We start from the raw sequence: 230,204 nt of genomic DNA, 5'->3' as shown, positions 1-230,204 counted from the left end.
CACTGCCGGGAGCTCAAGCACCAGGCCCTGAAGGAGTTGAGGGTGCCAGGACCGGAACGAGTTCTCTCTTTGCGCAATTCGGTGTTGAGCCCGAGACGGTCGGCGATCCGCTTCTGTCGGGAGCCGGTCGTCGGTCGCTCCTCCCGGAAGAGGCATCTGGGACGGTCAAGATCCTGCGCCAGGAAACGCATTTTGCCCCCAATATGCGCCTGTCTCCGGCGCAACAGGTTGGTGATCAGATTGCCACAGCCTTGAAAACCCTGTCCGCCGACGGGCAACAGGGGCAGGCCGGGGTTACCCACAGGGCCGAGGGGCCGGTGCTGAAAACGCTGGATATCCAGCTGACGCCACATGAGCTCGGCACCGTTAAAGTGTCTCTTCGAATGGTTGGTGATAGCGTTGAAGTAACGCTTCAAACCAGCAACCCGCAGACGGCGGATCTCCTGAAACAGGACCGGCAATTGCTGGACCAGATGTTGCGGGCAACCGGGTTCAAGGCCGACACGATCACGATCCAGGCCGCCGATGACAGAGGCGCCGTCCAGGCAGGTCCGACAGCTTCAAACACCGCTGGATCCGGCCAGAACGCTTCCGGCAACGGTGCGTTTTCAGAGGGCCAGGCACAGAATTCAGACCGTAACGCGTCCGGGCAGGACCAGGACAGACCTGGTCAGAACCAGCAGGAGCATGGCGGTCTGTCAGGTGAAACAGCGAGAGGAAACACACATGAGGAAGATACTGGCAACAGCCTGTCTGACGGCATCTATCTTTAGTGTCGGCTCGCAGTCAGCCATCGCGGAGGTCCAGAATGTCTGTGAACGCGAAATGGTTGCCGCAGCTCAGAAGTACCGGGTTCCGCTCGGCGTGCTATATGCGGTTGGCTTGACGGAAACAGGGCGGCGCAACTCGCTTTATCCCTACGCCTTGAACATCGAGGGCAAATCGGTGTTTCCGCCAAGCAGGACGGCGGCCGAAAAGGACGTTCTGGCAGCACGTCAGCATGGCAAGAAGCTGATCGACATCGGCTGCATGCAGATCAATCACCACTATCACGGCGACCAGTTCCGTTCGGTGCAGCATATGCTGGAACCGCGCGCGAATGTGCAATATGCGGCCAGGTTCCTGAAGGATCTGCGCAAGCGGCAAGGGTCCTGGACGATGGCTGTTGCGCGCTATCACGCTGGCCCGAATAACAATCCTGCGCAGAAACGCTATGTGTGTACCGTGATCCGCAACATGGTTGCCTCCGGTTTTGGTAACTGGACACAGAAATCCAAGCAATTCTGCGGCGCCTGACAGATCAGCATTGGTAAATTCGTTGCCAATGCTTTCTCTGTACCTGATTGATAAAATTTTACTCAATTAAGTATTTGAATGGAAAGAAAAAGCATTCTGCCTGAACAGCTTCGCACAAGTTAGGCCGGTTTGACTGTGACCAGTTGATTTGGACACAGGAGACCTGTCATGGGCCTTTTCGGAGTGATGCGCAGCGGCGTTTCGGGCATGAATGCGCAATCGAGCAAACTCGGCACCGTCGCCGAAAACATCATGAATTCGAGCACCACCGGCTACAAGCGTGCCCAGTCGGAGTTTTCTTCGCTGGTGGTTTCGCAAGGTGCCGGGTCGTTCAATTCCGGCGGCGTGGAAGCTCACACTCAGTACCAGGTGTCCAAGCAGGGCAATATCAGCTTCACGACGTCAAAGCTCGACCTGGCCGTCGACGGCAACGGCTTCTTTGTCGTTGGCAACGAGGCTGGCGAGAGTTTTCTGACGCGGGCCGGTCACTTTGTTCCGGACGGTGACGGGTATCTCCTGAACACGGCCGGGTATTACCTGCAAGGGTACCCGATTACCGGCAATACGGCGCCGACCACGGTTGCCAACGGGCTTGGTGGACTTGAGCGGATCAACATCACCCAGAACCAGCTGGAAGCAACGCCTACCAGCGAGGCCTTCCTGCGCGTGAATGTGAGTGAGGATGCCGCGATCGTGCCGGCTGCGGATCTGCCGTCTGCAAACGCTGCAACGTCCACCTATTCCCACAAGACGTCGATGATCGTCTACGACAATCTCGGCAATGAGGTGAAACTCGATGTCTACTATTCCAAGGTTTCCGAAACCGCGGCGGACTCAGACTGGGAAGTTGCCATCTACGACGCGGCGGATGCCGGGCCGGGCGGGGGCTTTCCCTACAGCTCCCCGGCACTGAACACCCAGACGCTCACCTTTGACGTGACCACCGGCAATCTGACCGGCGCCAGCCCGACCGACATCAACATCACGGTTCCCAATGGTGGAACCTTCGACATTGATCTCGACCAGTCGACCTATCTGAACGCCGATTTCACCGTGACCAATGTCGATGCCAACGGCAACGCGCCGAGCTCGGTGAAAAATGTTGAATTCGACGACGATGGAACGCTTTACGCCATTTACACCAATGGCGACCGGCGCGCGATCTACCAGATCCCGCTCGCCGACGTGCCGAGCCCGGACCGGCTGTCGCCGCTTTCAGGCAATGTCTACAGCCCGTCCTTTGATTCAGGCGATGTCCGCGTCGGTTTTGCGGGCGAGGGGGGGCTTGGAAAGATCAAGGTCGGCGGTCTTGAAGATTCCAATGTCGATCTCGGCAACGAACTGACCTCCATGATCGAATCCCAGCGCACCTACACGGCCAACTCGCAGGTGTTCAAGGCCGGTTCTGACCTGCTCGAACAGCTCGTCAACCTGGTCCGCTAACGGGCGCTACTGCCAACCGGAAAGTTTTCATCATGAGTTTGTCAGTCGCCCTTCAGGTCGCCCAGTCCGCTCTTGCGGCCCGGCAGACGGAATCCTCGGTAATCGCCCGCAATATTTCAGGCGCCCAGGATCCCGGCTATTCACGAAAATCCGTACTTCTCAGCCAGACCTACACCGACAGCGGTCAGACCGGCGGATTGAAGGTCGACGGTATCGGCCGGGTCACCGACAGTGCGCTCTATTCGTCGCTTCTGCAGTCGACTTCGGTCGGAACGTCGCAGGAAGCCGTGCTTGCCGGCCTGACGCGCATGTCCGAAACCACAGGCGACACGCAGAACAAGATGTCTGCGGCTGCAAGGCTCGGCGAGCTGAAACTGTCCCTGCAGTCCTATGCATCCGATCCCGGCAACGCCATCCAGGCGCAGGACGTGCTGCAATCGTCGAAAGACATGGTCAGCACCTTGCAGTCCGGCTCCGCACTGGTCCAGGAGGTCCGCGCCAATGCCGATGCGGACATGGCAACCTCGGTGCGGGAGATCAACACGCTGCTCACCCAGCTGGAGGATCTCAACTCCGTGATTGTCCGCGGGACCCAGGCCGGGGCCGATGTCACCGATGCCCTGGACAGCCGTGATCAGGTGTTGCTCAGTCTTTCAGAAGAGATCGGCATCACCACGCTCAACCGCAGCCACGGAGATGTCGTTGTCTATACCGACAGCGGCGTGACCCTGTTCGAGACAACGGCGCGGGAAGTGGCCTTCCAGCCGACCGTTGTCTATGACGCGACGACGGTGGGCAACACAGTCACGGTGGATGGGGTCCCGGTTGCCGGTCCCGGCGCAGTGATGGAAATCAAGTCCGGCCGGCTGCATGGTCTGGCCGAATTGCGCGATGATGTGGCCGTTACCTATCAAAGCCAGCTGGATGAAATCGCGCGTGGGCTGATCGAAGCCTTCGCGGAAAGTGACCAGAGTGGCGGCGGCGGGCCTGACCAGGCGGGTCTCTTCACCTGGTCCGGCGGTCCGGGCATCCCCGCGGCGGCGACGCTGTCACCGGGACTGGCCGCTGAAATTGCCGTCAACGCCAATGCGGACCCGGATCAGGGCGGCAGCCTTGACCGGTTGCGGGACGGGGGCATCTCCGACCCTCTGGATCCGAATTACAATTACAATCCGTCGGGCGCTGCCGGGTTTTCCGACCGCCTGCAGGAGCTTGTCTCCGCTTTTGATCAGGACACGGTCTTTGATGCCGGCGTTGAACTTGATCCGACAGATTCCTTGAGCGGCTTTGCGGCGTCGTCGGTCAGCTGGCTGGAAAGCGGCCGCAAGACCATGACCAGCAATGTCGAGGTTCAAAGCGTGATCCTTGGCCGGACTGCGGAAAATCTCAACAACAAGACGGGCGTCAATATCGACGAGGAAATGACCCTGCTCCTGGAGATCGAGCGGTCCTATTCGGCCGCAACCCGGCTGATCTCGGCCGTCGATGCAATGCTTGAAGACCTTCTGGCAGCAGCGAGGTAACGCGCCATGAAAACCACCTATATCTCAACAATTTCACTGTCCGATGCCTCGCGCCGGCAGATCCAGAGCCAGGCCAGTCTCGTGCAGAAACTGGGCGTGGAACTGTCTTCCGGCCGCAAATACGACGTGGGTCTCGATCTTGGCACGCGGACCGGTGAAGCTGTCTCGATCCGCGCGGAGTTTCACTTTCTGCACGGCATCATCGACACCAATGCGCTGGCGGCCTCGCGGCTCGATGTCAGCCAGGCGGCGATGAATGACATCCTGAGCGATGCTCAGGACTTCCTGTCGACGCTGGTCGCGTTGCGGGAGAACGATTCCAGTTCGGACATTGTGAAGGCCGATGCCATCGGCAACATGGAACTGCTGACCTCCCGGTTGAACACGCAGCTCAACGGCAACTTCATGTTCGCGGGTATCAACACCGACCAGGAACCGCTCGCCGACTACGCCGACCCGGCATCGCCGAACAAGATTGCGGCCGATGCGGCGTTCCTGGCCGAGTTCGGCATCACGCAGGCAAATCCTGCCGTTTCGGCGATCACGCCGGCGGCCATGGACACCTATCTGAACGGTGCCTTTGACGCCATGTTCCAGGACCCGGCCTGGGGCGCCACCTGGTCGACGGCGTCCGACAACGTGATGGTCAGCCGGATATCGGCCAGCGAAACCGTGACGAGTTCCGTCAGTGCCAATGAACAGGCTTTCCGCGACCTGGCGGCCGCCTACACGATGATGTCCGACCTCGGCAACGAGAACCTTGATCCCGGCACCTGGAAGACGGTTGTCGACAAGGCAATCGAGAAACTGGGAACCGGAATTGCCGGCGTCACCAGCGAGATGGGCAAGCTCGGCAATGTCCAGGAGCAGGTCAATCTCGCCAGCGAGCGCCTCAAGGTCCAGACCGACATCCTGAACAGCCGTGTCAACGATCTGGAAAATGTCAATCTGGAAGAGACCTCAGTCCGGCTGAACACCGCACTGACCCAGCTGGAAACCACATATGCGGTGACCGCCCGCATGCAGGGTCTCAGCATCCTCAACTACCTGTAACACCGGCCAAGTGCCTGACATGATTTATCAAACTCAAGCTTGAGAGGGCCCATGTACAATCTGTCCTATGCCGAGGTTATGGATGATCTCTGCTCTGATCAGCGGCTCAATGAACACGAGGCCATGTCGATCGTGATCGACAAGCTCAATGTCGCCAAGGAGCGCGGGGTCAAGTCGCCGGAAGCCGTCGACGCCCTGTTCTACACAAGGCGGCTTTGGAGCTACTTCCTGGAACACCTGGCGGACGACGCCAACGAGCTGCCCATCGAGACACGAGCCAACCTGATCTCGGTCGGTATCTGGGTGCTGAAAGAGGTCGAAGCCCTGCGCCAGTGGGAGCAGGAGGATTTCTCCGACATCATCCAGATCAACTCCATCATCCGCGACAGCCTGGACGGGTAAACTTATGAAAATCGGACTGAAAGCGGGCGAGCGCCTGTTCATCAACGGCGCGGTGATCCGGGCTGACAAGAAAACCAACATCGAACTCATGAATGATGCCGTCTTTCTGCTGGAAGCCCATGTGCTGCAGCCGGAGGATGCAACAACGCCGCTGCGTCAGCTTTATTTCATCCTGCAGACCATGATCATCGATCCGGTGTCGGCGCCCGCGGTCCAGGACATGTTCCATCTTGTGCTCGGGTCGGTGAAATCAGCCTTCTCGACGCGGGAAATTCTGGTGCGCCTCGACGAGGTTGATGAGCTGGCCAAGGCAGAGCGCTGGTTTGAAGCCATGAAGGTCGTCCGGGCGCTTTATCCGATCGAAGCGAACCTGATGATGTCGGAAAAAAGCCAGGCGGGCCGATCCAACCGGAACGGTCAGGGTGGCAACGGGGCGACGAGCGCGCCGAGGCCCGCACCGAGCCGATTTCACAACGGACCGCAACTGGCTGTCGTCTGAACAGTTCAAGGAGACCCCCAATGACAAGCGTTGAAGGTGTAACGGGAACGCAGGCCGCCGGATCGGCAGCTGCGGCGCAGCAGAAGCTGACCGTGGACTACGACATGTTTCTGCAGCTGATGATGGCGCAGATGCAGAACCAGGATCCCACCAATCCGATGGATGCCACGGAGCAGCTGTCTCAGCTCGCAAGCTTCAGTCAAGTCGAGCAGGGTATCCAGACCAATGCCAAGCTCGAAACCCTGCTGACCAACATGTCCTTCGGTCAGGTTGATGACCTGATCGGGCGTACGGTCACCGATCCGGGCGGGACCACCGGTGTTGTGGAACGTGTCGAAGTCTATTCGGATGGCACGGTGCTCGGTCTCGACAATGGTGAGGGCATTCTGCTTGGGCCAGGTGTAACCATTTCCTGAGGACTTGAGACCCGATGAATGAAGTTGATGCCCTGGACCTGGTCAGGTCCGCAATCTGGACGATCCTGGTCGGCTCTGCCCCCGCCATTGTGCCTGCCATGGTCGTGGGTATCGGCATTGCGCTGTTGCAGGCCTTGACCCAGGTCCAGGAAATCACCCTGACCTTCATTCCCAAGATCGTTGCCATTCTGGTAATGATCGTGGTCGCCGGTCCGTTTATCGGTGGCCAGATCTATACGCTGACGACATTGATTTACAGCCGGATCGAAACCGGGTTCTAGCGATTTTCCTGATGTAACCGGGGTCGCCGAAATCCTCGGTTTTACCCCGGGCGAGCCGAGGGCGCGCATTCCAGAGACATGGAATTTTGCAGCTGCCTTTTCGGAAAAACACCCTGACTTTGGCGAACAGTTTTGCGAGTGGGCCCCGGCTCTGCGCGGCGCTTGTCCGGGGTGACGCCCGTTGCTGCTGCTGCGCAGTCAAACAAACTTCTCCCTGATTATCCGCCTCACAAAAAGCCTCGCGCAAGCTTCGGGCGCGAGGTTGCCAGTCGATAGACATGCAACAGAGGAACGGCATGACAGACACCTCCCTTTCGCCGGTTGCCGAGGGCGCGCCGGACAGCCGCCGGGACGTTGCTTTTGCGCTCGGTATTGTTGTCATCCTGGCGGTGCTGTTCCTGCCGATCCCGACTTTCCTGATCGATATCGGCCTGGCCATGTCGATCGCCCTGTCGGTGCTCATCCTGATGGTGGCGCTCTGGATCCAGAAGCCTCTCGACTTCTCCTCCTTCCCGACAATCCTGTTGATCGCGACCATGTTGCGCCTGTCGCTCAACATCGCCACCACGCGGGTGATCCTGGCCAATGGTCACGAAGGGCTGAATGCGGCGGGATACGTCATCAACGGCTTTTCGCAATTCGTCATGAGTGGTGATTTTGTCATCGGCCTGATCGTCTTCGCGATCCTGGTGACCGTGAACTTCCTCGTCATCACCAAGGGCGCGACCCGTATCGCGGAAGTCGGCGCCCGGTTCACGCTTGATGCCATTCCGGGCAAGCAGATGGCGATTGACGCGGATCTTTCCGCCGGTCTGATCGACGAAAAGGAAGCGCAGCGGCGGCGCAAGGAACTGGAAGAGGAAAGCTCCTTTTTCGGTGCAATGGACGGTGCCTCCAAATTCGTGCGCGGCGATGCCATTGCCGGCCTGATCATCACAGCGGTGAATATTCTCGGCGGCATCATCATTGGTGTGACGCGCTATGACATGACCGTTGCCAGCGCATCGGACGTCTTCACCAAACTGTCTGTTGGCGATGGTCTCGTATCCCAGATCCCGGCACTGATTGTCTCTCTTGCAGCCGGTCTCCTGGTCTCCAAGGGCGGGACGCGCGGGTCAGCCGACAAGGCCGTTCTCGGCCAGTTGGGCGCTTATCCGCGCGCACTCTTTGTGGCCGCAATCCTGATGGGTGTCTTTGCGCTGATGCCGGGACTGCCGATGCTGCCTTTCCTCCTGCTGGCCGGCCTGATGGGGTTTATCGGCTACACCATCCCGCGGCGCATGGCGGCCCAGAAGAAGGTTGCAGAGGAAAAACAGCGTGAGGCGGAAGAGCAGGCCAAGCTGGAAGAAAAGGATTCCGTCAAGGAAACGCTGAAATCGGCCGAGGTCGAACTGGTTCTCGGCAAACAATTGTCGGCCGACCTGATGACCAGGACCGGTGAACTCTCCAGGCGTGTTGCCAAGATGCGCCGGAAATTCGCCGAGCAATATGGTTTTGTCGTGCCCGATATAAGGGTGACCGACAGTCTGACGCTTGACCCGAAGAGCTACCAGATCAAGATCCACGGCACGATCATCACCTCGCAGCAGCTGAAGGTCGGCGAACTGCTGGTGATCCCGAACAGCGATGCAACACTGCCGGTACCCGCAGACGAGACCCGCGAACCGGCGTTCGGCATGACCGCCTACTGGGTACCCCAGGCCTACAAGGATGAACTGAAGCGCCGCGGCCTGATGCCGGCGGAAAACATCACCGTGATCCTGACACACCTGAGCGAAGTGATCCGCAACAACCTGCCGCAACTCCTGTCCTACAAGGACATGCGCAAACTGTTCGACCGGCTGGACCCGGAATACCAGAAGCTGCTCGATGACATCTGCCCGGCGCACACTTCCTTTTCCGGTCTGCAGGCGGTTCTCAAGCTTCTGCTGGCCGAACGGGTGTCGATCCGCAATCTGAACCTGATCCTGGAGGCGATCGCCGAAATCGTGCCGCATGTACGCCGCTCCGAGCAGGTGGTGGAACATGTGCGCATGCGCATTGCCCAGCAGATCTGCGGCGATCTCGCCGAAGGCGGCCCGCTGCAGGTGCTCCGGCTCGGCAACCGCTGGGATCTCGCCTTCCACAATGCCTTGAAGCGCGATGCCAAGGGCGATGTTGTAGAATTCGATATCGAGCCTCAGCTGGTTGAGGATTTCGGCACGCAGATGTCCGATGCGGTCAAGAAACACATGAAGCAGGGCAGCCGCTTTGCCATCGTGGCCGCACCGGATGCAAGGCCTTATGTGCGCATGATCGTGGAGCGCATGTTCCCGACCTTGCCGGTTCTTTCGCATCTGGAGATTGCCCGCGGTGTCGATGTCTCCGCGCTTGGAACCGTGTCGTGATTTCGGGCGGGCTCTTCTTCAGCACCTTCAGTGCATCCGTGCTGCTGGCCGTTTTTCTGCTGTTCTGCCGAATTGGGGCCTGCCTGATGATCATTCCGGGGTTCGGCAGCAACCGGATCCCGGCACGCGTGCGCCTGTTCGTGGCCCTGTCGATATCACTGGCCCTGTCACCGCTGCTCGTTCCCGGTATCCAGGCATCGCTGCCCGACGAGCAGCTCGGGACGGTGGCCTGGTTCATCGGCGCGGAAATCCTGACCGGCGCCTTTATCGGTTTCCTCGGCCGGATCTTTCTGGCGGCCCTGGAGACACTGACCACGCTGGTCTCCATGGCAATCGGCCTGTCCAACATGCCGGGCATGCCGATTGACGGAACGGACACCTTGCCGCCGGTGGCAAGCCTGTTCACCGTGACGGCAACCGCGATGGTGTTTATCACCAACCAGCATTGGGAAATCCTGCGCGGCTTGGTGGCGTCTTATGAGGCTATACCGCCCGGCCAACCACTTGCCGCTGTCGCCAGTCTTGAGCAATTCGCCGAACAGCTGGGACGCACCTTCCTTCTGGCACTCAGGGTCTGCAGCCCATTCATCGTCTACACCGTGGTGGTCAATTTCGCGGTCGGCCTGATCAACAAGCTGACGCCGACCATCCCGGTCTACTTCATCTCCATGCCGTTTGTAATCGCGGGCGGTCTCTACTTTCTCTATCTCGTTGTCGCGGAAGCCGTCATGATCTTCCTCGACAGCTACTTCCAATGGCTCCAGTTCGGCTGACCCCAGCCGTGAAAGGTTCTCAGGTCGATGGCTCGCAACAGTCAGGAAATCGAACGCTTGTTCCGGATGCAGAAGCAGATTTTCCTGTTTTCCTCTTGGCTTCTGCAGAAGCTCGATGCCCAGGTCTACCAGTTGAGTGAAAAGGAACGGCGTATCCTGCTGGCGCTTTCCAGCGGCGACCTGGCGCAACATGACCGCTTCATTGCCAATGCGGCCGAGCGTCTGCGGCGGATTATCGAAGAAATGTCGCGTCTCTCGGAGGCAAGGGACAAGGTCAATTCCGAATATGACCGCCAGCGCCTGATGTTGAAACTGATGTCCGAACGTCTTGCCAGGATGCGCGGCGAAGAACAGCGTGCGGAAGAGGAACGGGATCTGCTTGAGCTGCTGGAGCGGCGTTACGGTTAGCCAGGGTCAGGCCCCCTTCACTTGCGTGACATGGTGGGATGAAATTGTTCGGAAACGAGGCGCCAAACTGCAGGAAACCTTCCTGTTTTCAGAGGTTTGCAACGACAGTGCAGGGCCTATTTACCCCATCTTGGAGGGACGCAAGACGGCTTTGATCTTCTGCGTCAAACCTTTCAACCGGGCCAGGAAATTCCATTTGCCCGCCCAATCACCACACAAGCTCCAAGCAAGCTCAACGGGCTAGACATGATCCTGCAAACGAGGCCCGGCAGAGCCCATTGCTTGCCTTGCCTGTCACCCGCCGGGTCTTGTTTGCAACTGATCTTCACTAGGAGCCAACCATGGCGATCTCACCTCCCTCAGACCTGATCCTGGATGTCGCCAAAGCCGCCGATCCGGTGGAGCTCAGGCAAGCGACCAGCCGATTGCGCAGCATTGCCACAGGCGGATCGGGCGCAGGGTTCGCTCTGGCATTCCAGGATGCTTCGACCCGTGCCTTTGAGGTTGGAAGCAGCTTCCGTTCTAATGGGGCGGTCGCGGCCACGGCTGCACAATCGCCGGGCGAAGATTTTGAAGCGATGATCCTCACCCAGTTTGTAGAGACGATGCTGCCGGATGACGCTGAGCAGGTCTTCGGCAAGGGATCTTCCGGAGAGATCTGGAAGTCGATGCTCGCAGAGCAGGTCGCGACCCAGTTGGCAGCAAGCGGCGGCGTCGGGATCGCCGACATGATCAATGACAGCCTGAGCCAGGCGACAGCTGACAAGGGAGATACGGCATAATGGATTCAAGCCCGGAAACCGCTCAGATTGACACCACTGGACCGGAACCTGCCGCCTCCGGCGTCGTCGTTCAGGCGCACCGGCCGGATCCGGCGCGCTCCACACCGCTGACGGTGGCCGTCAAACGCGCGATCGAGGCGGTGCGGGACGAAACAAGAGCGCTTCGGGCTGACCCGACCACCGATCTCAAGACCTACGAATACGGCAAGAGCCAGGCGTTGCTGGATCTGATGCGCGCCCGTTCGCTGGTGCCGCCGGCCGCCTATTCGGACGAACTCAAGGCCGAGCTTGCCGATTTCAAACAGGTCCTGGAAGAAAATATCGGCCTTCTGGAGCTGCACATGAATGCAGTTTCCGAAGTGGTGCAGCTGATGTCGCGGACGATGATCGATTTTGACAGCGACGGCACCTATCAGGCCCCGTTTCCGGAGCGTGCCCGATGATCAAGATTCTGGCGGCCGGCTTGTGGATGTCTGCGACCATGCTGATCTCCGGGTACGGCACGACGCAGTACCTGGCGGCCCAGAAACGGGTGGGGGAGGAGGAGCCGGCCTTTGTCGGGCTCGACTACGAGACCGTGAAACCGGTCAATGTTCCAATCCTGTCCGATGGTATCCTGCAGGGCTATGTGGTCATCAAAATGGTGTTCACGGCCGATGGAGACACGCTACGCCGGCTGCCGGTACCGCCGCATCCCTTCCTGGTCGACGAAGCCTTCAGGGTGCTCTATTCCGATGAAACCCTGGATTTCCGTGGCCTGGAGCGCTACGATCTCGAGGCTCTCACGGTCCACCTCAAGGAAACCACCAACGGCAGACTCGGCCGCAAGGTCGTGCATGATGTCCTGGTGGAAGAGTTCAACTATTTCGACAAGGAGGACGTGATCACGCATTGAAAGTGATCTGCGTTCCTGGTCTTTCGTTTTTGTCCTGCAGCCTCTCAGGCAATTGGCGCCCGGTTTCGACTGGGCGTCTTTTTTGTGCTTCAGGAAGATTGTCCAACAAACATCCGCTCATCACGGCTGTGTGACAGTGATGTATGCATAAATGTCTGAATAAGGTTGATTGTTCCCTTGCGGTACTCGGGCGGGAGCACTAGGAAGCGCGTTCCCGTTTCCGCCAGGCAGTTTTCAGTCCATGTCAGATATTGAGAGCCGAACAAGAACCGTTGTCGCCCAGACACTTAACCTCTCAAACTGGATCGTGACACCCGATGCAACTCTTGAAAAACTCGGCGCAGACAGTTTCGATGCCATCGGGCTGGTCATGGCCGTGGAGCGCGAGTTCGGCTGTTCTTTGCCGGATGACGTCTTCAGCGCCCTGGATGACAAAAAGGCCAAAATGACCTTGCAGGATCTTGCCGGTCAGATTGAAGAAGCGCTCAAGCGTTGAAGGCAGGAACAGGTGCACAGGACGGTCTGCCGTCCATGTCAGGCTTGTTCATGGTCGCCTGTTTCGAAAATCGTGTCGATGGCCTGGAACATGGTCTTGTAGACCCCGATCTCGTCCCTGGCGAAATCCCCGTGCGGCACCGCCTTCTTGGCTTCCCGCATCAGGTCTTGGCGGATCGCGTCAAGATCGACACCCGTTTCTTCGGCGTGATTTGAAAGCTCCAGATGCAGCCGCTTGGCGATGCCTGCATAGGCGATGATGGCCGTCACCGCATGTGCGGGATCGTCCGGAATGGGGATCTTTTTCATGTGCGTCTTTCCTGGTTGCAGACTGGCAGCATTCTTCCCGAGTGTAGCCCCATTGCAATTTTGACTGCGTTCTATCGAGAAGCCGGTATGTGGTAATTCAAGAGTGAACTTGCCATTTGATTGTTTTGGTCTGCTGCAAAAGCAAGACAAAAGCGGATGCTTGCCAAATTTCTAGCCCGTTCGGTCCTGGCCAAGTCGCTGTTATTCAAACGTGACTGCACAAAAGGTGTTGTAGAGATCTCTATTGATTTGGCCAGATTGGTGAGTTTCTGTCATCTGTGATTTGGGTAGTCTGATCAAAATGAAAAGAGAAAATCAAAAAAACAGACAATTTTGGTTGAAGGCAATTTATTTGATGCGCGTCGATCATGTTGTTGCTATGAAAAAATTGATTTTCCCCGGCGGTATACTGACGTAACGTTAGTAATTGCGTTTTTTTTGGCTGGAAATTCATTACGCTCCAACCCGTGTATGCTTTTATGGATAGGGAAAATGTCAAGACGCATAATTGGATTGATCGCTTTGACGGTTATTTTTTGAGCGGGGTGGGACTCAGCCCATCGCTGGCCCGCACGGACATTTTTGACTTTTGCGATACGCCTCAAGATTACAAACGAATTCAGAAATACTATCGAGAGTATAAAGATCCTTCGGATCAAATGATTGACTACATGAGCAAGAGATTGCCAAGAGGAAAGTCAGCTCTCAACCTTACGAAACAGGAATTCAAGGCCCTGTCCAAGGGCTTCAAGCCTGTCCCGTTAAATCCACCAAAGGCCGCCTGCCAGAAAATTCCGGGCAACACCCTTGTCGCTGACAAGTCGGGAATGTTTTCGGGTTTTGCCTGTGTCCGGCCGCCGTCCTGGAAAACGTGCAAGTGGATCGCCTACAAGGCCTTGAAAGCACGCTGGCATCCAGGGAGCCAGAAAGGCATTTGGTTGCGCGACTGAGGCGAATTCTGCCTAACGCAACCGCGCATCCTTGAGGGCATCCAGCAACATCTCGGTTTCCTTCGCCTTGCTGCCGCCGGCATCGGGCACTTCGACATAAGAGACGTTCACGGCGTTGTCCGGCCAGGCCAGCACAACGGTGAAATAGATCCAGACGCCCTTGTTGAAGAACTCGAGATCCAGCGAAACCCTTGGGGTCTGGTCCCACTCGACCTCGGCCTGGGCGGCCATGGAATACCGTAACGAGCCCTCCTTGAAGAAGAGCTCGGCAGACGTCTTGATCAGTTCTTCGATGTTGCCGTGCTGATCGGTGCGGATATAGGCAATCAGGTCGATCGCATCGACCAGTTTCAGGTCTTCGATGAACTCGGTGAGGGCGGCGGCAATGGCTTCCTGGCGCTGGCGGTCGCTTTCCAACGGGGACGGCTTGTCGCCGTCGCCTTCCGGCATATCGTGCATTCCCCGGGCCTCCAAATACATTAAATTATACAGCAGTTTTGGCCTGGCGTGAGTACACGTAGCAAATGATTTCCGCAACTGCCCTGTAGAATTCCGGCGGGATCATCCTTTCCACTTCGGTGGCCGCGTAAAGGGATCGGGCCAGCTGGCGGTCCTCGATCACGGGGATTTCGTTGGCTTCCGCGATCTCGCGGATCTTGAGCGCGATCAGGTCCTGTCCCTTGGCTACAACAATCGGCGCGGGGTTTTGATCCCCGTCATAACGCAGTGCAACTGCAAAATGTGTCGGATTGGCGACGACGAGGGTGGCCTGGGGCACGGCTGCGATCATGCGATTGCGGGCACGGTCCCTGGCAAGCGATCTCTGGCGCGCCTTGACGATCGGGTCACCCTCCATCTGCTTGTGCTCGTCCTTGATCTCCTGCTTGCTCATGCGCAGGTTCTTGCGCCAATGGGCGCGGGACCACAGGATGTCGACGGTGACCAGCAGGATGGTGACGATGCAGACGCCGGCGATCAGCTTCATGGAGATCTGAAGGATCGCTTCGGGCAGGGCGCTTGGGTCGGTGAACATGGCGTTGATCAGATCCGCTTCATTTGTCCGGAACTGGCCATAAACAATGGCGCTGACCGTGGAGAACTTGAAGACAGCCTTGAGGAACTCCACGAGACCCTGGGCGCCAAAGATCCGGTTCCAGCCCTTGGCGAGCGAGAGCTTTGAAAAGTCCGGCTTGATCCGGTGAAAGACGATGCGGGGTGCATTTTGCAGAAAGGCCGAGGCGAGCCCCGCCACGGCCAGCAGCGAGACGATCGGCGCCAGGAAGATGAGCACCTCGACGGAGACCGCGTGGCTGAGCAGCAAGGCGTCTGCACTGTTTCCAAGATCCACTCCTCCCGAAATGTCCAGAAGATGGGTCAGCCGTTCCAAAAGCCGCTGCGCAGCCGAGGTAAGAACAAAGCTGCCGATCAGAAGCGTTGCGATGAACGTTGCCAGAACCGGGGCTTCCCGGGAGACCGGTGTGTTGCCCTTCTCAATGGCATCGTTGATCTTCTTCTCGGTTGGTTCTTCTGTCTTGAGATCCTTGTCTTCTTCCGACATCAGGCCTCCTGCCTAGGCGGATGCGAGAACACGCGACCCGGCCGATAACAGATCAGGCAAAGAACGCCCCTTCGTCCTGTTTCGGATTGAGTTCGATTTCGCCGCGCCCGGCCATTTCCAGTGCCAGGTTGGTAATGGCACTGCGCGCATCGAGCACGTCGCGCTGTGCCGCAGGTTCGGCGGCTGCCAGCTCGTGTTCGGCGATGCGCCGGGCACGGGAGGTCAACGACGACAGGATCACCTCTCTGAACTGCCCGTCCGTCCCTTTGAGCGCCATGACAATGCGATCCGTCGGGATCTGGTCGAAGATGGCCATGCGGGTACGGGCATTGAGGTTGATGATATCGTCGAAGGTGAAGAGCAGGCCCTTCAGCAGTTCCGCGGTCTTCGGCCGGACCTCGTTCAGGTTGTCGAGTGCGTCTTCCATATGCTCCCGGTCCATCTTGTTGAGGATGTCTGCCATGCGGGCATGGCTGTCGGCCTCCAGGGTTCCGGACAGATTGAGCATGAAATCCTCATGCATGGTCTTTTCAACGTCCCGCATGATTTCCGGTACCACCGCCTTGATGGACAACATGCGGCGAACAAGTGAGTTGCGCGTCTCGACATTGATCTGGCCGAGCACCTTTGCCGCTGCACTCGGTTTGATCTTGGTCAGGATCAGGGCAGCGGTCTGCGGATGCTCCTTCAGGAGATAGTTGGCAAAGACAGTCTCCGACACGGTGGTCAGCCGGTCCCAGATCGAACGGTTGGAGTTGCCAAGCACGTCCGACATGATGTCGGCCAGCTGGTCGTCCGGCAGCACGCCCTCCAGCATTTTCTCCACCTCGTTGGCGGATCCGTAGAGTGTGGTGCCGGTGGAGAACTGTTCGATGAATTCTTCTGCAAGCCAGTCGAGTTCCGTGGAGGCCACCGTGCCGAGCTGCGCGGCCGTCACGGTGATCATGCGGATTTCTTCCTGATCGAAATGCCGGAGCAGCTTTTGCGAACTTGTCTTGCCCAATGACAGCAGCAGGGCGGCCACTCTCTGGACACCGTTCAGGCGTCTGGCTGGTGGTGCCGGTGGTTTGGCCAGGGCATTGGCGGTCGCTGCGGCAGCGTTGGCGGTGCTCGTCATACTCTTCTTACCTTATGGAGACTGCCCGGGAGGAGGCTTGCGATCGGTTTCAGACCTCGAGCGCGCCGTTCTGCGTATTGATGATTTCCGTAAGCGAAACGCCAAAACGGGAATTGTCGTCTTCTACAACGACCACTTCGCCACGGGCGATCACCCGGCCGTTGACAACGATGTCGATCGGTTCGCCGACCCGGTGATTGAGCGGAATGACAGCGCCGCGACCGAGTTTCAGGAGATTGGAAACGAGCATGGTCGCCGAACCCAGAACCACCTGGATATTGACCGGGATGCCGAGGATGGTGTCCAGATTGCGGTCGTCGCCGATGGTCTCGGCCTGGTCTTTTTCCGGCATTTCCACCTTGGCGAAATTGGTGGCATCGGCGGGCTTGGCCTTGGTGCCGGCGTCAGCGTCAATGTGATCAATGATGGTGTCGGACATTACATCTTATCCTTCTGGGTCATGGAGACGGTGCGGAACGGGCTGTGCAGCGAGTTTTCGATGCGATGCACCCGGGTCGGGGTCTGCTCGACGGCCTGCCCACGATGAATAGTTGTCTGTTGCCGGACCGACGTGCGGGGAGGGGCGGTCCGGTTGGCAGCGGGATCTTCGGCAGCGTCCTCGACGAAAAGGTCCAGGTCGTCGCGGGACGGCTGATAGCGCTTCGGATCGTTCATCACGGCCGTTGCTCTGGAAAGCTCTTTCAGCTCCGCTCTCAGGACGGATTGCTGACGTTTTGCTTCCCGGGTCAGCCCGTCGATTTCCGCGATCAGTTCCCGGGCGTCGTCCATCCGGCTGCCAAGGGCATTGAGCAATTGCGCGCTTTTGACATTGATTTCCTGGATCGAGACCTCGATGCCATCGAGTGCCAGGGCCGTCTGGTCGAAGATGCGCTGGTAGTCTTCATGGTAGCTGCCGAGCTGGCGCAGCTCCCGGTGCATGGTCAGCATCCGGACCGTGGTCGCGACAAGCGCAACCAGCAGGATGCCATCAACGATTACGGAGATCATCGAACAGATCCTTTTCTTCCTCGTGGATGAGTTCCTCGATCTGCAGCGTGTAGGACCCGTTCAGCTGACCAAGCTGGCAAGTGAAGACGGGCTGTTCGTTACAGGCGAGGGTGACCGGGGAGCGCGCAGTCGCCTGGAGTTCGATGACCTGACCAACCTGAAGGCTGGTGAGATCGCCCAGCGACATTTCGCGTTCTTCCAGAATGGCTTCCAGCTTGACTTCGGTCCGCTGGATCTCGTTGTGGAAGTGTTGGGTCCACTGCTTGTCGCGGCTGGACATCTCGCCGGAGAGAACCTGGGAAAGACGCTGACGCAGCGGGTTGAGGGTCGAGTGCGGCATCACCACGAAGACCTCGCCGCCACGGCCGATGGCCTGTTGCAGCAGGCGGGCGACCACAGCCGGATTGTTGCGCCGACCGACGACGGCAAAATCCATGCGGCTTTCGATGCGTTCGATCTTCAGGGTCGTCTCCGCGATCGGCGCAAAGCTTTCCGCCAGCGCCTTTGCTGCGACCTCGAACATGGTGCGGGCGATGCGGGTTTCGATGTTGGAGAAGGAGCGCTCGTCATCGATCGGCGGTTCGGTGCCGTCCGCGCCGAAAAGCACATCCACCAGCGTGAAGATGAAGTCGCGGTCGAAGCCGACGAGCACGCGCGCATCCCATTCGGGCGAATAGAGAACGGCGACAAGAGCGTTGGATTCGAATTCGTCGAGCACGTCACCAATGCGGTTGTTTTCCACGTAGCTCACCGAGATGTAGGACGGTGAGGGCGATTTCTGGCGCATGGCGTCGGCCATCAGCCGGGCCATCCGGTCGAACACCACCGGAAGCATCGGCAGGCGGTCGACGGAGATGCCGGCGGCATCCAGAAGACGATCTGCGATCATCGCCCGTTCGGAACTGGAGGAGCCGGCGCTTGCGGTCGCTGCTTCGATCATGGCTTAGGCTGCTCCCTGCAGGTCCTGGACATTGTCTGCGCTGGCAGCCGCGCCGGCGCTCATGGTCTCGTTTTCAACTTCGTCGATGGTCGGCCGATCGATGTCGGAAATGGTCTTGCGGCCATGTTCCAGCGCGATCTGGGGATCCGCCCCGTTCATGAAGGCCAGGAGGGTCTGCTTGACCACGATATAGGGGCGCAGCCGGCTTTCCCGGACCGTCCGGATTTTCGCGGCCAGGGGCCCGAACAGCGAATAGGAGAAGAAAATGCCGACAAAGGTGCCCACAAGCGCTGCGCCTATCAGGCTGCCCAGAAGCTGCGGCGACTGGTCGATCGCGCCCATGGCCTTGATGACGCCAAGCACGGCGGCGATGATGCCGATGGCAGGCAGGGCATCGGCAATGCTCGAGACCGCATGGAAGGGCTTCATCTGGTCGCGGTGGATGGTGTGCAGTTCCTCGTCGACGAGTGCCTCGATTTCGTGTGCCCGGGCATTGCCGACAATGATCAGCCGGAAATAGTCACAGATGAACGTGGTCAGGCTGGCATTGCGCAGGACCGACGGATATTTCTGGAAAATCGGCGAGGTGTTCGGATCCTCGATATGCGGTTCGACCTGGTTGCGGCCCTTGGCGCGCAATTCACGCATCAGCCCATAAAGAAGCGCGAGCACATCCAGATGTTCGCGCTTGTTCGGGACCGCGTTGCGCAGGGCATCCGAGACGGCAACCAGCGTGCCCTTGATCACCTTCATCGGGTTGGCGACAACAAAGGCGCCGATCGCGACGCCCAGGATGATGAGAAGTTCCCACGGCTGCCACAGCACGGAGACCTTGCCGCCGAGGGCGGCGAAGCCGCCGATGAGAGATGCACCCGCAATAAACAGGCCGATTAAAATAGTCACCTAACAGCTCCCGACTGGTGTGGATGTCAACTCGGATCGGGACGACGCTAGAAGCTGAGACTTGTCTGAAGCTGACCGATTGGAACGTCATTCCACGACTGGGCCGGGTCAGCCTGGCGTAAGCTTTGACGGGGAAGGTTTCCGTGAATGATGGCCCGCATCCGGGCGCAACGGGAACCAAGACGATGATCAACACCCTGACACAGGTTCAGCTGGTCAGAACCAACATGGAGCGCTCGCTGAAGACAGTGGCGGCGGATCCGACGGTCGAGCGCCAGAGCGAGTATTATCTGGAGAACATCCGGAACATCAAAACCATCGACGAGTTTCTGGCCGACGACCGGATCTTCAGCTACGCGATGACGGCAATGGGTCTGGAAGACATGACCTATGCCAAGGCCTTCATTCGCAAGGTGCTGGAAGAGGGAACGGACGAGCGGACGGCCTTTGCCAATCAACTGGCGGACCAGAAATACAAGACCTTCGCCGAGACCTTCAATTTCAAGCGCTACGGCGAAACGACCACCTCGTTTTCCCGAACCCAGGAAGGAATTGTCGAGAAGTTTCATCGGCAGACACTGGAAGTGCGCGAAGGCGAACAGAACCAGGGCGTTCGCCTGGCACTCTATTTCGAACGCCGCGCCCCGGACATCACCAATGCCTATGACGTTCTGGCCGATCGGGCTCTGTCGGAAGCGGTCTATACGTCGCTGGGATTGCCGCAGGAATTTGGCTTGTCCGACATCGACAAGCAGGCTGCTTACCTGGAAGAACATCTGGAGTTCGACAAGTTCGGCGATCCGGACTACCTGTCGAAATTCCTCAACCGATTTTCCGCTCTTTATGACCTCGCCAACGGACCGGCAGGTGCATCCTCGCCGACGCTCACGCTTTACGGCAATGGCAGCGGTGTCGTGCAGATGGGCGAGGGGCTTCTTGCCAGCATTCAGAATTTGCGTCTTGGAGGATCCTGATCCATGCAGTCTGCACTTTACGTCGCCCTTTCGGCGCAGGTCGCCCTGTCCAACCGGCTCGAAACGGTTGCCCGGAACGTCGCCAACATGAACACGGCCGGATACCGCGCGGACGAAGTGAAATTCGCCGAACTGATTTCCAAGGCCGGACAGGACCAAGTGAGTTTCGCAACAGGCGGGGAGATCTATATTTCCCGGCAGTCGGGCAGCGTCAACAAGACTGACAACCCGCTGGACCTGGCCGTTGAAGGCGAGGCCTGGTTTGCAATCCGCAGCCCGAACGGCGCACTTAGCTACACACGTGACGGACGGCTCCAGATAGCCGACGACGGCACGCTCAGAACCCTGACCGGTCAGCAGATCCTGGGGACGGGCGGGCAGCCGATTTCGCTCGACCCGGAAGGCGGGCCGCCCCTCATCACCCAGTCCGGTGAAGTCAGCCAGAGCGATGTCGGAGTGATCGGTCAAATCGGACTGTTCCTGATCCCGAACGACGCGACACTGACCAGAACCGAAAACTCAGCTGTCATTCCGGATCAACCGGTCATACCCGTTCAGACCTATGATCTTCATGGCATCCGGCAGGGCTATGTCGAAGGTGCGAATATCAACCCCGTTCGGGAAATGACCAAGATGATCATGATCTCGCGCGCCTTTGAAAGCGCGACCAAGATGATCGACACAAGCAATGAGAGCCAGGAAAAGGCCATTCGCGAACTGGGGGCAACCTCATGACCGCCGTCGACCTGACCGTACCGGTCGGCCAGCCGCTGGATCTCGCAGCGTTCGCAGCCCGGAAGGAAAGTCCTGTTGCCGTCAAAACGCCGATAGCCGCGCCATCGGGTTTCAGTTTTGGCGACTTCATCGACGTCATCAATCCGCTGCAGCATATTCCGGGCATTGCCGAACTCTACCGGTCCGTGACAAACGACCAGATCTCCACTGAAGCCCGCAAGACCGGCAATGCGCTTTATGGATTTGCGCTTGGCGGGCCGGTCGGCCTCGGGGCGATGCTGGCCTATAACGCGCTTGGCGACCGTCTTGAAGGCGGAGAAGCCGCGCCCGTCGCGGAGCCACAGCTCGTAGCGGAAACACGTTCCCCGGCTGGCGAGGTCCAGGAGTTGCCAGACGTTCCAGTGCCGCCACGCAAACCGGGCCCGGAGGAGGTTCCAGCGAGCCCGCCCGGTGGTCAAAGCGTCTTGTTGGTGGAAACAACCACCAAAACTGGTGAGGTTCCAATGGTGGGGGCTGGTCTTGGTGCTTTGTTCGAGACAGGCTCTGCTGACCGCACCTTGAAGCAAAACGATGTCAGAATCGACGGGGCGGCGTCCGCAACGGCTGCGTCTTCTGTGGCCTATGTTGAAAGGACGGACCCCGATGCGGCAGAGGCCCCTGTGGTGCCGACCGACGCCGGTCTTGGCCAACTTGCCACGCATCAATCCAATCGTCTGCCGCTCGACGTCTTGAAAGCCCTGCAGGAACGCCATGCCCAACGCTCCGCATCTGAACGCTCTTGATCAGGTCTCCGCGTCGCTGGCCGCGCTCGAGACAGAAGTCGGACCGGTCAAACTGAGCGGCCGGGTGACCCAGGTGTCGTCTGAATCGATCCGGGTCTCCGGTCTGTCACGCGTCGTCTGCCTGGGAGACCTCGTTGAATTCGAGGGCCGGTCTGCAAAGCGTCAGGGTGAAATCATCCGGCTCGATCAGACTGATGTCGTGGTCAAACCCCTCGAAAAGGTTACCGATATCGGTATTGGCAGCGGTGCCTCGGTGATGGGCGGCCTCGCCATTCATCCCGATATGAGCTGGTGTGGGCGCATTATCAACGCGCTTGGCGAACCGATCGACGGTGTCGGAGCGCTCAGTCATGGTGTTGAGGCTTTTCTGCTGGACAGAGCACCGCCTCCCGCCATGAGCCGAAACAAGATTTCGGAAGCCGCGCGCACCGGCGTACGTGTGATTGATCTGTTCACACCGCTGTGTGTCGGTCAGCGTGTCGGCATCTTCGCTGGCTCTGGTGTTGGTAAGTCGACATTGCTTGGCATGCTGGCCGGCTTTGGTGAGTTTGACACGGTCGTGGTTGGCCTCGTTGGCGAACGCGGCCGGGAAGTGCGCGAGTTTATCGACGATATCCTCGGGGAAACGCTCAGCAACTCTGTTGTCGTTGCCTCAACCGGCGACGAAAGCGCCATGCAGCGACGGCTTGCGCCAAAAACGGCGATGAGCGTTGCAGAGTACTTTAGAAGCCAGGGACACAAGGTCCTGCTCATTCTGGATTCAGCGACACGATTTGCCCATGCCGCGCGGGATGTTGCGCTGGCAGCTGGCGAACCACCCGTCGCCCGAGGGTATCCGCCCAGTGTTTTTGCTGATCTTGCGCGCCTGATCGAGCGGGCCGGTCCCGGGGCCAATGGCGAGGGCTCGATTACGGGGATATTTTCCGTGCTGGTCGACGGCGATGATCACAACGACCCCGTGTCCGATGCAATCCGTGGTTTACTGGATGGGCACATCGTGCTTGATCGTCAGGTTGCTGATGCCGGACGATATCCACCCGTCAACGTGCTTCGATCTGCTTCACGCCTGGCCGACCGGGCCTGGACGCCGGAGCAACAGGAACTGATCCATCGGATCAAGGGACTGATTTCACAGTTCGAAGACACAAAGGATCTACGGTTGATGGGCGGGTTCCAGACAACCGGCGACGAGCAACTGGAAAAGGCCTGTCGGCTGGTCCCGAGAATTTATGAGGCCATGCGGCAAAGAGCGGATCAGGTTGCACCAACGGATCCTTTTACGGACCTTGCACAGGCTTTGGCCGCGGAGGACTGAAGGATCTGTTCACAACAGTATTAAATGTAAAATGCCGCTTTCTAAAGCGGCTATTTGCGTATATATATGGCAAATATTCTTCATAAAGTCGCAGAAAACGGCGATATATCGGTTTTTATTAAATTTTTCTCTCAAGTTATTCGTAATGTCTCGGAGTTTTTATTCACATTTCTATGTGGATATAAGAATTGCCGCTACCTTAAATCTTGAAATAGTATCTAAAACAGGTGAGCAGCGTTGACCTAGTGCCCCGTCAATTCTACGGATTTGATATTGGAAAAATCCAAGGGGCTGACATGTTCATCATAGTTGATACACGAGAGATAGTAACCGCAGGTTATGCCTCGGCATTCGAGCGGGAAGGCTATGCCTCCCTGGAATTACAACCTCAGGAATTGCTCGACTGGCTGGAAATCACCTGCGCGCAGGATCTGAGTTCGGTTGATGCGATCCTGCTTGGAGAATGTGCTGAGCGCTGCGGCTATGTCGCGCCGATCCGGTCCCGATGCCCGGAGGCGCAGATCGTTGCGCTGGAAGACACGGCAAGCCTGGACAGCACGCTTGAGTTGTTCTCGGCCGGAATGGACGATGTCCTGAAAAAACCGGTTCATGTCCGTGAAATCATCGCCCGTGTGGGCGCGTTTCGCCGCCGGATCACCTCCCGCAACAACTCCGCCGGCACCGGCGCAATCGAAGTCTTCTTCGATGGGCGAGATCCCATGGTTGGTGGCGATGTCATGGAGCTGCCTCGCCGGGAGCGCAGGATCCTGGAGTATCTTGTCAAGAACAAGGGGCGCCGGGTCACAAAGACACAGATCTTCAACGCGGTTTACGGCGTCATGAATGACGGCGTTGATGAATGTGTGGTGGAAAGCCACATTTCGAAACTGCGGAAAAAGCTGCGCAAGAAGCTAGGCTTTGATGCGATCGAATCCACGCGTTACATCGGCTACATGTTGAAGGACAACAACGCCTGCAAGCAGAAAGTCGGTGACAGCCGTCGGCCGGTTCAGGCCTCTCAGGCAGCCGCCAAGGCACTGGAGGCCGCCTCCGATTTGCGCAATTCCGGCAAACCCTTCCTGTCTGTCGTGAACGGCTAGATATATGAAGGGCCTGTGTTAAGACCTGTCGACAACACAGGTTGGTTGGAACCTGGACGGAGCGGTTTGGCATGAGACCTCGCCAAACAAATTTGCATGACGCAATGCCGCTTGAAAAATCTGATTTTCCTTCACTTTGTCCGGCCAGATCTCGTTTCATGTGGCCGGAACAATGCCTGTTTCTATTTACAATTGATTTTTATGGAAAATTTAGAAAACCTAGCCACAATAGCGGCACACCGGCGCCCTGATCATGTGTTGTGCGATATGCGTGCCTGTTGGTTGGGCAAGGGGCAATGTTGAAGTGTCTGTGAAATATGTAGTGAAGATACGGTCCGCTCATGCGGTTCAGAATTTCCCCGACAAGGGGTGGATTCGAAGCAAAGCGACTTGCCGTCTCCTCAAGCGACGAAACGGACACCATGAATTGAGGTGGGCGTCTTGAGTCTTAGCGGCAGTACGTCGTTGCCATACACTCCCAAGGAGATGGGCCGTGCCAGCCTGTCCCGAACCTTTATTCTCTATACGCTTGGCCTGTTTGCCATTCTCGGCGTCATCTTCATCGGTATTCTGACCAAGATTACATGGGACGCGTCCCATGCGCGCGCCATCCGCGTAACCGAAGCGTTTTTTCAAGCAACCAAGCGGCCCTTCGAGCGAGCCATCTGGACGGTGAATGCCGACGCAACGCTGCAGTTGATCAGGGGTCTTGAAAGTCTCGAGGTTGTCGAGAAGGTCTGGGTCGAAACACCGGATACCGGAAATTTCGGTGAGCCGGTGACAGGACCCCGGGCGCAGGAAGCTCTGAGTTATACGCTGAATTCACCCAGCACCATCTTGCACAAGGACGCCATCGGCCAGGTCTTCATTCTGATCGACCGGAACACGATCTCCTATGAAATCGTGTCCACCGTCGGGTTCATCGTTACGGCGATCATCATCTACCTGCTGTTGCTTGCGATCGTTATTCGCACGGTATTCCGGCGATTGATCGGTCAGCCACTTTCGGCCATCGTCGAATATCTGTCGACGCCACGGTTGATCGAGGATCCGCCGAAGTCCGAACTGATGCCCGGACGCGCAGACGAGATCGGCATCCTGTCGGCCAGCCTGCAATCCATGGTGCAGCGTCGACATCTCGATTTGCAAAAAATTCAAGAATATCAAACTAACCTGGAAGACTTGGTGGCCCATCGCACGGAGCAGCTGAAGTTGGTTCAGGAAGAACTCATTCAGGCGGATAACCTTGCAGCGCTCGGTGCGCTCGTTGCCGGCGTCTCTCATGAATTGAACACGCCGCTCGGCAACGCCCTGATGGCGGCGACGACAATCAAGGACGCCACAGGGTACCTGCACAAGGAACTCGAAGCCCAGAGCCTCAGCAAGGAAGCGCTTGAAAACGAAGTCGACCGGATCTCGGAAACCGCCAGTATCATCGAGAAAACGCTTGGGCGTGCGCGCGAACTGGTGGGCAATTTCCGGCAAGTTGCCGTTGACCGGCAGAGCGAAAAGAAACGGTCCTTCAACTTTGACCATATTATCCGCGAGACCCTGGCAACCCTTCAGCCAACCCTGAAGAAGACGCCGTTCAAGGTCGAGCTTGATCTCCATGCAGACGAGATCGTCGACAGTTATCCGGGCGCGGTCAGTCAGCTGGTGTCTAACCTCGTCGAGAATGCCCTGAAACACGGCTACGAAGGTCGCAGTGAAGGGGTGATCAAACTGTCGTCGCGTCTCGTTGTGCCAAATGATCGTGGACGAAACGCGCAAAAAGAGAAGAAGATAGTCTTCAAATGTCAGGACTTTGGGGTGGGCATTCCCGAAAAGAACCTTAAGAAGGTATTTGAACCTTTCTTTACGACCAAATTTGGTAAAGGCGGATCCGGATTGGGAATGGCGATTTGCTATCAGTTGGTGACAGAAGCGCTAAACGGAACAATCTCCGTTTCTTCAAATGTGGGGACCGGCACGGAATTCACCATCGAATTCCCGGCCATTGCTTCTGCGGAAGCAACCAAGCGACGCGGACAGAAGGTGCATTGACATGGTGATGGACTTTCTCGCTCCTTCTGAACCAGACGTCAAAAAGGCCACGCGCGCGCCTTGGAAGATCCTGATCGTCGATGACGATCCGGACGTGCATGAGGTCACCAAGATTGCTGTCGCCGGCTGCATGTTCGAGAACAGAGCCTTCGAACTGTTGCATGCGCTGTCTGCCCAGGAAGCTCGGGAAGTCCTCGAAAAGCAGCAGGATATCGCCGTTGCACTCGTCGATGTGGTCATGGAAAGCGATACGGCCGGTCTCAGCCTGGTCAGCTGGATCCGTTCGGAACTCAAGAACAACTTCACGCGACTGATTCTGCGCACCGGCCAGCCGGGCTATGCCCCGCAGACCGATGTGATCATGAAATTCGACATTGATGGCTACACCGAAAAAGCGGAGTTGTCCCGAACCAAGCTCATTACCGCGATCATCACTGCGTTGCGCGGTTACAAGCTGGTGATGTCGCTGGAGACAAATCGGAAGAAACTTCAGCTGCTGAATGAGCATTTTGCGGCAATCGTCGAAAAGAACGCCCTGAGCGAGTTCGCGTCTGCCGTCTTGCAGCACCTGAACGACCTGGTCGGCCAGCCCGTTGATTGCCTCCTCTGCGGTCTGGAAGCGCTGCCGGATTATGGGGTTGCCGACAAGTCCAGCATACGTGTTCTGGCAGCCACGGGCAGCTTTGAAGACAAGGTTGATCTTCCTGTCGATGTGATCAGCGACGACGTGATCCGTGGCTGCGTTTCCAAGTGTATTGAGACGCAGGTTTCCTGCTCGACCCCGAGCGGCATGGCGTTGCCGCTTGTTACGCGCAACGGTATGGCTGGTGCGCTATATCTGAGCATGTCCGAAGAACAGCTTGAGGAACTCGTCGGTTCTGAAGTCGTGAAGCTTTTCGTCTCCAATGTCGCCCTTGGTTACGAAAAGACCGGCTTGCTCGAGCACATTCGCAATCTGGCCTATGTCGACCGGGTGACCGGGCTTTCGACGTTTTCCGGTTTTATCGAAACCTTCCAACGGAATGCTGCTAACAACACGCCGCTTCTGGTGGTGCATTCGGACATCCAAAGGTTCCGCGTGATCGTGGACGGGATCGGGGACGAAAAAGCCGGAGCTGTTCTGAAGAGAACGGGGCACCGACTGTCTCAGACCTTCCCGGACGCGCTGACGATCGCCCGTAAGGAGAAGGACGAGTTTCTTATCCTGCTCAAGGGTGGCGATGCCAACAAGATCCAGGATGTTGTTGCGCGTGTCGAGGAAGCCTTCCAGGAACCGATCACCCTTGACGACAATCAGATCACACTGCGCATGCGGCTTGGCTTCGCTTCTGAGGATACAGACAGCCAGAATGCCGAGCAGCTCGTTCGTTTTGCCTCCATCGCGCTGAATGATGTTCGGCAGAAGGGGCTGACCAACCACGCTGTTTTCCATCCCCTGATGCAGGAAGCGGCGTTTGAGCGCCTTCGTCTCGCTTCGCTTCTGACAAGTGCAAGCAACCAGACCGAGTTTTCGCTGCATTATCAGCCGATTATGCTGGCAAAGGACGAGTCCATCGCGTCCTTTGAGGCGTTGATGCGCTTCCGAACACCCTCCGGCAACTTCCTCAATACGGCACGCATGATCGAGGCTGCGGAAGCAAGCGGCCTGATCACCGAGATTGGGGCCTGGATGTTCAAGAATGCGTTCGCCGAGTTCAGTCAGATGAGCGGACTGGACGAGAGCGTGCGCCTGAACGTGAACCTGTCCCCGAGGCAGGTTCAGACGAACAGGATCTACAAGGATATCGAAGACGCGGTGAATGCAGCCGAGTTGCCGATGGACCGGCTTGTGTTTGAAGTGACCGAGGGCCTTTTCCTGAGCAATGATCAGGTTACCCTGGCTCTGCTGACCTGGCTGCGCAACAAGGGGGCGAAGGTGGTGATCGATGATTTCGGCACCGGCTATTCCTCCTTCAGCTATCTGCGCAAGCTGCCTGTCGATGGCATCAAGATCGACCGGAGCTTCATCATGAACATGGATCAGGACGGCGATGCACTCGCCGTGGTGAAATCCATCATCGCGGTCGCCCAGGCTCTTGATTTGAGCATCACTGCGGAAGGTGTGGAGACGGTGGCGCAGCGCCAGATCATGCAGGAACTGCATTGCGACTATCTGCAGGGATATCTTTATTCCAAGCCGCTCAATGCGGACGATCTGCGGTCTTTCGTAACCATGGCCGTTGAGCCGGGCGTCAAGTTCGGCTGAACACTATCTCGCACAAGATCATCTGGCTAGAAACGTCAGGCCTCACGTGTCGGCGCCCTGCCGCTTGCGGCTGTTGCAAAGTCGCGGCTGCCTTGACGAGCGTCTGCTGCCCAGTCGACACATCCGGCCAAATTGCAGGCACTTTCATTTAAGCGATTGAAGTTTTGCACGAAACACGTTCTCATAACGGTGACGCGTTTTATGAATGCGCTGCCGAAGGGGGCGTATTCGCTAAGCCATTGAAAAATCGCCAACGAGCGACCTGGGGAGAAAAACACATGGACATGAACGGCTCCCACCGGATTCCGGCTAAGCGGGAGAAAGTCTGGGCGGCTTTGAACGATCCTGACGTTCTCAAAGCCTGTATTCCAGGTTGCGACAGTCTAGACAAGACGTCGGACACGGAAATGACAGCTGCCGTAACGTCGAAGATCGGACCGGTCAAAGCCAAGTTCAAGGGTTCGGTCACGCTGGAAAATATCAATCCGCCAGAGAGTTACACGATTGTTGGTGAAGGCAAGGGCGGTGTCGCCGGATTTGCCAAGGGCTCTGCAAATGTGTCGCTTGCCGAAGAGGGGGACGAGACGGTTCTGTCCTATGAGGCTAAGGCACAGGTTGGCGGAAAACTTGCTCAGCTTGGAAGTCGGTTGATTGATTCCACCGCGAAGAAAATGGCGGAGGATTTTTTCACAAAGTTCTCCGAGATGGTTGGTGAAACACACGAGGAGGGCCCCGCTCTGGACGTTGCGGGCGATGATCTGGATCCGGGTCTTGCAGAAGAGGCAAAGCGGATCGCAATTGAGGAATCCCCTGGCGAAGTCCTGCATGCAATCGAGGATGCGGAGCACGCGGTCGAGGAGACAATCCACAAGGCGGAGGAGAATATCGAAGCGGCGGCAGGTCGGAATGCCTTTGGCGGTCCGATGGTCTGGGGGCTCGTGCTTCTGGGGGCCTTAATCGTAGTTCTTGCCCTTGCAAGTTGACCGGACGGTCCAATTTTTGAAATGATCGGGTTCCAAAGCGGGTCGCGCCGCTGAGCCCACTAGAACACGGTGACAAGCCGGATCTTTCACGAGCCTTGGCTCACGGAATTTCATGAGGGAGAGGAATTCATGTCGAAAGTATCGATGGTATTGAACGGCAAGACGGTTTCGGCTGATGTCGAAGACCGGACGCTGCTCGTATCGTTTATCCGCGAGACCCGCGGTCTCACCGGCACGCATGTCGGTTGCGACACGTCTCAATGCGGTGCCTGTGTCGTGCATGTCGACGGCAAGGCCGTCAAGGCCTGCACAATGCTGGCCACCCAGGCGGATGGCAGCGATGTGGTGACGTTGGAAGGGCTTGGTTCCGCCGACAATCTGCATCCGGTCCAGGCGGCTTTCCGCGAACATCATGGTCTGCAATGCGGCTTCTGCACCCCCGGAATGATCATGAGTGCCGTTGATATGATCAACCGTCATGGCGCCGGCAACCTGGATGAAGCCACCATCCGTCACGAGTTGGAAGGCAATATCTGCCGCTGCACCGGCTACCACAACATCGTCAAGGCCATCAAGGCCGCATCCGACCAGATGGCCGGGATGGCCCAAGCCGCCGAGTAACCGGCGATTTCCCACACGTCTGCGCGGCTAGACCGCGCCGAGTTCAAGCAAGACCTCTTTGCCACCTCTCCAGCCGGGAGGAGACTGGCCCGAAGGGTGGCCCGCCAGGTCTTGATCCAATTGACGCCCGTTGGGCGGAGCCGGCCTGGCCGGTTGGAGGAGACAGTCCGGTTGAGGCGGGACCGGTCGAAGAATTTGGGAGAGAAAACATGGCAGTTGATGGGATTGGTGCCCGCGCCCTGCGCAAGGAAGACAAGCGCTTCATAACCGGCAAGGGCCGGTATACTGATGACATGACCATGCCCGGCATGGGCTATGCCGCCTTCGTGCGTTCACCGCATGCGCATGCCAAAGTGACCGGAATTGATGCCAGCGCCGCCCTGGCGATGCCGGGCGTTGACGCGGTGCTCACGGGGGATCAGCTGGTTGGCGACGGTATCGGCAACCTGATCTGCGGCTGGATGATCCACTCCAAGGATGGTTCGCCGATGAAAATGGGTGGCTGGCGCGCCCTGGAGCCGGAAATCGTGCGGCATGTCGGTCAGGCCGTGGCCGTTGTCGTGGCCGACACCCAGGCACAGGCGCGGGATGCCGCCGATGCCGTTGTGGTCGACTATGAAGAGCTGCCGGCCGTCATCGACCCGCTGGCTGCGCTTGAGCCGGGGGCACCGCAGCTTCACCCGGAAGCCGAAGGCAATCTCATCTATGACTGGGAGATCGGCGACGAGGCAGCAACCAATGCCGCCTTTGAAAAGGCCGCCCATGTCACCCGGATGGAAATTCACAACAACCGGCTGGTACCGAACGCCATGGAGCCGCGCGCGGCTCTGGCCGGTTACGACGAGGCGGAAGAGCACTATACGCTCTACACCACTTCCCAGAACCCGCATGTCGCGCGTCTGGTGCTGTCGGCGTTCTACAATGTGGCACCGGAGCACAAGCTGCGGGTGATCGCGCCGGACGTCGGCGGTGGATTCGGCTCGAAGATCTACATCTATCCGGAGGAAATGGTCTGTCTGTGGGCCTCCAAACGCGTCGGCCGCCCGGTGAAATGGGTGTCGGACCGGACAGAAGCCTTCCTGACCGACGCACATGGACGCGACCACAGGTCCGAAGCGGAACTCGCGCTTGACGCTGACAACAAAATCATCGGTTTCCGGGTCAAGACGGTGGCCAATCTCGGCGCCTACATGTCGCTGTTTTCGTCCTCGGTTCCGACCTATCTCTATGCGACGCTGTTGTCGGGCCAGTATGATATTCCGGCGATCCACGCCAACGTGAAGACGGTCTATACCAACACCACCCCGGTGGATGCCTATCGCGGTGCTGGTCGCCCGGAAGCAACCTACCTTCTGGAACGGGTGATGGAGACGGCTGCACGCGAGGTCGGTCTGTCGCCGGCCGAATTCCGGCGCAAGAACTTCATCCGCGAGTTCCCGCACCAGACGCCCGTGATCATGTGTTACGACGCAGGCAACTACGATGCGACGCTTGATGCGGCGATGAAGGCAGCGGACTATGACGGCTTTGCTGCACGCAAGGCGGAAGCCGCGTCGCGGGGCAAGCTCCGCGGGATCGGCCTGTCCTGTTACATTGAAGCTTGCGGCATTGCTCCGTCTGCGGCCGTCGGTTCGCTCGGCGCCGGCGTCGGGCTTTGGGAATCTGCCGAAGTGCGGGTCAACCCGGTCGGTACGATCGAGGTTCTGACCGGATCGCACAGCCATGGTCAGGGGCATGAAACCACCTTTGCCCAGCTAATCAGTGAACGGTTTGGTCTGGACACGGACGCTGTCTCCATTGTTCACGGCGACACGGACAAGGTCCAGTTCGGCATGGGGACCTACGGCTCGCGTTCCGGCGCAGTCGGCATGTCCGCCATCGTCAAGGCGCTCGACAAGGTTGAAGCCAAGGCCAAGAAAATCGCCGCGCACTTGATGGAGGCCGCGGAAGGCGACATCCAGATCGAGGGTGGTGAACTGAAGGTTGCGGGCACCGACAAGAAGCTGTCCTTCACCGAAGTGGCTCTGGCTGCCTATACCGCTCACAACCTGCCGGAGGGCATGGAGCCTGGATTGAAGGAAGGGGCGTTCTACGACCCGACCAACTTCACGTTCCCGGCCGGGACTTATGTCTGTGAAGTGGAGATCGACCCGGACACCGGCAAGACCGAGATCGTCAGCTTCGTGGCAGCAGATGATTTCGGCAACATCATCAATCCGATGATTGTCGAGGGGCAGGTTCATGGCGGCATCACGCAGGGCATTGGCCAGGCGCTTTTGGAAAATGCTTCCTACGATGAGACGGGCCAGCTCCTGACGGCGTCCTACATGGACTACTGCATGCCGCGCGCCGACGATGTGCCGTCCTATCAGCTTTCGACGCATGTCACCGAATGCCCGGGCAATCCGCTTGGCATGAAAGGGTGCGGGGAAGCCGGGGCCATCGGTTCGCCGCCGGCCGTGATCAACGCGATCACCGATGCCATCGGCGACAACAACCTGACCATGCCGGCGTCGCCGGAGAAGGTCTGGGCCCTGTGCCAGTCCGGCATGAAACAGGCTGCCGAGTAATGCCTATGGCGGATGTGGATCACAAGTCTCTGGCCATTTCGCTCAATCAGCGTACCTGGACCCTTCTTGAAAAAGGGGACAGATCCGCTGCGGAAAGTGACGAGATGATCCATGCCGCCCATGGCAGCCTGTGGCACTGGCTGCAGGCTGGCGGTCCGGTTCAGCAGCAGCGCGGAGAGTGGCTGATCGGTCGCGTTTATGTCGTCCTGGGGTTTTGCGAAGCAGCGCTTCGGCATGCCAACAGGACCATGGACCTGACCGACCGCCATCTTGATGTCCTGCAGGACTTCGACCTTGCCTATGCCCATGAATTGTTGGCGCGGGCGCTCGAGATGGCCGGGGAAACCGGCCGTGCGCTCGACATGTGGAACAAGGCTCTTGAGCTCGGCACAAGGATAGCCGGTCCAAAGGACCGCGAAATCTTTGAAGGCGACCTCAAGGCCATTGAATTCCAACCCGCCTGCGCCTCGCTCACAGATTGATCAAATCGGAACCCGGATTGGGGGAGAAACATCATGTATGAAACAAATTATCATCGCGCAGGCTCCGTCGCAGATGCCGCACAGAAGATGGCAGCAGCCGACGACGGAAAGTTCCTGGGAGGCGGTCAAACGCTGCTGCCGACCATGAAACAGCGACTGGCGGCGCCGTCGGATCTTGTCGACGTCACGAAGATTGCGGAAATGAAAGGGATCTGTGCTGACGGCGACGGTGTTTCCATCGGCGCTGCCACGACCCATGCCGAAGTGGCCTCATCTGATCTCGTGAAGCAGACACTGCCCGGGCTTGCGTCGCTCGCCGGCGGTATCGGCGACCCCGCCGTGCGCCATATGGGCACCATTGGCGGTTCGATCGCAAACAACGACCCGGCAGCCGATTATCCGGCTGCCCTTGTTGCGCTTGGAGCGACCGTGGTGACCAGCAAGCGCGAACTTGCAGCCGAGGCGTTCTTCACCGGGATGTTTGAAACGGCACTGGACGAAGATGAAGTGGTGGTTTCTGTGAAATTTCCGGGGGCTGCCGCCAGCGCCTATGCCAAATACCCGAATCCGGCATCGCGCTATGCGATGGCAGGCGTCTTCGTTGCCAAGGGCTCGGACGGCAGCGTCAAGGTGGCCGTCACCGGTGCCGGACAGGACGGCGTGTTCCGTATGCCGGAGATGGAAACGGCGCTTTCTGGCAATTTTTCGCCTGAGGCCGTCGCTGGAATTGCGCCGGATGCGGATGGCATGCTGGCCGACCTTCATGGCTCGGCTGCCTACCGCGCAAACCTGGTCACAGTCATGGCCAAGCGTGCTGTAAGCGCTGCCGGTTAAACCACAGGTTTCAACAGCATTTTTTGCCCGGCCGGTCTCGGCCGGGCTTTCTCTTTGTTTTTCCTGAAAATTTGCGATAGCTGTCATTCTAACTTCACCTGAAGAAGCCACAGCACGAAACAGCGCATCGGCTTTTGCGAAAGTTCGACCTGCTGGTTGATCGATAATTTTGCCGCAATATCAGTTCAGGTACAGTGTCGGGCGGATGCTGCGACTGGCATCGCAGGCGCAAAGACCAGAAGCCGGATGAAACCGGATGGACGCCCAGTGGTCTTGAAAGATGAAGGAAAGAGATGCCGATGGCTGGGACAGCACAACAGAACAGCAAGCGTGCCAATGCGCGTGACAATCCTGTGTCACAGGCATTTCGTCCTGTACACACAGCGTTTTGGGGTGTCGCCGTCGTCAGTTTTGTCATCAACATCCTGATGCTCACCGGTCCGGTGTTCATGCTGCAGGTCTATGACCGTGTGCTTGCCAGCGGGTCCGTTCCGACCCTGGTGGTCATCGGGACGATGGCGATCGTGCTCTATGCCTTTTACGGCATGCTGGAAGGGGTGCGAGGCCGCATCCTGTCGCGTCTCGGACAGCGGGTCGATGCGCGCCTCTCCGGGATTGTCTACAAGGTCTCCAACAGTTTGCCGGTAAGGCTTGGACGCAAGGCTGCAAAACTGCGCCCGGTTCAGGATCTGGACACGGTGCGCCAGTTTCTGTCCGGTCCCGGCCCGGCGGCCATATTCGATATTCCCTGGTTGCCGCTATATCTAGGTATCGTCTTTCTGTTCCACCCGTTGCTTGGCATGGTCGGACTTGGCGGGGCACTGATCATCACAGTTTTGATCGGCCTCAACGAGATGATGTCGCGCGGACCCTCCGAAGAAGCGGCCGGACAGGCAGGGCGACGCTCCGCTGATGTCGAGATCGGGCAACGGAACTCGGAAGTCCTGACGGCCATGGGCATGCAGGATTCCCTGACCAGCAAATGGAACGCCCAGAACGGCGACTACCTGTCGACACAGCGCCGGGCGGCCGACCGGAGCGGTCTGTTTGGAACGGCCATCAAGACGATCCGTTTTGTGCTGCAGTCGACGATCCTCGGTGTCGGCGCCTGGCTGGCAATCAAGCAGGAAATCACGCCGGGTGTGATGATTGCCGCCTCCATCATGACCTCGCGGGCCCTGGCTCCGATCGAACAGGCGGTTGCCCAGTGGCGCGGTTTTGTCGCCAGCCGGCAAGCTTTGAAACGTCTGCGGGAAGTGCTTCAGGTCGCAGAGGCCGAGCCGGAAAAAATGGACCTGCCGCTGCCGAAGGACAAGATCACGGTCGAACAGGTCTTTTGCGGTCCGTTCGGCGAGGCCATGCCTTATGTTCAGAACGTTTCGCTTGAGTTACAGGCCGGCGACGGGCTTGGCGTTATCGGTCCGTCCGGATCCGGCAAATCGACATTTGCGCGCGCGCTTGTTGGTGCTTCGCCAACACTCAAGGGTGTTATTCGCTATGATGGTGCCGAACTCGGCCAGTGGCCAAGTGGACGGCGCGGCGAATTCATCGGTTATCTGCCGCAGGACCTGCAACTGTTTGACGGGACCATCGCCGAAAACATCGCCCGGTTCAGTTCCAATGCCTCTCCCGACCTGATCATCCAGGCCGCCAAGCTCGCGGATGTTCACGACCTTATTGTCGGCTTGCCGGAAGGCTACAACACAGTGATTGGCCGGGCCGGTCGCGCCCTGTCTGCAGGACAGCGGCAGCGCATTGCCTTGGCCAGAGCGCTCTATGGCGATCCGTTCCTTGTTGTGCTGGATGAGCCGAACTCCAATCTGGATGCGGAAGGCGAGGGGGCTTTGACCAACGCGATCAAGGCCATGCGCGAAAAGGGGTCAATTGTTGTGATCATCGCCCATCGCCCGAGTGCTATTGCGACTGTGGACAAGATCCTCTGCCTGAAAGACGGCAAGATGGCCGGTTTCGGGCCCAAGGAAGAAGTGCTTAGACAAGTGGTGCAGCCTGTGCAGCAAAAACGCGCAGTTGCTGGCCCGGGACGGTAAAGATGGCAGACAAGATCAAGGACATTGGGGCCAAGCCGCAGAACCAGGACGCCGATGTCGAACTGCGCCGAACGGTTCGCAATCATCTTCTGTTTGCGTTTGTCATGGCACTGGTTGTGGTCGGGGGAATTGGTGGCTGGGCCACCTTTACCGAAATCTCCGGTGCAGTGGTTTCGTCCGGCACCGTCGTGGTGGAATCCAACACCAAGCAGGTTCAGCACCGCGAGGGCGGTATTGTCCGCGACATTCGCGTCAAGAACGGTGATACGGTCGCAGCGGGCGATCTGCTGATCAGCCTGGACGATACGGTGACCCGGGCCAATCTGGCCGTCATCACAAAGCAATTGACGGAACTGACGGCCCAAGAGCTGCGCCTGGAAGCCGAACGCGACGACCTGAGCGTGATCGAGTGGCCGGAGGGGCGAAACGCAGAGCTTGGTGATATTGAACGTGGCCAGCAGTTGTTGCTTGAAGCCCGGCGCAATTCCAAGGAAGGCCGCAAGAACCAGCTGGAAGAACAGATCCGTCAGTTCAACAAGCAGACACAGGGGCTTGAGGCGCAGGTTGAAGCGAAGGATTCGGAGATCGAGCTGATCGAAGAGGAGCTCGCCGACCTTGGCGGGCTTCTCAACAAGCAGCTTGTTTCAAAGAGCCGGGTCACCGGGCTCCGCCGCGAGAAGGCCAGGCTGTCCGGTGAGTATGGCGATCTGATTGCTCAGATCGCGCGCACCAGGGAAGCCATCAGCGAACGGCGAATCCAGATCCTTCAGATCGAGGAATCCTACCGGGCCGAGGTTCTGGAGCAGCTTCAGGAGGTCCGCTCGCGTATTGCCCAGCTTGAGGAGCAGAAGATTGCAGCGGAAGATGAACTGACCCGTGTCGACATTCTGGCTCCGCAGAACGGATATGTGCACCAGTTGTCGGTACATACGATCGGCGGTGTCATTGCGCCTGGCGAGACGGTCATGCAGATCGTGCCGCGTGAGGACCAGTTGATTGTCGAAGCTCAGGTGCGGCCTGTCGACATCGACCAGATGTCGCCCGGCCAGGTCGCCCGGGTCCGGTTTCCGAGTTTCGATCAACGGACAACACCGGAGCTGACGGCAAAATTGCTGACCGTGTCAGCCGACCTGACCGAAGACGAGCGCACAGGCACCAGCTACTACGTTGCGCGCATGGTGATTGACGATGATGAGCTCGACAAGCTTGGTGACAAGGCGCTGGTGCCGGGCATGCCCGTTGAGACCTTCCTGCAAACGGAAGACCGCACGGTTCTGAGTTACCTGGTCAAGCCGGTGACGGACCAGATCGCACACGCTCTTCGGGAGCGGTAAGATCTCGTCTCAAAGAACCAGAATGGGGACACTTGCACCGGCCTCGAGCGCCGGCGCATGGGGAGGGCGGACGATCAGTGCGCCTGATCTGGCCAAAAGGTTCAGCATGGAACTGTCCTGCCGGCCGAATGGCGTGACCTGCAACTGGCCGTTTTCATCTTCTGAAAGAATTGCCCGCACATAGTCCTGCCGCCGGTCGTTTTGTGGCAGCGGCGCAGCCAGGACGGCCGACTGCGCGCCGTCGTCCACCTGCCGGCCCAGCATCGTCGCGATCAGCGGTTTCAGGAACAGCAATCCGCACACCAGGCTGGAGACCGGATTGCCGGGAAGGCCAAGAACCTTGGTCGGTCCGAGGCGACCGGCCATGAGCGGTTTGCCCGGACGCATGGCGATGCGCCAGAAGGCAAGGTCCATGCCTTCCTGGCCCAGAACATCCTGGACCAGGTCATGGTCGCCAACGGACGCGCCGCCAAGGGTAACCAGGATATCGGCCCTGCCGGTGATCGCATCGCGCACATGGCCCGCCAGGGTGATCGGGTCATCTGGGGAGATGCCGAGATCAACAGGCTCGCCCCCGCAATCCTCAACCATGGCAGCGATGCCCGCGTGATTGGAAGCGATGATCTGATCGGGACCGGGCTGCGTGCCGGGACGAACCAGCTCGTCTCCGGTTGCCAGGATCGCGACCTTCGGTTTGCGCCGAACGGGAATTTCTGCATGGTTCATCGCGGCGGCAAGGGCAAGATGCCGGAATGCGAGTTTCAGAGGCGGTGCGAGCAGTACGTCACCTTCAGAAAAGTCGAGCCCGGCCGGGCGAACGAAGGCACCGCGGGCGGGAGCTTCCAGCACCTTGATGCCGTCGCCGTCACGTACGGCGTTTTCCTGGATGAGGATCGTGTCGGCACCTTCCGGCAATGGCGCACCAGTGAAGATGCGTACCGTCTGGCCTGCCGATACAGTGCCGTTGAACCCGTGACCGGCAGGCGCCTCGCCAATGACGACAAGTTCTGTGCCGCTGTCTTTCAGGTCTTCATGCCGGATGGCGTAGCCATCCATGGCCGAGGCCGCAAAGGGCGGCTGTGTTCGGGTGGAGGCAAGCGGCGCTGCGAGAATTCGGCCATTGGCCTCCGCCAGCGGAACCGTTTCCGTGTCGAGAACGGCAACGTCGGACAGGAGTTTGGAGAGCGCGTCCGCGACTGGCATCAGGCTCATCAGGTGCCACCCTGACTGCCGTCTTTTTCCAGCGTCCAGTGACCGGATTTTCCGCCGGCCTTCTCCACGAGGCAGATGTCGCTGATCACTATGCCCCGGTCGACGGCCTTGGCCATGTCATAAATCGTCAGGCAGGTGAGGGAACAGGCGGTCAGGGCTTCCATCTCAACGCCGGTCTGGCCGCTGACCTTGGTCGTCGCGGTCACGACAAGACCCGGAAGAGCGTCATCCGGCTCGATGTCCACCGTCACCTTCGACAGCATCAAGGGGTGGCAGAGCGGGATCAATTCGTGCGTTTTCTTGGCAGCCAGGATCCCGGCAATGCGGGCGGTCCCGATGACATCGCCTTTTTTGGCGTTTCCGGATCGGATCAGGTCGAGGGTTTCCGGGCGCATGGTGACGCTTCCACGTGCAACGGCGATCCGGTGGGTGACCGCCTTCTCTGACACGTCCACCATGTTGGCGGCACCGGCCTCGTCCAGATGGGTCAGTTTCGGGTCCATGTCGCTCATTAGCCGGCTAGACCGCCTGTGACAGCGCAGGGCGCGCCAGCAGCGTCTTGGTGGCGGTCGCCACATCCTCTTGCCGCATCAGGCTTTCGCCAATGAGGAAGGTGGAGATGCCAACCTTGGTCATGCGTGCGAGATCATCCGGTGTGAACAGGCCGGATTCGCCGACAATGATGCGGTCATCCGGGATCTGCGGCGCAAGGTCTTCGCTTGTCTCCAGGCGGGTCTCGAAGGTCTTGAGGTTACGGTTGTTGATACCGACCAGGCGCGAGGACAGCTTCAGGGCGCGTTCCAGCTCTTCGCCATTGTGCACTTCAAGAAGAACGTCCATGCCCAATTCAAAGGCTGTATCCTCAAGTGCCCTGGCCGTGTCGTCGTCAACGGCTGCCAGAATGATCAGGATACAGTCGCCGCCCCAGGCACGGGCCTCAAAGACCTGATAGGGATCGTAGAGAAAGTCCTTGCGCAAGGCGGGCAGCGAAACGGCGGCCCGGGCCTCTGTCAGGAACTCAGGCTTTCCCTGGAAGGAGGGCGTGTCGGTCAGAACGGAGAGACAGGCCGCTCCACCGGTTTCATAGGCCTTCGCGAGGAGAGGGGGATCGAAGTCCTCCCGGATGAGGCCTTTCGACGGGCTGGCTTTCTTGATTTCCGCGATCAGGGCGTAGTCGCCAGCTGCCTGTTTGGCTTCGATCGCCTTCAGGAAACCGCGCGGTGCGGAAGTCTCTGTGATGCGCGCCTTGAGATCGTCAAGCGACACGACCGACTTGGCCGCGGCGATTTCCTCGCGCTTGTAGGCTTCGATTTTCTTCAGAATGTCGGCCATGCTTTATCCGTTCGACGCTGCGACGAGTTTTTCAATTGTGTCTGCGGCAGAGCCCGTGTCAATGGCATTGGCCGCCAGTTCAACCCCGGCCTTCAGGTCGCTAACCTTGTCAGCCACCAGAAGGGAAGCAGCCGAATTGAACAAGACGATGTCCCGGTAGGCGTTCTTTGCACCGGCAAGCACCTCGCGCAGTGCGCGTGCGTTCTCCGCGGGCAATCCACCTTTCAGATCCTTGGCATCGGCAATCGGCAGGCCGGCATCTTCCGGGGAGATCTCGAAAGACCTGAGGGTGCCCCCATTCAGTTCACATACGAAAGTCGGGCCGGTTGTTGTGATTTCGTCCATGCCGTCGGAGCCGTGCACGACCCAGGCCTTTTCCGAGCCGAGTTGCTTCAGGGCTTCGGCAACCGGTTCAACCCATTTGCGGGCGAATACACCCACCATCTGCCGCTTGACGCCGGCCGGGTTGGACAGAGGTCCAAGCAGATTGAAGATCGTCCGGGTGCCGAGTTCCATGCGCGTCGGTCCGACATGCTTCATCGCAGCATGGTGCAGGGGGGCGAACATGAAGCCGATGCCCGCCTTTTGAAGGCAGCTGGAAATCGTTTGCGGGTCAATGTCGATATTGACGCCGAGTTCGGAAAGGGCTTCGGCGGCACCCGATTTGGAGGACAGGGATCGGTTGCCATGTTTTGCAACCGGTACACCGCAACCGGCGACAACAATCGCGGTGCAGGTCGAGATATTGTAGCTCCCGGAACTGTCACCGCCCGTGCCGACAATGTCGATCGCATCCGATGGGGCTTCGACGGGCAGCATCTTGGCGCGCATGGTCGCGACAGCGCCTGTCACCTCGTTGATGCTTTCGCCCCGAACCCTCAGCGCCATCAGAAAGCCGCCGAGCTGCGACGGGGTCGCGGAACCGGACAGGATGACCTCGAAAGCCTCGCGGGCCTCTTCCAGGCTCAGGGCATGGCCGTCTGCGACCTTGGCAATGAGGTCCTTGAATGTGCTCATGATGTCATCCCACCCAATTCAGATCAGTTGTTGTCCAGCCCGAGGATCCGGGTGACACCTGCATTGTTGATCTCGACACCGGCCTTGGTCTCCTGGTCGGTGATGAATTGTCCAAGCAAGGTATCTTGGATCTGCTGGGACACCTGGTTGCCAAGCGCAACAACCTGGGGTGCGGACGGATCGAACTCAGGCACCGTCGAGCCGGTGACCCTCAGAACCACGCGGCCACTGCCGTCTGCCGAAGCCGTAGAGGCGGCGGTGCCGACAGGTCCGCTGAACACGGCCTCAAGGGCGTCACGACCGAGATTTCCGGAGGGGGCCGTCCTGGTCAGCCCCTGTGCGGGCTGGACGGCCAGGCCGGTTTCAGCTGCAAGTGCAATGAACGGCGTTCCGTTTTCAACCTTGGAAAGCAGATCCGCGGCGCTTTCATCCATGCGCCTGGTCAGCTCTTCCCGCTTCCAGGCGGCAATGACATCATCCCTGACCTCGTCGAGCGTGCGATCGCGCGACGGAGTGACTTCAGAGACTTCGTACCAGAGGAACCCCTGGTCACCCATCTGAAGAACATCGTTTTCAATGCCGATGTCGCTTTCAAAGGTGCCGGCCACGAGGCCATCCGCATCCGGAAGGGCAACGGCGGTCCCGTCGACGCCTTGTCCGGAAGCATCAAAGGCAGCCGGGGCCTGGACCGCCAAGGAGAAGCGTTCGCCGACTTCATCAAGCAAGGCGCCACCAGCGCGAGCATCTTCAACTTCGTCAAGCAGGTCCAGAATCTCACGCTCAGCCTGTTCGTTCGCCAGTTCGGTGACGATTGCGTCCCTGACGTCTTCAAAGGGCTGCGTCGCTTCCGGTAGGATTTCCTCAACGTTGACGATCACCGTTGAAAAACGTCCGTCGACGGCACCGCTGGTTTCGCCCTCCGCAAGAGAGAATGCGGCATCGCCAATGGCTTCATCCAGGAAGTCCGCCTTGGCCATGGTGCCGAGCGCAACGTCGTTGCTGGACAGATTGCGCTCTGTCATCAGATCGTCAAAGCTCTTGCCGCCGGCCAGTTCCGCCGCAGCCTTGTTGGCATCCTCGGCAGAGGGGAAGGACATCTGACGGACCTTGCGGCGCTCCGGCTGGGAGTAATCCGCCTTGCGGATCTCATACTCGGATCGGGCATCTTCTTCTGAGATGTCGTCCGGGCGAGCGAGGGCGCTCGGGGTCAACTCGACAAACTTGATGGCCCGGTACTCAGGTGCCCGAAACTCAGCCAGATTGTCCTGGAAGAAGTTGCTCAAAACGTCTTCGGCCGGGTCCTCGATCTCGCCGACATAGTCCGGGGTCACCAGGATGTAGTCGACAGAGCGGGTTTCGCGCTGAAAAGCGTCAAAGGCCTGCAGATACGCGGCCGGTGCCTTCATGCCACCGGCGAGACCTTCCGCAAGCTGGCCACGCTCGGCCACCTTGCGCCGTTCGACGACATATTCGTCTTCCCGGTAGCCGTTGTTCTGCAGCACCTGCTGCAGCCGGTTGCGGTCGTAATTGCCGCTCAGTCCCTTGAAGGCCGGGTCACTTTGAATGATACGGGCGAGCCGTTCGTCCGAAACACCGAGTTTCAGACTGGTGGCTGTATCGTTGAGCGCGGCTTCGGCAATCAGCTTGCCCAGGGTCTGCTGCGGAATGCCAAGTGCCGATCCTTCGATCGGCGTCAACGGCCGTCCCACCTGCTGGCTGATGCGATTGAGATCCTGTCGGTAGACACGATCGAGATCCATGAGCGTGACTTCGGTGTCTCCGACCTTGGCTGCCGTGTTCTGACCGACCCCGGTCAAGAAACCGCTGACGCCCCAGACAGCAAAGCTGAAGATCAGTAGCGCGATGAAAATTTTGGCAAGCCAGGTACCGGCGCCCTTGCGCAGCGCGTCAAGCATGACGTCTCCCGTATTCTTATCATTCCAGCAGCCGGTTATGCGGCTGACCTAAGGACCGGCCTTGGCCGGAGCGGGCGGATCATAAAGAGGAGGCGACGTGGCCGCAAGGCGGGCATTGACAATCTTCGAGGGCGAATTGTGTTTTCCCGTCTTCTGGAAGATTGCATGGCGCCGATGCTTCTGCTCTATAAGCGGCAACTGACAGAATCTGCGGGAGAAACCGAGAGATGAGCGCACAGATCAAGCCGCTGGTCGCGGGTAACTGGAAAATGAACGGACTGAAGGCCAATCAGTCGGAATTCTACAAGATGATTGCAGGCCTTTCGGACGATCTGGCCGATGCGGTGGACGCGATGATCTGCGCTCCGGCAACCCTCGTTGCAGCTCTCGCGGACAAGGCCGGAAAAGGCCCGATGCGTGTCGGCGGCCAGGATTGCCACGCAAATGCGTCGGGTGCCCATACTGGTGACATTTCGGCGGAAATGCTTGCTGATGCCGGCGCCGCGGCCGTCATTGTCGGGCATTCGGAGCGGCGCACCGACCATGGCGAAAGCGATGCGGACGTGAACGCCAAGGCTCAGGCCGCCTGGCGGGCGGGGCTCGTTGCCATCATTTGCGTCGGAGAAACCGAAGCAGAACGCAAGGCCGGCGAGGCGCTGTCCGTGGTTGAGCGTCAGCTCGCGGGTTCCGTACCGGATGGTGCAACGGCTGAAAACACGGTCATTGCCTATGAGCCCGTCTGGGCGATCGGCACCGGCCTGACGCCGACGGCTGGCGATGTCGAAGAAATGCACAAGGCCATGCGGGACAATCTTGAAGCCCGGTTCGGGGCCACCGGTTCCTCGATGCGGCTGCTCTACGGCGGGTCGGTGAAGCCTGCAAATGCCAGGGAATTGATGGGTGTTGCCAATGTCGACGGCGCCCTGGTTGGGGGCGCGAGCCTCAAGGCAGATGACTTTCTGGGGATTCTGGCCGCCTATTCGTGATCGCTGTCCCTTGAAGCTTCTGTGACGAAGGTGCAATTGAAGGGTAGAAAGCGGGCGGCGTCTGGTGTAGAAGGCCGCAAATCTTGAAAACAATGAAGAATGGCATTCGATGGAAACCGTAGTCATCGTCATCCACCTGATGGTCGTACTGGCCCTTGTGCTTGTTGTCCTCCTGCAGCGTTCCGAAGGCGGCGCGCTCGGGATTGGCGGCGGTGGCGGCGGCGGGCTGATGTCCAGCCGTGGAACGGCCAACATCCTGACGCGGGCGACCGCCATTCTGGCTGTTGCGTTTTTCGTGACGTCCCTGGCGCTCAGCCTGATCGCCAAGAACACGGAACGGCCCGGGTCGGTTCTAGACGCGATTCCGGCAGCTACTGATGGCGCGACGTCGCCGGTTGAAACTCCCGCAGGCGATGGTACCGGTGGTATCCTCGATTCGCTCAAGGAGCAGAGCCAGCCTTCCGGACCTCAGGTCCCGGCCGCGCAGTAAGGCGGCCGACCGGGCCAAACGGCCCTTTCATCTGACATATGCCCTGCGGCTGATTTCGCAGGGCATTTTTATGTGTTGAGAACGCAACTCCCGAGTGGCCAAATCGCCCTCGGCAAGGATATGGTATTGGTCCATGGCGCGATACATTTTCATCACTGGCGGCGTGGTTTCCTCGCTTGGTAAAGGTCTTGCTTCCGCGGCTTTGGGCGCATTGCTCCAGGCGCGGGGATACAAGGTCCGTCTCCGTAAACTCGATCCCTATCTCAATGTCGATCCGGGCACGATGAGCCCGTATCAGCACGGCGAGTGTTTCGTCACCGATGACGGTGCGGAGACCGATCTGGACCTGGGGCACTACGAGCGGTTTACCGGTCGTCCTGCCAATCAGCAGGACAACATCACGACCGGCCGGATCTATCAGAACATCATCGCCAAGGAGCGGCGCGGCGATTATCTCGGCGGCACCGTTCAGGTGATTCCGCACGTGACCGACGCGATCAAGAACTTCGTGCTCGACGGCAACGAGGACTATGACTTTGTCCTCGTCGAAATCGGCGGCACGGTCGGTGACATCGAAGGCCTGCCGTTCTTCGAGGCGATCCGCCAGCTTGGCAACGACCTGCCGCGTGGCGATGCGGTCTACGTGCATCTGACCCTGATGCCCTATATCCCGAGCGCCGGCGAAATGAAGACCAAGCCGACCCAGCACTCGGTGAAGGAACTGCGTTCGATCGGCATTCAGCCGGATATCCTGATGATCCGCTGTGACCGCCCGATCCCGGAAACGGAAAAGCGCAAGCTGTCGCTGTTCTGTAACGTGCGCGAAAGCGCCGTGATCCCGGCCTATGACGTGAAGTCGATCTATGACGTGCCGATTGCCTATCACAAGGAGGGCCTCGACGATGAGGTTCTGGCAGCGTTTGGCCTCAAGGGCACACCGGCTCCGGCGCTCGACCGCTGGGAGGGTATTTCCGCGGCCGTCGCCAATCCGGAAGGCGAAGTGAAGATCGCCATTGTCGGCAAGTACACCGTTCTGAAGGATGCCTATAAATCCCTGATCGAGGCGCTCGTCCATGGCGGCATCGCCAACAGGGTGAAGGTGGAGCTGGAGTGGATCGAATCGGAGACCTTCGAAAAGGAAGATCCGAGTCCCTATCTGGAGGGTGTGCACGGCATTCTGGTTCCCGGCGGCTTTGGCGAGCGCGGTGCGGAAGGCAAGATTGCGGCGGCACATTACGCGCGCACCCGCAATATTCCTTATTTCGGCATCTGCTTCGGGATGCAGATGGCCGTTCTGGAGGCTGCCCGAAACCTTGCCGGTATCAAGGAAGCCAACTCGACCGAGTTTGGTCCAGCCAAGGAGCCGGTTGTCGGTCTGATGACAGAATGGACCAAGGGCAACGAAAAGGAAGTGCGCAACGTAGACGGCGACCTTGGCGGCACCATGCGTCTCGGCGCCTATCCGGCTGCGCTGAAGGCCGGTTCCAAGATTGCAGACATCTACGGATCGACCAGCATTTCCGAGCGCCACCGTCACCGGTACGAAGTCAATATCGGCTATCGCGAGCAGTTGGAAGATTGCGGGCTAATCTTTGCCGGCACTTCCCCGGACGGCGTTCTGCCGGAAACGGTCGAGATCGCGGACCATCCCTGGTTTGTCGGCGTTCAGTACCATCCGGAGCTGAAGTCGCGGCCGTTTGATCCGCATCCGCTGTTTGCCTCGTTCATCGGCGCTGCTGTTCAGCAGAGCAGGCTGGTCTGATCTCCCGAAGAAAAAAGGACTGGGCCATGGTGCGTGGACTGGATCATCTCGTTGTCGCGGTGAAGGATCTTGAGAAAGCGGGTCAGGCCTATTCCGAGCTCGGGTTCACCGTCACTCCGGAAAACCGTCATCCCTGGGGAACGGCCAATCGGCTTGTCCAGCTGGACCGGTTTTTCATTGAACTTTTGAGTGTCGCAGAACCGGAGAAGATCTCCGAGACTTCCGGAAACGCCTTTTCCTTCGGTGCCTTCAACAGGGATTTCCTGAAGGCGCGGGAAGGGGCGAGCATGCTGGTGCTCGACAGTACCGGTGCGGAGAAGGATCGATCCGACTTTCAACGTGCCGGGCTGCATCTCTACGACCCGTTTTCCTTTGAAAGAACGGCTCATCTGGCAGATGGCAGCACGGCCCAGGTGGCCTTCGACCTGACGCTTGTCGGCGATGATCTCAGTCCGGGCATCGGGTATTTCACCTGTCACAACAAATTCCCGGAGAACTTCTGGAAACCGGCGTTTCAGAGCCATGCCAACGGGGCCTGCTCCGTCGGGGCCATCTACATGATCGCGGCCGATCCTTCGGATCATCATGAATTCCTGGGGGGCTTTACGGGACAGCGGGAAATGCGGGCAACGAGCCTTGGTCTCGAGCTTGAGACAGCGCGCGGCGATATTCGTGTTCTGACCCCTTATGCCTATCAGGCACTGGTCGGCGCGGAGGCGGCATCGTCGGTGACTGGCGATCTGCCGCAGATTGCCGCGCTCGAGATTGCGTGCCAGGGGCTCGACCAGAAGAAAATCGTGCCGGCCGAACAGCTCTTCGGGCTTACCCTCATTCTTACACCTGCCGGCTGATTTCCCGCCAAGCCTGTTTCGAGTGGCTCCGGTCGCTCTGGTGAGCCGGCTAGCCTATTTGAAAACGCTGAGGAATTTTTCCGGTCGTACGCGGCCTTGCGGCAATCTCCACTTGTTGAATCGCCCAGTCCTTTTATAGTGAACTCCGGCCCCGCGCCTTCATCCGGCGGTTTGCCTGCGGAGTTTCTAGATGTCCTTTTTGCGTTTTGCCCCGAAGTCCCGTTCTTTTGCAGTCGTTGCGGCTGCCTCGGCTTTTCTGGCCGGTTGTTCCGATGACAGTCAGAAACAGGCAGCTCCCGCCGCGCCGCCACCTTCGGTGACAGTCGCCAAGGTGACCACACAGGACGTTCGCCAAAGTGCGCGTTTCGTTGGACAGGTCGCAGCGGTGGATCAGGTGGATCTGGTCGCGCGTGTCAGCGGTTTCCTGGAAGACAAGGCCGTTCCGGACGGTTCCGTCGTGAAAAAGGATACCCTCCTGTTCACGATCGAAAAGGCACAATATGAAGCCCAGCTGACCAAGGCCAAGGCGGATCTGGCCAGTGCAAAGGCCGACGCGGCTCTGAAAGCAGCCGACGAGAAACGTGACAAGGACCTGCTCGAAAAGGGGCATGTCTCCGAGGCCGCCTATGAAGCAACACTTGCGCAGAAGCAGCAGGCGGAAGCGTCCGTCGAGGCCGCTCAGTCGGGGCTGCAGCAGGCCGAGCTTGATCTCAGCTACACTGATATTTCGGCCCCATTCCCGGGCCAGATCGGCAAAACGACCTTTAGTGTCGGTGAGGTGGTCGGTCCCAGTACACAGCCACTGGCAAAACTCATCCGGCTGGCTCCGGTCTATGTCAATTTTTCCGTCAGCGAGGCGGAATATCTCAATGCCGTGAAAACCCACGGTATCAATCCTGCCGATATTTCTCCGGACGAATCGCCGGATCTCAGCCTGGTGCTGCCGAATGGGCAGACCTATGAGGAAAAGGGCAAGATCGTCTATATCGACAACCAGGTCGATGCGACCACCGGCACAATCTCCTTCCGGGGCCAGTTCGAGAACGCGGACACCAGGCTGCTCGCCGGAACCTATGTGACGGTCGTGCTGGAGGCGCCCAAGTCGGAAACCGCCCTCGTCGTGCCACAGGCCGCGATCCAGCGTGATCAGCAGGGCTCGTTTGCCCTGGCGATCACGGCGGACAAGAAAGTCGAACAGAAATATGTTGAGCTCGGCCAGCAGGTCGAAACGAATTTTGTCGTCACCAAGGGACTGGAAGAAGGCACGGAAGTCATCGTCGAAGGCCTGCAGAAAGTGCGCCCCGGCGTGGAAGTGACCCCTGTCCTTGCCTCCACGCCGGCGGAGCAAAGCTAAATGTTTTCACGCTTTTTTATCTACCGGCCGAAATTCGCGCTGGTCATTTCGATTGTGATCACGATTGCCGGCTTGCTCGGTTACGTGTCACTGCCGGTTGAACAGTTTCCGAACATCACGCCGCCGGTGGTCAACGTGTCGGCGACCTATACGGGCGCAAACGCGGAAGTTCTAGAAGAAACGGTCGCGGCCCCGATCGAGGGGCAGGTCAACGGCGTCGACGACATGCTTTACATGCAGTCGACCAGTAACGACAGCGGCAACTATTCGCTGAATGTGACTTTTGCGGTCGGTACCGACCCGGATATTGCCACCGTCAACACCCAGAACCGGGTCAGCCAGGCAACGAGCCAGCTGCCGAGCGAGGTGACGGCAAACGGCGTGACCGTGCAAAAGGCCAGCACCAACATGCTGCTGGTGATCACGCTCTATTCGCCGAACGGCACGTATGATCCCGTCTTCCTGTCCAACTATGCCTCGATCAACCTGAAGGACGCGCTTGCGCGTGTGCAGGGCGTCGGCCGGGCAGATGTGATGACCGACTTTGCCTATGGCATGCGCATCTGGCTTGATCCGGACCGCCTGACCAGCCTAGGCATGACACCCTCGGATTTCATCAGCGCAGTTCAGGACCAGAACATCCAGGTGGCAGCCGGCCAGATCGGTGCGCCGCCGGTGCCGGAAGGCCAGCAGTTCCAGTACACGATCAAGGCCAAGGGGCGCCTGTCGACCAAGGAAGAGTTCGAGCAGATCGTCCTGAGAACGGGCGAAGACGGTGCCGTCGTCAAGATCGGCGATGTCGCCCGCGTCGAACTCGGGGCTCAGTTCTACAACGCCTCGGGTGAATTCAACGGCAAACCATCGACGGTTCTCGCGATCTATCAGGCGCCCGGCGCCAACGCGCTTCAGGTCTCCGAGAACGTCCTGGCACGATTGGAAAGCCTGTCGAAAAACTTCCCGGAAGACATGTCCTATGGCGTGCCGTTCAACACCACGGACTTCGTGCAGGCCTCGCTGGACGATGTGATCGCCACGCTGTTTCTGACCTTCCTGCTGGTGGTCTCGGTGGTGTTCATCTTCCTTGGCAACTGGCGCGCCACCATCATTCCGACGGTGGCCATCCCCGTGTCGCTGATCGGCACGTTTGCGGTGCTGCTGGCACTGGGCATGTCGTTGAACACGATTTCGCTGTTCGCGCTTGTCCTCGCCATCGGCATCGTGGTGGATGACGCGATTGTTGTTGTTGAAAACGTCGAGCGCATCATTGCCGATGAGGGCCTGCCGCCCAAGGAAGCGACCGCCAAGGCAATGGAGCAGATCACCAGTCCGGTGATTGCCACCACGCTGGTGCTGCTTGCGGTGTTCGTGCCGACCATCTTCATGCCGGGTATTACAGGCCGGCTCTATTCCCAGTTCGCGGTCACCATCTCGGTCTCCGTCGTGATTTCCTCCATCAACGCCCTGACCCTGTCACCGGCGCTCTGTGGACTGATCCTCAAGGCCCGTTCCGGCCCTCCCAAGGGCATCATGGGACTGTTCGACCGGGGCATCACGGGCGTTCGAAATGGCTACACTGCGATTGTGCGGCGGCTGGTCCGTGTTGCGATCGTCGGCATTGTCGTTGTTGGCGGTGCCGTTGCCATCATCGTGACGCTTGGAGGAACGTTGCCTCAGGGCTTCCTGCCATCGGAAGACCAGGGTTATCTGATGGTTGATGTGCAGCTACCGGACGGTGCCTCGCTGCAACGGACCGAAAGTGTGACAAAGCAGGTCGTGGAGCTTACCTCCAAGACAGCGGGTGTGGAAAACGTCGTCATCGTCAACGGCTATTCCATCCTGAACGGGGCAACTTCGTCCAACGCTGCGCTGGTGATCGCCACAATGTCGAACTGGTCGGAGCGACAGGCACCCGACCTTCGGATCAATGCGATCCTGGCCAAGTTCTGGGCCGAATTCTCCACCATCCCGGGGGCGAATATAATTGCCTTCAACCCGCCGCCAATCCCGGGCCTCGGAACGACCGGCGGTGTTCAGATGATGGTTCAGCAAAGTGACGGCACGCCTCAGGACCTGGCGTCCGCGGTCGGCTCGATGGTCTATTCGGCCAACCAGAGCGCGGATATCGGGCGTGCCTATTCGACCTTCCGGGCGAATGTGCCTCAGGTCTTCGTGGATCTGGATCGCGAGAAGGCCAAGACGCTTGGCATCAACGTCGCCGATGTCTTCACGACGCTGCAGGCCTATCTGGGGTCTTACTACATCAATGACTTCAACATTTTCGGCCGCGTCTACAAGGTGATGATCCAGGCTGAGGGCAAATATCGCGACCGGGTTGACGATATCGGCAGTCTCTATGTCCGTTCCACGGATGGCACGATGGTGCCGCTCAGGAGTATCCTGACGACTGAGAACGTTCTCGGGCCGCAGATCCTGACCCGCTACAACATGTTCCGGGCCGCTGCCGTCATGGGGGATCCCGCGCCGGGCGCTTCCACGGGCGTGGTGATCAACGAGATGGAAGGTGCCGCAAGGCAGGCACTGCCGCCGGGCTATTCCTTTGAGTGGACGGGAACAGCTCAGCAGCAGCTCGATTCCGGCAACATCGTCATGTTCATCCTGTTGCTGTCGATCCTGTTCACCTACCTGTTCCTGGTCGCCCAGTATGAAAGCTGGACCATGCCCGTGGCGATCCTGATGTCAGTCTCGTTCGCCATCATGGGGGCACTCGTGGCGGTGTTCGTGACAGGCGGCGATGTCAATCTCTACACCCAGATCGGCATGATCATGCTGGTGGGGATGGGGGCGAAAAACGCCATCCTGATTGTGGAATTTGCCATGGAGCAGCGCGACAGCGGCAAATCGATCCGCGATGCAGCCGTGGAGGCCGCCCATCTGCGTTTCCGCGCGGTGATGATGACTGCGCTGTCGTTCCTGCTGGGCGTGGTGCCGCTGATGACCGCCTCCAGTGCCGGCGCGGCCAGCCAGAAGGCCATCGGCTTCGCTGTTTTTGGTGGCATGCTGTTTGCGACAGTTGTCGGCGTGATGATGATCCCGATCCTCTATGTCTGCCTGCAGGCGACGCGGGAGACGGTGAAAGGCTGGTTCGGCGGCGGCAAGGACGATCAGGGGCCCGAGGGGCCGACAGAGCCAGCTGCGGCCGTCCAGGGCTAGAGGCTCTAGCGACTTGTCGACGGTCAGCACCAAGTTGCTGACCGTTCCTTGGTGATGAACTGGGTGGATCAGGACCCTCCTATGCTGCTGAAGATCATCCTGGCTGTTGTGGTCATTCCGGCTCTTATCTTTGTTGATATATTGCAAATCACTCGGCCGGTCAGTTTGACGTATTTGCTTCACTCTGCAGGATTGCCGTCTACAGTGACGTTCTGGATAGTTGTTGTGGCTTACGGCTCTATGACTTCATTGCTTCAGTTCGTCTTCGAAAGGCGATTTGCGCGCAGATCCACCGCTCTCAGTTTCAATGGCCGGCGACGTTATAAAAGTGAGGCACCTGATTGTTGTTGTTGGCATCTTGATAGTGTCAGCCGACCTGTTCATGTTGACCAAGCCGGTAAGCCTCACTTTTCTGCTGTTTGTCGCAGGGATGCCTGCCTGGATCGCTTTTGTTTCATCCGCGGTTTTCTTTTCCATCCTGATCAGATGGTTCGTGGTTTTCTTTGACAAAAGATCGACCTAGCCGGGCCCCCAACGCTTTAGATCAACGTATTGTGCTTCCCCTATCTCAGGGAAACAGGGGGCAGGTTGTAGGGGGAAACGTGGCGAAGTCCCATAAAGGACACAAGTCCGGGCGAGCGCAAGGAGCGTCGCGAAGGTAAATCGCACGCCTGACAGGTTCGCTTGTGCGCTCGTTGGCGGCCCGTTCCCTTCAATCTTGCTGCCGCTTCCTGCACAATCAGATCACCCTATTGTGCGCCCGGCGTGCCCCTATCTCTCAGACAGTCTTCCTTTAAACAGCTCGGACCCGTGAAGCCGAGAACGCTCGGTTGAAACGATCATTCGAGCGCGGAGGCCTATCAACTTCACCAGGTAGCTTAATTCCAGGTGGGCGAAACAGGCGCTGTCGAGTGAAAAAAAGGAATTTTACTTGCCACGAGAAGGTGTCTGGAAAGACGTCTGGCGGCTTGCTGGTTGCAGGGGACGCTGTTCAAGTCGGCTTCGTCAATTTCTCCGGTTCGCCTGCCAATCAATCAGCACGCACTGATAGTCCCTGGACGAGAGGCCTGGGCATCCAGTCTGTTATGAGTCGTTTTGGACATTAATCCGGTCTCATCCTTCAATCGTAAACCGCAGGGTTCAGAAGGGAAGGGATCCATGATTACGGTCTATTATGATGGCAAATGCAGCCTCTGTTCCCGCGAGATCGGTTACTTCAAGAAACGCAAGCCGAAACGGCCGATCGTCTGGCACGACATTGCCAATGCGCCATCCTTGCTTGCGGACACCGGTTTGAGCCAGTCTGATGCGCTTCTATACATGCGCGTCCGTGACGAAACTGGTGTGCTTCGGACAGGCGTTGACGCGTTTATCACGCTTTGGGGGCAGTTTGCCGGCTGGTCTCTTCTGGCGCGGCTGGGGTCATTGCCGGGTATCTACACGTTGGCAGATCGTCTCTACCGTGGTTTCGCGCAACGTCGCTTCAACCGCAACCCGCATTGTCTTGCCAGTTTGAAGCGCTGAAGTAGAACGGAAAGGGTGACTAGCGGACAATAGCAATTTGCCGCCGGAACCCATTTGGGAACCCAAGACAGAGAAACTGCCAATTTCCAGGATCTGTCATCAGTGTGAGGGATTGTTTTTCTTCGGAAGTTTGGTGAGCCGACAGGGGTTCGAACCCTGGACCTACTGATTAAAAGTCAGTTGCTCTACCAGCTGAGCTATCGGCTCTCACCAATTTCCGGTGCGGGTGGCTTGCGTCGTTGGCGCCGCCGCCGCGTTGGTGGCGTGTGTTTAGGCCGACACCGATTTGATTGCAAGAGGCAAAATGTATTTTTTCAACAGGCTCGGAAAAACTCCCAAGGTTGGCGCGAAGTGACGTAGCGGCGAGCAGGGAATTGTTCCGAAACTCCGGTTTCGGTGTAGAGGTGTTAATAATAAAATACCGAACGACAGTATTGCCAAGTACTATTTGGAGATATTGTGAGGCTGCTAATCAAGAAGATTCATTTTTAAGAAAATAAAGATCATTCTCCTGCAAAAACTGTCAGGTAGCGCAATAAAGCGTTGTGATGTAACGTTATCTGGCACATGAGAGGTTACATGCATACTACAACAATCGATACCCACACGAACTCCGTTGAGTTCGATTTCGTGAAGGGACACATCGCTGCCACGATGACCCTCATTCACGGATTGATCGACCAGGGCCTGATTGACCGGGAGCGTCTGGACGCGTTTTTCGCCGCGTTCGTTGGCGACTTGCCGCACAGCCGTGAAACGCTCGGATTGAGATTGATTCTCGATCAGTGGCGTCAGGGTCTTCGCGATGGTGAAGAAGTCGACGAGCTGAAAGGCAGGCTTTTCGAAGTGATCCGGGGAGGGCGCACAAACTAACTCTGTCTGGATATGGCCGGCCCGGGGTTGGGGGGCCGGAGCATATTCTTCTGTCTGTCTTTTGAGGGCGCTTAGGCGCCTTTTTTGATTCAAGGCATTCAAACCCGATCGTCACCGGCGCCCAGATCCGACTCGGTTTTGGGATGAGGTCTCATCACAATCGGTTCAGAGCTTTTTCTGCGGTTGTTCGCGCGCTGGTCAACACAGGGCGCGTTTGCTATCCCTACGGTAACGAGGGACTGTCTGGAGCGCTGAACGTCTTGCTCACATCGTTGACCAACATGGCTTGCCTTTTCGCACGGCGCTTGAGAATGCCGGTGATAGCAGCAGACGGGATGTTTCTTTTGCTAACGCTGTTTTTGGCGTTTCCAGCGGCGATCCTCGTCCAAGCATCCGGTGCGGCTGCCGAACAAAGGTTCGTCACGATCGGAACAGGTGGCGTCACTGGCGTCTATTATCCGTCCGGGGGGCAACCTGCAAAATCGTGAATCGCAGTCGCTCCGAACACGGGGTGCGCTGTTCGGTCGAAACCACCTTTGGTTCCATTGCAAATATCGAGAAGCTTCGGCGCGGCGAGATCGATTTTGGCTATGTGCAGTCCGACTGGCAACACCATGCCTATCACGGAACGTCGGTTTTCGAGGAGAGCGGTGCATTTGGCGACCTGCGGGCGATTTTCTCGCTCCATTCGGAAGTTGCAACAATCGTGGTGCGTCGGGAAAGCAGCTATAAAACGGTCAATGACCTGAAAGGGGCCCGCGTCAATATCGGTGCAGCCGGGTCTGGCTCGGCAGCGTCATGGAAAACACTTGTTGGTTATCTTGATTGGAGCAAAAGCGATCGCGCGCATTTCTCCGAACTCGGCACGTCTGAACTTGCCGAGGCCCTGTGTGACGGCGAGATTGATGCCTACTTCGCCCTTATAGGCCATCCGGCGGGATTGATCGAAGAGACGCAGCAGAAGTGCGATGCACGGGTCTTTGGCGTCGACGAAGCGGCGGTCAGCGGCCTTCTGCAGGACGCTCCCTACTATATGCCGGCCGCTATTCCGGCCGGGCTCTACGGGCTCAAGGCACCCGTCCGGTCCTATGGTGCAGTGGCCACATTCGTGACGTCGGCAAGGATGCCGGATGACATTGTTGCGACGATGCTGACAGCGCTGGTCGACAATTTCGAGAGTTTTCAGAAACTGCACCCTGCGTTGAATGGCCTGAAGCTGGAGAATATGGCAAGTGCCGACATGGCGGCGCCCCTTCATCCCGGGGCACAACGCTTCTTCCGGGAGCGCGGCATTTTGACCGAAGACAAGGCGGCCGGCGGGAAGTAAGCCCATCTATGGCCAAGCTCTCCAAAAGGTGAGCGGCTTTTGTCTTTGTCACCTGGCTGGTTGGGACTAAACAGGTAGCCCGAAAACCGGTCATGGCCGGAAGCGAAACCAGAGACCGGAAAACATGATCCAGGATATCACGACGATTGCAATTGCGGTTTCGGCCGGAGTTGCCTCCTTCTTGTCGCCATGCGTATTGCCGCTTGTTCCGCCGTATCTGGGTTACATGGCCGGCGTCTCCCTGGAAGAAGTCGCCGGCGAATCCGAGGACAGCAAAGCGGCGGCGAGACGTGTTTTTCTGACCTCCCTGGTGTTCGTGCTGGGCTTTTCGACCGTGTTTGTGCTCATGGGTGCCACGGCCAGTCTGCTCGGGCAATTCATTCGCCAGTATCTCGACTATCTCGGCTATATCGCAGGCGCGGTCATCATCGTCATGGGACTGCATTTCCTGGGTGTGTTCAGGATCGGCTTCCTCTACCGGGAAGCCCGTTTTCACGTTGCCAACAAGCCGGCGGGGCCGCTCGGCGCCTATGTCATGGGACTTGCGTTCGGGTTTGGCTGGACACCCTGCATCGGCCCGGTCCTGGCAGGCATCTTCGCTGTTGCCGCTTCGAAAGATACGGTCGGGCAAGGGGCGTTGCTGCTGAGTGCCTATGCCCTCGGGCTCGGCATCCCGTTCCTGATTGCGTCTCTCTTTGCCGGGCCGTTCCTGAATTTCATGAAGCGTTTCCGCAAACATATGGGCGCGGTTGAAAAGACCATGGGAGGGATCCTGGTGTTGACAGGGATCATGTTCCTGACCGGTCAGATGGCGGTTCTGTCCTACTGGCTCCTGGAGACCTTCCCGGCGTTTCAATACATAGGATGATTGCCGACGTTCAGTCGGGAATTTCTGCCGCCTGACCTGGCTTTAGAATGCCGTGTCGCGAAATTCGGCAGCGGTGACCAGAGGGTCGCCTGCGTATAGCGTCGGGTGGCAGAGTTCGGTCACATCCAGCAGGTGCAGGCAGGCAACCGCAGCATCCGCCGCATTGGCAAAGGGACCAACCATGAGGGCGATGCCGCCTTCTTCGGTTTGCCGCTGCATCAAGAGCGGGCGCAGATCCCGCATGCGTTCTTCGTTCTGGGTCTTGAAATCTGCCCAGGCCTTGGCCGCTCCTGCCGAAGTTCGATAGTGGCCGATAATTGCGCCAAAATCGCTGCGTTTGAGCTGGCTGTCGCCACCGCCGCGCAACCGTCCGGCCGGGCTGGACGGGGTGATGATCTTCGGGCGCAGGGTCGTTTGCGTCGGAGTGGCATCGAAAACCTCCACCTCGACCTGGGTGTTTGCCTTCGGTATGGAGCCCGTGACGACCGGTTCATCCGTTGCTTCCGGCAATCTGACCTGAGGCACAACTCGCGGAGAGAGTTCAACGATGCGTACCGGCTCCTCCGGATCGATTGAACCGGGTGTTTCGGACCCGGACGCCGACTCGTTGCGATAGATGCTGATCAGCCGCGGCGGCGACTTGGTGTCTGCGGTTTCGCTCAATGTCAGTCGGGGTTGGAGACCGGCTGGGTTTTCCGCCTGGGCCGGACCCTCAGCCAGTTCGGTCCCGTCAAATTCGGGAGCTGCAGCGTTATCAGGCTTCGTCTCGATGGGAGCCTTGGTAATCACAACGCCAGGTCCCGGTTCGGCGGACGTGTCATTGGGAACGACCGGCCCTGACTGCCCGGAGAGTTTCGCCACCGCCACCTGTTTCTCCAGGGCTGCGATCCGACGGGAATAGGTGACGTTTTGCTCTGACAAGGCGCTGAGCCTTCGCCGCAAGCCGACAATTTCGCGCTGGAGAACGTCCATCTGGGCCAGACTGAGGTCGGACCTCACAGGAGGCGTGCCCCGTTCCGGCAACTGCATCACTTCCAGGGTCGGCCGTTGCCCAGGTCCCGGAGTGGTGGGAATGGAAGCGGTCGTTTCAACATCGCCAGCCGGTGGCAGTCTGAGCCCCGCTGTTTCCACTGAAGATGGAAAACCCGTCGGCACATAGCTGAACTGGTAGGACGCGAGCCCGACCGTACCCATGGTGACTGCAGCAAACGCCCAGGAAAGGAGTCCGATGCGCGGGGCCGTAAAGGTCTCGCGAACAACTTCCCGTATGGGCTTTTGAGGCGGCCGCCTGGTCAAAACTATCTGTTCCCGTGCCAGATTTCGAATCTTTGAGACAATAGCCTATCAGGGCGTCATTATGGTTAACGAAACGCAAACCCTTGCGCAGAGTCAGTCAGATCTTTCAATGTTCTGTGGATCGGGGCATATAGGGGCGAATTTGCGTCGCTGACGCTCGGATAATTGACAATGGATCTTTGATGACGACCCGCTCTTGCCTTTCGATCGTTCTGGCCGCAGGGCTTGGAACACGCATGAAGTCCAACCTCCCAAAGGTGATGCATGAAGTTGGCGGATTGCCGCTGGTAGGTCACGTCATCAAGGCACTTTCGGCAGCTGGCTCGGAGCGGATCTCGGTTGTGACTGGTCCCGACATGCCGGCGCTGGAACAGCTGGTCTTCAAGATGGCGCCGATGGCTCGGTGCTATGTGCAGACAGAACGACTTGGCACCGCACACGCCGTGCTGGCGGCGAAGCCGGCGCTGGAGTTTGAGGCTGACGATGTCCTCGTGCTGTTTGGTGATACGCCTCTGGTGAGCGCGGGAACCGTGAGCCGTGTCCGTAAGGCCCTCGAAAACGGTGCGGATCTTGCCGTGCTGGGGTTCGAAACGCGCCGCCCGCACGGGTATGGTCGCCTGCTGATCGAAAATGGGCGACTGAAGGCGATTCGAGAGGAAAAGGACGCCAGCGACGAAGAGCGCAGGATTACCTACTGCAATTCCGGCATCATGGGATTTTCAGGAAAGCACGCACTTGGCCTTTTGGAGGCCATCGGCAACGACAATGCCAAGGGCGAGTATTATCTGACCGACGCCGTCGAGATTGCCAACCGGAACGGCCTGAAGGTCGTCGCGGTGAAGGGAACGGAAATCGAAACCCAAGGCATCAATACGCGGGCACAACTGGCGTCTTGCGAAGCAGACTTTCAGGCGCTGCAACGGCGTGGTGCCCTTGAAAACGGCTGTACCTTGCTCGCCCCGTCCACCGTCTACTTTTCGCACGATACCGATTTGTCGGTCGATGTGACCGTAGAACAGAACGTGGTCTTCGGCCCGGGCGTACAGGTCGCAAAGGGGGCGCGCATTCGGGCGTTCAGTCATCTGGAGGGCGCGCAGGTCGGCGAGGGCAGCGTGGTTGGACCTTATGCACGCCTGCGGCCCGGCACTGTTCTGGGAACCGATACGAAAGTCGGGAATTTCGTTGAAGTCAAAAACGCCACATTTGGCGCCGGGGCCAAGGCCAATCATCTCAGTTACATCGGGGATGCGAGCGTCGGCTCCAAATCGAATATCGGCGCCGGAACGATCACCTGCAATTACGACGGTTATCTGAAACATCGCACGGAAATTGGCGCCGGCAGTTTTGTCGGCTCAAATTCTACGCTGGTGGCACCCGTAAAGCTCGGCAATGCGTCTTTTGTTGCGGCTGGCAGCGTCATCACCGAGGACGTGCTTAAGGACTCCATGGCGTTCGGTAGAGCCAGGCAGACCGTCAAGGAAGGCAAGGCGAAACAGTTGCGCGCGCGCCTGCAGTCCGCAAAGGACGCAAAGTCCTGAGGGATTCTGCCCTTGTCATTTTCTGAAACAGGGTTTGATTTCAGCTTGGGCGCCGCAGTCGTCTAAAGCAATGCGGTCCTGTTTCGGGCGCTGTTAATTCAAAGGAATTTTGCATGTGTGGCATCGTAGGTGTTTTGGGCCAGGCAGACGTTGCGCCCAGAATTGTGGATTCGCTGAAGCGCCTTGAATATCGGGGGTATGATTCCGCGGGTGTTGCCACTCTTGTGGACAGCAAGATCGTGCGCCGCAGGGCTGAGGGCAAATTGCGCAATCTGGAAGCGGCGCTTGAAGCATCCCCCCTGGCGGGAACAAGCGGCATCGGCCACACAAGATGGGCGACGCACGGCGCCCCGACCATTTCGAATGCGCACCCGCATCTGGCTGGCTCCGTTGCCGTTGTCCATAACGGCATCATCGAGAACTATCTTGAGCTTCGCGAAGAGATCGTTGCTGCCGGTGCCGTTCTCGACACCGAGACAGACACGGAAGTTGTCGCTCATCTGATCAACCTGGCGATCGCCAAGGGCAAGTCCGCTCAGGACGCCGTTGCAGAAGTGCTGCCGCGCCTCAAGGGGGCATTCGCCCTTGCGATCCTGTTCGGCGGCGAGAACGATTTGCTGATCGGCGCACGCAAGGGCTCTCCGCTGGCGATCGGTCACGGCGACGGGGAAATGTTCTTTGGATCCGATGCGATTGCACTGTCGCCCTTTACCGACCGGATCACCTATCTGGAAGAGGGCGATTGGGCCGTGTTGACGAGGTCCGGCGTCAGCATCTTTGACCGTGACAACCAGCCCGTGTCGCGCCCTGAAGCCAGATCCTCGGTGATCTCGAGCCTGATGGACAAGGGCAACTACAAGCATTTCATGGCCAAGGAAATCCATGAACAGCCTGAAGTTCTCGGTCACACGCTGTCGCGCTATTTCGACTACACAACGAACCAGGCCAGTGTGGCGGGTGCGGAAGCACTGCGGTTCCGGGATTTGAATCGGCTGCTTGTAACGGCCTGTGGCACGGCCTATCTGGCGGGCCTGGTCGCCAAGTACTGGTTTGAAAAGTATGCCCGTCTTCCGGTGGAAATCGACATTGCAAGCGAATTCCGTTACCGCGAAACGCCCGTCAGTGCTCATGACGCCGCGCTATTCATTTCGCAATCGGGCGAAACGGCCGACACGCTCGCCTCGCTCCGCTATTGCAAGGAGCACGGCGCCACCATCGGCGCCATTGTTAACGTGCCGGAGAGCACGATCGCTCGTGAGGCCGATCGGGTGTTTCCGACCATAGCCGGACCGGAAATCGGTGTTGCCTCCACCAAGGCATTTACCTGTCAGCTGGCCGTTCTGGCAGCTCTCGCGCTGCAGGCCGGCCGCGAACGCGGTTTCCTTGGCCTTGAACAGGAAAAGGAGCTGGTGGCCGAACTGACCGAAGTGCCCAGCCTGGCGCTGAAGGCGCTGGCATCGGAAGCCGACATCGAAAAGCTGTCGCAACCGCTTTCAAAAGCCAGCAACGCGCTTTACCTCGGCCGGGCGACGAACTTTCCGCTTGCGCTGGAAGGTGCCCTGAAGCTGAAGGAACTGTCCTACATTCATGCGGAAGGCTATGCCGCAGGTGAGCTCAAGCATGGTCCGATCGCATTGATTGACGAGAACATGCCGGTCTTTGTCATCGCGCCCTATGATGCCATTTACGAAAAGACCGTTTCCAACATGCAGGAAGTGGCAGCGCGCGGAGGACGCATCGTGTTGCTCACGGATGAGCGCGGTGCGTCCGAGTGCGGGAATGCAGCCGAAAATACCGTGATCCTGCCAAACATGTCCGATATTGTTGCGCCGATCATCTACGCACTGCCAGTTCAGCTGATCGCCTATCATACGGCGGTGTTCATGGGGACAGATGTCGACCAGCCCCGCAATCTCGCCAAATCGGTGACGGTCGAATAGGATGGCACACTCAGACGCGCTGAACATCGTCCCGTTTGAGGAGAGGTTTCGCAGCCAGGTGATTGCACTCTGGCAGTCCTGCGGCTTGACGCGGCCGTGGAACGATCCGGACAAGGATATCGACCGGAAGCTGACGGACGAGAACGGTGCGTTTTTTCTGCTGCTGGGAGCGGACGAGGCGGTCATCGGGTCCGTCATGGTCAGTCATGACGGGCACCGCGGGTCCATCTACTATCTCAGCATTGATCCGGCTCATCAGGCGGAAGGTTACGGCAAACAGCTCATGGCCTATTGCGAAGCCTATCTGACGGATCTTGGCTGTCCGAAGATCAATCTGTTCGTAAGGCGGGGAAACGAAGCTGTCGTCTCGTTTTACGAAAAGCTTGGCTACACCGAGGAGACCGCCGTTCCCATGGGTAAACGCCTGATACCCGATATCTGAGCGTGTTGGCGCTTATTCAGGGTTGATCAGAGCATTCGTCCATCGCCTGGTTTGCAGGGCGCTTGGGTGGACGGCTCGGCCGGCTGGCCACGAACAGAGCGCAACCTGCGATGAAAACTCCGACAAGAACGCCCAGCCACATGGCAGGTTGGCTTGTATAGAGAAACACGCCAAAGCCGAATGCCATGCCGGCAAGCGCGATGGTCTTGGACTTCCTGCCAATCGCGCCGTGTTCCCGCCAGGCAATGACCGGGGGGCCGAAAACGGGATGGTTCAGGATCCGTGCCTCAAGGGCTGGCGAGGAGCGGGCAAAGCAGCCAGCCGCGAGAATGAAAAAGATCGTGCTTGGCAATAGCGGCAGGAATGCCCCCACAAGGCCAAGCCCGACACAGCCTGTTCCCAGAATTTTGAACGTGGTTCGACGCAATATTGCCTCCGGAATCGGCAAATTAGGGGTTGATCGCCAAAAAATTAATCGAGCGTAGGATACCGCGCTGCGATAAAGATGCTTATCTAGAGCGGGAACGTTTAAAAGACGAGCGCCAATAGGGACTTCAAGCAGGTGTCGCCCATGAGCCGGCATAAACATAAAACAGATGATACGCACAAGATAGCTCCTCACCGGCCAGGTGCGGCAACTCGTCTGCGCAACTACTTCCTGACAGGTCTGGTGATCACCGGCCCGATCGGGATCACGCTTTGGCTGACCTGGACCTTCATCAAATGGGTGGATGGCTGGGTAAAACCGTTCGTACCGAAGGTCTACAATCCGGAGACCTATCTGCCGTTCTCCGTGCCGGGGTTCGGCCTGATCGTTGCCATTCTCGTTCTCACGGTCGTTGGTTTTCTGGCGGCGAATTTCCTTGGCCGAAGCCTGATCACATTTGGCGAAAATCTGGTTGGCCGGATGCCGCTTGTTCGTAATATTTACAGTGGCTTGAAGCAGATTTTTGAGACAGTGCTTGATGAACGTGGCAACAGTTTCACCAAGGCGGCATTGATCGAATATCCACGCAAGGGCCTTTGGGCGATCGTGTTCATTTCCACGGAGACGAAAGGCGAAGTCGCTCGACGGCTCCGGGACAGCGCCGAAACCGTGTCCGTGTTCCTGCCGACGACCCCGAACCCGACCTCCGGGTTCCTGCTGTTCGTGCCGAAAGAAGACGTGGTCGAACTCAACATGGGGGTCGAGGACGCCGCAAAGCTGGTCATTTCGGCCGGTCTTGTCAGTCCGGATCTGCCGGAGATCCTGGAAGACGTCATTGCCGAACCTGAAAAACTCGACAAGATCCGCAAGCGCGAGGACGCCTGAGGCGTTTCCGGGGATGATTGCAAGCTGAAGGTTGCGAACAAATCCAGGAACGGTCCGAACGCAGCCTGCTTAGCTCGCGCTATCGTCGAAGCTGTAAGGATCGCCGCGCTTTTCCAGGTTTTCGATATAGGTTTCTACGGAATATGCCGTTCCGAGCGTGATCAGTTTTCCCGAAGTTCGTTCGACGAGGAGCGGCGCGTTGCCGGCAAGCATATCACTGAAATGGCCAGACTTGAGATAGTCGACACTCTGATAAGCGAAGACCCAACCGTAACTGCCTTCCGCAATGGGGGCCTGATAGAGGGAAATTTCAATCCAGTTGATGTCCAGTCGCTCTGCTTGCAGCCTGTGCTCAAGGTTCCAACGGTCAATCTGCTGCTGTGCAATTGACCGGGCTTCATCCGTCGAAATCAAGACCATCTCCTGACCATCCGGTTGACTGACCCATCCTTTCGCATGGCAGGGTGATCATCCCGCCCTTAGCAGCCGGATCGCCGCATCCCGGCCGAACAGATAGAGAAGGCTGCGGAGGGCCTGACCGCGATCCGTCTCAAGATCCGGATCTTTCTCCAGAATCAGTCGGGCGTCGTCCCGGGCGACTTCCATCAGATCGGCATGCTCATCGGCCCGGGCAATCCGGAACCCGGGCGTGCCGGACTGGCGCGTGCCTAGGATTTCGCCGCCGCCGCGCAGCTTCAGGTCTTCTTCGGCGATCAGGAAGCCGTCATTGGTCTCGCGCATGATGTTGAGGCGGGCGCCGGCCGTCTCGCCGAGCGGCCCCTTGTAAAGCAGCACACAGGAAGACGGCTTGTCGCCGCGCCCGACCCGTCCGCGCAGCTGGTGCAGCTGGGCGAGGCCGAAGCGCTCGGCATGTTCGATGACGATGATGGTGGCATCGGGAACATCAACTCCGACTTCAATCACGGTGGTCGCCACCAGAACGCGGGTGACGCCGGACTTGAAATCCGCCATGGCGGCGTCTTTTTCGTCAGCATTCATGCGCCCGTGGACCAGAGACACCTTTTGCCGGAGCGCGTGTTCCAGCACTCGATGACGGTCTTCGACGGCTGCCAGGTCGATCTTTTCCGATTCCTCCACCAGAGGGCAGACCCAGTAGACTTTCTGCCCGTCTGCAATCGCTGCACCGACCCGGGAAATGATCTCGTCCAGCCGGTCGAGTGAGACGGACACCGTCGTGATCGGTTTGCGGCCTGCCGGCTTGTCAGTGAGGCGCGAGACATCCATATCGCCGAAGCCGGTGAGGACCAGCGTGCGCGGGATCGGGGTGGCGGTCATCACCAGCACATCGACGCCCTGGCCCTTGGACGAGAGCGCCAGTCGCTGGTGAACTCCGAAGCGATGCTGTTCGTCGACAACGACCATGCCAAGATTCCTGAAAGTGACGCTGCCCTGGAAGAGGGCATGAGTGCCGACTACCAGGTCGATTTCCCCGGCATCCAGTTGCTCCTGCCGGATGCGGCGTTCCTTCTGGCTGTCCTTGCCGGTCATCAGGGCAAGGTGAATGCCGGCCTTGTCGCAAAGCGGCTTCATGGACGCGTAGTGCTGGCGAGCCAGGATTTCCGTCGGCGCCATCAGTCCGCCCTGGGCGCCGGTCTCGATGACCTGGGCGAGCGCAGCGAGTGCAACCACCGTCTTGCCGGCGCCGACGTCGCCCTGCAACAGGCGCAGCATGCGCACCGGTTTGGCCAGGTCCTCGTTGATTTCCTCAATCGCTTTAGACTGACTGCCGGTCAGCTGGAAGGGCAATGCACCGATCACTGCCCGCTGCAGATCGCCTTTCGGCTGTCGAGCCACGCCACCAAGGGTTCTCATATGCGCGCGGACCATGGCGAGCGCCAGCTGGCTGGCCAGAAGTTCGTCATAGGCCAGGCGCTGCATGAAGGGCGAGGCCGGATCGATGTCCTGCTGTTCCTTCGGCGCGTGCAGCGTCGTCAGGGCCTCGGCGAAATCCGGCCAGCTGTTCTGGCGCAGATAGGCATCATCCAGCCATTCGGGCAGGTTCGGCAGCCGCTCGACCGCAGCCCGGACAGCCTTTTGCAGGGTCTTGGCGGCAAGACCACCGGTCAGAGGGTAGACCGGTTCGATCGCGGGCATCTCGGCCGCTTCTTCCGGTTTCAGGGAATAGTCCGGATGGACCATCTGCGGCCGGTCGTTGAACCATTCCACCTTGCCGGAAACGATCCGTCTTTCGCCTTCCGGAAAGGTCTTTTCCAGCCAGTCCCGGCGCGGATGAAAAAAGACGAAGCTGATCTGCCCGGTGTCGTCATGGGCGCTGATCTTGTAGGGCGCCTTGGAATGTCGGGGCGGGGCCTGATGGCGGCCTATGATGACATCCAGGGTAACGATGTCGCCATTTTCCGAATAGGCAATCCCCGGCCGATGGCGCCGGTCGATCAGGCTGTGCGGGATATGAAACAACAGGTCGGCGACCGTTGCATCGCGTTCCGGCTGCGCACCGACCAGCCCGGAAACCAGCTTCGCAATTTTGGGCCCGATGCCGGGCAAGGTCGAGACTGGCGCGAACAGGGGATCGAGAACCGGGGGACGCATTCTTGGCAGGTCTACCTATCGGGATCAGCGGGTGGTCAAGTGACAAGTGCATCTGTTCTGCCACGAAGCCGGAGCCCAGTGCAAACAAATAGAACAATCTGTGAACTAAGGCGCTGACAAGCCGTCTGACTGCCGCTATATATCCGCTACGAAATCATGAAATCCGGTGCGGTGAGGGTCCTTCAAAGCGGGTCTCGCCCGCGCCTGCAATTGCAAATAGGCCCTCCATGTCCGACAAGCCCGGTTCCCAAGACAGTGCCCCTGAGGGTGAACGTGACACGCGACGCAAGAAGATCCTGTTCCGCTGCTGGCACCGTGGCATGAAGGAAATGGATCTGCTGCTCGGCGGTTTCGCCGACGCCGAAATCGACGGGCTGGGCGAAGAAGAGCTGCAGGAACTGGAACATCTTTTGACGGCGCATGACCAGGATCTCTACGCCTGGATGACCGGGCGCAAGCCATTGCCGCAGGAATGGGACGGACCGCTCTACCGCCGCATCATTGCCTATCACGAAGCTGCCGGGCCAGCCGGGTTCACACGATAATATTCAAGGACTGAAGCTGTGTTTGACAGGCTGCTGAAAGACCGCGCCAACGTCACGCTTGCCGGCGTGCCGGACGGGGCTGAAAGCTTTGCGCTGGCGCGTTTGCTGCGCGAGAGCAACGAGGATGGCCTGTCGCTTGTGTTTATCGCCCGTGACGCGACCCGCATGGCGATGATCACGGAAGCGCTCGGTTTTTTCGATCCAACCGTTGATGTGCTTCAGCTTCCGGCCTGGGACTGTCTGCCCTATGACCGGGTGTCTCCCAATACGGCCATCAGTGCGCGGCGGCTGCTGGCGCTCGGGCAGCTTGCGCGCGGGATCAAACCCGGCCGCAAGACCGTGTTGCTGACAACCCTGAACGCCGTCCTTCAGCGCATGCCTGAACGGTCCTTCATGGCTGACCAGACGTTTTCCATGGCGCCGGGCAACCAAGTGGACATGGAAGCGATATCCGGCTGGATGGAGCGCAACGGGTTTTCTCGAACCCCGACCGTGCGCGAGACCGGTGAATATGCTGTGCGCGGCGGCATCGTCGACCTGTTTGCGCCCGGATCGGAGGAACCGGTCCGGCTCGATTTCTTTGGTGACACGCTGGAATCGATCCGCTCGTTCAATGCCGAGACGCAGCGCACGTCAAAGCAGCTCAAGCGCCTCGACCTGGTACCGATGAGCGAAGTGGTCTTGTCGGAGGAGGCCATTTCGCGCTTCCGCCGCTCCTACCTGGCCAGTTTTGGTGCCGCCAGCCGCGAAGACGTGCTTTATCAGTCGATCAGCGACGGTCGCCGCTATGCGGGGATGGAACACTGGCTGCCCCTGTTTCACGAACGGCTTGAAACACTTTTCGACTATATCGGCGAGACACCGGTGGTGCTGGATGCGAGCGCCGCGGACGCGGTGCGTGAACGTTCCGAGCAGGTTCAGGAGTATTACCAGGCCCGTCAGGAAGCGCGCGAAATGGGCACGGGCGCCGGAAACGTCCCTTACATGCCGGTCGAGCCGGCAAGCCTCTATCTCTCCGAAGGCGAATGGACGGCGGCTGTCGCGGACCGGGCAACTGCTGCGCTCGACTCGTTTACGCCGCCACCGGGCAGCGGCAAGACCGTCATTGAACTGGAAGGCCGGCAGGGGCGCAGCTTTGCCGCTGAGCGGGCCGCTGGTGATGTCAATATCTTCGATGCCCTGACGACCCATGTCCGGGAGTTGCAGAAGAACGGCAAGCGCACGGTAATCGCCTGCTGGTCGGAAGGCTCCCGCGACCGGCTTGGGCAGATCCTGGGTGATCATGGCCTTGGCGCGGTACAGGAAGTCGAAACCCTTGCCCAGATCGCAGATCTGCCTGCCAAAACCACGGCCCTGTGCATTCTCGGCATCGAACACGGGTTCGAACTGAAGGACATCGCCTTTATCGGCGAGCAGGACATCCTGGGGGACCGGCTGGTGCGCAAGTCGCGCCGCAAGGCCAAGGGCGCCAATGTCATCACCGAGGCGACCGGCCTGTCGGAAGGCGATCTGGTTGTCCATGTCGAACACGGTATCGGCCGGTTCATCGGCCTGAAGACCATCGAGGCAGTCGGCGCCCCGCATGATTGTCTGGAGTTGCAATATGCGGGCGGTGACAAGCTCTACCTGCCGGTCGAGAATATCGAGCTTTTGTCGCGCTATGGTTCGGAAGACCAGGAAGCCCAGCTCGACAAGCTGGGCGGCGGCGCCTGGCAGGCGCGCAAGGCCAAACTCAAGAAACGCATCCTTGAGATTGCCGACGGCTTGATCAAGACGGCGGCGGAACGGGCGCTCAAGACGGCGCCAGTGGTGGAGACCCCGGAAGGGGTCTACGATGAATTCGCGACCCGTTTTCCGTACGAGGAAACCGAGGACCAGCTCACCGCCATCGATGCGGTCTTCGACGATCTGGCTGCCGGCCGCCCGATGGACCGGCTGGTCTGCGGCGATGTCGGCTTCGGCAAGACGGAAGTGGCGCTTCGAGCGGCGTTCATTGCCGCGATGTCCGGCCGCCAGGTTGCCGTGGTGGTGCCGACGACCCTGCTGGCACGCCAGCATTTCCGGACCTTCTCCGAGCGATTCCATGGCCTGCCGATCAATGTGGCCCATGCTTCCCGGCTGGTGCCGGCCCGGCAACTGACCCAGACCAAGAAGGGCATTGCCGATGGTTCGGTCGACATTGTTGTCGGCACGCATGCGCTGCTCGGCAAATCCATCGAGTTCCGGGATCTCGGCCTGCTGATCATCGACGAAGAGCAGCATTTCGGTGTCAAGCACAAGGAACGGCTGAAGGAACTGAAGTCGGACGTCCATGTGCTGACCCTGTCGGCGACCCCGATCCCGCGGACCTTGCAGCTCGCCCTGACGGGTGTCCGCGAGCTGTCGCTGATCGCGACACCGCCGGTGGACCGTCTGGCTGTGCGCACGTTTGTCTCTCCGTTTGATCCGCTGGTGGTGCGCGAAGCCTTGCTGCGCGAACATTATCGCGGTGGGCAGAGTTTTTATGTCTGTCCGCGTCTCTCCGATCTCGCCGAGCGGCGGGAATTCCTGGAAGAACAGGTACCGGAGCTGAAGGTGGCGGTTGCCCACGGCCAGATGCCGCCAGGCGAGCTGGAAGACGTGATGAACGCCTTTTATGAAGGCAAGTACAACGTTCTCCTGTCGACCACGATTGTCGAATCGGGGCTCGATATTCCGACAGCCAACACGCTGATCGTGCACCGGGCCGACATGTTCGGCCTGGCGCAGCTCTACCAGCTGCGCGGCCGTGTCGGACGCTCCAAGACGCGGGCCTATGCGCTCTTCACGGTGCCGGCCAACAAAACCCTGACGGCAACAGCCGAACGGCGCCTGAAGGTGCTGCAGTCGCTGGAAACACTCGGGGCCGGTTTCCAGCTGGCCAGCCACGATCTCGACATTCGCGGGGCAGGGAACCTGCTTGGCGAAGAGCAGTCCGGCCATATCAAGGAAGTCGGTTTCGAACTCTACCAGCAGATGCTGGAAGAGGCCGTCGCCCAGTTGAAGGACGGTGGTGCGGATTTCGGCGACGAACAATGGTCACCGCAGATCAATATCGGCACGCCTGTTCTGATCCCGGAAGACTATGTCGGCGATCTGCAGCTGCGCCTGCAGCTCTACCGGCGCCTGGGCGATGTCACCGAAGCGGAAGAAATCGATGCTTTTGGCGCGGAACTGATCGACCGTTTCGGCCCGCTGCCGGACGAGGTCCAGCATCTTCTGAAGATCGTCTATATCAAGGGCCTCTGCCGCAAGGCCAATGTCGAAAAAGTCGATGCCGGACCAAAAGGCATTGTCATTGCCTTCCGCAACTCCGAATTCGCCAACCCGGCTGGTCTTGTCTCCTACATTGCCGAACAGGGCGTGCTCGCCAAGATCCGCCCGGACCAGAAGATCGTTCTAACGCGGGACTGGGAAAAAACGGATTCGCGGCTGAAGGGAACGGCAACGGTGCTGACCAAGCTGGCTCGGCTGGCGGCGGCTTAGGGGCAGGGGCTTTCAACGAATAAGCGAGTGCTGGGCAATTCAACTTGCTCAATTCAACGCGAAAACTGCCTGTTCCGATCCACGAGTTTGAATCTCGTGAGAACAGAAGAGAGATTGGGTGGAGGAAATCGCTCCGGATGTATCGCGCGTTGAAGACCTGTTTTTAAGTTCTTTTTTGGGGCGAAAGCAATTTCGTTCATCAGTTGGACGTTTTTCTCAAAACGTTCCTTTACATATGTTTCCATCTTGATGCCGGGCCGAACTTGTAAAAGTCCGTTTGTGTTGGGACAAACTGAGACGAGATGCAAAAGCAGAAAGCATGAGTACAAGAATCTATCTCATTGAAGACTTTTTTGGAGCGCAAACCTTCAGGCAGCAAGACCCTGTCACGTTGAGAAGAAACGCAGACGGCATAAACTCAATTTACATTTCTGCAAAAGACTGCCTCTACCCGATGATCCACGTACTTGTTAACGGCGACAAAGCAGTCATTCACTATTTTGAATCTGAAGAGACTGCCGGGTTTTTGTCCCAAAACAACTCACGAAAAAATATCACGCGTCTGGAAACGTTCTTCGAAAATGAGTCTGGTACTGAGATCAAGTTTCCTGCCGAAGCCGTCGTAAACCACAAAGCGGCAGAAAAGGCTGCTGGCGAATTCGTTAGAAGAAACGAATTGCCGGAATGTCTCGAGTGGCTTGAATTGTGACTAGAGAAATATTGCGAATATCTTCATTCCTCTACGGCGACGGTTCTGACCAAACTGGCGCGGCTGGCGGTGGCATGGCTGTCGCCGACAGTCGATGGAAAAACCAAGTGTCACTCCCGAGAAAGCGGGAAACCAAGAATATTCATCGCTGGTGGGAGAATACCAGGATCTGTCCGGACGTCCTGGGTCCCGGCTCGCGCTGCGCTTGGCCGGGATGACAGTTTTTTGGTTGGCCAGCGATGAAACAATCGAGCAGGCGTGTAAGGTGCGAAGCTCGGTTCTAATCCGCCCATCCTTCGGCGCCGACAAGCGGCACATAGGCGACACCGCCGAGATTGTCCGTCCTGAAGTCGCCCTTTGAAGTTCGTCTCACCCGCACCAGATCCTGCAGGTGCCGGGAGGGGCCGACCGGAAGGACCAAACGGCCACCGTCCTTGAGTTGTGCCTTCAGGGAAACGGGAACGTCCGGCGCGGCGGCGGCAACGGCGATGGCGTCGAACGGAGCTTCGTCCGGACACCCCAGGGTGCCATCGGCGCACTGAACCTCGACATTGTTGCAACCGGCCGCCGCCAGATTGTCCCGGGCGAGTTGGACCAGCTCTGGAAGACGCTCGATGCTGATAATGTGAGCGGCGAGTTCTGCCAGGATTGCTGCGGCGTAGCCCGATCCCGTGCCGATATCGAGTACCGAGTCGGTTGAGGAGAGTTCAAGCAATTCGCAAGTCAATGCAACGACATAGGGCTGCGAGATGGTCTGTCCATGTCCGATCGGCAAGGGGCAGTCCCAATAGGCGCGGTGTTGAAGGTCTTCTGGGACGAAGAGATGCCTTGGAACCTTTTCCATCGCGGCGAGAACCCGTTCATCCCGGATGCCGCGGCGCCTGAGCTGCGTTTCAACCATGTCTCTGCGTTCGCTGGAAAAGGGATCCATCACGTCGACCCACTGGTTGTGAATTTGTCGGGCAATAACTTGCCGTCTCAAGACTCTATTAAACCTAAAACCGCATAGTGATGGAACCAAGAGACCAGAGTTCAGCGTTAAGGTCCAAAGAGTGCCACGAGCAGCCACCCGTCAGCGGAAACAATCCTTTCTTCGTCGCCTGATCACGCCCGTGATCGCCATTGCCGCGCTCGGCTATTTCGGCTTTCATGCCATGAGCGGCGAGCTCGGCATGGTCGGCCGTGCGATGATCGAACGGCAGGTCTCCGAACTGGAGGCCGAACTTGCAACCCTGACAGCGGAACGGGAAGAGCTTGTCGCCCGTGTCAGCCTGCTTCGGCCCGAGAGCTTGGATCCCGACATGCTGGACGAACGGGCACGCCTCAACCTCAATCTGGTGCATACGAACGAGCTTGTTGTGCTGCGTCCGGGACACCGTTACGGCGTAAACTGAATTTCGGTTGAATTCTGCTACTTAACGGAATTTCAGTTAAAATCTAAATTCCTCTTCTTTTACAATGCATAAAGTGCGTTTCGCAGTGCGAGATTCACGGATTGGATTGACAGCGGCTACAGGATAAGTTGCTCCTACCTGTCTTAGGGGAAACGTCACGCCGAGAAGAGGGTTATGGCCGCAGCATCAAAGACCACTTCCGCTAGCTCCAAGAGCACAAGCCGGACCCGCAGCTCTGCCAAGAAGGCGAAGCCTGCGATCACCGAGTTCGATAAGGACCAGGAACTCCACGCCTACCGCGAAATGCTTCTGATCCGCCGATTTGAGGAAAAAGCCGGACAATTGTACGGCATGGGCCTCATTGGCGGATTTTGTCATTTGTATATCGGACAGGAAGCTGTCGTCGTCGGTATGCAGATGGCCAAGAAGGACGGCGATCAGATGATCACCGGCTATCGCGACCACGGCCACATGCTGGCCATGGATCTCGACCCGAAAGGCGTGATGGCCGAATTGACCGGTCGCCGCGGCGGCCTGTCGAAAGGCAAGGGCGGCTCCATGCACATGTTCTCCAAGGAGAAGCATTTCTATGGCGGCCACGGCATTGTCGGCGCGCAGGTGTCGCTCGGCACCGGTCTCGGCTTTGCCAACAAGTATCGCGAGAACGGCAACGTCGCGATGGCTTTCTTCGGCGATGGCGCTTCCAACCAGGGCCAGGTCTATGAAAGCTTCAACATGGCCGAGCTCTGGAAGCTTCCGGTCGTCTATGTGATCGAGAACAACAAATACGGCATGGGCACCAGCGTGGCCCGCGCCTCCGCCACGACCGACCTGTCCCAGCGCGGTGCCTCCTTCGGCATTCCGGGTGAGCAAGTCGATGGCATGGATGTTCGCGCCGTCATGGCCGCGTCCGAAAAGGCCCTGAAATGGTGCCGGGACGGCAAGGGCCCCTACATCCTTGAAATGATCACCTACCGCTATCGCGGCCACTCCATGTCCGACCCGGCGAAATACCGCTCCAAGGACGAAGTCCAGAAAATGCGTACCGAGCATGACCCGATCGAGCAGGTCCGTGCACGGCTTCTGGAAAAGGAATGGGCAACGGAAGATGACCTCAAGGCCATCGACAAGGACGTCCGGGCGAAGGTCGCCGAGGCGGCCGAATTCGCCCAGACCGATCCGGAGCCGGATGCTTCCGAGCTCTACACCGATATTCTGCTCTAACGCCGGGGATTATCATGCCGATTGACATTTTGATGCCGGCGCTCTCGCCGACAATGGAAGAAGGCAAGCTCGCCAAGTGGCTGAAAGCCGAAGGCGACACTGTCAGCGCAGGCGACGTGATCGCCGAAATTGAAACCGACAAGGCCACCATGGAAGTGGAAGCGGTCGACGAAGGCACCATGGGTAAGATCCTGGTTGCCGAAGGCACCGACAACGTCAAGGTCAACGAGAGGATCGCCGTTCTCCTTGCCGATGGCGAAGATTCCAGTGCCATCGACACGGCTGCAGCTGCTCCCGCAGCCGCTCCGGCTCCGGCTGCTGCCGAAGCGCCCGCAGCACCGGCAGCTCCTGCTGCGCCTGCCGCACCGGTTGCCTCCGAGCCCGCTGGAGACCCGGAACTTCCGGCCGGCACCGCGATGAAGTCCTCCACCGTGCGTGAAGCGCTGCGCGATGCCATGGCGGAAGAAATGCGCCGGGACGCGGATGTCTTCATCATGGGTGAGGAAGTCGCCGAATATCAGGGCGCCTACAAGATCACCCAGGGCCTGCTTGACGAGTTTTCGGCCAAGCGCGTCATCGACACGCCGATCACCGAACATGGATTTGGCGGTCTCGGTGTTGGTGCGGCCATGGCCGGCCTGAAGCCGATCGTCGAGTTCATGACCTTCAACTTCGCCATGCAGGCGATCGACCAGATCATCAACTCCGCCGCCAAGACGCTTTACATGTCCGGTGGCCAGATGGGCGCACCGATCGTGTTCCGCGGTCCGAACGGCGCGGCGGCCCGCGTTGGTGCGCAGCACTCCCAGGATTATGCTTCCTGGTATGCTCACGTGCCGGGCCTGAAGGTGATCCAGCCCTATTCGGCAGCGGACGCCAAGGGTCTCCTGAAAGCCGCGATCCGCGACCCGAACCCGGTGATCTTCCTCGAAAACGAGATCCTTTACGGTCACTCCTTCGAGATCCCGGACATGGACGACTTCGTCCTGCCGATCGGCAAGGCCAAGGTCGAGCGGGGCGGCACCGACGTCACGCTGGTGTCCTGGGGCATTGGCATGACCTACACGCTGCAGGCAGCCGATGAGCTGGCCGCAATGGGCATTTCGGCGGAGGTCATCAACCTGCGCACGATCCGTCCGCTGGACATCGACACGGTGCTGGCCTCGGTCCGCAAGACCGGCCGGATCGTTACGGTGGAAGAAGCCTTCCCGATGTGTTCGGTCTCTTCGGAAATCGCCTTCCAGGTTCAGGAAAAGGCCTTCGACTATCTCGATGCGCCGATCCTGCGCGTGACCGGCAAGGACGTACCGATGCCTTACGCCGCTAACCTGGAAAAGCTGGCCCTGCCGAGCGTTCCGGAAGTCATCGACGCGGTTAAGGCCGTCACCTACACAGTCTGAGGCGAGGGACACGGATATGCCAATCAATATCACCATGCCGGCCCTTTCTCCGACCATGGAGGAGGGCAACCTGGCCAAATGGCTGGTTCAGGAAGGCGATCAGGTTTCCGCCGGTGATGTCATCGCCGAGATCGAAACCGACAAGGCGACCATGGAAGTGGAAGCTGTTGACGAAGGCAAGGTCGGCAAGATCGTCGTCGCTGCCGGTACAGAAGGTGTGAAGGTCAACGAACTGATCGCCGTGCTTCTGGAAGACGGTGAAGACGCCAGTTCCATCGACACCTCCGGTGGAGCCGCACCGGCCCCCTCTGCCGCCGCGCCCGCACCGGCAGCAGCAGCTGCTCCGGCTCCGGCCGCCGCACCGGCTGCTCCGGCACCTGCCGGCCCGGCGCCGGCTGCAGCCGATGGCTCACGCATCTTTGCCTCGCCGCTGGCACGTCGCCTGGCTCAGCTCAACGGTCTCGACCTGAAAGCGCTGGCCGGAACCGGCCCGCATGGCCGGATCATCAAGCGCGACATTGAGGCGGCTGTTGCGGCCGGAACGGGCAAGGCCGCTCCGGCGGCTGCCGAAGCTCCGAAGGCCGCTGCTTCGGCTCCGGCCACCGGCCCGTCCGCGGACCAGGTTCTGAAACTGTTCGACGAGGACAGCTACGAGCTCGTGCCGCATGACGGCATGCGCAAGACCATTGCCAAGCGCCTGACGGAATCCAAGCAGACCATCCCGCATTTCTACGTCTCCGTGGACTGCGAACTGGATGCGCTGCTGGCGCTCAGGGCGCAGCTCAATGGCGCTGCCGCCACCGACAAGGATGGCAAGCCGGCCTATAAGCTGTCGGTCAACGACATGACCATCAAGGCCCTGGCCCTGGCGCTGCGCGATGTTCCGGATGCGAACGTTTCGTGGACCGACGACAACATGGTCATGCACAAGCATGCCGATGTCGGCGTTGCCGTCTCCATTCCGGGCGGTCTGATCACCCCGATCATCCGCCGTGCGGAAGAAAAGCCGCTGTCCGTCATTTCCAATGAAATGAAGGACTACGGCAAGCGCGCCAAGGAACGGAAGCTGAAGCCGGAAGAGTACCAGGGCGGCACCACCGCGGTCTCCAACATGGGCATGATGGGCGTGAAGAACTTCTCCGCGGTCGTCAATCCGCCGCATGCGACCATCCTGGCCGTTGGTGCCGGTGAAAAGCGCCCGGTGGTGAAGGATGGCGAACTGGCTGTGGCGACCGTCATGTCCGTGACGCTGTCCACCGACCACCGCTGCGTGGATGGGGCACTCGGTGCGGAACTGCTCAAGGCCTTCAAGGGCTACATCGAAAATCCGATGAGCATGCTGGTCTGACGACGGCCAAGCTCTCCGGCGCGGCGGCAACGCCGCGCCGTTTTTGACTGAAGACTTCTTGTGCCGGGGAAAACACCATGGCTGACACCAATTACGACGTGATCATCATCGGCTCCGGGCCGGGCGGTTATGTCACCGCGATCCGGTCCGCCCAGCTGGGCTTCAAGACCGCCATTGTCGAACGTGAGCATCTGGGCGGTATCTGCCTCAACTGGGGCTGTATTCCGACCAAGGCGTTGCTGCGCTCTGCCGAAATCTTCGATCATGCCAATCACGCCAAGAGCTTCGGCCTGACGCTGGAAGGCACCATGAAGGCCGACGTCAAGGATGTCGTTGCCCGTTCGCGCGGCGTATCCGCACGGCTGAATGGCGGCGTCGGTTTCCTGATGAAGAAAAACAAGATCGATGTGATCTGGGGTGAGGCCAAGCTCACCAAGCCGGGCGAACTCGTTGTCGGCAAACCGTCCAAGCCGGCGGTCGAGCCACAGCACCCGGTGCCGAAAGGCGTCAAGGGCGAGGGCACCTACACTGCCAAGCATATCATCGTTGCCACCGGCGCCCGTCCGCGCGCCCTTCCGGGCATCGAGCCCGATGGCAAGCTGATCTGGACCTATTTCGAGGCGATGAAGCCGGCAAAGATGCCGAAGTCGCTCGTCGTCATGGGCTCCGGCGCCATAGGTATCGAATTCGCGTCGTTCTATCGCTCCATGGGTGTCGACGTTACGGTCGTGGAACTGATGGCCAACGTGATGCCGGTCGAAGACGCGGAAATCTCGAAATTCGCCCGCAAGGCGCTGGAAAAGCGCGGCCTGAAGATCATCACCGAAGCCAAGGTGACCAAGGTCGACAAGGCGGCGAATTCCATCACCGCCCATGTGGAGACCAAGGACGGCAAGGTCAGCCAGATCACGGCGGACCATCTGATTTCCGCTGTCGGCGTTCAGGGCAATATCGAGAATATCGGCCTGGAAGCGCTTGGCGTCAAAACCGACCGCGGCTGTGTTGTCATCGATGATTATGGCCGGACCAACGTCCCGGGCATTTACGCCATTGGTGACGTTGCCGGTCCGCCGATGCTGGCCCACAAGGCCGAGCATGAAGGCGTGATCTGCATCGAGAAGATTGCCGGCTTGCCGGGTGTGCATGCCATGGATCATGGCAAGATCCCGGGCTGCACCTATTGCAACCCGCAGGTCGCCTCCGTTGGTCTCACCGAAGCCAAGGCCAAGGAACAGGGACGGGACATTCGTGTCGGCCGTTACATGTTCAACGCCAACGGCAAGGCTATCGCTCTTGGTGAAGACAACGGCATGATCAAGGTGATCTTCGACAAGAAGACCGGAGAGCTTCTGGGCGCACATATGTGCGGTGCGGAAGTGACCGAGCTGATCCAGGGCTTTGTTGTCGCCATGAACCTGGAGACGACGGAAGAAGAATTGATGCACACGATCTTCCCGCATCCGACCCTGTCGGAAATGATGAAGGAATCGGTGCTGGATGCCTATGGCAAGGTTCTGAATGCCTGATTGAGACGAGCCCCGGCAGATGCTCTGCCGGGGCTTTTTTCGGAGCGCCACAATGACGGGTCAGGGAACACGACCGGAAGACGTTTTGCCGGACGACCAGGATTTCACGACCATCCAGGGCGTTCGTGTCCGCAAGGGCACGATCTTCGCTGCGCTCAAGAATATCGAGCTCCTGCAATCCGGTGATCCTGAACTTCGAGCGGCGGCCCTGAAGACGCTCAGGGATCTTGCACCGGCGCTTGTCGTGCTGGATCTCCACCGGCATTTCCAGTGCCGGGACCCGGAAGTGGAACAGTTGATTGCGGATGCTGCGGAGAAGTTGGAAGGCTGAGCCTTCGCAATAGATCCTGCGGAGCATGACCTGACAATTTTCAGGATATCCGGGCTGGACGCGCGCCCTGAATAGGGTAACGTGAGGCTGATTGGGTGCAGGGCCAAAGGGAGCCTTCGATTATGGATATCAAAGCAATTTTGGTCTGGGTCGCCATCGGTATTCTGGCTGGGTGGCTGGCAAGCATCGTGGTTGGCGGCGGCGGTCTGGTGCGCTATCTGGCCACCGGTCTGATCGGCGCTTTTGTCGGCGGTTTCCTGTTCAAGCTGGTCGGCATCAATCTCAATCTTGGTAATGTCTGGGTGAACGAAATCGTCGTTGCGGCCATTGGTGCAATCGTGGTTGTCTTGCTTGCGCGCCTGATCGCCTGAGATTGGGCTGCGGCGGTATAATCGCCCCGTTTGTACTTCCCTAAACCATTGAACCTTTTGTCCGGGAAATGGGGAAGAGAGCGTCGCCGCCGAACATGTTTTACGACGGCTTCTTGTTCGGTTTGGTCGGTGCGGCACCTGGCGCAAAGCCGGTTTCGGACTACGGGGCCGGCGTATTGACAGAAACTATGTATGTGATGATCGCAGCGGTCCTTGGTTTTTCGCCTTTTTGACCGCTCGGCGCAAAAGCTTGGGTTAGATCGATTTGGCAATTTTCGTATTTGGGTCAAACATGGCCGGGCGTCACGGCAAGGGCGCTGCACTCTATGCAAAGAAGCACTTTGGCGCAGAGCAGGGCGTCGGTGAAGGACCTACGGGCCGTGCCTACGCCATCCCGACAAAGGGAAAGAAACTTGAGCGCCTGGAATGGACCGAGATCGAACCGGCGCTTGAGCGATTCGTTCAATATGCACGCGACAATCCGAACGAGGTATTTCATCTGACACCCGTTGGGACTGGACTGGCAGGCCATTCCATGGAGATGCTCCGTGACAGCTTGAAGCGGATCGGATTGCCGAATAACGTCCTGCTGACAGCTTCCTGGATCAACGACGGATAGAGGCAAACATGGGTCTGATCATCGCTATCATCATCGGCCTGATCGCGGGGGCGGTGGCGCACCGGGTGCTCAATAGCCGGGGTGGTTTTCTTGGCAGTCTGGTGGTCGGTCTGATCGGTGCGCTGATCGGTGGTAAACTGGCTGAAATGTTCCGCCTGCAGATCACCGGAGGCATTTTTGACCAGCTGGTGCTGGCGACGGTCGGCGCGATCCTGTTCCTGTTTCTCTGGAAGAAAATACGCGGCTAGTCGGATCGAATGCCGATGAAAATGCCGGATCACACCGCTGAATCCCGCCTTGCGACCTACGGGACGCTTGCGCCGGGGCGGGCCAACCATCACCAAGTGGAAGAACTCGCAGGCTCCTGGTGCGTCGGCGCCGTGCGGGGGCGCCTGGTTGAAGCTGGTTGGGGCGCTGCCATGGGGTATCCCGGTCTGATCCTTGAAGAGACTGGCGGCGAGATTGAGGTCCATGTTCTTGAATCTCATGATCTGCCGGACCACTGGGCGCGGTTGGATGCGTTCGAGGGCAGCGGTTACGAGCGCGTATCCGTGACAGTTATTTGCCAGGGCGGGGAGGTGATGGCGTCGATTTATGTCATTGCCGGCCAGCATCAGGGGAACGGGGTGGAATGACCGATATCGGGCTCAAGGCCTTTGCCATCCGAACCACAGACAAACTGCGCTACGCCGATACGGACCGGCAGGGCCATGTCAACAACGCGGTTTTCGCGACCTTTCTGGAAACCGGCCGTGTGGAAGTCATCTATGGGGAAGAGCTGGCCGATGAAGGGGCAGCCTTTGTGATTGCGCGTCTGGAACTCGATTTTCTGGCCGAAGTGAACTGGCCGGGAGAGGTCGAGATCGGAACAGCCGTGCACGAGATCGGCCGCAGCTCGTTCAAGCTGTTTCAGCAGGTGTTCCAGAACGGAAAGCCGGTCGCCAGGGCCGTCACCGTGATCGTGCAGATGAACGAGGCCACGCGCAAGTCTCATCCATTGACGGCGCGGGCCCGCGCGCGGCTGGAACAGCTCGTCAGGCCTGCATTAAGCACATAGCTGGCTTGGCACCATTATGACTTGACCTTTCAAGGGAATAACGACACTTAAGGCCCATGGTTACGATCGTCGACACGCTCAATCGCCGGCAGCAATCTGCTGACTCGCGCCCACGCCATCCGGAAAAGGCGCATCGCCCGGACAATCCGGTGCAACGCAAGCCGAAATGGATCCGCGTCAAGGCGCCGACGTCACCTGTTTACCGCGAGACCAAGGGCATTGTTCGGGACAACAATCTCGTCACGGTCTGCGAAGAGGCCGGCTGCCCGAACATCGGCGAATGCTGGTCGAAAAAACATGCCAGCTTCATGATCCTGGGTGACACCTGCACGCGGGCCTGCGCCTTCTGCAACGTGCGAACGGGCATGCCGGGGCCGGTCGACCCGAAAGAACCGCAGGGTGTCGCCGATGCCGTGGCCGCCATGGGTCTTGAGCATGTCGTCATCACCTCCGTCGACCGGGACGATCTCGACGATGGCGGAGCAACGCATTTCGCGAATGTGATCCAGGCGATTCGCAAGGCTTCTCCGACCACAACGATCGAGGTCCTGACACCTGATTTCCTGCGCAAGGATGGTGCCCTGGAGATCGTTGTCGAGGCCCGGCCGGATGTCTTCAACCACAATCTGGAAACCGTTCCTTCCAAGTATCTGAAGGTGCGTCCGGGCGCGCGCTATTTCCACTCCATTCGGCTTCTTCAGAAAGTGAAGGAACTTGATCCGGAGATGTTCACCAAGTCCGGTATCATGGTCGGACTTGGAGAAGTCCGGAACGAAGTGTTGCAGCTGATGGATGATCTTCGGGCCGCCGATGTCGATTTCATGACCATCGGGCAATATCTGCAGCCGTCCAAGAAACATCATCCGGTGATCGATTTTGTAACACCGGAGCAGTTCAAGGGCTATGAGCGCATCGCCTACGCGAAGGGCTTCCTGAAAGTGTCCGCCAGCCCGCTGACCAGGTCCTCGCATCATGCAGGCGAGGACTTTGCCGAGCTTAGAGCGGCCCGCAAGGCCAAGCTCGGCCACTGACAAAGATACAATCTGGACTCTTCGACGCGATGCCCAGTTTTACCTCCAGTCACAAAGTCAATCACGCGGCGGACGACATGTTTCGCCTGGTTGCCGATGTGGAGCGATATCCGGAATTCGTGCCGTTGTGCCAGGGGCTGCATGTGCGCGGGCGCAAGGAACTAGCGGATGGGCGGTCGGTTCTCGTCGCTGACATGACCGTCGCCTACAAACTGTTCAAGGAAACCTTCACCAGCCGGGTGGAGTTGCGTCCCGACGAGCGCACCATCCTTGTTGAGTATCTCGATGGCCCCTTCAAGCATCTAGAGAACAAATGGACTTTCGAGGATGTGGGGGAAGGCGCCAGCACCGTCGGCTTCTATATTTCCTACGAGTTTCGCAGCCGCACCCTGGGCTCGCTGATGGGCGTCATGTTCGACAAGGCGTTCCGCAAGTTTTCCAGCGCGTTCGAAGCGCGTGCGGACGAGGTCTACGGGGCCTAGGTCCGCAACCACATCTGATCGAAAACCGGAAAGTCACCTGCAAAACGCACTTGTGCGCGTCTCGAAAGATGGGCCGGTTGCTCTGGAAGGTGTCACCGATCTTCCAAAACTGCGTCGCCGTGTTTCCCAAACATGGCGTGCTGCTTGAGGAAGGGGGGCAACTCCCATCAGAGCAGCAATGCAAGAGATCACTTGAACTGCTTGAAGGCATCGCGAATGACGCGGATGCGGCTGGATTTCATGTCGAGAGGCTCGTTTCTGTTCCGGATCTGCTCGACTTCCCGCTTCTTCAGGCCAAGATCGTCCAGGGTAGCAAACGAGCCGTAGTCGGCGCAGACGGTCCTGCGATTGCTGCCAAGGTTTTCTTCCACGATCAGCTTGCGCCCGGCGGCGGCTTCTTCTTCTGTCCAGACAACAGTGGTGGAGGAGACCCAGAAGGTGCGGTCACAATAGCGGGCCTGGTGGTAGCCTTCCTTCGGCTTGGTCAGGATTTCATGAAAGCCGGTGAAGGTGCCGTTGGAATACTGGGAACGGATGTAGAAATCACCTTGGGCCAGCGCTGTTCCGGCGGGAACTAGGCCGCCAACCGCAAAGATCGCTAGGAACGCAAACAAGCGTTTCATGTCAGGTTTCCCTTTTCAGTGCCGCCCCGCGACCCCTCTCGATTCAGATCATACTGTTTCCCACTTACCCGAGCCTTACCAAACGACGCTCCCGGCGGATGCTCAGTTTCCGTGGTAGGATTTTGCGGCCTTGTCGCCATCTACCGGCCGGAAAGCTTCACGGATTACGGCGAAGCGATTGATTCTGCGAATGGAAGCACCGTCGTTTTGAACGACAACGCGCGGATCCTCTTCAACGCCAAGGCCCTGGAGCGTCACCTGTTCTTCGGGATGCTCACAGATCGGGCGCCAGCCCTTTCCCCAGTTATACTCCACCCGAACGACGTAGTTTTGCTGCACTTCGAGCTGAGTCCAGGCGACCGTCGCATAGCGGACCCAATAGGACCGGCCGCAATATTCCACTTCGATCAGTCCGTCGGACATCCTGTTGTAGATACGGTGCGACCCCCGAAAGTTCTGACCGTCGCGGGAAATGATATAGGTGTCACCGGCCACGGGGATTTCATTTCCCGCATGCGCCAATGTGCCTGCCAGGCAGAACGCGCCTGCTGCAAGGAGTGTTTTCTGGACTGACATATCCATTTCCTGAATCGCGAACTCATTTCGCGAGTTGTAACCTGCCAGAAAACACCCTATCGGATTTGCCTCTCCAACCCGTGTTTAACGGCGGGAAGATTTTATTAAAAATTTAGCTAGTTTTCTCCGCGCTGGTTTTCAGTGCAATGAAACCAATCGATTGAGTTATCTCGTGTGAAATGTGGCGTTTGCCTCGCCCGACGCGCGCGTCTGGAACACGGCTCCGATAGCCGACAGGCGGCTCTTTCCCTGTTCGCCGTCGGCTTCACCGGCAAGCACGTCGCGCGGACTTTCATTGATGCCGATATCCTCAAGGGTGACCTGCCGCTCCGGGTGGTCGCAGATCGGGCGCCAGCCGCGGCCAAAATTGTATTCAACGCGCACAGTGTGCCCGAGCTCGGTTTCCAGCTGGGTCCAGGCCACGGTGTGGCTGCGCACGTAATAGTCACGCCGGCAATAGGCGACCTGCTTGAGGCCCTCTGAAAAACCCTGGAAGAGTTTGTGGCTGCCTACAAATAGGCCGCTTCGATCGCGGGAGATCAGATAAAAATCGCCAGGTTGCGGTACGGCGTCGGCTTTGGCCGCGCCGCCTGCGCACAGCAGGGCGGTCACAAGGAGAATCGCGTGTTTCAGCATGATGATTTCTGTCTGGAATTCCCTATAGGTCAACACTGCTGACTATAAAGGTTCCCAATACGGAAACCAGCGCGTTCTCCATGAAGGCTTAACGACCGTTTACTCAGTAAACTGCATTTAATATTGAAATTAGTGCAGTTTGTACGGTGGCAAGACGGATCGAGCGGCGTCCCTGGTCCGCAAACCAGCAATGCAGGTGCTCGGTCGGCCTGCCCTTGCAGGCCACAGCCAGATGCACGGTGCCGACAGGTTTCGCCTCGCTGCCGCCGCCGGGGCCGGCGATGCCTGTCACGGAGACCGCAATATCGGCGTTGGACCGTGTCACGGCGCCTTCCGCCATTGCGATGGCCACGTCCTTGCTGACAGCTCCGACCTTTGCAATCAGCTCGGCCGGCACGCCGAGCAACTCGGTCTTGGCTTCATTGGAATAGGTGACGAAGCCGCGGTCAACAGCGGCAGAGGAACCCGCAATTTCGGTGAGGGCACCGCAGATGAGGCCGCCCGTACAGGATTCGGCGGTTGCCACCATCATGTTCTTCGCCTTGAGGGCGTCGAGTACCTTCTCGGCAAGCGGTGCCAGATCTTCGAGGCTGTGCGGTGAAGTTTCAGTCATTAGTCAGGCTTCCTCGTCCAGGGGCAGGCGCACGGTGACGGCGGCAACCGCGGCAATGCCCTCGCGGCGGCCGGTAAAGCCGAGTTTTTCCGACGTCGTTGCCTTCACGGACACCCGGGAAACCGGAATGGCGCAGATTGTTGCAATGGAATTGCATACCGCCTCGCGGTGCGGGCCGATCTTGGGTTCTTCGCAGATTACGGTCACGTCGATATGTGCCAGCCGTCCGCCAAGGGCCGCGACCCGGCGTATGGCATCAAGTTGAAACTGGTCGGAGGCTGCGCCTTTCCATTTCGGATCGCTTGGCGGAAAATGCTGACCGATATCGCCGTCGCCGATTGCTCCGAGTGTCGCATCGGTGATTGCGTGAAGGACGACGTCGGCGTCCGAATGCCCTTTCAGCTTCCTGGTGTGGGGGATTTCAATGCCGCCCAGTACAACGGCCGTGCCATCTTCGAACGCATGAACATCATAGCCGATGCCGGTCCGGATATCGGTCAGATCCGCCAGGGGGCGGAGCGTGTTGGTCGTATCGCTCATGACGCCTGTCCTTGCCAGGATTTCTGCACGTTTCAAGTCCGCGGACGTGGTGATCTTGAAGTTGGCCGGGTCGCCTTCGCTTATCACAATGGACATTGAGTCCCATTCCGCAAGTCCCGTGTCATCGGTGAAATCGTCTCGCCCGGCCGCAGCTGCTCTGGTGTGCGCGGAGAGGATGCCTCCCAATTCGAAGGCCTGGGGCGTTTGAGCAGCCCATAGTCCCGTCCGGTCGACTGTCTCGACGGAGACCCGATTTGCGTCAACTCGTTTGAGCGTGTCCGAAACCGGGACCGCAGCCAGAACGCCAGTTGCGCCATCGTCCAAGGCTTCAAAAAGCCTGTCCAAAACCTCTGTCGTTACAAAGGGGCGCGCAGCGTCGTGAATGAGAACTTGGTTGCACGCTGTGTTGGCCAGGGCCTGCAGGCCGGCATGAACGGATTGCTGCCGCGTTGCACCGCCTGCAACCGCAGGCTCAAGCTTGGCAATGATGGCCGGGGGCAATTCGGAAACTGCCTCGTCGTAAAGCGCTGCATCGTCCGGATGCATCACCGTAACCAAACGGGCAATCCGCGGGTGATTCCCGAGCGCTTTCAGTGTATGGGTCAGCACCGGTTGGCCGGCAAGGTCGCGATATTGCTTGGGACGTGTATCGTCTGGATCCGCCAGGCGTGTTCCGCGCCCTGCCGCAACAACCAGAGCAGCAGCGGGATTTGTCATATGCGGTCTCCTAGAATGGTGGATCTGAAAGTCGCCGCCAAAAGGCAGCCTTCGCCGTAGCGTATTTCAGACCCGAAAACCACACTGGAAACACATATTTGCTCGTCACTCTTCTGAAACTGAAGGTCGGTCGGAGGCGGTCGGCCAGCGCGAGTTCCTTTGGTTTCAAGGGATGGCCAGGCACTTCCTGAATGTTTTGTCGTACCGCCAACCTGAAGAACTTGTTTGAACCGAAATTTTTGACTTGTTGCAATGCGATATTTGTCTACAATATAGGCAGATTAGAAAATGCACAGTCATTAAGCAAAGCAGAGACTTTGAACCCCTGATGACCAAATCACTGTCAATAGGCCGGCATCAATTGCCAAATCTGGCTGTGCTGGCTCCGATGTCCGGAGTTTCCGATCTGCCATTCCGCAGACTGGCGGCGCGATTTGGCGCCGGCATGGTCGTCAGCGAGATGGTCGCCAGCGAATCTTTTGTACGTGGTGATGCCGAAACGCAGATGCGTGCCGAGGCGCAGGGAAATGGCCTGCATGTGGTGCAGCTTGCAGGACGGGAAGCCCGCTGGATGGGGGAGGCTGCGAAGGTCATTGCCGATCTGGGCGCCGACGTCATCGACATCAACATGGGCTGTCCCGCCAAAAAAGTCACGTCCGGCTATTCCGGATCCGCGCTGATGCGCGATCTTGACCATGCCCTGACGTTGATCGAAGCCACGGTCGAAGCTGTCGATCTGCCGGTTACCCTCAAGATGCGCCTTGGTTGGGACGACAAGTCCATCAATGCTCCGGAGCTTGCACGCCGGGCTGAGACGGCAGGCATTCAGCTGATCACCGTGCATGGCCGCACCCGCTGTCAGTTCTACAAGGGCAGGGCGGATTGGCCGGCAATTGCGGCGGTCAAGGACGCCATTTCGGTGCCGCTGATCGCCAATGGCGACTGCAGGGGATTTGACGACGCGTTGACCATGCTCGAGCAGTCGGGAGCGGACGGCGTCATGATCGGACGCGGAGCCTATGGCCGGCCGTGGCTGCCGGGCCATGTCGGCCATTTTCTGGCAACGGGGGAGCGTCTTGCAGAACCTGTTGGTCGCGAGCTGGCCGATCTGGTGATCGAACATTACGAGGCGCTGTTGGGCCACTACGGTGAAGACGGCGGCTTGCGGATCGCGCGTAAACATCTCGGCTGGTATCTCGATATCGCCCAGTCAGCTGGGGAAGGCCATATCCCGACCGCTATTCGACAAACCCTGATGACCTCGAAGCAGCCGGCAGACGTGATCCGGCTGGTAAACGAGTGGTTCCCCATTACAAACGAACGGACTGCAGCTTGACGGATCTTGCGTCTCCTTCCGGCCGGACGGCCGCTCTTGCCAGCGACGGGCCCATCATTCTGGACGCGCTTCCTCATCCTGTGCTGCTGGTGGCGCCCGATGGCGTGATTGAATCGGCGAATATGGCAGCCGAGATTTTCATGCGCTCCAGTGTATCGGTGCTCCGCCGTCATCCGATCAGCGACTTTGTTCCCTTTGGCAGCCCGCTGCTGACCCTGATCGATCAGGTGCGCGAACGGGCTGCTCCGGTCAACGAGTACAAGGTTGATATTGGGTCTCCGCGCATCGGTGCCCCCAAGGTGGTTGATATCAATGCCGCGCCGGTGTCAGACCGGCCCGGCGCTGTTGTCCTGATGTTCCAGGAACGAACCATGGCGGAAAAAATTGACCGTCAGCTGACTTCCAGGGGCGCGGCGCGCACCGTCACGGGACTTGCGGCCATGCTGGCGCACGAGATCAAGAATCCGCTGTCGGGCATTCGCGGCGCCGCTCAGCTGATTGAACAGTCGGTGCCTGCCGAAGACCGGGCCTTGACGCGATTGATCATGGACGAGACCGACCGGATCGTGAAACTGGTTGACCGGATGGAAGTCTTCTCGGACGAGCGGCCTATCGAACGCGAACCGGTCAACATTCATATCGTTCTCGACCATGTGAAGCGGCTGGCCGATTCCGGTTTTGCGCGCGACAAGCGCATTGTCGAGGTCTATGACCCATCGCTGCCGGCCGTGTTTGCCAACAAGGATCAGCTGATCCAGGTCTTTCTGAATCTCATCAAGAATGCCTGCGAGGCAATCGGTGACGATCCTGACGGCGAGATCAAGGTGTCGACCGCATTCCGCCCCGGCGTGCGGCTGTCGGTGCCGGGCACCGATGACAAGGTCAGCTTGCCATTGGAGTTCTGCGTGCAGGACAACGGCCCCGGTGTGCCGGACGATCTTCTGCCGCATCTCTTCGAGCCATTCATCTCAACCAAGACCAACGGTTCCGGCCTCGGCCTGGCACTGGTTGCCAAGATCATAGGTGATCATGGCGGCGTCATTGAATGTGACAGCCAGCGCCACAAAACCGTTTTCCGGATCCTGATGCCTGCATTCACGGGTGAAGGGGAGGCGCTGCCGACCCCGTCCAGCAAGGGAACGATTTGACCATGCCAAGCGGCACGATTTTAGTTGCTGATGATGATGCGGCCATCCGCACGGTTCTCAATCAGGCCCTGTCCCGTGCCGGTTATACCGTCCGGCTGACGTCCAACGCCTCGACCCTGTGGCGGTGGGTGTCCTCCGGCGACGGCGACCTGGTGATTACGGACGTGGTGATGCCCGATGAAAACATTTTCGACGTGCTGCCGCGCATGAAGAAAATGCGGCCGGAACTGCCGGTTCTGGTGATGAGCGCGCAGAACACGTTCATGACCGCAATCAAGGCGTCTGAAAAAGGCGCATACGAGTATCTTCCAAAGCCCTTTGACCTGAAGGAACTGACCAGCATCGTCCAGCGGGCGCTGGAAGAGCCGAAGAGAAAACCCGCCGTCGACCTCGAAGACACAGGCGAGGGCATGCCTCTTGTCGGGCGGTCTCCCGCCATGCAGGAGATCTACCGGGTTCTGGCGCGGCTGATGCAGACCGATCTCACGGTCATGATCAATGGCGAGTCGGGAACGGGCAAGGAGCTCGTTGCCCGTGCCCTGCATGACTATGGCAAACGCCGCAACGGGCCATTTGTTGCCATCAACATGGCAGCCATTCCCCGGGACCTGATCGAGGCGGAGTTGTTCGGCCACGAGAAGGGCGCGTTTACCGGCGCACAGAACCGCAGCTCAGGCCGCTTCGAACAGGCCGACGGCGGAACGCTGTTTCTCGATGAAATCGGCGACATGCCGATGGAGGCGCAAACCCGTTTGCTGCGTGTTCTCCAGCAGGGGGAATACACGACGGTTGGTGGCCGCACGCCGATCAAGACCGATGTCCGGATCATAGCAGCGACGAACAAGGACCTCAGGCACCTGATCAACCAGGGCCTCTTCCGGGAAGATCTCTATTTCCGTCTGAATGTCGTACCGATCCGGTTGCCACCGCTGCGCGAGCGCGTTGAGGACATTCCGGATCTGGTCCGGCATTTCTTTACCCTGGTGGAAAAGGAAGGTCTTCCTGCCAAGCAGATCGACCAGGGCGCCTTGAACCTGCTGCGGCGCTACCGCTGGCCTGGCAACGTGCGCGAACTGGAAAACCTGGTGAGAAGACTGGCTGCGCTCTATCCGCAGGATGTCATCAGTGAAGTCCTTCTGGAACAGGAACTCAGCCAGCCGACAGTCTCCCAGATGGAAGAGGAAGCTTCGGAAAACATCAATCTTGGCAACTCAGTTGAACGCTATCTGGCGGGATATTTCGACACGTTTGGCGAAGCCTTGCCACCTCCCGGCCTCTATCACCGCATCCTGCGCGAGGTCGAATATCCGTTGATCAGTGCTGCTCTGGCGGCGACACGCGGCAATCAGATCAAGGCGGCCGAGCTTCTGGGGGTCAACCGCAACACGCTGCGCAAGAAGATCCGGGACCTCGATGTCCAGGTGATGCGGCTGAGCCGGTAGTTCGAACAAACAGCGGAGTCTCGTCCACCTCCGGAAGGTATTCGTCCAGTTCGGCGATCTGGTGTTGCAGCGTGGCGCTGGTTGCCTGGTAGACAAATACGTTGATGAGCTGATTGAAGCGAACTGGTCCCGAGGGTGCTACGCCTGTTCTGCTCACTCGGTCAGGGGAAGCCGGTTCGGCGGAGACTTGTTCTTGGGTCGCGTGTTCTTTTGGAAAAAAGAACTTAAAAACAATGTTTTGTGTTTCTTTTGGTGCTCATCCACCGCATTTTTTCAGCGCTGCGCTTCCTCTGTCTCAATTTCGCAACAATGTGTGATAAGTTTGCCGCAAACAGGTAATGAACCCGCACGAATTTGCGGGTTCTGGGCGTTTGAGGCCGAATGATACTGGAAGCTGAACAACAGACAGTCGCACCGTCCAGCGCGGCGGGAAAGATCTGGCGCCGGATGGGGCTCGCCATCATGGTGGTTGCGCTGGTCTCCATCGGCGTAACCTTTGCAATCCTGATGGGTCTGACGTCAATTGATCCGACACGCGACGTCATCATGACGGCGATGACTATCAACGGTGCGCTTGCTGCCATCCTGCTCGGTGTCATCTCCTTCGAGATCCTGAAACTTTGGCAGGCGCGCCAGCGCGGGCGAGCAGCCGCGCGCCTCCATGTGAGGGTTGTTGCACTCTTCAGTGTTGTTGCTGCCGTGCCGGCTGTTCTCATGGCCATTCTGGCTGCAGTGACATTGGACCGCGGTCTGGACAGATGGTTCGAAGACCGGACCCGACAGATCATCGACAATGCGCTGACGGTGGCGCAGGCCTATCTGCAGGAACATGCAAGGGTGTTGCGCGGCGACCTGATCGCCATGTCGAACGACATCGACCGGGCAAAGGCGGTTTACGAGTTCGAGCCCACGCGTTTCGATCAGTTTTTTGCCGCTCAGGTGTCGCTGCGCGGTATCCTTGCGGCCTATATCCTGAACGACAGCGGTGAAGTGGTCACACGGGTCATTCTGGATCCGGCGATTGAAGTTCCCTTGCCGCCGGCGGACAGTTTCTTCAGAGCCAAGTCGGGAGATCCGATCCTGATTGCACCGGGCACGTCCAATCTGGTTGGCGGCATCATGAAACTGTCGGCCTATGACAATTTCTACCTCTATGCCGTTCGCGCGACCGACCGGCGCGTTCTTGAATATCTGCGGCTGGCCGAAGATGGTGCTTCTCAATACCAGCAGATGGAAAACAGTCGTTTCGGCGTGCAGTTTGCCTTTGCGCTTGTTTATCTCGGAGTGGCGTTGGTTCTCCTTCTGTCAGCAATCTGGATCGGTTTCGGGTTCGCCAACCGGCTGGTGTCGCCGATCAGGGCCCTGATCTCGGCAGCGGATGAGGTCGCCAAGGGCAATCTTGCCGTCAAGGTCCGGACGGAAAAATCGGGTGGTGATCTTGCCAATCTCGGCGAGACCTTCAACAAGATGACCGGGCAGTTGCTGGGTCAGCGCGACGCGCTGCTGGCAGCGAACGAACAGATCGATCGCAGACGCCGGTTCAATGAAGCGGTTCTGTCAGGGGTCTCGACCGGTGTGATCAGTGTCGACGACGAAGCTTCGATCATGCTGGTCAACCGCTCTGCGCTCGAGTTGTTGCAGCTTGATGAGGTTCAGATCCTCAACAAGCCCCTAGGCGAGGTGGTGCCCGAACTCAGCGATTGTGTCGCCGACGTTCAGGCAAACGACAATGATCGTCTTCCGGAAACCCAGATAGAGGTTACCCGGGGCGGACGGTTGCGCACGATCAACGTCCGGATCACCCGTGAGCAATCCACCCGGCGTGAGCAGGGCTTTGTCGTGACGCTGGACGACATTACGGATCTGGTATCTGCCCAGCGCAATTCTGCCTGGGCCGATGTTGCCCGCCGTATTGCCCACGAGATCAAGAACCCGTTGACGCCGATTCAGCTGTCTGCTGAGCGGATACGCCGCCGGTACGGCAAGAAGGTCGAGGATGACCGTCAGGTGTTTGACCAATGCATCGATACGATTGTCCGCCAGGTGGGCGATATTGGTCAGATGGTCGATGAATTCTCCTCTTTTGCCCGCATGCGCAAGCCGAAGAAAGTGAGCGGCGACATGCGCGAAGTGGTCCGCGATGCCGCCTTCATGCAGTCCGTAGCCAATCCCGACATCAGCGTCACGGTGGATGTGCCGCCCGAAGCCGTTCCGGCTGTATTCGATGCGCGTCTGGTGGGGCAGGCTCTGACCAATGTGGTCAAGAATGCGACTGAAGCCGTTGGCGCCCGGACCGGCGAAGACATGCCCAAGGGCAAGGTCGAGGTTCGGCTTCGATCAGATGACACCGACGGTTCGGACAGAATTGTTATTGATGTTATTGACAATGGCATCGGTCTGCCCGAGGAAAACCGGGCTCGGCTTCTGGAGCCATACATGACCACGCGGGAAAAGGGGACCGGTCTCGGCCTCGCTATTGTCCGCAAGATTCTGGAAGACCATGGCGGCGGCATTGAATTGCTGGACGCCCCGAAAAGCAACCCTGACGACACGGGAACCCTGGTTCGACTGACAATGGCTGTTCATGCCGACGTTGACCAGGAGACCGAACCGCAAAACCAAGCAGTGACTGCCCATGGCGCATGATATTCTAGTCGTTGACGACGAAACCGATATTCGCGAGATGATCGCGGGCATTCTGGATGATGACGGGTATGGAACACGTACCGCACATGATTCAGACAGCGCTCTTGCTGCGGTTAAGGAACGCAAACCGTCGCTTGTCATTCTCGACATCTGGCTCATGGGCAGCCGCCTGGACGGTCTGGCGCTCCTGGATCTGTTCAAGGAAACCGATCCGGACATGCCGGTTGTAATCATATCCGGTCACGGCAATATCGAAACCGCGGTCTCGGCCATCAAGCGCGGCGCCTATGACTATATCGAGAAGCCGTTCAAGGCGGACCGGCTCATCCATATTGTCGAGCGTGCGCTTGAGGCCTCCAGCCTGAAGCGGGAAATCCGCGATCTGAAGCAACGCAGCGGCGACAGCAACGAGATCATCGGCAACTCGTCGGCAGCGCATAATCTGCGTCAGACCATTCAAAAGATATCCGGCACCAACAGCCGCATTCTGATCGTTGGCCCGTCAGGCGCGGGCAAGGAGCAGGCGGCGCGCATGATTCATGATCAGTCGCCTCGTCACAAGAGCCCGTTTGTCGTCCTGAATGCCGCGACCATCACGCCGGCGCGTATGGAAGAAGAACTTTTCGGTATCGAAGACGAAAACGGAAACTTGCGGAAAATCGGGGCGCTGGAAGAGGCGCATAGCGGCACGCTCTATCTCGATGAAGTCGCGGACATGCCGGCAGAAACGCAGGGCAAGATCCTGCGGGTTCTGGTCGAACAGAGTTTCTCACGCGTTGGGGGGACACAGAAGGTGCAGGTTGATATCCGCATCCTGTCCTCCACCTCAAAAAACCTCGAAGAGCATATTGCGTCCGGGTTGTTCCGGCAGGATCTCTATCACCGACTGAGCGTGGTGCCGCTTCGTGTGCCGGGCCTTGCCGAGCGCCGTGAGGACATTCCGGTTCTTGTTCATCACTTCATGGATCAGATTTCAACCGCATCCGGTATCCCGCTGCGGCCGATCGGCGACGATGCCATGGCGGTTCTCCAGACCCATGACTGGCCAGGCAATGTGCGTCAGCTGCGCAACAACGTCGAACGGCTGATGATCCTGAGCCGGGGTGAACCGGACAGCACCATCACGGCCGACCTGTTGCCGGCGGAAATTGGCGAGACCTTGCCGAACCTGCCGAGTTCGGGCACCGGCGAGCACCTGATGTCCGTGCCTCTTCGTGAAGCCCGAGAGATCTTTGAGCGTGAATATCTTCAGGCTCAGATCAAGCGTTTCGACGGGAACATCTCGCGCACGGCCGAATTTGTCGGTATGGAACGATCTGCCCTGCACCGGAAGCTGAAAACCCTCGGAATGACCTGAGGGCCTGTGCATGGGCTGTGGTGACAACGGGCTGACCGGGAAAGGGATCTTTCCATGAAAATCGTGATTTGTGGCGCGGGGCAGGTGGGCTACGGCATTGCCGAACGTCTGGCTGCGGAACAAAACGACGTCTCGGTGATCGATTCCTCGCCCCAGCTGATCAATGCCATTGGCGACCAGCTGGATGTGCGCGGCTTCGTCGGTCATGGCGCTCATCCTGACATCCTGGCGCAGGCCGGCGCGGAAGAGGCGGACATGATTGTGGCCGTGACCCTTTATGACGAGGTCAACATGGTCGCGTGCCAGGTGGCGCATTCCCTGTTCAATGTGCCCACCAAGGTCGCTCGCGTACGTGCGCAATCCTATCTGCAAGGCCGTTGGCGCAACCTGTTCTCGCGCGACAACATGCCGATCGACGTGATCATTTCGCCGGAAATCGAAGTCGGTGAAATGGTGTTGCGTCGGCTGGCCTTGCCGGGCGCTGTGGAAACGGTTCGCTTTGCGGATGATCAGGTCGTTGTTGTCGGGATCATGTGCGAAGAGGACTGTCCCGTTGTCGACACACCCCTGCGCCAGCTGACGGAACTCTTTCCCGATCTCGGGGCCGTTGTGGTCGGGCTTTACCGGAACAACAAGCTGTTCGTGCCCAAGAGCAGCGACTCCATCCTGACCGGCGATCTGGCCTATGTGGTTGCCCGCCGGGACCAGGTGCGCCGGACCCTGAGCATCTTCGGTCACGAGGAGCCGGAGGCGGCCCGCGTCATCATTGCAGGCGGCGGCAATATCGGGCTCTATGTCGCAAAGGCTCTGGAACAAAGGCAGACCGGCACCAAGATCAAGCTGATCGAAGCTTCGCGCGAACGCGCCATGGCCGTTGCCGATGACCTGAAACGCTCGGTGATCCTGCATGGCAGTGCGCTGGACCAGACCATTCTGGACGAGGCCGATGCCGGGGATGCGGACACGATGGTGGCGCTGACCAACGAGGACGAGGTCAACATCCTGTCCTCGGTCATGGCCAAGAAGCTTGGCTGCCGCCGCTCACTGTCCCTTCTGAACAATCCGAGCTATCCCGCCTTTGCCAACGCGCTCGGCATCGATGCCTTCATCAATCCGCGTGCCGTGACCATTTCAAGGATCCTGCAACATGTGCGCAGGGGGCGTATCCGGGGCGTTCATTCGTTGCAAAACGGTGCTGCTGAAATCGTGGAAGCCGAAGCGCTGGATACGTCGCCACTGGTCGGCAAACCCCTCAGGGTGATCGACCTGCCGTCAGGTATCCGAGTGGGAGCGGTGTTCCGCGGCGGCGAGGTGCTGACACCCAATGGCGATCTCCAGATCCAGGCGCAAGACAGGATTGTGATTTTCGCCGTCGCAAATCGCGTGCGGCAGGTCGAGCAGATGTTCCGTGTCAGTCTTGACTTCTTTTAAGGCATTTCGCTCGTCTTCAGTTCTTGCAATTGCCTGACCGAAAGGTCAAAACTTTCAAAAATACCAATCGGTTCAGGTTGAACCGTTCATTCTGGAGGACACATGAGCCGGATTGCCTATGTCAACGGCCAGTATGTACGTCATGCCGATGCGGCTGTGCATGTGGAAGACCGCGGTTACCAGTTTGCCGATGGCGTTTATGAGGTCTGTGAAGTCTGGCAAGGGAAGATTGTCGATATTCCGCGGCATCTGGACCGGCTTGGCCGCTCGCTCTCTGAATTGCGCATCGACTGGCCGATGACCCGCAAGGCCGTGGAGTTTGTCCTGCACCAGGTCGTGCGTCGGAACCGCGTGCGCAACGGGCTCGTCTATATCCAGGTAACGCGTGGCGTTTCCAAGCGCGATCACTTCTTTCCGCCGGAAACCGTTGCACCTTCGATCGTGGTAACGGCGCGCTCCGCCAATCCGGCGGCAGCTGCCGCACAGGCGGCCGAAGGCATTGCCGTGGTCAGCTATCCGGAAAACCGCTGGCCGCGCGTCGACATCAAGACCGTTGCTCTGCTGCCGAATGTGCTGGCCAAGCAGAATGCAAAGGAGAACGGTGGCAAGGAAGCCTGGTACGTGGATGCAGATGGCAATGTCACCGAAGGCGGGTCGACGAATGCCTGGATTGTCACCAAGGAGGGGGCGCTCGTCACGCGTCCGGCCGAAAGTGGTATCCTGCGCGGGATCACGCGTGCTGTCGTTCTTGACCTAATACAAAAGGAAGGGCTGACCTTCGAAGAAAGGCCATTTAGTCTGAAAGAGGCCTTTGAAGCGAAGGAAGCTTTTGTCACGGCTGCGACCAGTGTCGTGATGCCGGTGACACGCGTTGATGGCAGAATGATCGGCAATGGCCATCCCGGTTCGGTCGCAACGCGATTGCGCGAACTGTTCCATACTGCTACTGATTTGCAGGCGGTATGATTCGATTGGCCTTATTGGGCCAAAAAACGAGACAATGACGGGCTGAGGCAGACAGCCCCGACTGGTGGGCAAGACAATAAGCAGACAATACGTCAAACCTTAGTGTTTGAAATAGAACGGCTTTTGACGTTAAGCTGCTGAAACGCCGGATGCTCGGCCGCATCCGGGGCAAATAGGATAAAAAGACTGATGGCTGAGCGCGCACAAAATCTCCAAGACACTTTTCTTAATCACGTTCGCAAACAAAAAACTCCTCTGACAATTTTTCTCATTAATGGTGTGAAATTGCAGGGCGTTGTGACCTGGTTTGACAATTTCTGTGTCCTGCTGCGCCGGGACGGGCACTCGCAGCTGGTTTACAAACACGCGATTTCCACAATTATGCCAAACGGACCTGTTCAACTGTTCGATCAGGCAGAGGAAAACGCTGAAAAGGCAAGCTGATTGAAACCGAAGTCTCGCGCAGAAGATTTCTCTAAATCCAACGGCACGGAAGAACCCGGGCAGAAATCGCTGAGAGTAAAGGACACTGGGGTGGACCGTCTGCCCCAGCCCTTTCGTGCGATGATCCTGGAGCCGGTCCTGTTGACCCGAGATGCCAACAACAGTGATCTGCGCGGCAACCGCAGCCCCGAAGCCCGGCTGGAAGAAGCCATCGGTCTGAGCGCTGCAATCAATCTCAATATTCTTCAGTCCGGTGTCGTCAAGGTCAACAATCCGAAGCCGGCAACGCTGTTCGGTGAAGGCAAGGTTGCCGAACTCGCAGGCATTGTCGCCAGCGAGGACCTTGATCTTGTGGTCATCGACCACCCGCTGACGCCCGTCCAGCAGCGCAATCTGGAACGACGCCTGAAGACCAAGGTCATTGACCGGACCGGGCTCATCCTGGAGATTTTTGGTGATCGGGCGCGCACCAAGGAAGGCCGGCTGCAGGTGGACCTTGCCCATCTGACCTGGCAGAAAAGCCGCCTCGTAAGATCCTGGACCCACCTTGAGCGCCAGCGCGGTGGCGCCGGCTTCATGGGCGGTCCGGGCGAGACACAGATCGAGGCTGACCGCAGGCAGATCCAGGATCGCATCATCGCATTGCAGAAGCAGCTCGAGCAGGTTCGCCGGACCCGGGATCTGCATCGCAAGAAACGCAAGAAGATCCCTCAGCCGGTCGTCGCGCTGGTCGGTTACACCAATGCTGGCAAGTCAACGCTGTTCAACCGACTGACCGAGTCCGACGTCTTTGCAAAGGATCTCCTGTTCGCGACGCTCGATCCGACGCTCAGAAAGGTGACGCTTCCCCACGGGCGTGAGGTCATCCTGTCGGACACGGTGGGGTTCATCTCCGATCTGCCGACGCATCTGGTCGCTGCGTTCCGGGCAACGCTTGAAGAGGTTCTGGAAGCTGATCTGATCCTGCATGTGCGGGACATTTCCCACACCGACACCGATGCCCAGGCCGAAGACGTCAAGAAAACGCTGACAGATCTTGGCGTGGATGCCCAGACAGGGGCTCCGGTCATCGAGGTCTGGAACAAGATCGATTGTCTGGATCCTGCCTATCGCGACAAGTTGCTGACGGAAGCAGGTGCGGAAGGTCCTGTTGCTCTCTCAGCCTTGACAGGTGAGGGCATTGAACAGCTGTCTGCGCGCGTCGACGCCTTCATGGCGCAACATGACGACATTCTGACCGTAAAAGTGCCGGTTGCGGAAGGGGCGCTGCTCGCCAGGCTCTATCAGATGGCAGAAGTGCTTGAGCGGAGCGATGCCGAAGATTTCGTGACGGCCGAGGTGCGTGTCAGCGACAAGCAGCGCGGGCCCTTCCGCGAGACCTACGCCTCCTTCATTCAATAGGCCTTGTGCCCTAGTTGGCAGAGATGTTCGAGCCCGGCTCGGCCTGATGGCAACAGACGGTGATCGGGGCCTGAATTGTCAGCAGGTTGTTCAGGAGATCTCTCTTTTCGGCAAAACCCGCGCGCTTGGTAAAGGCCATCACGAGCGGGTGTTCGTGAAAGACGTGTACCTTGTAGTCCCGGGACTTTATCGACAATTCGGCGGCAACGAAGCGAAGCACGTTCGGATCGGTCAGGACAACATCGACGCGGCCGGCCGCCAGCACGCGCGCCAGGTCGTGTTCGTTTTCGGCGCCGTCTTCAACCTGATAATGCTCCAGGATCTCGCGCTGGATCTCGATCGGGTAGACGTAGCTTCCGACAAAGCCGATCCGGTGCCTGTCGAACAGGTCCTCCACATTTGACCAATTCAGGTCGGCATCCGCGTTCATCACGGCCCCGACCACAGACTGGCTGACGGGAAGGGAGGGGGCAAACCCGTCCAGGACCTCTTCAGGCCAGGCCGGGAAATAACCGACATAGGCCGGTGACTTGGCGATTGCATGTGCACGCGTCCAGGGCATGTAATCGACAACGAGATCAATATCTGCCCTGCCAAGCGCCGCTCTCAGGGCCTGGACGGCCAGTCCGCCATCCTGCAAGGCCGACCCCGAATAGGGAGGCCATTCGAGCGAGGCAATCCGCCAGGTTTCCGCGCGTGTTTGCTGACTTGCTGCGCCGACAAGCAGAATAACGAAGGAAAATAGGCGCAGCCACATGGTCGCGTCGTGCTCGTATTTGTTAAAACGATCCGACGCATCATGAGCGAAGCACAAAAAAGAGGCAATCTGGCGATTCGTACAGTAAAGGAAAAGTGGAGCTGGTCAGAAATTCTAGTCCTGATTGCCTTTTGCGGCCTGCCAGGCAGCTTCCATCTCTTCCAGCGACATGGCCTCAAGCGTGGTTCCAGTCCTTTGGGCCTGGTTCTCGATCGACGAGAACCTTTTGCGAAACTTTCGATTGGTTCGCCGAAGGGCCTCTTCCGGATCGATGTCGAGATGGCGGGCCAGATTGGCGAGGGCAAACAGGGTATCACCGAGTTCGTCCGTCATGCGGTCCTTGTCCGGTGTGCCCTTTGAAAGTTCTTCGTCGAGTTCGTGGGTTTCCTCGCGGATCTTGTCGAGCACCAGTCTCGCATCGTTCCAGTCGAAGCCGACCCTTGACGCCCGGCGCTGCAACTTGTCAGCCTCCTGAAGTGCGGGAAAGGCGGTCGGCACATCGTCGAGGAACCCCTTGTTCGGTTCAACAAGGCCCAGCTTTTCCCGTTCAGCGCGTTTTTCTGCCCGTTCTTCTGCCTTGATCCGTTCCCAGATGCCCTTCACCAGGTCCGGTTTCTCGCCGTTTTCATCGCCAAAAACGTGAGGGTGACGACGGATCAGTTTTTTGGTGATGCCTTCGACCACGTCGCCGAAGTCAAAATGTTCGTCCTCCTCGGCCATGCGGGCGTGATAGACGACCTGAAGGAGCAGGTCTCCGAGTTCCTCGCGCAGCTCCACCAGATCGTTCTTGGCGATGGCGTCCGCGACCTCATACGCCTCTTCCAGCGTATAGGGTGCGATGGTCGCGAAATTCTGCTCCAGGTCCCAGGGACAGCCAGTCACGGGCGTCCGGAGCGCGGCCATGATTTCGATAAGACGGGAGATGTCGCGGCTGGGGGTCATGGAAGGCCTTGGGTCAATTGGTCAGGTCAGCAGGAAGGGTCTTGCGGGGTTATGGCAAATCTTAAGACCCATTGAAACCGGATATCTGGTTTCAGCCGTCGCGGAGCCGTCTAACTCTCCACCGTCATTCCGGACAAGTAAGGCGCAGCCGAACGCCGATCCGGAACCCAGACATCATCTGCGCTGAAAGCGCTCAAAATCCGTCTTGTTTCGAGTTCGCTTGCGCTCACGCTGATGTCTGGTTTCCGGATCGGCGCGCAGCTTCACTGCGCTTGTCCGGAATGTCGGTGGAGGGTATGGCAACCTATGGGCCTAAGCGGCAGACAAGGGGCTTTAGGAGAAGTTCATTGCGAAAGTCATGAACAGCCAGCCAACAAAGCCCAGAATGGCGACAATCACCATGAGAATCCGCATAGCCTTTGAATGCCCCTTGAAACCGTCATAGGGAGCGCGCCTTCTTCTATATTCCGAATAATTATCGAGCAGTGGCGCAAGCAGAAAGGCTGCGAACACCAACAGGACCACCGCAGCAATCAAGAATTCGGACCATGAAAAGTCAGGCACGCCCCCCCCTGACCGACGGGTGCCAGAAGGTGACGGCGCGTTCCAGAAGGGCGATGAGGCCGTAGAACAGGGAGCCGGCGAGGGCCGCGACCGCGATCTCCGCCCAGACCATGTCCACGTTCATGCGGCCGACTTCCGTGGAGATCCGGAAGCCCATGCCGACAATCGGCGTGCCGAAGAATTCCGCCACGATGGCGCCGATAAGGGCCAGGGTGGAGTTGATCTTCAGCGCATTGAAGATGAAGGGCATCGCCATCGGCAGGCGCAGCTTGAGCAGGGTCTGCCAGTAGCTGGAGGCATAGGTCCGCATCAGATCGCGCTGTATGCTGTCGGACGCGGCAAGGCCGGAGACCGTGTTCACCAGCATCGGAAAGAAGGTCATGATGATGACGACGGCGGCCTTGGACGGCCAGTCGAAGCCGAACCACATCACCATGATCGGCGCAACGCCGATGATCGGCAGCGCCGAAACTAGGTTGCCGATGGGCAGAAGACCCCGGCGCAGGAAGGGGACCCGGTCGACCAGGATCGCCACGATGAAGGCGCTGCCGCAGCCAATCACGTAGCCGGCGAGAACGGCCTTCAGGAAGGTCTGCTGGAAATCGGCCCAGAGTGTCGGCACCGAGGTCGTCAGCCGGACCCAGATTTCCGAAGGAGCGGGCAGAAGCACCTTGGGAACCCCGGCCCCTGTGACGATCAGCTGCCAGAGCACCAGCAGGGTGATGCCGAAAATGGCCGGGATCGCCAGATTGACCAGTCTTTGGGCGAGCGGAGATGCTGCCTTCCAGATTGCGAGCCGTTCGACAAAGAGCCAGGAGGCAGCCCAGGTGGCCACCGTCAGGGCCCAGAAACCCAGCCTGGCTTCTCCGGCATGGTTCGTCACCGTGGACACCAGCAACCACGCGGCAACGGCCGTGACCAGGCCCAGGATCAGGTCGCCGACGAGATTGCGCATGAAGCCGAGCTCGTAGCGCACACCGGCGATTGCCAGGATGACCAGACAAATTGCCAGCCGCGGCACATCCATGATGCCATAATCAGGGCCGAAGATCGGGCTGAACAGGCCGACAACGACCATGGCGACGACAAACCAGGCCAGAAGGGCGGGCATGTCAAACCGGCGTTTGGAAGCAGACATTGTTGTCATCGCGCCATCCCCATGCGTTTCAAGGTGAGTTTTTCAAGGATGCCGATCAGCGCCACCAGGGAACCGGCCAGGAAGGCGGCCATCAAAAGCGCGGACCAGATCTGGACCGTCTGTCCGTAATAGGATCCGGCCAGGAGACGCGCACCAAGCCCGGCAACGGCGCCGGTCGGCAGTTCTCCCACGATTGCCCCGACAAGAGACGCGGCCATGCCGATCTTCATGGAGGTGAAGAGATAGGGCACGGCATAGGGCAGGCGCAGCTTCCAGAACGTCTGGAGGCGGGTCGCGGAATAGGTGTGCATCAGATCCATATGCATCACTTCAGGTGATCTGAGGCCCTTCACCATGCCGACGGTAACCGGGAAGAAGGACAGGTAGGTGGAGATCATCGCCTTGGGAAGAAGACCGGAAATGCCGACGGCGTTCAGAACCACGATAATCATCGGTGCGATTGCCAGGATCGGGATCGTCTGGGAGGAAATGATCCAGGGCATCAGGGACTTGTCGAGCACGCGCGAATGCACAATGCCGATGGCCAGCAAAATGCCGAGCGTCGTACCGATCAGGAACCCCATCAGCGTGGAAGAAAGCGTGATGCCGGAGTGATAGATCAGCGAGCGCTTGGAAGTGATCTTCTTTTCAACGGTCGTGTTCCAGATCTCCACGATCACCTGGTGAGGGGCCGGCAGGACGGGCCTGTCCTGGGCCAGCGTGTCGCTGACCAGCTGGCTCATCGGCACATCTGTCTGGCTGGCGCGCTTGTAAAGTTCATGCTGAAACGGCGTGTTCAGTGCAACGGCGGCGATGTACCAGATGGCGAGGATCGCCAGGACAACCACGACAACCGGGCCGACCGTGCCGGACATCAGACCGGCGAACGGGTTGGTGCTGCGGGTCGGGGTGAGGGCGGCGTCTGTCATGCGGCCTGCCTCCTTGCTTTTTCAAGGCGTTTGTTGATGGCTCCGGCGATGGCCTGGGCTTCGATTTCTTCAATCCAGTCCGTGAGCATGTGCGTGGTGTTTTTCAGGCGAAGCCGGACGAAGAACTGACCGGGAGCCGGAACAGGGCCGACCCCGTAGGTCTTGCCGTCGTCCGACATGTGTTTGAGGCGTGTTGAGATTTGAATTGATGTCTCGCTCATGCGGCCTCTCTTCTCAGTCCCAGTCCGCTCTTGAGACTGTCCAAAACGAAATCGGCTTCCGCGTCGTCCAATCCTGCTCCAAAGGTGACTGTCTTCTGGCCGTAGTCAAAGGCCACGCGGCCCTGTTTGCCTAGTGGATTGTTGAGTTGGTTGCGCCCGTAGCGCGTTGATGGAACAACGTTTCGCCGGGTCTTGGTCATAAGCGCTGGATTGTAATGCCAGCTCCAGTTGATCAGTGGGATGGACACCGTCTTGGTGACATGTGTTCTCGAAACAGTCAGGCTTTCCTGTCCTGCCAGCATCCACAGCAAGCTTGAGGTGACGAGGACCCAGCCGACGGCCCAGCCCATCATCCAGAAACTCAGGAACAGTCTGCCGTCCAGATCGCCGCCACCTGTAAGGAGCACGCTGCCGGCCGTGACCCCGCCAAACGTCCAGCCGCACAGCCAGACGCTCATGAACAACATGACGAAGGGTTCTTTCTTCGCCCGCACGGAAATGATGTTGCCAGCATGGGTCTGGCTGGTCCTGAGGCGTGTTGAAATGGGCGATTCAAACTGCACGGGCTGCGATCTACTTTCTGTTTTTGCTCGATGTGCGCGTTACTGTTTTGCGTCAACAACGTTGACAGCGAGGGCCAGGGGAAGGTGGACGTCCCGGAGATTGTCCTTCACGCCGACGAGAAAAACCAAGGGTCCTCTCGGGAAGTCATCGGTGAGCAGGATCTCGACATTGCGGGTTGCCATGTAGAAGTCGGTTTTCGGATTCGGGACTTTGCCTTGGCCGCATGGTGTCGGCGGCAATTCGCCCAGAACCGCGCCATCCGGAGCGATGATCTTGACGTCACATGCCAGGTTGATGCCTTTCTCGTTCATTTCCGCACCACGAAAAAGTATCAGAAGCGTGATGGTCTGACCCGGGGACACGTTGGACCGCGTGTCGAAAATCGGCGTAGTGCTGCGCGGGGTTTGCCATTTTTCCTGCCAATTCGTGTCGACCGTGACAAAGGCAAAGACATCAAAACCCTGCTCGCTTCTGGTGGCTGAAGGTTCCAGCGTCAGGGCCGTCGCCGGACCAAGAAGGAGGAGGAGGGCTGCCAGGCAGCGGATCGCTCCGATGGCACAACGGGTGAGGAGATTGCGACAGCGTTGGGGTGCAAAACGGGCTTGGGTCATGGAAAAGGTCTGTCCTTGCGATACGAAGGTTTGACCTGGGCATTCATCCCGAGACACTTGCAAACCTTCCTGGTCTGAGTAAGCGGACAGGAAACGGCCTGACTTGCCGGATCAAGTCCGGCGATCACGATACAAGCGGTTTGTGACACCTCAATCTTCATAGGAATGTCCGGCCCTGAGTCCGTCCCGGACGCGGTGGGCGATCTTCAGGAACTCAGGGGTTTCTCTGATGTCGAGGTCACGGTCGCGCGGCAGGTCGCTTTCGATGACGTCGTAGATGCGGCCTGGGCGCGGGCACAGGACGACAATCTTGGTCGACAGGAACACGGCCTCGGGGATCGAGTGGGTGACAAACACCACCGTCTTGTTGGTCTTGGCCCAGAGCTGCAGGAGCTGCTCGTTGAGGTGGTCGCGGACGATTTCATCAAGGGCGCCGAAAGGCTCGTCCATGAGAAGCAGATCCGGTTCGACAGCAAGCGCCCGCGCTATGGAGGCGCGCTGCTGCATGCCGCCGGAGAGCTGCCAGGGAAATTTTTTCTCAAAGCCGGCAAGATTGACCAGTTCCATGTTGCGGGCAATGCGTTCCTGCTGCTCTGCTCTGGAAAGACCCATGATCTCGAGGGGCAGGGCGACATTCTTGGCGATAGTGCGCCAGGGGTAGAGCGCGGCGGCCTGGAAAACGTAGCCATAGGCGCGGTTGAGCCGGGCTTCTTCAGGGGAAATGCCGTTGACCGTGATCGAGCCGGCGGTCGGACGTTCCAGATCGGCGATCACGCGCAGGAGGGTGGTCTTGCCGCAGCCGGACGGGCCGATGAATGAGACAAAGTCGCCTTCATCAATCTTCAGGTCGATGTCCGACAGGGCGTGAACAGGGCCGTCGTTTGTCTGAAAGGTCAGCGACAGGTTGTCGATGTCGATTACCCGGTTCGGGCTGGCGCTTGTTGTCATTTCCACCATGTCGGTGTCCTTTGCGCTGGCAAGAGCAGTCATTCTGGTCCTCTGGACAAGGGCGTTGTTATTGTCATGCGGCGAGCGACTTCACCACGGATCGGAAATCGGCAGCCGGCGCGTCCGCCAGGCTGGCGGCGGTCTGGGCCGGATGCGCCGTCAGGTAGGCTTCGACGAGGCGGTACCCGAGCCGGTAACCCAGCCATCGCGGGTAGTCGCCGGATCCGAAAAACCAGGCCCTGTGATCGTAAGCCGCCGCATCCCAGGCGGCGTCCGCGGCCTCCAGGTGGTCGAGATCCGACGCCTCCGGGGCTTCCCAGGGCTCCGGCGCATTGCCGTAAAGCTGATGGCTGAACAGTCCTGCAAGGCCCTCGGCAACCAGGGCCTCACCGAGGGTGCTGCCATATCCGACCGTGCCGAAACGCAAGGCATGGTGCAGTTCGTGGGCAATCATGCGCTCGAACGGTTCGCCCATGTTTTCCTGCAGGTTCTGATTGGCCGGGTCGAGGGTCAGGTAGACCAGGTCCCCCGTGAGCGTGTGACCGACGAAGCCGCGCTCCGGAATGACACCCCCGGGGATGACCTGAACGACCACATCCAGGCTGACCGGCGGGGCGACGGCTTCAACCTTCTCCCGGACAAGCGCGATTGCCTCATGGATCCGGTCCCTCAGAGGATCAAGCTTGCCGCCGGCATTGCAAAGATGGGTGGTCCAGGTCATTGCGCAATCAGACCCCGCTCGCCGGAATGCCGGTGCGTTCGACTTTGCGCGGTGCCGTCAGTTCCTTCCAGGTGCTCAGCGCCTTGTTGACGGCCTGGAACGGCTCGCGCGCAACGAACTCGCCGTGACCCTGCTTGTGATTGACCGTGCCGTCTTCAACGGCGACCCGGCCGCGCGTGAGCGTGTAGCGCGGCAGACCTTTGACCGCCTTGCCCTCAAAGACGTTGTAGTCAATCGCCGACTGCTGGCTGGAAGCGGAAATCGTCTTTTCCCTGTTCGGATCCCAGACCACAAGATCCGCATCTGCTCCGACCAGAACTGCGCCTTTTTTCGGATAGATATTGAGGATCTTTGCAATATTGGTTGAAGTGACGGCAACGAACTCGTTCGGTGTCAGGCGGCCGGTACCGACCCCAAAGGTCCACAGCATCGGCATGCGGTCTTCCAGGCCGCCGGTGCCGTTCGGGATCTTGGTGAAGTCGCCGACGCCTGTGCGTTTCTGCTCCGTGGAGAAGGCGCAGTGATCGGTGGCGACGACCTGCAGGGAACCCGACGCCAGACCGGCCCAGAGGCTGTCCTGATGTTTCTTGTCGCGGAAAGGCGGCGACATCACGCGGCGGGCGGCGTGGTCCCAGTCGGCATGTTTGTACTCGCTGTCGTCGAGCGTCAGGTGCTGGATCAGCGGTTCGCCATAGGCCCGGATGCCATTTTGGCGCGCGCGGCGGATCGCCTCGTGGGCCTGTTCGGAAGAGGTGTGCACGATATAGACCGGTACGCCGGCCATGTCCGCAATCATGATGGCGCGGTTGGTGGCTTCACCTTCCACTTCCGGCGGGCGGGAATAGGCGTGGGCTTCCGGGCCGTTGTTGCCTTCAGCCAGAAGTTTCTGCTGCAGTGTCGCGACAACGTCGCCATTTTCGGCATGCACCAGAGGCAGGGCGCCCAGTTCGGCGCAACGCTGGAAGGAGGCGAACATCTCGTCGTCATTCACCATCAGCGCACCCTTGTAGGCCATGAAGTGCTTGAAGGTGTTGATGCCCTTTTTCTGGACGACTTCCCGCATATCGTTGAAGACCTGCTCTCCCCACCAGGTGATCGCCATGTGGAAGGAATAGTCGCAATGGGCCATGGTCGACTTGTTGTCCCACATCTGCAGCGCTTCCAGGAGCGACTGGCCGGGTGAGGGCAGGGCAAAGTCGACCACCATGGTGGTGCCGCCGGCAAGGGCCGCGCGGGTGCCACTGTCGAAATTGTCGGACGAGAACGTGCCCATGAAAGGCATTTCCAGATGGGTATGCGGGTCGATGCCGCCCGGCATGATGTAACAGCCCGTGGCGTCGAGCGTCTCGTCACCGGAGAGATTGGGCCCGATCTCGACGATCTTGCCGCCCTCGATCTTCACATCGGCGTTGTAGGACAGGTCCGCGGTCACGACTGTACCGCCCTTGATCACTTTGCTTGCCATTGTTGGTCCCCTTCTGGTGGTGCTGGATGTTTCAATTTATTTCTCCGCCCCGGATTTCAGTCTTTCGCTGGGCACCACAGGGCCGGCGCCGTCAGGTCGCGGTCCTTGAGGATCATGGACAGACCGTATTTCTGGGCGATGTCGCAGGCCTTGGTGAAATGGATCGGCCGGTCGGTGTATTCCGCGTTGAACACCGGTTTACCTGCCTCGCCATAGGCGAAATAGGATTTGCAGCTGCGGTCCTGATAGCAGCTTTCGGAAATCGCGAAGTCGAACGTGTCGACCAGGTCTTCCGTCAGGTCGGGCACGTTTTTCTGAGCGATCTTGAGCCCCATGCCTTCGGCTGTTGCCGCCAGCAGCCTGACATAGGCGATGGTGTGATTGGCCGTGATCGGAAAGCCGCTGTCATTGTCGTGGACATCCATGTTGTCCGGTTCGATGGCATCAAATCCCATGGCCTTGCAGCGCTCGAAGCGGGCGGCCATCAGCGGCTGCAGGATGGTCAGGCGCCGGATGTCGAGGAACCTTTCATCCGGCCAGTCCTCATAGGTGTTGCCGATGACTTCCGTCGGAAAATCGGCCCGGTCCGGCGAGGTCCGCTCCAGGGTGCCGACGCTGACATAGCAGATGGTCTTGACACCCTTTTCACGTAGTCCGGTGATGTCTTCTGCAGTGACCAGGGCCGGGTGAAGGTCGAGAACATCCACATCGCGGTTGAGATCGACCGGGGCCGTCAGTTGCCAGTCCCAGCTGTCACCGATGGAGAAGCCGAGGGCGGGAGGCGGCAAAATGAACAAGGTCCAAGCAAGTAATGCGATCCTGCTTTTCATCGTTGGGTACCCCAAAGTTTCCGGCAGGTAGCAACGAAATCATGTGCTACATCGTTCTTGCTTTCAGCATCTTTGGGATGAAGCCTGTTGTAAATCAGGCGTCGCAGTCTGACAGGATAGGGAACAAGGACTGTCTCGCCAGAGGCCAGCGTTGCAGCCAAGTCATCCGCATCTCCTGACGTTTGTGTGTCCCATTCGATCAGGTATGCGTGTTCCCCATGTTGAGGCAGTCTTTCGCCACGACTGAAATGAAAGCGCACAATTTGCCTTGCCTTTTGCAAGTCGGGTTCGAGCGGGGTCTTCAGGTCGTTTCCATGCCTCCTGATGAACCTGTCGAAATAGATCGCATGGGGCAGTTCGTGGCCGGACATAATGCTGCCCGAGAAGTTGGCGTGGCCCAGGTTGTATCCCCAGTAGCGAAGACTGAACTTGTCCGGATTGCCGGACTGGCATGAGAACTCGTAGGCTTCACAGTTGCCGTCGCGCCCGGAACCGCAGATTTCGGGAGCGTAGTATGTCAGGCTTGCTGACTTGTAGGTCGTTTCGAGCAAAGGATACGCATCGACGAAAGACGCCACTGGATCGCCGTGGACATCCACAAAACTCGTGTCGAATGCTTGAGAAACGCTCGGAAACGCAGTCAGAAACAGGCAGCCGACGAGCAAACAGACAAGGCGTATTGGGGAGAGAATGAGCTTCAACGCTGCTCCTCCCAACGTGAACGGCAAGTAGAGGCGAATTCTTGCGCAACTTTGTGGTCGTCGCCTGCTGGGGACGCCGGAAGCTTGTGATAAAAGGTTGTGCTCGTGTCTGATTCCGGGATGGCGAGCAGCAACAGTTCGCGGGAAGAAAACATGTCCAACAGCTTGTCGGCATTCTGCTCGTCGCTCGTCAGCCAGTGCATCGAATAGCTGCCAGCATCGAAATCTCCAATTCGCCTGGCACGGACGAAAGTGAAGTCAACTTGTGAGCGGGCTCGTCGCGCATCAAACGAAATACCAGATTCAAAGCGCCGCTTGTAAGCTCTGACGAGACGATCGGTGTAGGCGACAAACGGATATCTGGTGCTGTGTTTGACCATCCGTGCGAAAGGGACATAACTCACCCCAGTCCCGATGAAATCAAGTTCAATGGAACCAGGCGTCTCGAACCTGAAGACGAAACTGTATTTGTGACAGTTTTGCGGGTTGGTCTCAGTGTTGCAATTCAGGTCACCCAGGTAACTGAGCGTAGCCTTATCCGTTTTCTGGTTGAATTCTGGCTTGCTGGTTACAAAGGCGCCGCCGGCAGACAGGATGTAATCCAGATCTGTGTTGCTTGCGAATGCCCCGCCGCTGCCTGTGCCGAAGACGGCACAGACAAGAACAAGAAACAGAATACGGAACCACCTTGCCTGCATGAGACCGACCTATAGTAGAACCGTTGGTCTGATCAGGCTGCCAGAGATAGCCGTTGCATTTCCGCTGTTGCCCACGCTTTCACCCTTTTCTTCAGACGGTCGGCATTACTCCACGATTCCCGCTGTTTCGACCACCGCGTGAAACAGGACATCGGTACCAGCTTTTGCCCAATCCTTGGAGATTTCCTCTGCCTCGTTGTGCGACAGGCCGTCAACACAGGGGCACATGATCATCGCCGTCGGAGCGACCTTGTTGATCCAGCAGGCGTCGTGTCCGGCGCCGGAAATGATGTTCTGGTGCGAATAACCCAGCCGCTCGGCCGCATTGCGGACCGCCTCGACGCAGGACTTGTCGAATTCAACCGGGTCGAAGCCGCCAACCTTCTCGAACTCGACGTCCAGCCCCATGTCGTCGCAGATCTTCCTGGCACCGGCTTTCAACCGGTCTTCCATGTCCTGGATGACCGCCAGGTCGGGCGAGCGGAAGTCGATGGTGAAGACCGCCTTGCCGGGGATCACGTTGCGCGAATTCGGAAAGACCTCGATATGGCCGGCCGCGCCGACCGCATGCGGGGCATGGGACCAGGCGATTTCGTCAACCAGCTCCAGGATGCGGGCCATGCCGAGACCGGCATTCTTGCGCATTGGCATCGGTGTGGAGCCCGTGTGGCTGTCCTTGCCGGTCACGGTCACCTGGGTCCAGGACAGGCCCTGGCCATGGGTGACAACACCGATATCCTTGCCTTCGGCTTCCAGGATCGGGCCCTGCTCGATATGCAGCTCGAACATGGCGTGCATCTTGTCGTTGCGGGCGCCGACTTCCTCATCGCCCACCCAGCCGATGCGCTTCAGTTCATCGCCGAATTTCTTGCCGTCATGGTCTTCCCGGTCATAGGCCCAGTCCTGGGTGTGCACGCCGGCAAACACGCCGGACGCCAGCATGGCCGGGGCAAACCGAGTGCCTTCCTCGTTGGTCCAGTTGGTGACCACGATCGGGTGTTTTGTCTTGATACCGAGATCGTTCATGGTGCGCACGACTTCCAGGCCGCCGAGCACGCCAAGTACACCGTCATACTTGCCGCCGGTCGGCTGGGTGTCGAGATGGGAACCGACATAGACGGGCAGGGCGTCCGGATCGGTTCCCGGGCGTGTCATGAACATGTTGCCCATCGTGTCAAGGCCCATGGTCATGCCGGCGTCTTCGCACCACTTCTGGAACAGCTTGCGGCCTTCACCATCTTCGTCCGTGACAGTCTGGCGGTTGTTGCCACCGGCGACGCCCGGGCCGATCTTGGCCATTTCCATCAGGCTGTCCCACAGCCGGTCCGCGTTGATCCTGAGGTTTTCGCCGGGCGCTGCCATGATGATCTCCTATTTCAACTCGGTTTCGACGAAGGACATCGGAGCCTCTCCGCCGTTGATGACATTATGTTCAACGCCCTTGTGGCGCCTGTAAACGGTTCCAGCCGGAACGACCGCTTCCCGGGTCTCGCCACCGGGTTCCTCCAGCAGCATCCGGCAGTCCGTGAGCGCCGTTATGACGTAATCGAGGTCGTGCCGATGCCAGCCGGTTTCAGCCCCCGGGGCAAACTCGAACCGGGTCACACGGACACGGTCGTCGTCGATCAGGTTTTCGGCTGTCGCCTTGGGGCGTGTCATGGCCGCAATGCCTTTCCGGATTGCAGGGGGGAGGGCGCGGGCGAACCGCCCCCTCGCTTTATGAGGTTCAGTCGATCGTGTTCAGCACATCGCGCAACTTGCCGAAGAGTTCGTCGATCTGTTCTTTCGTGATGATCAGCGGCGGAGAGAGCGCGATGATGTCGCCTGTCGTGCGGATCAGGATGCCGTCATCATAGGCCTTCAGGAAGGCAGAGAAGGCGCGTTTGGTCGGCTCGCCGGCGATCGGTGAAAGCTCGATCGCACCAATCAGGCCGAGATTGCGAATGTCGATGACATTCGGGCAATCCTTCAGGGAATGCAGGCCGTCTTCCCAGTATTGCGCCAGGTCGGCAGCGCGGGTCAGCAGGTCCTCTTCGTCATAGGTGTCGAGCGTTGCAAGGGCTGCTGCGCAAGCGATCGGGTGGGCCGAATAGGTATAACCGTGGAACAGCTCGATCATGTGCGCCGGACCGGTCATGAACGCGTCATAGATGTCGGAGGAGCAGAAGACCGCCCCCATCGGAATGACACCCGACGTAAGTCCCTTGGCCGTGGTCACGAGATCCGGCGTGACGCCGAAATAGTCGGTCGCGAAGGGGGAGCCGAGGCGGCCAAAACCGGTGATGACTTCATCGAAGATCAGCAGGATGCCATGCTCGGTGCAGATCTCGCGAAGGCGTTCCAGGTAGTTTTTCGGCGGGATCAGGACGCCGGTGGAACCTGCAACCGGTTCGACGATTACGGCAGCGATTGTCGAGGGATCATGCAGCTGGATGATGCGGATCAGGTCTTCTGCATATTCGGCGCCGCTTTCCGGCATGCCACGCGAAAAGGCGTTTCGCTCCGGGTCATGGGTGTGGCGCATGTGGTCGACACCGGTCAGCAGGGAGCCGAAATGCTTGCGGTTGGCGACAATGCCGCCGACGGAAATGCCGCCGAAGCCAACACCGTGGTAACCGCGTTCACGACCGATGAGGCGTGTGCGGGTGCCCTGACCGATGGCGCGCTGATAGGCGAGCGCGATCTTCAGGGCCGTATCGACACTTTCCGAACCGGAGTTTGTGAAGAAGACGTGGTCGAGCGGCGAGGGCATCAGGGCCGCGAGGCGGGCGGCCAGTTCAAAGGCCTTCGGATGACCCATCTGGAAGGCAGGCGCATAATCCAGCGTGGCGACCTGGTTCTGCACCGCCTCGACGATCTTCGGGCGCGAATGGCCGGCATTGCAGCACCACAGGCCCGCTGTGCCATCCAGCACCTGGCGGCCGTCTGCCGTCGTGTAATGCATGTCTTTCGCGGACACGAACATGCGCGGAGCCTGCTTGAACTGGCGATTGGCCGTGAACGGCATCCAGAAGGCTTCGAGATTGTTGGTTGCAGCCTGGCTCGGTGCTGACATGCGTCCTCCTTGCGGGCCTTCTTTTCCGGAAAGCGCCGACTGTTGCTATTCAATATGGAGGAAGGCATAGCACGAGGCATCGGCCAAAGGCAGTGCCGTTCGCGCTGGTCCTCTCCCCAACTGTTCCCACGGTCCTTCCGTTGGGCTTTGCCTCTGTATCGGAAGGAGCCAAATCTCTCTGGTTGGCCGTTTGGCCCGTGCCGGGTCTCCGGCATTTATTGTCGACGATCCGAAGGAAAGGTCCCGGCAAGTTGCCGCGCGTCCGGCAAATTGGCCCGTTGCAGGGCGTGAGGGGATCGACTAGCCTTCTGACCATCTGGTCAATTTACCCTAGGAGGGATTTGACCAAATGGTCAAGATGCAAATCAAGTCGGCCTGACTAATTTCTGGTCATTGACCTCGAGAATGCATCCGGACAGGCTTGAAACGGGCTGAAACTGGACGGAATCGGCTTGTTCTGGCAAGAGTTTGAGAGAATACCCAAGGGGCGGGAAGCGGGACGATTGATGACAGAACTTGGCGGGCAGACGCAGGACCCATCAAAACCGGCCGGACTGAGCCGGATCCAGGAAAAGAACAGATCCTTGATTCTCGATGCCGCCCTGGGAGAGTTTTCCCGGAAAGGATTTTCCGGTGCGACGGTGGAACGGATCGCGGCCGAGGCGGGGATGTCGAAGTCCAATCTGCTTTACTACTTCTCCTCCAAAGAGGCGATCTACAACGCAACGCTTGCCCATATTCTGGAAGTCTGGCTGGCGCCGCTGAAAACACTTCGGCCCGAGGGGGAACCGGCCGAGGAACTGGCCGGTTACATCCGTCAGAAAATTGAAATGTCGGCAAGCTATCCCGAGGCCTCGCGTCTCTTTGCCAATGAAGTGATGCAAGGCGCGCCGCAGATCCTGCCAATCCTCGAAACGGACCTGAAGCGACTTGTCGCCGAAAAATCCCAGGTGATTGAAGACTGGATCGCGGCCGGCAAGATGCGGCGGGTCAACCCGGTGCATCTCATCTTCACCATCTGGGCGACAACCCAGCACTATGCGGATTTTTCCTTCCAGATCAGGGCTTTGACGGGAAGGGACCTGTCGGATCCGGATTTCCTGGAAGAAACGGCTAGTGCGGTCACCTCGCTGATCCTGAACGGGGCCGGCCTCGACTGGCCGGCAAAAACCGGTCCGGGAGAATGAGCAGCGACGACGATCATGTCAGTGCGTCGTCCCGCATTGCCGTCACAGACCGGCTGCATATCCTGAAGGACGACCTGAGCGAGGATTTCATCCGGGCCTCGGGGCCGGGTGGTCAGAATGTCAACAAGGTCTCGACGGCCGTTCAGCTGCGTTTCAATCTCTCCGGCAACGAGACTCTGCCGCAGGACGTCAAATCCCGGGCAGCACGGCTGGCCGGAAGCCGGTTGACGCTGAATGGGGAGATCGTGCTGCAGGCCGACAGGTTTCGCACCCGGGAGCGCAACCGCGAGGACGCGCTTGAGCGCCTGTTGGATCTGCTGCGCAAGGCCACGGAAAAACCGAAGCCGCGCAAGGCGACCAAACCGACACTCGGTTCGAAGAAGCGCCGGCTGGACGCCAAGAAACAGCGTGGACAGATCAAGAAGATGCGCGGGCGGGGCGGTCGTTTCGACGATTAGCGAGGTTCGTCAGTTGAGAACGCCATTTATCGGTTTCAGCGGTTCGGGGACCGGCTGGCCGATCCGCTCCGCCAGGGCAATTTCAATCGTGCGGGTCATGGCGGACAGCGGCAGACCGTGAGCTCCGTCGGCAAAGGGATGTTCCAGTTCTTCCGTTACGGCCGCCAGTCCAAAGAACACATAGGCAATGACCGCGGCGAAGACGGGTGCAAGAAAACCGGTGCCGTCGATCAGGGCAAAAGGAACCGCCAGGCAGTAGATCCAGGTCGTGCGCAAAACGAGCAGGGAATAGACGAACGGCAACGGGGTTGATCTGATCCGTTCGCATCCGGCCTGAGCCAGGCTGATTGCCGCAAGACGTTCACTCAGCGCCTTTTGCCCGAATCCGTCGAGGCGGTTGATCGATGCCGCCGTGCAAAGCACCTGATTGGCTATGTTCAGGGCTGCGCAGGGTGTGGCAAGCGATGTCAGCTCGTGATCTGTGCCGGACCAGGTTTCAAGTGCCTCTGGGTCTTCGGTTCCGCGTAGGTTGCAGCGGTGGAGATGCGTGAACAGGATCGCGCAGCGCAGAAACCGCCGGCGCAGGGCATCGTCTTCCAGAAACAGGTCGCTCTCGCGGCCAATGCTGCGCATATCTGCAACCAGTTGCCCCCAGAGCCTGCGCGCTTCCCACCAGCGCTCATAGGCTGCATTGTTCCGAAACCCGAGAAACAGGGACAGGGCGATACCAAAAACCCCTGTTGCGGCGAGCGAGATATGCGGCAGTGGCACCAGAAACCGGTCCAGCAACACGACAATAAGTGCAAATGCCGCAACAAGTGCGATCAGCGGCGCGATCCGGGGCACGATGGAACCCTGCATGACAAAAAACAGTTTCAGATGATTGGGGGGATCTCGAAGAATCATGATTGCACCCACCGGCTTTGCCGCCAGAGCGGCCCTTGAACGAAAGATTCCGGCCATCACTCGCCAGAAAGTTTGCCGCTGTGACAACGCTGTAATGGAGTCGGATCTAAGAGGGAAGCTGTGTTTAAACCTGAGTCTCACCCAAGGGGTTCTTGCCAAAGGTGAGGTGGTCACAAGAAATGCAGAACGGCTGGGTTTCTCGCAGCAATGCAAAGGATCCTGCGGGCAAGGGGCGACGATGCGACGATTGATTGTCGTTGGCGCAAACGGATCGGGTAAGAGCTTTCTGGCGGCGAGACTTCACAAGATCCGTCCCGATGTTCCCCTGGTCGCATTTGATGCGATCAAACTCACCAAGGACTGGCAACGGAGGAAACAACAGGATATTGACGCTGAGCTGGCCCGGGTTGTTGCAACAGATGCCTGGCTCCTGGAAGGGGGGCCAAGCTTGCTGGGAAAAGCACTTCCAAGGGCGGAAGCCGTCATCTGGCTTGATCCGCCCGAGCTGCTCAGACTTTGGAGACTGGCCTGCCGGCCCTGGCGGAACTTCGGTAAGGAACGCACCGAAATTCCGTCAGGCAACAGGGACTGGCCGCTTCAGCAATATCGTTTTGCCTTCCAAAGTCTCATGAAGCGGGACCGGTTCAGAGCGCAGATCACAAGCCATCTTCGCTCTGTGCAAGGCCAAAATGTCTGGCACTGCAGGACACAAAGCGACGTGGAGCAGGCGGTGTCCAGGTGGCAATCCTGAACCTGGCCTGCACGATCGCCTCAGGGCAGGCGCTGTTCGAAACGTCTCCAGAGCTGCTCTGAGTCCCGCGCGAGAATACCGCCTTCATAGGTGTGGATCTGATCTGCCGCGTAGGGCACAAGCGCCATCATGTCGCTGCCGCCCCGGGCCGGGTCCGGAAGGCCAAAGAAAACATGCCTGACATCCGCCATGATGATGGTGCCCAGACACATCACGCAGGGTTCCGTGGTGGTGTAGAGGACGCAATCCTTGTGTCGGCTGGCCCGCACGTGTCTGGAAGTTTCAAGTGCCTCAACTTCCGCATGCCGGAGTTTGTCCGACCGGGACCGGATCCGGTTGCGGCCGCGGCCGACAATCTCGCCGTCGCAGATTACCACCGCACCAATTGGCAGGTCGCCCGCAAATCCTGCCTGCTCCGCTTCCTGTAGGGCTGCGGACATGAAGGTGTGATGGTCTATGTGTTGAAGAGCCCTCATACACCGAAGGCTAATTACATGATGTAACGCGGGCGTGACCGTTCCAAACGGTTTTGGAGCGCAGCTTCGGAATGCAGCGGGAAGACCTAGCTTCTTCGCAAGGATGAAAGCAATTCGGTGTAGAAGGGAAGTGCCAGTCTCGGCAAAGAAGATGCTTTCGCAAACTCCACCCAGCGCAGTTCGCTGTGTTCATCTCCCATATTCTGGGGCTCTCCCAGCCAATTCCGGACAACAAAGAAATGAAAAGTCATTGGTTCAGTTTTATCGTTTGAGCCAACTTCAAATCTCGACAAAAACGTAGCCGTTTCGATCTGAATGCCGGTTTCTTCCGACAATTCCCGAGCAAGAGCACATTCAAGTGTTTCTCCTCGCTCGACGTGGCCTCCTGGAAAGCTCCACATAGCCGGATAGGTCCGGCGCTCCGGCGAGCGCAGCGCCATAAGTATCTTTTCATCTTTCACGAGAAGTCCGTTTACAATATGCGTCATAAGACCTCTTCAAATTGGCCCTCACCCTAGATGCCTCAAAACTGTTTCTAGTTGTAGATCGTTTGCAAGTGGCTTGGCACTCGTAAAACCTCGCACGTTTCCAAGCCCTCAATTTGAGAAAATCGAAAACCTTCACAATAGCCGATGGCGTCGCCCCATGTTGAGTAGGTTGCATTTGGCATAAACCCGATCGCTCCCAACTCGATGATTGCTCCGTGGGTAACGATCAACGCAGATTGATTGTCCTTGAGCTCACCTGCAATCGATCGCCATTCCTCGGCCTGCGCCCGAGCAAACCTTTCACATGCGGTGTTTCGACGAACGATATTGGAAATGCTTTCGAGATCGTTTGGCCAAGCCACCGCATCAAGAATGGATTTTGGAAGGTTACCCAAGGCGGTGGATTGGCGGGTAGGGGCGTACCCCATTGCGATAGCCGTCTCGATCGCACGAGGTTTTTCACTGGTCCAAACCAGATCAAACGGACCGGTGGATTTGCCAATCATATTCGCGAGGGCCACTCCCTGTTGCGACAGGTGCTGTCCGGGTTTGGATCTCATGGTGTGTCGACGAACCTCAAGAACGGGCATTTTCGTCCTTGACCTATCATTTGTTCAAGAAAGTGTTTCGCTCAGACCGCGCCAGTCCGTGCGCCACGAGGCGATCGATCACTTCGGTGTAGCCGACACCGCTGGTTGCCATCACCTTGGAATACATGCTGATGTCGGTGAAGCCCGGTATCGTGTTGAGTTCATTGACCAGCAGCCGGCCATCGGGACACAGGAAAAAATCGACCCTTGCCATGCCGTCGCAACCAAGGGCCTCGAATGCCTTGGCGGCCGTTTCGCGAATGTTTTCTTCAAGGACTTGGGAAATGTCCGCGGGCACAATGAGGGCCGCGCCATCGCCATCAATATATTTGGCGTCGTATGTGTAAAACCCATGCTTTTCGGCCGGAACGATCTCACCCGTCCGGGAGACGAACAAGTGCCCGTCCGGCTCCTCCAGGACGGCGCATTCAATTTCCCGCCCCTGGATGAATTCTTCGGCCAGTAGCTTTTGGTCGTGACGAAAACCCTCGATGAGCGCTGCCTCGTAGTCTTCTTCGGTGATGACCTTGCTCACGCCGACCGATGAGCCTTGGCGCGCGGGTTTGATGAAGACCGGCAGGCCAAGCTGTTCGCTGATTTCCGAAAAACTCCGCGGATTGCCTTTCGTAATTGTTACAGAGCGCGCAGTCGGTACTCCCGCGGCTGATAAGAGCCGTTTTGCAAGGTCCTTGTCGAGCGCGTTGGCAGACCCTGCGATGCCGCAACCGGCGAGGGGCACTCGAGCCGTTTCTGCCAGGCCCTGGACGGCACCATCTTCACCCGGCAAGCCATGCAGAACCGGAAAGAGGACATCGATCCGGGGCAGTTCACGGCAGGTGCCGTCGGCCTCAAGCGCAACAAGCCGCCCGTTGCCGCCAGGCAGAAAGCAGAGATGGGCGCCGCTTGTCGGCTGTGCCAGAACGCCGTTTTCGTAGGAGCTCAACAGCCAGTGGCCTTCGCGGGTTATGTAGACGGGGACGGCGTCATAGCGTTCCGGCGCCAGCGCCTTCAGGACGTTGGTCGCCGACAACACCGAGACTTCGTGCTCCGCGGACAGGCCGCCAAACAGGACACCGATGCGGGTTCTTTCATGTGCTTCCGACATTGCTTCTCCGATTCTCGTCAACCGTCAGCAATGATCGTGAAACGTGGCGGTTCCATGTGCGGAAATGCATAATTGGCAACCTGCGAGGTTCTGAAGCTTCTCTCCAACCACCTCAGCAGGGGCGCGGCGCGTCCGAGAGATTTTGAAAAGACCACCGAAGTCGCTCTTGCCGATCAGGCCCATGCCGGACAGGCCCACCAGCGCCTCTGCGAGGTCGATCGGAATGAGTTCGACATTGGTGTCGTTCTGATCCAGTTCGCGCTGCATGTGACTGGTCAGGTGGCTCCAAACAGACTGCCTGTTGCAGGGGGATATTTTCGGGTTCTTCAAACATCGACCCCGAAAAGCTCAGGTTCATTGCGTCATGTTTGGTAGCAGGCAATATGGGGTTCAGGCGCAGACGAAGGTGGGTCTGCAGTTCATGCTGCCTACAATACGCATAATCAATATTATGGAACATTATTTTGTTTGGCCATTTGCCGATATGGAACAGCGGTTTAGCTGATGCCTAGGCCTTTCGCAGTGTTTGCCTGACCGCGCTCACGCCGCCCTAGGCTCGTCAGTCGTCTCGCGGCGTCTCTTCGCCCGATGTTGCCAGACCGTCCTTTGCGTCGATGATACGTTTGGCGATCTCGAAAGAAAAACCTGCGCGGCACATGGCTGCCAGGTCGCGTTCGCGCCGCTCTTCTCTGGAACCTGTGGTTCTGAAAGGTCCGAGACGCCGACGCCTGGCAAAGGTTCTGGCGGCGTCTTCGTCGCTGTGTTCGTCCTTGTTCAGAACGGCATCGATGGTGTCGCGGTCGACACCTTTGGCTGCGAGCTGCGCTTCAATCTTTCGCCGTGAACCGCCACGGCGTCTAAGGCTTGCGGTCTTGGTTTCGGCATAGGCCTTGTCGTCAACGAGCCCGTTGCGCGTGACGGTCTCCAGCACGGTGTCGATCATGGACCCGAAGTCGTCCGGATCTAGGTCCAATGCCTGACAGGCCTTGTTGACCTTGCGTTCCAGGACACGTCGCAAATTGGATCTGGAAGACGCATAACGTTCCAGGTAATGGAGCGCGGATCTGGTGAGCCGTTCCGGTGTTGGTGGTTTGTAGCGTGGCTTATTCGGCATGAACTGCCGATGTGTCCGGCCGCACATGGCCCTTCAGGCTGATCTTCATGCCGTCAAAGGCAGGCTCGATGGTTGCCGGGAGTTCTTCTGTCAGTGTCCTGTAGTCCAGGTCATTGTGAAGATTGGTGAAAACGGCATGTTTCGGAGCGAGCTTTTCGGTCCATTCAAGAGCATCCGCCAGGCAGAAATGGCTTGGATGCGGTCGCCTTCGCAGGCAGTCCAGAATGAGAATATCAAGGTTTTTCAGATATTTAAGCGATTTTTGTGGGAATTCAGAAATATCGGGAACGTAGGCGGCGTCCGCGACGCGAAAGCCAAGCGCCTTCATCTCGCCGTGGATGACTTCAAACGGATCAAATTGCAGGGATCCGGCAGCGCCTTCGACTGTAATCGGCTCTCCGTTGCGGATCTCCCGCCGTTCCAGGATGGGCGGATAGTTGGAGCCTTGCGGCGTTTGAAAACAATAGCCAAAGCCGGCGGTCGCGCGTTGATACGTGTCTTCGTCCATGAAGACCGGCACTCTTTGACCGTTGCGCACCCAGAAGGCCCGCAAGTCGTCGATGCCGTGGAGATGGTCTGCGTGGGCGTGGGTGTAAAGCACTGCGTCGACATGCTGAACCCTTGCGTTTAAAAGCTGGGTCCGGATATCGGGGCCTGTATCTATCAAGACGGTTGTACAAGCGTTATCCACACGCTTTTCCACAAGCAGCGCACAGCGCGAACGGCTGTTTTTGGGCTCGCTCGGGTCGCAATCTCCCCAGTCGTTGCCGATCCGTGGAACGCCGCCGGAAGACCCGCAGCCAAGAATGGTCAGTTCGACACTCACGAAGCGTCGGCTCCGTTTGCGAAAGCTGCCTGAGGCACCTTCTTGAAGAGACGGAAGAAGTTCTCCGTTGTCTGCCGGGCAATCTCTTCTTCTGAGACGCCACGGGTTTCCGCCAGGACTGCCGCCGTCATCGCCGTGTAGGCGGGTTCATTGCGTTTGCCGCGCCTGGGCTGCGGCGCCAGGTATGGGGCATCCGTTTCCACAAGCAGTCGATCGGCCGGCAATTCCCTGGCAATGGCGCGCAGCTCATCGGAGCGCTTGAACGTCAGGATGCCGGAAAAGGAAACATAGAGCCCAAGCTCAATGCCGGTCATGGCGAGCTCGCGGCCGGAGGAAAAACAGTGCAGGAGGGCCGGGAAGGCCCCCTTCCCCATTTCCTCGCGCAGGATTGCGGCCATGTCCTGATCAGCGTCTCTTGCGTGAATGACCAGTGGCAGTCCGGTTTGCCGGGCGGCTTCGATATGAATGCGCAGGCCTTCAGCCTGGGCGTCGCGGGGCGCCTTGTCATAAAAATAGTCGAGACCGGCTTCACCGATGGCAACCACCTTGGGATGGGCCGCGAGCTTGACGATGTCTTCAACCGGTATGCCGCGTTCGGTGCCCGCATTGTGCGGATGGGTGCCAACGGAGCAGTAGACATTCGGATATTCTTCGGCAATGGCTCGAATCTGGTCGAATTTCCGAATGTGGGTGCAAATCGTCACCATGAGCTCGACGCCGGCGCTCCTGGCGCGCTCGATCAATTCGGCGCGCTCGCCGTCAAAATCGGGAAAGTCGAGGTGGCAGTGGCTGTCTACTAGCATAAGGGTCCGCACAGCAGTGGAGTTGGGGCTTCTATTCGGTGTCTTCAGCGCGCCTTGATACATGGAATCGGGCATCAACTGAAGAGGCTTCGCGACCCGTCCGGATCAGGACCAGAACCGGAGGAGCCGGAAATCCAGTTCAGGTGGCCGCGTGTGTGCGCAGCGCCAGAAAGAAATCCAGAACCACCTGCTTCCGGTCCAGGTTCAACGCATCCGCGTCCCGCACAGCCTGGTTGGTCCGGTCCCAGATCTCGATCAACCTGTTGGCCTGGTGCACGCCGGCACCAAGGTTTTGACGCATGCGTTCATGCAGCCAGATCTGGGCAATGTGCTGGAAACTCTCCCAGTTGTCCGATTGGCCGCGGGCCGCCACCAGGTCGGCAAGCGCGTGCGCCTTCGCCAGGTCCAGCTGGCCAGCGGTCTCGGCGAGATGTTTGACGCCACGCGCAATCGCAAGGCCATCTCCGGACAGGAGCGTGATGGCAGACCGCAGGCTGCCATCGGCAGACAACGCGATTTCATGGAGGTCTTCGCCGGAAGGAACACTGTCACCAGCAAGGTCGCGCAGGCCTTCGGCGATATCCGTCTCACTGAGCGGCGCGAGATCGATGCGACGGCATCTGGAGCGGATCGTCGGCAGAAGCCGGCCGGGCGCGTGGCTGAGCACCAGGAACAGGCAGCGCTCGGGCGGTTCCTCGAGAATTTTCAGCAAGGCGTTGGCCGAGCTGATGTTCATGTCGTCGGCGGCGTCGACGATGCACAAACGCCAGGCCTTGGCAGAGGCCGTCGTTCCGAAGAACGAGACCGTGCGGCGGACTTCATCGACCGGCAGATCGGCCTTGAACCGCTTGGACTTGTCATCCCAGGGCCGGCGCAGATGCAGGATGTTGGGATGTCCGCCGGCTGTCAGCTGGCGCGAAACCGGATGGTTTTCCGGCACAGAGAGATCCTGCGCAGCAGCGACACCGCTTCCGAAGCGGTCCGGGTTGGCAATCACGAACCGGGCGAATCGAAACGCAAGCGTCGCCTTGCCAATACCCTTTGGGCCGCCGAGGATCCAGGCGTGGTGAAGGCGTTCCGAGCGGTAAGCTTCCAGCAGCTTCTGTTCCGTCTGCCGGTGACCGATCAGGCGGTTCCGCTCATGCGGCAAGGGATAGCCCGGCAGGGCATCGACTTCCGGGATCTCGACCGGGGCACTTGACCGGGCCATCAGCGCGACGCCTCCGTGATCGAGGCCGTTTCCCCGTCCGGTTTCAACTCGGACGCAAATGCCGTTGCGACGGCTGACCGTATCGCCGTCTCCACCTGATCTAGGTCCTTGGAGCCATCAATGACGGCAAAACGATGGGCCTCTTCCTCGGCCAGATCCAGAAACATCTGCCGTCGGCGTTTGTGGACCTTCATGGTTTCGCCTTCAAACCGGTCAGGACCACCGCTGTTGTCGGTCTGGGAACGCACCTCGACGCGGCTGAGGCCGATCTCGGCCGGCACGTCGATCAGGATCGTCAGATCCGGATAGGTTCCGGCAACCGCTGCCGTTTCGAGAAGCTTCAGGTAGGCGATGTCGACACCCGCCTCTCCCTGATAGACCCTTGTGGAATCGGCATAGCGATCGCACAGGACCCAGTCACCGCGCTTCAGTGCAGGTATGATGGTGGTGTCGACGTGATCGGCGCGGGCGGTGGCGAACAGCATCGCCTCCCCTCTGGGGCCAAGATCCTTGGCTTCGCCGGATAAAAGCAGTTGCCGGATCTTCTCAGCGCCCGGCGATCCGCCGGGTTCCCGTGTCACGATCACGGTCTTGCCCTGTGCCTCCAGCCAGGTTTTGAGCCGGGCGATCTGGGTGGATTTGCCCGCGCCTTCACCGCCTTCAAAGGTTATGAAATGTCCCGCCAACCGCCTTCGGCCTCTCGATTCTCGACGCTGTCCCACGTCGCGCTGTCTTAGCAGCAGTTCCCTCACAGCAAAAGGTTTCTGCCATCGTGTCTAAAAGGTGGCAATCCGTTGTCGATGTCAGCGCGGCCGGACCCGGAGACGGTTTCCATTGCGGCAAAGCTGTCGCTGTCATCGAAATGGTGATCCTTAGCCGATCCAGCCGAACAGAAGTTCCTGCAACCCGTCCAGGGCGCGTCCCATCAGCGTTCCCGACTGGACGGACGCCCCAGTCACCAGCGGCGCGCGATAGATAATGCCGTTCTTGCCGATCACCCGGATTTCACCTGCGGGCGTGCCTTCGGCGACGGGGGCGGCAAGCGGCCCGGAATAGACCACCCGGATGCGGTAATCGAGCGTCGGCCCGCGTGGCAGCAGCACGTCGACATTGTTCTGCGAGACAAGCGGCACGCTGCCCTGCGTTCCGCCGAACACCCGGCCGTCTGCAATGGTTTCGCCGGCGGTGAAGACGGTCTTGATGGTGAAATACTCCCACGCGCCTTCCAGAACCTCCTTCAGGGTCTGCAGGCGGTGTTTGTCGGAGGTCAGTCCGGCAACCGAGGCAATCACCCGGCGCCCGTTCCTGTCGACGGAGCCGAGCCCCGAATAACCGTCCTCTGTGTCGTTTCCGCCGCCGAGGCCGTCGAGATTGCGGATCTCGCCCAGAAGCGGGTTCTTGTTGCGCTGGAAGATCTTGTTCCAGGTGAATTCCGGGATCTGGAACATCTGGTAGAGATCCGGGTGGGTCTCCACGATGTACTCGGCCAGGAGGGCCTGATCGCGGACGGAGGTCTGGCTGGGCTTTTCCGCGTAGCCGGTCGGGTTGGCGAAGCGGCTGTTTTTCATGCCGATCTTTTCCGCCAGCGACGTCATGCGGCCGGCAAAGGCCTCTTCCGAGCCGTCCAGACATTCCGCCAGGATGATGGCAGCGTCATTGCCGTTATGGACCAGAAGGCCCTTCAGCAGATATTCAACGGCAATGTCGGACTTGATCGCGGCAAACATGGTGGCACCGCGGCCGGAGGGCGCTCCCCCCGTGCGCCAGGCGTGTTCGCTGACCTTGCAGAGCTGGTCCAGAGACATGTCTCCGTCTTTCAGCGCCTGGAATACGGTTGCAGCCGTCATCACCTTGGCAAGGGCGCCAGGCCTGAAAGTCTGATCGGCGTTCTTGGCAAAAAGGATCGTTCCGGAGGACGGCTCGTACAAGAACGCCATCGGCGCCTTGGTGACGATGGTTTCCGCGGCCTTGCTCGCAGACACCAGGCCTGTCAGGAGACCGAGCCCCAGCAGAAGGGCAAAGAAAACCGAGTAACCTGAGGAACTGGAGGTCTTGTGTGCCGGATGCATCTATCCGTCTGCCTTGCCGTTAGCGTTCTGATCGCGGCAAGGTGGCGCCGGCCGTAACCGGCGCGGAAGCGCTTAGCCGCCGTTTTGCAGTTTGGCTGTCAGCTGGCGCATGGACAAGCCGGTGTCGCCAAGATCTGCCAGAAGCGAATGAGCATCCGAGATACGACGATTCGCGGCAAAGGAAGAAACGGCGCTGCCTTCGCTCAGGGTGCCTGGTGCGGGAACTCTCAGCACACCGAGAGATTGTCCGGCGGGGGGCGGCTCAGCCGTGTAGGCGGTGCCGACGGGTTCGAAGCTGTTGTTCGAAGCCACCTTGATGGACGGTGCACCAGCTTCAAACGCAATGGCAGGATCGAAAGCGACGGTCAGAGGTTGCTGGCGTGCGGGAGCTGCTGCTGCGGTCTGGTAAGGACGTGTGGCCGGTGCCGGCACCTTGCCGAAGGTCACCGGCTGGGTGACGATCGGTGCCTGGGCCAGCAGGGTTCCCGGCATGGTCGCTCCCGGCTCGACAGCGCCCGGGCCGCGATAGGAGGCCATCAGGTAAGCCTCATCCTGGCCGTGCAGCGGCGCCTTGCCGATATATTCGACCTTGACCTTGCCGACGCCGGATTCCTTCGTGCCGAGCATGCCTGCAACACGTTCGGACAGGTCGATGACGCGGTTGCCGTGGAACGGGCCGCGGTCATTGACGCGCACGATCATCGAGCGGCCATTGTTGACATTTGTGACGCGGGCATAGGACGGCAGCGGCATGGTCGTGTGCGCGGCGGTCAGGGCGTTGCGGTCGAAAATCTCGCCATTGGCGGTTTTGCGGCCGTGGAAGGTCGGGCCATACCAGGATGCAAGGCCGGTCTTCTTGTAGTTCGGTTCATGCTTCGGGTAATACCACTTGCCGGCAATCTTGTATTTCTTGCCAACAACATAACGACCGCCACCTTTCGGCACAGGCTTGCCAGCTGTGACGACGCGCGGGCTGCCTTTGACACCGTATTTCTTCGGGCTGAACTTGGCTTTTTCCTGAGGTACGGAGCTACAGGCGGCAACGGCCGAGACAGCCGCAATCGTGATCAGGCTGGTGCGCACCTGTTTCCAGACAGATCGCCCTTTTCGAGCGCCCTTTACCGGTGACCTGGCTGCGCCCCCAAAAGGCGTCTCTGCCATATGGCTGGATTGCCCGCCTGTCCCTTGCATACTGCCGTCCTACTCACTTACGCGCTGGCGGCCCCGCAGCTCACGCGATTATTCCGGCGCATGGTTTTTGTCCACGCCGGTCCTAAAGGCACAAGTCCGATCTGTTGATCAGTCCCCGCAAGACACACTGCCCCCGCTGCACGTCCCGCTTATGCCCTTGTTAAAGCGCAACTTTCTTACTTCAAAGTAAACCGGGCGTCGAGAGTGATCTGGACGCGAAAACCGCCTCTCCACCGGTTTTGAACGCAGACGCAGCATACTGCTTTCCTGCCGGCTTTGTAACAGACTGAAATAATTCAAAAAATCCACCTATCTGCGCCAAGCGCGCACTGTTGCCGCAGGGGCACAGGTGGACAAAAATCGTCAATCGCAGCTGGTGTGACGTAGGTCACATCCGGCCTCGTTAAATCAGCCTAGGGTCAACTCATTGCTGATGACCGCCCTGTCACAGCAATGCTGGACCCCACCTCCAGCTTCGGCCGCCGGTTCAAAACCCTGCCCACGACACCGGACCGGCGGCCACGCCTTTTGGCGATGTTCCGGTGCCCGCTGTGCACGTCCTGCCCCTACCCTGAAGCCGGCGGCACCGGAACATCCCAAAGGAGCCTTTTCCTCCTCCCGGAAAGCTTCCCCGTTCCTGCCGGTTCGACGCAGTCGGTCCACACGTATTTCGGTTTATTGGCTGGTCAATGAAATCAATCTCTTGACTTTCCAACCCCGACAGAGGAAATGGGAACGGCAGCCGCGCCGCCAGGGTGCTTCAAGTGCTGTCTGGTGAGGTGGCCGAGTGGTTTAAGGCAGCGGTCTTGAAAACCGCCGTGCGTGAGAGCGTACCGTGGGTTCGAATCCCACCCTCACCGCCACTCTTCTAGAAAGCTCAATTATTCTATAATCGCTTTATTTGCCGCTTGATTGGTGTGCCTCGAACTGAGTTATTCGGGCTTCTCAATCGGGCGTTATATGGTGAAGGTTTACGAGCGCCGGAGTCCGAAGGAGCTTCAGGCGCTTTCGTGTAAGCGTAGAACTGGCACAGCCTCAAAACGGTCAGCCTCCGAGACGCGACTATCGCCGGTCAACGTCTCGATATCTTAAGCGACTCGGAGTTCAGCCGATTTTTGCCTTCGGCGTCTAGAACAGACGTCACCATCAGTCGGCACTGCTTGTTCATTACGTCTACCGCTTGACGTTCGGATTCCGGAACCGGATCGATGGAGCAGTCCTCAAGGAAGACACTGCCCCGGCATCGGGTGATTTGATTGTTTCGGAGCCAGTCGAAATTGATATCCTCAGCATATTCTAGCTCAAGCGCAAATTTTGGGGCGCGGATGATCAACAGGATCGTTGTGCATCCGGTGAGCCAGGAAAGCTGCAAGAAAGCGGTCGGATGATCGCCCGCTCCCTCAGCAGCCCAACCCGCCGCGCCTCCTGCGAAATCGATTAAAATCTGGGTCGAATTCGCCTCAAAACCACACCGCTTGGTTATCGGGCTGGCAAGACATCGCTGCTTTCATGGCCGATGGATGCACCAGAGGACCGGCTGCATTGGGTGCCGGCAGGAGAGGTGAAACATGTCCAGTGACGACAGGGTAGGATCAGCCGCACAAGTAGTGGTGTTTGCCTCGCAAAAGGGCGGCTCGGGCAAGACCACGGTCTCGGCCCACATGGCGGTGGAAGCCGAACGGGCCGGCTATGGCCCGGTGGCGCTGATCGATACCGACCCGCAGGGCTCGATGACCAAATGGTGGAATGCCCGGGCCAGCGCCACGCCGGCCTTTGCCCAGATTTCCGTGCTCGATCTGGCCCGCGACATCGCGATGCTGGAAGCGGCCGGCTACCGGCTGATCGTTATCGATACGCCGCCCGCGGTGACCTCGACCATCGCCGAAGTCATCATCCATGCCGATCTGGTGGTGATCCCGACCCGGCCCAGCCCGCACGATCTCCGGGCGGTGGGGCCGACGGTGGATATCGTGCAGATGCAAGGCAAGCCGCTGGTATTCGTGGTCAATTCGGCCACGGCCCGGGCCCGGATTACCGGCGAGACGGCGGTGGCCCTGTCCCAGCACGGCACCGTGGCGCCGGTCACCCTGCATCACCGGGTCGATTTCGCCGCCTCGATGATCGACGGCCGCACCGTGGGTGAGGTCAATCCAGACAGCCGTTCTGGAATGGAGAGCGCCCGGTTGTGGGCCTATTTCGAGGACCGGCTGATGCGGATGCGCGGTGACAGGCTGGACGTGATCGACCGGCCGCCGCGGCGCACCTTCGAAGATGATATTCTAAGCCCGGCCACGGCCGGGATGTCGTCCCAAGCTGAGGTTGAGGACGAGATCCCGCTGGAAGACCGGCCCGGCTATGCCCTGTCCGGCCTGGCGCCGCGCTTCGGTACCGGCGCCGGTGTCGCAGTCACCGAGCCTGATCCGCCCGCCGAGGCGGTGAATTCCAACTGGGACGGGGTGGAACGCCGGCGCGCAGATACGGGTCCGCCGCGCGGCCAGCCCGATCGCCGCCGCTCCCATCAATCCTTCGGCCGCCGGCATCTGGCATAAGGAGACCGCTACAATGAGCCGCTACGCCAGTCTTCATGCCGGGCTTCTGGCCCGCAAGGGCGAGGCCTCGCCCGCTCTGCCCTCGGCCTTTACCGGTGCCAGCTATGTCGATGCACCCGCGCCGGAACCGCGGGAACCGGGCGAACGCCGCGACGCCACCGGCGCAGACCTGCCGGACAGAGCCCTCCTGCTGCGAAAGGCCCCCGCAATCGATGCGGCCGGAGCCGCCACCCGTGAACCCGCCTATGAACCCGCACAGCCCGCACCGGCTGCGCAGCTCCTCCCCTCGGACGCCGCCCGCGGCTGTTGTGAAGGCGCAGAGGTGACATGGCCTGCCGATCCCCATGCCGGGATTGACCGCCTGCACCGGGTCGAGGCGCGGCTGACAGCAGAACAGAAGCGCCGGCTTCTGACTGTCGCCGTGCAGAGCGGGCACAGTCAGCAGCGCATCCTGTCCGACGCGTTGGACGCCTGGCTGGACGCGCTGAGCGCCGGAGACATGAAGGATTGCGCCTGTCTGAAAGCCCGCGCGCCAGCGTCCCGGTAATATCATTCGCCAACCCGGGAAAGGCCTTCCGCAACCAGCCCGCTCAGCTTGCCACCGCAAGATCGCGCCGCAACGCCGTTAGGCGCTGCAGTACGGCGTTGCGGCGCAGGTCAAGATCGGCCTGAAGCTGGTCGATGTGAGTCAGCTTTTCCGTCAGGCGCTCTATGCCGCCTTCGCAGGGCCCTGCCCCCTCGTCTGCCAGACAGGCCTTCATGGCGCGCAGTTCCCGGGTGGAAAAACCGATTGCGATGAAATCACGGATGCGGGCCGCGCGGCGCAAGTCGGTTTCGGTGTAATGGCGATAGCCATTGACCGTTCGGCCGACCGAAAGGAGGCCTGCGTTTTCATAGTGTCGCAGCATGCGTTGGCTGATCCCGAGTTTTTCGGCGGCTTCCTTGGCTTGCATCCTGTGTCCTTTCCGGAAGGTTTCGAGATCAATGTAGGGACTGCGCTGCGGTTCGAACACCATGCCGTCCGAAAACGGGTCTCCGTGCGGCGCAGTTTGTTGCTCAGGTTCGAAGCGACCAGCCACCATCAATGGTCAGGATCTGGCCCGTCAGCCAGGCATTTTCCGGACTGCCCAGTTGCAGGATCCACGGCACGATGTCGGACGGCAATCCGCGTCGGCCGAGCGGAATTTGGTCTGTCTCCTGCGCTTCGATCTGTCGTGCTATCACTTCCGGCAGACCCATCATCCCCGTCAGCGCACCGCTTTTGACAGGACCTGGCGCCACGGCGTTCACACGAATCCCGTCTCCGGCCAGTTCAATCGCCCAGGATCTGGTCAGATGTTCCAGCGCTGCTTTCGTCGCGGCGTAATGCGCAAGCATCGGCGCGGCATTGCGGCTGACGGCGGTCCCGATATTGACAATGGCTCCCCTCGTTTCACGCAGCGCCGGCCTTGCGGCCTTGACCAGCTGTGACGGGGCAATGATGTTGACGGCAGACATGGACGCTATGACATCAGCCTCATAGGCGTCGATTGGCAACGGCTGACCGGCGCCTGCATTGTTGACGACAAGGTCGAGACGCCCCCATTGGCTGGTTGCTTCTGCGACAAGGCGTTCACCGGTCTCGGGGTCGGCACTGTCAGCCTGAAAAGGCTCGATGGTTTTCTTGAGCGCTGACACTTCCTGAAGTTTTTCTTCGCTGCGCCCGGTTATCAGAACCTTTGCGCCGTGCTCGGCCAGGGCCAATGCGGTGGCCTTGCCGATGCCGGAGCTGCCTCCGGTGACGATTGCAACGGTGCCTTGCCAGGTGTGTTCTTGGGTCATCTTGTCTTGTCCAATCTGCAAGTCTTCTAAAAGGCGTGCAGACAGGCCTAGCGGCCTGACACTAGTGTCAGGGTCAAGAGGAAAATCGAGAGGTGCCGAACGCGCTGCTGAGCCGGCAAATATCTTGGCTTCCAAAGACACCCAATTGCCGCCCCTTCCCCTTTCGCTTATCATTTCCGCAGGAGGAGACCGGAGCCGTGTGCTTCGGAAGACTGGGAGGTGAAAGTCGGCATGCCGGTGATGCACGAGCCGTGGCTCGTGGCGCTGTCTCTCGTGATGGCATTCCAGGGGAGTTTTGTCGGGTTGAACCTGGCCGTCCAGGTCGGCCGGGCTGATCCTGTACGCCGGCGCCTGCTTCTGGCCGGGGCCGCACTCACGCTCGCGCTGGCCATCTGGTCGATGCATTTTGTCGGCATGCTGGCGGCCAGGTTGCCGGTTGCCGCCAATTTCCTGGTGCTGCCGACGCTCCTGTCTTTCCTGGTCTGTGTGCTGGTGGTCGGCATCGCGGTCTTTGCTGCCAGCAATGCGCGTCTCACGCCCGTTCGCTTGGGTCTTGCCGCCTTCGTCATGGGCAGCGGCATCTGCACCATGCACTATCTCGGCATGTATGCGTTGCACGATTCGCTCCACATGCAGCACGATCCCGCCTATGTCTTTGCCAGTTTCCTGATCGCCTTCAATGCCGCCGGACTTGCCATCTGGCTGCTGTTCGGTTTCGGGCGGCGTCCACCCATCCTGATTTCAGCCATTGTCCTGGCGCTGGCGATCTCGGCCATGCATTACACGGCCATGACCGGGCTGACCTATGAGCTGGAGGCCAATGCCGACCCCGGTCTGGCTCCGGTTTTCAGCCCGGGCATGCTGGCGATTGTCGTGTCCTGTGTCGCCTTTCTCGTCTCCGGTCTGTTTCTTCTGGCCCTGGTGCCGGCCCAGGACGCAAGTAATACGGACCATGCGCCCGAGATTGCCGAAGATGCGTCGGATGTGGTCGAATCGGAGCGCTCGACTCCTGGCGAAGACGGTTCCAGCGCGCTGATGCTGGAACCAGAACCGGCCAGAAAAGCGGCCAGCGGGCTTCAGGCCGCGGCGAGGTCGGTGCGCACCGCGGCAAATGCAGCCAAACGGACCCTGCCGATCGAGTGCGACGGGCAAAAAGCCCAGATCGGGATTGCGGAGATCTTTGCTATTCACGCCGATGCGCATTACACGCGGCTTTATGACGGCAGCCGCGAGTTTTTCTGTCCGCTTTCCATCAGTGAAGCCGAGCAGCAGCTGGACCCAAAGGTCTTCAGCCGGGTGCATCGCAGTCACATCGTGAACCTGCAACAGGTCTCCAGCTTCAACCGCTCCGGTGACGGCGGCGTGCTGGTTCTGGCGGGGGACGAAGGCCAGACGGTTCCCGTCAGCCGATCCCGTTGGGGCCGCGTGAAAGCGAAGCTGACAGATCTTGCCGAGGTGCAACCCGCACGGGACCATCCTGCAGCAGCTCAATAGACCTTTGTGTGCTCTCCGAAAGCGTGTGCGCTGCGAGAAGATCGCAAAATCACCGTCATTGGTGTCATCCTGCACGAACGGCGTACACGTCAAGGTGGTTTTTCCGAAAAGTTAGTAGCCGAGCCTAATCTTCTGCGTTTAATCGAAAAATTGCGTTCAGGCGACCTCCTCGTCACGAAATGCGTCAGGCAAACTGCCGCAATTCGTGCAAAGTAACCCGTTATCCGTGCAACTTTTGCAGCGCTCCATGCATGCGCCGTTGAGTGTGCGCCGCACCCTTCTGCACGCTTTCATCATGCGAAAACCTGTCCTCCATCGGGGGCAGCGCTGAAACGGCGAAACGGGCGGGCACCAGACAGTTGGTCTTCCCTCGCCTTTGCCGGTTCACGGTTTCGTCTTTGAAACCGCAGGAGGGAGGAGAAGAACGTGATCCCTGGTGAATTCACCTATCACCGGCCATCAACCGTGGCCGAAGCCGTCGCCATTCTGGTCAGTCATGGCGACGAGGCCCGTCCGCTGTCAGGCGGTCACAGCCTGATACCGATGATGAAGCTGCGCATGGCAGCGCCGGAACATCTCGTGGATCTCGGCGGCATATCCGATCTGAAAGGCATTTCGGAGGAAGGTGGCGCGATCAGAATTGGTGCCATGACCACCCAGAACGATCTGATCAACTCGGATCTGCTTGAAGCAAAATTGCCCATCATTCGCGAAACGTCCCTGCTCATTGCCGATCCACAAATCCGCTACATGGGAACGCTCGGCGGCAATGTCGCAAATGGCGACCCGGGCAATGACATGCCGGGACTGATGCAGTGCCTTGATGCAACCTATGTCCTGACCGGTCCGGAGGGAGCCCGGGAAGTTGCAGCGCGCGATTTCTACGAAGCCGCCTATTTTACTGCGCTCGCGCCGGAAGAAATCCTGACCTCGGTGAAAATCCCCGTGCCGCCAGCGGGTCACGGCTACGCATATGAAAAACTGAAGCGCAAGGTCGGCGACTATGCGACCGCTGCAGCGGCCGTCGTACTGACCATGTCCGGCGGAACGGTCGCGACCTGCTCCATCGCGCTGACCAATGTGGCGGACACCCCCCTCCATGCCGCCGAAGCCGGCGACATCCTGACCGGCTCGAGCCTCGACACGGACACCGTCAAACGCGCGGTTGCGGCCGCCGAAGCCATCACGGAGCCGGCGTCCGATGGCCGGGGACCGGCGGAATACCGCACCAAAATGGCCGGCGTGATGCTGGAACGCGCTCTGGCGCGCGCTGCAGAGCGTGCAGCTGGTTGAAACCGGGACCAAGGGAGACATTCATGAGTGACATCGAACAAATCCCGGTGACGATGACCGTCAACGGCAAGAAGGTGCAGCGCTTCGTGGAACCGCGCACGCTTCTCATCCATTTCCTTCGGGAAGACCTGGACCTGACCGGACCGCATATCGGTTGCGAGACATCCCATTGCGGTGCCTGCACCGTGGAAATGAACGGCATGTCGGTCAAGTCCTGCACGCTGTTTGCGGCTCAGGCCAACGGGGCGGATTTGACCACCGTTGAGGGCATGGCCAATCCGGACGGCACCTTGTCTGCCCTTCAGGAAGGTTTCCGGCAAATGCACGGGCTTCAGTGCGGCTATTGCACGCCCGGCATGATCATGCGCGCGCACACGTTGCTGAAAGAGAACCCGAACCCGACGGAAGATGAGATCCGCATGGGTATTGCCGGCAATCTCTGCCGCTGCACCGGTTACCAGAACATCGTCAAGGCCATCCAGTATGCCGCAGCCAAGCTGAACGGCACGGACTTTCAGGAGGCTGCAGAATGAATGACATGACCCCGACACGGGAACAGCGCGAAGCCGCCCTGGAAGGCATGGGCTGCAAGCGCAAGCGCGTGGAAGACGTCCGGTTCACGCAGGGCCAGGGACAGTATGTCGATGACCTGAAACTGCCGGGCATGGTGTTCGGTGACTTCGTTCGTTCGCCCTATGCGCATGCGAAGATCACCAAGATCGATGCCTCGGAAGCGTTGAAGATCCCGGGCGTGATTGCCGTTTTGACGGCCGAAGACCTGAAGGGCGTCAATCTTGCCTGGATGCCGACCCTTGCGGGCGACGTCCAGATGGTGCTCGCCGACGGCAAGGTGCTTTACCAGAACCAGGAAGTTGCGTTTGTGGTGGCTGAAAACCGCTACATCGCCGACGACGCCATTCAGCTGGTCGAGGTCGAGTATGAAGAGCTGCCGGTTCTGACCGATCCGTTCAAGTCGATGGATGCGGATGCGCCTGTGCTGCGGCCCGATCTCGACGGCAAGATGGAAGGGGCGCACGGGCCGCGCAAACATCACAATCACATTTTCACCTGGGAAGTGGGCGACAAGGACGAGACCTCAAAGGCGTTCTCTGAGGCCGATGTCACCATCAAGGAACTGATCTCCTATCACCGGACCCATCCCTCGCCGCTGGAAACCTGCCAGTGTGTCGCCTCGATGGACAAGGTGAAAGGCGAGCTGACTGTCTGGGGCACCTTTCAGGCGCCGCATGTCATCCGCACGGTCGCCTCGTTGCTGTCCACCATTCCGGAACACAAAATCCACGTGATTGCGCCGGATATCGGCGGCGGCTTCGGCAACAAGGTGGGCGCTTATCCGGGCTACATCTGTTCGATCGTTGCCTCCATCGTCACCGGTGTTCCGGTGAAATGGGTCGAGGACCGGATGGAAAACCTCTCCACCACGTCTTTTGCGCGCGATTATCACATGACGACGGAAATCGCTGCAAAGAGCGACGGCACCGTCACCGGACTGAAAGTGCATGTGCTGGCCGACCATGGCGGCTTTGATGCCTGCGCCGATCCCTCAAAATGGCCTGCCGGGTTCTTCAACATTGTCACCGGGTCCTACGATTTCCCGACAGCGCATCTGGAAGTCGACGGTGTCTACACCAACAAGGCTCCGGGCGGCGTCGCCTATCGCTGTTCCTTCCGCGTCACTGAAGCTGCCTATTGCATTGAACGGGCCATGGACGTGCTTGCGCAGAAACTCGGCATGGACCCGGCGGATCTTCGCATGAAGAATTTCGTCAAGCCGGAACAGTTCCCCTACCAGTCAGCGCTCGGCTGGGAATATGACAGCGGCGATTATCACACCGCCATGCAGAAGGCGATGGACACCATCGGTTATCGCGAATTGCGAGCGGAACAGAAGGCCAAGCAGGAGGCGTTCAAGCGCGGCGAAACCCGCGAGATAATGGGCATCGGCGTCTCGTTCTTCACCGAGATCGTCGGCGCGGGACCATCCAAGAACTGTGATATTCTGGGCGTTGCCATGTTCGACAGTGCCGAGATCCGGGTTCATCCGACCGGGTCGGTGATTTCGCGCATGGGGACAAAATCTCAGGGCCAGGGCCACGAGACGACCTGGGCGCAGATCATCGCGACGGAAATCGGCATTCCGGCAGCCGACATCATGGTCGAGGAAGGCAATACCGATACAGCACCTTATGGTCTGGGCACTTACGGCTCCCGCTCCACCCCCGTTGCAGGTGCTGCCATTGCCCTTGCTGCGCGCAAGATCCGCAACAAGGCCCAGATGATTGCCGCCCATATGCTGGAAGTCTCCGAATATGACCTTGAATGGGACATTGATGGCTTCCAGGTGAAGGGCAATCCGCAGGCGCGCAAGTCCATGAAGGAAATCGCCTGGGCGGCCTATCATGCCCCGCCACCCAACATGGAACCCGGTCTGGAAGCGGTCAGCTACTATGACCCGCCCAACATGACCTATCCGTTCGGTGCCTATTTCTGCGTGATGGATATCGATGTGGATACGGGCGTTGCCAAGACAAGGCGTTTCTATGCGCTCGACGATTGCGGCACGCGCATCAATCCGATGATCATCGAGGGCCAGGTTCACGGTGGACTGACGGAAGCCTTCGCCATCGCGATGGGACAGGAGATCCGCTATGACGAGATGGGCAACGTGCTCGGCGCGTCCTTCATGGATTTCTTCCTGCCGACCGCGGTCGAGACCCCGCATTGGGAAACCGATTACACGGTGACGCCAAGTCCGCATCACCCGATCGGTGCCAAGGGCGTCGGTGAAAGCCCGAATGTCGGCGGCGTGCCGGCCTTCTCCAATGCCGTGAACGACGCCTTCCAGTTCCTGGGCGCCACCCATATCCAGATGCCGCATGACTCGTGGCGCATCTGGCAGGCGGCCAAGGACCTTGGAGCCCACGGTTGATGTGAAACAGGACCGCGGAACAGGCGCCCTAAAAGAGACCTGTTCCGCGGTCATGCCTCAATTCGTCATCCCGCGGCCGGACCATGGGACCCATGCCGTTTCAGCGGTTTTGTTGAAACGCCATTTCACGGCGCCGAAACGGCATGGATTGCCGGATCAAGTCCGGCCATGACGAAATGAAATCAACAAAGAGTTTGCAGACCCGATGAGCAAGAGCAAAGAGCAACTGGCAAAAGCGCTGGCGGAGACCGGTTACGTGGCCGATGAAGGCCTGTCGACCGCGCTGCTTCTGACCGAAATGCTCGGTCGTCCCCTGCTGCTGGAAGGAGAAGCCGGGGTCGGCAAGACAGAGGTTGCCAAGGCCCTGGCGCGTCTTGATGACGCTGAGCTCATTCGCCTGCAATGTTACGAGGGGCTTGACCGGTCCGACGCGATTTACGAGTGGAACTACCAGCGCCAACTGCTTGCAATCAAGGCAAGAGAAGGTACCGGGGCCGATGCGGAAGATGTCGAAGAGGCGGTCTTTTCTGAAAAGTATCTTCTGGAACGCCCGCTGCTCGCCGCGATCCGCAAGGCCCAACCACCGGTGCTCCTGATCGACGAAATTGATCGGGCCGATGAGGAATTCGAAGCTTTTCTGCTCGAACTTCTGTCAGAGTACCAGGTGTCCATTCCGGAACTTGGAACGGTGGAAGCCGTCTCCATCCCGCGCGTCGTCTTGACCTCCAACGGCACAAGGGAACTATCGGACGCGCTTCGCCGACGGTGCCTTTATCACTATGTCGACTATCCAACACCGGACCGGGAAGCCCGGATACTGCTGTCCCGGGTTGAGGGACTTGATGCTGCGCTGGCACTCCAGATCGCAGAGCTCATGGGCCGATTGCGCAAAGAGGACCTAGCGAAAGTGCCCGGCGTCGCGGAGACCATTGACTGGGCCGCGGCTTTGCTGGGCCTTGGAGCAAAGAACCTCCACGAGAGCCGTGAACTTGTTTTCGACACCCTGACTTGCGTTCTCAAGACCCGAGAAGACAAGGCAAGGGTTACGGCGGATGTGACCGACCGGCTTCTGGGAAAGGTCGCCTGATCAGATGAGCACGCCCCTGCCCCTTGAAAGCCGCGAAGAAATCGGTGCCGTGCTGCGCATGCGGCTGGCCGGCTTTGTGCGGTCGCTGCGGGACAGCGGTTTCAAGGTCGGCCTCGCGGAGACCGATGATGCGATGGCTCTGATCCGGTCATCGATGCTGCATCGGCCGGCATCGCTGAAGGTTGCTTTCAGGACGTTGTTTTGCGGGCGCCACTCGGATTGGCAGCGCTTCGATGAGCTTTTTGACGCCTATTGGCTGGGTCGGGGGGTGAAGTCCGGGGTCAAGGTTTCCGGCACAAGCACACGCAGGAACATGAAGACCGTGCGTGAGCTGATGGATGCGCAGGGAACAAAGCAGGACACGCTTGCCGGCGATGTCGAGCGCAAGCCTGGCGAAGAGGATGAAGAGACCGGCGACACGCCGTCCGGCCGACGCGAAGGTGCGAGCATCGCTGAAAATATCGGCCAGGTCGACTTCCGGAACATCCAGGACCCGGACGCTCAGAAAAAGGCTCATGAGCTGGCCGAACGATTGGCCAGGTCCATGCGCGTGCGTCTGACCCGTCGGGATCGTCAGAAACGGAAAGGTCCGAGGCTCGACCTGCGCCGAACCATACGGCATTCGATCGCGCATGGCGGAACGCCCCTTGAACTCATTCACAAGGGACCGCGCGAGCGTCAACTCCGTCTCGTCGTGCTTCTGGATGCGTCCGGTTCGATGAACAATTACACGGGTGTCTTCACCCGTTTTGTTCACGGTATTCTCGACAACTTCAGGGAAGCCGAGGCGTTCTTGTTCCACACGCGGCTGGTGCATGTCTCGTCTGCTCTGTCTGAAAGGGATGCCGGAAGAGCGCTCGACAGGATGGGCCTCATGGCGCAGGGCGTGGGCGGAGGCACCAGGATCGGCGAAGCTATTGCTGATTTCAATCGCTGGCATGCGGCCCGGGTGCTTCACTCCAGAACCTGCGTGATGATCCTGTCGGATGGATACGACACCTGTGCCCCCGAGACCCTGGCCGCTGAAATGGCTCGTTTGCGCCGGCGGTGCCGGCGTATCGTGTGGCTCAACCCGATGATCGGCTGGGAAGGCTATGAACCGGCGACGGCCGGCATGCAGGCAGCCCTGCCGCATGTGGACCTCTTCGCCCCGGCCCACAATCTGGAGAGCCTTGCGGCGCTCGAACCCTATCTTGCAAGGCTCTAGCAATGGGAGACGCTCCGTTGAAACATTCCGTTCCCGGGTCGCATCAGCCGGCCACGCCTGAAGTGACACGCGATCTTGCGAACCTGATGAACCGGCTACAGGGCGACAAGGAACCTTTTGTTCTGGCAACGGTCGTCAGGACGATCTCGGTTACGGCCGCCAAGGCTGGCGCCAAGGCTGTCATCGCCAGGGACGGATCCATTGTCGGTGGCTGGATCGGTGGCGGTTGCGCGCGGGGGGCCGTGATCAAGGCAGCCAAGGCAGCCTTCGAGGATGGCGAGACCCGGCTGATTTCCATTCAGCCTGCCGATTTGCTGGCAGAGCTCGGTGTTGAACCGGGGGAAGAACGTGAGGGCGTGCAGTTTGCAAAAAACATGTGCCCGAGCCAGGGCACGATGGACATTTTCATCGAACCCGTCCTGCCCCGCCCCGCCCTTGTCATCTATGGCGCTAGCCCTGTTGCGCAGGCGCTTGCACTTCAGGGGCCAGGCATAGGCTTTGACATCACGGTCTGTGCGCCGCCTGAGGATCTTGAGACCTTGCAAGGAGCTGCTGTCAAGGTGGAAGGCTTCCAGGCGGTGGCGCCGGTGCCGGCAGACACCTACATCATCGTTTCCACCCAGGGGCGCGGCGACCTCTCAGCGCTGGAAGAGGCGCTAAAGGTCCCTGCCCGGCACATCGCCTTTGTCGGCAGCAGGCGCAAGATGGCCTCCCTGAAGACCAAACTTTTGGACAAGGGGCTGGCGCAACTCGATCTGGAGCGCATCAAGGGGCCTGCGGGTCTTGACCTGGGGGCGATCACTCCGGAGGAAATCGCTCTGTCGATCCTGGCGGAAATCCTGATGGTTCGCCGGAAAGACCAGCGCCAAAGCAACATTCAACACATCTAACACCTGACGGAGACCTTCTGCATGCAGATGAACGATAGCCAGCGGATCGCCGCACCGAGAGACAAGGTCTGGGAGGCCCTGAACGACGCCGACGTTTTAAAAGCTGCCATTCCCGGCTGCGAGGAACTGATCAAACATTCCGACACGGAGCTTGAGGCCAAGGTCAAGCTGAAGGTCGGGCCCGTAAAAGCGACGTTCGGCGGAAAAGTCACGCTGAACGATCTCGATCCGCCCAATGGCTATACGATCGAGGGCGAAGGATCCGGCGGTGTGGCGGGCTTTGCACGCGGTGGCGCGAAGGTCCGCCTGGAGGAAGACGGGCCGGACGCAACGATCCTTCACTATGAAGTCGACGCGAAGGTCGGCGGAAAGCTTGCACAACTCGGGGCACGCCTGATTGATTCCACCGCCAAACGGTTGGCAGGCGAGTTCTTCACGGCTTTTGGCGAACAGGTTGCGCCGTCAGCCGGTGAGGAGGAAGGTCCGGAAAGTACTGAGCCCGCAGAAGCTGCTGATGCTTCTGAAAAGAAAGGCTGGTTAGGAGGTCTCTTCGGAGGCAAGAAGAAACCGTCAGACGAAGACGACAAGGTGTCGGAAGCCGCAGAATAAGCAAATCTCCGGCGCTGTTCGAAACAGCGCCGGATCAGATCGGGAGGAACATAGATGTATCACCAGTTGGACGCTCAACAGGAAACCGGCCTTCGCGAGATCCTGCGCGATCCGTCGCTTCAATTGGCTCTGGGAGCAGGCCTTGTCCTGACAGCATTTCTGGCCGTTGCACATTCCTGCTGTCTCGGTTTCGCAGAAGATCACCTGGCACCGCTGTTACAGATCTGTTCTTTCGCCAGCTAAGAAATATCCCCGTTCGAGGGGACGCCAGAATGATAAAAGCTTGCCTTGCTACCAGAATTGCGTGCGCCGGACTTTAATTGTGTGGCTATTCGCCTATGTTTCAGACGGCTATTGTCAGTGCGATAAGTTGAGTCGCATGTGAACGACACAAGAAGACCAGTTCTAGCTGTTGGAAAAAGCATTTGAGCGAAACGATCCTGTGCAATTTCTTTGACTGTGGTGCGAGGCCTCCCCGGTCACTCAAGATGCATTCCATCAACACATGACGTCGGTTCTGTTTGTCACGGATGCCTGGTATCCGCAGATCAATGGTGTTGTCCGCACGCTGGAATACACGGCTCGGGAATTGACGAGGCGCGGTATCCGGTCTGAGTTTCTGACGCCACAGGCGTTCAGGACAGTCCCCTGCCCGACCTATCCGGAAATTCGCCTGTCACTGACACGGCGTCGCACGCTTATGCGCCACATCGAGGATAGCGCCTGCGAGCATCTGCATATCGCAACCGAAGGCCCGCTAGGCCTTCTTGCTGCGTCCGCCGCCCGCAAGATGGGCCGGACCTTCACCACCAGCTACCACACGCGCTTTCCGGAATATGTCGCCGCCCGCATGCCGCTGCCTCTCGGACCGCTCTATGCCTGGCTTCGCCGTTTTCATAACTCTGGCTCGGCCTGCATGGTAGCGACCACCATGCTGGAGACGGATTTGAAGACACGTGGTTTTGGCAACCTGATGCGTTGGTCGCGCGGTGTGGATACCGAGCAGTTCCAGCCGAAGATTTCGTCCGTGTTACCGGATAATCTGCCAAAGCCGATTTTCATGAATGTCGGCCGGGTAGCGGTTGAGAAAAACCTGGAAGCGTTCCTGAGCCTCGATCTGCCAGGTTCGAAGGTCATTGTCGGAGACGGGCCACAGCTTGAAAGCCTGAAACGCAGCTATCCCGATGTCTATTTTGCAGGAGCCAGAACCGGACCGGACCTGGTCAATCATTTCGCGGCTGCAGATGTCTTCGTGTTTCCCTCCAGAACGGACACGTTCGGCATGGTGTTGCTGGAGGCCCTTGCCTGCGGGACGCCTGTAGCGGCCTTTCCTGTCATGGGTCCTGTTGACGTGATTGGAAACAATGCGGTCGGGTTCCTTTCGGAAGACCTGCGCGAAGCCTGCCTCAAGGCTCTCGATGTTCCACGCGAGCGTTGCCGGGTAGCCGCCCTTGAACAGAGTTGGGCGGCCTGCACAGATCAGTTCCTGGACAATATCGAACGCGCCCAGGAAGCGTTTGAAAAAGGAAAGCGGAACAAGGCGGCCTGATTGGTGGCGTTGTTTGATCCAGGTACCTGAGGCGTTTTGCAAGCCAGAGACCAATCTGCGCGCCGTGGCGTGTTTCTGCTCAATGATGCCTGCTTTTTACTCAAATTTTTGTCTGCATTTCTTTTGCTCATTATGAGCCGGCCAGATCCTTTTATCTAAGTATCTGTAAAATATTCATAAATCCGATCATCGTCAAAATTGGCATCGGTCTTGCTGCGGTATCACCGTGCAGCGCGCCTAGGGATCCGGTCGGACACGACGCAGGACCGAGAGGTGCAAGCCGGTCGAAATGGCGCATTGCCGACATAGACCGGTGACACGGCGGGACAAAAACCCGGGAGACAACTGCACGAGGTTTCGCGCGCGCGAACCTGGCTCCCGGACGTGCGCAGAAATCTCATGACGGAAACCAGACCGTTTCTCGGTCCGGCCCATGACAGGAGACGCGCACAGATGCTGAAATCGATTGCCAAAGCTTCCCTTCTCGCCGCAGCGCTTTCGCTGCCCATGTCTTTCATGCCTGCGCAGGCAGAGGAAAAGTCGGACTTCAAAGTCTGTTGGTCGATCTATGTCGGCTGGATGCCCTGGGGCTATCTCCAGGACAGCGGCATCATGAAGAAATGGGCCGACAAATACGATATCAGCGTCGAGATCGTGCAGATCAACGACTATGTGGAATCCATCAACCAATATACGGCCGGGGGTATGACGGCTGCTCGATGACCAACATGGATGCCCTGTCCATTCCGGCCGGCGGTGGCGTAGACACGACCGCGCTGATCGTCGGCGACTATTCAAACGGCAATGATGGCATCATCCTGAAAGACAAGACCGAGCTGGCCGACATCAAGGGCCAGACCGTCAATCTCGTTGAATTGTCCGTATCGCACTATCTTCTGGCCCGCGCACTCGACACCGTGGGGTTGAGTGAACGTGACCTGACCGTGGTCAACACGTCCGATGCCGACATGATCGCGGCCTATGCCACGCCAGACGTGACGTCGGTGGTCACCTGGAACCCGCTTCTGTCTGAAATCGAGGCCCAGCCGAACGCGACCAAGGTGTTCGACAGTTCCGGAATTCCCGGAGAAATCATCGACGTCATGATGGTCAACACGGAAACGCTCGCGGACAACCCGAATTTCGGCAAGGCGCTAGTCGGTGCCTGGTATGAGCTGATGGGGATCATGTCCTCAGACAGCGAAGAAGGCATTGCCGCGCGGACAGCGATGGCCGAAGCATCCGGGACGGACCTGGCCGGGTATGATGCGCAGCTTGCCACCACCAAGATGTTCTACACGCCCGCCGAAGCAGTCGCCTTCACCGAGTCGCCAGAGCTTCCGAAAACCATGAAGTTCGTGGCGGAATTCCTGTTTGAGAAGGGCATCTTGGGCGAAGGCGCGCCCAGCCCGGAATTCGTCGGCGTTTCGTTCCCTGACGGATCGGTCTACGGCGACAGCGGCAATGTCAAACTCAAGTTCGATCCGAGTTTCATGGCGATGGCTGCCGAAGGCACGCTCTGAGTTCGACTGAAACGGGTGCGTCCGGACCTTTCTTCCGGGCGCATCGACAGGGCGGGTTTTCCAATGCGCATCATCAATCGCAAACCTTCGCGCGTGACCTCACTGGCGCTCGGGCTGCTGCCCTTTGCGCTTACAGTGATCGGTTATGCCGTTGCCAGTCACTATCGCCGGCTCGACAACCCGGCGGACAAGCTGCTGCCGTCGCTGGACAGCATGGCGAATGCGTTCTGGCGCATGGCGACCGTTCCTGACCGGCGATCGGGCGACCTGCTGCTCTGGATCGATACCTATGACAGTCTCTGGCGTCTCGGCACCGGCATGGCCGTGTCGACAATGCTGGCGCTCTCGCTTGGAATTGCGATCGGGTTCATCCCCCATGTCCGCAGCGCCTTTGCCCCTTATCTCGCAACTTTCTCGCTGATCCCGCCGATCACGATCCTGCCGATCCTGTTCATCACTTTCGGACTTGGCGAAGTTGCCAAGATTGCACTGATTGTCATCGGGACGGCACCCGTGATGATCCGTTCGATGGCCCAGGCCGTCCTGGACATTCCACGCGAGTTGATCATCAAGGCGGAGACCCTTGGTGCCAGTGTCTGGCAGATGGTGACGCGCCTGGTTCTGCCGCAGGTCTTGCCGAAACTGATCACGGCTTTGCGCCTCGGTCTGGTCCCGGCCTGGATCTTTCTGATCTCGGCAGAAGCCATCGCGTCCACGACCGGCCTCGGCTATCGGATCTTCCTGGTCCGGCGCTACCTCGCGATGGATGTGATCCTGCCTTACGTCGTCTGGATCACATTGCTGGCCTTCCTGCTCGATCAGTTGCTGCGTTTTCTGTCCCGCCGAAGCTTCAGCTGGGCCCATCTGGGAGGAGATGCGCTATGAGCTCTTCCTCCGTTAAGCTTTCTGTACGCGGCCTTGCCAAGCTTTACGACGGTATTCCGGTTCTCGAGCGTGTGGACCTGGATGTCGAGAGCGGTTCATTCTGTACCATCGTCGGGGCCTCCGGCTGCGGTAAGTCCACCTTCCTGCGCATGTTGTTGTCCCAGGAGCTGCCAAGCCGCGGTCAAATTCTGCTGGACGGTCAGGCACTTCCGGACGAGCCGACCCCGGACAGGGGCATCGTGTTTCAGAAATATTCCGTGTTTTCACACCTGACGGTCGCGGAAAACCTGATCCTGGCCCGCGAATTCGAAGCCGCAAAATGGACCGGGCGCCTGTTCGGCGCCTCAAGACGTTCCGCGCTGGAAGAGATCGACGAGCTTCTTCACAGGATCGGGCTTCATGCCGCATCGGACAAGTACCCGGCCCAGCTCAGCGGCGGCATGCAGCAACGGCTTGCCATTGCGCAGGCGCTCGTCAAGAAACCGAGCATCCTGCTGCTTGACGAGCCCTTTGGAGCCCTTGATCCGGGCATTCGCGTCGACATGCACGATCTACTGCTTGGCCTGTGGCAGGAACTCGGCATGACCATCTTCATGGTCACTCATGACATTCATGAAGCCTTCAAGCTCGGGACCAGACTGCTCGTCTTTGACAAGATCCGGCACGACCCGCAGGCCCCGCAGGCCTACGGGGCGACTATCACCTACGACCTTCCTTTGACGGGTGCCAACGACAAGGCTTCACCCGATCCGGAGGTGTTGGCCGGTGCGCTGCGGCTGCCGGAAACGTCTCCTTCTTCATCCAATACTGTCACCAACCCTTGATGAGGACTTCCATGACCGCTTTTCATGTCGCGGGACCGCAGACGCATCACAAGGCAGCAGGCTCCGTGACGCGCGATCCGGCCAGCCGCCAACATCATCCGGACTTCGACAAGCTGCAACTCAGAGGCTGGAAGGCTGCCGAAAAGGAAGGCCTGTTGCCGTCAGCTGCCTGGGAAAAGGAAAAGGCCTGGGCCCTTCGAATGGGACTGACCGGCTCGGACAGTCTGACCGACAAATCGATCCCGACATTCGCGCGAGGTGAACTGCCCCATTACGCCGGGATCAATACCTTCCTGAAGGCTCCCTATATCGAGGACGTGACGCAGGTTGGTGCCTATGATGCCGCCGTGATCGGCATTCCTTTCGACGGTGGAACCACTTACCGGCCCGGCACCCGCTTCGGCCCTCAGGGCGTGCGCAAGATCTCAGCGCTTTACACGCCCTATAACTACGAGATGGGTGTCGACCTGCGCGAGCAAATGACGCTTTGCGATGTTGGTGACATCTTCACGATCCCGGCCAATATCGAAAAGACCTTTGACCAGATTACGCGGGCGGTATCCCACGTCGCGTCGTCCGGGGCTCTGCCGATCATGATCGGCGGGGATCATTCCATCGGCTTCCCCTGTGTCCGGGGCATTGCCCAGTGCACCTCGAAGCGCATCGGCATCGTTCATTTCGACCGGCATATCGACATTCAGGAAAAGGACCTGGATGAGCGCATGCACACCACGCCCTGGTTCCACGCAACGGACCTGGTCAACGTGCCAGCGGTGAACCTCGTCCAGATTGGTATCGGCGGCTGGCAGGTCCCACGCGAAGGGGTTGAGGTGGCTCGCGAGCGAAACACCAACATCTTCACCATGCGCGACGTGGAAGAACTTGGTCTGGCGGAAACCGCTGCCCGTGCTCTGGAGCTTGCCTGGAAGGATGCCGACGCGGTCTACATCTCGTTCGACATCGACAGCGTTGATTGCGGCTTTGTGCCGGGGACCGGCTGGCCGGAACCGGGTGGGTTCCTGCCCCGCGAAGCATTGGAACTCGTTTCCCTCGTCGCCAAGGAGGGCATCTGTGGTCTCGAAGTCGTCGAGGTCTCGCCGCCCTATGACTGTTCCGACATCACCGCCTTGCTCGCGACCCGCGTGATTGTCGATGTGCTGGGAACGCTTGTCTCTCACGGCAAGATGGGCGCGCACAAGTCGATCATCGACAAGCCGGTTTCCATTCCGGCCGGACCGGAGGTGGTGTGACGTCATGGGACACGGTCATTCGCATTCTCAAGACGCTCACGATCACCACCACCATCCGCATGACCACAATCATGCTGCTTCCGATCATTTGCATTCGCATGTTCATGGCAGCTCTGCGTCCGACCGGGCGGAGGAGCTCCAGGCCCTTTCAGTCAGTTTCATCGACGGCTTCCGGGCAGCAGAAGACAAGACAAGTTATCTCCGCCTCTCGGGTGTCCCTTTTCATCGGCAGGGACAGGACGGCCTGGAACAGCATCTGGTAGACGCCCGGATCGAGAGCAACTGGCAGATCGGCACCGCGTCGCCGGCTTTTGCCTCGCGAGACCTGGTCTACATGCCCTTCCCCGGAAGCATGGTCCAGGCGCGGGAAACCATGACTTTCACTTATGTCTCGCTCAGCGAGCGGTCCGACATCGACCTTCTCGACATTCTTCTCAAGCGCCAATCCCAAGGAGATTTTTCAGAATGAAAACCGCCCTGGCCATTGCCATTTTGATGGCAACAACACTGCCCTCGCTGGCACATCCTGGAGAGCATGGGGAACTGACAAGCCTCTCGTCCGGCCTCGCTCATATCGCCGGTTCACCGTTTCATGTCGTCCTGTTGCTTGCGGTGATCGCAGGAGGCCTTGCCGCATGGAGATACTTCAAGAAGCGAGAACAGTCGCCGTCGGACCGAGCGAGCTGACCTGCACTGCACGCGTGACTGTTGCGGCGAGTTCTAAACGGTTCGCCGCCAGTCGGCCTATATGCCAGCGAAGCTGCGCTGACCCTGGGCGTTGAAGAAAAGCGTCGTGATGTCGTCGATCGCCATCGGGCCGCCAAACAGGTAGCCCTGCCCGTTCCTACAGCCCAGATCGACCAGAACGTCGCGTTGTTCGACGGTCTCGATGCCTTCTATCAGCACAGACGATCCCATCGTCTCGGCAATGCCGAGCACGAGCTTGAGGACATCCCGCTGTTTATGGTCCTTCACGGCCTTGCCGGCGAAGGACCCGTCGATCTTGATTTCGTCCCAATGGAAATCGGTCAGATAGGAAAGTGCCGAGTAGCCGACGCCGAAATCATCCAGTGAAATCCGGACGCCGAGAGCGCGCAACTCCGTCAATGTGGCCTGGATGCGCTTCAGGTCATTCATGAGTGTCGCCTCGGTGACTTCCAGTTTCAGGCGTCTGGCCGGCAGTCCCGTGCGAGCAAGGCATTCATCCATCATCGCAACCACATCATCGCTCAGGATCTGCGCAACGGACAGATTGACGGACAAGGAAAGGTCTGATGGAAGCAACTGTACTTCCGAACAGGACGTCTCGAGGATTTTCCAACCCAGAGAAACGATGTCACCGTTGTTTTCGGCAATCGGAATGAATTCAGAAGGAGAAATCCAGCCGAGCTCCGAATGGTACCAGCGCGCCAGGGCCTCGACCCCAAAGATGCGCCCGGTGGTCAGATTGAACTGCGGTTGAAAATGCGGCAGGCACTCATTCTCGTCGATTGCGGTCGACAGGGCGTTTTCCACGATCATGCGGCGCTCGAGCTCCGCCTGCATCGTTGGTTCGAAAACCGTCACCCTGCGCCGGCCATGGTCGACCGCGTTGGCGACGGCCAGACTGGCGTTGCGCACAACGTCAGCGGGATCTCTTTCAAGGGACGAGGAGCTCGCATAGCCAATGGCAGGCGAAATCTGGAACGAACCAAGCGGGGTCTGCACAGGTCGCAGGAAGATGTCATGGATCCGGCTGGCAATTTCAGCTGCAGGCAGGCCGATTTCGGGTTCGGAAACGCACATCAGCAGAAAGCCCTTGCCGGCTGATCGGGCAAGGCAAGTTGGCGCATCAAGGCGATCAGCCGCGTGTCGCAGGAGGTCTGCGGTCGCAGCAATCACGGCTTCTTCGGTTGCCTGACTGAATTTTGTATGGGCAGGAAGTCGGGTTTCAAGATCAATGCTCAGGACACTGAGGGTCTGGTCCTCCGACAGGCTCGAACCCACCTCACGAACACGCTCCAGAAATACATTGTGGTTGATCAGACCGGTCGCTGTGTCGTGACTGAGTTTTTTTGCCAGGTCATCGGCATGCTCGCGGCTTGTTGCAGCAAGCTGACGAAAGGCTGACATTTGCGCGCTCAAAAGGCCTATCCAGCCCATGCCGGAAAGAACGAATGCGAGAACAAGCCCGCCTTGCAAAAGCTGGTGGAACTGAAACGCGACCCGGGCGGCTTCCGACTGGCGGACCGCCTCTTGCAGCACCATCTGGTTGATTTGCTGAAGAGAGATATTGATCCCCTGCAGGATGATCAGGGCGTTGCTGGTGGCGGTGTGGTCCGACAGATTGTCCAGGTAAGGCAGAACCCGCTGACTGCTTTTGCGGATATTGTTGATTTTTTCGTCGATGTAATCGGATTGCCCCACGACCTCGCGGTAGGTCAGGTTCGGCCAGGAATTCAATCGCCCCAGCAAATCTGCGTATGTTCTGCGTGCTGCAACAGCATCACTCTGGATCTGCAAGGCGGCAAATCGGGCAATCAGTGTCTCCGTATCGGTCGTGCTGATACGTTTTGCGTCGGACATGACTGCCAGCTCCCGGTCTGAGGACCGGTGCATTTCCGTCTGTGCTTGAAACAGAAAGAGGAAATTCACGCCGATCAGCAATGCAAAGCCGGCGCAAAGTGTTGGAAGTCCAAAATGCAATAGATTTTGAAATCGCATTGGCGAAACCGTCCCGACGACAGATTATTGACGCTCCAACGGAACGTCCTGATAGCCCTTTCCGGTTTATCGTCTCTGTCCTGGACGAACCGGTGCCCCCCGGTTTGCCTAAATCGGAAATCGCCTGGAGACCCACTCTCCCTTCAATTGCCGGTCTTGATCTGTCAGTCCAACCTTAGCCCCGCAATCTTTCTCGAAACTTGCGTGAACGGGGGTCAATCCGACCTGATCGTGTTTGAGCCTGTCCCACCCCTTTTCGCACGATCGGCGAAATTAGACCCGAGAACCGTTAAGACCATCTAAATACAAAAAGACGCAACGTCATTTTTAACCTGTTGCGACTTCGCCATGTGTGTTTTGCCGATGGTCGCGATTATGTTCTTTCATTGAGGTCTTGTGCTTCACGTAGGACGTCAGGTCTTTTCCAGGAGCGTTGAAAGGCCTCGCTTGAAGGTTTCCCCTGCCGGTTCCGCAGCCTCAAGCAGGTCTTCGATCTTGAAAAAATCCATGGTCTTGAACCGGCCGATGGGTGGTTCAATCAACAGATCCGGTTGCCGGCAATCAAGTTTCGCGGCAACAAGCGAGTGCAGCGTGATGGAAAACGAACCGATCCAGGTTTCCATTCCACTTGGCAGCCCCTTGCTGGTGTCGAATTCCGCTCCCGTCACGTCCACGGCGACCGTGTGGTAGAGCCCCTGCTGCAGGACATCGAACGGCGTGGGATTGACGAAACCGCCATCAATGAGGATGCGGCCATCGATATCGACCGGCGTGAGCAACATGGGAAGTGCAGACGAGGCCGCAATCGCCGGCAACACCTCTCCTTCCGCCAGCACCACTTCGGACTGGCTGTAAAAGTCCGTGGCGATGATTTTCAAGGGGATCTGAAGATCTGAAAAGTCACTGGCGAGGCCTGCCGGAAACACGGTTTCAAACAGGACGACAGGGTCCATGATCGCGGGCCGTGAAACGTCGAACAGGGAGGACCAGGTCCGTCCGTCTTTCAGGAACAGCTTCTGGAACAGTTGGGTCTTGCGCGTGAAGAGCTCGACCGTGAAAGCACGAATGTCCTTTCCACTCATGCCGCTGGCATAGAACCCGCCCAGAATGGCGCCCATGCTGGTGCCTGCCATTTCGGCTGGTCGGACGCCGAGGTCGTCCATCGCCTCCAGGATCGGAATGTGGGCAAATGCCTTGGCGGCGCCTCCCCCCAAAGCAAGCGCGAACTGATCCGATTGTTTCTGTCTACCCGTAGGGGACGCGGAAACGGTTGCTGTTTGAGCCGATGCTGCTTTCAGGACCGGCAAGGCGCCACCAGCTGTGGTGGCCGCGGCAATCATGAGGTCGCGTCTTTGGATCATCTGATACCCGTCTGTCGATTACCCTTTCAGGAGGCGAAGCGGATGACAGGATAGAGCCGGTGGGGCGTTTCCGCCAATGGTCTGAAGAGGTCGGCAGGAAAAAGGCCGGAACACGGGTCCCGGCCTTTCTGGTTTCCGCGTTACTGCGGAAGTTTGTCGTCGACGCCCTGGACGTACCAGTTCATGCCGAGAATGGCGCCGTCATCCAGTCTCACGCCATCTTCTGCGGCAACGCTGCCATCCTGCTTGGTGATCGGACCGGTAAACGGCTCCCAGCCGCCCTTGATTTTCTCTTCGGTCGCCTTTGCCATTTCAACCACATCGTCCGGCAGATTGGTATAGGGGGCCATTACGACGTGGGCTTCCGCCAGACCTTCCCAGGAGCTGCCGCTTTCCCATGTGCCGTCCAGAACGTCCTGGACCCGATGGATATAGTACGGCGCCCAGTCATCAATGATGGCCGTATACTGCGCATCCTTGGCAAAGTTGATCATGTCCGACGCCTGACCAAAGCCATGTACACCGCGTTCCTGGGCCACCTGCAGCGGTGCAGTGGAATCGGTGTGCTGCGTGATGATGTCGGCGCCCTGGTCGATCAGAGCCTTGGCCGCATCGGCTTCCTTGCCCGGGTCGAACCAGGTGTTGACCCAGACGACTTTCAGTTTGAAATCAGGATTGACGGACTGAGCGCCCAGCAGGAATGCATTGATGCCGGCCACGACTTCCGGGATCGGGAAGGATGCGATGTAGCCGGCCACACCGGACTTGGACTGCTTCGCGGCGATCTGGCCGATGATGTAACGACCTTCGTGGAACTTGGAGTTATAGGTCGCGACGTTGTCTGCGGTCTTGTAGCCGGTGGCGTGTTCGAATTTCACGTCCGGGAACTTCTTGGCGACCTTGATGGTCGGGTTCATGTAGCCGAAGGACGTGGTGAAGATGATGTTGCAGCCTTCACGGGCGAACCGTTCGATGGCGCGTTCGGCATCCGGTCCTTCCGGCACGCTTTCCAGGTAAGCGGTTTCGACCTTGTCTCCGAATTTCTCTTCAACGGCGAGACGGCCCTGGTCGTGCTGGTAGGACCAGCCGAAATCGCCGACCGGACCGACATAGACAAAACATGCCTTGACGTCGGCCGCGTTGGCAGCAGAACCGGCCGCTGCAAAGGCAAGGGCGGCGACTGTGGTTTTCAAAAGAGACTTCATATGGTTTCCCCTCTGGTTTGACTTCTCTTTGCGATCTTGTAACCCGTCCGGCGCCTGATCGCATCGGCGCCTGGACTGACCGGTGGCTGGGAGGCTTACCGGTCGGGAACGAAGGGCTTGCCGAGGCAGGCAGGCGTGTTGACCAGCGTCAGTCTGCGGTTTGCCGAGATCAGCACAAGTACCAAAATAGTAGCAAGATACGGCAGGCTGGAGAGCAGCTGGGACGGAATGTCGATTTCAATCGCCTGGGCGTGCAGGTTCAGGACACTGACGGCACCGAACAAGTAGGCGCCGATGACAACACGCAGCGGCAGCCAGGAGGCGAACACCACCAGTGCCAGCGCGATCCAGCCGCGCCCGGCCGACATGTTTTCCACCCATTGCGGTGTGTAGGCCAGCGAGAGATAGGCTCCGGCGAGCCCGGCACAGGCTCCGCCGAACAGAACCGCCGCGAAACGGATCCTGATGACCGAATACCCAAGCGCATGGGCGGACCCGTGATTGTCACCAACAGCTCGCAGGACCAGACCAAGACGGGTGCGGAAGAGGACATAGGCGACAAGTGCCACAAGAGCAAAACCCATATAGACGATAGCGTCCTGCTGGAAGAAAACCGGCCCGATAAACGGTATGTCCGACAGACCGGGGACATAGAGTTCAGGCAGTTTCAATCCCGGAACCCCAATGAAGGCCTCGCCGATCAGGCCCGAGAAGCCGATGCCCAGAATGGTCAGCGCGAGGCCGGTGGCCACCTGGTTGGTGACAAGAACCAGCACCAGAAAGCCGAACAGGGCCGACATGCCCATGCCGGCGGCTATTGCGGCAACGACGCCAAGAGCGCCCGAGCCGGTCTGGTTGGCAACGGCAAACCCGACCACGGCCCCCATGATCATCATGCCTTCCACACCGAGGTTCAGAACGCCTGAGCGTTCGACCACAAGTTCGCCCACGGCGGCAATCAGAAGCGGTGTTGCCGCGGTGATAACGGTCAGAAGAACGGCTTCAAACATGGGAGGCCTCCCCGGTCGGAACACGGCGGGACACCATGCGGATGCGGTACAGAATGAGCGTGTCGCAGGCCAGCACGAAGAACAGGAGCAGGCCCTGGATCACGCTTGCGATCTTGTTGGAAACACCCATGGCGGATTGAACGGCCTCACCGCCAATATACGAAAGCGCCAGCACGAAGCCTGCGACGATGATGCCGAACGGGTTAAGGCGCCCCAGAAAGGCGACGATGATCGCCGTAAAACCGTATCCCGGCGAGATGCTCGGCAGCAGCTGGTTGAGGGAACCGGAGACTTCCATGGTTCCGGCAAGGCCTGCAAGGGCACCGGCCAGGGCAAAGGCGAAGATCGTCAGACGCTTGGAGGAGAACCCGGCAAAGCTTCCGGCCCGTGGGCTTTCGCCCATGACACGGATCTCGAAACCTTTCAGTGTCCTGGCAAGTACGAGCGCGAGGACAAGCGCAACCACGATGGTGATCGGTGTCGCCAGGCTCATCAGACCGCCGAAGACCTGCGGCAACGTCGCTGCGTCGGAGAAGATCCGGGATTCCGGAAAATTATACCCTCCCGGGTCGCGCCAGGGGCCGCGCACCAGGTAATCCAGGACAAGGCTGGCGACATAGACCAGCATCAGGCTTGTGAGGATCTCGTTGGTGTTGAACCGGGTTTTTAGGAGCGCCGGGATCATGGCCCAGAGGGCACCCCCGATCGCTCCGAAGACCAGCATCAGCGGCAGCGTGGCGAAATTTTCGAACTCCGGATAGAGGACCGGCAAGGCGGAGCCGAACAGGGCGCCAATGACAAACTGGCCCTCCGCGCCGATGTTCCAGTTGTTCGAGAGATAACAGACCGCCAGTCCGCAGCCGATCAGGATGAGCGGTGTCGCCTTGTCGATCGTTGCTTCGAGCGACCATTGCTGCGTCAGCGGTTCAATGAAGAATTTATAGAGCGCGATGAACGGGTTATGGCCGGATATTGAGAAAATGAGTCCGGCTGCGATTGCGGTCAGTCCGACGGCAATCAACGGCGACAGCAGCAGCATCGCCTGGCTGTGTTCCTTGCGCTTGACCAGTTCGATCCGCATCAGGCGACCTCCCCTTGTGTTTCTGCGCCGCCGGCCATAAGCAAGCCAACCCGTTCACGGGTCATGTCGGCAGCAGGTTCCGCTTCGGAGAGATATCCTCTGGAGATCACGGCGATCCGATCTGCAATTTCAAAGATTTCATCGAGGTCCTGGCTGATCACCAGAACGGCTGACCCGGCGCGGGCAAGGTCGATAAGAGCCTGCCGGATGAGAGCGGCGGCTCCGGCGTCGACGCCCCAGGTTGGCTGGTTGACGACCAGAACACCCGGTTCGCGGTCGAGCTCGCGGCCGACAACGAATTTTTGCAGGTTGCCGCCTGACAATGAGCGCGCTTCCGGATCGTCGTGGGACATGCGCACATCAAAATTCTGCTTGATGCGTTTTTCCATTGTGCCGGCCTGGGCTGCGGAAACCAGACCGCCACTGACAAGACCGTCGCCCGTGCTGTGCCGGGTCAGAACGATGTTCTGTGACAGCTTCATGCCCGGGACGGCCCCATGGCCGAGCCGTTCTTCCGGCACGAAGGCAGCATTCTGTTTGCGCCGCCAGGTGATGTTTCTTGTGCCACAGGCTTTGCCGTCCAACTCGACCATGGCAGCTGCGACTTGCATTTCACCTGAAATTGCGTCGAACAATTCGCCCTGTCCGTTGCCGGCGACTCCCGCGATGGCCACCACTTCACCCGATCTCAGATCCAGGGAAATGTTGTTGAGCGCAGTCGCAAAGGGAGTTGAAGCCCTTGCCGACAGCCCCTTCAGTCCCAGGCGCACGTCGCCGATATCCGGTTTCTGCTCGCTTGCACTGACTGCAGCTACATCGGAGCCGACCATCATGCTGGCCAGAGAGGCCGGTGTTTCCTTCGTGGGATCACATTCGCGCACCACCTGGCCATGACGCAGGATCGTGGCGTGGTGGCAGATGCGCTTCACCTCTTCCAGCCGGTGGCTGATGTAAAGGACCGCGCAGCCCTCCCCCGCCAGCCGTTCCAGTGTCAGAAACAGCTGGTCGGCCTCCTGGGGTGTCAGCACGGATGTGGGTTCGTCCATGATGATCAGCCGGGGCTCCTGCAACAGGCACCGAACGATCTCGATGCGCTGGCGGATGCCGACGGGAAGGTCTGCAACAACGTCCTGCGGGTTCAATGGCAGGCCGTAGTCGCGCGAGACAATTTCGATCTTTTTGGCAAGCTCGGCCATGTTGCCCGGATTGGGCAGCGCGAGCGCGATGTTTTCAACAACGTTCAGGGCCTCAAACAGCGAGAAGTGCTGGAACACCATACCGATGCCGAGTTCTCTTGCCACTGCCGGGTTGCCTATGTCGACGCGCCTGCCGTTCCAGTGGATTTCGCCACCGTCCGGTTCTAGCGAGCCATAGAACATCTTGACCAGCGTGGATTTTCCGGCGCCATTCTCGCCCAGGAGCGCATGAATTTCGCCCTTGTTGATCATCAGATCCACATTGTCATTGGCGAGAATGTCGCCAAAGCGCTTGGTCAGTCCGCGTGCATCCAGCAAGGTGTCCTTTTCGGATCTGTCCTGCGAGTCGCTGCCCTTTTCCGCCTCTGAAGTCATCGTATCCGCCAAACTGTCCCCCTTAGCGTGCCGCCTCACTGACTGGCCGTCAGTTGTGAGCAAGTCTCCCGCCTGCCGCGGCTTGTTGTTGAAGTTCTTCATCCCGGATCAACAGGTCGACGGCGATGCCTGCGGCAATCGCTGCCGGTTGTTTTGATTTGAGTGCCGTCACCCCGACCGGGCAGATCATGTTTGCAATCAACGCTTCGTCCAGTCCTCGCGATTTAAGGCGATTGCGGAACCGGGCCCGTTTGGTCTCGGACCCGATGACCCCGCAATAGGCAAAGCGTTGCATTAGCAAGGCACGTGCCATGATGTCCTCATCAAGCGCGTGCGAATGGGTCATGGCCAATACAAAGGCATCGGCGGGAGCCCGGTCGAGCTCAACCGCCGGATCGGTTGCCGCGATCTTGCGGGTATTGGCCGGAACCGGGCCTGGAAACTGCTCTTTCCGGCTGTCTATCCAGGTGACATCGAACGGTTGCTGGGCAAGCGCCAGGACCAGAGCCTTGCCGACGTGACCTGCCCCGAACAGAAACAGCGGCCGGCGCCATTCGCCAAACCGCTCAACAAGCAGTTCGGCGCCGCTTTTTTGATCAGTGTGCAGCAAAAAAGGACTGTTCGCCGGCTGGTCCTGCTCTTGCCTGGGGCCGGTTACGCTGTCTGTGACCACAGCCTGTGTACTAAACGGACTTCCGCCTGCTTCCAGCTCTGCCAGCCTGTACACCTCGTCACGTTTTTCCTGCGTGAAGATTTCCATCGCAATTCTGGCGCGGCCACCACAACATTGACCGAGGTCCGGGCCCAGAGAGACGGTCTGCAGCGAGAAACAGGATCTGCCGGTTTCGGTAGCTCGGGCCGCCTTGCGAATGATTTCAAACTCCAGCGTGCCGCCGCCAATTGTGCCGTAAAAAGACCTATCGGCGGCAACCACCATGCGCGCTCCGGCTTCTCGCGGCGTCGAGCCGTCGACACGGGCAACCGTCACCAGCGCGCAAGGCTCACCGCGATCCAGACAAGCAGCAATGTGCGCCCAGGTCCGCATCAGCCGGTCTTCCTCCGGCGCATGTCCTGAACTGCGCGCATGATTGCCTCGGGGGTCGCAGGTGCATCCAGATTGGGGACTTCACCAGGAACCAGGCTCGCAACCGCATCGTTGATGGCACAGAAGACGGCATTGGCCAGCATGACCGGCGGTTCGCCAACGGCCTTGGACCGGTAGACCGTTGCCTGCGGGTTGCCGCTGCCCTCATAAAGGTCAACGGAAAACGCCTCCGGAATGTCGGAAGCGGTCGGGATCTTGTAGGTGCTGGGCGCGTGGGTGCGCAGGCGACCTTCTTCGTCCCAGACCAGTTCTTCTGTCGTCAGCCAGCCCATGCCCTGGACAAAACCGCCTTCGATCTGACCAAGGTCGATTGCCGGGTTCAGGGAATGGCCGACATCATGCAGGATATCGACGCGGTCGACCGTCATTTCACCGGTCATCGTATCGATGGTGACCTCGGCACAGGCACCGCCAAAGGCGAAGTAGAAAAACGGGCGGCCGGTGGCGCTGTCCCGGTCCCAGGTGATGCCGGGCGTTGCGTAGAACCCAGCATGAGACATCTGGATCCGGGCCATGTGGGCCAGCTTGGCGACTTCGGCGAGCGTGAAAGCCTGATTGCCGATCAGTACCTTGTTGTCGCCAAAATGAATGGCTTCCGGCCCGCATTGATGCTGTTCGCAAAGGAAGGTGATCAGGCGGTTCTTGATTTCCCTGGCCGCAATCTTGGCAGCCATGGCATTCAGATCGGTGCCGGAGGAGGCAGCCGTCGGGGCCGTGTTCGGCACCTTGGAGGTGTTGGTCGCGGTGATGCGTACCCTGTCGAGCGTGATGCCGAACTCCTCGGCCACCACCTGGGCAACCTTCTGGTAAAGCCCCTGCCCCATCTCGGTGCCGCCATGGTTCAGATGAACGGATCCGTCGGTATAAAGATGCACCAGGGCGCCGGCCTGGTTCAGATGTTTCAGGGTGAAGGAAATGCCGAACTTGACCGGTGTCAGGGCCAGCCCCTTTTTGAGGACGGCGTTTTCCGCATTGAAGCTATTGATCGCCTCGCGCCGCTCCCAATAGTTCGAGCTGGTTTCCAACTGCGCGATCAGGTCGTGCATGACCTCATATTCTTCCACCGGCATGCCATAGGGCGTCAGGTTCCGCTCACCATCATAGAAATTCAGCTTGCGGATCTCGAGCGGGTCCTTGCCAAGGCGGATCGCGATGGCATCGATCATGCGTTCGGCTGCCAGCATGCCTTGCGGACCGCCAAAGCCGCGGAAGGCGGTGTTGGAACAAGTGTCGGTGCGCAGGCGGCGGGAACGGATCAGGGCGTCCGGATAAAAATAGCTGGAATCGGCGTGAAACAGCGTCCTGTCATTGACTCCAAGAGAGAGATCGACCGAATAGCCGCACCTTGACAAAAACTCCATGTCGACGGCGCGGATACGGCCTTCACTGTTGTGACCGACCTTCCAGTTGACTTTGAAATCATGCCGTTTGCCGGTCATGATCATGTCGTCGTCCCGGTCGAGACGCAGTTTGCAGGTTCGGCCGGTCTTGCGGGCTGCAAGCGCTGCAAGGGCGGCCCACTGGTTGGCCTGCGATTCCTTGCCGCCAAAACCGCCGCCCATGCGGCGCACTTCCGCCGTTATGGCTGCGTCCGGGACGCCGAGCACCTTGGCAACCGTGTGCTGGATTTCGGTCGGATGCTGGGTCGAGGAATGGACCAGCATGCCGCCATCTTCCTGCGGCTGAGCCATGGCGACCTGGCCTTCCAGATAAAAATGCTCCTGGCCTCCGATCCTCATGGAGCCCGACTGGATCTCTTCGGCCGCATTCATGCCCGTTTCCGGCGAACCGCGACGGAACTGGTAGTCCGGCAAGACGGTCGTGTCAGCATCAACGGCGTCGTCCGCGGTCAGGATCGGCGTGATGGGCGTGACGTCTATCTTCGCCTTGAGCGCAGCTTTGCGGGCTGCCTCGCGCGTTTCGGCCACCACCGCAAATACCACCTGGCCGTAAAACAGGATGTCGTCTGTCGCCAGAACCGGGTCATCGCCGAAGGCCGAAGAACAGTCGTTGGTGCCGGGGACATCGGCGGCCGTCAGAACAGCAATTACGCCAGGTGTATTGACGACATCTTCAAGGTCTACCGACTGGACGCGGCCTCGGACCGCGTTTCGGCACCAGCCCGGAACCACGTGCAGTGTGTCGAGGGGCTCCACCATGTCGTCGATATAGGTGGCGGTACCCGACACATGTTTTTCCGCGCTGTCATGCGGCAAGGCCTTGCGTACCGTCTTGAGCGGGGCGGTCATCTCGTTCGGGTCAAGCGGCGCGGTCATTGCCAGCCTCCCGTTGTGCCAGAACCCTGATCTGTCCAGGGGGCGTACCACTCATCTCCATGAGCGCCTTTGCAAGCAAGGCGCGGGCCGTTTCCATGCGATACTCAGCGCTTGCCCGCATGTCGGTCATCGGTGTGTAGTCGCTCAAGAGCGCCTGCATTGCCTCACCCCAGGTCGAGGGATCTTCCAGGGATGCGCCTTTCAAGGCCGCTTCGGCACCCCGTGCGCGTTTCGGCGTGCCGGCCATGCCGCCATAGGCAATGCGGGCATCCGTGATCGTTCCCGCCTCGTCGACCGTCAGTCTGAATGCCCCCATAACGGAAGAGATATCCTGATCGAAACGCTTGGATATCTTGTAACACCGGAAGGCCTGATTGGCAGACAGACGGGGGACGAACAGACCGGTGACAAATTCCCCGGTGTGTCGGTCCTGCTTGCCGTAGTCGATGAAAAACTCCTCGATTGGCAAGGCGCGAGACGTTTCGGCAGAGCTGAGTTCAAGCGTGGCGCCGAGCGCGATCAGTGCCGGAGGTGTATCGCCGATGGGTGACCCGTTGGCGATGTTGCCCCCCACGGTGCCGGACGCCCTCACCTGCTTGGAACCAATCCGCCGCCACAATTCACCAAGATCTTCGGCGATCCCGGTCATCGCCTGTTCCGTTGCCTGATATGTTGCCGTCGCGCCGATCAGGACGCCGGACGGACTGTCCTCGACCCGCTCAAGCCCCTCGACCCGGCCAAGCCAGATCATTTTCGGCAGTTCGCGCAGTTGTTTCGTGACCCAAAGGCCGACATCGGTCGCACCGGCGACCAGGGTCGCATCAGGGTGCTGGCCATAGAGCGCCGCCAACCCGTCGAGCGTCGCCGGTGCCGAGAAGAACCGGTCGCTGTCACCGATAAAAACATCGCGCCCGTCTGCAAGACGCCGCAAGTGTTCGCGCGTGTCCTTGGCGCGCCAGGAAAATGCGTCGTCCGCGGCTTCGAAGCACGCCTCCAGTGCCGCATCGACGATGGGCCGGTATCCGGTACACCGGCACAGATTGCCTGCCAGCCAATCGGTGACAGTCTTGCGGGATTTGCTCATGCCCTCGGTGTGATAGAGGGTAAAAAGGCTCATGATGAAACCCGGTGTGCAAAAGCCGCATTGGGACCCATGCAGTTCGACCATGGCCGCCTGAACGGGATGAAGCCGGCCATCTTCGGCCAGATCTTCCACCGTCACCAGCTCGGCACCGTCGATCATGCCGAGCAGCTGAATGCAGCTGTTGACGGGCTGGTAGGTGAGCCGGCCATCGACCAGGCGTCCGAGCGCAACGGTGCAGGCACCGCAATCTCCCTCTCCGCAGCCTTCCTTCGTGCCGGTTTCCCTGCGGCGCAGTCTCAAGTAGTCAAGCAGGGTTTCCGTTGGCCCGACGTCTTCGAGTTCAATGATTTTTCCGGCTTTTAGAAAACGGATCGTGTCACGCATCGGACAGTGCCTCCCTGCTGTTGGGAATGGCTTTGCCAGATTCGGAAGAAGAAGACAGCGCCGTTGCCGTCGGTAGGCACCGGTGTTCAGAACAAGGGCCGCAGGGCCGGTTCAGGGCAGTTTCCAGAACGTGCGTGTCCAAACGCGCCATTGACTGTCTCCCTCGTGCGGCACTCTGCCGCAAAACTGTCACAAAAAATGTGCCTCAAAAAAATCCGGAACCAAAGCGCTCATTTGAGACCGCAATGATGCCTATTTGGCATCAATCACCGGAAGTTGGTCTTTTAAGGCGAACACGGCGTGGTCGAAGAACATGCCTGGCGCGAGGGCCAGGGCTCTCAAGGAAGAGGTTACCACACACAGGCGATCTGCCTGAAGTGGCTTGTCAGTCAAAGGTTTGAAGATGAGCTTGCCAGACTCAAGCTCGTCCTCGCAGCCGATCCGCGTCTGGAAGCCGATAACCTGTTCCTCGCGCGCGAGGGCCCGCATCAGGCGCAGTGAATTTGCCTCCACATAGGTGCGCGAGACGCCGGGAATGCTTCTTCGGACCACGTCGATCCGGGTTCTGAGGGAAAGACCCTCCGCCGGCAGAGCGACCGGAAACTTCAAACAATCGACCAGAGAGAGACTTGAAACAGCGGCCAGGGGATGGTCCGGCCGCATCAGGGCACCGATAACCAGATCGTGGTGAAAGGAGATTGTCAGAGCCGAGGTTTCCGGCGGATCGAACGTGAAACCGACATCAGCCTCGGCTGCTTCGACCTTGCGCGCAGCTTCCTGCGACGACGAGATTGCAACGTTCACGTGGATGCCCGGGTAACGCCGCCGGAAGCCGCTGATCACCGCCGGCAGTAGTTTCTCCGCCACGCTTTCCACGCTGGCAATTGACACGGTGCCGCGGCGCAGCCCTTTCAATGCGTCAAGTTCGGCAACTGTTCCTTCAAAGTCCGAGAATGTCCGGCGTGTGTGTGCAAGGAGGAGTTCACCCGCCTGGGACAGGCGCAGGCGTCTCCCGACCCGGTCGAACAGTTGCAATCCGAGGGCTTCCTCGAGCCAGAGGATTTGTCGATTGACGGCGGAAGACGCAACGTTGAGTTCGCGCGACGCTGCTCTGATGGATCCTGCTTCCGCAACGGCCAGAAAGTAGCGCATGGCCGGGCTATAGAGATTGCGCGAGAGATCCTGGGCCCGGCCTGTCAACATCGTGGGTTGGGCCTTATGGGATGAGAACGGTGGTGCCGGTGGTCTTGCGGCCTTCCAGGTCCAGATGCGCCTGCTTCGCATCCGCAAGACGATATTCCTGATTGACCTCGATCTTGACGATCCCCTTTTGCACGACATCGAAAAGTTCGCCTGCCGTCGCCTCAAGGTCTTCTCGTGTCGCGATGTAGTTGAAGAGCGTCGGCCGCGTTGCGAAGAGAGACCCCTTCTGAGCCAGAAGGGCCAGGTTGAAGTCGGTGATCGGTCCGGATGACTGGCCAAAGCTGACCCAGAGGCCACGCGGTTTCAGGCAGTCAAGCGATCCTGGATAGGTGTCCTGGCCAACGCTGTCATAGACAACGTCGCAGCCTTTGCCTCCGGTTATCTCCCTGACCCGTTCGACAAAATCTTCGGTGCGGTAGTTGATCATGTGCTGGTAGCCGTGGGCCCTGGCGAGCTCGATCTTTTCTTCCGATCCGGCCGTGCCAATGACGGTGGCGCCGAGATGGGCCGCCCACTGCCCGGCAATCAGACCGACACCGCCGGCAGCCGCGTGAAACAGAAGTGTTGTCTGCGGGCCAACACGAAAGGTCTGGCGCAAGAGGTATTGGGCGGTCATGCCTTTCAGCATCATGCCGGCCGCTGTTCTGTCGTCGATACTCTCCGGGATGACCACCAGACGGTCCGCCGGTACGATGCGTTCCTGCGCGTAGGCCCCAAGAGGCCCGACATAGGCAACACGATCACCGGGTTTCAGATGCGTGACACCCTCGCCAACGGTCTGGACCAGACCAGCTCCTTCATTGCCGGGGCTGAAGGGCGTGCCGTTCGGTGCCGGATAAAGACCGGAACGGAAGTAGGTGTCGATGAAATTGAGCCCGATCGCGGTGTGCCTGATGCGGGCCTCGCCGGGGCCTGGTTCACCAACATCGACGCGCTCCCAGCGCATGACATCCGGTCCGCCTGTTTCGTGCACACAGATCGCTTGAACCATCTTCTTCCCCGGTCCTGTTGGTTTGATGCGCGGCTGACCGACTGTCAGCCTCGAACCGGAACCATAGAGATTTCATTGAAGTCAGAAAAGGCCGTGACTGAAGGAACTGTTTGTCGAAAGACAAACAGGTTTTCGCCAAGAAGGCATGGCAGCCGTTTTCAAATGGTGGTCAGTCGACCCGATCAAGCAGCTGCTGAACCGCGGACACGAGGAAAAGGTAGAAGCTTGCAACAGTGAAGACGGTCGCAATGGATCCTTCGAGCGTCATGCCGTTCAGGATGGCATAGGCCGCAAGCCCCATCCACAGGAGCGTGACAGGCAAGGTCAGCCAACGCCAGCGGCGAACGCGGACCGGGTGCACGAACCGGATCGGGGCAAAGGTCAGTGCGCAGCACAGAAGGACAAAGCCGATGGTGAAGGCTTCTGACGGCGACAGAACCATCAGGCCGAAAACAACCATGTTCCATCCGGCCGGAAAGCCCTTGAAGGATCCGTCCGGCGTCTTCATGCCGTTGTCGGCGAAATAGAGCGCACCGGTAAAGACAACGAGGCCACCGCAGATCCAGTTCCACGGCGAGGACAGCATTAAGCTCCAGGAGAGCGCAAATGCCGGCAGGAACACATAGGTGGCATAGTCGATAACGAAGTCGAGCGACGCACCGGACCAGCGTGGAAGACGTTCGGCAATGTTGAAGCGTCGGGCCAGCGGCCCGTCAATGCCGTCAACAAGAAAGGCCAGTCCAAGCCAGGCGAACATTTCCGCCCAGTTGCCCTGCGCGCCGGCAAGAAGGGCTACAAGCGCAATCGGGGCTCCGGACGCCGTCAGGATGTGGATCAGGAACAGAGCGGGCTCTGTTCTTTCTTTGCCTGGCGTAAAGTCCGTCACGGTGTCCTCATTTCCAAGAATCTTGCGCATCACTTCGATACGTTAGCGCTTCAACCGGCGTGAGGTACACTTCTGCACGTCATTCACACAGGCGCTGACACGGTCATGTATTGCAATCGTATGACAGTGTGAACCGAAAAAACAGTCCCGGGAGGCGCGGACGGCAAATTAAGCTGACGAATGTCCCGACATGAGCAGAAAAGTCAGGAAACCGGACCACAGCAACAGCCCTGCCCCGATGACGTAGGGAAGCCAACGGTTCGGGAATGTTTTTTCGATCGCCATCAAGCTGCCTAAGAGCGCGATCCAGATGATGTTCATCAGACCAACCGCGAACATGAGTGTCATGACGGCCCAGCAGCAGCCGAGACAGGCCCAGCCCTGCACGAGGCCTTCCCGGTAGCCATGACCGGTGCCGGGATGCACCCGCCCGCCTGTAAAGGCCCAGCGGGGATACCAGCATCTTTGCAGGCAAAAGTGTTTTGAGGGCGTGAACTGGTAAAGGCCTGCGGCGAAGAGGACAGAAATCGTGAGCGCAAGCGTGGCGGGCGCCATCATGTCGGTGAGCGCACCGGCACGGGACAGCAGCCATTGCGCAAACGTGGCCAGCAGCGCATATCCAAGCCAGATGGTCAGATAACCGCTTGCCGCTGCGAGTGTTGCTGATACAGCTCGCGCATCAGCGCCCGCCTTTCGAGAGATCTCGGAAAAGTACTTTCTCAGCATCGGCACGGCCGTCGGCAGCATCATGGCCAGAGCCATCATGGCCCACATGAGAAAGATCTTCAGAAGGTCGGACGACGTCATGTCCGAGCTCGGCATGCCAAAGGTGCTGCCCGCGGGCAGACACAGTGCGGCAAGGGCCGCCCGCGCTTCGGCCGGCAAGCCGGCGAACAGGTTGAAAGCGTTGAAGAAGCCCATGCCCGGACCGGCTTCGCTCATGTCCATGGCCGGAACCATGTCAACGACCATGGCGGTCAGATAGCTCCAGCCGACGAGGCTGAGCAGAACGACCAGCAACAGGACAATGGGCCAGCCCCTTCCCGTCGGGGCTTCAGAGCGAATGGTGTGACGCGTCGACAAGTGGCTGCTTGCTGGTGGCATTCAGTTAGTCCGGCTTAGTTGGAAAGACGCTCCTTCATTGTGACCATTGTAGCGACATGCGCCGTAATCGCCTTTGATTTTTCTCATGTTTCGTTCCAGATCACCTGCCCCGTCTGCAAGACCTGCTGCCCTGCGTTTTTTGGTCTCGTTGCATTTGACACCAAAAGACGCACATTTGGCCCAAACAGACCAAACACGGACAAAAACCATGGCAAAGACGGATCGGCCCGACACTTACGACATCGCCATCGTCGGCGGAGGACCATCTGGCCGGATTGCGGCACTCAGCCTGGCACAAGCCGGCTTCTCCTGTGTGCTTTTTGCGCCGCCTTTGCAACGTCAGGACGGTCGCACCACGGCGCTCTGGCAACAATCGATCGATTTGCTGCGCGACGTTGGCATCTGGACCGACATCGAAAGCAATGCGGTGTCCCTGAAAAAGATGCGCATGATTGACGGAACCAAACGTCTTCTCAGGGCACCCGAGGTGACCTTTGACAGCGCCGAACTTGGCATGGAAGAGTTTGGTTTCAATATCTTGAACTCTGATCTTAATACCGTACTTGAAAAAAAATGTGCCGATCAAGCGGACTTGACGGTTATTTCTGAACCCGTTCAATCCGCGGTGTTTGGTGCCAATCACGCCACTTTGACAACACGGTCCGGCCTTGAGCTTGCTGCACGTTTGGGTGTCGCGGCCGATGGCCGCAATTCTGTCTTGAGAGAATTTGCGGGAATAGACGTGAAGCGCTGGTCATACCCGCAGGTGGCTGTCGTGCTCAATCTTGAACACCGTCTGCCTCACCAGCATGTTTCAACGGAATTTCACACCGCGACCGGTCCGTTCACGCTGGTGCCCCTGCCCGGCCGGCTATCGGCACTTGTCTGCGTTGAAACAGCCGAAGGTGCAGCAGCCCTGCTGAAATTGGCGCCGAATGAGCTGGAACTTGAACTGGAACGGCGCGCCCATTCCGTTCTTGGCGCCTTCAAGCTGGCCTCCGATCCGCAAAGCTTTCCGCTCTCCGGGCTGAATGCCAACAAGCTTGTCTCAGAACGCCTCGTGCTTCTTGGCGAGACGGCACATGTCTTTCCGCCGATCGGTGCGCAAGGGCTGAACCTTTCCTTGCGCGATATTCTGGATCTGAGGTCGGTCCTGACAGGTGCCCAGGTGCGGCAGTCCGATATCGGCTCCATGGCGGTACTTTCCGGATATGAGGCCAAGCGGATGGGCGATATCCGCACGCGCACCAACGCTGTTGATTTGCTGAACCGGTCATTGCTGACCTCGTTTCTGCCCGTTCAGGCCGCGCGCAGCGTTGGCATGTATCTGGCTGGGCGCGTCGGCCCCTTGCGCCGGATGCTGATGCGTGAGGGCATGACACCTGGCAGCGCCTTTCGCCTTGGGCGTTGAGCGACAGCAGCAGGACTGTCAGTTTTTTCCGGCAGAGCGCTTCTTCTGATGGTAGGTCAGGGCCATGGTAATCATCTGGCGTAATTCGTTTTCGGGCAGCGGATCGCCAAGCTGAAAATGCACGGACCGATCCCCGCCATAGGTGAATTGCGGAAAGAGCGCGCGCCATTCTGACACCAGCGAGGATTGGCAATTCACATAAAGCGCGAAGTCGCCGGCATCGGACTTGTCCCTGTCGATGCGGATGGTGGTGCCGGTTTTCGGGCGCGTGGTGAGGTAACTTGGCTGGCTCCATTTGAGCGTTTCCTCAAGAACGCCGATGTCCTTGTTTTCGGCAGCAGTCCGCAGGATCAGGCTGCGCATTTGCAACAGCGCGGCCTTGATATCCTCTGGATAGCCATCAAGAAGGCTCATGACACTCGGATCGTCCTGCACGCCTCGGGCTCCCTTCCTCATGTTCTTCAAGGTGACGTTTTGCGCCTGTCTGCGTCAACCCGTCGGCAGATAGCCGCTTGTCAGGGCCCAGATAAACCCGGTGACCGTGATGATGGACACAGCCGTTCCGATCAGGACGAAGCTGGATGCTCTTTGCACATAGGTTCCATATTGCTGCGCGATGACAAAGACATTGGTGGCCGGTGGCAGGCAGGACATCAACACGGCGGTTGCCACCCAGCTCGGATCAAAGCCGCCCAGCCAGCTGAGCAGGAGAAAAACGAGTATCGGGTGCAGCACCAGTTTGATGCTCAGGACCAATGGAAGTTCCAATGGAACACGTCCGATCGGACGCAAGGCTATATTCACCCCCATGGCAAAGAGCGCGCAAGGGGCTGCGGCATTACTGAGATACAGCAACATGGTGTTGACCGCTTCCGGCGGTCTGAATTCAAGTGCCGCGGCAAGAACGCCAGCGATGGTCGCCAGAATGAAAGGATGCGTGAAGATCCGGTAGCCGATCTTCTGTAGCGTTCGCAGGAAGCTTTCGTTGTCCGCACCGGCAAGGGCCATCAACAGCGGCGCCAGAATGAACATGAGTGCGTTGTCGAAGGCAAGGATGAGCGCGGTGGGCACGGTCGCCTGTTCCCCCAGAACCGCCAACGTCAGGCCCGGCCCCATATAGCCGACATTGGAATAGGCGCCCGCGATGCCGAGAATGGTGGATTCGCCAATGCTGCCGCGTGTCGCGACCACGCCGATGCAGAATGAAATGGCAAACACGATATAGGTGGTGAACGTCGTTGCGGCGACAAAGGACACATTGGCGAGCTGTTCGAACGGCGTTTCGGACAGCAGCCGGAAGAAAAGTGCCGGCAGGGCCAGGTAAACGACAAAAAAATTCATCCAGCTCAGGCCGGACTCCGGCAGGTTCTTAAACTTCCCGGCTGCAAACCCTAACAGGATGAGACCGAAAAACGGGAGGGCCAGTGTGATGACGTCCTGCATGCGGCTTCCAAAATTCCTGCTTGGTCTGGTTCTGGAGTGGACGGCGTTGGCGCTTGCATCTTGCGCCGGGCTTGGATAAGGACGCGTGACCGCCGGTCAGCACGACCCGCATTCCAATCAGGTCTGGGCCTGCGCCGCAAGGGCTCAAAGGGACCAAACCGGTGCTAATATCCCCTTCTTTTTTGAAGGGGCTAAACGTGAGAGCAATCGTTTCCGATGTCCCGGAAATTAAGACAGCGCAAATACCCGCGGCTGACGGCTGCGCAGAACGTGGTGGAAGGCATTGCGCTGAGGAGTGCCATCTGGCTGTTCCGGCTGATACCAGTGGATGTCGCCTCGAAGGTCATGGGAACCTGCTGGAGATGGCTGGCGCCTTATAATGCCCGCCATAAACGCGCGCTCGACCACCTCGAAAAGGCCTTTCCTGGCATGCCCGAACAGGAGCGTGACCAAATCGTGCGCGGTATGTGGGAAAATCTCGGTCGTGTTGCGGCCGAGACCTTTCACATAGACCGGTTGCTTAAACAGGACTTCCGGTTCGAGGCGATTGCCGACGAAACCACGGAAAAGGTTCTCAACGGCGAGCAGGCCTGTCTGTTTGTGTCCTTTCACAGTGCCAACTGGGAACTCTGCGTTCAACCGGCTGTTCGCCGCGGCCTGAAAATCACCGGGGTTTACCAGGCGCTGCGCAATCCGGAAGCAGACCGGGCACTCACGTCCTTGCGCGCGGATCTTTACAAGGGCGGCTTGTTGTCAAAGAGCCACCAGACCGCGCGCAAGATCCTCTCGACCCTCAAGTCTGGCGGTGTTGTGGCCATGATGGGGGATCTGCGGGAGACACGCGGTGTTCAGGTTCCGTTTTTTGATCGTCTGGCCTATGCCAACCCGGTGCCGGCCTCCCTTGCGCGGGCATGCAATGTCCCCATCGTGCTGGGGCGCGTCGTGCGAACGAACGGTGTCCGGTTCCGGATCGAGGGCCGCGCAATTTCCGTACCGGTTACTGATGACCGGCAGGCCGATATCGAGGCCGCAACTGCGCAGATCCACGCGATATTCGAAAGCTGGATACGTGAGCACCCCGACCAGTGGATGTGGATCCACAAGAAGTGGGCGCCGCCTGGAAAAACGTCCGCACAGAAACAGGCCCGCCGAGCCGCCGCTGCCCAGGTTGCAAGCAGCGAACAGGACTAAAGGCGTTCTGCATTGAGCGACGATTTGGCCTTTCGGGGGATGGTTGCAGCGCAGCATAGGCGTTATAGCTATCCGTTCGACAGGTGGAGGATAGCTGTTTCATGAAAACCCCAAGTGCATATTACAAACCGCTTGCAATCGGTGCCCCTGCCCCTTTCCGGGAGCTGCCGGTAACGCTGGAACGGATGATCCACTTCGTGCCGCCACATGTTGAAAAGATGCGGGCAAAGGTGCCGGACCTGATCAACAAGGTGGATGTGGTTCTGGGCAACCTGGAAGATGCGATCCCGGCTGAGGCCAAGACGGATGCGCGTCGCGGTTTCATCCAGCTGGCCAGCGAAAATGACTTCGGTGCGACCGGCCTCTGGACACGGGTCAATTGTCTGAACAGTCCCTGGTTCCTCGACGATCTTCTGGAAATCGTTCCCGCAGTTGGTGACAAGCTTGATGTCGTCATGCTTCCCAAGGTCGAAGGGGCCTGGGACATCCACTATCTCGATCAGCTCCTGGCCCAGCTGGAAGCACGCTCCGGTATTTCCAAACCGATCATGATCCACGCTATCCTGGAGACAGCGGAAGGCGTGAAGAATGTCGAGCAGATTGCGGCAGCCAGTCCGCGCATGCATGGCATGAGCCTTGGTCCGGCCGACCTTGCCGCCTCACGCGGCATGAAAACAACGCGGGTCGGCGGCGGCCACCCCGACTACGCCGTGCTTTCGGACGCCAATCCGGACGGAGCCAGGACGGCCTATCAGCAGGACCTGTGGCACTACACGGTCGGCAAGATGGTCGACGCGTGTCTGTCCTATGGGCTGAAACCCTTTTATGGACCCTTTGGCGACTTTGCCGATGCGGCCGCCTGTGAAAGTCAGTTCCGCAACGCTTTCCTGATGGGGTGTCTCGGCGCCTGGTCACTGCATCCGACCCAGATCGACATTGCCAAGAAGGTGTTTTCGCCGGATCCGCAGGAAGTCGGCTTTGCCAAGCGCATCCTGGAGGCGATGCCGGACGGCACCGGTGCGGTAATGATCGATGGCAAGATGCAGGACGATGCAACCTGGAAACAGGCGAAGGTTATCGTAGACCTTGCAAAACTGGTTGCATCGAAAGACACTGAACTCGCAGCGGTCTATGGTCTTTAGAAATTCGCAAGGCTCCGGCGTTACGGTTTAATGTTAGAGCGCTTGCAAGCTGCCGGCCAAAACGGTATCCCGGCAGTGCATGCACTGAGCGGACGAAGAACCATGCGTACGGCTAAATTCAGAATTGGTCAGGTCGTCCGGCACCGTATCTACCCCTTCCGGGGCGTGATCTTCGATGTCGATCCGACCTTCAGCAATACCGAGGAATGGTGGAACGCCATCCCGGAAGACGTGCGCCCTCTGCGTGACCAGCCGTTTTATCATCTGCTCGCAGAAAACGAGGAAACTGAATACGTTGCCTATGTCAGCGAGCAGAATCTCGAGCCGGACATGACCGGAGAACCTGTTCGACATCCTCAGGTAGAAGAAATCTTCGAGGAACAGACAGACGGTTCCTATCTGCCCCGCAGCGTCGAAATTCACTGAAGGCCTTCGCCCTTCACAAAAAAGGCCGGCTCTCATCAGAGCCGGCCTTTTTTGTTGTTGCGAATTCCGGTCTTACTGATCGGTGTTCTGGGCGTCGATCAGCTTCTGGCGGGCTTCGTCGGCGCGTTTCTGCAGCTCGCTCTGAAGCTCTTCCTGACGTTTCTGAAGCTCGGCCAGGTTCATCGGCTCGCCGTCATAGACCTTGGTGAACCCGATCAGGGTCATCTTGAAGACGATTTCTTTTGCCTGCTGGTTGTAAGGCGCGACAATCATTTCTCCGCCCTGCTTCATTGCAGCGATGAAGGTGTCGTCAATGGCCAGTTCCGCGTAGCAGGCATTGGGAGCGCAGATGCTGTACTTGCCCTGGACCGGCTTGCTGTCGTCGATCTGGATGCGAACGCCCGGCTGGATCAAGACACCGGTCGGAACCGCAACCAGAAGCTTCTTGCGTGCCTCGCCAGCGGTTTCCTGAATGGCAATGTTGCTCAGGAACTGCCCGGTATTGGTGCGCAGCTCAATCGAAATGAAGCAGATTTCCTTCTGCGTATTCGGATTGGTGTTACACGCCTTCGTCCAAGGGCTTTTTTCTTCCTGGGCGATTGCGGGAGCACCTGCGAAAGAAGACAGGGCCACGAACGCACCGGCTGCGCATCCGAACAATCCTCTTTTCAAAACACTCTTCATCGAAACGTCCTCAATCGTGCGTGTATGAAACATTCGCGTTGTTCTGATGCATTCCGGTAGCAACCGCAAGACCCCATGGAACATTCGCTTCGTTAATCCATGGTAAGACACTGAATTTGGGCAAGAGGGTGGCCGATTTGCAACGCAGGCCCGTGGTTTCAAACAAAACTGAATATCTTGCTGATTGTTGCTTGCATCAGAGGCGTTTGCGTTAACCCTGTGATACCCTGACCGCTGAGAATCAACAGAATCTCGGGCGGTGGTTATGCGTATTTCGATTGGTGACAAACCTTTTTTCAAGGCAGTGCGGAGCGCGGCGGTTCTGACGCTCTCCGCGGTTTCCCTGATGGCCTCGCCGTTTTCAGCGGCGTATGCAGATGAGGAGACGCCCTGGACCCATGCAATCTCCATGCATGGCGCACCGGCGCTTGAAGAAGGACAGCCATTCCCTTATGCCAACCCGGACGCTCCTAAAGGGGGAACGATCACTTTGGGGGTGCAAGGCACCTTCGACAGCCTGAATTCCTTCATTGTCCAAGGGGGCTGGACATCCGCGCGCGGCATGCGTGAGCGGGAGTTCGGCAACAATATCCTGGAAAGCCTGTTGGTGCGCTCCTACGCAGAGCCGTTTTCGCTTTACGGCCTGCTGGCACAGCGTGTGCGCATGCCCGACAGTCGTGAGTGGATCGAATTCGAACTCAATCCGGATGCCCGCTTCTCGGACGGGTCTCCGGTCACAGTTGAGGATGTGATCTTCTCGCTGGAAGTGATCGAGGCCAAAGGCCGCCCGCCTTACCGGAACTGGTACGCGGCGATCAAGGAGAAGCAGGTCACGGCTCCGAACCGCTTGAAGCTTGTTTTCGAAAACGGCGACAACAGGGAACTGCCGCTGCTGATTTCGCTGGCACCGATCTTCTCGAAGAAGAACACCGATTTCGAGACATTTGACAAGTCGACGCTTACCCCGCCGGTCGGCTCCGGGCCCTACACGTTCAAGACAATCGAACCGGGCCGGCTCGTCGTGTATGAAAAGAACCCCGACTACTGGGCCAAGGATCTGCCGGTAAAAGCCGGTTTCGACAATTTTGATGAGATCCGGATCGAGTATTTCCGTGACGAAACCACGTTGCAGGAGGCCTTCAAGAAGGGTCTGGTGAATGCTCTCAAGTTCCGTGATCCGGCCCGCTGGGCAAATGGCTTCGACTTCCCGGCCGCCCAGAACGGGGATGTAGTTCAGCGGTCCAAGCCGCTTGGCATTCCGGCCGCCATGCAGGGCATTGCCTTCAACACGCGGCGCGAGCAGTTCTCCGATGTCAATACACGCAAGGCCCTGCGCATGCTGTTTGACTTCAAGTGGGTGAACGAGAACCTTTATTACGGGCTATACACACGAACGGCTGGCTACTGGGACAATTCGGATCTGTCCTCGATCGGTCGCCCCGCCAGCGATCGTGAGAAGGAACTTCTCGCCCCCTTCCCCGATGCTGTCGCGCCGGATGTGATGGCCGGCACCTGGCGACCAGCCGATGCGGACGGCTCCGGACAAGACCGGAAGGTGCTGCGTGAAGCGCTCAATGTGTTTGGCGAGGCCGGATATGGCCTGCAGGATCGCAAGCTTGTCCATAAAGAAACCGGCAAGGCGCTGACCTTCGAAATCCTCGCCAAGAACGAGGATGAAGAGAAACTGGCGCTCGCCTACATCAAGACGCTCGAACTCCTCGGCATCGACGCGAGCGTGCGCAGTGTCGACCCGTCCCAGTTCGAGGATCGCCGGACGAAACGCGATTTCGATATGGTGTTCAACACCTGGTATGCCTCCCTCTCGCCCGGTGCAGAGCAATACGGCCGCTGGTCGACGAAAGCGGCCGACACTGAAGGCTCGTTCAATTTCGTCGGCGCCAAGGAACCGGCCATTGATGCGCTGATCGACGAGATCGTGGCTGCTCGCAGCCGCGAGGACTTTGTGGACGCCGTTCGCGCTTTCGACCGCGTTCTCATTTCGGGCGCCTATGCGGTGCCGCTCTATCATGTATCGGACGACTGGGTTGCGTATTGGAAAGATGTCGTTCCACCACAGCAGGATTCCCTTTACGGGCACGAATTTGACACCTGGTGGTCAGCTGCTGCGGCCCAATAAACGGACCAACGGACGAAGAACAATATGAAAGCCACCCAAGAAAGCCTGAGCAAGGAGTATCATGAAAGCGGAGCCTGGTCCGATGTGCCGCTTGACGCGCTCTTTGGCAAGACGGCGGCAGAACATCCCGACCGGCTGGCACTGGTCGATGCCCCTGACCGAGAAACCTGGACAGGCGGCACACCCAGACAGCTGACTTATGCCGAAGCAGACCGAGAAATCGATCGGCTTGCCGCCTTTTACAACACGGTCGGGCTGACGGCCGATCACGTCATCGGCGTGCAGGCCCCGAACACGGTCGATACGGTCATCGCCGTTCTGGCCGCCTTGCGGGCTGACCTGATCGTTTCACCTCTGCCATTGCATTGGCGACAGAAGAACGTTCTGGAAGCTCTCAATTCCATCGGGGCGAAAGGGTTCATTGCCGCAGACCGCGTGGAAACCCGAGAAGTTGGTGTCGCGGCCCGGGACGTTGCCGCCGACCTGTTCTCGCTGCGCTTCGTCTTCGGGCTCGGCAAGGACGTCCCTGACGGTTTGATCGAACTTGGCCCCATGCTTGCCGAAATGGGGGACGACCTTCAGTTCTCGCCAAGCGAGAGACCGGAGCCGGCCGACCATACCGCCACCATCTGCTGGAGCCGCAGCGGCGAGGAAAACGTCCCGGTGACGCGGTGTCACAACCACTGGACATCGGCGGCGCAGATGGTTGTTCATGAAGCGCATATCAAGGACGCCAGCACGGTAATCCTGCCCTATTCGCTGAGTGGCCTGACCGGGCTGGGCGGCGGTCTGGTACCCTGGCTTTTGACCGGAGGCACGCTTCATCTGCATCATCCGACTTCCCTCGCCAATCTTGCGGCACACGCCAATGAGGTCGACGCCGATGTCGTCATGACACCTGGTCCGCTTGCGCAGACCCTGGATCGCAAGCTGTCCAATTCCAAAACGGCCCTGCTGGCAGCCTGGAACATTGCGGCGCCACATCCAACCACCTTTGTTGCGCGCCGACGTCTGGTTGATCTTCACCTTGCCGATGAATTCGCGCTTGTCGCCAAGGCGCGTGGTCCTTCCGCCAAGATGAAACCAACAGCGCTGGGAAAGCATAACGGGCCGAACGGGTGCGAGAGCGGGCCAGCCCTTCTGGAAATTGCAGTCACTGACGAAGTGGATGATCAACCCCCGACCCTGTTGGTGAAAGGGCCCATGGTTCCTGAAATCGGCTGGCGTACCATCAATGGAGACCAGCGGCGTGTCCGTTGGGAGGGAACAGGTTTTCTCAACACCAACATCAAGGTCGAACTGGTGGAAGACGGTCTCGCCGGTTTCGGCATTCCCGGCCAATATGCGCTGGGGACGGGGAACCTTGAAACCATCGATCGGATCTATTCAAGTTATCCCGGCATCCGGGAAGCTGCCGCTTTCATCGTTGAAGACGCGGTTCTTGGCGCACGCATGTATGCCGCTCTTGTACCCGATCCCGGACACGTTCCGGATGCAGGAGCATTCTTTGCTTATCTGGACGCAGAAGGTGTAGACCTTGCCAAGATCCCCCATCGTGTGCTGATTTTACAGTCATTGCCACGGAACGACGATGGAACCATCTGCCGCGAGCGGCTGACCATGCGGACCCAGCGCCTGCCTGCTGCCGTGGCATAGTTGGGGACAGGGAATGGATTTAGAAACCTCGCTCTCCTGGCGCGGTCCTTACTGGTACGCGGGGCGCCGGCCAAGGCGCAGCGGAAGTGGGGACGCTCCGGAAGCCCTGGATGTGTCGCTGCTGAAAATGTTTGACCGCGGAAGCCGGCTACCCCTGGCGCTGCCGGCGGCGGTCGTGGTTGACGTGGCAGAGCTCGAACAGGGGCAGCAAACGGCTTTCTTCGACTGGCTGATGCCGCAGATCAGGAACCTCGTCTGCGAAGTCCCCTTCTATCTCCTTACGGGTAGCGACGACCTGTTGCCGGACGGGCTTCAGCCCACGGCGGTGATCGACCGGATCGTGCCAGACGAAGTTCTCCTGATGCTGATTTGCATTCATCAGCGCGCGCTGTTGCGCTCTGACGAGGCACAATTGCGCCGTCGGGTTTTTGGTCGCATTCCCGGTTTCGGCTCCGCGCCGCATCATTCAGGGTCCAGCAGCCTGCTCGTTGTTGGCCTGAGCGGGCGTTTTCTGGAATGGCAGGATGCCAGCGACCAGAAGGTCGAGGTCGTCGGCGCGTTCGACGGCAACATGGCCGTTGAATTCATGTCCAAACGGGCGTTCGACGCGGTTGTCATTGATGCTCCGTTTGATGACGCGATTGACTATATGCAGCAGATCAGACGGGATGCCCGCTTCGCCGGCCTGCCGGTCCTTGCCGTGTGTGAGCGCGAGGAAGATCTGGTGCTGTTGTTCCGTAATGGCGCCTCGGACGTTCTTGTTGGAGAAAACCGCAAGGAAACACTGGTCAAACGCCTGAACGCCGCTATCCGCTTCGGCAAGAGGCGGCGCCTTGCAGACCGGGTGCTTGCCGAAAGCCACATGTGGCTGCGTCAGCAGGTCAATGTCGGCGGTCTGGCGGTCGAAGACTACACAACCTATCTGGAAGCCTGCAGCAACCAGCTGGCTGCAAGGGGGCTGGATCTCTGGGAGATGCGTCTTCAACCGGAAAATTTTGGTATCGCCGTTACCTCCCTGGAAGAGCTTGAGGAAATCAATGCGACTTTGCTGTCGATCGCCGATGCCACCAGCCGGGACGAGGATCTTGTATGTCTCATTCGGGACGTCGGTCCCGTTGCCGTTCTGAAAAACGAAGCCGGTACCACGCGTCTTCAAAAACGGATCAACTCGATTTTGACCCATACAGTGCTTTAAACCGGCGCATTTCGCGCAATTTTGGGGCCTTGCCTTAACGTTGCCACGAAATGGGGCTTGGCAAATACCCACAAGGCACTAGCCTTGAATGAACCAGTCAGAAATCAGGAAGTCGCATGACAGATGTAGCCCCACTCACCGTCGATGTCATTTCGGATGTGATGTGTCCGTGGTGTTACATCGGTAAGCGACGGCTGGAAGCCGCGCTCCGCTCTGTGCCGCAACTGAATGTTCTGGTGCGCTGGCACCCCTTTCAGCTGGATTCGACCCTGCCGAAGTCCGGCAAGGATCGGCAGCAGTATCTCAGCGACAAGTTCGGCGGGATGGATCGGGCTAATGCCTTTTACAGCCAGATCCGGACGGCGGGTCAGGAAGAAGGCATCCCGTTTGCTTTCGTGGATATCAGGCTGTCCCCAAACACCCTCGATTGCCACCGCTTGATCCTGTGGTCTCGCGCGGACGATCTTCAGGACGAGGTGGTTGAGCGTCTCTTCAAGGCCTATTTTGTTGACGGAGAAGACCTGACCAAATCCGAAACGCTGGTGCGGATTTCCGAGGAAGCCGGCATGCAGTCCGATCTGGTGGAACAGCTCCTGGAGACGGAAACCGATCTCGACAAGGTTACGGCCCAGATCGAAAACGCTGTCAATTCTGGAGTGTCCGGCGTTCCCTGCTTCATCATCGACGGGCGGTTTGTTCTGGCCGGTGCCGAGAAGGCAGAAACGATTGCCGCCGCCCTGCTGCATGCGGAAGAAACAAGAACCAACCCGCAGGCTGCCGCGTCCCAGTAGAAGCCCGAAAGCAGGCAACAAAAAACCCCGCAGTTTCTGCGGGGTTTTTCGTTTTCAGAGAGGCAAGGCTCAGCCCTTCAGGATGGACCGGCCTGCGTAGATAGCCTGCGGGCCCAGTTCTTCCTCGATCCGGATCAGCTGATTGTATTTAGCGAGCCGGTCGGAGCGGGCCAGGGAACCAGTCTTGATCTGTCCGCAATTGGTGGCAACGGCCAGGTCGGCAATCGTGCTGTCTTCGGTTTCGCCGGACCGGTGCGACATCACGGCGGTATAGGCGGCCTTGTGGGCGGTTTCGACGGCATCAAGTGTCTCGGACAGTGTGCCGATCTGGTTGACCTTGATCAGGATGGAGTTGGCAACACCCATGTCGATGCCCTTGCGCAGGCGCTCGGAGTTGGTCACGAAGAGGTCGTCACCGACCAGCTGGCACTTGTTGCCAACAAGGTCCGTAGTGGCCTTCCAGCCGTCCCAGTCGTCTTCTGCCAGACCGTCTTCGATGGAGATGATCGGATAGCGGGACACGAGATCGGCGAGATACTGAGCCATTTCCTCAGGTGCCAGTGACTTACCCTCACCTTCCAGGACGTATTTGCCGTCCTTGAAGAATTCGGTCGAAGCGGCGTCAAGCGCCAGATAGACGTCTTCTCCCGGCTTGTATCCGGCCGCTTCAATGGATTTCATGACGAAACCGATGGCTGCGTCGGTCGACTCCAGGTTCGGTGCGAAGCCACCTTCGTCACCAACGTTGGTGTTGTGACCGGCAGCGTTCAGGGCTTTCTTGAGCGTGTGAAAGATTTCAGAGCCCATGCGAACGGCTTCACTGAGGCTTTCGGCCCCAACCGGCATGATCATGAATTCCTGGAAGTCGATCGGGTTGTCGGCATGGGCGCCGCCATTGATGATGTTCATCATCGGCACCGGCAGGGTGCGGGCGGAGGTGCCGCCGACATAGCGGTAGAGCGGCAGACCGGACGCCTGGGCTGCAGCGCGGGCAACGGCAAGGGACGCTCCCAGGATTGCATTGGCGCCAAGACGGGCCTTGTTCGGTGTGCCGTCAAGGTCGATCATCGCCTGGTCGATCTGCAGCTGATCCTCGGCTTCAAGGCCGCCGATCGTTTCGAAGATCTCGCCATTGACGGCATCAACGGCCTTCTGAACGCCCTTGCCCATGTAGCGGTCGCCACCGTCGCGCAGTTCAACGGCTTCATGCGCGCCGGTCGACGCGCCGGACGGAACGGCGGCACGGCCGAAGGAGCCATCTTCCAGGAATACGTCGACCTCAACGGTCGGATTGCCGCGGCTGTCAAAGATCTGACGGCCGATGACATCGATAATGGCGGTCATGGAATGAACTCCCTGTCACAAGTAGCAGTACTGACGTTTGCCGGACGGGGTCCGGCATTAGTGGACGCCGGCAGACCGGCGTGAGAAACGGAGCATGGCTCCACATGAGAAAGCCGCATCCAAGGATGCGGCTGAAACAATCTATTCGGCGGCTACAGCCGGAGTCTTGATAACCGCATCAAGTGCCTTGAGCTGCGCAAGAAGTGCTTCCAGCTCACTCAGCGGCACCATGTTCGGACCGTCGGACGGTGCCTTGTCGGGATCCGGATGGGTTTCAATGAAGAGGCCAGCGACGCCAACAGCAACTGCAGCACGCGCAAGGACCGGTACCATGGTCCGATCGCCACCCGAAGAACCACCTTGTCCTCCCGGAGCCTGTGCAGAATGGGTTGCATCGAAAACAACCGGAGCACCGGTCTGCGCCATAATGGTCAGGGACCGCATGTCGGTCACAAGCGTGTTGTACCCAAAGCTTGCACCGCGTTCGGTCAGCAAGACGTTTGGATTGCCGGAGCCCGTTACCTTGTCCAGAACATTTTTCATGTCCCAGGGCGCAAGAAACTGGCCTTTCTTGACGTTGACGACACCGCCGGTTTTTGCGGCGGCAACCAGAAGGTCGGTTTGGCGACACAGAAATGCAGGGATCTGCAGAACGTCAACAATCTCGGCGACCGGCGCGCATTGCTCCGGCGCGTGCACATCGGTCAATACCGGCATGCCGTAGGTTTCCTTGATCTCTGCAAAGATCGGCAAAGCATCGGACAGGCCAACACCACGTTGTCCGGAGAGCGACGTGCGGTTGGCCTTGTCAAAGGATGTCTTGAAGATTGTGGAAATACCGAGCTTCTCCGTGATCTCCTTGACCGCAGCAGCGCATTCGAGCGCATGTTCGCGGCTCTCCAGCTGACACGGCCCTGCAATCAGGCTGAACGGCGTAGCGTTGCTAAAAGACACATTGCCAACGGAAACTACTCGATTTGCCTCGGTCATATTCCACCATCTGTCGGAAGGGCACCGCGTTGCACGGTGTTGCCTTCAGGGTCTGCCCTCACCCAGCAATAATTTGCGTGTTCCATAACCTTCTTTTGTCTAACCCGCAACAGCGGCATGGCGCAGTGCAATACCGGAATTAAATCGATTAAACTTCTTGGCAGGCAGTTGGCCGGACGAGCCGGTCCCCGGGTTAGCCCTTCTTTGCGGGGTTTCAGTGTCCGTCCTATGCGAACCAACATCCTTGTCTCTTTAACAGAAGCTCCACAAACACCCGATATTTAAACGTGAGATTCGTGCCGCGCTTGTTTATGAGTGGGCAAAAGACTATTGAAATCGCTTGAAAAAGCATTGGAAGGCCTGAAATGAACAAGCCCATTCGCAAAGCGGTCCTGCCGGTCGCCGGTCTCGGTACACGCTTTCTGCCCGCAACCAAAGCGGTGCCGAAGGAAATGCTGACCATCGTCGACCGTCCGATCATTCAATATGTTGTCGATGAGGCGCGCGCGGCAGGGATTGAACACATCGTGTTTGTCACCGGACGCAACAAGCAGGTCATAGAAGACCATTTCGACATGGCCTACGAGCTGGAAGACACGCTCAAGGCACGGAACAAGACCGCGGCTCTGGAGCTGCTCGAGAAACACAGGCCCCAGCCCGGTTCCACAAGCTTCACCCGGCAACAGGCACCGCTTGGTCTCGGGCATGCGATCTGGTGCGCCAGAGATATCATCGGGAACGATCCATTCGCCATCCTGCTGCCGGACGTGATCATCAAGTCCAAGGTGAGCTGTCTCAGGCAGATGGTCGATGTCTATGAAAAGGCCGGCGGCAACATCATCGCCGTGGAAGAGGTCCCCGACGATCAGACGCATAACTACGGTATCGTCGAGCTTGCCGACGAGATCGGAAAAAATGCGCACAAGATCACGAACATGGTCGAGAAGCCTCCGCAGGGAACGGCGCCGTCCAATCTTCAGATCACAGGACGTTACATCCTCCAGCCGGAAATCTTCGACCTGCTGTCCAACCAGGACAAGGGCGCAGGTGGCGAAATCCAGCTGACCGACAGCATGCTGGCGCTCATGAAGACACAGCCCTTTGCTTCCCTGAAGTTCGAGGGCCGCAGCTATGACTGTGGCAACAAGGCCGGATTCCTGAGTGCAAACATCGCCTTCGGTCTGGATGACCCGAGTCTTGCAAAGGAGTTACTCCCCTTCATGCAGGAGATGATCGATCATCCCGAGGCTGCCGAATAAGTCTCTGTCAGCCGCTATGGGCTTGAAATTGCAATAGCGAACGGATTAGGACTGGGCCGGGCTCCTTATCAGGGCCCGGCCCTTTCTCTGGCCCAATTCGGACGCCCCCTGCCCATGCAAGAACTCGCTTCCAAGAAACTCGCCATCATCGGCCTTGGCTATGTCGGCCTGCCGGTTGCGACCGCCTTTGCGGCCAAGGGCTACGATGTGGTCGGCTTCGACATCAACACGAAGCGGCTTGATGAATTGCGGTCCGGTCGAGACGGCACAGCGTCTGTTTCTCCTGAAGACCTGTCGGCTGCAACACTCACCTTTTCAGGCGATGAAGCGTCTCTGGCAGATCGCGACGTGCTCATCGTTGCCGTGCCGACGCCGGTCGACGAGGCCAAGCGGCCGGACCTCACACCGTTCCGCAAGGCTGCGGAAACCGTCGGCCGAAACATGAAACACGGTGCGATCGTCGTGTTTGAATCGACGGTCTTTCCCGGGGCAACGGAAGAGGTTGCCGTGCCGATCCTGGAACAGGGTTCCGGATACCGTTTGGGGGACGGATTTGAGGTCGGCTATTCGCCGGAGCGGATCAATCCGGGCGATACGTCACGCGGTTTTGCCGACATCACCAAGATTGTCGCAGCCTCCAGCGCAGTTTCGACGGACCTGCTTGTCGCCCTTTACGGGTCGGTCGTTACTGCCGGCATTCACCGGGCGCCGTCCGTCAAGGTGGCAGAGGCTGCCAAGGTCATCGAAAACACCCAGCGTGATCTCAACATCGCGCTGATGAACGAACTGGCCATGCTGTTTCACCAGATGGACATCGATACACGCGACGTGCTTGAGGGGTCCGCGACCAAGTGGAATTTCCTACCCTTTCAGCCCGGGCTGGTCGGTGGCCACTGTATCGGGGTCGATCCCTATTACCTCACCCACAAGGCCCATGAAATCGGCATGACCCCGCAGGTGATCCTGGCCGGGCGCGGGACCAACGAAGCCATGCCGGGGTTCGTTGCCGGCAAGATCATCCAGGAATGTGTCCGGCTCGGTCTGACCATGCCGCCGAAGGTCACGGTGCTCGGGGTCACCTACAAGGCCAATGTGCCCGATACCCGAAATTCCAAGGTTGTCGATCTGATCCGTGAACTGAAAAACTTCGGGGCGCGGGTGGAGGTGTCCGATCCCCTTGCCGATCCGCTGGAAGTGGTCGAGGAATATGGAATCACCCTGACCCCGAGCGACGCCCTGGAACCCGCTGACGTCGTGGTCCTGGCTGTGCCGCATGCGCAATTCTGCGAGGGGTCTTCGGGCTGGAAAACCACGACGGCGTTTCTTGGCGACGGCCGGGGCCTTGTTGCCGACATTCCAGCCAAGCTGGACCGGGCAAGTGTCCCTGAGGGCGTGACACTCTGGCGACTTTGAAATCGCTGTGATTTTTGGCCTTGGGCACTTTCCTTGGCCGGGACATCTGCTTATCGATGCAACGGGCGCGCATCGTTCTGCCGTCGGCCGCCTGCTGACGTCGGGGATTTCTCAAGAAAAGTGGGATCCGGGTAAGGAATTGAGCCGTATACTGATCGGGTTTCAGAACAGGAGACATCGATCATGGCTCAGTACCGTTTCTGGAAATTGGCTGCAGCAGCCGGTGCCAGTCTTCTGCTGGCGACTGCCACTGTCAAAGCCGAAGAGGGCTTCGACGGGGCCAAGCTGCAGACGATCATCAAGAACCAGATGAGCGCCTTTGCGTCCGGCAACGCCAAGGCCGCGTTTTCCTTTGCAACGGATTCACTTCAGCGCCGGTTCCAGACACCCGAATTCTTCATGGAGATGGTGCGGCAGGGCTACCGGCCGGTGTATCAGCCCAAAAGCGTCACGTTCGGGCAGTCGAAAATGACCAAATACGGACCGACCCAGGAGGTCTACGTGACCGGCCCGCAGGGCAAGAACTGGCTCGCTCTGTACAGCTTTGAAAAACAGCCTGACGGAAGCTGGCGCATTTCCGGGTGCTATCTGACGAAGTCCGAGGGTTTTTCGGCCTGAGGGTCTGAATTTCGCGATGACTTTTCGGCGTTACAGCGCCGGGATGTCACCTCTTGCCCAGTTTTCCTTCGTTTCAGCATAGAAATCCTCGAAACGGCCTGCTTCGATGGCATCCCGCATGCCCTGCATCAGAAACTGATAATAGGCAATGTTGTTCCAGGTCAGCAGCATGCCGGCAAGCCCCTCGCCTGCGCGCACCAGATGATGCAGATAAGCGCGGCTGTAAATGCTTGCCGCAGGACATTCGGCCTCCGCATCCAGCGGCCGCGGGTCTTCCTGGTGGCGCGCATTCTTCAGGTTCACCTTGCCAAAACGCGTATAGGCAAGGCCGTGCCGTCCTGCGCGGGTCGGCATGACGCAGTCGAACTGGTCGATGCCGCGCTTGACGCTTTCCAGAAGATCGTCAGGCGTGCCAACGCCCATCAGGTAGCGCGGCTTGTCGACCGGCATGACGGGCGTGGTGATGTCCAGCATCTTCAACATCACTTCCTGCGGTTCACCGACAGCCAGACCGCCGACCGAGTATCCCTCAAACGGCATCTTGCCGAGTTCTTCGGCCGAACGGATGCGCAGGTCCGGCTGATCGCCACCCTGAACGATACCATAGAGCCCCTGCCCCTTGACCGGACCACCCATGGCCTCGAACTGCCGACGTGACCGCTCCGCCCAACGAAGCGACAATTCCATCGCCCTCTGGACTTCCTCCTTCGGGCTCGGCAGCTTGATGCATTCATCCAGCTGCATCTGGATGTCCGATCCGAGCAGGCCCTGAATTTCAACAGACCGCTCCGGTGTCAGGTGGTATTTCTGACCGTCGATATGGCTCTGGAACCGGACGCCGTCCTCGTCGAGCTTGCGCAATTGGGCGAGTGACATGACCTGGAAGCCGCCGCTATCGGTCAGGATGGTGTGCGGCCAGTTCATGAACTTGTGCAGACCACCGAGTTTGGCGACGCGCTCCGCCGTCGGCCGCAACATCAGGTGATAGGTGTTGCCCAGAACCACATCAGCGCCGGTTTCCCGGACCTGCTCCGGATACATGGCCTTGACGGTCGCCTGGGTGCCGACCGGCATGAAGGCGGGCGTCCGAACGATCCCATGCGGTGTGGTGATTTCGCCGCGGCGCGCTGTTCCGTCGGTGGTGATCAGCTTGAAGCCGAATGTGTTCTGGTCCTGGCTCATGAGATGTCCTTAGACGGCGTCCTTGTCCGGAAACAGCAGGGAGGCGTCCCCGTAGCTGTAGAAGCGGTATTCCTGATCAATGGCATGGGCATAGGCAGCACGCATGGTCTCAAGGCCTGACAGGGCGGAGACCAGCATGAACAGGGTTGACCGGGGCAGGTGAAAATTCGTCATCAGGGCGTCGATGACCTTGAATCGGTAGCCAGGCGTAATGAAGATCGAGGTTTCGCCTTTGAAGGGCGCAATCCTGCCCGTTTTCACAGCCGCGCTTTCCAGAATGCGCAAGGAGGTCGTTCCGACACTGACAACCTTGTTGCCACGTGCCTTGACGGCGGCAAGCGCTTCGGCGGTCTCCGGGGAAACCTCGCCCCATTCGGCATGCATCTTGTGGTCTTCGGTCTTGTCCGCCTTGACCGGCAGGAATGTGCCTGCGCCGACATGCAACGTCACGCGGTGGTGTTCGATGCCGCGATCTTCCAGTGCCTGAAGCAGGCCCGATGTGAAATGCAGACCCGCCGTCGGTGCGGCAACCGCTCCGTCCTTTTCCGCAAACATGGTCTGATAGTCTTGGCGGTCCTGTTCGTCCTCACCGCGTTTCTGCGCGATATAGGGCGGCAGGGGAATATGGCCCACAGCCGCAATTGCCTCGTCCAGTGCGGGACCGGAGCGGTCGAATACCAGCAGGACCTCGCCGCCGTCGGCTTTTTCCGAGACTTCTGCAGTCAACCGCGTCCCGAACCCTTCGAACAGGACATCGTCGCCCACCTGCAGTTTCTTTGCCGGACGTACAAAAGCCTTCCAACGATCAGGGCCCGTCCGCATGTGCAGTGTTGCCCCGATTCCGGCAGAAATTTCGCCGCGCAGGCGGGTTCCCTCCAGCTGGGCGGGAATCACCCTGGTGTCATTGAAAACGAGAGCATCCCCCGGCTCCAGAACATCCGGCAGGTCGCGCACCCCGCCGTCGACAAGGGGGGGATCGGCCTGAGGGCGCACAACAAGCATTCGAGCCGCATCGCGGGGACGCGCCGGGCGCAAGGCGATACGCTCGTTGGGCAGATCAAAATCGAATTGGTCGACGCGCATGGCGCTCACTTGGTGCTGTTTGGGGGCTACCGGTCTGCTCCACGGACCAGGAAGCTGGTCCGGATGCCGGATCGATCAGTCTGCGGCTCTTAAAGCTGGATTGGCCGAAGGTCAACCGGCGCAGGGTCCTGCGGACAGCAAGACGGCGCGGAATTCCTTCCGCGCCGGCCTGGTTCCCGTTTGGGTCCTGATCAGGCTGCGTCGGCAGCCACTTTCAGGGAGACGATATTGTCCGGATCAACAACCGGCTCGCCGCGCTTGATCTTGTCGACATTTTCCATGCCTTCGATCACCTGGCCCCAGACGGTGTACTGGCCGTCGAGCCACGGTGCGTCGGTGAAGCAGATGAAAAACTGGCTGTCGCCGGAATTCGGGTCCATCGCGCGGGCCATGGAGCATGTGCCGCGGACGTGTTTTTCGTTGCTGAATTCGGCTTTCAGCTTCTGGCCGGAACCGCCTGTTCCTGTTCCCTGCGGGCAGCCGGTCTGGGCCATGAAACCGTCGATCACGCGGTGAAACTTGATTCCGTCATAGAAACCTTCGCGCACGAGTTCTTTGATACGCGCAACGTGGGTCGGTGCCAGATCCGGTTTCATCTCGATCACGATCGAGCCCTGGCTGGTTTCCATGAGAAGGGTGTTTTCGGCGTCTTTGATATCGGCCATGAGACTATCTCCTAGGGTCTTGAAAGATGGGGCTATGAGGTTCGGGACTTATTGCGCGTCCGCTGCAACCTGCATCTTGACGATCTTGTCCGGGTTTGCCGGTGGTTCGCCGCGTTTGATGTTGTCGACAAACTGCATGCCGTCGACGACCTCACCGAACACGGTGTACTTGCCATTCAGGAAGTCACCATTGTCGAACATGATGAAGAACTGGGAATTGGCGCTGTTGGGGCTGGAGGCGCGGGCCATGCCGAGCGTGCCGCGCTTGAAGGGCTCACGGGAAAACTCGGCCTTCAGGTCCGGTTCGTTGGAGCCGCCCCGGCCCGTCCCGGTCGGGTCGCCGGTCTGCGCCATGAAGCCATCGATGACCCGGTGAAAGACAATGCCGTCATAAAAGCCTTCGCGGGCCAGCTTCTTGATCCGGGCGACATGCTCGGGAGCCAGGTCCGGGCGGAGCTGAATGACAACACGGCCGTCCTTCAGGTCAAGGAAGAGCGTGTTCTCCGGGTCGCCCTGGGCATTGGCGGCGAAAGGGAAGAGAATGAGCGATGCCAGAACGGCGAAGGTTGCAAACAAACGTGACACTGGAATCTCCTGATGTTCGGTCCAGGTTCGGGAGTGAAAGGGATCAGTTGTCCGGTCGGGCCCGGCGGCGCAACGGTTCGGCGACCGGCTCAGGCACGAAGGCAGAGATTTCCCCACCCATTTTTGCGATCTGGCGCACCAAGGTGGCGGTGATATGGCGGACATTTGGCGACGCCGGCAGGAAAATCGTCCTGATGTCCGGCTCGAGGGTGCCGTTCATGCCGGCCATCTGCATTTCGTAGTCAAGGTCCGTGCCGTCCCGCAGGCCGCGCACCAGGTAGCCGGCCTTCTGGCTGCGAGCGGTGTTGATGACCAGATCGTCAAAGGCAATCACATCGATCCGGCTTGCTTCCTCGGGAGAGAATTCGGCTTCGGCAGAGGCGTGAATGAGTGCCACGCGCTCGTCAAAGGAAAACAGCGGAGACTTGCCCGGATGGATGCCGATCGCGACCACAACCCTGTCCGCCAGTGCGAGCGACTGACGCAGAATATCCATATGGCCGTTGGTGACGGGATCGAACGAACCCGGGTAGAGCGCAATACGAGTCATGGCCCCTTCCTTACTCTGCCTGTTGCCACCTCACAAGGGAAAGCCTGAAACAGATCCGCATTCTGCCAGCAACTGACAAACTGTGACGGCCGTCACATCGCGCTTTCCAACAATGTTCCAAGGTGAGGTCATCGAAATCCAAGTGGCGTGAGCAGGAGCCAGGACAATGAGGAGCAATTCAACCACCGACCGGACCGCACAGACACAAGCGGCTCAACCCTTTGCCATTCGTGCCCAGGCTGTCGACCCGGCCATGCATGTGAAGCTGGCAGCTGTTTTCATGCTGGCACTTCTGACCATGATCGCCGCCGGCGTCATGACGATGCATCCGAGCAATGCGTCCCAGGCAGAAGATCTGACAAGCCTGGCAACGCAGGGCCTGACGACAACAAAGGGCGACCGCGTCGCCACCTCCACATCCGATACCTGCAAGTCGCAGGCCTGGGGCGCCTGGTCAGCAGACTGCGCAGCGGCCCTGACGGGTGCCAGCAAGGTGCGCAAGGTTTCGTTTGTCACCGTTGAAAAATCCGCCCCGACCGTCAACGAGACCATTCTGGCGCGCTACCCGGCAACAAACTGAACGATTCAAATACCTCCCTCCCCGTAACGGCAAACAGCGGCTCAGGTTCCACCCTGGCCGCTGTTGTCGTTTTGGAGCCAGATCCTGAAGGATCAGCTTTCCGGCGTGTCGTCGCCGCCTTCGGCAGCTGGTGTATCGCCAGCATCACCGTCGGTTGCGGCTTCTCCGTCTTCGGCACCCTCGCCGTTTTCTTCGAGGTCGTCGTCCTCATCCACTTCGGAGATGCCTTCCACGGCAACGACTTTTTCTTCAGCCGCTGTCTTGAAGACGATGACGCCCTGCGTCGCGCGCCCGGCGATGCGGATACCGTCGACCGGGCACCGGATCAGCTGACCACCATCGGTCACCAGCATGATCTGGTGGCTATCCTCGACAGGGAACGAGGCAACCAGACCGCCATTGCGGTCATTCACCGCCATGGCCGTAATGCCCTTGCCGCCGCGGCCGGTGACCCGGTACTCAAAGGATGAGGTCCGTTTGCCGTATCCGTTCTCGGAGATCGTCAGGATGACCTGTTCCGCAGCGCTCATCTGAGCATACCGCTCCTGCGGCAGGTCACCTGCAACCACGCCATCTTCGTCCGCTCCACTGCCGTTTTCATCGGCTTCGCCACGCATTGCGCGGGAAAGCTTCAGATAGGCGGCCCGTTCTTCCGCATCGACATCGATGTGATGCAGGATCTGCATGGAGATGACCCGGTCATTGTCCGCCAGGCGAATGCCACGAACGCCGACCGAATTTCGGCCCGCGAAGACCCGGACATCCGTTGCCGGGAACCGGATACACTGACCGAAATTGGTGGTCAGCATGACGTCGTCATGTTCGGAGCAGGTGTCGACACCGACAATGCCGTCGCCGTCCTCCAGCTTCATGGCGATCTTGCCGTTGCGGTTGATGTTGACAAAATCGGACAGTTTGTTCCGGCGGACCGTGCCGCGCACGGTTGCGAACATCACGTCCAGATCCGCCCAGCTGTCCTCATCCTCAGGAAGTGGCAGGATCGAGGTGATCTGCTCGCCCTGCTCAAGTGGCAGCAGGTTGATCAGGGCCTTGCCGCGCGAGGTCGGACCGCCGAGCGGCAGACGCCAGACCTTCATCTTGTAGCAGATGCCGCGCGAGGAGAAGAACAGCACCGGCGTGTGCGTGTTGGCCACGAACAGCCGGGTGACGAAATCCTCTTCCTTGGTCGCCATGCCGGAGCGGCCCTTGCCGCCGCGGCGTTGCGCCCGGTAGGTCGCCAGCGGAACACGCTTGATGTAGCCGCCATGGGAAACGGTCACCACCATGTCCTCGCGCTGGATCAGGTCTTCCTCGTCGAAATCCGGACCACCCTCGATGATTTCCGTCCGCCGCGGCGTCGCAAACTCTTCCTTGATCTCCAGCATCTCGTTCTTGACGATTTCCTGGATGCGCGCCCGAGAGCGCAGGATGTCGAGATAGTCGGAAATCTCGGCGCCAATCTTGTTGAGCTCTTCCTCGATCTCGTCCCGGCCCATGGCGGTCAGGCGTTGCAGGCGCAGGTCGAGAATGGCGCGGGCCTGTTCCTCGGACAGCTTGTAGGTGCCGTCTTCCTGGACCATGTGGCGCGGGTCGTCGATCAGCCGGATAAGCGCTTCGACGTCCTGGGCCGGCCAGTTGCGCTCCATCAGCTGGGCGCGGGCCGTTGCCGGGTCCGGGGCGCTGCGGATCAGCTTGATGACCTCGTCGATATTGGCAACCGCGATGCCCAGACCAACCAGGATATGGGCCCGGTCACGGGCCTTCTTCAGAAGGAAACGTGTGCGCCGCTGGATCACTTCCTCGCGGAAGGCCACGAAGGCGCGCAGCATGTCGGAGAGGTTCATCTGCTCCGGCTTGCCGCCGTTCAGCGCAACCATGTTGGCGCCAAAGGATGTCTGAAGCTGGCTGAAACGATAGAGCTGGTTCAGAATGACGTCCGGAACCGCGTCGCGCTTCAGTTCGATCACCACCCGCATGCCGGACCGGTCACTCTCGTCGCGAATGTCGGAGATGCCCTCGATGCGCTTGTCGCGCACCAGTTCGGCAATCTTCTCGATCATGGTCGACTTGTTGACCTGATACGGGATCTCGCTCACGATCAGCGCGTTACGATCCTTGCGGACTTCCTCGACATCCACCCTGGCCCGCATGACGACGGAACCACGGCCGCTTTCGTAGGCGCTGCGGATGCCGGCGCGGCCAAGGATCATGCCGCCGGTCGGGAAATCCGGGCCCGGAACGATCTGCATCAAGTCTTCCAGCGTCATTGCCGGATTTTCCATGATGGCAATGGCAGCGTCGATCACTTCGCCAAGATTGTGTGGCGGAATGTTCGTGGCCATGCCGACGGCAATGCCGCCTGCGCCATTCACCAGAAGGTTCGGGAATTTCGCCGGCAGGACGACCGGTTCGGATTCGGAGTTGTCGTAGTTCTCCTGGAAGTCGACCGTGTCCTTGTCGATATCGTCGAGCAGCTTGTGCGCGACTTTCTCCAGGCGGCACTCCGTATAACGCATGGCCGCGGCCGGGTCGCCGTCGATCGAGCCGAAATTACCCTGCCCGTCGATCAGCGGCAGACGCAGGGAGAAATCCTGCGCCATGCGCACGAGAGCGTCATAGATCGCGCTGTCGCCGTGGGGGTGGTACTTACCCATGACGTCACCGACCACACGGGCCGACTTGCGATAGGGCTTGTTCCACTCATAACCGTTCTCGTGCATCGAATAGAGGATGCGCCGGTGTACCGGTTTCAGTCCGTCTCGTACGTCGGGCAGCGCACGGGACACGATCACGCTCATGGCGTAATCGAGATAGCTGCGCTTCATTTCATCGACGATGGAGACCGGTTTGATATCAGACGGGAGGCCGTCTGAAGGGGTGCTGTTGTCCTGGTCAGCCAAGGAAGACACTCATTTCATTGTTATTGCTGTGTCTTTTATATCCGATTCAAGGCTGCGGTCCAAATTCCGGGCGCTTTTCCACCTAAGTAATAAGTCTTTAAAATCAATACTCTATAAGAAGTATTCACAGGGCCGGAAAATCATTTTTGCGCGGCCGGTCGCCGTGGCATGCAAAGCCCTATAGTAAGCCCATCAAGACGCCTGAAAAACCGCCCCGGGAACCTGAAATGCTCGACTATTACATCAACGCATTCGCGACGCTTTTCGTGACCATCGATCCGGTCGGATTGGCACCGATGTTCCTGGCCGTCACCGCCGGAATGAGCAAGTCGGACAGGCGAAAAGTTGCCATTCGGGCCACCATCACGGCAGCTGGCATCCTTCTCGTGTTCTACGCTTCCGGGCAGACGGTTTTGAATGTTCTCGGCATTTCCGTCAGTGCCTTCCGGGTTGCCGGGGGCATCTTGCTGTTCATGATCGCGCTGGAAATGATCTTCGGCAAGCGTCAGGAGCGCAAAACGGAGACAGCAGAAAAGGCGGTGGAATCGGAAGCCCATCATGGCACGGTAAATGAGCTTGCCATCTTTCCCTTGGCCATCCCGCTGATTTCCGGTCCGGCAGCGATCTCCGCGATCATTCTTCTATCCGGTGAAGCGCCCGACACCCTTACCTATGCCGGTTTGGGTGCGGTCATTGCGATCATTCTCCTGAGCTGCATGGGCGCGTTTCTCCTGGCCGACAAGATCGAGAGGCTTTTGGGCGATACGGCCCAGCTCGTGATCACGCGGCTCCTCGGTGTGTTGCTGGCTGCTCTTTCCGTCCAGTTCGTCGCCGATGGTGTGCTTGCCTTTGTCCGGGGGTAAGGCAGCCTAGCGGTCAAGCTTCAGGCGAAACTCCTGTGGCGACACACCGTGAACGTTGTCGCGTGCCCTGATAATAACTTCGGTCACGTCATCTGGAACCTGCACACCTGACAGGGAACGGGTGAAGGGTTGTTCGTTCTCGTGCGGATGCAGCAGCACTCTTTCGCCGAGCAACGCGCCGTCCAGTGTGTAGACCTGCCAGAGATCGGCATAATGGTCCCAGCCGGTATCGCCGTGCTTGAGCGTCACGGAGAAAGTCCAGCTGTCGCCTGACGACCGCGCCTTCGCATCGACAATTTCAACGTCCCCCGCAAGGGCCTGTGTAGCGGCACCAAGGCTGGTAACAAGAAGACATCCGGCAACAAATATTCGAGCAATGCGCATCTGATCGTCCGTGATTGGGGTGTTTGCGGCAGGCAGGCATCCTGACCGTTATCGAGCCCTTGTAAAAATCACGAGTGCGTCAGCCAGCCTGTTGCAGATGAGCGTCCCGCTTGAAGCCCTTGGGCCAGAGCGACCTGTTCGCGTTGCCCCATCCGGCCAGGGCCTTGATCACCGGTTCCAGGGACGCTCCCAATTCGGTCAAGCTGTATTCCACCTTGGGCGGTACCACGGGATAAACTGTTCTGGTCAGAAGGCCGTCCGCCTCCATGCTGCGCAGCTGGGCCGTCAGAACCCGCTGCGTGATGTTCGGCAGGGCCTTTTGAAACTCGTTGAACCGAAGCACCTCCCTGTCGAGCAGCAGGAACAGGATGACGCCTTTCCATTTGCCATCGATCAGGCTGAGCGCGGCCTCGACAGCACAGCCCGGATGGCAATCGTAAGTATCCTTCTCAGACTTGGCTTTCTTCAAGGTATCCATCTTGTGCCTTAGGTTCTCTTGTGTCGGTAACTGCCCAAATTGTGCATTCTTGCGCTTCCATGTTTTATGGTCATTTTGAGGGGCACGCAAATCAGGAGACACACATGCGTGCCATTGGATATTATCAAAGCCTCCCCTCAAACGATCCGAATGCCCTTCAGGATCTCGATCTGCCGAAACCATCACCGTCCGGTTCGGACCTTCTGGTCGAGGTGAAAGCCGTTGCGGTGAACCCGGTCGACACGAAGGTTCGGCAACGCCGTGCATCGGAAAACGACACCCCGGTTGTGCTCGGCTATGACGCCGCGGGAACCGTTGTCGCAACGGGCCCGGACGTCACCGACTTCAAGGTGGGCGATGACGTTTACTACGCCGGAGATCTGACAAGGCCGGGCACAAACGCCGAATTTCACCTCGTCGACGAGCGCATTGTCGGGCGCAAGCCGGGAAGCCTCAGCTTCGCCGAGGCAGCCGCCTTGCCGCTGACGGCCATCACCGCCTTTGAGGCGCTGTTCGACCGGTTGAAAGTGAACGACCCGGTCCCGGGCAAAACCCGCAGCCTTTTGATCATCGGCGGGTCCGGCGGCGTCGGTTCGATCGCCATTCAGCTTGCGCGCCAGTTGACGGACCTGACTGTCGTCGCGACCGCATCCCGTCCGGAGAGCCAGGCCTGGTGCCGGGAGCTCGGAGCACATCATGTGCTCGATCATTCAAAGCCAATGGCAGATCAGCTTGAAGCGCTGAACATCGATGCACCGGGCTTTGTGTTTTCAACGACCCATACAGGTCAGCATCTGGACGACATTGCCGCGATGATCGCACCCCAGGGACGGTTTGCCCTGATCGACGATCCGGAGGATCTGAGCATCATGCCCTTCAAGCCGAAGGCCGTCTCAGTGCACTGGGAGTTCATGTTCACCCGTTCCATGTTTCAGACAGCCGACATGAAGGCGCAACAAACCCTGCTCAACAAGGTTTCGGAGCTTGTGGATGCGGGCAAGGTGCGCACCACCCTTTCAAGGACGATTGAACCCATCAATGCAGAAAACTTGCTGGACGCGCACCGCCAGATCGAAAGCAATGCCACGATCGGCAAGATCGTGCTCACCGGTTTCTAGGCGGACTTCCCGCGTTTACCGAGATACGCCTGGAACGCGGGAAACACACCGTGACTTGCGGCACAGATCCGGCGGGGGCATGCTTCCCGCCGGAGGATGGGTATGGAAGATAGGAAAAACAGCCTCATTCGGGAGCACCTTCTGGCTTTGAAGCAGGAACTGGAAGCTTTCAGCGAGATGTCCGGTGAGGCGCGTGCCACAGTGGAGCTGGACCAGCAATCCGTCGGCCGTCTTTCACGCATGGATGCGTTGCAGGGACAGGCCATGGCACAGGCATCGGAACGTCAACGCCGGGCGCAGATACAACGGATCGATGCGGCTCTTGGTCGGCTGGCGGCAGGCGACTACGGGTATTGTGTCGAATGCGGCGAAGAGATTGCCTCAAAACGACTGGACGTTGACCCGGCGGCTGCGTTCTGCATCAACTGCGCCCAATAGTCCGCGGCGCCACATGACGCCGCAAATCCCGCAGAAAACGTGAAACCTTTGAGACGGTCACATCTATCGGATAGTCTGCGAGCGATAGTTCCGTCCAGTCCGTGTCGGGTGCCAGTTCCAGTCTCAGGCCTTCCAGCCGAGCGCTTTCTTCCTTGTCGAGCGGCAGTTTTTCAGCGGTGTCCAGCAACAGCAATTGTTCGTGGACGCGGCGCAGGACCGAGAGCGCAGCCCCCATGCGATTGGCTAGTGCCGGCTCGTCACGCCAGCTGCGCCCCTTGAAAACAGTTTGCGAGACCACCTGGCCGGCGCCAAAGCAGTCATAGGTGATGCAGCCTTTGAAGCCGAGGGCCTCGCGGTCGTCAAAAACACGACACTTGTTGCAATCGTCGAGGTTCGGACAGACTTCTCCCGCCCCCTTGTCGATGGCAAATGATTCAGACTTGTCGAACGGAAACACGACGCAGCAAAGCGCAGCGCAGGCGTAACAGTCGGGTCTCAGGTCGGGCAGTTGGGCCACCGGGTCTGTGCTTTCCTCGTGTTGCCGCAGCAAAGACATGCTCCGCCAGCCTGCGGGCGATCAACAGATCCCTAGCCCCTGATTGCCATGAAGGACTTGGTCAGGAAGGTGATCTTTTCCTTGCGGATCGACGCATCGTCGAAAAGTGCCACGAACATGGCGTGATTGAGCAATCGGGCGCTCTCCACCGTTTCCACGGCCTCGTCGGTTGAAGACGCCTTGGGCCAGTGCCCAAGTGAAAAATGACGGACAAGCCAGACCCTTGTGGCTTTGGGCAGCCAATGAAAGATCGGCGTCATGCAATGCGGTTCCACCGGAAACCAGAAATTGGGGGTCTGAACGAAATAGCCGCCGGGAAAGTCCTTGATGTTCGCCGCGTACCGTTTCATCTGCGCCCAGTCGCCGACATGCTCGATGACCGAATTGGAATGGATCAGATCAAAGTCATCTGCATTGAGCTCGCTCCAGATATCCTTCGTGGCATCGCCGGTCATGAAGGAAAAGCGCCCCTGCGCTTCGAAGGCCTGGGAGCCGGGCAGGTTCAGGAGCGTGATCTGAACCTTGTTGGCTTCCAGAAAGGCCTCGTCCACGATCCGCCAGTACTGGACGGTGCCCCCGATATCCAGGATGCGGACAAACCCTTTTTCCTGAAACGTCTTGGTGATCAAGTCGCAGAAAAGCTGAATTCTTCTCTTTCTGGCAGCCTTGCCAAAGCTGAAACCGTCTGTTTCATAGCCGGAAAGAAGCCGTGTCAGCGCACCCATATCGACAACCCTGTTGATTATGGAGGGGCCCAAAACGCCGCCCCCCTCTTGTCGGACCTGGCCCTTATACGGCCAATCCGTTAATCAATCGCCGCCAACCGGACCCTTTTGACAATTCGGCTTATTCCCACTCGATCGTGCCCGGAGGTTTGGATGTGATGTCGTAAGTGACCCGGTTGATTCCCTGCACCTCGTTGATGATGCGGGTGGCTGTCTCCCCGAGGAACTCATGGCTGAACGGGAAATAGTCCGCCGTCATGCCATCAACCGAGGTCACGGCGCGAAGCGCACAGGCATAGTCGTATGTCCGGCCGTCGCCCATGACACCAACCGTCCGCACCGGCAGGATCGCGACGAAGGCCTGCCAGATATCGTCATAAAGACCGTGTTTGCGGATCTGGTCGATATAGACCGCATCAGCCTTGCGCAAGATCTCAAGCTTGTCCCGGGTGATCTCACCCGGACAGCGAATGGCCAGGCCCGGACCCGGGAAAGGATGACGGCCGATGAAGCTGTCCGGCAGGCCGAGCTCACGGCCAAGCGCCCTCACCTCGTCCTTGAAGAGTTCACGCAGCGGCTCGACCAGCTTCAGGCCCATTTTTTCAGGAAGACCGCCAACATTGTGATGCGACTTGATGGTAACCGACGGCCCGCCGGAGAAGCTGACGCTCTCAATCACATCAGGATAAAGCGTGCCCTGGGCCAGGAACTCGGCACCGTCGATTTCATTGGCGTGTTTCTGGAAGACGTCGATGAAAAGCTTGCCGATGATCTTCCGCTTGGTCTCCGGATCAGACTCTCCGTCCAGCTCACCCAGGAAGAGCTCCGATTCATCGGCATGGATCAACGGGATATTGTAGTGGTCCCGGAACATGGAGACGACTTCCTCGGCCTCGTTGAGACGAAGAAGACCATGATCGACAAACACACAGGTGAGCTGATCGCCAATCGCCTCGTGGATCAGAACCGCAGCGACGGAGCTGTCAACGCCGCCGGACAGCCCGCAGATGACCTTCTTGTCCCCGACCTGTTCGCGGATCTTGGCAATGGCGTCATCCTTGTAGGCGCCCATCGTCCAGTCACCGGTAAAGCCGGCAAGCCGCACGAAATTCTCATAAAGTGTCTTGCCATTCGGCGTGTGGTGCACTTCGGGGTGGAACTGCACCGCGTAGAAGTTCCGCGTCGTGTCTGCCGTGATCGCGTAAGGCGCATTCGGTGAGGTACCAAATACCTCAAAGCCCGGTGCAAGACGGCTGACATGGTCGCCGTGGCTCATCCAGACCTGTTCGCGGCCGTCGCTGAACCAGCCTTTCAGGATCGCGAGATTCGTTTCGGCAGGCGTCACGAAGGCTCTGCCGAATTCTGCAGTGCCACCGCCACCGGAAATCTTGCCGCCGTCCACCTGGCCACCCAGCTGCTGCATCATGACCTGCTGGCCATAGCAGATCCCCAGGATCGGGACCCCCATCGTGTAGACGCTTTCTGGCGGACGCGGAGACCCGTCTCGCGTTACAGAATCCGGGCCGCCGGAAAAGATCACGGCCTTGGGATCGAACTCGCTCAAAAACGCGTCAGTCACGTTCTGATAGGGATGAATTTCGCAATAGACATTGAGCTCACGCAGACGCCGCGCAATCAGCTGCGTCACCTGGGAACCGAAGTCGATAATGAGAAGGCGTTGATGCTGGGTCATGGCCAGCTTCTAACCGGTCTTTTCGCCAATTTGAACCCGAATTTCGCGCTCTTTCCGCTCCCGCACAAGAATTTCTCTTCCAGCGCGCCTGGTCTTCATTCTGCGCTGCGAGTTTGGCCGGCAAATAAATCGGCGGACAAGCTGTGCACCGTTCATTTTCCCTTTTGACCGCCGTCCTGTGCCTCCTTAGGCTGGGGATGCACGCCTGCTTCGTCTGACATGTCGACAGGACGAACCATCCGTGCCCTGAGGAAATCCGCACCAGATGACAGCAGCTGCCCGTAAAGCGTTTGACGAAGCCGTAGCCCTGGAAACCGCCGGTCAGGTCGACAAGGCACTGGTGTCCTATCTGAAGGCGCAGGAGTTGTCTCCGGACGACACGGAAATCGCCTACAGAACCGCCTCTGCACTGCTTCAGAACGGTTATCTGGACGAAGCCCTGTCGCAATTGCGCAGGATCGTCTTTGCCGAACCGGACAATCTCAACGCACGTGCCAGCCTCGGCAATTGCCACTTGCTGATGAACGATTATGCCAACGCCGAGCAGTGTTTCGCGGAGGTGCTTGCAAATGCGCCCGAAAGCCGAAATGCGCTTTACGGTCTGGCGAGTGTCCTTTTGAAGGAAGATCGGTCATTGGAAGCTGTTGGCCCTGCCCGGCAGTTGCTTGACCTGCTCCCCGACAGCGCGGCAGCGCTGTCTCTGTTCGCCGAAACACAATCCAGAACCGATCAGATGGCGGCGGCGATTGCAGCCTATCGCAAGGCGTTGAAGCTGGACCCCGATTACGGCCCCGCACTGACCGGATTGTGTCAGACACTGTTGCTGCGCAAGCGGTTCGACGAGGTGATCGAACTGGCGCTCCGTGCCTGCGAAAATGCACCTGCCGATCCGGTGCCTCTTGAACTGCTATCGGACGCGCTCCAGGGAAAAGGCCATCTGGATGACGCGGTGGAAGCCGCCGAAGCAGCCTTGAAGCTCAACCCGCGCTCCGCCACCAGCCATGTGCGTCTCAGCACGCTTTCCAGAAAACGAGCCGATCACACGGCGGCGCTCCGTCACGCCCTGGCGGCGCACGACCTGGACATGGGGGCCAGGGAACCTTTGAACGCGCTGGGGGCAGCGCTTGCCGCATTGAAATATCCCGGTCAGGCAAGATCGGTGCTGACGTGTCTGGTTGCTGGCTCCGGGCTGGATTCGGACGTTCGCCAGCTAGTGAAAGAACTTATCCAGGATATTGGCAAGGACGGAGTTGTCGTGCCTAAGCCGGTGCAGGATCTCTCCAACGCCCCCTCAGGCGAAGCGCAAACAACGCTTTCCACCGAGAGTGACATCTCCGGACAGATCGAGGCCGGAGACAGAAATTCCTCGCCTCAGTCACCTGCTCTTGATCGGGTAGATGCGCTGTTGACCGCAGACGACAACCAGCTGCCAAATGTCCTTGGCCTGCGCAGGCAGGATCGAACCTGAAGCTAATGACCGATGTCCAGCGCGGTCTTTATACGTTGCGCATCAGCAGGGAAATGAAGAAGCCGTCCGTCTGGGTCGAAGCCGGGGTCAGCGTCAGGTCACCACGCTCGGAAACATATTTCGGCGCACTGGTTCCGGTGAGTGTCTTCTCCCAGACATCCCTCACCGACACGGGCTGATACTCCGGATGATCCTTCAGGAACCGGTCGATCTGGTCCTGGTTCTCATCTGCAAGGATCGAGCAGGTCGCATAAGCAAGGCGACCGCCCTTGCGAACGTATCGGGATGCGTTTTCCAGAACGTGACGTTGATCCTGGAGACGTTCTTCCAGGGCCTTCTCCGTCAGGCGCCACTTGGAATCCGGGCGGCGGCGCCAGACACCGGTCCCGGTACAAGGCGCATCAATAAAAACGAGATCCATCTGCCCGACCAGGTCATCAAGGCTGGAACTTGCCGGGTCTCGCACCTGGATATTGCGCACACCTGCCCGCTGCAGCCGCTCATGGATCGGTGCTAGACGCAGCCGGTCGGCGTCATAGGCATAGAGCTGGCCCTTGTTCTGCATGGCTGCAGCAAAGGCCAGCGTTTTCCCACCACCGCCGGCGCAGTAGTCCAGAACCTGCTCTCCGGGCTTTGCCTGTGCGAGATGCGCAGCAAGCTGGCTTGCTTCGTCCTGGAGTTCAAACCAGCCTTTGCGATAGCCTTCTTCGGCCTGGACATGCGGCATCCGCCCCGGGCCGGGTTTGGCTTCGATGCGCAGACCAATCGGTGAGTGAGGTGTGGCCACCGCGCCAGTATGTCCCAGGCGCTTGATCATCTTGTCCCGCTCGGATTTCAGCGTGTTGGTCCTGAGATCGACAGGTGCGCGGGTGGCGAGCGCTCTGCCCTCGTCGACGGCATTTTCACCGAAGGCGGATACAAATTTCGGCCAAAGCCAGTCCGGGACATCGGCTTCCTGCGTGGGCGTGATCTCGGAAACCTGATCGGCGGTGAGCGCCTCGCGCTCGCCTTCCGTCAGCGCTTCGGGCGCGTGCCTGTCGCCATCAAGCACCTCAACCAGCGTGTCGACGCCCTTGTCCCAGGTGATGCAATAGGTGGCCAGCGCCAGCGCCCGAGGCGCATCGGAGCGCATCCGCGCGCTGAGCGAGGCCTTGTTGCGCAGGGCGTCGAACACCAGATTGCCGATCACGGTCCGGTCCCCCGACCCGGCAAACCGATGGGCAGCACCCCAGTCCTTCAACGCGATCTGAACCGGTCGATGGCGTGTTTCCACCTCGGTGAGGACTTCAATTGCCGCCGCGAGGCGTCCGCCATCTTTCATGCTGTTCCTTTGCAGACTGGCCGGTCTTTTCGATCCCAATCGGATCAAACGTTGGACGGATAGTTCGGGCTTTCCCGCGTGATGGTCACGTCATGTGCGTGGCTCTCACGGAGCCCGGCGCCGGAAATCTGCACAAACCGTGCTTTTTCCTGAAAATCCTGGATGGTCTTTCCACCGACATAGCCCATGGCAGCACGCAGGCCGCCTGCCAGCTGGTGCAGCACGCTACCGAGTGCGCCCTTGTAGGGAACCTGTCCTTCGATGCCTTCCGGAACCAGCTTCAGACTGTCTCGTACTTCTGCCTGGAAATAGCGATCCGCGGATCCGCGGGCCATCGCGCCCACAGACCCCATGCCGCGATAAGATTTATAGGACCGGCCCTGGTGCAGATAGACCTCGCCCGGGCTTTCTTCCGTGCCGGCCAGCAGAGAGCCGACCATGACTGACGCAGCACCGGCGGCAATCGCCTTGGCGAGATCGCCGGAATACTTGATACCGCCGTCCGCGACCACCGGAACGCCGTGCTTGTTGGCCTCGTTGACCGATTCCATGATCGCCGTGAGCTGGGGCACGCCAACGCCGGCAACAATGCGCGTGGTGCAGATCGACCCGGGCCCGATACCAACCTTCACCGCATCTGCGCCGGCATCGATCAACGCCTTAGTGGCCTCGGACGTGGCAACATTGCCGGCCAGCACCTGAACCGAATTGGACAGCTGCTTCACACGGGCGACCATGTCGAGAACTTTTTGGGAATGGCCGTGCGCCGTGTCGACGACGACCATGTCAACACCCGCATCAACCAGGCGCTCGGCCCTTGCAAACCCTTCTTCGCCAACACTTGTGGCGGCGGCAACGCGAAGACGCCCCTGGGGGTCCTTCGACGCATTCGGGTTCAGCTGCGCCTTTTCCATGTCCTTGACGGTGATCAGGCCGATGCAGTTGCGGTTCTCGTCCACCACCAGCAGCTTCTCGATCCTGTTCTGGTGCAACAGGCGTTTGGCGTCGTCCTGGCTGACATTCTCGCTGACGGTGACCAGGTTGTCCTTGGTCATCAGCTCGTGGATCTTCTGGTCCGGATTGGACGCAAAACGGACATCGCGGTTGGTCAGGATGCCGACCAGCTTGCCGGCGACCTGAGCGCCTGAGCCGCCGTTTTCGACCACCGGCACCCCGGAAATGCCGAAGCGCTTCATCAGGTCCAGTGCATCCTGCAAGGTCGCATCCGGACCGATCACGAGCGGATTGACCACCATCCCGGATTCGAATTTCTTGACCATGCGGACCTCTTCGGCCTGCTGGTCGAGGGACAGGTTGCGGTGAACGACGCCGATGCCGCCGGCCTGAGCCATGGCGATGGCAAGACGGCCTTCCGTGACCGTGTCCATGGCCGACGAGAGGATCGGAATATTGAGTTCAAGATCCCGGGTCACGCGGGTCTTCAGATCGACCTCGCCCGGCATGACTTCCGAGTGGCCGGGAATCAGCAACACATCGTCAAAGGTCAGAGCTTGTTGTCCGGTTGACGGAACAAAAAAGGATGCCATGGCCAATTCCCCTTTATGAAAATAGCTGAAACGCCGGCCTTTCTGGAAAGGTCAGCGTCGTTTGAGTCGCTTCGGCTGTGCCGGAGAAGTTGGCGCGGGTCAATAACATGCAGGTGACAGAATGAAAAGGGTTATTAAAATACCCGGCAGAATTCTCGTTACCGAACCTTCAAGGCCTCAAGGACCGTTGAGCGCAGATAGTCATATTGCGCGGCGTTGGTGTCCGCGAAGGCCTCTTCGCGGGTCGCCGGAAGGTCGTCATAGGCAACCGGTCGCTCAAACTGGCTCGCCGTGAAGTCGTGCCGCCTGCCTTCGATCCGGTTGTAGAAGTGCCAGATCAACCCGTACCGGGTCTTCAGAATGTCTGCGCCAAGAACATCGTTTGCAACAAGTGCCGTGACACCACATTGACCGGCGGCTGGCACGTCTTCGGACCACAGTGTGCTCGACTTGAGGCTCCAGGAAGCTTCAAGCGCCCGCGCCAGCTTGTCCGCATCAGTCATCGGACGGCTCACCGTCTTGCAGCTCGCTGCCGCGAAAGCCCTTGGCAATGACATAGAGTTCCGGGCTTTCCTTGCGGCTGGCCGGCGGCTTCAGATGCGAAACGGATTTGAATTCACGCTTCAGGTCCTGAAGCATGGCGTTTTCGGTGCCGCCGCGAAAGACTTTCGCCAGGAAAGAGCCCCCGGGGACCAGATTCCGGCGGGCAAAGTCGATCGCAATTTCAAAAAGATGCGTTGTGCGCAGGTGATCGGTCTGCTTGTGACCGGTTGTCGGTGCGGCCATGTCGGACAGGACAACATCGGGCCGGTGCCCGCCAAGCGCGGTCATCAGGGCGTCCGGAGCATCGTCGTCCAGAAAGTCCTTCTTCAGAAAGGTCGTGCCGCGCACGTGATCCATATCGAGATAGTCGATACCGACCACTTTCGGCGCCTCGACGCTGGACTGCACGCGCTCCACGGCAACCTGACACCAGCCTCCCGGTGCGCAGCCGAGATCGACCACCCGGTATCCGGGCTTCAGGAGCTTGTGCTTGTCGTCGATTTCAATCAGCTTGTAGGCCGCCCGCGAACGATAACCATCGATCTTGGCCCGGCGCACGTACGGATCATTCAATTGACGCGACAACCAGCGGGTCGACGATTCCCGACGGCCTGCGGCTGTCTTGACCTTGACGTGCAGGCCCCGGTCGCCGGACCCCTTTTTTCCACGGCTCATGGTTCGTTCCTCTGGCGGCTGCGATGATGCCTGTGTCCCGAACGTCGGTTGGACCAGACGCCGTCGGCAGCCATCAGTTCTGTAAGAATGCCTTCCCGCAAGCCACGGTCGGCAACCCGAAGGCGCGAACAGGTCCAACGCCGCCGGATTGCTTCCAGGATAGCGCAGCCGGCCAGGACCAGATCCGCCCGGTCCGCGCCGATGCAGGGATTTTCAACACGCGCCTCATACGGCATGTCGCGCAGTTGATCAATCATTCTGGCAACATCGCCGTCTGCCAGCCAGGTTCCGTCCACGCGTCTGCGGTCGTAGCGTTTGAGGCCGAGATGCACGCCCGCAAGCGTGGTGACCGTGCCGGACGTGCCGAGCATGTGGACACGGCCGGAGGAAATCGCCTCGGTCAGATTATGCGCGAGACTGAAGGCCGCCAGATGGTTGGCGGCGTCTTCGACCATGGCTTCGAATATGTCGGGAGTGACGTGAACCCCGCCATGGCGTTCCGCCAGATTGACGACACCCACCGGCAACGAAATCCAGGACCGGATGAAGCGCGTCAGGGCATAGCCGCGCGCGCCGCATCGGTTGCGCAGGTCGAGCCAGACGATTTCGGAGGAGCCGCCGCCAATATCGAACAGGATGACACCGTCTGCATCCAGATCGACAAGCGACGCGCATCCGGCAACGGCAAGCCGGGCTTCCGTTTCCCGGTTGACCACTTCCAGCGCCAATCCCGTCTCGCTCTTGACCCGGTCGATGAAATCATCACCGTTTTCCGCGGCTCGGCAGGCTTCGGTCGCAATCAGACGGGACCGGCTTACGCCCCTGTCCGCCAGTTTTCGATGGCACTGTGCCAGGGCGTCGATCGCCCGGTCCATGGCGGCGTCGCTCAGTTTCCTGTTCGATCCGACCCCCTCGCCAAGACGAACGATCCTTGAATAGGCATCAACAACGCGAAACCCGCGCTCTTCCGGACGCGCGATCAGAAGCCGGCAATTGTTGGTACCGAGATCCAGAGCCGCATAAAGCGGCGCATTGCCTGCGCGCGCGCCGGAGGACCTTGCACGATGAAGGCCGCCGCGTCCGCCACGGCTCTTGTCGGGAGAAATAGGCCCTGACGGGTTGTCAGATCGCCGGGCTTTCTGGACAACCGCATCATTGGGCCTGCCCCGAGCCTCCGGCACCGCTCCTTGGGTTGTCTGCCCAGGAGGCATCGCTGTTTGAGACTGCGGGCCCGTACCGCCTGACGCTTGTCTGCGGCGGCGGCCACGTCTGCGGGCAGCCTTCTTTCCCTTGGCGCTTGTCAGCGTGTCCGATTGTGCGGGAGTGCCCTCGCCGCTGATAGCGGTCGATGGGTCATGTGCTGCAATCTGACTGCCGGCCGTTTTGGATCGCCCGCGCCTGCGCTTTTTGCGCTTTCGCTCGCCGTCCTTGCGGCCGCTGTCTTCAGAAGCAGCGGCTGATGGCCCCATGGGCCTCTTTTCGACGGGTCCGTTCGCAGTCTCGACGGGAACCGGGCCGTTTGCCGGAGACACCACAGGCGTACCATTTGTTGCGGTGCCTGCCTGGTTGCCTTTCGACCCTTTGCCAGATCGGCGCTTGCGGCGCCGCCTGTTTGCTCCCTTGGGCTCCTGTGGAGCCCCGCTGGAAACGGACACGTCAGCGGTACGTCGCCCGGATTCGGGCGGTTCCTGACCTGACTGAGTCACGTTGTGCCTTTCAGATTCCCGCAGCAGCCTGCCGTTTTAATGGGGCGCGGACGGGAACCGCGTCTTTCGTTGTCAAAACTGTAACAGGTTGACAGGCGCTGGAAAAGCTTTGCCTGAGGCGAATTGAGGTCAGTCGACGTCGGTCAGATCTGCGACGCCGAGATTTCACAAAAAAGTCAGAAACGGGTCTTGCAATCCAGATTATGATGGATGTATATGCGGCACACCAATCGCGACGGGCCGGTGTCCGATCTTACGAGGCGATTGAGCGCTCCATCAGCGAGCTTTGCTGGGGAATAGGTTAACGGTAGACCCGCGGACTCTGACTCCGTTAGTCCTGGTTCGAATCCAGGTTCCCCAGCCAACAATTTCCAATCAGCTGAATGCCTGAGAGTGTGTTTTCTCCTTGCGAGAAGAAACGAGGCAGGCAAAGAGATCAGCCTCGTCCACCTTCAGGTACGGCAGCAGGCTGTTGTCCTGGTGCCACGAACCCCTTCAACAAACCTTCGATGAAATCGGTTCCGGCATACCCCGCAGCTGCGAGCCCGATGACGGCCTGTGAGGAGATGCTCTGAACATCGGCGATTGACGAAACCGCCGCCAGTGCCCCTGCAATCGCTCCTATCAGAAGCGACACGATCAGGCGGCCGCTGCTAAACGGCACATCCTGACCCTCCACCCCTACTGCAGCAGCGTCTTTCTGCTTGGACATTTTTTTCAGGCCGACCAGCACGCGCAGCGCCTGACCAATCAGGCCACAAACGAGCCCGAGTCCTATCAGTTCCAGCCAAACTGTAACTTCCATTGGATTTACTCCTTTCAGATTAACCTCATCGCGAAGGGCTCAAGGCTGCCCCGTTTAAGCGCAGCCTTGAGCGACGCATCAGTCGGGTTCGACGGTGAACGGCACTGAGGCGCATGACCAGTCGGCACGGGTCAACTGGTAGTCGAGCAACACCTCGATGTTGTAGTCGCCAATGACCTCGCCGCCATTGTCGCCCTTGGTCTCCACGGAGATTGTCCGTTGATCAACCTGGCCAGGATCCAGTTTCAGAAGCACGACTTCCTTCTGGGCCAGAATGATCTCATCGGTATTGAGCGAACCGGAATCGGTGCGTGTCAGCTTCAGGCGGGCGGCGATGTTTTGCGCACGCTCGTCGACCGCCTTGTTCTTGAAAGACAACGTAAAGATCGTGTTGTCCTGTGGTTCGAGCGTCGCATCGTGCATTTTGGCAGATACGGAAATTGCACTTGAATTGCTCATGTCTTGGTCCTCCATGTGACGGGATCTGTACATCCCGAAACAATGGATAGTGACCTGCAATGAGTTTAATGTATTTTTTCTGTTATCCAGGCGTCAATTGACGTTAAATGCACACGATTCTATGAAATTTCAAATATCTGCCATGCAGGCAAAATAGTAGCAGATCGATAATTCTCAAATTCAGCCGATTATTACTAATTTTTTCACAGGCAATTGACGCTCTATTGGCCTCCCAGAGCTTTGGTGACTTCGTCTACCACCAAACATAGGAGAGGCCAAATGCTGTTGTTTAGCGGTCATGGAGCCCATGTCCAGTTGTCTCCGAGCAATTCCGATCTGCCCAGCCTGGAGTGTGCCTGCGGCTATCGTTCCGGAGAAACACCGACTTCAATGACATCACCCGCTGGTGAACTCGGTCGTTTCGGCTATTTGTTCCCGGACGCTTCGGCGCCAAAACACAGTGCTGACACGGTAAGATTGCTCGACAGCATCGCTGATGCGATGATTGATGCCGGTCCGGCGGAAGAAGACAATTCAAGTCTGCCTGCAATCTTCACCTATCTAGGACAGTTCATCGATCACGATGTCACGGCAAATACTGATAGAGACAACGGTGTTTTTACGATAGATGCCGCAACGCTTGAGCCGCTTGAACGATCTTTCGTGACAGAAAACCTGTTCAATCTGCGCACCGGAGCGCTGGATCTCGACAGTCTTTATGGCGGGTCCGCGGCAGCACCAGGGAGTTTCGCCAAGAAGCTGATGGAAGCGATGCGTGCTCCGTTCGATCGCGCCCTGCTTTTCCTTGGAACCGAATTCCCGGTGCCAAGCGATCATCCGCAGCAGGTAGAGTATCCAAAGGATATTGCGCGCGATCTCCTGCGTTTCGGCCGGCTGTTTCAAAAGGACGCCATATTGTCAGAAGACGATCTGGCCGATCTGCCCCCCGATCTGGAAAAGCGGTTTCTGGATGAAAACGGCAAACCCAAAAAGGGAGTTGCCGTTATTGGAGATGGTCGCAACGACGAGAATCTCGCAGTGGCGCAGTTGCATCTCAGTTTCGCGCGGTTCCACAACAATGTTGTCCAAACGGCCCGCCGCGATCCTTCCCTTGGCGCACCCGTCAACGATCCCGACGCCTTGTTCGAATGGGCCAAGTCCGAAGTTCGGCGAATTTATCAATGGCTGGTCGTCAACGTTTATCTTCGCTCCATCTGCGACCACGAAGTGCTTGACGACGTTCTCGTGCACGGAGCGCCCGCTTACATGGCGTTTCTGGCACAAAATCCACCGGCCCGCAGTGGGCTTCTTCCCATGCCCCTGGAGTTTTCGGTCGCTGCTTTCCGCTTCGGCCACACGATGGCGCGGTCAAGCTATGACTGGAATGTGTTCTTCGGCCGCAACGGTGTAGGTATCGACGGCGGCGCAGCACGCGGCACATTCCATCAGTTGCAACTGTTCACCGGCAATGGTGCGCAGCCTTTGGCCGGCCTGCCACGTCTGCCGTCCAACTGGGTCAGCGACATGTCGCGCTTGCTCAATCTGGGGGCGGATGCAAGACCAGACCGGAACACCAGAAAACTCGACACACGCCTTGCACCTCCGTTGTTCGCGATGCGCAACGAGCCCGAAGGGTTGTTTCATGCGCTAAAGAAACTTCCAAGACGCAACCTGCGCCGCGGCCAACTTCTCAATTTGCCGACTGCACAGGCCTGTCTTGCGGGATTTGAAGCTCAGGGGGTCAGGCTCGATCCGCTGACACCGGAGGAAATCGCGTCAGGACCGACGGGGGCTCAGGTGATCGCGGGCGATTTCGTCGATCAAACGCCTCTCTGGTTCTACGTTCTCAAGGAAGCCGAGGTCAAAGCCAGCGGCGAGCATCTTGGGCCCCTCGGCTCCCGGCTCGTGGCGGAAACGCTGGTAGGCCTGGTTGCGGCGTCTTCCAACAGCTACTGGCACATGTCCGGCAGTGACAATGGGCGATGGCATCCCGTGGACGGAGTTCGTCCATGCGGTGAACCCATCACCTCACTGGAAGCGTTTATGCGCGCAGCCGGCATGATTGGGTAATGAATTGCGGGCGCATCGTTACAAGCGATGCGCCCGCGTAATCAACTTGGAAATCAACGTGCGCGCGGACCTTTCAAAAGCGCAACGCCGGTTCTGGCCTTGGACTTTGAAGGCGCAAAATTGGTGCCGTTCTTAAGTTCACGTTTGGCTTGCAGTCTCACGGAAATACGGGCACTTTTTCCGGTTTTCTTTTTCTGCTGCATAACCGAGCCGACCGACGCCGCCAGCCATCGCGCCACCTGCGGAGCTGCGCTCGAGGTTCCGGAGAACCGGAAACTTGAACCACTATGGGTTCCTGTTGCCTTGATGCCCGGCAACGCGTGACTGATCTCCGTCGCTGCGGCAACATCGATGGTCTTGCGCGGCCACCATCTTAGAAGATCATCAGGGGCATCATCACCATAGGCAGCGCTTGAAAACAGACTGGCTCCGGATTCAACGCGATTGGTGGGTACATCCCGTCTGTCGAGATTGGACAGACGGTAGCTGCCGACACGGATCGTCTCCTGCCCCGTGGCTATCGCGCTAAGTGTGCCTCGGCGCAGAACCCACTGACGATCATTGTCCTTTTCGTTTACGCGACCATCAGGCGCATAGTCATGATAATTGAAATCCTCCAGGCGGCTCTGCCGCCCGAACGGGCGAAAACCGAAGGGCGTGTCGCCGCGCTGACAACGAACAGTGACCGTGTCTTCAATTTTGTGGTCGCCCGTCCGTGCAAGCGCAATCCCCCATTTCCCGGCCGGTATTGATGCCTCATTTTGCTGCAATTTCGGACGCGAACGGGACATTTCCCTTGAATAGAGACTTTGCTCGAACTGTGTTGGTGCCAGGATCAACGTCAGTTTTCTAACTTCGCTCAAAAGCGCAGGCTTTCCCGTAGGAGGCTGTTCATCCTCCAGATCGTCATCCTCCTGTCCGTCCTTGGCGAGTCGTTTTTCAGCCAAGGCGATGAGACGCTCGTGATAGAGCATGCCGACCAACCTGTCGGCGCTGTCCCTAAGTTCCGCGCCATGATAAAAATTCGGACCACGGCCAGATTTCACTTCAAGGGGTTGATCTGCCCCGGGAGGCCACAGGAAGAGATGAAGATCCGACAACACCTTGGTTTGGGTCTCCAAGAGATCTTTTCGAAGTTTAGCCGGAAGGTCTCTAATTCCCTTGCTGTCGCCAGGTTTCCGCGTCACCAAATCAGGCGGCACCCCCAAGGTTTCCGGAGCATTGTTGGTTGTTTCTGGCCAATGGAATTCCACCACGGTTGGCGCATTGTTGTCGGGCTGGACTAGCAGCTCAAAATCGGGGAATTTTGGCGGTTTTACGGAAGTTGATCTTCGTACTTTGCGCTCGCCATGGCATTTTTCCAGGTAACTGTTTCCGGCAGGAAGAGTGACAAAAATCGGAAATCCGAATTCCTTTGTCACTTTCTCGATCGCGATGTCGATCCATTCTTCCATGTGATCATTGCCGCTCAAGGTGCCCGCAAAAATTCCGTAGGAAAAATTGATGACCAGCGGAATTTTTGTGCCTTTCTCGGGCTGCAATTGTTGTGCGCGGACAAGAATGTAGTTCAGCGCCTCTGTCACATAGGTCGACATGAAGGCCCCTGAGGATTCCCGCGTGGCTATGCGCGCCAGCTGCACGGCGATGATGGGACGGAGGTGAGAGCAATCGCCTGGGACTTCACCAAGTTCGTTTGCCGTCATGTCGCGGTGATTGTAACCCGTCGCCAGATCCATCACGTGGGTGCCGTGTTGAGCGCAGTTCGACAGGATCTTGTCCATCTCCAGGGCCCGGTTGACCTGGTCTTGATCGGGAAAATCAGTCGAATGGCATCTTGCATTGTCAAACACCCTTTCCAGCTCGGCCGAGTCCCAGTCGCGACCAAAGGGAACCTGGTAGGATCTGCTTGTCTCAGGACCCTCGAGCTCGGCATCCTGGTTCCAGAAATATTCCGCGCGCGAGACAAGCTTCTCTGAGTTGTCCTGGTGCTTCAGGAACTGTGAATTTGCCAGCGCGATCCCGTCATCAATGATGCCCATCAGGACCGATCCCGGCTGCAGCTCTCGCGCGCTTCTGTCGTCAATAAACGGTTCATTCTGCTTACGGATTGCCCCCAAGACAGGCCCATATTCAAAAGGATGCGCACTGTATAATCGCAGAACCTTGCCTTTGGCAGGTCGCCCCCTGCCACCTGACAGTGCCGCTTCAAGCGTAGCGTCGGGGCCGTCGTTTTCTGTACCCAGCAGGCTGACCTTTTGCCGCGTTTGAAACGTGAACTGACCTCCCGTCAGACTTTCTTCCAGGCTGCGAAGCCACCAATCGGTGTAGGACGACATTGGAAAATCATAATCCGTAACCAAACCAACTGGCCCGGAATGATTGCCGTCCATGAACACGATGTTTTTCCAGGAAAGTGTCATCGCAACCTCACTTTGTCTCGGTTGCTGCGGAAACTTGCGGGTCGCCCCATTCCTTCAGCGCTTCTTGGTAGATCGCGCCGATGGCGCTGTTTTCCAACGAGCAATCGAACAGCTCGATCACTTCCGAAAACACGCGCTCATCTGGGTTCCTGAGCGATTCCTTTTTGTGTATGCCCCTTGCCGCTTCCTGGGTGAAATCGTTTTCTTGTCCGAAGGAGACGCTATCGAAGCGTCGACCGAACAATTCAGTGCCGTCTGCACCAGCTAGTTTGAGGATGAAATTGGCGACAGAAACGCCCAGAATGGAGCCGGCCGCATTGTCTATCGGGAAATGAACACCTGCTACCACCCGGTTTTGAGCTATGCGGCAGGCTTGTGCGCGCAATTGCTTTTCAACCTCTTCAAACCAGCCGGTCGCACCTGCAAAAACAGATGCCTTGGCAAAATGTCGAAGCAATGTCGCGATCAGGAACGCTTCGGTTCCATGGCCCGAAGGATAGGAGCTGTGGCTGGGCATTTGAATCATCGGCTGAACCTGCGGCCAGAATTCATCCGGCCGCCGGCATGCCAGGAGATGTTTTGTCTGCATTTCAACAAGGGAAACAGCACGCAGACAGATACGGATAAACTCCAGTGTCCAGCGCCGCCGTTCGGGTCGAAGTGGAACGATCGCCGCAAAATTCGACATGACATCGGTGATTTGCAGCGTAATTTCCGCAACCCGTTCAAGTCTCTGGTCTGCGTAGTACTCGACAAAGTGAAGCTGTTCGGCAAACAGGCTCATTGGCGGCCGGTCAATGCTCGCAATCAGATTATCGTCGGAATTGCCGGTTCGAAGGCAAATTTCGGCGATATGCCTGTCTGTTTCTGCATCACAGCTGTCACCGTTCGTTTCAGACCCTGTTGTCTTCGGTTTCACCAGTATGTGCGATGCAATTTCCTGTTGCGCAATCATTGTGCGTACATCCGGCGACCAGTTCAGGATGTTGCGCGAGTCATTAAAGTCCAACTGCGCGGGGAAAGTACTTGGGTCCCATTTCCATGGACCTGACAGAACCGCATGGCTCATGATGAGTGATGGTGCTGCGATCGAAGGCACGCCTGAAGACGCTATGAAGTCTCCATGCAAGCTGTGATCACCATGATCGCCGTGGTCGATCGCCTGGATAGACGAAAAAAATGCAGTACTTCCGGATGCCATGTGCCTGTCCCCCTACTGTCAAAGCAAGTATAAAATCCGTTTTAATTCACAGGCTTGTCAACTGAACAAACCTTCATACTTAAAAATTTACGCAGAAATAACGTAGAAATAACAGTTGTAAAAAACAAACACTGGCTATTAGAATTTTGCTCCACATCTGATTGTGAGTATAAAATGACTGGTGATCGCTATCGACTTCATCTGGTTGGTCTGTTTCGATTTGAGCGACCTACAGGTGAATTCATAGTTCTAAAAAGTCGTAAGGCTCGGGCGATATTGGCGTTTCTCGCCCTGGCCCGAGACCATACCCGGCCCCGGACCTGGATCAAGGACCATCTGTGGAGTGATCGCGGCCCGGAACAGGCTGACGCAAGTCTTCGACAATGTGTCCACGAAGTGCGCAAGGCTCTCGGGGCCGATAGAGATGTGTTGCTGGCGTCTGGAAGCAACCTTGCCTTGGCGCCAGATCGAGTTTGGGTAGACGCAGGTGATGGCGACTACCTTGCTGCATTGCTCGCAGAAAATGATGAATTGCCAGAACTATTGGCGGATCTGGATATTCGCGATGCTGAGTATGAGCATTGGATCCGTGACCGGAGAACCTGGCTGGAAACAAGGTTTGAAGAATGTAACCCGGGTAATCGGGCGGCACCTGTTTCGCAAATGCCAAAAACCTTGCAGCCCTGCTTGATACGTAGCAATGGCGTTGCTGACGGGGTGAAATCAAAGATCTATAATTCGGTCCTGCAAACCTTGATCTGCAAAAGCATCGATGACAGCGGTGCAGTCAAACTGATCGATGCTGATGTGATGAACCAGCTGCAAAGCTGGGAAAGCGTTGCGGCCTTTCGACTTCAGACCTATGGAAGTCATCAGGGAGAGACTGTCAGCATTGGCGCAAGCTTTACCCGCGAGTCTGACGGCGCCGTTTTTTCAGACGCGTTTCGCAATCTCGGCCCTGCCGAGACCACCAATCTGCAGAGTTTCGATGTCATTGATCTCATCAACGAAGCGGTCCACCGCGCATTTGACGAGATCGCAAATCTGGAAACCCGCCTGCCCGACGCGGAAATCTCGTCGGCCCTATGTGTCAGAGCACTGAAATCTCTGACCGACTATTCTGTAACTTCAATAGACAAGGCTGACCGCCTGATCGCTCGCGCTCATGAAATAGATCCGCGCGGGGCATACCTGTCCTGGCGTGGCTATTTACGTACTTTCATGTTGGGCGAAATGCAGAACAAGAACATGTCCACCTCCCCTGAGGAAATGGAAAGGTTCATTGTTCAGGCCCTGGAGATCGACAACGCGAATTCGCATGTTCTGGCCGTCGCCGCGTTTCTGCGCTCGATCTGGGCGGTTTCAATTGGCGAAGCGCTGGAGCTGGCCGAACGAAGCAACAAGCTCAATCCATCGAACCCTCTCGGCATTTCCTATCTCGGGATGGTCAACAGTCACATCGGCAATCTTGAAAAAGGGTACCTCCTTGGCAAGCGGGCGTATGCCCTGACCACAAACGGCATGACACGCTCATCGATCGGATACGTGGCCATGCGCACGGCAGCCTGCGCCGGCAGGTTTTCAGAAGCCTTGCGGGTCGGTGAAGAGTTGCGGCGCGCGATGCCAGGATTTGTCGCGCCAATGCGGATGATGGGACTGCTCTATTCCGAGTTGGGTCAACACGAACGCGCTGCTGAGATAGAAGCAGAGCTCCAAAAGCCCGATCCCGACTACAGCATCAAGGGCGTCCGGGCCTACTATCGAAATGCACCGCAAATGAGAAACACTGCCCTGGCCAATCTATAGTCACAAGGCGCCTGTTGAAGTGACCATCCAAATTTGCCTTCTCCTTTGTCCGGATCAGGTGTTCGTTAGCAACGCAGAATTGTTATCACCTTCCGCCTCATTCTCTCACAAATCGAACGCCCAGAGCATAAGCTGAAGGTTTCCGCGGGTGTCCAGCGGGGCAGTTTTCACCGTTTTTCTGGTCAGGCGCGTGGCTTGGTGACAGCGACCAGTGTAGGCGGTGACCTGCACCCCTGTAAGTTCCTCGTTTTGAGGTTAGTCTGTTTCCAACAGAAGGATACAGACGATGAAGAGACCCAGGTTCTCTGAAGAACAGATCATCGGTATTTTAAAAGAGAGAAGATGGACACTTTAAAGCTCGGACAATTACGGATAATAAACTTCCTTGCCGGCCTAGGTGGTCTTGCAATCGGGAGTCGTTTGCGACGCTGGCTCCAGGATCCCAGAAAAATTCTTGCAGGAGCCGACATTGCAGAGGGACTAACGGTTGTCGAAGTTGGTTGTGGCCCTGGTTTTTTTACCCTCGACGCCGCCGAGATGATTGGAGAGAGTGGCCAACTTATCGCAATAGAACCATTGGCTGATTTTGTTGAAACAGTTAAGGGCAAGGTTAAGAAGGCCGGATTGAAAAATGTTAAGGTGTTAACACGCGATGCCCTGAATACGGGTTTGGAAGACAAAAGTGCGGATTTGGTTTTGCTGTTTGGTGTCGTGCCCTTCCCTACACTTCCGCTCAGCAAACTTCTTCCTGAAATGTGCAGAATTCTGAAAACCGATGGTACTTTGGCGGTGTGGTTGTTCCCGACGACTGCCGGTGTGCCGACAGCTATTTTGAATTCCGGCCTCTTTATCCAGATTGGCGAAAAGAATGGCGTTTATTCTTACAGCCTCAAGGGACAAAGTGTCTGACCATTTCGATATGACTATTAGTAATTCTGATTAAATCCGTTACAGATAAGCGGACACTAAACAATCCTATCCACCCGCGTTAGGTGGGGTTCGCCGGACGCTCACATTTCACATACAGCTTTACGTGCTTTTATGTCAGGCCTTTAGTGTCTTCAGGGCTGGAAGCAGTGCCTGGCAAAAAACATGTGTTCGAGTAACACTGTTTTCGATTGACCAACTGGCTGCATTTTTTTGCAAACAAAGGCTTCATCATTCGCTTTGGCAGGTCGGTTCGCTGCGACGCACATTCGACAAAAAAAGTATACGTCTAAGTTGTCGACCGCTTGTGGATATGCAGGGTTGGCCTTGGTCTAGTTACAAGACAAACAAGAGGAAAAAAACCGCTCTTGGGAAAGATGGAGAAGTGTGCCGGTAGACTTCATCTGAATCTTGAACACCAGAAGGGTGAATTGGTTTTAATAATTCAATCTCCTTACAAGATGTCCACCGCGCCGCAGCGCGTCAGCAGCCAACGCAAGGCATCTGAAGTAAAAACTGGATCGTGTTTTATCACCACAAGTTTTGTAGTGGTTGCGGATAGTGTTTCACAGTTTCGCCAATACCGAGCCCTGTTTTCCGGTTCGAACCAATAAATCCAGTTCCTTAATGTCCATTTCGCGCTGTTGGCGGCAAGGCGACACTTCCAAGAGTGTATAATTACCCCAGAAACCTTTGAAGGCCGTTGAAAAGCAGGCGCCTTTCCTGCAAGCCTTGATTTCTCGATCCTGATCCCGAGCCGTAGCGAAATGACACAGGTATCAATCACCGCACATCAAGTCGATTTCAGTCTCCGATATGAATGCTACTTTGCAATAGACCTTGATATTGCGGATGTTTCCGAAAAATACGGTCTGGCCCTGTCTTGCGAGGATGCGGACGGTCCAACTGAAAAAATTGTCGGCTGCCAGGGCCTGATGAAGCCTCAAAATGTTGCGCTGCTGTTCTTTCAGTTTGCGCATTCATGCGGAAACCGCGAGCCTGGCGTTGGACTTAGCATTCCGCTCGGCGTTGAAAATCTGGAATCCGTGATCAGAAACCTTTGCGAGAAGCTAAGGGATGACTTCGGTCTGAGTTCCGGGGCGTTTTCATTTTCTCAGGACATCAATCAGAACTATCTCGTGGAGCCGCCGTTCTAACTATTTGCTGCCTGGCCCGACCAGGATGTTCCGTTGACGGTCGTCTGAATGAGGCAAGGAATTTCGGGGAAAACGGGTTCAACCAGAGCCGGTCATTTTTCGGTGACGGCCCTGCACATTGTTGCAGTCACAAAGATAGAGTCAGTTCCCGTCAGCTCTAACACCTACTTTCATCCCTTCATGCAAACACCTGTTTTCTATGTTCTCGTGTCTGACAAACCTTTTTTCCGGTAACAGTTCCAACACCATGAAACGCCTGCGGACAAGCTCGATCCCATCGACATTTTCCACCGACTCGTTTTTCTCGCTGTCACTCATTGGCTCGAACGTGATTGAGCACTCTCCGAACACCTCAACCAGAATTTCAAACAGTTTGTAGACGTCAAGCGTGAGCAGCATACGCGAGGAATGATACCTGACGACTATGCGGCGCAAGACTGCTCCAAGCCGCCGTATTTCGAGCGCCACTTGCAATGAGTTTCATTGCTGACGCCATACTTGCGGTATAGCTCGGCAGCCGATGCCCGCCTGATGTTCTTTAAAATGCCGATTACCTGTTCCTCAGGGTCACTGGACCGATTCACTATCTGTATCCGTCTATTGGAAGCAGACTAACCTCAAAACGCGAGCTTTTCAGGAGATAAGGTTAGGCCAGGTCAAGTGACAGGCTTAATCGTTCCATTTGCATCGCTTGGATCAATGCCAATTTGAGCATGCCCTCGGTATCCTAAGTTCGAATTTTTCAAACCACTTCGAATAAACTAAATCCAACGCCAGCAACACCAGCCGCAGCCATCGCCTTCTTGAAGTCCTCAGAAACAAAAACCGAGCTATTTGGGACACGACTATCTATCCAAATGTGCTTGCCTGCTGTTTGATGCAGATTCACTACATATCTGCGACCTTCAACAAAGCTCCATTTGCCGATCCGTTCGTTATACGAGTGCGTCGTGTTCTCTTTGTCCATTCCATCCAAACGGTTGCAGATGTTGAACCAGAAGTAGCTCGCCGCATGAGTGTCGTTGTTCCAGATCACTTCCACAGACTGAAATTGGTGGACACCAGGTTCCAAAGCTTCAATAACGTCGCGCAATTTTCCGCTTACAAGTAAATGGTCCGCCGTCTTCAACAGGTCCACCAGCTTCCTCTTGCCACCTCCCCAGCGAACCTTTTTGGGCAGCCTGGACATGTCCACAGCAACCCCTTGGTATGCCGCGCTTTGCTGCAACAATGTCCCATCATCCAGGAGGGCTGCTTTAGCAACGGGATTGAATTCAATCCCTATCGGAAAGGCCGTTTTGAAGTCGCCGTCGAGAGTCTGGTTCTCAAACCCGTAGTTCCCGGACTTCTCGTCTTCATTCCGGTCTGCGTAAATCGTGTAAACTGACATATGTCTCATCCAATCAGATCGGCTCTCTTCCGATGCGGGCAAAACGAATATAAAGCCTGCTGAGGCCCCATGAACGAGCGCCAGAGTCTTCCTCTCAAAAAACCGTTGATCGTCTCTCAATCTGGAAGCTTGTACCTACTGGTCGTGCTGCCTTTACCGGTTGTTTCGTCACCGAAGCTGTTCCGGCAAACCGGCTCTTCGTGCCTTCACGAGCTGAGAATGTCCTCATCGCTACTGTTTGGCGGGCTTTCAATGTTCCCGAAGGCTGTGCCGTCGTTCGGCAAGATCGCTTTCGTAAAGCGACAGAACATCGGCTCTGCGGCAGAGTTCGGTGCCGGAGGTCAGGGCGGCCGCTGCGCCAGCAGCGACGCCCAGGCGGAACGCCTCGTCTATCTCGCGCCCTTCGGAAAGAGCCCAGATCATCGCGCCGACAAAGCTGTCGCCGGCGCCGACCGCTGATTTCGCGGCGACATGAAGGGCGGGCACACGCAGGATCCGCTTTGCACTGACCAACAAGGCCCCTTTCGTGCCGAGGGTGACGGCGACGTTTTCGGCCGCTCCTCTTTCCACGAGTTCGCTGGCAAATTCGCGCGCACCCTGCTCGTCCAGAGACCTGCCGGAAAGCGTCTCCAATTCGCCGATGCTGGGTTTGACCAGAAAGACGCCGCCCCGATCCAGTGTGGCCTTGAGCGCCTTGCCGGAGGTGTCGACAACGAACCGGACGCCCTTGCCCTCCAGCGCATCCATCATGTCGGCATAGGTGCTGTCAGGAGCCCCGCGCGGAAGCGAACCGCTCGCCACCACATAGTCGGCATCCGTCTGCGCCACAAATGATAGCAGCGGCGCCAGTTCCTCGGCGCCGACCTCCGGACCTTCCGGCACGAACCGGTATTCGACGCCTGAACTCTCCTCATGGACCGCAAAGGCCAGCCGGACGGGGTGCTGCATCGGAAAGGCGTGCAGGTCGATCTGTGTACGTTTCAGAAACTCATCCAGCAGAACGCCGGTTTCCCCCCCTGAAAAATAGGCAATTTCCGGTTTTCCGCCGAGTTCGGCCACAACGCGTGCAACATTGACACCGCCGCCACCGGGATCCTGACGCTGGTTGGATGTGCGCGTCTTGTGCATCGACTTGACCCGCTCCGCATCACAGGAAACGTCGATCGTCGGGTTCAGGGCAATGCATAAAATACCAGACATACCGTTCAGCCTTGTCGCTAGCGATCAATCGAAAGAGTGATGTGGCAATCTGCCAATCGAAAACCGGGTCAATACATCACTCCGTCACCGACAAAGGAACGTTTGGCCAGCTGTCTCATTAACTTAAATCAATTGAATTTGATTCTTTGCCATCCACGCCCGCGGGCAACTGGTTGAAGGCAGGCGTTTCATAGGCAATGCCAAGGTTCGAAACGTCCCTGGCGCGTTGGTCCCTAATCCATGGGAGGCAGGCACATTCTGGGAGGTGGCTGGTCGTAAATCCTTTCTGACGGAATTTCGATGATGATTTCACCGTGCTGGTTCTCGGGAATGTCCATGTCGGTGTAAAAGAGCCGGTCGGCAGTGTTGCCACCCAGTTCGCTGCCGAGCCAGCTGCCAAGACCGCCACCGACAACTCCGCAGGCCAGAAGTCCCCAGCCGGCAGTTGTCACACCGAAGATGATGCAGGCGCCGGCTCCGACAGCGGCGCCAATGCCTCCACCTGCCAGCGCGCCAAGTTCCTCACTGATGACCCTTGGAAGCTCGTGTTCATCGGCATTCCAGATGCGGGCGATGGAGACAGATACTCCGATGACCAGAAGAACCCGCCCGCCATGCTTCAGATAGGCGGCTCCCTTCATCGCCGTGTTGACCTTCGGATTGGATTTCGACGCGCTTCTCAGGATCCTGGAATCGACATCCTGTTCTGGAATCCCCTGTCTCAGGTAATGGTTTACCTGACTGTCATAACCTCTTTTTCCAAAACCATATTTCCGCCAATCTCGGATAATATAGAGCGGCCTTGTGGCCGGTGTTGCCATAGCGCGGAGACGCCGGGCAATCCTGAGCCGTTCCTCAACAACCCATCGTGCGATCTGATGGTCCGATTGTCCTTCCCTGGCGCGATCGGCGATCCCTTTTGCGAGGTTCTTCAGTTCGATATGATAATGGTCTCTCAGGATGGGCGATTCGATGCCAATCCGGGTCATGCCGCGGCCTGTCCCGGCCATGCCGCCACCGATCTGGCTGAGAAAGTCCGTGGCCTCCCCGGCCGTGTCGGCCGGTACTTGCAGGCGGTACCGGCATTCGTCAACCTCGGTCCGCGTGGAGTAAGGCATAGAATCCGCGCGGCAGATGAGGCCGTCTTCCGCCTGGCACTGTTCACTCATCTTCGCCTCCACCACTCGTCAGGTCAAAACTCGTCAGATCACCTATGGGCCCCCTGCCTGCACCCGGGATCGGAAACAGGCGCAGCCAACCGCGCTGCCTGTAGCGGAAAGGTACGCGCCCGACAAAACGGGAGGCAACCGGTATTTCCGGCCGGAAGGCCTTCAGCGCATCGATTGCCCCAAGACCACCGTCAAGAAACGGGCCGAGCAGGAAGAATTCCGTTCGGGCGAGAACAATATGAAAGGCTTCATCGCCATGAGCGACCGGGTCGGCCATCCGGCAGTCATAGACCTGCTCGACGTCTCTTGCAGGCAGAACGGCCTTGCCACCCCGCACCTGCAGCACAAGACTGTTCTTTTCGAAACGGGCATGATCGCTGGCTGGCATCGGTCTTGAGGTAACCTCGATCGGGCTCGAACACTGAAGAGGTAACAAAGACCGTAGTGCATTCTGGCCAGACGCAAAAGACAGCCGGTTTCAAATCCGAAGGCGAGCCCTAGGTCGACCTTTGCCTCAGGTCTTTCTCCCCTTGCCGCGCAGCCGCTTGAAGCCCATGGACAGATGCGCGCGCCGGATGAGTGCAGCGGCCTCGATGTCCCGCATCGCGACCGCGTCTGAGATTTCTTCGATTTCACCGCAGAAAATGCCGACTTCCCGTTGCAACTCCGCGTCCGGGATCAAGGTCAGCCAGATGCGGCAGGTCTGATAAAACAGCTTCTCGGAGAGGTCGCGGAGCGGTCTGTTTTCGCTGAGCTGCTGGAACGCATGAAAGAAATCAATATTCAGCCGGGCAAAGTCCTTGTAATTCGGAGAGCGGCGAAGGGCATCCGCCCTTTGACGGACGTTGTCGAAGACCTGTCGTAGCGCTTCGGTCAACTCAGCGGGTGACAAGCGGCCGGTGAGCTCATTGAGCTCCATGCGCAGTTGATAGACCTGCTCCAGTTCATCCAGGTCGACATCGGTGACAAGCGTGCCAACGCCCTGTTGTGACTGCAAAAGCCCGTCGGCCTCCAAGATCTTCAGTGCCTTGCGCAACGGAGAGCGGCTTATGCCAAACTCGGTTGCCAGCGCTTCCTCGCTGAGCTGCGTACCCGGTGGATAGACCAGCATGCAGATACGGTCACGCAGGACGGAATAGAGAATCTGAAACCGTTCCTGGGCGTTCGCTGCCGCGTCCAGCTGACGTGCAACTTCTTCAGAATCGATGTCGGGACGGTCGTCTATACTGATTTTCCCAGGCTCCTTTCCAAGCCGGTTAACATACCAAGGCACTTTTCAAGTTGGTCGATGGCGACAAATTCGTCCGGTTGATGGGCTTGGGCAATGGAGCCCGGGCCGCAGACGACCACGGACATTCCGAGCGACTGAAAGAGGCCCGCTTCAGTGCCAAATGCGACGACGTCGCACAGATTTGCACCGGTCAGTGCGGTAACGATGTCGCGAGCCTCGTTATCATTCATGACGGCCAATCCCGCGACCTCTCCGATCACTTCCGTGACGATATCTGCATCCGGATAGACGCTGCGCATCTGCGGCAGCAGCACATCCCGGCAATAGATTTCCAACGCGGCCTTGACCTCGCGTGCATCGTCTTCGCGAACCGGACGCATTTCCCAGTCTACAGAGCAATGCCGGGCTATGACATTGCGCGCCAGCCCCCCCTCAATCCGCCCGGTCTGCAGGGTTGTCCAAGGTGGCGAGAAGCGCGCACTGTCCGGTCCAGATTTTTTGCGCAGCTCGTCCGAGAGCTCCAGCATGTGGTTGATGAAACGTGCTGCCACGTGAATGGCATTGACTCCCTTGTCCGGCTCGGAGCCATGCCCGTCGGTGCCATGAAAGGAAGTGGTGTATTCGTAACAGCCCTTGTGGCCTTCGATCACCCGCATTTCCGTTGGTTCACCAATAATGGCAACTGATGGTCTGAGCTCTGTTTCGCCGAGTTCTTCAACCAGGTGCCTGGCACCAAAACAGCCGACCTCTTCGTCATAGGTCAATGCAACATGCAGCGGACGCCTTAGATCAAGTGCGGCATAATCGGGCGCCTTGGCGATCACTGCTGCGATGAAGCCCTTCATATCGCACGTGCCACGGCCGTAAAGCCGCCCATCCGCCTGGCGCATCGCGAACGGATCACTCGTCCATTCGCTGCCATCCGCCGGAACAACATCCGTGTGGCCCGACAGCACAATGCCTCCGGATGTCTCCGGCCCCAGTGTGGCAAACAGGTTCGCCTTGGCGCCGGTCCTGTCCTTCGAGACCCTGACACGGGCACCGCAGTCTTCCAGCAGTGCGGCCGCAAAATGGATCAGGTCGAGATTGCTTTCGGCGGAAACGGTCGGAAAGCCGATAAGCTGTTCCAGGATCGTCTCGGTCCGGTCAAGCAGGTGCAGCGGTCCCATGGTCAGCTCATGCCTTTACAAAGAGTTCACGTGGTCGGTTGCACAGGCATTCAGCCTGGCCGCCTTCGCGGATCAGGATGCTCTCAGTAATTTCCAATCCCCAGCCATCCATCCAAAGGCCCGGCATGAAATGGAACGTCATGCCGGGTTGTAATTCAGTGGTATCCTCGTCGCGGATGGAGATGGTGCGTTCGCCCCAGTCAGGCGGATAGGAGATACCGATCGGATAACCGGCGCGCGCGCCACGCTCAATGCCGGCAGCCTCCAAAGGTTTTGCCAGTGCGCGGGCAATGTCTCCAGCGGTATTCCCGGGCCTCGCTGCGTCCAGGCCGGCTTCCAGGCCCTCCACCAAGGCTTTTTCGGCATCCAGCAAATACTGCGGCGGCTTGCCGAGGAATACAGTACGGCAGAGCGGCGCATGATAGCGGCGATAGCAGCCGGAAAGCTCGAAGAAAGTCGCCTCCCCTTCCTGCATGAAACGACCGTCCCACGTCAGATGCGGGGCCGACGCGTCAGCCCCGCTCGGCAAGAGCGGCACGATCGCAGGATAGTCTCCCCAGGCGTCATCCAGGCCACGAATCGCGTCGGCGTAAATCTCCGCGACGAGGTCAGCCTTACGCATCCCGGGAGTAACCCGCTCAAACACCCCGTCCATGATCTTCTGCGAAATCCGTGCGGCTTTGCGCATGAAGACCAGTTCCTCTTCCGATTTGACGGAGCGCTGCCAGTTGACGAGCCCGGTTGCGTCCAGAAACTCCGCGTTCGGCAGTTCTTCGCGCAAGGTCAGATATGCCTTCGCCGAGAAATAGTAGTTTTCAAGTTCAACGCCGATCCGCTTGTTGGCATAACTCTTTTTTTCCAGCAGTCGGGCCAGGTCCTGCATCGGATGGCGATGAGAGGACTGGATGTAATTGTCGGCATATTCGGCCACACGGTCGTCGCTCATCCAGACAGTGCGGCGCGCCCCGTTGGCGTCCTGGCTCCGCCCCCACCAGATCGGATCCTCGTCATGGAACACGATCACGCCCTGGTGCACATAAAAGGACCAGCCGTCATAGCCTGTCGTCCAGGCCATGTTCGACGGGTCCTCCAAAAACAGGACATCGAGCCCGCGCGCAGTCATCTCGTTTCGAATTAGGCCGAGCCGGCGGTCATACTCGGCGCGGGTGAACGGCAGATCCAAACCAGGCATGTTCGCTCCTCTTGACTGGTTATTTGTATACAACTGACATCATGTCATCGTCTTCTTGCAAGGTTTTTCTGCATTATTGACGAATTGCAGGATCCAGATTAGCATATTTGTACACAAATAACCGAGGGCATGATTTGCCTCGGATGAACTCGCACCTCCCGCAAGACCCCAGATAAAGAGGCTTTCATGGACCTGACGCTGAGCGATATTCTGGCGGCGCAGAAGGCGATCTCCGGCAAGGTTGTGCGAACGCCGCTTTTGCCGTCGCGCCACTTGAGTGCCGTCGCCGGAACCCCATTTTTCCTGAAAATGGAATCGATGCAGCCGACCGGCGCCTTCAAGTTGCGCGGGGCGACCAATGCGGCGCAGAATGTTCCGGCGGGCACACATACGCTGGTTTGCTGTTCCACCGGCAATCATGGCCGCGGCGTTGCCTATGCAGCCCGCGAACGCGGCCTCAAGGCGGTGATCTGCATGTCCTCCCTGGTGCCCCGGACCAAGGTCGATGGCATCAAGGCCCTTGGCGCGGAAGCACGAATCGTCGGGACCAGCCAGGACGATGCCTTGCGCGAATGTCAAAAGCTGTCCGGTGCGGAAGGCGTTGTTGAGATTTCACCGTTTGACGATCCGCACGTGATTGCCGGTCAGGGTACGCTCGGTTTGGAAATCCTGCAGGATCTACCGGAGCTGAAAACCCTGCTGGTGCCTTTGTCGGGCGGGGGATTGGCTGCCGGTGTCGCCCTTGCCGCCAAGAGCGTCAATCCGGCGATCCACATTGTCGGTCTGACCATGGACCGCGGCGCGGCCATGAAAGCCTCGATCGATGCCGGCAGGCCCGTTGAGGTTCCCGAAGTTCCGAGCCTTGCCGACAGTCTCGGCGGCGGCATCGGGCTGGACAACCGTTTGTCCTTTCAAATGTGCCGGGACCTGCTCGACGACATCGTTCTGGTGAGCGAAGATGAAATTTACCGCGCCATGCAGGTCCTTTATTACGAAGACAGTCATGTCGCCGAAGGCGCCTGTGTCGTCGGCATCGCTGCCTGCCTTGCCGGCAAACTAAGCCACCTCAAAGGTCCGGTTGCGACCATCATCACGGGGCGCAATGTCGATATGGATCAGTTTACCAGGGTCGTGACCGGGCAGGATATCCAGCTGGGCGACTATCACCTGAAGGGAACGCCCTATGGCGCATGACATCAAACTCGTCACCGAAACGGAACTGCGCCGGGTGGTTCCGCTTGACCTGGAGGCAATCGATTGCATCGAAACAGCCTTTGCAAAGCTTGCAACGGGCAAGGTTGTCATGCCGCCTGTCATGTCGATGGCACTGCCCGACATCAATGCCGAGGTCGACGTCAAAACCGCCTTTGTGCCAGGTCTTGACGGCTTTGCCTTGAAGGTTTCGCCGGGTTTCTTCAACAATCCCTCTCTCGGCCTGCCGAGTCTCAACGGGTTGATGGTGCTTTTGTCCGCCAGGACCGGGCTGGTTGATGCGGTGTTTCTCGATAATGGCTATCTTACCGATGTGCGCACAGCGGCTGCAGGCGCCGTCGCCGCGCGTCATCTGGCACCAGCCACTGTGTCGACCATCGGTGTGCTTGGGACCGGGGTCCAGGCGAAGCTGCAACTGATTGCAACCGCCAAAGTACGGCCTGCCCGGAACGCGCTGATCTGGGGACGTGACGCCGGCAAGGCCGAACAACTCGCCGACGAAATGACCGCTTTATTGGGAATCGAGGTCAAGGCGTGTGCAGATCGGGCCGACCTGGTGGCGCAGAGCCAGGTGGTGATTACCACAACCCCGTCAAAGGAACCCATACTTGACGCCGACTGGCTGCACGAGGGATTGCACATCACCGCCATGGGGTCCGACCAGGAGGATAAAAATGAACTCCATCCGTCGATCCTTGCCCGCGCGGATGTGCTTGTCTGCGACCGGATCAGCCAGTGCGAACTCCTCGGAGAATTGCGCAGCGCTTTGGAAACGGGAGCCCTGGAAGACAAGAACCGAGCCGCGGAGCTCGGCAACGTCATTGCCGGAACCGGCAATGGACGCCAGAGCGAAGACGACATTACAGTTTGCGATCTAACGGGGACGGGCGTTCAGGATACGGCGATTGCCACGCTTGCGCTCGGAAAGGTTCGGCGTACAAATGCCGGAACAACCGTCACCGCCTGACAAAGAAGGTCACAATGCTCAAACTCGACAGGCGCGACCTGGAGATCTTGAAGGTACTGGCCTCGGAGGGCCGCATTTCAAAAGCCGACCTTGCCAAACGCATCAATCTGAGCCCCAGCCCTTGTTGGAAGCGCCTGGAAAGACTGGAAAAGGCCGGCATCATTCAAGGTTATGCCGCCAGTCTTTCCCTGAAAAACCTGGCCCCGCACGTGACGGTCTTCGTCACTCTGGAACTGGAACACCACCGCACCGAGTATTTTCAGAAATTCGAGCGCGTGATCGGCGACTGCGATCAGGTTGTTGCCTGTTGGGCCATCGGTGGCGGTCTGGACTATCTGCTGCAGATCGTTGCCCGGGACATTGACGCCTATCAAAGGTTCATGGACGGCCTGCTCGACCGGGAACTCAGCATTGTCCGCTACTTCACCTATGTGGTCACCAAGCCGGTCAAGCAGATGGCGGCCCCTCCCCTGGAACAGCTCCTGTCCGGCTTCCTGGGAACGGAAGAGGAGACGGGCGCGGCAGAATTGGAATGAAACCACTCTGGTTCATGCCCACTTTGGTCGTTTCGTTCCTGCAGGCGCCTCTACCCTAAGCCTATCGAACAGAAGGGCCTTGTCATGCAAAACGTGACTCCAGTGGTAGCGCCGCTCGGCAACACCCTCCACCAACAGGTGGAAAACAAACACCTTGTCCGTCATTTCGGCTATATCGGCGCTCGCTGGCAGGATGCTGAGGGCGGCGCTGTGTTTTCCGTTACAGACCCGGCCGATGGCAGTTTTCTCGGCGAAGTCGCCAGGCTGAGTGGCCATCAGGCGCAAGAAGCAATCGGTGTAGCCAACGATGCATTCCGAAATTGGGCGGCCCTGCTGCCCCAGGACCGGGCAAAACATCTTAAAGCCTGGCACGCGCTCATTCTGGAAAACAGAGAAGACCTGGCGCTGATCATGACGCGCGAACAGGGCAAGCCGATATCAGAGGCCCGAGGCGAGATCGACTATGCCGCGTCTTTCATCGAGTTTTACGCCGAAGAAGCCAAGCGGCCGAATATCGAAAGCATTACGTCGCACCTGGCGGATGCGGAAATGGAAGTCTGGCGCGAGCCTTTGGGCGTTGCCGCGCTGATCACGCCCTGGAACTTCCCGTCCGCCATGATTACACGCAAGGCCGCGGCTGCGCTTGCCGCCGGCTGCACGGTCCTGGTTCATCCTTCCGAAGAAACGCCGTTTTCGGCTTTGGCGCTGGCCGAGCTTGCCGACCAGGCCGGCCTGCCGCCCGGTGTCTTCAACGTCTTGCCAGGCAAGGCACCCGAGATCGTTTCGCCCTGGATGGAAGATCCGCGCGTTCGGGCCGTCTCTTTCACCGGATCGACCGAAATAGGCCGGCTGCTTTATGCACAGGGCGCTGCGACGGTGAAGCGACTGGTACTGGAGTTGGGCGGCCACGCGCCGTTCATCGTCTTTGCGGATGCGGATATCGACTATGCGGTCGAGCAGGCCATTGCAGCAAAATTTGCAACCTCAGGACAGGATTGTCTCGGTGCCAATCGGATCATGGTCGAACGTCCGGCCTATGCCGCTTTCTGCAAGTCTTTTGCCGAAAAGTCTGCTGCGCTCACCCTTGGTCCCGGACTGGAAAATCCGGATATCGGACCGTTGATGCACGAGCGTGCTGTCGCGAAACAGGAGGCCCAGGTCAAGGACGCGCTGGACCGGGGCGCCAAATTGCTAACCGGCGGTAAGCGGCACGCGGCAGGCGCGCTGTTTTATGAGCCGACGGTTCTATGTGATGTCCCGGCGGAGGCGTCCATTTTTAAAGAGGAAACCTTCGGACCTGTCGCGGCCATCGTACCGTTTGACACGGAAGAGGAAGTCATCGCCAGCGCCAATGACAGCGAATACGGATTGATCGCCTATCTGCATACGCAGGATCCGCGGCGGATCTACCGTGCCAGCCGCGCCCTTCAATACGGCATGGTGGCCGTCAACCGGACCAAGGTCACCGGCTATCCCATTCCCTTCGGCGGGGTCAAACAATCGGGCCTCGGCCGCGAAGGCAGCCGCTACGGACTGGAAGCCTTCACCGACATCAAATTCGTCTGCAGGGACTGGCGTTGAGCCCCCTCACTTTCAAAAAGGAAAAACCATGCTGAAAAACGATCAACTTGACGCTTGGGACAGGGACAATTTCTTTCACCCCTCGACCCATCTTGCCCAGCATGCACGCGGTGACAGCCCCAGCCGGATTGTCACTGGCGGTGACGGCGTTTTCATCGAAGACCGGAACGGGACACGCCTGCTGGACGCCTTTGCCGGCCTGTATTGCGTCAATGTCGGCTACGGCCGCCAGGAGATCGCCGACGCCATAGCCGAGCAGGCCCGGGACCTTGCCTACTATCACGCTTATGTCGGTCACGGCACCGAGGCTTCGATCACGCTCGCAAAGATGATACTGGACCGGGCGCCTGATCACATGTCCAAGGTCTATTTTGGGCTTGGTGGTTCTGATGCCAACGAGACCAACATCAAGCTGGTCTGGTACTACAACAACATCCTGGGCCGGCCGGAAAAGAAGAAGATCATCTCCCGCTGGCGCGGCTATCACGGGTCAGGGCTGATGACAGGCTCGCTCACCGGCCTGGAGCTGTTTCACAAGAAATTCGATCTGCCGCTCCAAAGCGTGCTGCATACAGTGGCGCCGGACTATTTCCGCCGGGAAGATCTGTCCATGTCGGAAGCGGATTTTGTCGCCCATTGTGCGGCTGAACTGGAGGCGCTCATCGCCCGTGAAGGTGCCGACACGATTGCGGCCTTCATCGGCGAACCCATCCTGGGAACGGGTGGCATCGTGCCGCCGCCACAAGGCTATTGGCAGGCGATCCAGCCAATCCTCAAGAAACACGACATTCTGCTGATTGCCGATGAAGTCGTGACCGGTTTCGGCCGTCTCGGGACCATGTTCGGTTCCGCTCATTATGGCTTTGAACCTGATTTCATCACCATTGCCAAGGGCCTGACATCCGCCTATGCACCGCTCTCCGGCTCCATCGTCTCCGACAAGGTCTGGAAGGTTCTGGAAAACGGCACCGACGAGAACGGGCCAATTGGGCACGGCTGGACCTATTCCGCCCATCCGATCGGCGCGGCCGCAGGCGTTGCCAACCTGAAACTGATCGATCAGCTGGATCTCGTAGCAAATGCCGGCAAGGCAGGCGCCTACTTCAAGGCGGCGCTGGTGGACGGACTTGGAGACCATCCGAATGTGGGTGATATCCGCGGTGACGGTCTGCTCTGCGCGATTGAATTCGTCGCGGACAGAGACAGCCGAACCTTCCTGGATCCGGCAGCAAAGGCTGGCCCTCAGATCGCCGGCGCCCTGTTGCAGGAAAAAGTGATCGGCCGGGCCATGCCACAAGGCAACATTCTCGGATTCGCACCGCCGCTCTGCATCACCGAAAGCGAAATCGACGAAGTCGTGTCGGCAACGGTCAAGGCGGTCAGATCGGTTTTTCCGCAGTCTCGCTGATAGTCCTGTGTTTCAACAATCTTGGCATCCTGCTGATGCCAAGACTTGGCTCTTGGATGTTTGGGGTTGTTCCTGATATCACTGGGCACCCCGGCAATGCGAAAGCTACATGAACAACCATCAGGAAATCTGGATCAACGCCGAAGATGGTTCCTCCATATGCGCGCTAATCAATGGAGACGTTGGCTGGCTTATGTATTTGCGCCACAGTGGCGACACCGGTTTCAGCTCACGCAATCCGAACTACACCGGCGACCCGTCGTCTGAAATCGACTACATACTGTCGAACGGGCAGCAGGATTGGTATCCCGCGGCCTGGGCCCTGCCAGTTGAAAAGGTCCGAGAGGCGCTGGAGTATTTTCGCGCCAAAAACAAGGCACCACCCTTCATTCACTGGCATGACGATTCAAACCAGGGTTGAAGGCTATAATCAGCCCGGCGCAAATAATGCCGGGTCATAACTATCCCGCCTTCGCCGGCTGTCCCATCAGCGCTGGCACCACCTGGTCCGGCGGTCCCATCATGGCAATCTGGCCGGACTTCAGCACAACCACCCGATCCGCCAGTTTCATATGGCTCGGGCGCTGTGTGTTGATGATGATCGTGGCCTTGCCTTTCAGCTCCTCGATCATCGCCATGAATTTCTTGTCCCCTTCGAAATCCAGATGCGTGCCCGGATTGTCGAAGAGGTAAAGCGGGACTGACTTCACAAGCGCCCGTGCCAGAACGATGCGTTGTTTCATGTTGTCCGGGATCTGCTTCAGCAATTCACCATTGAGACGGGTCTCGAGCCCCTCGAAATTGTCTTCCAGGTAGGCAAGCAGTCCAAGCTGGTCGGTGACCTCTGCCAGCCGGGCATCCGTTGCGCCCGGGTCAGCCATCAGCAAGTTCTGCTTGACCGTTCCATAAAAGAAATCGAGATCGTCCGGCGCAAAACCGATTGCTGCACGCCACTCGGCAGCATCCAGCTGACGCACGTCGAGACCGTCAAACAGGATTGAACCCACCTGAGGCTGAAACAAACCAATGATCGACTGGAACAGGGCTGTCTTACCGGAACCGCTCGGCCCGGTGATTGCCAGGATTTCACCTTGTTTTACCGTCAGGTCCAGCCCCTTCAGCGAGGCCTCTGTCGCTCCCGGATAACGCAGGACCAGGGACGACATCTTCAGGTCCCCGCGGATATCACGGGCAATCTTTGGCAGGTGTCCGGGTTCTCGTTCCAGGGGAACCTGCATCAGATTGTTGATCTGATCGATCACCGTCCGGCTCTGGGCAAGCTGGGTGATGCTCAGGAATGCCTGGTTCATCGGGTTCAGAACGCGCCAGCTGAGTGCCATTGTCGCGATCAGGGCGCCGAGACTCATGTCGCCGTTCATCACCTGCATGGCGCCAATGCCAAGCACCATCACGCCGCAGATCGTCATAAGGGTCTGTGAAACTGTCTGCAGGACGTGGGTAATGTTGCGGGCGTGCACGTTGAGCTTGTTGAACTGCGTCGAGAGAAGCGAAAACCGGTCGAGCCAGATGTCCTCTACCGACAGGTTGCGCAGCGCACGCTGATTGCGGAAGGTCTCGATCATGAAGCTGTTGAGCTTCGATTTCTGTTCGCCGACGGCGGCCACTTCCCGCTGCACCTTCGGAAGGACGTAGACCGCCATCAGGGTGTAGATGCCCAGGAGCGCAAGGGGCGGCAAGGCCACCGGCCCACCGATCAGAAAGATGGCGAGAATGAAGATCAGCGTGAAGGGAATGTCGACAATGGCATTGAACAGCGAACTCTGGAAAATGTCCCGGACGCTATCGAAGTAACGCAGCCGCATCACCTGTGTGCCGATCGGCGCTTCCGACAGCATTGAATATGGCAAATGCAGGATCCGCTCGAAGGTCTTGGTGCCGACAATCGCGTCAATTCGCCCGCCGAGATAGGACTGAAGCCAGGTCTTGGTCCGGCGCAAAAAGGCTTCACAGAGTAGAATGATGGCGATGCCCACAGCCATGGTCAGCAAGACTTCGGTGGAACTGGCGCCCATCGCCTTGTCGTAGATGGCCATGATGAAAAGAGGCGGCCCGAGCGCCAGAATGTTCAGCACAAAACCAAGCGCCAATATCGAATAGATGCTGGTGCGGAAGCGCTTGGTCACTGTCGAGAACCAGCTGCGGCTGGTCTCAACCTGGCTGAGTTCCTCGGTGTCTTCATAGGCAAGATAGATCTCATTGGCCGAGATATTTCCCGGCGCCAGGATCACCGCCTCATCCGATGCGCCGGAATAGGCACGCAGATCGCCGCTTTCGGTCCTGCCGACCAGCACCTGAATGTCGTCCTTCGTGACGCGCAGACACGGAAACTGGCCGTGGTTCAGCTCGGCCGGCCGGCCGCGAAAAAGCTCGGTCCGGACATTGAGCCTGGTCAGAACCGTGCGCAGCTGCTGCAGGGTTTCAACGCGGTCGAAATGCGGCATGGCCTCAAACAGAAGCCGGTCATTGCCTTGCCAGCGCATTTCTCGCAGCAGGGGAACGAGACATCGTTCCGCAGGCGCCAGATCCTGCTGTTCGCCGCCGATTTGGCGATGCGGACCTGACGCTGGATCAAGCTCTGTCGTCAGGTCCTGCCACTGCCGGTGAACGGCATTTTCGGCCACCTGTACGTCCTTGAGGTTGAAAAGAGGTCTACTCACGCCGACTGCCCCACATTGTGTGTCGCAGCGGAGCTGGCGCCATCGTTCAGATCGTGCAGCTGCCCATCTTTCAATTCATATTGATGATCGGCCACGGCAAGCATCGATGGGCGGTGACTGATGATGACAACGGTCAGATACCCTTTCAGTCGCACCAGCGCGTCGATGAGGCCTTTCTCCGCCTGCTGATCGAGCTGCGCGTTGGCCTCGTCAAGGATCAGGACCTTCGGCTCTCCTGCCAGGGCACGTGCAATGCAGATCCGTTGCATGGTCGCCGACGGAACCTTGCCGCCAAGATCCGACCCCAACTGCGTTTCATATCCGCGCGGCAACAGATGGATCTCTTTTTCCAGTCCGATCAGCTTTGCGGCCATGCGAGCATGCGCAATGTCCGAAACCGCGCCAAACATCGTGATGTTTTCCAAAATCGTGCCGTTGAAGATTGCGGACTGGTTGTCGACATAGGCAATGGTCTTTCGCAGTGCCTGCTGATATCCGCCCTCGTAGCGCAGACCGCCGATGGCAACAGAACCGGTAGTTGGCGCCAGTTCACCGGTCAGGATCTTCATCAGGGTCGACTTGCCGCTGCCATCCGCCCCTCTGAAACCGACAAACTGACCTGGTCTGATGTCGAGATTGATACCGTGCAGGATGGCGCGGCGTCCCTCTCCTACCTCGACGGAGACATTTTCGAGCCTGATGGAGCCATCAGGCTCCGCCGGCAACGGTTCCTGGGGAGCGACTTCCTGCAACTCGAACAGGTCCTCGACCTGATTGTAATCGTGCTTCAGGCGCTGCATGTCGGTGAGCTGGTTGATGGCCCGCAAGAAGGGCTGAACAAACTGGCCGGACAGAAGCGTGCTGGCCGCCACACCGCCGACACTGAAATTGCCGTGGATCATCATCAGCGCGCCAAACAACACCACAAATACAGTGGTGAGCGTCCCGAACAGGGCAGATGCGTCCCTTGCCTGGCCCGACAAACGCATGTAGCGCGCGCTCAGTTCCGCTGTCGCCCGCTGCAGCCGCTCGAACCGCCGCATGATCAACGCTTCCATGGCCTGCGACTTGACGGTTTTTGCGCCCGACAGGACTTCAAGGATGAAATCGGACTTGCGGTCGTCCTGGTCGGCCCGGTCGGCTACGACTTGCTGCAACACCCTGTTGCGGTTGAGGGCGAACAGCATGAAGATGCCCAGAAGACAGACCGGCACCAGAGCAAGAGGTCCGGCGATGAAAATCAGAACCGCCAGAAATATGCCGCCTGCCGGCAGATCGATCGCCAAAAGCCGTCCCTGGTCCCCATAATGGTCAGCAATAGACTGCAGGGAGCGAAGCTGATGCACCTGGACGGAAACCGGCGTCTTGGAAAATTGTGCTGGCTCTGCATCCAGGACACGCCGGAACAGTTCCGTATGGGCCTGATGATTGAAGCCGGCTCCGAGACGGCCGACCACGGCGGCACGCGCAATCTTGATGCAGGCGTCGGCAATCAGAACGCCGGACACCCCGAGCGTCAGCACCAACAACGTATCGGTCGACGCGTTGGGCAGAACCCGGTCATAAACCTGCAAAATCGCCAACGGCATGGCCAGGCTCATGATGTTTGCAAAAACCGAGGCAACAACGACATCACGCGGCAATCCGGGGGACGAGATCCACTTGCCGGACGGCGAATGCCTTACCCGCAAACGGGGCAGGAAGAAGGATGAAAAAACCGAATTCAACATCTAGTGGCCAGAATCAGGAAGCTACTCGTTCAAACTGTTCTGTTCCGGTTTAAAAAGCGTTTACCTTACGGCGAAAATCCAGAATTTTATTAGAACTAAGCTCCAGAAACTATGGCGAATTTTCCGCTTTGTTAAGCACGGTAGCGTCAAGTGGCATGATCGGAAATTGTGCGGATGTTGAACCGGCATGGCAAGCGACACTGAGTCTCGTAAAAACAAAGACGGCAACCAGGCAGACGGAAATACGACTGAGACAAGAACCACTCTGAACTCGGAGAGCGTTCTTCATTCCGGTTTGCTCGACAATCGGGACCAGCATCTCGACAAGGCGCACGACTACCACCTTGACCAGGACATGGGCGAATCCATGGAACAGGTCAACGCCAACCTCCATCTGGGGAGCAAGGAAGAAGAAGAGACCTTCGGCGACGAGGAAGACACTGGTGGTGGCCTGTATGGTGCTGCCGATTACAGCCTTGCCCCGGAATTTGCCGACGGTGGCGAAAAAGTCACTGAAGATGAAGAATTGCTGGCAAATTCTGCCAATGGCCTGGGTTCGTTGCCTGTCGAAGAGACATCTGCCAACGACACGCCGGCATCCGGCGGTTCCTCGACAAGTGCAGAGGGCTTGCTGAACGGGACTGAGCAGCCGGATTTTACTGCTTCCCGCACTGAAGCCGGCTCAGCTGGTAGCAGCACAAATGGTGCAGCCGCCTCGACGGAGCCAAACGGTTCAGACACCGATGCGCCCGTAGAAACAGGTGATATCGCCTCGGACCTGTCCGCTGTCTCCGATGTCGATGCGGCCCTCAATGCAGTGAACGAAGACGCATCAGTCGGTGCAGCGACCGGCATTCGCGCTTCTGCGGACGTTGCCGATGGGGCATCCGTTACCTACAGCCTTCTCGACGATTCAGACGGCTTGTTTTCGATCGATCCCGAGACGGGAATTGTCACGGTTGCCGGAGCGCTCGACGCTGAAACTGCTGGCACTCATGACATCGTGGTTCTGGCGACGGCCTCGGACGGCCAAACGCAAACAGAAACCTTTTCGATCACGATCCGCGACGTCAACGAGCACGACGTCAGTTCGATCAGCACGGTTAGCAGTGTTGACCAGCTGTCCGAAGGGGCCTCTGGAGGTCAGGACATCGGCATCGAGGTATCGGCCAGCGATCTCGATGTCTCGGACACGGTTTCATACAGCATTGATGATCCGA

The 230,204-nt window shown here is 58.7% G+C and carries 220 protein-coding genes, 3 tRNA genes and 1 pseudogene (2 of these 224 running past the window's edge); 121 read left to right on the top strand and 103 right to left on the bottom strand.

All coding sequences use genetic code 11. The features are described 5' to 3' along the window. The 16 genes from CHH27_RS06590 to CHH27_RS06515 all read left to right on the top strand — a co-directional run. Positions 1–773, top strand: partial view of a flagellar hook-length control protein FliK gene (locus CHH27_RS06590; RefSeq protein ID WP_094070887.1) — the 3' portion only. Its footprint begins 538 nt before the window's first position; the window shows 773 of its 1,311 coding nt (coding positions 539–1,311); the start codon falls outside the window, past its left edge; its stop codon occupies positions 771–773. Next, positions 739–1,296 carry a transglycosylase SLT domain-containing protein gene (locus tag CHH27_RS06585; RefSeq protein WP_371681849.1) on the top strand — a complete coding sequence of 186 codons (558 nt, stop codon included), beginning with the start codon at positions 739–741 and terminating at the stop codon, positions 1,294–1,296. Before CHH27_RS06590 ends, CHH27_RS06585 begins: the two co-directional genes overlap by 35 nt. A gap of 168 nt (positions 1,297–1,464) precedes the next feature. After that, positions 1,465–2,739, top strand: a complete 1,275-nt coding sequence (locus CHH27_RS06580) for a flagellar hook protein FlgE (RefSeq protein ID WP_094070885.1) — start codon at positions 1,465–1,467, stop codon at positions 2,737–2,739. Between the two features lie 32 nt (positions 2,740–2,771). Continuing rightward, complete coding sequence (gene flgK / locus CHH27_RS06575; RefSeq protein WP_094070884.1) at positions 2,772–4,262, top strand: flagellar hook-associated protein FlgK; 1,491 nt, start codon at positions 2,772–2,774, stop codon at positions 4,260–4,262. A 6-nt stretch (positions 4,263–4,268) separates the two neighbouring features. Next, positions 4,269–5,315, top strand: coding sequence for a flagellar hook-associated family protein (locus CHH27_RS06570; RefSeq protein WP_094070883.1), 1,047 nt, complete (start codon positions 4,269–4,271; stop codon positions 5,313–5,315). A gap of 51 nt (positions 5,316–5,366) precedes the next feature. Then, the gene (gene flaF / locus CHH27_RS06565) at positions 5,367–5,717 is read left to right on the top strand and encodes a flagellar biosynthesis regulator FlaF (RefSeq protein ID WP_094070882.1); all 351 of its coding nucleotides are present in this window, start codon (positions 5,367–5,369) and stop codon (positions 5,715–5,717) included. Positions 5,718–5,721: 4 nt separating this feature from the next. After that, a complete protein-coding gene (flbT, locus tag CHH27_RS06560; protein ID WP_094070881.1) occupies positions 5,722–6,216 on the top strand; it encodes a flagellar biosynthesis repressor FlbT in 495 nt (164 codons plus the stop codon). A 20-nt stretch (positions 6,217–6,236) separates the two neighbouring features. Further along, on the top strand, positions 6,237–6,632 hold the full coding sequence (flgD, locus tag CHH27_RS06555; RefSeq protein WP_094070880.1) for a flagellar hook assembly protein FlgD: 396 nt from the start codon (positions 6,237–6,239) through the stop codon (positions 6,630–6,632). A gap of 14 nt (positions 6,633–6,646) precedes the next feature. After that, positions 6,647–6,913, top strand: coding sequence for a flagellar biosynthesis protein FliQ (gene fliQ, locus CHH27_RS06550; RefSeq protein ID WP_094070879.1), 267 nt, complete (start codon positions 6,647–6,649; stop codon positions 6,911–6,913). A gap of 296 nt (positions 6,914–7,209) precedes the next feature. Next, positions 7,210–9,300, top strand: a complete 2,091-nt coding sequence (gene flhA, locus CHH27_RS06545; RefSeq protein WP_094070878.1) for a flagellar biosynthesis protein FlhA — start codon at positions 7,210–7,212, stop codon at positions 9,298–9,300. Continuing rightward, complete coding sequence (gene fliR, locus CHH27_RS06540) at positions 9,297–10,073, top strand: flagellar biosynthesis protein FliR (RefSeq protein WP_094070877.1); 777 nt, start codon at positions 9,297–9,299, stop codon at positions 10,071–10,073. Before flhA ends, fliR begins: the two co-directional genes overlap by 4 nt. Before the next feature lie 27 nt (positions 10,074–10,100). Beyond that, entirely contained in the window at positions 10,101–10,481 is a 381-nt protein-coding gene (locus CHH27_RS06535) for a flagellar biosynthesis protein R (RefSeq protein ID WP_094070876.1), read from the top strand. Positions 10,482–10,822: 341 nt separating this feature from the next. Beyond that, a complete protein-coding gene (locus CHH27_RS06530) occupies positions 10,823–11,263 on the top strand; it encodes a rod-binding protein (RefSeq protein ID WP_094070875.1) in 441 nt (146 codons plus the stop codon). Continuing rightward, complete coding sequence (locus tag CHH27_RS06525) at positions 11,263–11,706, top strand: hypothetical protein (RefSeq protein WP_208988609.1); 444 nt, start codon at positions 11,263–11,265, stop codon at positions 11,704–11,706. The genes CHH27_RS06530 and CHH27_RS06525 overlap by 1 nt, the downstream gene beginning before the upstream one ends. After that, positions 11,703–12,158: a hypothetical protein gene (locus CHH27_RS06520; RefSeq protein WP_094070874.1), complete on the top strand. Its 456-nt coding sequence runs from the start codon at positions 11,703–11,705 to the stop codon at positions 12,156–12,158. Before CHH27_RS06525 ends, CHH27_RS06520 begins: the two co-directional genes overlap by 4 nt. 241 nt (positions 12,159–12,399) lie before the next feature. After that, positions 12,400–12,654, top strand: a complete 255-nt coding sequence (locus tag CHH27_RS06515; RefSeq protein ID WP_094070873.1) for an acyl carrier protein — start codon at positions 12,400–12,402, stop codon at positions 12,652–12,654. Between the two features lie 38 nt (positions 12,655–12,692). Here CHH27_RS06515 and CHH27_RS06510 read toward each other — a convergent pair whose 3' ends face one another. After that, positions 12,693–12,962, bottom strand: coding sequence for a hypothetical protein (locus CHH27_RS06510; RefSeq protein WP_094070872.1), 270 nt, complete (start codon positions 12,960–12,962; stop codon positions 12,693–12,695). 479 nt (positions 12,963–13,441) lie between these two features. On the opposite strand from CHH27_RS06510, the gene CHH27_RS06505 reads away from it, so the two are divergent. Then, positions 13,442–13,912, top strand: a complete 471-nt coding sequence (locus CHH27_RS06505) for a hypothetical protein (protein ID WP_157738749.1) — start codon at positions 13,442–13,444, stop codon at positions 13,910–13,912. 12 nt (positions 13,913–13,924) lie between these two features. Here the strand turns inward: CHH27_RS06505 and CHH27_RS06500 are convergent, their stop codons facing one another. From CHH27_RS06500 to motA, 7 genes are all read right to left on the bottom strand, one after another. Further along, positions 13,925–14,371, bottom strand: a complete 447-nt coding sequence (locus CHH27_RS06500; protein WP_208988608.1) for a hypothetical protein — start codon at positions 14,369–14,371, stop codon at positions 13,925–13,927. A gap of 25 nt (positions 14,372–14,396) precedes the next feature. Beyond that, positions 14,397–15,470, bottom strand: a complete 1,074-nt coding sequence (gene flhB / locus CHH27_RS06495; RefSeq protein WP_094070869.1) for a flagellar biosynthesis protein FlhB — start codon at positions 15,468–15,470, stop codon at positions 14,397–14,399. Between the two features lie 52 nt (positions 15,471–15,522). Further along, a complete protein-coding gene (locus CHH27_RS06490) occupies positions 15,523–16,587 on the bottom strand; it encodes a flagellar motor switch protein FliG (RefSeq protein WP_094070868.1) in 1,065 nt (354 codons plus the stop codon). 49 nt (positions 16,588–16,636) lie between these two features. Continuing rightward, entirely contained in the window at positions 16,637–16,939 is a 303-nt protein-coding gene (fliN, locus tag CHH27_RS06485; protein WP_208988908.1) for a flagellar motor switch protein FliN, read from the bottom strand. Between the two features lie 86 nt (positions 16,940–17,025). Continuing rightward, positions 17,026–17,595 (bottom strand): hypothetical protein, encoded by a 570-nt coding sequence (locus CHH27_RS06480; protein WP_094070866.1) that lies wholly within the window; start codon positions 17,593–17,595, stop codon positions 17,026–17,028. Beyond that, positions 17,576–18,535 carry a flagellar motor switch protein FliM gene (locus CHH27_RS06475; protein WP_094070865.1) on the bottom strand — a complete coding sequence of 320 codons (960 nt, stop codon included), beginning with the start codon at positions 18,533–18,535 and terminating at the stop codon, positions 17,576–17,578. Before CHH27_RS06475 ends, CHH27_RS06480 begins: the two co-directional genes overlap by 20 nt. Positions 18,536–18,538: 3 nt before the next feature. Continuing rightward, entirely contained in the window at positions 18,539–19,438 is a 900-nt protein-coding gene (motA, locus tag CHH27_RS06470; protein WP_094070864.1) for a flagellar motor stator protein MotA, read from the bottom strand. Positions 19,439–19,623: 185 nt separating this feature from the next. Between motA and CHH27_RS06465 the strand changes: the two genes are divergently transcribed. From CHH27_RS06465 to CHH27_RS06400, 14 genes are all read left to right on the top strand, one after another. Then, the gene (locus CHH27_RS06465; RefSeq protein ID WP_094074558.1) at positions 19,624–20,412 is read left to right on the top strand and encodes a DUF1217 domain-containing protein; all 789 of its coding nucleotides are present in this window, start codon (positions 19,624–19,626) and stop codon (positions 20,410–20,412) included. Between the two features lie 3 nt (positions 20,413–20,415). After that, entirely contained in the window at positions 20,416–21,147 is a 732-nt protein-coding gene (gene flgF, locus CHH27_RS06460; RefSeq protein WP_094070863.1) for a flagellar basal-body rod protein FlgF, read from the top strand. Beyond that, a complete protein-coding gene (locus CHH27_RS06455; protein WP_094070862.1) occupies positions 21,144–21,929 on the top strand; it encodes a hypothetical protein in 786 nt (261 codons plus the stop codon). The genes flgF and CHH27_RS06455 overlap by 4 nt, the downstream gene beginning before the upstream one ends. After that, positions 21,898–23,244, top strand: coding sequence for a FliI/YscN family ATPase (locus CHH27_RS06450; RefSeq protein WP_198338363.1), 1,347 nt, complete (start codon positions 21,898–21,900; stop codon positions 23,242–23,244). The genes CHH27_RS06455 and CHH27_RS06450 overlap by 32 nt, the downstream gene beginning before the upstream one ends. A gap of 296 nt (positions 23,245–23,540) precedes the next feature. Next, positions 23,541–24,344, top strand: coding sequence for a response regulator transcription factor (locus CHH27_RS06445; protein ID WP_094070861.1), 804 nt, complete (start codon positions 23,541–23,543; stop codon positions 24,342–24,344). Positions 24,345–24,776: 432 nt separating this feature from the next. Next, the gene (locus tag CHH27_RS06440) at positions 24,777–26,387 is read left to right on the top strand and encodes a sensor histidine kinase (RefSeq protein ID WP_208988606.1); all 1,611 of its coding nucleotides are present in this window, start codon (positions 24,777–24,779) and stop codon (positions 26,385–26,387) included. A 1-nt stretch (position 26,388) separates the two neighbouring features. After that, positions 26,389–28,632 (top strand): EAL domain-containing protein, encoded by a 2,244-nt coding sequence (locus CHH27_RS06435; protein ID WP_094070859.1) that lies wholly within the window; start codon positions 26,389–26,391, stop codon positions 28,630–28,632. A 278-nt stretch (positions 28,633–28,910) separates the two neighbouring features. Further along, positions 28,911–29,615: a carbon monoxide dehydrogenase subunit G gene (locus CHH27_RS06430; protein ID WP_094070858.1), complete on the top strand. Its 705-nt coding sequence runs from the start codon at positions 28,911–28,913 to the stop codon at positions 29,613–29,615. A 129-nt stretch (positions 29,616–29,744) separates the two neighbouring features. Beyond that, the gene (locus CHH27_RS06425; RefSeq protein WP_094070857.1) at positions 29,745–30,236 is read left to right on the top strand and encodes a (2Fe-2S)-binding protein; all 492 of its coding nucleotides are present in this window, start codon (positions 29,745–29,747) and stop codon (positions 30,234–30,236) included. Between the two features lie 209 nt (positions 30,237–30,445). Next, positions 30,446–32,806: a xanthine dehydrogenase family protein molybdopterin-binding subunit gene (locus tag CHH27_RS06420; RefSeq protein ID WP_094070856.1), complete on the top strand. Its 2,361-nt coding sequence runs from the start codon at positions 30,446–30,448 to the stop codon at positions 32,804–32,806. Between the two features lie 5 nt (positions 32,807–32,811). Beyond that, positions 32,812–33,288 carry a hypothetical protein gene (locus CHH27_RS06415; protein WP_208988604.1) on the top strand — a complete coding sequence of 159 codons (477 nt, stop codon included), beginning with the start codon at positions 32,812–32,814 and terminating at the stop codon, positions 33,286–33,288. A 33-nt stretch (positions 33,289–33,321) separates the two neighbouring features. Continuing rightward, positions 33,322–34,122 (top strand): xanthine dehydrogenase family protein subunit M, encoded by an 801-nt coding sequence (locus tag CHH27_RS06410; RefSeq protein ID WP_094070854.1) that lies wholly within the window; start codon positions 33,322–33,324, stop codon positions 34,120–34,122. 299 nt (positions 34,123–34,421) lie between these two features. Continuing rightward, the gene (locus CHH27_RS06405) at positions 34,422–36,170 is read left to right on the top strand and encodes a type I secretion system permease/ATPase (protein WP_094074556.1); all 1,749 of its coding nucleotides are present in this window, start codon (positions 34,422–34,424) and stop codon (positions 36,168–36,170) included. Between the two features lie 2 nt (positions 36,171–36,172). Then, entirely contained in the window at positions 36,173–37,504 is a 1,332-nt protein-coding gene (locus tag CHH27_RS06400) for an HlyD family type I secretion periplasmic adaptor subunit (RefSeq protein WP_094070853.1), read from the top strand. Between the two features lie 9 nt (positions 37,505–37,513). On the opposite strand, the gene glp is transcribed toward CHH27_RS06400, so the two are convergent. Genes glp through CHH27_RS06375 form a run of 5 tightly spaced genes read right to left on the bottom strand, consistent with a single transcriptional unit; the run spans position 37,514 to position 42,981 of the window. Further along, complete coding sequence (glp, locus tag CHH27_RS06395) at positions 37,514–38,716, bottom strand: gephyrin-like molybdotransferase Glp (RefSeq protein WP_094070852.1); 1,203 nt, start codon at positions 38,714–38,716, stop codon at positions 37,514–37,516. Then, positions 38,716–39,228 (bottom strand): cyclic pyranopterin monophosphate synthase MoaC, encoded by a 513-nt coding sequence (moaC, locus tag CHH27_RS06390; protein ID WP_094070851.1) that lies wholly within the window; start codon positions 39,226–39,228, stop codon positions 38,716–38,718. Before moaC ends, glp begins: the two co-directional genes overlap by 1 nt. Before the next feature lie 7 nt (positions 39,229–39,235). Next, on the bottom strand, positions 39,236–40,048 hold the full coding sequence (gene trpC / locus CHH27_RS06385; RefSeq protein ID WP_094070850.1) for an indole-3-glycerol phosphate synthase TrpC: 813 nt from the start codon (positions 40,046–40,048) through the stop codon (positions 39,236–39,238). A gap of 3 nt (positions 40,049–40,051) precedes the next feature. Beyond that, positions 40,052–41,065, bottom strand: coding sequence for an anthranilate phosphoribosyltransferase (gene trpD, locus CHH27_RS06380; RefSeq protein ID WP_094070849.1), 1,014 nt, complete (start codon positions 41,063–41,065; stop codon positions 40,052–40,054). A gap of 23 nt (positions 41,066–41,088) precedes the next feature. Then, complete coding sequence (locus CHH27_RS06375) at positions 41,089–42,981, bottom strand: SurA N-terminal domain-containing protein (protein ID WP_094070848.1); 1,893 nt, start codon at positions 42,979–42,981, stop codon at positions 41,089–41,091. Positions 42,982–43,208: 227 nt separating this feature from the next. Here CHH27_RS06375 and tpiA point away from each other — a divergent pair, with 227 nt between their 5' ends. The 8 genes from tpiA (at position 43,209) to CHH27_RS06335 (ending at position 53,119) form a co-directional block, all read left to right on the top strand. Further along, a complete protein-coding gene (tpiA, locus tag CHH27_RS06370) occupies positions 43,209–43,967 on the top strand; it encodes a triose-phosphate isomerase (RefSeq protein ID WP_094070847.1) in 759 nt (252 codons plus the stop codon). A 109-nt stretch (positions 43,968–44,076) separates the two neighbouring features. Continuing rightward, positions 44,077–44,457 (top strand): preprotein translocase subunit SecG, encoded by a 381-nt coding sequence (gene secG, locus CHH27_RS06365; protein WP_094070846.1) that lies wholly within the window; start codon positions 44,077–44,079, stop codon positions 44,455–44,457. A 133-nt stretch (positions 44,458–44,590) separates the two neighbouring features. Further along, positions 44,591–46,219: a CTP synthase gene (locus CHH27_RS06360; protein ID WP_094070845.1), complete on the top strand. Its 1,629-nt coding sequence runs from the start codon at positions 44,591–44,593 to the stop codon at positions 46,217–46,219. Between the two features lie 26 nt (positions 46,220–46,245). Then, positions 46,246–47,070 (top strand): VOC family protein, encoded by an 825-nt coding sequence (locus CHH27_RS06355; RefSeq protein WP_094070844.1) that lies wholly within the window; start codon positions 46,246–46,248, stop codon positions 47,068–47,070. A 190-nt stretch (positions 47,071–47,260) separates the two neighbouring features. After that, positions 47,261–48,424, top strand: a complete 1,164-nt coding sequence (locus tag CHH27_RS06350) for an efflux RND transporter periplasmic adaptor subunit (protein ID WP_094070843.1) — start codon at positions 47,261–47,263, stop codon at positions 48,422–48,424. Continuing rightward, positions 48,425–51,595, top strand: a complete 3,171-nt coding sequence (locus CHH27_RS06345) for an efflux RND transporter permease subunit (RefSeq protein WP_094070842.1) — start codon at positions 48,425–48,427, stop codon at positions 51,593–51,595. It abuts the gene before it with no gap. A gap of 81 nt (positions 51,596–51,676) precedes the next feature. Beyond that, positions 51,677–52,102, top strand: coding sequence for a hypothetical protein (locus CHH27_RS27560; protein WP_157738747.1), 426 nt, complete (start codon positions 51,677–51,679; stop codon positions 52,100–52,102). Between the two features lie 651 nt (positions 52,103–52,753). Then, positions 52,754–53,119: a thiol-disulfide oxidoreductase DCC family protein gene (locus CHH27_RS06335; RefSeq protein WP_094070840.1), complete on the top strand. Its 366-nt coding sequence runs from the start codon at positions 52,754–52,756 to the stop codon at positions 53,117–53,119. Positions 53,120–53,250: 131 nt separating this feature from the next. Here the strand turns inward: CHH27_RS06335 and CHH27_RS06330 are convergent. Beyond that, positions 53,251–53,326 (bottom strand) — tRNA-Lys (locus CHH27_RS06330). 372 nt (positions 53,327–53,698) lie between these two features. Here CHH27_RS06330 and CHH27_RS06325 point away from each other — a divergent pair. From CHH27_RS06325 to CHH27_RS06315, 3 genes are all read left to right on the top strand, one after another. Continuing rightward, positions 53,699–53,992, top strand: a complete 294-nt coding sequence (locus tag CHH27_RS06325) for a hypothetical protein (protein WP_094074555.1) — start codon at positions 53,699–53,701, stop codon at positions 53,990–53,992. 484 nt (positions 53,993–54,476) lie between these two features. Beyond that, complete coding sequence (locus tag CHH27_RS06320) at positions 54,477–55,319, top strand: TAXI family TRAP transporter solute-binding subunit (RefSeq protein ID WP_157738745.1); 843 nt, start codon at positions 54,477–54,479, stop codon at positions 55,317–55,319. 124 nt (positions 55,320–55,443) lie between these two features. Beyond that, on the top strand, positions 55,444–56,187 hold the full coding sequence (locus tag CHH27_RS06315; RefSeq protein WP_094070838.1) for a cytochrome c biogenesis CcdA family protein: 744 nt from the start codon (positions 55,444–55,446) through the stop codon (positions 56,185–56,187). 42 nt (positions 56,188–56,229) lie between these two features. Here the strand turns inward: CHH27_RS06315 and CHH27_RS06310 are convergent, their stop codons facing one another. Beyond that, positions 56,230–57,381: a hypothetical protein gene (locus CHH27_RS06310; RefSeq protein WP_094070837.1), complete on the bottom strand. Its 1,152-nt coding sequence runs from the start codon at positions 57,379–57,381 to the stop codon at positions 56,230–56,232. A gap of 284 nt (positions 57,382–57,665) precedes the next feature. Between CHH27_RS06310 and glmU the strand changes: the two genes are divergently transcribed. The 3 genes from glmU (at position 57,666) to CHH27_RS06295 (ending at position 61,403) form a co-directional block, all read left to right on the top strand. After that, positions 57,666–59,021, top strand: coding sequence for a bifunctional UDP-N-acetylglucosamine diphosphorylase/glucosamine-1-phosphate N-acetyltransferase GlmU (gene glmU / locus CHH27_RS06305; protein ID WP_094070836.1), 1,356 nt, complete (start codon positions 57,666–57,668; stop codon positions 59,019–59,021). A 113-nt stretch (positions 59,022–59,134) separates the two neighbouring features. Then, positions 59,135–60,961, top strand: a complete 1,827-nt coding sequence (gene glmS / locus CHH27_RS06300) for a glutamine--fructose-6-phosphate transaminase (isomerizing) (protein ID WP_094070835.1) — start codon at positions 59,135–59,137, stop codon at positions 60,959–60,961. A gap of 1 nt (position 60,962) precedes the next feature. Continuing rightward, positions 60,963–61,403 (top strand): GNAT family acetyltransferase, encoded by a 441-nt coding sequence (locus CHH27_RS06295; RefSeq protein WP_094070834.1) that lies wholly within the window; start codon positions 60,963–60,965, stop codon positions 61,401–61,403. 16 nt (positions 61,404–61,419) lie between these two features. Here the strand turns inward: CHH27_RS06295 and CHH27_RS06290 are convergent, their stop codons facing one another. Beyond that, on the bottom strand, positions 61,420–61,830 hold the full coding sequence (locus tag CHH27_RS06290) for a YbaN family protein (RefSeq protein ID WP_247646198.1): 411 nt from the start codon (positions 61,828–61,830) through the stop codon (positions 61,420–61,422). 144 nt (positions 61,831–61,974) lie between these two features. Between CHH27_RS06290 and CHH27_RS06285 the strand changes: the two genes are divergently transcribed. Beyond that, complete coding sequence (locus tag CHH27_RS06285; RefSeq protein WP_094070832.1) at positions 61,975–62,715, top strand: DUF502 domain-containing protein; 741 nt, start codon at positions 61,975–61,977, stop codon at positions 62,713–62,715. 69 nt (positions 62,716–62,784) lie between these two features. Here the strand turns inward: CHH27_RS06285 and CHH27_RS06280 are convergent, their stop codons facing one another. Together CHH27_RS06280 and recG are read right to left on the bottom strand one after the other, a co-directional pair. Continuing rightward, complete coding sequence (locus tag CHH27_RS06280; protein ID WP_157738743.1) at positions 62,785–63,129, bottom strand: YrhB domain-containing protein; 345 nt, start codon at positions 63,127–63,129, stop codon at positions 62,785–62,787. Between the two features lie 54 nt (positions 63,130–63,183). After that, on the bottom strand, positions 63,184–65,286 hold the full coding sequence (gene recG, locus CHH27_RS06275; protein ID WP_094070830.1) for an ATP-dependent DNA helicase RecG: 2,103 nt from the start codon (positions 65,284–65,286) through the stop codon (positions 63,184–63,186). 227 nt (positions 65,287–65,513) lie between these two features. Between recG and CHH27_RS06270 the strand changes: the two genes are divergently transcribed. From CHH27_RS06270 to CHH27_RS06260, 3 genes are all read left to right on the top strand, one after another. Further along, entirely contained in the window at positions 65,514–65,831 is a 318-nt protein-coding gene (locus CHH27_RS06270; protein WP_094070829.1) for a succinate dehydrogenase assembly factor 2, read from the top strand. Positions 65,832–65,849: 18 nt separating this feature from the next. Beyond that, positions 65,850–69,335 carry a transcription-repair coupling factor gene (gene mfd / locus CHH27_RS06265; RefSeq protein ID WP_094070828.1) on the top strand — a complete coding sequence of 1,162 codons (3,486 nt, stop codon included), beginning with the start codon at positions 65,850–65,852 and terminating at the stop codon, positions 69,333–69,335. Between the two features lie 319 nt (positions 69,336–69,654). After that, the gene (locus CHH27_RS06260) at positions 69,655–70,044 is read left to right on the top strand and encodes an Imm1 family immunity protein (protein WP_094070827.1); all 390 of its coding nucleotides are present in this window, start codon (positions 69,655–69,657) and stop codon (positions 70,042–70,044) included. Positions 70,045–70,324: 280 nt separating this feature from the next. Here CHH27_RS06260 and CHH27_RS06255 read toward each other — a convergent pair whose 3' ends face one another. Beyond that, complete coding sequence (locus CHH27_RS06255; protein WP_094070826.1) at positions 70,325–70,975, bottom strand: protein-L-isoaspartate(D-aspartate) O-methyltransferase; 651 nt, start codon at positions 70,973–70,975, stop codon at positions 70,325–70,327. A gap of 121 nt (positions 70,976–71,096) precedes the next feature. Here CHH27_RS06255 and CHH27_RS06250 point away from each other — a divergent pair, with 121 nt between their 5' ends. From CHH27_RS06250 to CHH27_RS06190, 13 genes are all read left to right on the top strand, one after another. Further along, the gene (locus CHH27_RS06250; RefSeq protein WP_247646197.1) at positions 71,097–71,438 is read left to right on the top strand and encodes a septum formation initiator family protein; all 342 of its coding nucleotides are present in this window, start codon (positions 71,097–71,099) and stop codon (positions 71,436–71,438) included. 174 nt (positions 71,439–71,612) lie between these two features. Beyond that, complete coding sequence (gene pdhA, locus CHH27_RS06245) at positions 71,613–72,662, top strand: pyruvate dehydrogenase (acetyl-transferring) E1 component subunit alpha (protein ID WP_094070825.1); 1,050 nt, start codon at positions 71,613–71,615, stop codon at positions 72,660–72,662. Positions 72,663–72,676: 14 nt separating this feature from the next. Then, complete coding sequence (locus CHH27_RS06240) at positions 72,677–74,062, top strand: pyruvate dehydrogenase complex E1 component subunit beta (RefSeq protein WP_094070824.1); 1,386 nt, start codon at positions 72,677–72,679, stop codon at positions 74,060–74,062. Positions 74,063–74,078: 16 nt separating this feature from the next. After that, positions 74,079–75,410, top strand: coding sequence for a pyruvate dehydrogenase complex dihydrolipoamide acetyltransferase (locus CHH27_RS06235; protein WP_094070823.1), 1,332 nt, complete (start codon positions 74,079–74,081; stop codon positions 75,408–75,410). Positions 75,411–75,487: 77 nt separating this feature from the next. Continuing rightward, the gene (gene lpdA, locus CHH27_RS06230) at positions 75,488–76,936 is read left to right on the top strand and encodes a dihydrolipoyl dehydrogenase (RefSeq protein WP_094070822.1); all 1,449 of its coding nucleotides are present in this window, start codon (positions 75,488–75,490) and stop codon (positions 76,934–76,936) included. A gap of 52 nt (positions 76,937–76,988) precedes the next feature. Then, positions 76,989–77,267, top strand: a complete 279-nt coding sequence (locus CHH27_RS06225; protein ID WP_094070821.1) for a hypothetical protein — start codon at positions 76,989–76,991, stop codon at positions 77,265–77,267. A 122-nt stretch (positions 77,268–77,389) separates the two neighbouring features. Then, the gene (locus CHH27_RS06220) at positions 77,390–77,638 is read left to right on the top strand and encodes a GlsB/YeaQ/YmgE family stress response membrane protein (RefSeq protein WP_094070820.1); all 249 of its coding nucleotides are present in this window, start codon (positions 77,390–77,392) and stop codon (positions 77,636–77,638) included. Between the two features lie 292 nt (positions 77,639–77,930). Continuing rightward, positions 77,931–78,257, top strand: coding sequence for a hypothetical protein (locus CHH27_RS06215; protein ID WP_198338362.1), 327 nt, complete (start codon positions 77,931–77,933; stop codon positions 78,255–78,257). 8 nt (positions 78,258–78,265) lie between these two features. Next, on the top strand, positions 78,266–78,505 hold the full coding sequence (locus CHH27_RS06210; protein ID WP_094070818.1) for a GlsB/YeaQ/YmgE family stress response membrane protein: 240 nt from the start codon (positions 78,266–78,268) through the stop codon (positions 78,503–78,505). A 15-nt stretch (positions 78,506–78,520) separates the two neighbouring features. Beyond that, positions 78,521–78,892: a gamma-glutamylcyclotransferase gene (locus tag CHH27_RS06205; protein ID WP_208988602.1), complete on the top strand. Its 372-nt coding sequence runs from the start codon at positions 78,521–78,523 to the stop codon at positions 78,890–78,892. Next, positions 78,889–79,314 carry a thioesterase family protein gene (locus CHH27_RS06200; RefSeq protein WP_094070817.1) on the top strand — a complete coding sequence of 142 codons (426 nt, stop codon included), beginning with the start codon at positions 78,889–78,891 and terminating at the stop codon, positions 79,312–79,314. Before CHH27_RS06205 ends, CHH27_RS06200 begins: the two co-directional genes overlap by 4 nt. A 56-nt stretch (positions 79,315–79,370) precedes the next feature. Continuing rightward, the gene (gene lipA / locus CHH27_RS06195; RefSeq protein WP_094070816.1) at positions 79,371–80,345 is read left to right on the top strand and encodes a lipoyl synthase; all 975 of its coding nucleotides are present in this window, start codon (positions 79,371–79,373) and stop codon (positions 80,343–80,345) included. 29 nt (positions 80,346–80,374) lie between these two features. Continuing rightward, on the top strand, positions 80,375–80,827 hold the full coding sequence (locus CHH27_RS06190) for a type II toxin-antitoxin system RatA family toxin (protein ID WP_094070815.1): 453 nt from the start codon (positions 80,375–80,377) through the stop codon (positions 80,825–80,827). A gap of 188 nt (positions 80,828–81,015) precedes the next feature. Here the strand turns inward: CHH27_RS06190 and CHH27_RS06185 are convergent, their stop codons facing one another. From CHH27_RS06185 to CHH27_RS06165, 5 genes are all read right to left on the bottom strand, one after another. Further along, positions 81,016–81,450 carry a hypothetical protein gene (locus CHH27_RS06185; RefSeq protein WP_094070814.1) on the bottom strand — a complete coding sequence of 145 codons (435 nt, stop codon included), beginning with the start codon at positions 81,448–81,450 and terminating at the stop codon, positions 81,016–81,018. A gap of 102 nt (positions 81,451–81,552) precedes the next feature. Further along, complete coding sequence (locus CHH27_RS06180; protein WP_094074552.1) at positions 81,553–82,026, bottom strand: hypothetical protein; 474 nt, start codon at positions 82,024–82,026, stop codon at positions 81,553–81,555. A gap of 165 nt (positions 82,027–82,191) precedes the next feature. Further along, entirely contained in the window at positions 82,192–82,662 is a 471-nt protein-coding gene (locus CHH27_RS06175; RefSeq protein WP_157738741.1) for a hypothetical protein, read from the bottom strand. Positions 82,663–82,765: 103 nt separating this feature from the next. Continuing rightward, positions 82,766–83,275, bottom strand: a complete 510-nt coding sequence (locus tag CHH27_RS06170) for a CinA family protein (RefSeq protein ID WP_094070812.1) — start codon at positions 83,273–83,275, stop codon at positions 82,766–82,768. Positions 83,276–83,278: 3 nt separating this feature from the next. Beyond that, entirely contained in the window at positions 83,279–84,532 is a 1,254-nt protein-coding gene (locus CHH27_RS06165; protein WP_094070811.1) for a bifunctional 2-C-methyl-D-erythritol 4-phosphate cytidylyltransferase/2-C-methyl-D-erythritol 2,4-cyclodiphosphate synthase, read from the bottom strand. Between the two features lie 328 nt (positions 84,533–84,860). Here CHH27_RS06165 and dusB point away from each other — a divergent pair, with 328 nt between their 5' ends. The 9 genes from dusB (at position 84,861) to hflX (ending at position 96,703) form a co-directional block, all read left to right on the top strand. Next, positions 84,861–85,868, top strand: a complete 1,008-nt coding sequence (gene dusB, locus CHH27_RS06160) for a tRNA dihydrouridine synthase DusB (protein ID WP_094070810.1) — start codon at positions 84,861–84,863, stop codon at positions 85,866–85,868. After that, the gene (locus CHH27_RS06155; protein ID WP_094070809.1) at positions 85,865–87,016 is read left to right on the top strand and encodes a nitrogen regulation protein NR(II); all 1,152 of its coding nucleotides are present in this window, start codon (positions 85,865–85,867) and stop codon (positions 87,014–87,016) included. The genes dusB and CHH27_RS06155 overlap by 4 nt, the downstream gene beginning before the upstream one ends. A gap of 2 nt (positions 87,017–87,018) precedes the next feature. After that, positions 87,019–88,458 (top strand): nitrogen regulation protein NR(I), encoded by a 1,440-nt coding sequence (gene ntrC, locus CHH27_RS06150; protein WP_094070808.1) that lies wholly within the window; start codon positions 87,019–87,021, stop codon positions 88,456–88,458. A gap of 381 nt (positions 88,459–88,839) precedes the next feature. Beyond that, positions 88,840–91,104 carry a PAS domain-containing sensor histidine kinase gene (locus CHH27_RS06145; RefSeq protein ID WP_094070807.1) on the top strand — a complete coding sequence of 755 codons (2,265 nt, stop codon included), beginning with the start codon at positions 88,840–88,842 and terminating at the stop codon, positions 91,102–91,104. Beyond that, positions 91,094–92,461: a sigma-54 dependent transcriptional regulator gene (locus CHH27_RS06140; RefSeq protein ID WP_094070806.1), complete on the top strand. Its 1,368-nt coding sequence runs from the start codon at positions 91,094–91,096 to the stop codon at positions 92,459–92,461. The genes CHH27_RS06145 and CHH27_RS06140 overlap by 11 nt, the downstream gene beginning before the upstream one ends. 54 nt (positions 92,462–92,515) lie before the next feature. Continuing rightward, entirely contained in the window at positions 92,516–93,892 is a 1,377-nt protein-coding gene (trkA, locus tag CHH27_RS06135) for a Trk system potassium transporter TrkA (protein WP_094070805.1), read from the top strand. 102 nt (positions 93,893–93,994) lie between these two features. After that, complete coding sequence (locus CHH27_RS06130) at positions 93,995–94,858, top strand: D-amino-acid transaminase (RefSeq protein WP_094070804.1); 864 nt, start codon at positions 93,995–93,997, stop codon at positions 94,856–94,858. Between the two features lie 186 nt (positions 94,859–95,044). Beyond that, complete coding sequence (hfq, locus tag CHH27_RS06125) at positions 95,045–95,302, top strand: RNA chaperone Hfq (RefSeq protein ID WP_173006241.1); 258 nt, start codon at positions 95,045–95,047, stop codon at positions 95,300–95,302. 120 nt (positions 95,303–95,422) lie between these two features. Then, on the top strand, positions 95,423–96,703 hold the full coding sequence (hflX, locus tag CHH27_RS06120) for a GTPase HflX (protein ID WP_094070803.1): 1,281 nt from the start codon (positions 95,423–95,425) through the stop codon (positions 96,701–96,703). 10 nt (positions 96,704–96,713) lie between these two features. Here hflX and CHH27_RS06115 read toward each other — a convergent pair whose 3' ends face one another. From CHH27_RS06115 to CHH27_RS06035, 17 genes are all read right to left on the bottom strand, one after another. Further along, the gene (locus tag CHH27_RS06115) at positions 96,714–97,460 is read right to left on the bottom strand and encodes a hypothetical protein (RefSeq protein WP_094070802.1); all 747 of its coding nucleotides are present in this window, start codon (positions 97,458–97,460) and stop codon (positions 96,714–96,716) included. Between the two features lie 114 nt (positions 97,461–97,574). After that, the gene (gene mazG / locus CHH27_RS06110) at positions 97,575–98,402 is read right to left on the bottom strand and encodes a nucleoside triphosphate pyrophosphohydrolase (protein ID WP_094070801.1); all 828 of its coding nucleotides are present in this window, start codon (positions 98,400–98,402) and stop codon (positions 97,575–97,577) included. Between the two features lie 333 nt (positions 98,403–98,735). Continuing rightward, on the bottom strand, positions 98,736–98,966 hold the full coding sequence (locus CHH27_RS06105; protein WP_094070800.1) for a twin-arginine translocase TatA/TatE family subunit: 231 nt from the start codon (positions 98,964–98,966) through the stop codon (positions 98,736–98,738). After that, complete coding sequence (locus CHH27_RS06100; protein WP_094070799.1) at positions 98,959–100,113, bottom strand: ABC transporter permease; 1,155 nt, start codon at positions 100,111–100,113, stop codon at positions 98,959–98,961. The genes CHH27_RS06105 and CHH27_RS06100 overlap by 8 nt, the downstream gene beginning before the upstream one ends. Further along, entirely contained in the window at positions 100,110–101,033 is a 924-nt protein-coding gene (locus CHH27_RS06095; RefSeq protein WP_094070798.1) for an ABC transporter permease, read from the bottom strand. Before CHH27_RS06095 ends, CHH27_RS06100 begins: the two co-directional genes overlap by 4 nt. Further along, positions 101,030–101,254, bottom strand: coding sequence for a hypothetical protein (locus tag CHH27_RS06090; protein WP_157738739.1), 225 nt, complete (start codon positions 101,252–101,254; stop codon positions 101,030–101,032). The genes CHH27_RS06095 and CHH27_RS06090 overlap by 4 nt, the downstream gene beginning before the upstream one ends. After that, positions 101,251–101,817, bottom strand: a complete 567-nt coding sequence (locus CHH27_RS06085; protein ID WP_094070796.1) for a hypothetical protein — start codon at positions 101,815–101,817, stop codon at positions 101,251–101,253. Before CHH27_RS06085 ends, CHH27_RS06090 begins: the two co-directional genes overlap by 4 nt. A 39-nt stretch (positions 101,818–101,856) precedes the next feature. Continuing rightward, positions 101,857–102,429, bottom strand: coding sequence for a hypothetical protein (locus CHH27_RS06080; RefSeq protein ID WP_094070795.1), 573 nt, complete (start codon positions 102,427–102,429; stop codon positions 101,857–101,859). A gap of 150 nt (positions 102,430–102,579) precedes the next feature. Continuing rightward, positions 102,580–103,386 carry an ABC transporter ATP-binding protein gene (locus CHH27_RS06075; RefSeq protein WP_247646260.1) on the bottom strand — a complete coding sequence of 269 codons (807 nt, stop codon included), beginning with the start codon at positions 103,384–103,386 and terminating at the stop codon, positions 102,580–102,582. 64 nt (positions 103,387–103,450) lie between these two features. Next, positions 103,451–104,098 carry a DUF2268 domain-containing putative Zn-dependent protease gene (locus CHH27_RS06070; RefSeq protein WP_094070794.1) on the bottom strand — a complete coding sequence of 216 codons (648 nt, stop codon included), beginning with the start codon at positions 104,096–104,098 and terminating at the stop codon, positions 103,451–103,453. Positions 104,099–104,105: 7 nt separating this feature from the next. Then, a complete protein-coding gene (gene hydA, locus CHH27_RS06065; protein ID WP_094070793.1) occupies positions 104,106–105,563 on the bottom strand; it encodes a dihydropyrimidinase in 1,458 nt (485 codons plus the stop codon). A gap of 56 nt (positions 105,564–105,619) precedes the next feature. Then, positions 105,620–106,351, bottom strand: coding sequence for an endo alpha-1,4 polygalactosaminidase (locus tag CHH27_RS06060; protein WP_208988600.1), 732 nt, complete (start codon positions 106,349–106,351; stop codon positions 105,620–105,622). A gap of 38 nt (positions 106,352–106,389) precedes the next feature. Further along, positions 106,390–107,094 carry a hypothetical protein gene (locus CHH27_RS06055; protein WP_157738737.1) on the bottom strand — a complete coding sequence of 235 codons (705 nt, stop codon included), beginning with the start codon at positions 107,092–107,094 and terminating at the stop codon, positions 106,390–106,392. Next, positions 107,091–107,792 carry a hypothetical protein gene (locus tag CHH27_RS06050; protein ID WP_094070790.1) on the bottom strand — a complete coding sequence of 234 codons (702 nt, stop codon included), beginning with the start codon at positions 107,790–107,792 and terminating at the stop codon, positions 107,091–107,093. The genes CHH27_RS06055 and CHH27_RS06050 overlap by 4 nt, the downstream gene beginning before the upstream one ends. 105 nt (positions 107,793–107,897) lie before the next feature. After that, positions 107,898–109,154 carry a Zn-dependent hydrolase gene (locus tag CHH27_RS06045; protein WP_094070789.1) on the bottom strand — a complete coding sequence of 419 codons (1,257 nt, stop codon included), beginning with the start codon at positions 109,152–109,154 and terminating at the stop codon, positions 107,898–107,900. A 9-nt stretch (positions 109,155–109,163) separates the two neighbouring features. Beyond that, positions 109,164–109,451, bottom strand: a complete 288-nt coding sequence (locus CHH27_RS06040) for a cupin domain-containing protein (RefSeq protein ID WP_094070788.1) — start codon at positions 109,449–109,451, stop codon at positions 109,164–109,166. Between the two features lie 67 nt (positions 109,452–109,518). After that, positions 109,519–110,847, bottom strand: a complete 1,329-nt coding sequence (locus CHH27_RS06035) for an aspartate aminotransferase family protein (protein ID WP_094070787.1) — start codon at positions 110,845–110,847, stop codon at positions 109,519–109,521. A 506-nt stretch (positions 110,848–111,353) separates the two neighbouring features. Here CHH27_RS06035 and CHH27_RS06030 point away from each other — a divergent pair. Together CHH27_RS06030 and arfB are read left to right on the top strand one after the other, a co-directional pair. Continuing rightward, the gene (locus CHH27_RS06030; RefSeq protein WP_094070786.1) at positions 111,354–112,034 is read left to right on the top strand and encodes a TetR family transcriptional regulator C-terminal domain-containing protein; all 681 of its coding nucleotides are present in this window, start codon (positions 111,354–111,356) and stop codon (positions 112,032–112,034) included. Continuing rightward, positions 112,031–112,492: an alternative ribosome rescue aminoacyl-tRNA hydrolase ArfB gene (arfB, locus tag CHH27_RS06025; protein WP_094070785.1), complete on the top strand. Its 462-nt coding sequence runs from the start codon at positions 112,031–112,033 to the stop codon at positions 112,490–112,492. The genes CHH27_RS06030 and arfB overlap by 4 nt, the downstream gene beginning before the upstream one ends. Before the next feature lie 9 nt (positions 112,493–112,501). On the opposite strand, the gene CHH27_RS06020 is transcribed toward arfB, so the two are convergent. Beyond that, on the bottom strand, positions 112,502–113,398 hold the full coding sequence (locus CHH27_RS06020; RefSeq protein ID WP_094074550.1) for a bestrophin family protein: 897 nt from the start codon (positions 113,396–113,398) through the stop codon (positions 112,502–112,504). Here CHH27_RS06020 and CHH27_RS06015 point away from each other — a divergent pair. Next, entirely contained in the window at positions 113,397–114,149 is a 753-nt protein-coding gene (locus CHH27_RS06015; protein WP_208988598.1) for a hypothetical protein, read from the top strand. The two genes, CHH27_RS06020 and CHH27_RS06015, sit on opposite strands and share 2 nt — an antisense overlap. A 20-nt stretch (positions 114,150–114,169) precedes the next feature. Here the strand turns inward: CHH27_RS06015 and CHH27_RS06010 are convergent, their stop codons facing one another. From CHH27_RS06010 to CHH27_RS05955, 12 genes are all read right to left on the bottom strand, one after another. Then, positions 114,170–114,625: a nucleoside deaminase gene (locus tag CHH27_RS06010; protein WP_094070784.1), complete on the bottom strand. Its 456-nt coding sequence runs from the start codon at positions 114,623–114,625 to the stop codon at positions 114,170–114,172. Between the two features lie 86 nt (positions 114,626–114,711). Continuing rightward, positions 114,712–115,113 (bottom strand): NUDIX domain-containing protein, encoded by a 402-nt coding sequence (locus CHH27_RS06005; protein ID WP_094070783.1) that lies wholly within the window; start codon positions 115,111–115,113, stop codon positions 114,712–114,714. A 47-nt stretch (positions 115,114–115,160) separates the two neighbouring features. Further along, positions 115,161–115,619, bottom strand: coding sequence for a hypothetical protein (locus CHH27_RS06000; RefSeq protein WP_157738733.1), 459 nt, complete (start codon positions 115,617–115,619; stop codon positions 115,161–115,163). Positions 115,620–115,719: 100 nt separating this feature from the next. Further along, the gene (locus tag CHH27_RS05995; RefSeq protein ID WP_094070781.1) at positions 115,720–116,808 is read right to left on the bottom strand and encodes a D-alanine--D-alanine ligase family protein; all 1,089 of its coding nucleotides are present in this window, start codon (positions 116,806–116,808) and stop codon (positions 115,720–115,722) included. A 24-nt stretch (positions 116,809–116,832) separates the two neighbouring features. After that, positions 116,833–117,075: a hypothetical protein gene (locus CHH27_RS05990; protein ID WP_094070780.1), complete on the bottom strand. Its 243-nt coding sequence runs from the start codon at positions 117,073–117,075 to the stop codon at positions 116,833–116,835. Positions 117,076–117,367: 292 nt separating this feature from the next. Next, positions 117,368–117,922 (bottom strand): regulatory protein RecX, encoded by a 555-nt coding sequence (locus CHH27_RS05985; protein WP_094070779.1) that lies wholly within the window; start codon positions 117,920–117,922, stop codon positions 117,368–117,370. Further along, on the bottom strand, positions 117,912–118,748 hold the full coding sequence (locus CHH27_RS05980) for an MBL fold metallo-hydrolase (RefSeq protein ID WP_094070778.1): 837 nt from the start codon (positions 118,746–118,748) through the stop codon (positions 117,912–117,914). The genes CHH27_RS05985 and CHH27_RS05980 overlap by 11 nt, the downstream gene beginning before the upstream one ends. Beyond that, positions 118,745–119,551 (bottom strand): TatD family hydrolase, encoded by an 807-nt coding sequence (locus tag CHH27_RS05975; protein ID WP_094070777.1) that lies wholly within the window; start codon positions 119,549–119,551, stop codon positions 118,745–118,747. Before CHH27_RS05975 ends, CHH27_RS05980 begins: the two co-directional genes overlap by 4 nt. Before the next feature lie 139 nt (positions 119,552–119,690). Continuing rightward, on the bottom strand, positions 119,691–120,761 hold the full coding sequence (locus CHH27_RS05970; protein ID WP_094070776.1) for a DNA polymerase III subunit delta': 1,071 nt from the start codon (positions 120,759–120,761) through the stop codon (positions 119,691–119,693). Next, positions 120,761–121,447 (bottom strand): dTMP kinase, encoded by a 687-nt coding sequence (tmk, locus tag CHH27_RS05965; protein WP_094070775.1) that lies wholly within the window; start codon positions 121,445–121,447, stop codon positions 120,761–120,763. Before tmk ends, CHH27_RS05970 begins: the two co-directional genes overlap by 1 nt. 186 nt (positions 121,448–121,633) lie before the next feature. Further along, complete coding sequence (locus CHH27_RS05960) at positions 121,634–122,830, bottom strand: D-alanyl-D-alanine carboxypeptidase family protein (RefSeq protein WP_094070774.1); 1,197 nt, start codon at positions 122,828–122,830, stop codon at positions 121,634–121,636. A gap of 72 nt (positions 122,831–122,902) precedes the next feature. Further along, entirely contained in the window at positions 122,903–124,021 is a 1,119-nt protein-coding gene (locus tag CHH27_RS05955) for a septal ring lytic transglycosylase RlpA family protein (protein ID WP_371681828.1), read from the bottom strand. A gap of 773 nt (positions 124,022–124,794) precedes the next feature. On the opposite strand from CHH27_RS05955, the gene CHH27_RS05950 reads away from it, so the two are divergent. The 3 genes from CHH27_RS05950 (at position 124,795) to CHH27_RS05935 (ending at position 127,117) form a co-directional block, all read left to right on the top strand. Continuing rightward, positions 124,795–124,884 (top strand) — tRNA-Ser (locus CHH27_RS05950). A 705-nt stretch (positions 124,885–125,589) separates the two neighbouring features. Continuing rightward, complete coding sequence (locus CHH27_RS05940; RefSeq protein ID WP_094070771.1) at positions 125,590–126,570, top strand: ParA family protein; 981 nt, start codon at positions 125,590–125,592, stop codon at positions 126,568–126,570. A 13-nt stretch (positions 126,571–126,583) separates the two neighbouring features. After that, the gene (locus tag CHH27_RS05935; protein WP_094070770.1) at positions 126,584–127,117 is read left to right on the top strand and encodes a hypothetical protein; all 534 of its coding nucleotides are present in this window, start codon (positions 126,584–126,586) and stop codon (positions 127,115–127,117) included. A 43-nt stretch (positions 127,118–127,160) separates the two neighbouring features. On the opposite strand, the gene CHH27_RS05930 is transcribed toward CHH27_RS05935, so the two are convergent. Both CHH27_RS05930 and CHH27_RS05925 read right to left on the bottom strand, forming a co-directional pair. Further along, a complete protein-coding gene (locus tag CHH27_RS05930; protein WP_094074548.1) occupies positions 127,161–127,523 on the bottom strand; it encodes a MerR family transcriptional regulator in 363 nt (120 codons plus the stop codon). 103 nt (positions 127,524–127,626) lie between these two features. Further along, positions 127,627–128,391 (bottom strand): SDR family NAD(P)-dependent oxidoreductase, encoded by a 765-nt coding sequence (locus tag CHH27_RS05925; RefSeq protein WP_094074547.1) that lies wholly within the window; start codon positions 128,389–128,391, stop codon positions 127,627–127,629. A 231-nt stretch (positions 128,392–128,622) separates the two neighbouring features. Between CHH27_RS05925 and CHH27_RS05920 the strand changes: the two genes are divergently transcribed. The 16 genes and pseudogenes from CHH27_RS05920 (at position 128,623) to CHH27_RS05845 (ending at position 144,639) form a co-directional block, all read left to right on the top strand. Beyond that, a complete protein-coding gene (locus CHH27_RS05920; RefSeq protein WP_094070769.1) occupies positions 128,623–129,885 on the top strand; it encodes an MHYT domain-containing protein in 1,263 nt (420 codons plus the stop codon). Between the two features lie 426 nt (positions 129,886–130,311). Continuing rightward, the gene (locus CHH27_RS05915; RefSeq protein ID WP_094070768.1) at positions 130,312–131,178 is read left to right on the top strand and encodes a xanthine dehydrogenase family protein subunit M; all 867 of its coding nucleotides are present in this window, start codon (positions 130,312–130,314) and stop codon (positions 131,176–131,178) included. 23 nt (positions 131,179–131,201) lie between these two features. Then, positions 131,202–131,711, top strand: a complete 510-nt coding sequence (locus CHH27_RS05910) for a (2Fe-2S)-binding protein (RefSeq protein ID WP_094070767.1) — start codon at positions 131,202–131,204, stop codon at positions 131,709–131,711. Continuing rightward, a complete protein-coding gene (locus CHH27_RS05905; RefSeq protein WP_094070766.1) occupies positions 131,708–134,128 on the top strand; it encodes an aerobic carbon-monoxide dehydrogenase large subunit in 2,421 nt (806 codons plus the stop codon). Before CHH27_RS05910 ends, CHH27_RS05905 begins: the two co-directional genes overlap by 4 nt. Before the next feature lie 205 nt (positions 134,129–134,333). Next, on the top strand, positions 134,334–135,215 hold the full coding sequence (locus CHH27_RS05900) for a MoxR family ATPase (protein WP_094070765.1): 882 nt from the start codon (positions 134,334–134,336) through the stop codon (positions 135,213–135,215). A 4-nt stretch (positions 135,216–135,219) separates the two neighbouring features. Further along, complete coding sequence (locus CHH27_RS05895) at positions 135,220–136,422, top strand: VWA domain-containing protein (RefSeq protein ID WP_094070764.1); 1,203 nt, start codon at positions 135,220–135,222, stop codon at positions 136,420–136,422. 86 nt (positions 136,423–136,508) lie between these two features. After that, a complete protein-coding gene (locus tag CHH27_RS05890; protein ID WP_247646251.1) occupies positions 136,509–137,312 on the top strand; it encodes an XdhC family protein in 804 nt (267 codons plus the stop codon). A 21-nt stretch (positions 137,313–137,333) separates the two neighbouring features. After that, on the top strand, positions 137,334–137,921 hold the full coding sequence (locus CHH27_RS05885) for a carbon monoxide dehydrogenase subunit G (RefSeq protein WP_094070762.1): 588 nt from the start codon (positions 137,334–137,336) through the stop codon (positions 137,919–137,921). 54 nt (positions 137,922–137,975) lie between these two features. Next, positions 137,976–138,164 (top strand): hypothetical protein, encoded by a 189-nt coding sequence (locus tag CHH27_RS05880; protein ID WP_094070761.1) that lies wholly within the window; start codon positions 137,976–137,978, stop codon positions 138,162–138,164. Positions 138,165–138,426: 262 nt separating this feature from the next. Continuing rightward, entirely contained in the window at positions 138,427–139,470 is a 1,044-nt protein-coding gene (locus CHH27_RS05875; RefSeq protein WP_094070760.1) for a glycosyltransferase family 1 protein, read from the top strand. A gap of 453 nt (positions 139,471–139,923) precedes the next feature. Next, positions 139,924–140,993, top strand: a pseudogene (locus tag CHH27_RS05870) (putative urea ABC transporter substrate-binding protein). Positions 140,994–141,056: 63 nt separating this feature from the next. After that, on the top strand, positions 141,057–141,878 hold the full coding sequence (locus CHH27_RS05865; RefSeq protein ID WP_094070759.1) for an ABC transporter permease: 822 nt from the start codon (positions 141,057–141,059) through the stop codon (positions 141,876–141,878). Beyond that, entirely contained in the window at positions 141,875–142,702 is an 828-nt protein-coding gene (locus tag CHH27_RS05860; protein WP_094070758.1) for an ABC transporter ATP-binding protein, read from the top strand. Before CHH27_RS05865 ends, CHH27_RS05860 begins: the two co-directional genes overlap by 4 nt. Positions 142,703–142,713: 11 nt before the next feature. Next, positions 142,714–143,952: an agmatinase family protein gene (locus tag CHH27_RS05855; protein WP_247646196.1), complete on the top strand. Its 1,239-nt coding sequence runs from the start codon at positions 142,714–142,716 to the stop codon at positions 143,950–143,952. Positions 143,953–143,956: 4 nt separating this feature from the next. Continuing rightward, positions 143,957–144,421 (top strand): hypothetical protein, encoded by a 465-nt coding sequence (locus tag CHH27_RS05850; protein ID WP_198338359.1) that lies wholly within the window; start codon positions 143,957–143,959, stop codon positions 144,419–144,421. Next, positions 144,418–144,639, top strand: a complete 222-nt coding sequence (locus CHH27_RS05845; RefSeq protein ID WP_094070757.1) for a hypothetical protein — start codon at positions 144,418–144,420, stop codon at positions 144,637–144,639. Before CHH27_RS05850 ends, CHH27_RS05845 begins: the two co-directional genes overlap by 4 nt. 57 nt (positions 144,640–144,696) lie before the next feature. Here CHH27_RS05845 and CHH27_RS05840 read toward each other — a convergent pair whose 3' ends face one another. From CHH27_RS05840 to CHH27_RS05780, 13 genes are all read right to left on the bottom strand, one after another. Continuing rightward, positions 144,697–146,517 carry a bifunctional diguanylate cyclase/phosphodiesterase gene (locus CHH27_RS05840; RefSeq protein ID WP_198338358.1) on the bottom strand — a complete coding sequence of 607 codons (1,821 nt, stop codon included), beginning with the start codon at positions 146,515–146,517 and terminating at the stop codon, positions 144,697–144,699. A 551-nt stretch (positions 146,518–147,068) separates the two neighbouring features. Next, positions 147,069–148,016 (bottom strand): patatin-like phospholipase family protein, encoded by a 948-nt coding sequence (locus CHH27_RS05835; protein WP_094070755.1) that lies wholly within the window; start codon positions 148,014–148,016, stop codon positions 147,069–147,071. A 140-nt stretch (positions 148,017–148,156) separates the two neighbouring features. After that, positions 148,157–149,221 (bottom strand): BMP family ABC transporter substrate-binding protein, encoded by a 1,065-nt coding sequence (locus tag CHH27_RS05830; protein ID WP_094070754.1) that lies wholly within the window; start codon positions 149,219–149,221, stop codon positions 148,157–148,159. Positions 149,222–149,316: 95 nt separating this feature from the next. Continuing rightward, a complete protein-coding gene (locus CHH27_RS05825; RefSeq protein ID WP_094070753.1) occupies positions 149,317–150,231 on the bottom strand; it encodes an ABC transporter permease in 915 nt (304 codons plus the stop codon). Beyond that, complete coding sequence (locus CHH27_RS05820; RefSeq protein ID WP_094070752.1) at positions 150,224–151,312, bottom strand: ABC transporter permease; 1,089 nt, start codon at positions 151,310–151,312, stop codon at positions 150,224–150,226. Before CHH27_RS05820 ends, CHH27_RS05825 begins: the two co-directional genes overlap by 8 nt. After that, the gene (locus tag CHH27_RS05815) at positions 151,312–152,883 is read right to left on the bottom strand and encodes an ABC transporter ATP-binding protein (protein WP_094070751.1); all 1,572 of its coding nucleotides are present in this window, start codon (positions 152,881–152,883) and stop codon (positions 151,312–151,314) included. Before CHH27_RS05815 ends, CHH27_RS05820 begins: the two co-directional genes overlap by 1 nt. A gap of 49 nt (positions 152,884–152,932) precedes the next feature. Then, a complete protein-coding gene (gene xdhC, locus CHH27_RS05810) occupies positions 152,933–153,928 on the bottom strand; it encodes a xanthine dehydrogenase accessory protein XdhC (protein WP_094070750.1) in 996 nt (331 codons plus the stop codon). Further along, positions 153,928–156,264, bottom strand: a complete 2,337-nt coding sequence (xdhB, locus tag CHH27_RS05805; RefSeq protein ID WP_094070749.1) for a xanthine dehydrogenase molybdopterin binding subunit — start codon at positions 156,262–156,264, stop codon at positions 153,928–153,930. Before xdhB ends, xdhC begins: the two co-directional genes overlap by 1 nt. Beyond that, positions 156,248–157,732, bottom strand: coding sequence for a xanthine dehydrogenase small subunit (xdhA, locus tag CHH27_RS05800; RefSeq protein WP_094070748.1), 1,485 nt, complete (start codon positions 157,730–157,732; stop codon positions 156,248–156,250). The genes xdhB and xdhA overlap by 17 nt, the downstream gene beginning before the upstream one ends. A 252-nt stretch (positions 157,733–157,984) precedes the next feature. After that, complete coding sequence (locus tag CHH27_RS05795) at positions 157,985–158,935, bottom strand: LysR family transcriptional regulator (protein WP_094070747.1); 951 nt, start codon at positions 158,933–158,935, stop codon at positions 157,985–157,987. A 13-nt stretch (positions 158,936–158,948) separates the two neighbouring features. Then, on the bottom strand, positions 158,949–159,926 hold the full coding sequence (locus CHH27_RS05790; RefSeq protein WP_094070746.1) for a quinone oxidoreductase: 978 nt from the start codon (positions 159,924–159,926) through the stop codon (positions 158,949–158,951). A gap of 169 nt (positions 159,927–160,095) precedes the next feature. Continuing rightward, positions 160,096–160,812: a phosphatidylcholine/phosphatidylserine synthase gene (locus CHH27_RS05785; RefSeq protein WP_094074544.1), complete on the bottom strand. Its 717-nt coding sequence runs from the start codon at positions 160,810–160,812 to the stop codon at positions 160,096–160,098. 168 nt (positions 160,813–160,980) lie between these two features. Beyond that, complete coding sequence (locus CHH27_RS05780) at positions 160,981–161,916, bottom strand: DUF2182 domain-containing protein (RefSeq protein ID WP_094070745.1); 936 nt, start codon at positions 161,914–161,916, stop codon at positions 160,981–160,983. Positions 161,917–162,124: 208 nt separating this feature from the next. Here CHH27_RS05780 and CHH27_RS05775 point away from each other — a divergent pair, with 208 nt between their 5' ends. Then, a complete protein-coding gene (locus CHH27_RS05775) occupies positions 162,125–163,327 on the top strand; it encodes a UbiH/UbiF family hydroxylase (protein WP_094070744.1) in 1,203 nt (400 codons plus the stop codon). 18 nt (positions 163,328–163,345) lie between these two features. Here the strand turns inward: CHH27_RS05775 and CHH27_RS05770 are convergent, their stop codons facing one another. Together CHH27_RS05770 and CHH27_RS05765 are read right to left on the bottom strand one after the other, a co-directional pair. Continuing rightward, on the bottom strand, positions 163,346–163,762 hold the full coding sequence (locus CHH27_RS05770; protein ID WP_094070743.1) for a DUF1801 domain-containing protein: 417 nt from the start codon (positions 163,760–163,762) through the stop codon (positions 163,346–163,348). Between the two features lie 54 nt (positions 163,763–163,816). Continuing rightward, positions 163,817–164,770, bottom strand: a complete 954-nt coding sequence (locus tag CHH27_RS05765) for an AEC family transporter (protein WP_094070742.1) — start codon at positions 164,768–164,770, stop codon at positions 163,817–163,819. Positions 164,771–164,986: 216 nt separating this feature from the next. Between CHH27_RS05765 and CHH27_RS05760 the strand changes: the two genes are divergently transcribed. The 3 genes from CHH27_RS05760 (at position 164,987) to hspQ (ending at position 167,529) form a co-directional block, all read left to right on the top strand. Then, complete coding sequence (locus tag CHH27_RS05760; protein WP_094070741.1) at positions 164,987–165,961, top strand: lysophospholipid acyltransferase family protein; 975 nt, start codon at positions 164,987–164,989, stop codon at positions 165,959–165,961. Between the two features lie 101 nt (positions 165,962–166,062). Beyond that, positions 166,063–167,103: a CoA ester lyase gene (locus CHH27_RS05755; RefSeq protein ID WP_094070740.1), complete on the top strand. Its 1,041-nt coding sequence runs from the start codon at positions 166,063–166,065 to the stop codon at positions 167,101–167,103. 102 nt (positions 167,104–167,205) lie between these two features. Continuing rightward, a complete protein-coding gene (hspQ, locus tag CHH27_RS05750) occupies positions 167,206–167,529 on the top strand; it encodes a heat shock protein HspQ (RefSeq protein ID WP_094070739.1) in 324 nt (107 codons plus the stop codon). Between the two features lie 72 nt (positions 167,530–167,601). Here hspQ and CHH27_RS05745 read toward each other — a convergent pair whose 3' ends face one another. After that, positions 167,602–168,213: an invasion associated locus B family protein gene (locus CHH27_RS05745; protein WP_094074543.1), complete on the bottom strand. Its 612-nt coding sequence runs from the start codon at positions 168,211–168,213 to the stop codon at positions 167,602–167,604. Positions 168,214–168,559: 346 nt separating this feature from the next. Here CHH27_RS05745 and CHH27_RS05740 point away from each other — a divergent pair, with 346 nt between their 5' ends. The 4 genes from CHH27_RS05740 (at position 168,560) to CHH27_RS05725 (ending at position 173,992) form a co-directional block, all read left to right on the top strand. Further along, positions 168,560–170,350 (top strand): extracellular solute-binding protein, encoded by a 1,791-nt coding sequence (locus CHH27_RS05740; protein ID WP_247646249.1) that lies wholly within the window; start codon positions 168,560–168,562, stop codon positions 170,348–170,350. A gap of 24 nt (positions 170,351–170,374) precedes the next feature. After that, positions 170,375–172,006 carry a class I adenylate-forming enzyme family protein gene (locus CHH27_RS05735; RefSeq protein ID WP_094070737.1) on the top strand — a complete coding sequence of 544 codons (1,632 nt, stop codon included), beginning with the start codon at positions 170,375–170,377 and terminating at the stop codon, positions 172,004–172,006. Positions 172,007–172,019: 13 nt separating this feature from the next. Continuing rightward, entirely contained in the window at positions 172,020–173,201 is a 1,182-nt protein-coding gene (locus tag CHH27_RS05730; protein WP_208988596.1) for a response regulator transcription factor, read from the top strand. A 116-nt stretch (positions 173,202–173,317) separates the two neighbouring features. Continuing rightward, entirely contained in the window at positions 173,318–173,992 is a 675-nt protein-coding gene (locus tag CHH27_RS05725) for a DsbA family oxidoreductase (RefSeq protein WP_094070736.1), read from the top strand. A 69-nt stretch (positions 173,993–174,061) separates the two neighbouring features. Here CHH27_RS05725 and eno read toward each other — a convergent pair whose 3' ends face one another. Further along, the gene (eno, locus tag CHH27_RS05720; protein WP_094070735.1) at positions 174,062–175,336 is read right to left on the bottom strand and encodes a phosphopyruvate hydratase; all 1,275 of its coding nucleotides are present in this window, start codon (positions 175,334–175,336) and stop codon (positions 174,062–174,064) included. A 141-nt stretch (positions 175,337–175,477) separates the two neighbouring features. Then, the gene (gene kdsA / locus CHH27_RS05715; protein ID WP_094070734.1) at positions 175,478–176,326 is read right to left on the bottom strand and encodes a 3-deoxy-8-phosphooctulonate synthase; all 849 of its coding nucleotides are present in this window, start codon (positions 176,324–176,326) and stop codon (positions 175,478–175,480) included. A gap of 365 nt (positions 176,327–176,691) precedes the next feature. Between kdsA and galU the strand changes: the two genes are divergently transcribed. The 3 genes from galU (at position 176,692) to CHH27_RS05700 (ending at position 179,616) form a co-directional block, all read left to right on the top strand. After that, complete coding sequence (galU, locus tag CHH27_RS05710; protein ID WP_094070733.1) at positions 176,692–177,585, top strand: UTP--glucose-1-phosphate uridylyltransferase GalU; 894 nt, start codon at positions 176,692–176,694, stop codon at positions 177,583–177,585. A gap of 114 nt (positions 177,586–177,699) precedes the next feature. After that, positions 177,700–178,998 (top strand): nucleotide sugar dehydrogenase, encoded by a 1,299-nt coding sequence (locus CHH27_RS05705; RefSeq protein WP_094070732.1) that lies wholly within the window; start codon positions 177,700–177,702, stop codon positions 178,996–178,998. Between the two features lie 183 nt (positions 178,999–179,181). Further along, a complete protein-coding gene (locus tag CHH27_RS05700; protein WP_094070731.1) occupies positions 179,182–179,616 on the top strand; it encodes a DUF4864 domain-containing protein in 435 nt (144 codons plus the stop codon). 30 nt (positions 179,617–179,646) lie between these two features. On the opposite strand, the gene tgt is transcribed toward CHH27_RS05700, so the two are convergent. The 5 genes from tgt to coaD form a co-directional block, all read right to left on the bottom strand. Continuing rightward, positions 179,647–180,798: a tRNA guanosine(34) transglycosylase Tgt gene (tgt, locus tag CHH27_RS05695; RefSeq protein ID WP_094070730.1), complete on the bottom strand. Its 1,152-nt coding sequence runs from the start codon at positions 180,796–180,798 to the stop codon at positions 179,647–179,649. Between the two features lie 9 nt (positions 180,799–180,807). After that, entirely contained in the window at positions 180,808–181,881 is a 1,074-nt protein-coding gene (queA, locus tag CHH27_RS05690) for a tRNA preQ1(34) S-adenosylmethionine ribosyltransferase-isomerase QueA (RefSeq protein ID WP_094070729.1), read from the bottom strand. A gap of 191 nt (positions 181,882–182,072) precedes the next feature. Continuing rightward, a complete protein-coding gene (locus CHH27_RS05685) occupies positions 182,073–182,546 on the bottom strand; it encodes a peptidylprolyl isomerase (RefSeq protein WP_094070728.1) in 474 nt (157 codons plus the stop codon). Positions 182,547–182,594: 48 nt separating this feature from the next. Further along, on the bottom strand, positions 182,595–183,131 hold the full coding sequence (locus CHH27_RS05680; protein ID WP_094070727.1) for a peptidylprolyl isomerase: 537 nt from the start codon (positions 183,129–183,131) through the stop codon (positions 182,595–182,597). A 43-nt stretch (positions 183,132–183,174) separates the two neighbouring features. Continuing rightward, positions 183,175–183,681 (bottom strand): pantetheine-phosphate adenylyltransferase, encoded by a 507-nt coding sequence (gene coaD, locus CHH27_RS05675; protein WP_094070726.1) that lies wholly within the window; start codon positions 183,679–183,681, stop codon positions 183,175–183,177. A gap of 166 nt (positions 183,682–183,847) precedes the next feature. On the opposite strand from coaD, the gene CHH27_RS05670 reads away from it, so the two are divergent. Further along, positions 183,848–184,261 carry a phosphopantetheine adenylyltransferase gene (locus tag CHH27_RS05670; protein ID WP_094070725.1) on the top strand — a complete coding sequence of 138 codons (414 nt, stop codon included), beginning with the start codon at positions 183,848–183,850 and terminating at the stop codon, positions 184,259–184,261. Positions 184,262–184,353: 92 nt separating this feature from the next. Here the strand turns inward: CHH27_RS05670 and gyrA are convergent, their stop codons facing one another. Further along, on the bottom strand, positions 184,354–187,161 hold the full coding sequence (gene gyrA / locus CHH27_RS05665; RefSeq protein ID WP_371681826.1) for a DNA gyrase subunit A: 2,808 nt from the start codon (positions 187,159–187,161) through the stop codon (positions 184,354–184,356). Positions 187,162–187,388: 227 nt separating this feature from the next. Between gyrA and CHH27_RS05660 the strand changes: the two genes are divergently transcribed. Further along, a complete protein-coding gene (locus CHH27_RS05660; protein WP_094070723.1) occupies positions 187,389–188,024 on the top strand; it encodes a MarC family protein in 636 nt (211 codons plus the stop codon). Between the two features lie 6 nt (positions 188,025–188,030). Here CHH27_RS05660 and CHH27_RS05655 read toward each other — a convergent pair whose 3' ends face one another. Together CHH27_RS05655 and CHH27_RS05650 are read right to left on the bottom strand one after the other, a co-directional pair. Next, positions 188,031–188,408 carry a hypothetical protein gene (locus CHH27_RS05655; protein WP_198338357.1) on the bottom strand — a complete coding sequence of 126 codons (378 nt, stop codon included), beginning with the start codon at positions 188,406–188,408 and terminating at the stop codon, positions 188,031–188,033. 79 nt (positions 188,409–188,487) lie between these two features. Then, positions 188,488–188,886, bottom strand: coding sequence for a helix-turn-helix domain-containing protein (locus tag CHH27_RS05650; RefSeq protein WP_094070722.1), 399 nt, complete (start codon positions 188,884–188,886; stop codon positions 188,488–188,490). Between the two features lie 104 nt (positions 188,887–188,990). Here CHH27_RS05650 and CHH27_RS05645 point away from each other — a divergent pair, with 104 nt between their 5' ends. Together CHH27_RS05645 and CHH27_RS05640 are read left to right on the top strand one after the other, a co-directional pair. Further along, positions 188,991–190,004: a zinc-binding alcohol dehydrogenase family protein gene (locus tag CHH27_RS05645; protein WP_094074540.1), complete on the top strand. Its 1,014-nt coding sequence runs from the start codon at positions 188,991–188,993 to the stop codon at positions 190,002–190,004. Positions 190,005–190,106: 102 nt separating this feature from the next. After that, complete coding sequence (locus CHH27_RS05640; RefSeq protein WP_208988594.1) at positions 190,107–190,442, top strand: TraR/DksA family transcriptional regulator; 336 nt, start codon at positions 190,107–190,109, stop codon at positions 190,440–190,442. Here the strand turns inward: CHH27_RS05640 and CHH27_RS05635 are convergent. From CHH27_RS05635 to guaA, 3 genes are all read right to left on the bottom strand, one after another. Next, complete coding sequence (locus CHH27_RS05635; RefSeq protein ID WP_094070720.1) at positions 190,426–190,998, bottom strand: hypothetical protein; 573 nt, start codon at positions 190,996–190,998, stop codon at positions 190,426–190,428. The genes CHH27_RS05640 and CHH27_RS05635 overlap by 17 nt on opposite strands. Before the next feature lie 32 nt (positions 190,999–191,030). Continuing rightward, positions 191,031–191,756: a methyltransferase domain-containing protein gene (locus CHH27_RS05630; protein ID WP_198338356.1), complete on the bottom strand. Its 726-nt coding sequence runs from the start codon at positions 191,754–191,756 to the stop codon at positions 191,031–191,033. Between the two features lie 88 nt (positions 191,757–191,844). Further along, complete coding sequence (gene guaA / locus CHH27_RS05625) at positions 191,845–193,416, bottom strand: glutamine-hydrolyzing GMP synthase (protein WP_094070718.1); 1,572 nt, start codon at positions 193,414–193,416, stop codon at positions 191,845–191,847. Positions 193,417–193,681: 265 nt separating this feature from the next. On the opposite strand from guaA, the gene CHH27_RS05620 reads away from it, so the two are divergent. After that, a complete protein-coding gene (locus CHH27_RS05620; RefSeq protein WP_094070717.1) occupies positions 193,682–194,884 on the top strand; it encodes a lipopolysaccharide assembly protein LapB in 1,203 nt (400 codons plus the stop codon). A gap of 28 nt (positions 194,885–194,912) precedes the next feature. Here the strand turns inward: CHH27_RS05620 and CHH27_RS05615 are convergent, their stop codons facing one another. The 5 genes from CHH27_RS05615 to CHH27_RS05595 form a co-directional block, all read right to left on the bottom strand. Beyond that, the gene (locus CHH27_RS05615) at positions 194,913–196,205 is read right to left on the bottom strand and encodes an RsmB/NOP family class I SAM-dependent RNA methyltransferase (protein ID WP_094070716.1); all 1,293 of its coding nucleotides are present in this window, start codon (positions 196,203–196,205) and stop codon (positions 194,913–194,915) included. A 44-nt stretch (positions 196,206–196,249) separates the two neighbouring features. After that, positions 196,250–197,752 (bottom strand): IMP dehydrogenase, encoded by a 1,503-nt coding sequence (gene guaB, locus CHH27_RS05610; RefSeq protein ID WP_094070715.1) that lies wholly within the window; start codon positions 197,750–197,752, stop codon positions 196,250–196,252. Between the two features lie 158 nt (positions 197,753–197,910). Further along, entirely contained in the window at positions 197,911–198,255 is a 345-nt protein-coding gene (locus CHH27_RS05605) for a hypothetical protein (protein WP_094070714.1), read from the bottom strand. Further along, the gene (locus CHH27_RS05600; RefSeq protein ID WP_094070713.1) at positions 198,248–198,970 is read right to left on the bottom strand and encodes an RlmE family RNA methyltransferase; all 723 of its coding nucleotides are present in this window, start codon (positions 198,968–198,970) and stop codon (positions 198,248–198,250) included. Before CHH27_RS05600 ends, CHH27_RS05605 begins: the two co-directional genes overlap by 8 nt. After that, positions 198,967–200,151, bottom strand: a complete 1,185-nt coding sequence (locus CHH27_RS05595) for a Ppx/GppA phosphatase family protein (protein WP_371681825.1) — start codon at positions 200,149–200,151, stop codon at positions 198,967–198,969. The genes CHH27_RS05600 and CHH27_RS05595 overlap by 4 nt, the downstream gene beginning before the upstream one ends. Positions 200,152–200,966: 815 nt before the next feature. On the opposite strand from CHH27_RS05595, the gene CHH27_RS05590 reads away from it, so the two are divergent. Continuing rightward, positions 200,967–201,040, top strand: a tRNA-Gln gene (locus tag CHH27_RS05590). A gap of 72 nt (positions 201,041–201,112) precedes the next feature. On the opposite strand, the gene CHH27_RS05585 is transcribed toward CHH27_RS05590, so the two are convergent. Both CHH27_RS05585 and CHH27_RS05580 read right to left on the bottom strand, forming a co-directional pair. Further along, the gene (locus CHH27_RS05585) at positions 201,113–201,481 is read right to left on the bottom strand and encodes a hypothetical protein (RefSeq protein WP_094070711.1); all 369 of its coding nucleotides are present in this window, start codon (positions 201,479–201,481) and stop codon (positions 201,113–201,115) included. Positions 201,482–201,559: 78 nt separating this feature from the next. Further along, positions 201,560–201,940 carry a hypothetical protein gene (locus tag CHH27_RS05580; RefSeq protein WP_157738731.1) on the bottom strand — a complete coding sequence of 127 codons (381 nt, stop codon included), beginning with the start codon at positions 201,938–201,940 and terminating at the stop codon, positions 201,560–201,562. A 213-nt stretch (positions 201,941–202,153) separates the two neighbouring features. Here CHH27_RS05580 and CHH27_RS05575 point away from each other — a divergent pair, with 213 nt between their 5' ends. After that, positions 202,154–204,010 (top strand): heme peroxidase family protein, encoded by a 1,857-nt coding sequence (locus tag CHH27_RS05575; protein WP_157738729.1) that lies wholly within the window; start codon positions 202,154–202,156, stop codon positions 204,008–204,010. A 53-nt stretch (positions 204,011–204,063) separates the two neighbouring features. On the opposite strand, the gene CHH27_RS05570 is transcribed toward CHH27_RS05575, so the two are convergent. Next, positions 204,064–206,430: a hypothetical protein gene (locus tag CHH27_RS05570; protein WP_094070708.1), complete on the bottom strand. Its 2,367-nt coding sequence runs from the start codon at positions 206,428–206,430 to the stop codon at positions 204,064–204,066. Between the two features lie 7 nt (positions 206,431–206,437). Continuing rightward, the gene (locus CHH27_RS05565) at positions 206,438–207,631 is read right to left on the bottom strand and encodes a phosphatase PAP2 family protein (RefSeq protein ID WP_094070707.1); all 1,194 of its coding nucleotides are present in this window, start codon (positions 207,629–207,631) and stop codon (positions 206,438–206,440) included. Positions 207,632–207,805: 174 nt separating this feature from the next. Here CHH27_RS05565 and CHH27_RS05560 point away from each other — a divergent pair, with 174 nt between their 5' ends. From CHH27_RS05560 to CHH27_RS05550, 3 genes are all read left to right on the top strand, one after another. Then, positions 207,806–209,437 (top strand): hypothetical protein, encoded by a 1,632-nt coding sequence (locus CHH27_RS05560; RefSeq protein WP_157738727.1) that lies wholly within the window; start codon positions 207,806–207,808, stop codon positions 209,435–209,437. Between the two features lie 342 nt (positions 209,438–209,779). After that, entirely contained in the window at positions 209,780–210,346 is a 567-nt protein-coding gene (locus tag CHH27_RS05555) for a class I SAM-dependent methyltransferase (protein ID WP_094070705.1), read from the top strand. A 785-nt stretch (positions 210,347–211,131) separates the two neighbouring features. Then, positions 211,132–211,521 (top strand): hypothetical protein, encoded by a 390-nt coding sequence (locus CHH27_RS05550; protein ID WP_094070704.1) that lies wholly within the window; start codon positions 211,132–211,134, stop codon positions 211,519–211,521. 742 nt (positions 211,522–212,263) lie between these two features. Here the strand turns inward: CHH27_RS05550 and CHH27_RS05540 are convergent. The 7 genes from CHH27_RS05540 to doeA form a co-directional block, all read right to left on the bottom strand. Beyond that, a complete protein-coding gene (locus CHH27_RS05540; protein ID WP_157738725.1) occupies positions 212,264–212,911 on the bottom strand; it encodes an imm11 family protein in 648 nt (215 codons plus the stop codon). A gap of 249 nt (positions 212,912–213,160) precedes the next feature. Continuing rightward, positions 213,161–214,111, bottom strand: coding sequence for a 1-phosphofructokinase family hexose kinase (locus CHH27_RS05535; RefSeq protein WP_094070701.1), 951 nt, complete (start codon positions 214,109–214,111; stop codon positions 213,161–213,163). Positions 214,112–214,344: 233 nt separating this feature from the next. Then, a complete protein-coding gene (locus CHH27_RS05530) occupies positions 214,345–215,280 on the bottom strand; it encodes a hypothetical protein (protein WP_094070700.1) in 936 nt (311 codons plus the stop codon). After that, positions 215,273–215,668 (bottom strand): hypothetical protein, encoded by a 396-nt coding sequence (locus CHH27_RS05525; RefSeq protein ID WP_094070699.1) that lies wholly within the window; start codon positions 215,666–215,668, stop codon positions 215,273–215,275. The genes CHH27_RS05530 and CHH27_RS05525 overlap by 8 nt, the downstream gene beginning before the upstream one ends. A 126-nt stretch (positions 215,669–215,794) precedes the next feature. After that, entirely contained in the window at positions 215,795–216,391 is a 597-nt protein-coding gene (locus CHH27_RS05520; protein ID WP_094070698.1) for a GntR family transcriptional regulator, read from the bottom strand. 110 nt (positions 216,392–216,501) lie between these two features. Further along, positions 216,502–217,680: an acetylornithine deacetylase gene (argE, locus tag CHH27_RS05515; RefSeq protein WP_198338355.1), complete on the bottom strand. Its 1,179-nt coding sequence runs from the start codon at positions 217,678–217,680 to the stop codon at positions 216,502–216,504. A 7-nt stretch (positions 217,681–217,687) separates the two neighbouring features. After that, entirely contained in the window at positions 217,688–218,872 is a 1,185-nt protein-coding gene (gene doeA / locus CHH27_RS05510; protein WP_094070697.1) for an ectoine hydrolase DoeA, read from the bottom strand. Positions 218,873–219,058: 186 nt separating this feature from the next. Between doeA and eutB the strand changes: the two genes are divergently transcribed. The 6 genes from eutB (at position 219,059) to CHH27_RS05480 (ending at position 224,997) form a co-directional block, all read left to right on the top strand. Next, positions 219,059–220,066, top strand: a complete 1,008-nt coding sequence (gene eutB / locus CHH27_RS05505) for a hydroxyectoine utilization dehydratase EutB (RefSeq protein ID WP_094070696.1) — start codon at positions 219,059–219,061, stop codon at positions 220,064–220,066. Continuing rightward, complete coding sequence (locus CHH27_RS05500; RefSeq protein WP_094070695.1) at positions 220,056–221,051, top strand: cyclodeaminase; 996 nt, start codon at positions 220,056–220,058, stop codon at positions 221,049–221,051. The genes eutB and CHH27_RS05500 overlap by 11 nt, the downstream gene beginning before the upstream one ends. Before the next feature lie 14 nt (positions 221,052–221,065). After that, positions 221,066–221,587 (top strand): Lrp/AsnC family transcriptional regulator, encoded by a 522-nt coding sequence (locus tag CHH27_RS05495; protein ID WP_094070694.1) that lies wholly within the window; start codon positions 221,066–221,068, stop codon positions 221,585–221,587. A gap of 84 nt (positions 221,588–221,671) precedes the next feature. After that, positions 221,672–223,168, top strand: a complete 1,497-nt coding sequence (locus CHH27_RS05490) for an NAD-dependent succinate-semialdehyde dehydrogenase (protein ID WP_094070693.1) — start codon at positions 221,672–221,674, stop codon at positions 223,166–223,168. Between the two features lie 28 nt (positions 223,169–223,196). Then, on the top strand, positions 223,197–224,576 hold the full coding sequence (locus CHH27_RS05485) for an aspartate aminotransferase family protein (RefSeq protein WP_094070692.1): 1,380 nt from the start codon (positions 223,197–223,199) through the stop codon (positions 224,574–224,576). A gap of 109 nt (positions 224,577–224,685) precedes the next feature. Then, the gene (locus CHH27_RS05480; RefSeq protein WP_094070691.1) at positions 224,686–224,997 is read left to right on the top strand and encodes an Imm1 family immunity protein; all 312 of its coding nucleotides are present in this window, start codon (positions 224,686–224,688) and stop codon (positions 224,995–224,997) included. Between the two features lie 40 nt (positions 224,998–225,037). On the opposite strand, the gene CHH27_RS05475 is transcribed toward CHH27_RS05480, so the two are convergent. After that, entirely contained in the window at positions 225,038–227,254 is a 2,217-nt protein-coding gene (locus CHH27_RS05475) for a peptidase domain-containing ABC transporter (RefSeq protein ID WP_157738723.1), read from the bottom strand. Continuing rightward, the gene (locus tag CHH27_RS05470) at positions 227,251–228,984 is read right to left on the bottom strand and encodes a peptidase domain-containing ABC transporter (RefSeq protein WP_094070689.1); all 1,734 of its coding nucleotides are present in this window, start codon (positions 228,982–228,984) and stop codon (positions 227,251–227,253) included. The genes CHH27_RS05475 and CHH27_RS05470 overlap by 4 nt, the downstream gene beginning before the upstream one ends. A 187-nt stretch (positions 228,985–229,171) precedes the next feature. Between CHH27_RS05470 and CHH27_RS05465 the strand changes: the two genes are divergently transcribed. Further along, on the top strand, positions 229,172–230,204 hold the beginning of the coding sequence (locus CHH27_RS05465) for an S-layer family protein (RefSeq protein ID WP_094070688.1). Its footprint extends 9,362 nt past the window's final position; the window shows 1,033 of its 10,395 coding nt (coding positions 1–1,033); it begins with the start codon at positions 229,172–229,174; its stop codon lies off the right edge, out of view.

Source organism: Labrenzia sp. VG12, assembly GCF_002237595.1.
In the GTDB taxonomy this organism is placed as follows: Bacteria; Pseudomonadota; Alphaproteobacteria; order Rhizobiales; family Stappiaceae; genus Roseibium.
Note: the sequence above shows the minus strand (reverse complement) of the source record. Positions and strands in the feature narration are given on the sequence as shown.

Coding starts and splice junctions, on each gene's coding strand:
- CHH27_RS05685 (WP_094070728.1), bottom strand. CDS start 182,546: ATGGCCGATATCAAAGACGCCGAAAACACCCTTCTCATGGAAACCAGC.
- pdhA (WP_094070825.1), top strand. CDS start 71,613: ATGGCCGCAGCATCAAAGACCACTTCCGCTAGCTCCAAGAGCACAAGC.
- CHH27_RS05635 (WP_094070720.1), bottom strand. CDS start 190,998: ATGTCTTTGCTGCGGCAACACGAGGAAAGCACAGACCCGGTGGCCCAA.
- glmS (WP_094070835.1), top strand. CDS start 59,135: ATGTGTGGCATCGTAGGTGTTTTGGGCCAGGCAGACGTTGCGCCCAGA.
- CHH27_RS06580 (WP_094070885.1), top strand. CDS start 1,465: ATGGGCCTTTTCGGAGTGATGCGCAGCGGCGTTTCGGGCATGAATGCG.
- CHH27_RS06045 (WP_094070789.1), bottom strand. CDS start 109,154: ATGGCAGCGCCCGGCGAAAACCTCAGGATCAACGCGGACCGGCTGTGG.
- CHH27_RS05520 (WP_094070698.1), bottom strand. CDS start 216,391: ATGCTGGTCTATCCACCGGGTACGCAGCTCAGCGAGGAAGCGCTGGCA.
- CHH27_RS05775 (WP_094070744.1), top strand. CDS start 162,125: ATGGCAAAGACGGATCGGCCCGACACTTACGACATCGCCATCGTCGGC.
- trpC (WP_094070850.1), bottom strand. CDS start 40,048: ATGGCCGACATTCTGAAGAAAATCGAAGCCTACAAGCGCGAGGAAATC.
- CHH27_RS05700 (WP_094070731.1), top strand. CDS start 179,182: ATGGCTCAGTACCGTTTCTGGAAATTGGCTGCAGCAGCCGGTGCCAGT.
- CHH27_RS06090 (WP_157738739.1), bottom strand. CDS start 101,254: ATGAGCGAGACATCAATTCAAATCTCAACACGCCTCAAACACATGTCG.
- CHH27_RS05655 (WP_198338357.1), bottom strand. CDS start 188,408: ATGCGCATTGCTCGAATATTTGTTGCCGGATGTCTTCTTGTTACCAGC.
- CHH27_RS05480 (WP_094070691.1), top strand. CDS start 224,686: ATGAACAACCATCAGGAAATCTGGATCAACGCCGAAGATGGTTCCTCC.
- CHH27_RS05585 (WP_094070711.1), bottom strand. CDS start 201,481: ATGGAAGTTACAGTTTGGCTGGAACTGATAGGACTCGGGCTCGTTTGT.
- CHH27_RS06455 (WP_094070862.1), top strand. CDS start 21,144: ATGACCGCCGTCGACCTGACCGTACCGGTCGGCCAGCCGCTGGATCTC.
- eutB (WP_094070696.1), top strand. CDS start 219,059: ATGGACCTGACGCTGAGCGATATTCTGGCGGCGCAGAAGGCGATCTCC.
- CHH27_RS06510 (WP_094070872.1), bottom strand. CDS start 12,962: ATGAAAAAGATCCCCATTCCGGACGATCCCGCACATGCGGTGACGGCC.
- CHH27_RS06420 (WP_094070856.1), top strand. CDS start 30,446: ATGGCAGTTGATGGGATTGGTGCCCGCGCCCTGCGCAAGGAAGACAAG.
- CHH27_RS06480 (WP_094070866.1), bottom strand. CDS start 17,595: ATGATCTCCGTAATCGTTGATGGCATCCTGCTGGTTGCGCTTGTCGCG.
- CHH27_RS05780 (WP_094070745.1), bottom strand. CDS start 161,916: ATGCCACCAGCAAGCAGCCACTTGTCGACGCGTCACACCATTCGCTCT.
- CHH27_RS05860 (WP_094070758.1), top strand. CDS start 141,875: ATGAGCTCTTCCTCCGTTAAGCTTTCTGTACGCGGCCTTGCCAAGCTT.
- CHH27_RS06350 (WP_094070843.1), top strand. CDS start 47,261: ATGTCCTTTTTGCGTTTTGCCCCGAAGTCCCGTTCTTTTGCAGTCGTT.
- CHH27_RS06515 (WP_094070873.1), top strand. CDS start 12,400: ATGTCAGATATTGAGAGCCGAACAAGAACCGTTGTCGCCCAGACACTT.
- CHH27_RS06015 (WP_208988598.1), top strand. CDS start 113,397: ATGATTGCACCCACCGGCTTTGCCGCCAGAGCGGCCCTTGAACGAAAG.
- CHH27_RS06335 (WP_094070840.1), top strand. CDS start 52,754: ATGATTACGGTCTATTATGATGGCAAATGCAGCCTCTGTTCCCGCGAG.
- CHH27_RS06075 (WP_247646260.1), bottom strand. CDS start 103,386: ATGGTGGAAATGACAACAAGCGCCAGCCCGAACCGGGTAATCGACATC.
- CHH27_RS06355 (WP_094070844.1), top strand. CDS start 46,246: ATGGTGCGTGGACTGGATCATCTCGTTGTCGCGGTGAAGGATCTTGAG.
- CHH27_RS06255 (WP_094070826.1), bottom strand. CDS start 70,975: ATGGATCCCTTTTCCAGCGAACGCAGAGACATGGTTGAAACGCAGCTC.
- CHH27_RS06285 (WP_094070832.1), top strand. CDS start 61,975: ATGAGCCGGCATAAACATAAAACAGATGATACGCACAAGATAGCTCCT.
- CHH27_RS05495 (WP_094070694.1), top strand. CDS start 221,066: ATGCTCAAACTCGACAGGCGCGACCTGGAGATCTTGAAGGTACTGGCC.
- CHH27_RS05745 (WP_094074543.1), bottom strand. CDS start 168,213: ATGAAGAGTGTTTTGAAAAGAGGATTGTTCGGATGCGCAGCCGGTGCG.
- CHH27_RS06020 (WP_094074550.1), bottom strand. CDS start 113,398: ATGATTCTTCGAGATCCCCCCAATCATCTGAAACTGTTTTTTGTCATG.
- CHH27_RS06315 (WP_094070838.1), top strand. CDS start 55,444: ATGATCCAGGATATCACGACGATTGCAATTGCGGTTTCGGCCGGAGTT.
- CHH27_RS06415 (WP_208988604.1), top strand. CDS start 32,812: ATGGCGGATGTGGATCACAAGTCTCTGGCCATTTCGCTCAATCAGCGT.
- CHH27_RS05900 (WP_094070765.1), top strand. CDS start 134,334: ATGAGCAAGAGCAAAGAGCAACTGGCAAAAGCGCTGGCGGAGACCGGT.
- CHH27_RS05850 (WP_198338359.1), top strand. CDS start 143,957: ATGGGACACGGTCATTCGCATTCTCAAGACGCTCACGATCACCACCAC.
- CHH27_RS06205 (WP_208988602.1), top strand. CDS start 78,521: ATGAAAATGCCGGATCACACCGCTGAATCCCGCCTTGCGACCTACGGG.
- CHH27_RS05960 (WP_094070774.1), bottom strand. CDS start 122,830: ATGCATCCGGCACACAAGACCTCCAGTTCCTCAGGTTACTCGGTTTTC.
- CHH27_RS06430 (WP_094070858.1), top strand. CDS start 28,911: ATGGACATGAACGGCTCCCACCGGATTCCGGCTAAGCGGGAGAAAGTC.
- CHH27_RS06260 (WP_094070827.1), top strand. CDS start 69,655: ATGAGTACAAGAATCTATCTCATTGAAGACTTTTTTGGAGCGCAAACC.
- CHH27_RS06500 (WP_208988608.1), bottom strand. CDS start 14,371: ATGCACGATATGCCGGAAGGCGACGGCGACAAGCCGTCCCCGTTGGAA.
- CHH27_RS06450 (WP_198338363.1), top strand. CDS start 21,898: ATGCCCAACGCTCCGCATCTGAACGCTCTTGATCAGGTCTCCGCGTCG.
- hydA (WP_094070793.1), bottom strand. CDS start 105,563: ATGGCAAGCAAAGTGATCAAGGGCGGTACAGTCGTGACCGCGGACCTG.
- CHH27_RS05830 (WP_094070754.1), bottom strand. CDS start 149,221: ATGAAGTCTCTTTTGAAAACCACAGTCGCCGCCCTTGCCTTTGCAGCG.
- CHH27_RS06400 (WP_094070853.1), top strand. CDS start 36,173: ATGGCAGACAAGATCAAGGACATTGGGGCCAAGCCGCAGAACCAGGAC.
- CHH27_RS06235 (WP_094070823.1), top strand. CDS start 74,079: ATGCCAATCAATATCACCATGCCGGCCCTTTCTCCGACCATGGAGGAG.
- eno (WP_094070735.1), bottom strand. CDS start 175,336: ATGACCGCCATTATCGATGTCATCGGCCGTCAGATCTTTGACAGCCGC.
- CHH27_RS05485 (WP_094070692.1), top strand. CDS start 223,197: ATGCTGAAAAACGATCAACTTGACGCTTGGGACAGGGACAATTTCTTT.
- CHH27_RS05795 (WP_094070747.1), bottom strand. CDS start 158,935: ATGTTGACAGGCCGGGCCCAGGATCTCTCGCGCAATCTCTATAGCCCG.
- xdhA (WP_094070748.1), bottom strand. CDS start 157,732: ATGCGTGACACGATCCGTTTTCTAAAAGCCGGAAAAATCATTGAACTC.
- hflX (WP_094070803.1), top strand. CDS start 95,423: ATGATCCTGGAGCCGGTCCTGTTGACCCGAGATGCCAACAACAGTGAT.
- CHH27_RS05535 (WP_094070701.1), bottom strand. CDS start 214,111: ATGTCTGGTATTTTATGCATTGCCCTGAACCCGACGATCGACGTTTCC.
- CHH27_RS06345 (WP_094070842.1), top strand. CDS start 48,425: ATGTTTTCACGCTTTTTTATCTACCGGCCGAAATTCGCGCTGGTCATT.
- CHH27_RS05705 (WP_094070732.1), top strand. CDS start 177,700: ATGCAAGAACTCGCTTCCAAGAAACTCGCCATCATCGGCCTTGGCTAT.
- doeA (WP_094070697.1), bottom strand. CDS start 218,872: ATGCCTGGTTTGGATCTGCCGTTCACCCGCGCCGAGTATGACCGCCGG.
- fliN (WP_208988908.1), bottom strand. CDS start 16,939: ATGCCGGAAAAAGACCAGGCCGAGACCATCGGCGACGACCGCAATCTG.
- guaA (WP_094070718.1), bottom strand. CDS start 193,416: ATGACCCAGCATCAACGCCTTCTCATTATCGACTTCGGTTCCCAGGTG.
- kdsA (WP_094070734.1), bottom strand. CDS start 176,326: ATGACCGAGGCAAATCGAGTAGTTTCCGTTGGCAATGTGTCTTTTAGC.
- CHH27_RS06325 (WP_094074555.1), top strand. CDS start 53,699: ATGCATACTACAACAATCGATACCCACACGAACTCCGTTGAGTTCGAT.
- CHH27_RS05620 (WP_094070717.1), top strand. CDS start 193,682: ATGACAGCAGCTGCCCGTAAAGCGTTTGACGAAGCCGTAGCCCTGGAA.
- CHH27_RS05760 (WP_094070741.1), top strand. CDS start 164,987: ATGTCCCGGAAATTAAGACAGCGCAAATACCCGCGGCTGACGGCTGCG.
- queA (WP_094070729.1), bottom strand. CDS start 181,881: ATGCGCGTCGACCAATTCGATTTTGATCTGCCCAACGAGCGTATCGCC.
- CHH27_RS05920 (WP_094070769.1), top strand. CDS start 128,623: ATGCCGGTGATGCACGAGCCGTGGCTCGTGGCGCTGTCTCTCGTGATG.
- CHH27_RS06210 (WP_094070818.1), top strand. CDS start 78,266: ATGGGTCTGATCATCGCTATCATCATCGGCCTGATCGCGGGGGCGGTG.
- guaB (WP_094070715.1), bottom strand. CDS start 197,752: ATGGCATCCTTTTTTGTTCCGTCAACCGGACAACAAGCTCTGACCTTT.
- CHH27_RS06050 (WP_094070790.1), bottom strand. CDS start 107,792: ATGCAGGCAAGGTGGTTCCGTATTCTGTTTCTTGTTCTTGTCTGTGCC.
- glmU (WP_094070836.1), top strand. CDS start 57,666: ATGACGACCCGCTCTTGCCTTTCGATCGTTCTGGCCGCAGGGCTTGGA.
- CHH27_RS06000 (WP_157738733.1), bottom strand. CDS start 115,619: ATGATTGGCAAATCCACCGGTCCGTTTGATCTGGTTTGGACCAGTGAA.
- CHH27_RS06035 (WP_094070787.1), bottom strand. CDS start 110,847: ATGTCAGCACCGAGCCAGGCTGCAACCAACAATCTCGAAGCCTTCTGG.
- CHH27_RS05995 (WP_094070781.1), bottom strand. CDS start 116,808: ATGTCGGAAGCACATGAAAGAACCCGCATCGGTGTCCTGTTTGGCGGC.
- CHH27_RS06190 (WP_094070815.1), top strand. CDS start 80,375: ATGCCCAGTTTTACCTCCAGTCACAAAGTCAATCACGCGGCGGACGAC.
- hspQ (WP_094070739.1), top strand. CDS start 167,206: ATGCGTACGGCTAAATTCAGAATTGGTCAGGTCGTCCGGCACCGTATC.
- CHH27_RS05735 (WP_094070737.1), top strand. CDS start 170,375: ATGAAAGCCACCCAAGAAAGCCTGAGCAAGGAGTATCATGAAAGCGGA.
- CHH27_RS05910 (WP_094070767.1), top strand. CDS start 131,202: ATGAGTGACATCGAACAAATCCCGGTGACGATGACCGTCAACGGCAAG.
- CHH27_RS05840 (WP_198338358.1), bottom strand. CDS start 146,517: ATGTCCGACGCAAAACGTATCAGCACGACCGATACGGAGACACTGATT.
- recG (WP_094070830.1), bottom strand. CDS start 65,286: ATGCGTCCCCCGGTTCTCGATCCCCTGTTCGCGCCAGTCTCGACCTTG.
- CHH27_RS05755 (WP_094070740.1), top strand. CDS start 166,063: ATGAAAACCCCAAGTGCATATTACAAACCGCTTGCAATCGGTGCCCCT.
- CHH27_RS06100 (WP_094070799.1), bottom strand. CDS start 100,113: ATGACAACAATGTCTGCTTCCAAACGCCGGTTTGACATGCCCGCCCTT.
- CHH27_RS06570 (WP_094070883.1), top strand. CDS start 4,269: ATGAAAACCACCTATATCTCAACAATTTCACTGTCCGATGCCTCGCGC.
- CHH27_RS06180 (WP_094074552.1), bottom strand. CDS start 82,026: ATGTCAGTCCAGAAAACACTCCTTGCAGCAGGCGCGTTCTGCCTGGCA.
- CHH27_RS05940 (WP_094070771.1), top strand. CDS start 125,590: ATGTCCAGTGACGACAGGGTAGGATCAGCCGCACAAGTAGTGGTGTTT.
- CHH27_RS05975 (WP_094070777.1), bottom strand. CDS start 119,551: ATGCTAGTAGACAGCCACTGCCACCTCGACTTTCCCGATTTTGACGGC.
- CHH27_RS05765 (WP_094070742.1), bottom strand. CDS start 164,770: ATGCAGGACGTCATCACACTGGCCCTCCCGTTTTTCGGTCTCATCCTG.
- CHH27_RS06095 (WP_094070798.1), bottom strand. CDS start 101,033: ATGACAGACGCCGCCCTCACCCCGACCCGCAGCACCAACCCGTTCGCC.
- CHH27_RS06310 (WP_094070837.1), bottom strand. CDS start 57,381: ATGGGTACGGTCGGGCTCGCGTCCTACCAGTTCAGCTATGTGCCGACG.
- CHH27_RS05845 (WP_094070757.1), top strand. CDS start 144,418: ATGAAAACCGCCCTGGCCATTGCCATTTTGATGGCAACAACACTGCCC.
- CHH27_RS05875 (WP_094070760.1), top strand. CDS start 138,427: ATGACGTCGGTTCTGTTTGTCACGGATGCCTGGTATCCGCAGATCAAT.
- CHH27_RS06405 (WP_094074556.1), top strand. CDS start 34,422: ATGGCTGGGACAGCACAACAGAACAGCAAGCGTGCCAATGCGCGTGAC.
- CHH27_RS05865 (WP_094070759.1), top strand. CDS start 141,057: ATGCGCATCATCAATCGCAAACCTTCGCGCGTGACCTCACTGGCGCTC.
- flgK (WP_094070884.1), top strand. CDS start 2,772: ATGAGTTTGTCAGTCGCCCTTCAGGTCGCCCAGTCCGCTCTTGCGGCC.
- CHH27_RS05740 (WP_247646249.1), top strand. CDS start 168,560: ATGGCCTCGCCGTTTTCAGCGGCGTATGCAGATGAGGAGACGCCCTGG.
- CHH27_RS06530 (WP_094070875.1), top strand. CDS start 10,823: ATGGCGATCTCACCTCCCTCAGACCTGATCCTGGATGTCGCCAAAGCC.
- CHH27_RS06185 (WP_094070814.1), bottom strand. CDS start 81,450: ATGAAACGCTTGTTTGCGTTCCTAGCGATCTTTGCGGTTGGCGGCCTA.
- CHH27_RS06010 (WP_094070784.1), bottom strand. CDS start 114,625: ATGAGGGCTCTTCAACACATAGACCATCACACCTTCATGTCCGCAGCC.
- CHH27_RS05925 (WP_094074547.1), bottom strand. CDS start 128,391: ATGACCCAAGAACACACCTGGCAAGGCACCGTTGCAATCGTCACCGGA.
- CHH27_RS05555 (WP_094070705.1), top strand. CDS start 209,780: ATGGACACTTTAAAGCTCGGACAATTACGGATAATAAACTTCCTTGCC.
- CHH27_RS05660 (WP_094070723.1), top strand. CDS start 187,389: ATGCTCGACTATTACATCAACGCATTCGCGACGCTTTTCGTGACCATC.
- CHH27_RS05895 (WP_094070764.1), top strand. CDS start 135,220: ATGAGCACGCCCCTGCCCCTTGAAAGCCGCGAAGAAATCGGTGCCGTG.
- dusB (WP_094070810.1), top strand. CDS start 84,861: ATGACCAAATCACTGTCAATAGGCCGGCATCAATTGCCAAATCTGGCT.
- flhA (WP_094070878.1), top strand. CDS start 7,210: ATGACAGACACCTCCCTTTCGCCGGTTGCCGAGGGCGCGCCGGACAGC.
- CHH27_RS06140 (WP_094070806.1), top strand. CDS start 91,094: ATGGCGCATGATATTCTAGTCGTTGACGACGAAACCGATATTCGCGAG.
- CHH27_RS06375 (WP_094070848.1), bottom strand. CDS start 42,981: ATGCTTGACGCGCTGCGCAAGGGCGCCGGTACCTGGCTTGCCAAAATT.
- CHH27_RS05670 (WP_094070725.1), top strand. CDS start 183,848: ATGAGGAGCAATTCAACCACCGACCGGACCGCACAGACACAAGCGGCT.
- tpiA (WP_094070847.1), top strand. CDS start 43,209: ATGAGCGCACAGATCAAGCCGCTGGTCGCGGGTAACTGGAAAATGAAC.
- CHH27_RS05525 (WP_094070699.1), bottom strand. CDS start 215,668: ATGCCAGCCAGCGATCATGCCCGTTTCGAAAAGAACAGTCTTGTGCTG.
- CHH27_RS06295 (WP_094070834.1), top strand. CDS start 60,963: ATGGCACACTCAGACGCGCTGAACATCGTCCCGTTTGAGGAGAGGTTT.
- CHH27_RS06360 (WP_094070845.1), top strand. CDS start 44,591: ATGGCGCGATACATTTTCATCACTGGCGGCGTGGTTTCCTCGCTTGGT.
- flhB (WP_094070869.1), bottom strand. CDS start 15,470: ATGTCGGAAGAAGACAAGGATCTCAAGACAGAAGAACCAACCGAGAAG.
- CHH27_RS06175 (WP_157738741.1), bottom strand. CDS start 82,662: ATGCTGAAACACGCGATTCTCCTTGTGACCGCCCTGCTGTGCGCAGGC.
- CHH27_RS05730 (WP_208988596.1), top strand. CDS start 172,020: ATGGATTTAGAAACCTCGCTCTCCTGGCGCGGTCCTTACTGGTACGCG.
- CHH27_RS05890 (WP_247646251.1), top strand. CDS start 136,509: ATGAACCGGCTACAGGGCGACAAGGAACCTTTTGTTCTGGCAACGGTC.
- CHH27_RS05825 (WP_094070753.1), bottom strand. CDS start 150,231: ATGTTTGAAGCCGTTCTTCTGACCGTTATCACCGCGGCAACACCGCTT.
- mazG (WP_094070801.1), bottom strand. CDS start 98,402: ATGACCCCCAGCCGCGACATCTCCCGTCTTATCGAAATCATGGCCGCG.
- xdhB (WP_094070749.1), bottom strand. CDS start 156,264: ATGACCGCGCCGCTTGACCCGAACGAGATGACCGCCCCGCTCAAGACG.
- CHH27_RS05640 (WP_208988594.1), top strand. CDS start 190,107: ATGGAAGATAGGAAAAACAGCCTCATTCGGGAGCACCTTCTGGCTTTG.
- fliQ (WP_094070879.1), top strand. CDS start 6,647: ATGAATGAAGTTGATGCCCTGGACCTGGTCAGGTCCGCAATCTGGACG.
- CHH27_RS05725 (WP_094070736.1), top strand. CDS start 173,318: ATGACAGATGTAGCCCCACTCACCGTCGATGTCATTTCGGATGTGATG.
- CHH27_RS06425 (WP_094070857.1), top strand. CDS start 29,745: ATGTCGAAAGTATCGATGGTATTGAACGGCAAGACGGTTTCGGCTGAT.
- CHH27_RS05815 (WP_094070751.1), bottom strand. CDS start 152,883: ATGACTTCAGAGGCGGAAAAGGGCAGCGACTCGCAGGACAGATCCGAA.
- ntrC (WP_094070808.1), top strand. CDS start 87,019: ATGCCAAGCGGCACGATTTTAGTTGCTGATGATGATGCGGCCATCCGC.
- secG (WP_094070846.1), top strand. CDS start 44,077: ATGGAAACCGTAGTCATCGTCATCCACCTGATGGTCGTACTGGCCCTT.
- glp (WP_094070852.1), bottom strand. CDS start 38,716: ATGAGCCTGATGCCAGTCGCGGACGCGCTCTCCAAACTCCTGTCCGAC.
- CHH27_RS06200 (WP_094070817.1), top strand. CDS start 78,889: ATGACCGATATCGGGCTCAAGGCCTTTGCCATCCGAACCACAGACAAA.
- arfB (WP_094070785.1), top strand. CDS start 112,031: ATGAGCAGCGACGACGATCATGTCAGTGCGTCGTCCCGCATTGCCGTC.
- CHH27_RS05885 (WP_094070762.1), top strand. CDS start 137,334: ATGCAGATGAACGATAGCCAGCGGATCGCCGCACCGAGAGACAAGGTC.
- flgF (WP_094070863.1), top strand. CDS start 20,416: ATGCAGTCTGCACTTTACGTCGCCCTTTCGGCGCAGGTCGCCCTGTCC.
- CHH27_RS05935 (WP_094070770.1), top strand. CDS start 126,584: ATGAGCCGCTACGCCAGTCTTCATGCCGGGCTTCTGGCCCGCAAGGGC.
- CHH27_RS06490 (WP_094070868.1), bottom strand. CDS start 16,587: ATGACGAGCACCGCCAACGCTGCCGCAGCGACCGCCAATGCCCTGGCC.
- CHH27_RS05930 (WP_094074548.1), bottom strand. CDS start 127,523: ATGCAAGCCAAGGAAGCCGCCGAAAAACTCGGGATCAGCCAACGCATG.
- CHH27_RS05540 (WP_157738725.1), bottom strand. CDS start 212,911: ATGTCAGTTTACACGATTTACGCAGACCGGAATGAAGACGAGAAGTCC.
- CHH27_RS05490 (WP_094070693.1), top strand. CDS start 221,672: ATGCAAAACGTGACTCCAGTGGTAGCGCCGCTCGGCAACACCCTCCAC.
- CHH27_RS05470 (WP_094070689.1), bottom strand. CDS start 228,984: ATGTTGAATTCGGTTTTTTCATCCTTCTTCCTGCCCCGTTTGCGGGTA.
- CHH27_RS05560 (WP_157738727.1), top strand. CDS start 207,806: ATGACTGGTGATCGCTATCGACTTCATCTGGTTGGTCTGTTTCGATTT.
- coaD (WP_094070726.1), bottom strand. CDS start 183,681: ATGACTCGTATTGCGCTCTACCCGGGTTCGTTCGATCCCGTCACCAAC.
- CHH27_RS06005 (WP_094070783.1), bottom strand. CDS start 115,113: ATGACGCATATTGTAAACGGACTTCTCGTGAAAGATGAAAAGATACTT.
- CHH27_RS05970 (WP_094070776.1), bottom strand. CDS start 120,761: ATGGCCCGGTCAAGTGCCCCGGTCGAGATCCCGGAAGTCGATGCCCTG.
- CHH27_RS06130 (WP_094070804.1), top strand. CDS start 93,995: ATGAGCCGGATTGCCTATGTCAACGGCCAGTATGTACGTCATGCCGAT.
- galU (WP_094070733.1), top strand. CDS start 176,692: ATGAACAAGCCCATTCGCAAAGCGGTCCTGCCGGTCGCCGGTCTCGGT.
- CHH27_RS06270 (WP_094070829.1), top strand. CDS start 65,514: ATGTCCGACAAGCCCGGTTCCCAAGACAGTGCCCCTGAGGGTGAACGT.
- CHH27_RS06030 (WP_094070786.1), top strand. CDS start 111,354: ATGACAGAACTTGGCGGGCAGACGCAGGACCCATCAAAACCGGCCGGA.
- CHH27_RS05500 (WP_094070695.1), top strand. CDS start 220,056: ATGGCGCATGACATCAAACTCGTCACCGAAACGGAACTGCGCCGGGTG.
- CHH27_RS06475 (WP_094070865.1), bottom strand. CDS start 18,535: ATGATCGAAGCAGCGACCGCAAGCGCCGGCTCCTCCAGTTCCGAACGG.
- trpD (WP_094070849.1), bottom strand. CDS start 41,065: ATGAGCACATTCAAGGACCTCATTGCCAAGGTCGCAGACGGCCATGCC.
- CHH27_RS06240 (WP_094070824.1), top strand. CDS start 72,677: ATGCCGATTGACATTTTGATGCCGGCGCTCTCGCCGACAATGGAAGAA.
- CHH27_RS06220 (WP_094070820.1), top strand. CDS start 77,390: ATGGATATCAAAGCAATTTTGGTCTGGGTCGCCATCGGTATTCTGGCT.
- CHH27_RS05835 (WP_094070755.1), bottom strand. CDS start 148,016: ATGATCCAAAGACGCGACCTCATGATTGCCGCGGCCACCACAGCTGGT.
- moaC (WP_094070851.1), bottom strand. CDS start 39,228: ATGAGCGACATGGACCCGAAACTGACCCATCTGGACGAGGCCGGTGCC.
- CHH27_RS06115 (WP_094070802.1), bottom strand. CDS start 97,460: ATGTGGCTGCGCCTATTTTCCTTCGTTATTCTGCTTGTCGGCGCAGCA.
- xdhC (WP_094070750.1), bottom strand. CDS start 153,928: ATGCGGACCTGGGCGCACATTGCTGCTTGTCTGGATCGCGGTGAGCCT.
- CHH27_RS06070 (WP_094070794.1), bottom strand. CDS start 104,098: ATGACCTGGACCACCCATCTTTGCAATGCCGGCGGCAAGCTTGATCCT.
- CHH27_RS05530 (WP_094070700.1), bottom strand. CDS start 215,280: ATGAGTGAACAGTGCCAGGCGGAAGACGGCCTCATCTGCCGCGCGGAT.
- CHH27_RS05955 (WP_371681828.1), bottom strand. CDS start 124,021: ATGCAAGGGACAGGCGGGCAATCCAGCCATATGGCAGAGACGCCTTTT.
- tgt (WP_094070730.1), bottom strand. CDS start 180,798: ATGAGCCAGGACCAGAACACATTCGGCTTCAAGCTGATCACCACCGAC.
- CHH27_RS05880 (WP_094070761.1), top strand. CDS start 137,976: ATGTATCACCAGTTGGACGCTCAACAGGAAACCGGCCTTCGCGAGATC.
- CHH27_RS06040 (WP_094070788.1), bottom strand. CDS start 109,451: ATGACACGCCCCAAGGCGACAGCCGAAAACCTGATCGACGACGACCGT.
- CHH27_RS05990 (WP_094070780.1), bottom strand. CDS start 117,075: ATGCAGCGCGAACTGGATCAGAACGACACCAATGTCGAACTCATTCCG.
- lpdA (WP_094070822.1), top strand. CDS start 75,488: ATGGCTGACACCAATTACGACGTGATCATCATCGGCTCCGGGCCGGGC.
- CHH27_RS06525 (WP_208988609.1), top strand. CDS start 11,263: ATGGATTCAAGCCCGGAAACCGCTCAGATTGACACCACTGGACCGGAA.
- CHH27_RS06410 (WP_094070854.1), top strand. CDS start 33,322: ATGTATGAAACAAATTATCATCGCGCAGGCTCCGTCGCAGATGCCGCA.
- CHH27_RS05645 (WP_094074540.1), top strand. CDS start 188,991: ATGCGTGCCATTGGATATTATCAAAGCCTCCCCTCAAACGATCCGAAT.
- CHH27_RS05600 (WP_094070713.1), bottom strand. CDS start 198,970: ATGAGCCGTGGAAAAAAGGGGTCCGGCGACCGGGGCCTGCACGTCAAG.
- CHH27_RS06445 (WP_094070861.1), top strand. CDS start 23,541: ATGTTCATCATAGTTGATACACGAGAGATAGTAACCGCAGGTTATGCC.
- CHH27_RS06215 (WP_198338362.1), top strand. CDS start 77,931: ATGGCCGGGCGTCACGGCAAGGGCGCTGCACTCTATGCAAAGAAGCAC.
- CHH27_RS06225 (WP_094070821.1), top strand. CDS start 76,989: ATGACGGGTCAGGGAACACGACCGGAAGACGTTTTGCCGGACGACCAG.
- CHH27_RS05605 (WP_094070714.1), bottom strand. CDS start 198,255: ATGACTGATGCGGACAAGCTGGCGCGGGCGCTTGAAGCTTCCTGGAGC.
- CHH27_RS05615 (WP_094070716.1), bottom strand. CDS start 196,205: ATGAAAGATGGCGGACGCCTCGCGGCGGCAATTGAAGTCCTCACCGAG.
- CHH27_RS05650 (WP_094070722.1), bottom strand. CDS start 188,886: ATGGATACCTTGAAGAAAGCCAAGTCTGAGAAGGATACTTACGATTGC.
- CHH27_RS05790 (WP_094070746.1), bottom strand. CDS start 159,926: ATGGTTCAAGCGATCTGTGTGCACGAAACAGGCGGACCGGATGTCATG.
- CHH27_RS05550 (WP_094070704.1), top strand. CDS start 211,132: ATGACACAGGTATCAATCACCGCACATCAAGTCGATTTCAGTCTCCGA.
- CHH27_RS05905 (WP_094070766.1), top strand. CDS start 131,708: ATGAATGACATGACCCCGACACGGGAACAGCGCGAAGCCGCCCTGGAA.
- argE (WP_198338355.1), bottom strand. CDS start 217,680: ATGGGACCGCTGCACCTGCTTGACCGGACCGAGACGATCCTGGAACAG.
- flgD (WP_094070880.1), top strand. CDS start 6,237: ATGACAAGCGTTGAAGGTGTAACGGGAACGCAGGCCGCCGGATCGGCA.
- CHH27_RS05855 (WP_247646196.1), top strand. CDS start 142,714: ATGACCGCTTTTCATGTCGCGGGACCGCAGACGCATCACAAGGCAGCA.
- CHH27_RS06170 (WP_094070812.1), bottom strand. CDS start 83,275: ATGACTGAAACTTCACCGCACAGCCTCGAAGATCTGGCACCGCTTGCC.
- CHH27_RS06165 (WP_094070811.1), bottom strand. CDS start 84,532: ATGACAAATCCCGCTGCTGCTCTGGTTGTTGCGGCAGGGCGCGGAACA.
- CHH27_RS05565 (WP_094070707.1), bottom strand. CDS start 207,631: ATGGCATCCGGAAGTACTGCATTTTTTTCGTCTATCCAGGCGATCGAC.
- trkA (WP_094070805.1), top strand. CDS start 92,516: ATGAAAATCGTGATTTGTGGCGCGGGGCAGGTGGGCTACGGCATTGCC.
- CHH27_RS05570 (WP_094070708.1), bottom strand. CDS start 206,430: ATGACACTTTCCTGGAAAAACATCGTGTTCATGGACGGCAATCATTCC.
- CHH27_RS05580 (WP_157738731.1), bottom strand. CDS start 201,940: ATGAGCAATTCAAGTGCAATTTCCGTATCTGCCAAAATGCACGATGCG.
- CHH27_RS06465 (WP_094074558.1), top strand. CDS start 19,624: ATGATCAACACCCTGACACAGGTTCAGCTGGTCAGAACCAACATGGAG.
- flbT (WP_094070881.1), top strand. CDS start 5,722: ATGAAAATCGGACTGAAAGCGGGCGAGCGCCTGTTCATCAACGGCGCG.
- flaF (WP_094070882.1), top strand. CDS start 5,367: ATGTACAATCTGTCCTATGCCGAGGTTATGGATGATCTCTGCTCTGAT.
- CHH27_RS06535 (WP_094070876.1), top strand. CDS start 10,101: ATGGCTCGCAACAGTCAGGAAATCGAACGCTTGTTCCGGATGCAGAAG.
- CHH27_RS06145 (WP_094070807.1), top strand. CDS start 88,840: ATGATACTGGAAGCTGAACAACAGACAGTCGCACCGTCCAGCGCGGCG.
- CHH27_RS06505 (WP_157738749.1), top strand. CDS start 13,442: ATGGATAGGGAAAATGTCAAGACGCATAATTGGATTGATCGCTTTGAC.
- CHH27_RS06520 (WP_094070874.1), top strand. CDS start 11,703: ATGATCAAGATTCTGGCGGCCGGCTTGTGGATGTCTGCGACCATGCTG.
- CHH27_RS05985 (WP_094070779.1), bottom strand. CDS start 117,922: ATGCCGAATAAGCCACGCTACAAACCACCAACACCGGAACGGCTCACC.
- CHH27_RS06080 (WP_094070795.1), bottom strand. CDS start 102,429: ATGACCCAAGCCCGTTTTGCACCCCAACGCTGTCGCAATCTCCTCACC.
- CHH27_RS06435 (WP_094070859.1), top strand. CDS start 26,389: ATGGTGATGGACTTTCTCGCTCCTTCTGAACCAGACGTCAAAAAGGCC.
- CHH27_RS27560 (WP_157738747.1), top strand. CDS start 51,677: ATGCTGCTGAAGATCATCCTGGCTGTTGTGGTCATTCCGGCTCTTATC.
- CHH27_RS05820 (WP_094070752.1), bottom strand. CDS start 151,312: ATGCGGATCGAACTGGTCAAGCGCAAGGAACACAGCCAGGCGATGCTG.
- lipA (WP_094070816.1), top strand. CDS start 79,371: ATGGTTACGATCGTCGACACGCTCAATCGCCGGCAGCAATCTGCTGAC.